This window comes from Providencia rettgeri (genome assembly GCF_013702265.1).
Taxonomy (GTDB): Bacteria; Pseudomonadota; Gammaproteobacteria; order Enterobacterales; family Enterobacteriaceae; genus Providencia; species Providencia zhijiangensis.
In genome coordinates, this window is record NZ_CP059348.1 from 115,344 (window position 1) to 346,029 (window position 230,686).

The 230,686-nt window shown below is 42.8% G+C and carries 215 protein-coding genes, 1 tRNA gene, 2 rRNA genes and 2 pseudogenes (2 of these 220 only partly in view); 90 read left to right on the forward strand and 130 right to left on the reverse strand.

Annotation, left to right across the window (positions count from 1 at the left end; all coding sequences use genetic code 11):
- The 3 genes from H0913_RS00490 to H0913_RS00500 form a co-directional block, all read left to right on the forward strand.
- Positions 1–1,553 (forward strand): 23S ribosomal RNA (locus H0913_RS00490); it begins 1,348 nt to the left of the window's first position.
- Positions 1,554–1,694: 141 nt separating this feature from the next.
- Positions 1,695–1,810 (forward strand): 5S ribosomal RNA (gene rrf / locus H0913_RS00495).
- A 450-nt stretch (positions 1,811–2,260) separates the two neighbouring features.
- Positions 2,261–2,689 (forward strand): hypothetical protein, encoded by a 429-nt coding sequence (locus H0913_RS00500; protein ID WP_154627279.1) that lies wholly within the window; start codon positions 2,261–2,263, stop codon positions 2,687–2,689.
- A gap of 58 nt (positions 2,690–2,747) precedes the next feature.
- On the opposite strand, the gene actP is transcribed toward H0913_RS00500, so the two are convergent.
- The 3 genes from actP to acs form a co-directional block, all read right to left on the reverse strand.
- Positions 2,748–4,397, reverse strand: a complete 1,650-nt coding sequence (gene actP, locus H0913_RS00505; protein WP_154602125.1) for a cation/acetate symporter ActP — start codon at positions 4,395–4,397, stop codon at positions 2,748–2,750.
- Positions 4,394–4,705: a DUF485 domain-containing protein gene (locus H0913_RS00510; protein WP_006663518.1), complete on the reverse strand. Its 312-nt coding sequence runs from the start codon at positions 4,703–4,705 to the stop codon at positions 4,394–4,396. Before H0913_RS00510 ends, actP begins: the two co-directional genes overlap by 4 nt.
- Before the next feature lie 205 nt (positions 4,706–4,910).
- Complete coding sequence (gene acs, locus H0913_RS00515) at positions 4,911–6,866, reverse strand: acetate--CoA ligase (RefSeq protein ID WP_181477777.1); 1,956 nt, start codon at positions 6,864–6,866, stop codon at positions 4,911–4,913.
- 397 nt (positions 6,867–7,263) lie between these two features.
- On the opposite strand from acs, the gene sodA reads away from it, so the two are divergent.
- From sodA to H0913_RS00530, 3 genes are all read left to right on the forward strand, one after another.
- Positions 7,264–7,890 carry a superoxide dismutase [Mn] gene (gene sodA, locus H0913_RS00520; RefSeq protein ID WP_154602127.1) on the forward strand — a complete coding sequence of 209 codons (627 nt, stop codon included), beginning with the start codon at positions 7,264–7,266 and terminating at the stop codon, positions 7,888–7,890.
- Positions 7,891–8,032: 142 nt separating this feature from the next.
- The gene (yiiM, locus tag H0913_RS00525) at positions 8,033–8,713 is read left to right on the forward strand and encodes a 6-hydroxyaminopurine reductase (protein ID WP_181478622.1); all 681 of its coding nucleotides are present in this window, start codon (positions 8,033–8,035) and stop codon (positions 8,711–8,713) included.
- 36 nt (positions 8,714–8,749) lie between these two features.
- Entirely contained in the window at positions 8,750–9,655 is a 906-nt protein-coding gene (locus tag H0913_RS00530; RefSeq protein ID WP_154602128.1) for a LysR substrate-binding domain-containing protein, read from the forward strand.
- A gap of 32 nt (positions 9,656–9,687) precedes the next feature.
- Here H0913_RS00530 and H0913_RS00535 read toward each other — a convergent pair whose 3' ends face one another.
- Positions 9,688–10,566 (reverse strand): pirin family protein, encoded by an 879-nt coding sequence (locus H0913_RS00535; RefSeq protein WP_181477778.1) that lies wholly within the window; start codon positions 10,564–10,566, stop codon positions 9,688–9,690.
- A 296-nt stretch (positions 10,567–10,862) separates the two neighbouring features.
- On the opposite strand from H0913_RS00535, the gene H0913_RS00540 reads away from it, so the two are divergent.
- Positions 10,863–11,408, forward strand: a complete 546-nt coding sequence (locus tag H0913_RS00540; protein ID WP_181477779.1) for a toxin-antitoxin system YwqK family antitoxin — start codon at positions 10,863–10,865, stop codon at positions 11,406–11,408.
- A 76-nt stretch (positions 11,409–11,484) separates the two neighbouring features.
- Here the strand turns inward: H0913_RS00540 and trpS are convergent, their stop codons facing one another.
- The 11 genes from trpS to pilM all read right to left on the reverse strand — a co-directional run bounded on the left by trpS (position 11,485) and on the right by pilM (position 21,244).
- Positions 11,485–12,528, reverse strand: coding sequence for a tryptophan--tRNA ligase (gene trpS, locus H0913_RS00545; protein WP_154602131.1), 1,044 nt, complete (start codon positions 12,526–12,528; stop codon positions 11,485–11,487).
- 80 nt (positions 12,529–12,608) lie between these two features.
- Entirely contained in the window at positions 12,609–13,295 is a 687-nt protein-coding gene (locus tag H0913_RS00550) for a phosphoglycolate phosphatase (RefSeq protein WP_154602132.1), read from the reverse strand.
- Entirely contained in the window at positions 13,292–13,966 is a 675-nt protein-coding gene (rpe, locus tag H0913_RS00555; RefSeq protein ID WP_181477780.1) for a ribulose-phosphate 3-epimerase, read from the reverse strand. Before rpe ends, H0913_RS00550 begins: the two co-directional genes overlap by 4 nt.
- Positions 13,967–14,002: 36 nt before the next feature.
- A complete protein-coding gene (gene dam / locus H0913_RS00560; RefSeq protein ID WP_154602134.1) occupies positions 14,003–14,839 on the reverse strand; it encodes an adenine-specific DNA-methyltransferase in 837 nt (278 codons plus the stop codon).
- Positions 14,840–14,922: 83 nt separating this feature from the next.
- Positions 14,923–15,852: an SPOR domain-containing protein gene (locus H0913_RS00565; RefSeq protein ID WP_154602135.1), complete on the reverse strand. Its 930-nt coding sequence runs from the start codon at positions 15,850–15,852 to the stop codon at positions 14,923–14,925.
- Positions 15,853–16,136: 284 nt separating this feature from the next.
- Positions 16,137–17,225, reverse strand: a complete 1,089-nt coding sequence (gene aroB, locus H0913_RS00570) for a 3-dehydroquinate synthase (RefSeq protein WP_154637866.1) — start codon at positions 17,223–17,225, stop codon at positions 16,137–16,139.
- A 40-nt stretch (positions 17,226–17,265) separates the two neighbouring features.
- Positions 17,266–17,787: a shikimate kinase AroK gene (gene aroK, locus H0913_RS00575; RefSeq protein WP_036950109.1), complete on the reverse strand. Its 522-nt coding sequence runs from the start codon at positions 17,785–17,787 to the stop codon at positions 17,266–17,268.
- Positions 17,788–18,292: 505 nt separating this feature from the next.
- Positions 18,293–19,336, reverse strand: a complete 1,044-nt coding sequence (locus H0913_RS00580) for a transporter (protein WP_181477781.1) — start codon at positions 19,334–19,336, stop codon at positions 18,293–18,295.
- Positions 19,323–19,865, reverse strand: coding sequence for a hypothetical protein (locus H0913_RS00585; protein ID WP_154602138.1), 543 nt, complete (start codon positions 19,863–19,865; stop codon positions 19,323–19,325). The genes H0913_RS00580 and H0913_RS00585 overlap by 14 nt, the downstream gene beginning before the upstream one ends.
- A complete protein-coding gene (locus H0913_RS00590; protein WP_154602139.1) occupies positions 19,858–20,397 on the reverse strand; it encodes a PilN domain-containing protein in 540 nt (179 codons plus the stop codon). The genes H0913_RS00585 and H0913_RS00590 overlap by 8 nt, the downstream gene beginning before the upstream one ends.
- A 1-nt stretch (position 20,398) precedes the next feature.
- Entirely contained in the window at positions 20,399–21,244 is an 846-nt protein-coding gene (pilM, locus tag H0913_RS00595; RefSeq protein ID WP_181477782.1) for a pilus assembly protein PilM, read from the reverse strand.
- A 116-nt stretch (positions 21,245–21,360) separates the two neighbouring features.
- Between pilM and mrcA the strand changes: the two genes are divergently transcribed.
- The gene (gene mrcA, locus H0913_RS00600; protein ID WP_181477783.1) at positions 21,361–23,901 is read left to right on the forward strand and encodes a peptidoglycan glycosyltransferase/peptidoglycan DD-transpeptidase MrcA; all 2,541 of its coding nucleotides are present in this window, start codon (positions 21,361–21,363) and stop codon (positions 23,899–23,901) included.
- 96 nt (positions 23,902–23,997) lie between these two features.
- Here mrcA and nudE read toward each other — a convergent pair whose 3' ends face one another.
- Complete coding sequence (nudE, locus tag H0913_RS00605) at positions 23,998–24,552, reverse strand: ADP compounds hydrolase NudE (protein WP_181477784.1); 555 nt, start codon at positions 24,550–24,552, stop codon at positions 23,998–24,000.
- Positions 24,553–24,829: 277 nt separating this feature from the next.
- Between nudE and H0913_RS00610 the strand changes: the two genes are divergently transcribed.
- The 4 genes from H0913_RS00610 (at position 24,830) to pckA (ending at position 30,161) form a co-directional block, all read left to right on the forward strand.
- Positions 24,830–26,929 carry an IgaA/UmoB family intracellular growth attenuator gene (locus tag H0913_RS00610; protein WP_181477785.1) on the forward strand — a complete coding sequence of 700 codons (2,100 nt, stop codon included), beginning with the start codon at positions 24,830–24,832 and terminating at the stop codon, positions 26,927–26,929.
- Positions 26,930–26,996: 67 nt separating this feature from the next.
- On the forward strand, positions 26,997–27,437 hold the full coding sequence (gene hslR, locus H0913_RS00615; protein ID WP_154637861.1) for a ribosome-associated heat shock protein Hsp15: 441 nt from the start codon (positions 26,997–26,999) through the stop codon (positions 27,435–27,437).
- A 28-nt stretch (positions 27,438–27,465) separates the two neighbouring features.
- Positions 27,466–28,338 (forward strand): Hsp33 family molecular chaperone HslO, encoded by an 873-nt coding sequence (hslO, locus tag H0913_RS00620; protein ID WP_154602145.1) that lies wholly within the window; start codon positions 27,466–27,468, stop codon positions 28,336–28,338.
- 203 nt (positions 28,339–28,541) lie between these two features.
- Positions 28,542–30,161 carry a phosphoenolpyruvate carboxykinase (ATP) gene (pckA, locus tag H0913_RS00625; RefSeq protein WP_154602146.1) on the forward strand — a complete coding sequence of 540 codons (1,620 nt, stop codon included), beginning with the start codon at positions 28,542–28,544 and terminating at the stop codon, positions 30,159–30,161.
- Between the two features lie 100 nt (positions 30,162–30,261).
- Here the strand turns inward: pckA and H0913_RS00630 are convergent, their stop codons facing one another.
- Together H0913_RS00630 and H0913_RS00635 are read right to left on the reverse strand one after the other, a co-directional pair.
- Positions 30,262–30,960 carry a pirin family protein gene (locus tag H0913_RS00630; protein WP_154602147.1) on the reverse strand — a complete coding sequence of 233 codons (699 nt, stop codon included), beginning with the start codon at positions 30,958–30,960 and terminating at the stop codon, positions 30,262–30,264.
- A 485-nt stretch (positions 30,961–31,445) separates the two neighbouring features.
- On the reverse strand, positions 31,446–32,642 hold the full coding sequence (locus H0913_RS00635; protein ID WP_181477786.1) for an NAD(P)/FAD-dependent oxidoreductase: 1,197 nt from the start codon (positions 32,640–32,642) through the stop codon (positions 31,446–31,448).
- Between the two features lie 378 nt (positions 32,643–33,020).
- Between H0913_RS00635 and pitA the strand changes: the two genes are divergently transcribed.
- Positions 33,021–34,508 carry an inorganic phosphate transporter PitA gene (gene pitA, locus H0913_RS00640; protein WP_036950148.1) on the forward strand — a complete coding sequence of 496 codons (1,488 nt, stop codon included), beginning with the start codon at positions 33,021–33,023 and terminating at the stop codon, positions 34,506–34,508.
- Between the two features lie 99 nt (positions 34,509–34,607).
- Here pitA and uspB read toward each other — a convergent pair whose 3' ends face one another.
- Complete coding sequence (gene uspB / locus H0913_RS00645; RefSeq protein WP_036950083.1) at positions 34,608–34,943, reverse strand: universal stress protein UspB; 336 nt, start codon at positions 34,941–34,943, stop codon at positions 34,608–34,610.
- A 433-nt stretch (positions 34,944–35,376) separates the two neighbouring features.
- On the opposite strand from uspB, the gene uspA reads away from it, so the two are divergent.
- Together uspA and gdhA are read left to right on the forward strand one after the other, a co-directional pair.
- The gene (uspA, locus tag H0913_RS00650; RefSeq protein WP_036950081.1) at positions 35,377–35,811 is read left to right on the forward strand and encodes a universal stress protein UspA; all 435 of its coding nucleotides are present in this window, start codon (positions 35,377–35,379) and stop codon (positions 35,809–35,811) included.
- A gap of 268 nt (positions 35,812–36,079) precedes the next feature.
- Positions 36,080–37,414, forward strand: coding sequence for an NADP-specific glutamate dehydrogenase (gene gdhA, locus H0913_RS00655; RefSeq protein WP_132497181.1), 1,335 nt, complete (start codon positions 36,080–36,082; stop codon positions 37,412–37,414).
- An 83-nt stretch (positions 37,415–37,497) separates the two neighbouring features.
- Here gdhA and rsmJ read toward each other — a convergent pair whose 3' ends face one another.
- Positions 37,498–38,268, reverse strand: a complete 771-nt coding sequence (gene rsmJ, locus H0913_RS00660; protein WP_181477787.1) for a 16S rRNA (guanine(1516)-N(2))-methyltransferase RsmJ — start codon at positions 38,266–38,268, stop codon at positions 37,498–37,500.
- Positions 38,261–40,303, reverse strand: a complete 2,043-nt coding sequence (gene prlC / locus H0913_RS00665) for an oligopeptidase A (RefSeq protein ID WP_181477788.1) — start codon at positions 40,301–40,303, stop codon at positions 38,261–38,263. Before prlC ends, rsmJ begins: the two co-directional genes overlap by 8 nt.
- A gap of 282 nt (positions 40,304–40,585) precedes the next feature.
- On the opposite strand from prlC, the gene H0913_RS00670 reads away from it, so the two are divergent.
- Positions 40,586–40,680: transfer RNA gene (locus H0913_RS00670), tRNA-Sec, on the forward strand.
- Between the two features lie 216 nt (positions 40,681–40,896).
- Positions 40,897–41,225: pseudogene (gene rhuM, locus H0913_RS00675) on the forward strand (RhuM family protein); the annotation flags it as partial.
- A gap of 80 nt (positions 41,226–41,305) precedes the next feature.
- Here the strand turns inward: rhuM and H0913_RS00680 are convergent.
- Positions 41,306–41,668 (reverse strand): YibL family ribosome-associated protein, encoded by a 363-nt coding sequence (locus H0913_RS00680; protein WP_132497203.1) that lies wholly within the window; start codon positions 41,666–41,668, stop codon positions 41,306–41,308.
- 220 nt (positions 41,669–41,888) lie between these two features.
- On the opposite strand from H0913_RS00680, the gene H0913_RS00685 reads away from it, so the two are divergent.
- Complete coding sequence (locus H0913_RS00685; RefSeq protein ID WP_181477789.1) at positions 41,889–42,230, forward strand: hypothetical protein; 342 nt, start codon at positions 41,889–41,891, stop codon at positions 42,228–42,230.
- A 94-nt stretch (positions 42,231–42,324) separates the two neighbouring features.
- Here the strand turns inward: H0913_RS00685 and H0913_RS00690 are convergent, their stop codons facing one another.
- The 10 genes from H0913_RS00690 to H0913_RS00735 form a co-directional block, all read right to left on the reverse strand.
- A complete protein-coding gene (locus H0913_RS00690) occupies positions 42,325–43,380 on the reverse strand; it encodes a hypothetical protein (RefSeq protein ID WP_154637855.1) in 1,056 nt (351 codons plus the stop codon).
- A 61-nt stretch (positions 43,381–43,441) separates the two neighbouring features.
- Positions 43,442–43,999 carry a fimbrial protein gene (locus tag H0913_RS00695; RefSeq protein WP_154637854.1) on the reverse strand — a complete coding sequence of 186 codons (558 nt, stop codon included), beginning with the start codon at positions 43,997–43,999 and terminating at the stop codon, positions 43,442–43,444.
- Positions 43,996–44,502 (reverse strand): fimbrial protein, encoded by a 507-nt coding sequence (locus H0913_RS00700; RefSeq protein WP_181477790.1) that lies wholly within the window; start codon positions 44,500–44,502, stop codon positions 43,996–43,998. The genes H0913_RS00695 and H0913_RS00700 overlap by 4 nt, the downstream gene beginning before the upstream one ends.
- Positions 44,502–45,002: a fimbrial protein gene (locus H0913_RS00705; protein ID WP_232368806.1), complete on the reverse strand. Its 501-nt coding sequence runs from the start codon at positions 45,000–45,002 to the stop codon at positions 44,502–44,504. The genes H0913_RS00700 and H0913_RS00705 overlap by 1 nt, the downstream gene beginning before the upstream one ends.
- Positions 45,003–45,015: 13 nt before the next feature.
- Complete coding sequence (locus tag H0913_RS00710) at positions 45,016–45,642, reverse strand: fimbrial protein (protein WP_232368807.1); 627 nt, start codon at positions 45,640–45,642, stop codon at positions 45,016–45,018.
- A 56-nt stretch (positions 45,643–45,698) separates the two neighbouring features.
- Positions 45,699–46,448, reverse strand: coding sequence for a fimbria/pilus periplasmic chaperone (locus H0913_RS00715; RefSeq protein WP_154637851.1), 750 nt, complete (start codon positions 46,446–46,448; stop codon positions 45,699–45,701).
- Positions 46,449–46,543: 95 nt separating this feature from the next.
- The gene (locus tag H0913_RS00720) at positions 46,544–49,078 is read right to left on the reverse strand and encodes an outer membrane usher protein (protein WP_181477791.1); all 2,535 of its coding nucleotides are present in this window, start codon (positions 49,076–49,078) and stop codon (positions 46,544–46,546) included.
- A 61-nt stretch (positions 49,079–49,139) separates the two neighbouring features.
- Positions 49,140–49,655, reverse strand: coding sequence for a fimbrial protein (locus H0913_RS00725; protein WP_181478626.1), 516 nt, complete (start codon positions 49,653–49,655; stop codon positions 49,140–49,142).
- A gap of 86 nt (positions 49,656–49,741) precedes the next feature.
- Entirely contained in the window at positions 49,742–50,293 is a 552-nt protein-coding gene (locus H0913_RS00730) for a fimbrial protein (RefSeq protein WP_181477792.1), read from the reverse strand.
- A 237-nt stretch (positions 50,294–50,530) separates the two neighbouring features.
- Positions 50,531–50,854 (reverse strand): helix-turn-helix domain-containing protein, encoded by a 324-nt coding sequence (locus H0913_RS00735; protein WP_154637848.1) that lies wholly within the window; start codon positions 50,852–50,854, stop codon positions 50,531–50,533.
- Between the two features lie 746 nt (positions 50,855–51,600).
- Here H0913_RS00735 and H0913_RS00740 point away from each other — a divergent pair.
- Positions 51,601–52,140, forward strand: a complete 540-nt coding sequence (locus tag H0913_RS00740; RefSeq protein ID WP_154637847.1) for a DUF2058 domain-containing protein — start codon at positions 51,601–51,603, stop codon at positions 52,138–52,140.
- Between the two features lie 4 nt (positions 52,141–52,144).
- On the opposite strand, the gene H0913_RS00745 is transcribed toward H0913_RS00740, so the two are convergent.
- Complete coding sequence (locus tag H0913_RS00745) at positions 52,145–52,849, reverse strand: RluA family pseudouridine synthase (RefSeq protein WP_181477793.1); 705 nt, start codon at positions 52,847–52,849, stop codon at positions 52,145–52,147.
- A 181-nt stretch (positions 52,850–53,030) separates the two neighbouring features.
- Between H0913_RS00745 and H0913_RS00750 the strand changes: the two genes are divergently transcribed.
- The 7 genes from H0913_RS00750 to H0913_RS00780 all read left to right on the forward strand — a co-directional run bounded on the left by H0913_RS00750 (position 53,031) and on the right by H0913_RS00780 (position 61,005).
- Positions 53,031–53,513 carry a cold-shock protein gene (locus H0913_RS00750; RefSeq protein WP_181477794.1) on the forward strand — a complete coding sequence of 161 codons (483 nt, stop codon included), beginning with the start codon at positions 53,031–53,033 and terminating at the stop codon, positions 53,511–53,513.
- 732 nt (positions 53,514–54,245) lie between these two features.
- Entirely contained in the window at positions 54,246–54,566 is a 321-nt protein-coding gene (locus H0913_RS00755; protein ID WP_154637846.1) for a helix-turn-helix domain-containing protein, read from the forward strand.
- Between the two features lie 163 nt (positions 54,567–54,729).
- Positions 54,730–55,338, forward strand: a complete 609-nt coding sequence (gene ecpA, locus H0913_RS00760; protein WP_108478643.1) for a common pilus major fimbrillin subunit EcpA — start codon at positions 54,730–54,732, stop codon at positions 55,336–55,338.
- A 95-nt stretch (positions 55,339–55,433) separates the two neighbouring features.
- Positions 55,434–56,117 (forward strand): hypothetical protein, encoded by a 684-nt coding sequence (locus tag H0913_RS00765; RefSeq protein WP_154602166.1) that lies wholly within the window; start codon positions 55,434–55,436, stop codon positions 56,115–56,117.
- A 19-nt stretch (positions 56,118–56,136) separates the two neighbouring features.
- Positions 56,137–58,632, forward strand: coding sequence for a TcfC E-set like domain-containing protein (locus tag H0913_RS00770; protein WP_154602167.1), 2,496 nt, complete (start codon positions 56,137–56,139; stop codon positions 58,630–58,632).
- Positions 58,633–58,645: 13 nt separating this feature from the next.
- The gene (locus tag H0913_RS00775) at positions 58,646–60,256 is read left to right on the forward strand and encodes a fimbrial protein (RefSeq protein ID WP_154602168.1); all 1,611 of its coding nucleotides are present in this window, start codon (positions 58,646–58,648) and stop codon (positions 60,254–60,256) included.
- Positions 60,257–60,327: 71 nt separating this feature from the next.
- A complete protein-coding gene (locus H0913_RS00780; protein ID WP_181477795.1) occupies positions 60,328–61,005 on the forward strand; it encodes a fimbrial protein in 678 nt (225 codons plus the stop codon).
- A gap of 6 nt (positions 61,006–61,011) precedes the next feature.
- Here the strand turns inward: H0913_RS00780 and H0913_RS00785 are convergent, their stop codons facing one another.
- The 7 genes from H0913_RS00785 to H0913_RS00815 form a co-directional block, all read right to left on the reverse strand.
- Positions 61,012–61,548, reverse strand: coding sequence for a fimbrial protein (locus tag H0913_RS00785; RefSeq protein ID WP_181477796.1), 537 nt, complete (start codon positions 61,546–61,548; stop codon positions 61,012–61,014).
- Positions 61,549–61,561: 13 nt separating this feature from the next.
- A complete protein-coding gene (locus tag H0913_RS00790; protein WP_154602171.1) occupies positions 61,562–62,110 on the reverse strand; it encodes a fimbrial protein in 549 nt (182 codons plus the stop codon).
- A gap of 11 nt (positions 62,111–62,121) precedes the next feature.
- Complete coding sequence (locus H0913_RS00795) at positions 62,122–62,652, reverse strand: spore coat protein U domain-containing protein (protein WP_181477797.1); 531 nt, start codon at positions 62,650–62,652, stop codon at positions 62,122–62,124.
- Positions 62,653–62,662: 10 nt separating this feature from the next.
- Positions 62,663–63,673: a fimbrial protein gene (locus H0913_RS00800; protein ID WP_181477798.1), complete on the reverse strand. Its 1,011-nt coding sequence runs from the start codon at positions 63,671–63,673 to the stop codon at positions 62,663–62,665.
- A gap of 10 nt (positions 63,674–63,683) precedes the next feature.
- Entirely contained in the window at positions 63,684–64,352 is a 669-nt protein-coding gene (locus tag H0913_RS00805) for a fimbrial chaperone (RefSeq protein WP_154602174.1), read from the reverse strand.
- Positions 64,345–66,720: a PefC/AfrB family outer membrane usher protein gene (gene pefC / locus H0913_RS00810; RefSeq protein WP_154637843.1), complete on the reverse strand. Its 2,376-nt coding sequence runs from the start codon at positions 66,718–66,720 to the stop codon at positions 64,345–64,347. The genes H0913_RS00805 and pefC overlap by 8 nt, the downstream gene beginning before the upstream one ends.
- Positions 66,721–66,786: 66 nt before the next feature.
- Positions 66,787–67,305, reverse strand: coding sequence for a fimbrial protein (locus H0913_RS00815; protein ID WP_036950387.1), 519 nt, complete (start codon positions 67,303–67,305; stop codon positions 66,787–66,789).
- A 428-nt stretch (positions 67,306–67,733) separates the two neighbouring features.
- Between H0913_RS00815 and H0913_RS00820 the strand changes: the two genes are divergently transcribed.
- On the forward strand, positions 67,734–68,639 hold the full coding sequence (locus H0913_RS00820; protein WP_181477799.1) for a winged helix-turn-helix domain-containing protein: 906 nt from the start codon (positions 67,734–67,736) through the stop codon (positions 68,637–68,639).
- Between the two features lie 5 nt (positions 68,640–68,644).
- A complete protein-coding gene (locus tag H0913_RS00825) occupies positions 68,645–69,106 on the forward strand; it encodes a hypothetical protein (RefSeq protein WP_181477800.1) in 462 nt (153 codons plus the stop codon).
- Positions 69,107–69,164: 58 nt separating this feature from the next.
- Here the strand turns inward: H0913_RS00825 and H0913_RS00830 are convergent, their stop codons facing one another.
- Positions 69,165–69,497: a helix-turn-helix domain-containing protein gene (locus H0913_RS00830; protein WP_051422597.1), complete on the reverse strand. Its 333-nt coding sequence runs from the start codon at positions 69,495–69,497 to the stop codon at positions 69,165–69,167.
- A 693-nt stretch (positions 69,498–70,190) separates the two neighbouring features.
- Between H0913_RS00830 and dmsA the strand changes: the two genes are divergently transcribed.
- The 4 genes from dmsA to dmsD all read left to right on the forward strand — a co-directional run bounded on the left by dmsA (position 70,191) and on the right by dmsD (position 74,846).
- Entirely contained in the window at positions 70,191–72,635 is a 2,445-nt protein-coding gene (dmsA, locus tag H0913_RS00835) for a dimethylsulfoxide reductase subunit A (RefSeq protein WP_181477801.1), read from the forward strand.
- 11 nt (positions 72,636–72,646) lie between these two features.
- The gene (locus H0913_RS00840; protein ID WP_036950397.1) at positions 72,647–73,264 is read left to right on the forward strand and encodes a DMSO/selenate family reductase complex B subunit; all 618 of its coding nucleotides are present in this window, start codon (positions 72,647–72,649) and stop codon (positions 73,262–73,264) included.
- A gap of 1 nt (position 73,265) precedes the next feature.
- The gene (locus H0913_RS00845; RefSeq protein ID WP_181477802.1) at positions 73,266–74,123 is read left to right on the forward strand and encodes a DmsC/YnfH family molybdoenzyme membrane anchor subunit; all 858 of its coding nucleotides are present in this window, start codon (positions 73,266–73,268) and stop codon (positions 74,121–74,123) included.
- Positions 74,124–74,231: 108 nt separating this feature from the next.
- A complete protein-coding gene (dmsD, locus tag H0913_RS00850) occupies positions 74,232–74,846 on the forward strand; it encodes a Tat proofreading chaperone DmsD (protein WP_154602181.1) in 615 nt (204 codons plus the stop codon).
- A 37-nt stretch (positions 74,847–74,883) separates the two neighbouring features.
- Here dmsD and H0913_RS00855 read toward each other — a convergent pair whose 3' ends face one another.
- The 6 genes from H0913_RS00855 to codB all read right to left on the reverse strand — a co-directional run bounded on the left by H0913_RS00855 (position 74,884) and on the right by codB (position 81,349).
- Positions 74,884–75,492, reverse strand: a complete 609-nt coding sequence (locus H0913_RS00855; RefSeq protein ID WP_154602182.1) for a protein-methionine-sulfoxide reductase heme-binding subunit MsrQ — start codon at positions 75,490–75,492, stop codon at positions 74,884–74,886.
- The gene (gene msrP / locus H0913_RS00860) at positions 75,492–76,499 is read right to left on the reverse strand and encodes a protein-methionine-sulfoxide reductase catalytic subunit MsrP (protein WP_154602183.1); all 1,008 of its coding nucleotides are present in this window, start codon (positions 76,497–76,499) and stop codon (positions 75,492–75,494) included. The genes H0913_RS00855 and msrP overlap by 1 nt, the downstream gene beginning before the upstream one ends.
- 109 nt (positions 76,500–76,608) lie before the next feature.
- Positions 76,609–77,970 (reverse strand): heavy metal sensor histidine kinase, encoded by a 1,362-nt coding sequence (locus tag H0913_RS00865; protein ID WP_181477803.1) that lies wholly within the window; start codon positions 77,968–77,970, stop codon positions 76,609–76,611.
- A complete protein-coding gene (locus H0913_RS00870) occupies positions 77,967–78,638 on the reverse strand; it encodes a heavy metal response regulator transcription factor (protein WP_036949891.1) in 672 nt (223 codons plus the stop codon). Before H0913_RS00870 ends, H0913_RS00865 begins: the two co-directional genes overlap by 4 nt.
- Before the next feature lie 172 nt (positions 78,639–78,810).
- Complete coding sequence (locus H0913_RS00875; RefSeq protein WP_181477804.1) at positions 78,811–80,109, reverse strand: cytosine deaminase; 1,299 nt, start codon at positions 80,107–80,109, stop codon at positions 78,811–78,813.
- Positions 80,102–81,349, reverse strand: coding sequence for a cytosine permease (codB, locus tag H0913_RS00880; protein ID WP_181477805.1), 1,248 nt, complete (start codon positions 81,347–81,349; stop codon positions 80,102–80,104). Before codB ends, H0913_RS00875 begins: the two co-directional genes overlap by 8 nt.
- 802 nt (positions 81,350–82,151) lie before the next feature.
- Here codB and dcuC point away from each other — a divergent pair.
- The gene (gene dcuC, locus H0913_RS00885) at positions 82,152–83,426 is read left to right on the forward strand and encodes a C4-dicarboxylate transporter DcuC (RefSeq protein ID WP_154602186.1); all 1,275 of its coding nucleotides are present in this window, start codon (positions 82,152–82,154) and stop codon (positions 83,424–83,426) included.
- A 15-nt stretch (positions 83,427–83,441) separates the two neighbouring features.
- Complete coding sequence (locus H0913_RS00890; RefSeq protein ID WP_181477806.1) at positions 83,442–84,707, forward strand: amidohydrolase; 1,266 nt, start codon at positions 83,442–83,444, stop codon at positions 84,705–84,707.
- 67 nt (positions 84,708–84,774) lie between these two features.
- Here H0913_RS00890 and H0913_RS00895 read toward each other — a convergent pair whose 3' ends face one another.
- From H0913_RS00895 to H0913_RS00955, 13 genes are all read right to left on the reverse strand, one after another.
- On the reverse strand, positions 84,775–86,016 hold the full coding sequence (locus H0913_RS00895) for a Zn-dependent hydrolase (protein WP_181477807.1): 1,242 nt from the start codon (positions 86,014–86,016) through the stop codon (positions 84,775–84,777).
- Between the two features lie 398 nt (positions 86,017–86,414).
- Complete coding sequence (locus tag H0913_RS00900) at positions 86,415–88,241, reverse strand: FUSC family protein (RefSeq protein WP_181477808.1); 1,827 nt, start codon at positions 88,239–88,241, stop codon at positions 86,415–86,417.
- A 228-nt stretch (positions 88,242–88,469) separates the two neighbouring features.
- Complete coding sequence (locus H0913_RS00905; RefSeq protein ID WP_154602190.1) at positions 88,470–88,754, reverse strand: helix-turn-helix domain-containing protein; 285 nt, start codon at positions 88,752–88,754, stop codon at positions 88,470–88,472.
- A gap of 1,331 nt (positions 88,755–90,085) precedes the next feature.
- Positions 90,086–92,074 carry an inverse autotransporter beta domain-containing protein gene (locus H0913_RS00910; RefSeq protein ID WP_181477809.1) on the reverse strand — a complete coding sequence of 663 codons (1,989 nt, stop codon included), beginning with the start codon at positions 92,072–92,074 and terminating at the stop codon, positions 90,086–90,088.
- A 318-nt stretch (positions 92,075–92,392) separates the two neighbouring features.
- The gene (locus H0913_RS00915) at positions 92,393–92,818 is read right to left on the reverse strand and encodes a YbaY family lipoprotein (protein ID WP_154638529.1); all 426 of its coding nucleotides are present in this window, start codon (positions 92,816–92,818) and stop codon (positions 92,393–92,395) included.
- Between the two features lie 26 nt (positions 92,819–92,844).
- Positions 92,845–93,273 carry a winged helix-turn-helix domain-containing protein gene (locus tag H0913_RS00920; protein WP_181477810.1) on the reverse strand — a complete coding sequence of 143 codons (429 nt, stop codon included), beginning with the start codon at positions 93,271–93,273 and terminating at the stop codon, positions 92,845–92,847.
- A 335-nt stretch (positions 93,274–93,608) separates the two neighbouring features.
- Positions 93,609–94,112 (reverse strand): hypothetical protein, encoded by a 504-nt coding sequence (locus H0913_RS00925; RefSeq protein ID WP_230086657.1) that lies wholly within the window; start codon positions 94,110–94,112, stop codon positions 93,609–93,611.
- On the reverse strand, positions 94,102–94,782 hold the full coding sequence (locus tag H0913_RS00930; protein ID WP_181477811.1) for a hypothetical protein: 681 nt from the start codon (positions 94,780–94,782) through the stop codon (positions 94,102–94,104). Before H0913_RS00930 ends, H0913_RS00925 begins: the two co-directional genes overlap by 11 nt.
- A complete protein-coding gene (locus tag H0913_RS00935; RefSeq protein WP_181477812.1) occupies positions 94,760–95,311 on the reverse strand; it encodes a hypothetical protein in 552 nt (183 codons plus the stop codon). The genes H0913_RS00930 and H0913_RS00935 overlap by 23 nt, the downstream gene beginning before the upstream one ends.
- Positions 95,295–96,044, reverse strand: coding sequence for a type III secretion system inner membrane ring lipoprotein SctJ (sctJ, locus tag H0913_RS00940; RefSeq protein WP_181477813.1), 750 nt, complete (start codon positions 96,042–96,044; stop codon positions 95,295–95,297). The genes H0913_RS00935 and sctJ overlap by 17 nt, the downstream gene beginning before the upstream one ends.
- 3 nt (positions 96,045–96,047) lie before the next feature.
- Positions 96,048–96,344, reverse strand: coding sequence for a type III secretion system inner rod subunit SctI (gene sctI, locus H0913_RS00945; RefSeq protein WP_181477814.1), 297 nt, complete (start codon positions 96,342–96,344; stop codon positions 96,048–96,050).
- 64 nt (positions 96,345–96,408) lie between these two features.
- Positions 96,409–96,720, reverse strand: a complete 312-nt coding sequence (locus H0913_RS00950) for an EscF/YscF/HrpA family type III secretion system needle major subunit (RefSeq protein WP_154602197.1) — start codon at positions 96,718–96,720, stop codon at positions 96,409–96,411.
- Positions 96,721–96,733: 13 nt separating this feature from the next.
- Positions 96,734–97,927, reverse strand: a complete 1,194-nt coding sequence (locus H0913_RS00955; protein ID WP_181477815.1) for a PrgH/EprH family type III secretion apparatus protein — start codon at positions 97,925–97,927, stop codon at positions 96,734–96,736.
- A 218-nt stretch (positions 97,928–98,145) separates the two neighbouring features.
- Here H0913_RS00955 and H0913_RS00960 point away from each other — a divergent pair, with 218 nt between their 5' ends.
- The 19 genes from H0913_RS00960 (at position 98,146) to H0913_RS01050 (ending at position 118,187) form a co-directional block, all read left to right on the forward strand.
- Entirely contained in the window at positions 98,146–98,979 is an 834-nt protein-coding gene (locus H0913_RS00960) for an AraC family transcriptional regulator (RefSeq protein ID WP_181477816.1), read from the forward strand.
- Positions 98,969–100,669 (forward strand): type III secretion system outer membrane ring subunit SctC, encoded by a 1,701-nt coding sequence (sctC, locus tag H0913_RS00965; RefSeq protein ID WP_181477817.1) that lies wholly within the window; start codon positions 98,969–98,971, stop codon positions 100,667–100,669. Before H0913_RS00960 ends, sctC begins: the two co-directional genes overlap by 11 nt.
- Positions 100,660–101,772, forward strand: coding sequence for a type III secretion system gatekeeper subunit SctW (gene sctW, locus H0913_RS00970; RefSeq protein ID WP_181477818.1), 1,113 nt, complete (start codon positions 100,660–100,662; stop codon positions 101,770–101,772). The genes sctC and sctW overlap by 10 nt, the downstream gene beginning before the upstream one ends.
- Before the next feature lie 23 nt (positions 101,773–101,795).
- The gene (locus H0913_RS00975) at positions 101,796–103,862 is read left to right on the forward strand and encodes an EscV/YscV/HrcV family type III secretion system export apparatus protein (RefSeq protein WP_181477819.1); all 2,067 of its coding nucleotides are present in this window, start codon (positions 101,796–101,798) and stop codon (positions 103,860–103,862) included.
- Between the two features lie 11 nt (positions 103,863–103,873).
- Positions 103,874–104,278, forward strand: coding sequence for a CesT family type III secretion system chaperone (locus H0913_RS00980; protein WP_181477820.1), 405 nt, complete (start codon positions 103,874–103,876; stop codon positions 104,276–104,278).
- Positions 104,279–104,284: 6 nt separating this feature from the next.
- Positions 104,285–105,577 (forward strand): type III secretion system ATPase SctN, encoded by a 1,293-nt coding sequence (gene sctN / locus H0913_RS00985; RefSeq protein ID WP_181478630.1) that lies wholly within the window; start codon positions 104,285–104,287, stop codon positions 105,575–105,577.
- Complete coding sequence (locus H0913_RS00990; RefSeq protein WP_154638537.1) at positions 105,577–106,029, forward strand: hypothetical protein; 453 nt, start codon at positions 105,577–105,579, stop codon at positions 106,027–106,029. Before sctN ends, H0913_RS00990 begins: the two co-directional genes overlap by 1 nt.
- Positions 106,004–107,224, forward strand: a complete 1,221-nt coding sequence (locus H0913_RS00995) for a type III secretion protein (protein WP_181477821.1) — start codon at positions 106,004–106,006, stop codon at positions 107,222–107,224. Before H0913_RS00990 ends, H0913_RS00995 begins: the two co-directional genes overlap by 26 nt.
- Complete coding sequence (locus tag H0913_RS01000; RefSeq protein ID WP_181477822.1) at positions 107,224–108,153, forward strand: FliM/FliN family flagellar motor switch protein; 930 nt, start codon at positions 107,224–107,226, stop codon at positions 108,151–108,153. Before H0913_RS00995 ends, H0913_RS01000 begins: the two co-directional genes overlap by 1 nt.
- A 2-nt stretch (positions 108,154–108,155) precedes the next feature.
- Complete coding sequence (locus H0913_RS01005) at positions 108,156–108,821, forward strand: EscR/YscR/HrcR family type III secretion system export apparatus protein (RefSeq protein ID WP_181477823.1); 666 nt, start codon at positions 108,156–108,158, stop codon at positions 108,819–108,821.
- A gap of 16 nt (positions 108,822–108,837) precedes the next feature.
- Complete coding sequence (gene sctS / locus H0913_RS01010) at positions 108,838–109,110, forward strand: type III secretion system export apparatus subunit SctS (RefSeq protein WP_154602207.1); 273 nt, start codon at positions 108,838–108,840, stop codon at positions 109,108–109,110.
- On the forward strand, positions 109,107–109,901 hold the full coding sequence (gene sctT, locus H0913_RS01015) for a type III secretion system export apparatus subunit SctT (protein ID WP_181477824.1): 795 nt from the start codon (positions 109,107–109,109) through the stop codon (positions 109,899–109,901). The genes sctS and sctT overlap by 4 nt, the downstream gene beginning before the upstream one ends.
- Before the next feature lie 66 nt (positions 109,902–109,967).
- Entirely contained in the window at positions 109,968–111,005 is a 1,038-nt protein-coding gene (locus H0913_RS01020; protein ID WP_232368847.1) for an EscU/YscU/HrcU family type III secretion system export apparatus switch protein, read from the forward strand.
- A gap of 128 nt (positions 111,006–111,133) precedes the next feature.
- The gene (sicA, locus tag H0913_RS01025; protein ID WP_420720233.1) at positions 111,134–111,667 is read left to right on the forward strand and encodes a type III secretion system translocator chaperone SicA; all 534 of its coding nucleotides are present in this window, start codon (positions 111,134–111,136) and stop codon (positions 111,665–111,667) included.
- A gap of 13 nt (positions 111,668–111,680) precedes the next feature.
- Positions 111,681–113,756 (forward strand): type III secretion system translocon subunit SctE, encoded by a 2,076-nt coding sequence (sctE, locus tag H0913_RS01030; protein ID WP_181477825.1) that lies wholly within the window; start codon positions 111,681–111,683, stop codon positions 113,754–113,756.
- A gap of 19 nt (positions 113,757–113,775) precedes the next feature.
- Positions 113,776–115,089, forward strand: a complete 1,314-nt coding sequence (locus H0913_RS01035; protein WP_181477826.1) for a type III secretion target, IpaC/SipC family protein — start codon at positions 113,776–113,778, stop codon at positions 115,087–115,089.
- Positions 115,090–115,094: 5 nt separating this feature from the next.
- A complete protein-coding gene (locus H0913_RS01040) occupies positions 115,095–116,192 on the forward strand; it encodes a hypothetical protein (protein ID WP_154602212.1) in 1,098 nt (365 codons plus the stop codon).
- A gap of 54 nt (positions 116,193–116,246) precedes the next feature.
- Entirely contained in the window at positions 116,247–117,917 is a 1,671-nt protein-coding gene (locus H0913_RS01045) for a hypothetical protein (RefSeq protein ID WP_181477827.1), read from the forward strand.
- Between the two features lie 9 nt (positions 117,918–117,926).
- The gene (locus H0913_RS01050; protein WP_154602214.1) at positions 117,927–118,187 is read left to right on the forward strand and encodes an acyl carrier protein; all 261 of its coding nucleotides are present in this window, start codon (positions 117,927–117,929) and stop codon (positions 118,185–118,187) included.
- A gap of 65 nt (positions 118,188–118,252) precedes the next feature.
- On the opposite strand, the gene H0913_RS01055 is transcribed toward H0913_RS01050, so the two are convergent.
- Both H0913_RS01055 and H0913_RS01060 read right to left on the reverse strand, forming a co-directional pair.
- Entirely contained in the window at positions 118,253–119,134 is an 882-nt protein-coding gene (locus H0913_RS01055) for an alpha/beta hydrolase (RefSeq protein ID WP_232368808.1), read from the reverse strand.
- A 69-nt stretch (positions 119,135–119,203) separates the two neighbouring features.
- Complete coding sequence (locus H0913_RS01060) at positions 119,204–121,255, reverse strand: TonB-dependent receptor domain-containing protein (protein WP_181477829.1); 2,052 nt, start codon at positions 121,253–121,255, stop codon at positions 119,204–119,206.
- A 477-nt stretch (positions 121,256–121,732) separates the two neighbouring features.
- Here H0913_RS01060 and emrA point away from each other — a divergent pair, with 477 nt between their 5' ends.
- Both emrA and H0913_RS01070 read left to right on the forward strand, forming a co-directional pair.
- A complete protein-coding gene (emrA, locus tag H0913_RS01065; RefSeq protein ID WP_154602217.1) occupies positions 121,733–122,905 on the forward strand; it encodes a multidrug efflux MFS transporter periplasmic adaptor subunit EmrA in 1,173 nt (390 codons plus the stop codon).
- Between the two features lie 4 nt (positions 122,906–122,909).
- Positions 122,910–124,439: a DHA2 family efflux MFS transporter permease subunit gene (locus tag H0913_RS01070; RefSeq protein WP_154602218.1), complete on the forward strand. Its 1,530-nt coding sequence runs from the start codon at positions 122,910–122,912 to the stop codon at positions 124,437–124,439.
- Positions 124,440–124,489: 50 nt separating this feature from the next.
- Here H0913_RS01070 and paaY read toward each other — a convergent pair whose 3' ends face one another.
- The 13 genes from paaY to paaA form a co-directional block, all read right to left on the reverse strand.
- Complete coding sequence (gene paaY / locus H0913_RS01075) at positions 124,490–125,083, reverse strand: phenylacetic acid degradation protein PaaY (RefSeq protein WP_154602219.1); 594 nt, start codon at positions 125,081–125,083, stop codon at positions 124,490–124,492.
- Positions 125,084–125,105: 22 nt separating this feature from the next.
- The gene (paaX, locus tag H0913_RS01080) at positions 125,106–126,047 is read right to left on the reverse strand and encodes a phenylacetic acid degradation operon negative regulatory protein PaaX (protein WP_181477830.1); all 942 of its coding nucleotides are present in this window, start codon (positions 126,045–126,047) and stop codon (positions 125,106–125,108) included.
- Positions 126,048–126,199: 152 nt separating this feature from the next.
- The gene (gene paaK / locus H0913_RS01085; RefSeq protein WP_154602221.1) at positions 126,200–127,513 is read right to left on the reverse strand and encodes a phenylacetate--CoA ligase PaaK; all 1,314 of its coding nucleotides are present in this window, start codon (positions 127,511–127,513) and stop codon (positions 126,200–126,202) included.
- Positions 127,514–127,582: 69 nt separating this feature from the next.
- Positions 127,583–128,785, reverse strand: a complete 1,203-nt coding sequence (gene pcaF / locus H0913_RS01090) for a 3-oxoadipyl-CoA thiolase (protein WP_154638548.1) — start codon at positions 128,783–128,785, stop codon at positions 127,583–127,585.
- Positions 128,782–129,222, reverse strand: a complete 441-nt coding sequence (gene paaI, locus H0913_RS01095; protein ID WP_181478634.1) for a hydroxyphenylacetyl-CoA thioesterase PaaI — start codon at positions 129,220–129,222, stop codon at positions 128,782–128,784. The genes pcaF and paaI overlap by 4 nt, the downstream gene beginning before the upstream one ends.
- A 14-nt stretch (positions 129,223–129,236) precedes the next feature.
- On the reverse strand, positions 129,237–130,805 hold the full coding sequence (locus H0913_RS01100) for a 3-hydroxyacyl-CoA dehydrogenase (protein WP_181477831.1): 1,569 nt from the start codon (positions 130,803–130,805) through the stop codon (positions 129,237–129,239).
- A gap of 2 nt (positions 130,806–130,807) precedes the next feature.
- Entirely contained in the window at positions 130,808–131,617 is an 810-nt protein-coding gene (paaG, locus tag H0913_RS01105; RefSeq protein ID WP_181477832.1) for a 2-(1,2-epoxy-1,2-dihydrophenyl)acetyl-CoA isomerase PaaG, read from the reverse strand.
- Positions 131,618–131,619: 2 nt separating this feature from the next.
- Complete coding sequence (gene paaF / locus H0913_RS01110) at positions 131,620–132,393, reverse strand: 2,3-dehydroadipyl-CoA hydratase PaaF (RefSeq protein ID WP_181477833.1); 774 nt, start codon at positions 132,391–132,393, stop codon at positions 131,620–131,622.
- Between the two features lie 9 nt (positions 132,394–132,402).
- Positions 132,403–133,458: a 1,2-phenylacetyl-CoA epoxidase subunit PaaE gene (gene paaE, locus H0913_RS01115; protein ID WP_181477834.1), complete on the reverse strand. Its 1,056-nt coding sequence runs from the start codon at positions 133,456–133,458 to the stop codon at positions 132,403–132,405.
- Between the two features lie 10 nt (positions 133,459–133,468).
- Positions 133,469–133,969, reverse strand: coding sequence for a 1,2-phenylacetyl-CoA epoxidase subunit PaaD (paaD, locus tag H0913_RS01120; protein WP_154602228.1), 501 nt, complete (start codon positions 133,967–133,969; stop codon positions 133,469–133,471).
- Positions 133,970–133,974: 5 nt separating this feature from the next.
- A complete protein-coding gene (gene paaC, locus H0913_RS01125; RefSeq protein ID WP_154602229.1) occupies positions 133,975–134,733 on the reverse strand; it encodes a 1,2-phenylacetyl-CoA epoxidase subunit PaaC in 759 nt (252 codons plus the stop codon).
- Positions 134,734–134,743: 10 nt separating this feature from the next.
- Positions 134,744–135,031: a 1,2-phenylacetyl-CoA epoxidase subunit PaaB gene (gene paaB, locus H0913_RS01130; RefSeq protein WP_036948387.1), complete on the reverse strand. Its 288-nt coding sequence runs from the start codon at positions 135,029–135,031 to the stop codon at positions 134,744–134,746.
- Between the two features lie 20 nt (positions 135,032–135,051).
- The gene (paaA, locus tag H0913_RS01135) at positions 135,052–135,990 is read right to left on the reverse strand and encodes a 1,2-phenylacetyl-CoA epoxidase subunit PaaA (RefSeq protein ID WP_154602230.1); all 939 of its coding nucleotides are present in this window, start codon (positions 135,988–135,990) and stop codon (positions 135,052–135,054) included.
- A gap of 326 nt (positions 135,991–136,316) precedes the next feature.
- On the opposite strand from paaA, the gene paaZ reads away from it, so the two are divergent.
- The 3 genes from paaZ (at position 136,317) to H0913_RS01150 (ending at position 139,034) form a co-directional block, all read left to right on the forward strand.
- Positions 136,317–138,377 (forward strand): phenylacetic acid degradation bifunctional protein PaaZ, encoded by a 2,061-nt coding sequence (paaZ, locus tag H0913_RS01140; protein ID WP_181477836.1) that lies wholly within the window; start codon positions 136,317–136,319, stop codon positions 138,375–138,377.
- Positions 138,378–138,505: 128 nt separating this feature from the next.
- A complete protein-coding gene (locus H0913_RS01145; protein ID WP_006663118.1) occupies positions 138,506–138,748 on the forward strand; it encodes a type II toxin-antitoxin system ParD family antitoxin in 243 nt (80 codons plus the stop codon).
- Positions 138,741–139,034 (forward strand): type II toxin-antitoxin system RelE/ParE family toxin, encoded by a 294-nt coding sequence (locus tag H0913_RS01150; protein WP_181477837.1) that lies wholly within the window; start codon positions 138,741–138,743, stop codon positions 139,032–139,034. The genes H0913_RS01145 and H0913_RS01150 overlap by 8 nt, the downstream gene beginning before the upstream one ends.
- A 45-nt stretch (positions 139,035–139,079) precedes the next feature.
- Here H0913_RS01150 and H0913_RS01155 read toward each other — a convergent pair whose 3' ends face one another.
- The 7 genes from H0913_RS01155 to proP form a co-directional block, all read right to left on the reverse strand.
- Positions 139,080–139,391, reverse strand: coding sequence for a monooxygenase (locus H0913_RS01155; RefSeq protein ID WP_154602233.1), 312 nt, complete (start codon positions 139,389–139,391; stop codon positions 139,080–139,082).
- Positions 139,392–139,440: 49 nt separating this feature from the next.
- The gene (locus H0913_RS01160; protein ID WP_181478857.1) at positions 139,441–139,608 is read right to left on the reverse strand and encodes a DUF6392 family protein; all 168 of its coding nucleotides are present in this window, start codon (positions 139,606–139,608) and stop codon (positions 139,441–139,443) included.
- Positions 139,609–139,667: 59 nt separating this feature from the next.
- Positions 139,668–140,159 carry a DUF6392 family protein gene (locus H0913_RS01165; RefSeq protein ID WP_181477838.1) on the reverse strand — a complete coding sequence of 164 codons (492 nt, stop codon included), beginning with the start codon at positions 140,157–140,159 and terminating at the stop codon, positions 139,668–139,670.
- Positions 140,156–140,665 carry a DUF6392 family protein gene (locus H0913_RS01170; RefSeq protein WP_181477839.1) on the reverse strand — a complete coding sequence of 170 codons (510 nt, stop codon included), beginning with the start codon at positions 140,663–140,665 and terminating at the stop codon, positions 140,156–140,158. The genes H0913_RS01165 and H0913_RS01170 overlap by 4 nt, the downstream gene beginning before the upstream one ends.
- A complete protein-coding gene (locus H0913_RS01175; RefSeq protein WP_232368809.1) occupies positions 140,662–142,065 on the reverse strand; it encodes an S-type pyocin domain-containing protein in 1,404 nt (467 codons plus the stop codon). Before H0913_RS01175 ends, H0913_RS01170 begins: the two co-directional genes overlap by 4 nt.
- A 220-nt stretch (positions 142,066–142,285) precedes the next feature.
- Positions 142,286–143,710 carry a deoxyribodipyrimidine photo-lyase gene (gene phrB / locus H0913_RS01180; RefSeq protein WP_181477840.1) on the reverse strand — a complete coding sequence of 475 codons (1,425 nt, stop codon included), beginning with the start codon at positions 143,708–143,710 and terminating at the stop codon, positions 142,286–142,288.
- Positions 143,711–143,735: 25 nt separating this feature from the next.
- On the reverse strand, positions 143,736–145,238 hold the full coding sequence (gene proP / locus H0913_RS01185) for a glycine betaine/L-proline transporter ProP (protein ID WP_108478692.1): 1,503 nt from the start codon (positions 145,236–145,238) through the stop codon (positions 143,736–143,738).
- A gap of 369 nt (positions 145,239–145,607) precedes the next feature.
- Between proP and H0913_RS01190 the strand changes: the two genes are divergently transcribed.
- Positions 145,608–146,576 carry a 3-oxoacyl-ACP synthase III family protein gene (locus H0913_RS01190; RefSeq protein WP_181477841.1) on the forward strand — a complete coding sequence of 323 codons (969 nt, stop codon included), beginning with the start codon at positions 145,608–145,610 and terminating at the stop codon, positions 146,574–146,576.
- A gap of 300 nt (positions 146,577–146,876) precedes the next feature.
- Positions 146,877–148,601, forward strand: a complete 1,725-nt coding sequence (gene poxB, locus H0913_RS01195) for a ubiquinone-dependent pyruvate dehydrogenase (protein ID WP_036948406.1) — start codon at positions 146,877–146,879, stop codon at positions 148,599–148,601.
- A 67-nt stretch (positions 148,602–148,668) separates the two neighbouring features.
- Here the strand turns inward: poxB and H0913_RS01200 are convergent, their stop codons facing one another.
- Positions 148,669–149,586: a DNA-3-methyladenine glycosylase family protein gene (locus tag H0913_RS01200; protein WP_154602239.1), complete on the reverse strand. Its 918-nt coding sequence runs from the start codon at positions 149,584–149,586 to the stop codon at positions 148,669–148,671.
- A 210-nt stretch (positions 149,587–149,796) separates the two neighbouring features.
- Here H0913_RS01200 and H0913_RS01205 point away from each other — a divergent pair, with 210 nt between their 5' ends.
- From H0913_RS01205 to H0913_RS01215, 3 genes are read left to right on the forward strand one after another with little or no spacing between them, the layout of a single operon-like run.
- Positions 149,797–150,294, forward strand: a complete 498-nt coding sequence (locus H0913_RS01205; protein WP_154626357.1) for a DUF2569 domain-containing protein — start codon at positions 149,797–149,799, stop codon at positions 150,292–150,294.
- A 28-nt stretch (positions 150,295–150,322) separates the two neighbouring features.
- A complete protein-coding gene (locus H0913_RS01210) occupies positions 150,323–150,682 on the forward strand; it encodes a DUF488 domain-containing protein (protein ID WP_154602241.1) in 360 nt (119 codons plus the stop codon).
- A 14-nt stretch (positions 150,683–150,696) separates the two neighbouring features.
- Positions 150,697–151,227, forward strand: a complete 531-nt coding sequence (locus tag H0913_RS01215) for a DUF2569 family protein (protein WP_154638562.1) — start codon at positions 150,697–150,699, stop codon at positions 151,225–151,227.
- A gap of 48 nt (positions 151,228–151,275) precedes the next feature.
- On the opposite strand, the gene H0913_RS01220 is transcribed toward H0913_RS01215, so the two are convergent.
- From H0913_RS01220 to H0913_RS18800, 7 genes are all read right to left on the reverse strand, one after another.
- Positions 151,276–152,859: an ATP-binding cassette domain-containing protein gene (locus tag H0913_RS01220; RefSeq protein WP_181477842.1), complete on the reverse strand. Its 1,584-nt coding sequence runs from the start codon at positions 152,857–152,859 to the stop codon at positions 151,276–151,278.
- A gap of 349 nt (positions 152,860–153,208) precedes the next feature.
- The gene (gene glpD / locus H0913_RS01225) at positions 153,209–154,711 is read right to left on the reverse strand and encodes a glycerol-3-phosphate dehydrogenase (RefSeq protein WP_181477843.1); all 1,503 of its coding nucleotides are present in this window, start codon (positions 154,709–154,711) and stop codon (positions 153,209–153,211) included.
- Between the two features lie 257 nt (positions 154,712–154,968).
- Entirely contained in the window at positions 154,969–155,727 is a 759-nt protein-coding gene (locus H0913_RS01230) for a DeoR/GlpR family transcriptional regulator (RefSeq protein ID WP_036948423.1), read from the reverse strand.
- A 27-nt stretch (positions 155,728–155,754) separates the two neighbouring features.
- Positions 155,755–156,600 carry a rhomboid family intramembrane serine protease GlpG gene (glpG, locus tag H0913_RS01235; RefSeq protein WP_154602245.1) on the reverse strand — a complete coding sequence of 282 codons (846 nt, stop codon included), beginning with the start codon at positions 156,598–156,600 and terminating at the stop codon, positions 155,755–155,757.
- Positions 156,601–156,616: 16 nt separating this feature from the next.
- Positions 156,617–156,940 (reverse strand): thiosulfate sulfurtransferase GlpE, encoded by a 324-nt coding sequence (gene glpE, locus H0913_RS01240; protein WP_036948430.1) that lies wholly within the window; start codon positions 156,938–156,940, stop codon positions 156,617–156,619.
- Between the two features lie 99 nt (positions 156,941–157,039).
- Positions 157,040–157,618 carry a Fe-S biogenesis protein NfuA gene (gene nfuA, locus H0913_RS01245; protein WP_036948432.1) on the reverse strand — a complete coding sequence of 193 codons (579 nt, stop codon included), beginning with the start codon at positions 157,616–157,618 and terminating at the stop codon, positions 157,040–157,042.
- Between the two features lie 63 nt (positions 157,619–157,681).
- Positions 157,682–158,365, reverse strand: a complete 684-nt coding sequence (locus H0913_RS18800) for a phosphoribosyltransferase family protein (RefSeq protein WP_181477844.1) — start codon at positions 158,363–158,365, stop codon at positions 157,682–157,684.
- A 56-nt stretch (positions 158,366–158,421) separates the two neighbouring features.
- On the opposite strand from H0913_RS18800, the gene bioH reads away from it, so the two are divergent.
- Positions 158,422–159,195, forward strand: coding sequence for a pimeloyl-ACP methyl ester esterase BioH (bioH, locus tag H0913_RS01255; protein ID WP_181478640.1), 774 nt, complete (start codon positions 158,422–158,424; stop codon positions 159,193–159,195).
- Between the two features lie 39 nt (positions 159,196–159,234).
- Here the strand turns inward: bioH and H0913_RS01260 are convergent, their stop codons facing one another.
- The 4 genes from H0913_RS01260 to H0913_RS01275 form a co-directional block, all read right to left on the reverse strand.
- Positions 159,235–159,468, reverse strand: a complete 234-nt coding sequence (locus H0913_RS01260) for a FeoC-like transcriptional regulator (RefSeq protein WP_154602247.1) — start codon at positions 159,466–159,468, stop codon at positions 159,235–159,237.
- 10 nt (positions 159,469–159,478) lie between these two features.
- Entirely contained in the window at positions 159,479–161,797 is a 2,319-nt protein-coding gene (gene feoB, locus H0913_RS01265; RefSeq protein WP_154602248.1) for a Fe(2+) transporter permease subunit FeoB, read from the reverse strand.
- 56 nt (positions 161,798–161,853) lie between these two features.
- Positions 161,854–162,084: a ferrous iron transporter A gene (gene feoA, locus H0913_RS01270; RefSeq protein ID WP_036948447.1), complete on the reverse strand. Its 231-nt coding sequence runs from the start codon at positions 162,082–162,084 to the stop codon at positions 161,854–161,856.
- 470 nt (positions 162,085–162,554) lie between these two features.
- On the reverse strand, positions 162,555–164,897 hold the full coding sequence (locus tag H0913_RS01275; protein ID WP_154638566.1) for a Tex family protein: 2,343 nt from the start codon (positions 164,895–164,897) through the stop codon (positions 162,555–162,557).
- A gap of 162 nt (positions 164,898–165,059) precedes the next feature.
- On the opposite strand from H0913_RS01275, the gene greB reads away from it, so the two are divergent.
- From greB to hemN, 14 genes are all read left to right on the forward strand, one after another.
- Positions 165,060–165,545 (forward strand): transcription elongation factor GreB, encoded by a 486-nt coding sequence (gene greB / locus H0913_RS01280; protein ID WP_036948453.1) that lies wholly within the window; start codon positions 165,060–165,062, stop codon positions 165,543–165,545.
- Positions 165,546–165,659: 114 nt separating this feature from the next.
- A complete protein-coding gene (gene ompR / locus H0913_RS01285; RefSeq protein WP_036948456.1) occupies positions 165,660–166,379 on the forward strand; it encodes a two-component system response regulator OmpR in 720 nt (239 codons plus the stop codon).
- Positions 166,376–167,707: a two-component system sensor histidine kinase EnvZ gene (gene envZ / locus H0913_RS01290; RefSeq protein WP_036948459.1), complete on the forward strand. Its 1,332-nt coding sequence runs from the start codon at positions 166,376–166,378 to the stop codon at positions 167,705–167,707. The genes ompR and envZ overlap by 4 nt, the downstream gene beginning before the upstream one ends.
- A gap of 504 nt (positions 167,708–168,211) precedes the next feature.
- A complete protein-coding gene (pstS, locus tag H0913_RS01295; protein ID WP_154602250.1) occupies positions 168,212–169,255 on the forward strand; it encodes a phosphate ABC transporter substrate-binding protein PstS in 1,044 nt (347 codons plus the stop codon).
- A 111-nt stretch (positions 169,256–169,366) separates the two neighbouring features.
- The gene (gene pstC / locus H0913_RS01300; protein WP_036948465.1) at positions 169,367–170,323 is read left to right on the forward strand and encodes a phosphate ABC transporter permease PstC; all 957 of its coding nucleotides are present in this window, start codon (positions 169,367–169,369) and stop codon (positions 170,321–170,323) included.
- A 1-nt stretch (position 170,324) separates the two neighbouring features.
- Positions 170,325–171,206 (forward strand): phosphate ABC transporter permease PstA, encoded by an 882-nt coding sequence (gene pstA, locus H0913_RS01305; protein ID WP_154602251.1) that lies wholly within the window; start codon positions 170,325–170,327, stop codon positions 171,204–171,206.
- A 38-nt stretch (positions 171,207–171,244) separates the two neighbouring features.
- Positions 171,245–172,021, forward strand: coding sequence for a phosphate ABC transporter ATP-binding protein PstB (gene pstB, locus H0913_RS01310; protein ID WP_154602252.1), 777 nt, complete (start codon positions 171,245–171,247; stop codon positions 172,019–172,021).
- A 13-nt stretch (positions 172,022–172,034) separates the two neighbouring features.
- A complete protein-coding gene (gene phoU, locus H0913_RS01315; protein WP_006663093.1) occupies positions 172,035–172,766 on the forward strand; it encodes a phosphate signaling complex protein PhoU in 732 nt (243 codons plus the stop codon).
- A gap of 240 nt (positions 172,767–173,006) precedes the next feature.
- On the forward strand, positions 173,007–173,846 hold the full coding sequence (locus H0913_RS01320) for an ABC transporter substrate-binding protein (RefSeq protein WP_036948477.1): 840 nt from the start codon (positions 173,007–173,009) through the stop codon (positions 173,844–173,846).
- A 74-nt stretch (positions 173,847–173,920) separates the two neighbouring features.
- Positions 173,921–174,673, forward strand: coding sequence for an amino acid ABC transporter permease (locus H0913_RS01325; RefSeq protein ID WP_181477845.1), 753 nt, complete (start codon positions 173,921–173,923; stop codon positions 174,671–174,673).
- Position 174,674: 1 nt separating this feature from the next.
- On the forward strand, positions 174,675–175,427 hold the full coding sequence (locus tag H0913_RS01330) for an amino acid ABC transporter permease (protein WP_154602254.1): 753 nt from the start codon (positions 174,675–174,677) through the stop codon (positions 175,425–175,427).
- A gap of 227 nt (positions 175,428–175,654) precedes the next feature.
- The gene (locus tag H0913_RS01335; RefSeq protein ID WP_181477846.1) at positions 175,655–176,989 is read left to right on the forward strand and encodes an NCS2 family permease; all 1,335 of its coding nucleotides are present in this window, start codon (positions 175,655–175,657) and stop codon (positions 176,987–176,989) included.
- A 516-nt stretch (positions 176,990–177,505) separates the two neighbouring features.
- Positions 177,506–178,024 carry a Der GTPase-activating protein YihI gene (gene yihI, locus H0913_RS01340; protein WP_181477847.1) on the forward strand — a complete coding sequence of 173 codons (519 nt, stop codon included), beginning with the start codon at positions 177,506–177,508 and terminating at the stop codon, positions 178,022–178,024.
- 214 nt (positions 178,025–178,238) lie between these two features.
- Entirely contained in the window at positions 178,239–179,612 is a 1,374-nt protein-coding gene (gene hemN, locus H0913_RS01345; RefSeq protein ID WP_181477848.1) for an oxygen-independent coproporphyrinogen III oxidase, read from the forward strand.
- Positions 179,613–179,832: 220 nt separating this feature from the next.
- Here hemN and ampC read toward each other — a convergent pair whose 3' ends face one another.
- Complete coding sequence (gene ampC / locus H0913_RS01350; RefSeq protein WP_181477849.1) at positions 179,833–180,975, reverse strand: class C beta-lactamase; 1,143 nt, start codon at positions 180,973–180,975, stop codon at positions 179,833–179,835.
- A 154-nt stretch (positions 180,976–181,129) separates the two neighbouring features.
- Between ampC and H0913_RS01355 the strand changes: the two genes are divergently transcribed.
- The gene (locus H0913_RS01355) at positions 181,130–182,020 is read left to right on the forward strand and encodes a LysR family transcriptional regulator (protein WP_181477850.1); all 891 of its coding nucleotides are present in this window, start codon (positions 181,130–181,132) and stop codon (positions 182,018–182,020) included.
- Between the two features lie 69 nt (positions 182,021–182,089).
- Here H0913_RS01355 and H0913_RS01360 read toward each other — a convergent pair whose 3' ends face one another.
- From H0913_RS01360 to H0913_RS01390, 7 genes and pseudogenes are all read right to left on the reverse strand, one after another.
- Entirely contained in the window at positions 182,090–182,368 is a 279-nt protein-coding gene (locus H0913_RS01360; protein ID WP_154638573.1) for a helix-turn-helix domain-containing protein, read from the reverse strand.
- A gap of 77 nt (positions 182,369–182,445) precedes the next feature.
- Positions 182,446–182,673, reverse strand: a complete 228-nt coding sequence (locus H0913_RS01365; RefSeq protein WP_154638574.1) for a helix-turn-helix domain-containing protein — start codon at positions 182,671–182,673, stop codon at positions 182,446–182,448.
- A 184-nt stretch (positions 182,674–182,857) separates the two neighbouring features.
- Positions 182,858–183,139, reverse strand: coding sequence for a helix-turn-helix domain-containing protein (locus tag H0913_RS01370; protein ID WP_154638575.1), 282 nt, complete (start codon positions 183,137–183,139; stop codon positions 182,858–182,860).
- Positions 183,140–183,178: 39 nt separating this feature from the next.
- On the reverse strand, positions 183,179–183,673 hold the full coding sequence (locus H0913_RS01375; protein WP_181477851.1) for a fimbrial protein: 495 nt from the start codon (positions 183,671–183,673) through the stop codon (positions 183,179–183,181).
- A gap of 10 nt (positions 183,674–183,683) precedes the next feature.
- A complete protein-coding gene (locus H0913_RS01380) occupies positions 183,684–184,199 on the reverse strand; it encodes a fimbrial protein (RefSeq protein ID WP_154638577.1) in 516 nt (171 codons plus the stop codon).
- A gap of 9 nt (positions 184,200–184,208) precedes the next feature.
- The gene (locus H0913_RS01385) at positions 184,209–185,186 is read right to left on the reverse strand and encodes a fimbrial protein (protein ID WP_181477852.1); all 978 of its coding nucleotides are present in this window, start codon (positions 185,184–185,186) and stop codon (positions 184,209–184,211) included.
- A 14-nt stretch (positions 185,187–185,200) separates the two neighbouring features.
- Positions 185,201–185,434 (reverse strand): annotated as a pseudogene (locus tag H0913_RS01390) (FimD/PapC C-terminal domain-containing protein); the annotation flags it as partial.
- 67 nt (positions 185,435–185,501) lie between these two features.
- Between H0913_RS01390 and H0913_RS01395 the strand changes: the two are divergent.
- Complete coding sequence (locus H0913_RS01395; protein WP_000082736.1) at positions 185,502–186,482, forward strand: IS5-like element ISEc68 family transposase; 981 nt, start codon at positions 185,502–185,504, stop codon at positions 186,480–186,482.
- Here the strand turns inward: H0913_RS01395 and H0913_RS01400 are convergent.
- The 17 genes from H0913_RS01400 to H0913_RS18620 all read right to left on the reverse strand — a co-directional run bounded on the left by H0913_RS01400 (position 186,417) and on the right by H0913_RS18620 (position 204,639).
- Positions 186,417–188,891 (reverse strand): fimbria/pilus outer membrane usher protein, encoded by a 2,475-nt coding sequence (locus H0913_RS01400; RefSeq protein ID WP_232368810.1) that lies wholly within the window; start codon positions 188,889–188,891, stop codon positions 186,417–186,419. The genes H0913_RS01395 and H0913_RS01400 overlap by 66 nt on opposite strands.
- Before the next feature lie 24 nt (positions 188,892–188,915).
- Entirely contained in the window at positions 188,916–189,587 is a 672-nt protein-coding gene (locus H0913_RS01405; protein ID WP_181477854.1) for a molecular chaperone, read from the reverse strand.
- Between the two features lie 68 nt (positions 189,588–189,655).
- Positions 189,656–190,186 carry a fimbrial protein gene (locus H0913_RS01410; protein ID WP_154638581.1) on the reverse strand — a complete coding sequence of 177 codons (531 nt, stop codon included), beginning with the start codon at positions 190,184–190,186 and terminating at the stop codon, positions 189,656–189,658.
- A gap of 582 nt (positions 190,187–190,768) precedes the next feature.
- A complete protein-coding gene (locus H0913_RS01415) occupies positions 190,769–191,740 on the reverse strand; it encodes a fimbrial protein (RefSeq protein WP_181477855.1) in 972 nt (323 codons plus the stop codon).
- An 89-nt stretch (positions 191,741–191,829) separates the two neighbouring features.
- The gene (locus H0913_RS01420; RefSeq protein ID WP_232368811.1) at positions 191,830–192,087 is read right to left on the reverse strand and encodes a helix-turn-helix domain-containing protein; all 258 of its coding nucleotides are present in this window, start codon (positions 192,085–192,087) and stop codon (positions 191,830–191,832) included.
- A 94-nt stretch (positions 192,088–192,181) separates the two neighbouring features.
- A complete protein-coding gene (locus tag H0913_RS01425) occupies positions 192,182–192,454 on the reverse strand; it encodes a helix-turn-helix domain-containing protein (protein ID WP_181477856.1) in 273 nt (90 codons plus the stop codon).
- Between the two features lie 246 nt (positions 192,455–192,700).
- Positions 192,701–193,198 (reverse strand): fimbrial protein, encoded by a 498-nt coding sequence (locus H0913_RS01430; RefSeq protein WP_420720234.1) that lies wholly within the window; start codon positions 193,196–193,198, stop codon positions 192,701–192,703.
- Between the two features lie 11 nt (positions 193,199–193,209).
- Complete coding sequence (locus tag H0913_RS01435) at positions 193,210–193,725, reverse strand: fimbrial protein (protein ID WP_181477858.1); 516 nt, start codon at positions 193,723–193,725, stop codon at positions 193,210–193,212.
- A gap of 9 nt (positions 193,726–193,734) precedes the next feature.
- Complete coding sequence (locus H0913_RS01440; protein WP_181477859.1) at positions 193,735–194,706, reverse strand: fimbrial protein; 972 nt, start codon at positions 194,704–194,706, stop codon at positions 193,735–193,737.
- Between the two features lie 12 nt (positions 194,707–194,718).
- Positions 194,719–197,229 (reverse strand): fimbria/pilus outer membrane usher protein, encoded by a 2,511-nt coding sequence (locus tag H0913_RS01445; protein ID WP_181477860.1) that lies wholly within the window; start codon positions 197,227–197,229, stop codon positions 194,719–194,721.
- 25 nt (positions 197,230–197,254) lie between these two features.
- The gene (locus H0913_RS01450; RefSeq protein WP_181477861.1) at positions 197,255–197,923 is read right to left on the reverse strand and encodes a molecular chaperone; all 669 of its coding nucleotides are present in this window, start codon (positions 197,921–197,923) and stop codon (positions 197,255–197,257) included.
- 56 nt (positions 197,924–197,979) lie between these two features.
- On the reverse strand, positions 197,980–198,510 hold the full coding sequence (locus tag H0913_RS01455; RefSeq protein ID WP_181477862.1) for a fimbrial protein: 531 nt from the start codon (positions 198,508–198,510) through the stop codon (positions 197,980–197,982).
- 450 nt (positions 198,511–198,960) lie between these two features.
- The gene (locus H0913_RS01460) at positions 198,961–199,251 is read right to left on the reverse strand and encodes a helix-turn-helix domain-containing protein (protein WP_232368812.1); all 291 of its coding nucleotides are present in this window, start codon (positions 199,249–199,251) and stop codon (positions 198,961–198,963) included.
- Positions 199,252–199,430: 179 nt separating this feature from the next.
- Positions 199,431–200,897 (reverse strand): nitrogen regulation protein NR(I), encoded by a 1,467-nt coding sequence (gene glnG, locus H0913_RS01465; protein WP_181477863.1) that lies wholly within the window; start codon positions 200,895–200,897, stop codon positions 199,431–199,433.
- A gap of 9 nt (positions 200,898–200,906) precedes the next feature.
- Positions 200,907–201,956, reverse strand: a complete 1,050-nt coding sequence (glnL, locus tag H0913_RS01470) for a nitrogen regulation protein NR(II) (RefSeq protein ID WP_154602278.1) — start codon at positions 201,954–201,956, stop codon at positions 200,907–200,909.
- A gap of 164 nt (positions 201,957–202,120) precedes the next feature.
- Positions 202,121–203,530 carry a glutamate--ammonia ligase gene (gene glnA / locus H0913_RS01475; protein WP_154638593.1) on the reverse strand — a complete coding sequence of 470 codons (1,410 nt, stop codon included), beginning with the start codon at positions 203,528–203,530 and terminating at the stop codon, positions 202,121–202,123.
- A gap of 347 nt (positions 203,531–203,877) precedes the next feature.
- Positions 203,878–204,639 carry a PadR family transcriptional regulator gene (locus H0913_RS18620; protein WP_232368813.1) on the reverse strand — a complete coding sequence of 254 codons (762 nt, stop codon included), beginning with the start codon at positions 204,637–204,639 and terminating at the stop codon, positions 203,878–203,880.
- 425 nt (positions 204,640–205,064) lie between these two features.
- Here H0913_RS18620 and typA point away from each other — a divergent pair, with 425 nt between their 5' ends.
- The 4 genes from typA (at position 205,065) to fabY (ending at position 209,196) form a co-directional block, all read left to right on the forward strand.
- On the forward strand, positions 205,065–206,888 hold the full coding sequence (gene typA, locus H0913_RS01485) for a ribosome-dependent GTPase TypA (protein ID WP_154602279.1): 1,824 nt from the start codon (positions 205,065–205,067) through the stop codon (positions 206,886–206,888).
- Positions 206,889–207,138: 250 nt separating this feature from the next.
- The gene (yihX, locus tag H0913_RS01490; protein ID WP_181477864.1) at positions 207,139–207,753 is read left to right on the forward strand and encodes a glucose-1-phosphatase; all 615 of its coding nucleotides are present in this window, start codon (positions 207,139–207,141) and stop codon (positions 207,751–207,753) included.
- Between the two features lie 55 nt (positions 207,754–207,808).
- Positions 207,809–208,246, forward strand: a complete 438-nt coding sequence (gene dtd, locus H0913_RS01495) for a D-aminoacyl-tRNA deacylase (RefSeq protein WP_154602280.1) — start codon at positions 207,809–207,811, stop codon at positions 208,244–208,246.
- Between the two features lie 26 nt (positions 208,247–208,272).
- Entirely contained in the window at positions 208,273–209,196 is a 924-nt protein-coding gene (fabY, locus tag H0913_RS01500; protein WP_154602281.1) for a fatty acid biosynthesis protein FabY, read from the forward strand.
- A 96-nt stretch (positions 209,197–209,292) separates the two neighbouring features.
- Here the strand turns inward: fabY and H0913_RS01505 are convergent, their stop codons facing one another.
- Positions 209,293–211,086 (reverse strand): AsmA family protein, encoded by a 1,794-nt coding sequence (locus H0913_RS01505; RefSeq protein WP_181477865.1) that lies wholly within the window; start codon positions 211,084–211,086, stop codon positions 209,293–209,295.
- A gap of 125 nt (positions 211,087–211,211) precedes the next feature.
- Positions 211,212–212,600, reverse strand: a complete 1,389-nt coding sequence (locus H0913_RS01510) for a uracil-xanthine permease family protein (RefSeq protein WP_181477866.1) — start codon at positions 212,598–212,600, stop codon at positions 211,212–211,214.
- Between the two features lie 235 nt (positions 212,601–212,835).
- Between H0913_RS01510 and gltS the strand changes: the two genes are divergently transcribed.
- The gene (gene gltS, locus H0913_RS01515; RefSeq protein ID WP_036948572.1) at positions 212,836–214,050 is read left to right on the forward strand and encodes a sodium/glutamate symporter; all 1,215 of its coding nucleotides are present in this window, start codon (positions 212,836–212,838) and stop codon (positions 214,048–214,050) included.
- Positions 214,051–214,167: 117 nt separating this feature from the next.
- On the opposite strand, the gene recG is transcribed toward gltS, so the two are convergent.
- From recG to gmk, 5 genes are read right to left on the reverse strand one after another with little or no spacing between them, the layout of a single operon-like run.
- Positions 214,168–216,249, reverse strand: a complete 2,082-nt coding sequence (gene recG, locus H0913_RS01520; RefSeq protein ID WP_181477867.1) for an ATP-dependent DNA helicase RecG — start codon at positions 216,247–216,249, stop codon at positions 214,168–214,170.
- Positions 216,250–216,258: 9 nt separating this feature from the next.
- Positions 216,259–216,972, reverse strand: coding sequence for a tRNA (guanosine(18)-2'-O)-methyltransferase TrmH (gene trmH / locus H0913_RS01525; protein ID WP_154602285.1), 714 nt, complete (start codon positions 216,970–216,972; stop codon positions 216,259–216,261).
- 30 nt (positions 216,973–217,002) lie between these two features.
- Complete coding sequence (spoT, locus tag H0913_RS01530; protein ID WP_181477868.1) at positions 217,003–219,132, reverse strand: bifunctional GTP diphosphokinase/guanosine-3',5'-bis pyrophosphate 3'-pyrophosphohydrolase; 2,130 nt, start codon at positions 219,130–219,132, stop codon at positions 217,003–217,005.
- A gap of 19 nt (positions 219,133–219,151) precedes the next feature.
- Positions 219,152–219,427, reverse strand: a complete 276-nt coding sequence (gene rpoZ / locus H0913_RS01535) for a DNA-directed RNA polymerase subunit omega (protein ID WP_006659598.1) — start codon at positions 219,425–219,427, stop codon at positions 219,152–219,154.
- Between the two features lie 56 nt (positions 219,428–219,483).
- The gene (gmk, locus tag H0913_RS01540; protein ID WP_036948585.1) at positions 219,484–220,107 is read right to left on the reverse strand and encodes a guanylate kinase; all 624 of its coding nucleotides are present in this window, start codon (positions 220,105–220,107) and stop codon (positions 219,484–219,486) included.
- A 311-nt stretch (positions 220,108–220,418) separates the two neighbouring features.
- Here gmk and ligB point away from each other — a divergent pair, with 311 nt between their 5' ends.
- Positions 220,419–222,113 carry an NAD-dependent DNA ligase LigB gene (gene ligB / locus H0913_RS01545; RefSeq protein ID WP_181477869.1) on the forward strand — a complete coding sequence of 565 codons (1,695 nt, stop codon included), beginning with the start codon at positions 220,419–220,421 and terminating at the stop codon, positions 222,111–222,113.
- A 37-nt stretch (positions 222,114–222,150) separates the two neighbouring features.
- Here ligB and H0913_RS01550 read toward each other — a convergent pair whose 3' ends face one another.
- Entirely contained in the window at positions 222,151–222,765 is a 615-nt protein-coding gene (locus H0913_RS01550; RefSeq protein ID WP_036948588.1) for a trimeric intracellular cation channel family protein, read from the reverse strand.
- Positions 222,766–222,888: 123 nt separating this feature from the next.
- Here H0913_RS01550 and H0913_RS01555 point away from each other — a divergent pair, with 123 nt between their 5' ends.
- On the forward strand, positions 222,889–224,217 hold the full coding sequence (locus tag H0913_RS01555; protein WP_154602288.1) for a DUF3748 domain-containing protein: 1,329 nt from the start codon (positions 222,889–222,891) through the stop codon (positions 224,215–224,217).
- 288 nt (positions 224,218–224,505) lie between these two features.
- Here H0913_RS01555 and H0913_RS01560 read toward each other — a convergent pair whose 3' ends face one another.
- Positions 224,506–224,796 carry a YceK/YidQ family lipoprotein gene (locus tag H0913_RS01560; RefSeq protein ID WP_336431454.1) on the reverse strand — a complete coding sequence of 97 codons (291 nt, stop codon included), beginning with the start codon at positions 224,794–224,796 and terminating at the stop codon, positions 224,506–224,508.
- Positions 224,797–225,204: 408 nt separating this feature from the next.
- Between H0913_RS01560 and H0913_RS01565 the strand changes: the two genes are divergently transcribed.
- Positions 225,205–226,863, forward strand: coding sequence for a putative transporter (locus tag H0913_RS01565; protein ID WP_154602290.1), 1,659 nt, complete (start codon positions 225,205–225,207; stop codon positions 226,861–226,863).
- 219 nt (positions 226,864–227,082) lie between these two features.
- On the opposite strand, the gene H0913_RS01570 is transcribed toward H0913_RS01565, so the two are convergent.
- Both H0913_RS01570 and H0913_RS01575 read right to left on the reverse strand, forming a co-directional pair.
- Entirely contained in the window at positions 227,083–228,339 is a 1,257-nt protein-coding gene (locus H0913_RS01570; RefSeq protein WP_154638599.1) for a valine--pyruvate transaminase, read from the reverse strand.
- 205 nt (positions 228,340–228,544) lie between these two features.
- Positions 228,545–229,108 carry a DNA-3-methyladenine glycosylase I gene (locus H0913_RS01575; RefSeq protein WP_154638600.1) on the reverse strand — a complete coding sequence of 188 codons (564 nt, stop codon included), beginning with the start codon at positions 229,106–229,108 and terminating at the stop codon, positions 228,545–228,547.
- Positions 229,109–229,308: 200 nt separating this feature from the next.
- Between H0913_RS01575 and glyQ the strand changes: the two genes are divergently transcribed.
- Both glyQ and glyS read left to right on the forward strand, forming a co-directional pair.
- Positions 229,309–230,217, forward strand: coding sequence for a glycine--tRNA ligase subunit alpha (glyQ, locus tag H0913_RS01580; RefSeq protein ID WP_006659589.1), 909 nt, complete (start codon positions 229,309–229,311; stop codon positions 230,215–230,217).
- A 9-nt stretch (positions 230,218–230,226) separates the two neighbouring features.
- A protein-coding gene (gene glyS / locus H0913_RS01585; protein ID WP_154602293.1) for a glycine--tRNA ligase subunit beta crosses the window boundary here: on the forward strand, positions 230,227–230,686 show its beginning. Its footprint extends 1,610 nt past the window's final position; only the first 460 of its 2,070 coding nucleotides appear in the window; its start codon is at positions 230,227–230,229; its stop codon lies beyond the right edge, outside the window.

Consider the following 230,686-nt stretch of genomic DNA (forward strand, 5'->3'; position numbering starts at 1 on the left):
CCCTAAGGCGAGGCAGAAATGCGTAGTCGATGGGAAACGGGTTAATATTCCCGTACTGGTGATAATTGCGATGGGGGGACGGAGAAGGTTAGGCTGGCCGGGCGACGGTTGTCCCGGTTTAAGGATGTAGGCAGGTGAATTAGGCAAATCCGGTTCACTATATGCTGAGGTCTGATGACGAGTCACTACGGTGGCGAAGTAGCTATACCCCGCTTCCAGGAAAAGCCTCTAAGCTCTAGATTATCATTAATCGTACCCCAAACCGACACAGGTGGTCAGGTAGAGAATACTCAGGCGCTTGAGAGAACTCGGGTGAAGGAACTAGGCAAAATGGTGCCGTAACTTCGGGAGAAGGCACGCTGGCATTAGGTGAAGGTTTACCATGGAGCTGAAGCCAGTCGCAGATACCAGCTGGCTGCAACTGTTTATTAAAAACACAGCACTGTGCAAACACGAAAGTGGACGTATACGGTGTGACGCCTGCCCGGTGCTGGAAGGTTAATTGATGGGGTTATCCGTAAGGAGAAGCTCTTGATCGAAGCCCCAGTAAACGGCGGCCGTAACTATAACGGTCCTAAGGTAGCGAAATTCCTTGTCGGGTAAGTTCCGACCTGCACGAATGGCGTAATGATGGCCAGGCTGTCTCCACCCGAGACTCAGTGAAATTGAACTCGCTGTGAAGATGCAGTGTACCCGCGGCAAGACGGAAAGACCCCGTGAACCTTTACTATAGCTTGACACTGAACATTGAGCCTTGATGTGTAGGATAGGTGGGAGGCTTTGAAGCGTGGACGCCAGTCTGCGTGGAGCCAACCTTGAAATACCACCCTTTAATGTTTGATGTTCTAACGTAGCCCCATTATCGGGGTGCGGACAGTGTCTGGTGGGTAGTTTGACTGGGGCGGTCTCCTCCCAAAGAGTAACGGAGGAGCACGAAGGTTGGCTAAGCATGGTCGGACATCATGCGGTTAGTGCAAAGGCATAAGCCAGCTTGACTGCGAGAGTGACGGCTCGAGCAGGTACGAAAGTAGGTCTTAGTGATCCGGTGGTTCTGTATGGAAGGGCCATCGCTCAACGGATAAAAGGTACTCCGGGGATAACAGGCTGATACCGCCCAAGAGTTCATATCGACGGCGGTGTTTGGCACCTCGATGTCGGCTCATCACATCCTGGGGCTGAAGTAGGTCCCAAGGGTACGGCTGTTCGCCGTTTAAAGTGGTACGCGAGCTGGGTTTAGAACGTCGTGAGACAGTTCGGTCCCTATCTGCCGTGGGCGTTGGAAGATTGAAAGGGGCTGCTCCTAGTACGAGAGGACCGGAGTGGACGCACCACTGGTGTTCGGGTTGTCATGCCAATGGCATTGCCCGGTAGCTAAGTGCGGAAGAGATAACCGCTGAAAGCATCTAAGCGGGAAACTTGCCTTGAGATGAGTCTTCCCTGACTCTTTAAGGGTCCTAAAGGAACGTTTAAGACTAAGACGTTGATAGGTTGGGTGTGTAAGCGTAGCGATACGTTGAGCTAACCAATACTAATGAACCGTGAGGCTTAACCTGACAACACCGAAGGTGTTTTCGAGATGAGAGATTAAAGTTGATTCAATAAAGTGGGAAGCCGAAAGGTGGACACAACAGCTTGTTCAGGATTGATATTCTGGTTTAGTGGATTAAAGGCTAAACGGGAATAAACAGAATTTGTCTGGCGGCAATAGCGCGGTGGTCCCACCTGACCCCATGCCGAACTCAGTAGTGAAACGCCGTAGCGCCGATGGTAGTGTGGGGTCTCCCCATGTGAGAGTAGGGAACTGCCAGACATTAAATTAGCCGAGAAGCCACCCATTGGGTGGCTTTTTTGCGTTTGGGGTACTGAAAATTGCAGGAAGTCCCTATACTGGGTTATTCTTACTCAAAGAATACCTCCATCTGATGATCAGCGTTGCAGTGATCCAACGAAAAGTCGTTATCCTAGCTATAAAAAACCAGCCATAAAAACCACCATTCTCATGATTGATTAAAATTAATAATCTCTCATAGAAATTAATTGATTATCATTTAAGCATCTAACACATTATTCCTTCTCTAGTTTTTATTCGATAACCTCCTATAGCTGGCCTAATGTAAAATATAATAGGTAAATATTGTTAAATTGATGTTTAATTCCATTATTCATATACTATTAAAAATGGTTGTTTTTAATCAATTAAGATGTTGAATTGTTAAATTTAGCTGAAAGAAGATGAGCATTCATCAAATAGGTGGGTTATATGAATAAAATGAAAAGTCACAATAGCCAGATTTTTGAGCAGATTATTTCTGTGAATAAACAGCAAGAGAATGAATTTAATAATGGGCAAGATGGCGCCATTATCCTTTCACTGCTAGTCATGTTTTTTGTACCTTTCTCTTTACTCGTGATGGTGAAAAATCATCTTGGGTTAGAGAATAACGCGATGGCGATTGTCTCAGTGGTTGTTCTTAGTATTGGAATTGCGGCTGGTTTATATAAAAGCTTTAGAATCGGGACGAAGTTTGTTGATAAACGCCCTATGTTGGAACAGCTACTTTCACGTTATACCCCTAAAGATAAAGCGGAGTATCAAAAGTTACTCGCTGAAAAGCAAAGTAATCCTCAAGGTTTTTACACTTCAGTAGAAGATTGGCTAGCAATAGAAAAACGATCTTACGCCAATTAATTCTAAGCATTAAAAAAAGCGACTCATTTGGGTCGCTTTTTTGTTTCTATCGATGAATTTAGTGAGATTTGCCTTGCTCAATCCCTAAGCCAATTTGTGAGCGTACAAACTGCTCTTTAAAGCGAGCTCTTTCCATTTTGCCTCTCTCTGAATTATCGGTTACTGAGAATAGCCATGATGCAGTAAATGCGACAATCAATGAGAAGAATGCAGGGTATTCATAAGGGTAAATTGGTTTTTCATGATGCAGAATAGTCACCCAGATTGTTGGACCTAAGATCATGAGTACGACAGCGGTTATCAAGCCTAACCAACCACCTGCAAGCGCTCCCCGAGTGGTTAACTTGCTCCAATACATTGATAGCAAGATAATTGGGAAGTTACAGCTTGCCGCGATAGAGAAGGCCAAGCCCACCATGAAGGCAATATTTTGTTTCTCGAACAAAATCCCTAACCCAATCGCTACAAAACCGAGGATCACCACGGTAATTTTTGATACGCGCAATTCATCGCGCTCATCGGCTTTACCATTTTTAATCGCCATCGCATACAGGTCGTGGGAAACCGCAGACGCACCCGCCAATGTTAAACCAGCAACAACAGCGAGAATGGTGGCGAAAGCAACCGCGGAGATAAACCCAAGGAAGAAGTTTCCACCCACGGCATCAGCGAGGTGTACCGCTGCCATGTTGGTACCACCGATTAAGGCGCCTGCTGCATCTTTAAAGTCAGGATTTGAGCTAACCAGAACGATAGCCCCGAAACCGATGATAAATGTCAGAATGTAGAAGTAACCGATGAACCCAGTCGCGTAAAACACGCTCTTACGGGCTTCTTTCGCGTCACTAACGGTGAAGAAGCGCATAATGATGTGAGGTAAACCTGCCGTACCGAACATTAAGGCTAACCCAAGAGACAAGGCGGATATTGGGTCAGAAACCAGTCCTCCAGGGCTCATAATGGCGATACCATTTTTATGTACTTCAACGGCTTCTTTAAATAACGTATTGAAGTTGAAGCCGACATGTTTCATGACCATAACAGCCATGAAGGTTGCCCCTGCGAGTAACAAAATGGCTTTGATGATCTGTACCCATGTCGTTGCAAGCATCCCGCCGAATAGCACATACAGAACCATCAATATCCCAACAATCACGACGGCAATGTGGTAGTTAAGCCCAAATAACAGCTCAATCAGTTTTCCTGCTCCAACCATCTGAGCGATTAGGTACAGTGCCACAACCACCAATGAACCCATTGCAGACAGAATGCGGATAGGTCTTTGTTGTAATCGATATGACGCAACATCCGCGAAAGTATAGCGACCTAAATTTCGTAAGCGCTCGGCAATTAAGAACAGAATAATTGGCCAGCCAATTAAGAAACCGATGGAGTAGATAAGCCCATCGTATCCCGAGGTATAAACCAGTGCGGAGATCCCTAAGAATGAAGCTGCGGACATAAAGTCACCCGCAATCGCCATTCCATTTTGGAAACCTGTAATTTTTCCGCCGGCAGTATAGTAGTCAGAGCGAGATCGTGTTCTCTTTGAAGCCCAGTAAGTGATATAGAGTGTAAAGCCCACAAACAGCAAGAACATCACTATGGCTTGAACATTGACAGGTTGACGTTCAACATTGCCTGTCAGGGCATCAGCGAGCGCCATTGACGAGGTAAAAAACAGAATAAGTGAGAGCAAGACTTTCATTTTTCTACCTCTTTTAATATTTCGGCGGTTAAGCGGTCAAATTCGCTGTTGGCTCGGATGACATATAAACCCGTTAAGATAAACGAGATCACAATCAGCCCAACGCCCACAGGAATACCGCGGGTGATGTAGGAACCTTCAGTGATTGGGGTACCTAACCAGCTTGGATCAAACGCGATAAGAAAGATAAAACCAACATACAGAACTAACGTTATTGCAGATAACAACCATGAAAAGCGACTACGTTTTCTCACTAATTCTTGAAAGAGAGGGTTCGCCTCGACCTTTTCGTAAGCAGTAGCATTCATCAGAGTTCTCCTCTGTTATTGTATTATTGGCATACTCTGATAGCTCAAAAGGCGGATTTTAGGGCGACACATGGCTACCCAAGGAATTAACTGGGTATTCGGTCAGACTCTACTTTCTGCTGATTGAGTGATGCTGAGTATTGATTTTAGGTCGCCCGAAGGCGACCTGTAGTGCCATGAGCTATCTACACAACTATTTAAATAGCTACGAGATACTCATTGACTGTTTTTCTTCTAGCAGTTTTTCGACAACACCTGGATCTGCCAGTGTGGAAGTATCTCCAAAATTACTGGTATCACCTGATGCAATTTTTCGTAGGATACGGCGCATGATCTTACCGGAACGCGTTTTCGGTAAAGAATCAGTCCAATGTAAAACGTCTGGCGTGGCAATCGGGCCAATTTCTTTACGAACCCAATTGCGCACTTCAGTGTACAACTCTGGGGATGGCTCCTCGCCAGAAATTAAGGTGACATAGGCGTAGATTGCCTGTCCTTTGATGCTATGAGGAATACCCACGACTGCAGCTTCAGCCACTTTCGGATGTGAAACGAGGGCGGATTCAATTTCTGCTGTCCCTAAACGGTGACCTGAAATATTCAGCACGTCATCAACACGACCGGTGATCCAGTAATAGCCATCTTCATCACGACGCGCCCCATCACCACTAAAGTACATGCCTTTAAAGGTGGAGAAATAGGTTTGTTCGAAGCGTTCATGGTCACCAAACAGGGTACGAGCTTGACCCGGCCAAGAATCCACAATAACTAAGTTACCTTCTGTTGCGCCATCGATAGGCTCGCCAAGGTTATCAACCAATGCAGGGCGAACGCCAAAGAATGGTAGTGTTGCCGAACCTGGTTTTAACATTGTCGCACCCGGTAGTGGCGTGATCATGAAGCCACCAGTTTCCGTTTGCCACCATGTATCAACCACTGGGCAGCGGCTGTTCCCCATTTTCTTGTAGAACCATTCCCACGCTTCTGGGTTGATTGGCTCACCGACCGATCCCAAAATACGTAAAGAATCGCGCTGGGTGCCTTCAATCGCTTTATCACCTTCCGCCATCAGTGCACGAATAGCGGTTGGTGCGGTATACAGGATATTGACTTGGTGCTTATCAACGACTTGAGCCATACGGTTAACCGCTGGGTAGTTTGGCACACCTTCGAACATTAAGGTTTTTGCACCATTAGATAACGGCCCATAAAGCAGGTAGCTATGACCTGTTACCCAGCCCACATCCGCCGTACACCAGTAGACTTCATTTTCATGATAATCAAAGGTGTATTTGAATGTCAGTGTTGCATAGACCAGATAACCGCCTGTGGTGTGGAGAACCCCTTTAGGTTTACCTGTGGAGCCGGAAGTGTAGAGAATAAACAGTGGATCTTCCGCATTAATCTCTTCCGGTGGGCAATCTGCGCTTACGCCTTGGATAACGTCGTGCCACCAAAGGTCACGGCCTTCAATCCAGCTTGGTGCATTACCTGTACGGCGGTAAACAATCACATTTGCGACGGTAGTGACTTGTGGATTTTGCAGTGCATCGTCCACGTTCTTTTTCAGTGGGATAGCGCGACCTGCACGCAAGCCTTCATCAGAGGTGATGATAAGCTTGGCTTTACAGTCAATAACGCGTCCAGAGACCGCCTCAGGGGAGAATCCGGCAAAGATGACAGTATGGATAGCGCCGATACGCGCACATGCCAGCATCGCGACAGCGGCTTCAACCACCATTGGCATATAGATAGCGACGACATCCCCTTTGCGGATGCCTTGTTTTTTCAGGACGTTTGCAAACTGGCATACATCATGATGCAGTTCACGGTATGTAATATTTTTTGATTGGGTTGGGTCATCCCCTTCCCAGATGATAGCGGTTTGGTCGCCACGAGTGGCTAGGTGACGGTCTAAACAGTTAGCGCTCAGGTTTAAAGTGCCATCTTCGAACCAGCGGATATTAACGTGTCCAGGGTCGAATGAGGTGTTCTTAACGCGAGTGTAAGGTTTAATCCAATCAACGATTTTCCCTTTTTCGCCCCAAAATCCTTCGGGGTCTTGAATCGAGCGTTGGTACTCATCGTTATACTGTTGTTCGTTTATCAGGGCATTTTTAGCAATATTAGCAGGAACGGGATGTTTAGTTATTTGTGTCATATTATTATCTCCTTGCAGATGTTAATAGTATGTCAAAAAACAGTTAACTGAAGTATGGATGGTTATTTTGTTTTTCTTTTGAGCGGAAGATCACGTATTAATAGTAATGGGATTTGCAGTATGATCATTTGATGCTAAATCCATGATTGAAATAAAAATTCAAAAATATAACTAACATTAGAATTAAAGAAAAACAAAGGCGAACTATAGTGGTATTAGTTACTGAATAATCTATTGATGATAGTTGTTGGAAAAATCCACAGAATTCACATGGATATGATAATGATTTTCATTAACAATAAAATAACTATAATGGGTGCGTGGTTAAAAACACGCAGTTACTGAAATCCTAATTCAGTCTGTGAGGTAGAAATATAAGTCACTGGAGACAAACAATATGAGTTACACATTACCTGCTTTACCTTATGCTTACGATGCGCTGGAACCTCATTTTGATAAACAAACCATGGAAATCCATCACACCAAGCACCACCAAACTTACGTGAATAACACCAATACTGCCTTAGAAAAACTGCCTGAACTGGCGGGGTTAGATATTGATGTGTTAATCCAAAAATTAGACCAAATCCCAGCAGATCAACGTACTTTTGTACGTAACAACGCGGGTGGCCACTCAAACCATAGCCTGTTCTGGAAAGGGTTAAAATTAGGTACCGAACTGCAAGGCGAACTGAAAGCCGCCATTGAGCGTGATTTTGGTAGCATTGATGCCTTTAAAGATCTGTTCGAAAAAGCCGCAGCTTCCCGTTTTGGTTCTGGTTGGGCATGGTTGGTATTAAAAGCCGATGGCAAACTGGCTGTGGTCTCTACTGCAAACCAAGATAGCCCATTAATGGGTGAAGCGATTTCTGGCGCTTCAGGTTACCCAATCCTTGGTTTAGATGTTTGGGAGCACGCTTACTACCTGAAATATCAAAACCGTCGCCCTGACTACATCAAAGCCTTCTGGTCAGTTGTGAACTGGGATGAAGCAGCAAAACGCTTCGCAGAAAAAACCAAGTAATTTTTTTGCTAACTGACTTTTTTGATAAGCGCGGTTCTTCGGAGCCGCGTTTTTTGTTTTTACCGTCGGTATAACGTTGTTATCTCTATGGCCATTCTTTATGATGAAAACTCTTTCTGGCGGGGTTATCGGGAGCAAAACGGTGAAAATACATCCTCAAGTTTTTATTGGTACCATTCAAAGCACAGCCCATTGTGGCGTGAGTGCGATTCATAAGCGAGCCGTGGATGGGGTATTAACCTTAAACAGCTTAGGAATTGAAGGGGATGAACAAGCAGAAAAGCGTTTTCACGGTGGGCCAGATAGGGCGCTATGCCATTACCCGCAAGAACATTATGAATTTTGGCGACAACGATACCCGCAATTAGAGGATTTATTCCTTCCCTCCGCTTTTGGTGAAAACCTGTCAACTCAAGGAATGACCGAAGAAAACGTTTTTATCGGTGATATTTATGCTTGGGGTGATGCGCGCATTCAAGTCACCCAACCGCGTTCACCTTGCTATAAACTCAATGGGTTAACGGGCGTAGAAAACTTTGCTCAAATCATGCAGGACGAAGGTCGCTGTGGCTGGTTATATAGAGTCATTAAAGGTGGCACTGTCGGTGCGGATACCTCGCTAAAACTACTGAGCCGTAATAGTGATGTCTCGATGCAAGAAGCGATTATGATAGCCTTCCATGCGCCCTATGATGAGGAGTTGTACCGTCGATTATTGTCTGCGGCAGGGCTATCTGCGAGTTGGAGCCTGACGATGCAAAATCGGTTAGAGCATCATAAAATTGAAGAATTTAGCCACCGCTTATTTGGTCGACGCGGCTGATGGTTTATCACTGTCATTAGGATTGAGGAAAACAACATGCAGTACGATTTAAATGACCTTTATTATTTCGTTAAAGTCGTTGAACATGGTGGTTTTTCTCAAGCTGGTGCGGCGCTTGGGATCCCAAAATCAAAACTCAGTCGTCGTATTGCCGACTTAGAGCAAAAGCTGAATGTTTCATTGATTTATCGCTCTACAAGGCAATTTCATGTTACGGAGATCGGACAGGTTTTTTATCAGCAATGTAAGAATGTCGTGGAAGAAGCGGATATTGCCCATGAACTGATTTGCTCAGTACAAACACACCCCAAAGGTACCATTAAGCTCTCTTGCCCCGTTACTTTATTGCAAGTCTATTTGCAGGATTTACTGATTGATTTTATGGAGAATTACCCTGATATCGATGTGCAAATTCTGGCCGTCAATCGCCCCGTCGATGTGATCAGTGAAGGATTGGATTTGGCATTACGAGTGCGTTCATTACCCCTTGATGATTCAGGGATGATGATGAAAGTGCTAGGGTATTCTCAGCGGATCTTAGTCGCAAATCCAAGTGTATTCCGTGAAAAAGGAGCACCATCAACTCCAGAGCAGCTGGTGGATTACCCTGTTCTTGCCAATACGGAGCATTCACAGCGTTATTCGCTATCTTTAAAAAATAGTGATGATCTCAGTGTGACAGTGCATGTCACGCCCAAGCTAGCCACCACCGATATTTTAACGTTATACCGTGCTGCGGTGAGAGGATTGGGGATCGCTCGTATACCCCGAGGTGTGGTTGAAAATGAGCTAAAAAGTGGCGAATTGGTGGAAGTGTTGCCAGACTGGCAATTTCCAGAAGATATCATTCATGCCGTGTACCCTTCCCGTAAGGGGTTGTTACCCGCAGTTCAGTTATTTCTAACTTATTTGGCAGAGAATATGACGGCTGGGAAAAAATAAAGCCCCCTGAAAAAATTCAGAGGACTTTATAGTTAGCTGGCATTCGGGATCCGACCAAATTTACCGCTATTAAAATCATTCACGGCTTCGTTGATTTCTTGGCTCGTATTCATCACAAATGGGCCATATCCCACAACAGGCTCATCGATAGGATCACCGCTGAGCAGCAGCACTAAAGCCTCATCGGTGGTGGCTTCTAACAGCACATTGCTATCAGTAGCATCAAGGATCATCAACTCGCCTTCATTCAATGCGGTATGACCATCCACAAATAGGCTGCCTTTCAACATCACTAGCCCAACATTGCGACCGGCCTTAGTTGGCAATCCCACGACTTTTCCTTTATTCAGACGCAGATCCCAAACATCAAGGGCGGTAAATGTGCGTGCGGCGCCTGTGTTGCCTAGATAGTCCCCCGCAATGACCCGCAGTGTTCCCGCTTCATTCGGCAAGCTAATGGTCGGGATCGTATCGCGAGTTAGCAATTGGTAACCCGGCGCTGCCAGCTTATCTTTAGCGGGCAAGTTGACCCACAACTGCACCATATCCAAAGTACCGCCATTTTTCATAAAGTTATCAGACTGATATTCTTGATGAAGTATTCCTGATGCCGCTGTCATCCATTGCACATCACCGGGTCCGATCACGCCGCCTTCTCCGGTAGAGTCGTGGTGAGCCACTTCGCCGTCATACACGATGGTGACGGTTTCAAAGCCTTTATGTGGATGTTCGCCAACACCACGATTATCCCCTTCAGATGCTGGGAATGGGTGTGGCCCCGCTCTGTCCAACAGTAAGAATGGGTTCAGGTATTTCCCGTGGTTGCTATAACTAAACATGGAGCGAACAGGGAAACCATCACCAACCCAGTGACTGCGTGGGGATTGATAAATACCAATAATCTTTTTCATGGTGTGACTCCAAACTGGTTTTATAAACTGATCAGTTTTATGAACTAATCATTTCGATGAACCAATAATAGAAGAGCCAAAGCTGGGTGAGTAGAGGCAAAAATAGGTTTGATTGTTCTGAAAATAGAACGATGAAATCATTGTGGCGTGAGTTAAATGTCGATCTCTAGTATGCTTCGGATTAGCCAAAATCGGAGCGTTCCTCTTCATTTATTCATCTTAAACATGAACGATCAGGAATACTAAATAGGTATGATGCCTTCGAATGAACCCATGATTCCGTTAAAAGGATTGTTATGAAAACTATTAATATTGCTATGGCATTTTCTGTTGCCTTCATGTTGTCTGGGTGCCTTTCTCAACCCGCACCTCAGTATGATAACAATGGTATCCAGTTAGAAGAGTTCAAAGAGCTAGAAAGCTTGAGAATGCCAGAGCTGAACATTCCTGAAGGGGCGCCGGATGGGGAATATATCGAACGTTATGGAAATGGTGCCATTCAGTTTAAATCGTGGGTGAAAAACAACTGCTTAGATAAGAACATCACGGTTTATTATAAAAATGGTCAGCCAAAAATGTTTATTCCTATAAAAAATTGCAAAGTGGATGGCGTCATTAAGTCTTACCATCCTAATGGGAATTTAGATACTGAGATGGGATACAGTAATGACCGACTCAACGGCGATTATAAATCCTATTACGACACGCCAAAGAATAATCTGCATCTTAAAACGAGTTTTGTGAATGGAGTAGCGGAAGGTGTTCTTGAAGAGCGTGGACAAGATGGCGAGCTATTAAAGCAGGGGCTGATTAAAGACGGTAAGTTGTACACCGCGAAGTAAGTGGGCTACAAATAAAATAAAAGCCAATTAACCGTGAGAGTTAATTGGCTTTTTGCTATTAAATAGCGACTTAAGATTACAGTTGTGGACGTTTTACAAAGCCGATCGCATCGTAAACCTTATCTAAGGTTTCTTGTGCGCGAGCTGCTGCTTTGGTCGCGCCCTCATCCATGATTTGGTTCAGTAGCGCTTCATTGTTGCGGAACTCATGGTAACGAGCTTGTAAGTTAGTCAGCATGTCAGAAACAGCTTCAGCGACCGCACCTTTCAGATGACCATACATTTGGCCTTCAAACTCAGCTTCCAGCGTTTTCACACTTTTGCCTGTCACGCCAGCAAGGATATCTAACAGGTTAGAAACCCCTGCTTTATTTTCAACATCGTAGCAAATACGTGGTGGCTCTTCAGAGTCGGTCATTGCGCGTTTGATTTTCTTCACAACGGATTTCGGATCTTCCAACAGCGCAATCACGTTATTGCGGTTGTCATCAGACTTAGACATTTTCTTGGTTGGCTCTTGTAATGCCATCACACGTGCGCCGCCATCGGTTGGGATAAATGGCTCTGGTACGGTGAAAATATCCCCGTAAATGGCATTGAAGCGCTGAGCAATATCACGGCTCAGTTCAAGGTGCTGTTTCTGGTCAATTCCAACAGGAACTTGGTTAGTTTGGTAAACCAGAATATCGGCAGCCATCAGAACAGGGTAGTCAAACAGACCGGCGTTGATGTTTTCTGAATGGCGAGCAGATTTATCTTTGAACTGGGTCATGCGGCTCAATTCGCCGAAATAGGTGTAGCAGTTTAGCGCCCAGCTCAGTTGTGCATGTTGTGGTACATGTGACTGAACAAAAATGGTGCTTTTCTTCGGATCAATACCGCACGCTAAGTAGAGCGCTAATGTATCGAGGGTTCTTTTACGCAGTTCAACAGGGTCTTGGCGAACGGTGATCGCGTGTTGGTCAACGATACAGTAGATGCAATCATAATCATCTTGCATCTTAACCCACTGACGTAACGCACCCATGTAGTTACCGATGGTTAATTCACCGGAAGGCTGTGCGCCGCTGAATACAATAGGTTTCTGGGTTTGTTTAGATTTCTCAGTGGGTGTGCTCATTTCTTTGTATGTCCTTGTAGTATTTTTATACCCTGTTAAGTTTCGAGTCACACCGTTGGCGACTCGAATTATTGGGGATTTTATTTTGATAAATCAATAACGGAGAGTAGCTCAGAAAAGTGGCTTAACACGTAGTCGGGCTCGGTAATTGCGATTGATTCACCATAGTTGTAGCCGTAGGTTAACCCTACACTTGGGCAGCCTGCATTGTGGGCTGCGATAATATCATTACGGGAATCGCCGACAAAAAGCAATTCTTCTTTGCGTAAACCGAACTGGCCCATTGTTAAATAGAGTGGCGCTGGGTGCGGTTTGGTTTTTACCACATCATCGCCACCAAGTACTAATGAAAAGTAGCTATCGATGCCCAGCTTTTCGAGTAATGGCGCCACAAATGGGGTTGGTTTGTTGGTCACAATCGCCATTGGTAAGTTGTGTTTTGCAATCGTTTCGAGGGTCTCTTTGACCTCAGGGAATAGCTGGCTACCGGTATTAACGGTCGTCGCATAATGTTCATCGAAGCGGATACGAGCTTGCTTTTTCAGCTCTGGCGTGACCGTCATGCCCGCCCATTCTAGCGCTCGCTGCACAAGCATATCTGCGCCGTTGCCTACCCAGATGGAGACACGCTCTTTGCCTGCTGGTGGTAAGTTTAGCTCTTCGAGGGTTTTGTCTATGGCGTCGGCTAAACCGCCAGCGCTGTCAACAAGGGTTCCATCTAAATCAAACGCAATCGCTTTAATACTCTCTAAAACCGCATGTGTCATTGAGATACCTTTTTCAATTCTTGGCGCATTTCATCGATGACTTTTTTGTAATCAGGCTGAGCAAAAATCGCGGAGCCAGCAACGAAGGTATCTGCACCTGCTACGGCAATTTCTGCAATGTTATTGACCTTCACGCCACCATCGACTTCTAAACGAATATCATAACCACTTTCGTCAATCAATCTACGAACTTGGCGCAATTTTTTCAGGGTTTCAGGGATAAATGATTGACCGCCGAATCCTGGGTTAACTGACATCAGCAGGATCATATCGACTTTATCCATCACATATTCGAGATAGCTAAGTGGGGTCGCTGGGTTAAATACCAGACCCGCTGTACAGCCATTCTCTTTGATGAGTTGTAAGGTTCTATCGATGTGCTCGCTGGCTTCTGGGTGGAAGCTAATGTGAGTCGCACCCGCTTTAGCGAAATCCGGAATAATGCGATCGACCGGTTTAACCATTAAGTGAACATCAATCGGGGCGGTGATACCGTAATCGCGCAGGGCTTTACAGATTGGTGCACCGAACGTGAGGTTCGGTACATAGTGGTTGTCCATCACATCGAAATGGACAATGTCTGCGCCTGCAGCAAGAACTTTGGCGGTATCTTCGCCTAAACGTGCAAAGTCAGCAGATAAAATAGATGGGGCAATGAGAAAATCTTTCATAATTGTCTCCGATTATTCGTCGTTATCTGACAGCACCTATAGTTTTTTAGATGCTCCCGCTCCCGCATATAAAGCCAAAAGCTCATTGACTTTGGCACGGTTCAAAATATTTCTACTAATGGTGCGACGCACTTTTACGATATGTAACTGTGCCTGATAATACCACTCTCGGGTCACTGGGGTCTCATGATTTGAGATAAGAACTGGGATCTTGCGCTCAGATGACAACTTATGTGCCAAAAAAGCCAGATTCTGTTGTTCTTGCGCACTAAAGGCGTTGGTGTGATAGGCCGTAAAGTTAGCGGTCTCAGACAGCGGTGCATAAGGTGGATCGCAGTAGATGACTGAGCCATCCTGCGCATCGAGTAATGTTTTGCTGTAAGACTGCGTCACAAAGGTCGCTTTCTGGGCTTTTTCAGCAAACCACAGTAATTCGTCTTTCGGAAAATAGGGTTTCTTATAGCGTCCGAAAGGCACATTGAATTCACCGCTTAGGTTATAGCGGCATAACCCGTTATAACAGTGGCGGTTAAGATACAAAAAGAGAATGCTACGTTTAGCAGGGTCATCTGATTGGTTAAATGCTTGGCGCATTAAATAATACTGTTCAGAGGTATTAAATTCAGGTGTGAACAGTTGCTGAGCTTCTTCGATAAAAGCATCAGAGCGATATTTAACCGTGTTGTAGAGGTTGATGAGATCGCTGTTAATATCCGCAAGTACGTACGAATCGTAGTTGGTATTTAAAAACACCGATCCTGCACCAACAAAAGGTTCTATTAAGCAATCTCCTTGTGGAAGATGTTTTTTGATCTCGTCCACAAGTGGGTATTTACCCCCAGCCCATTTTAAAAAAGCGCGTTTTTTTTTCATGCCGTCTTATTATTACAATCGTTTAAGAGCCGCCACTTGGCGGCTCTTTCAGGACAACATTATGCGCCCGGGGAAAAACGTTGTTATTTTTGATCCTGTTTAACTTGTTTCATATTACGCACCCACGGTTTTTTCGCTTGCACTGCGGCTGGTAAGGACGCAATTGCACTTTTTGCTTCGCTCACTGAGCTGTAATTTCCGTGGATCAATACATACCAAGTCTGACCATTACGAATGGTTTTATACACTTGATAGTTAGCAAGTTTATTCTCTTTTGCGAAAGCTTCCAGTGTATCTGAACGACTTGCGCTACTTAATTGCAATGTATAGCTTCCAGAGGGTGCTGCAACGGTACTACCACTTTGGCTTGTGCTGGTTGCAGGCTTAGTGGTTGTTTTTGGCTGAGCAGGTTGTTTTTGTTCAACTGGCTTAGTCGCTTTTGGTTGCGTTTTCTCTGGTGTGACTGGTTTTACTGTTGGCTGTTTTTCCACAGGTTTAACTTGCGGAGGCGTCAACGGTGTCACATTTTGTGGTGGCGTCGTGGTACTTTCAGACGGCAGGTTTTGACCTTGGTTGAGAGCATCGGCAACATCACCAGGAATTTCAATGCGTTCACCAAGACCATTTTGTTGTGTCTGAGTGTCTGCTTGAGTTGGCATTGGGTTAATTTGCTGACCATTTAACTCTTGCGCTTGACCTGTTTGAGGTTGCGTTGTGGATTGAGTCTCTGAGTTGGTCAGTGATGAAGAACCTGATAAATCGATATTACGCTGATTAGCGCTATCATTTTGTAATTTCTCATGTTCTGTTGGTGCTTTTAATGCGGAACTGATTGCAATGATCAGCAGCAACAGCACTAAAACGCCGACACCGATCATGATGTGTTGACGTGATAACGCAATTTTTGGCTTAGCTGCCGCAGCAGGACGCGCACGTCCGGTTGGTCTATCTGATGTATCAGGCCTTAAATCATTCTGCACTTGAGGCTGATTGTCTGGTTTAAATTCGTCCATTTTCCTCTCCCGAAATTAGTTCGCCTGTGTAGAGATAAAATGTCTCTTATCATTACGACCTGTTCACGACTAAGCAATTGCTTCTGCTCACTTTTAAAGAATAGATTGTTTAGCAATTTCATTCCAATTTCAATGAGATTGCGACCACCTTACTTCGTTACTCGTTATAGGTGCTAGGCGTGCGTATAATTTAACGGCTTTAGTTGATATCTGCCAGTAACATTTTAAAACCCCTGAAAATATTCAGGGGCCAATTAATGCTTTTTACTTAGTTCGGTAATGATTTATGGCATGCAAGCCGAAATAGCGGCAATGACTGTTGAGGCATCCACATCGGAACGCATTTCTGAATTACCGATAGTGGTTGGAAGGATAAGATGCAATTTGCCTCCCATGACTTTTTTATCTCGCATCATGTGAGGTAAATAGTCATCAGGTTGCATTTTTGCAGGACCAGTAACAGGTAGCTCGGCACGTTTTAAAAGGGCGATGATGCGTTCTGTTTGTTCCGGGGTAAATTGGCCAATCAGCTCAGCGGTTTTTGCAGCCATAACCATACCAGCAGCAACAGCTTCTCCATGGAGCCATACGCCGTAGCCCATTTCGGCTTCGATAGCATGACCAAAGGTATGCCCTAAATTTAATAGTGCACGTAGCCCGCTGGTTTCTTTTTCATCGGCGGCGACCACTTGCGCTTTCAGCTCGCAACAACGGCGAATGCAGTACGCCATGGCTTGGTTATCTAATGCCATTAACGCATCGATATTTTTTTCTAACCAGCTAAAAAATTCACCATCAAGAATGATGCCGTATTTAATGACTTCGGCCAGACCAGAAGAGAGTTCGCGCTTAGGTAAGGTTTTTAAACAATCAAGGTCAATCACGACAGATGCCGGTTGATAAAATGCCCCGATCATATTTTTACCCAAAGGGTGGTTAACAGCGGTTTTTCCACCAACCGAAGAGTCCACTTGGGAGAGTAACGTAGTAGGAACTTGAATGAAGCGTACGCCGCGTTGATAGCTGGCTGCTGCGAATCCAGTTAAGTCACCGATTACTCCCCCACCAAGGGCGATGAGGGTCGTGTCACGGTTATGGTGCTTTTCGAGTAATGCCGTAAAAACATCATTCATGATGAATAAAGATTTGTACTGTTCGCCATCAGGTAAGACGATGGAATCGACTTTGACACCTGAGGCTTCAAGAACGGTTTGGATCTTATGTAGGTAAAGCGGAGCGAGAGTTTCGTTAGTCACTATCATTGCTCGCTGACCCGCAGTTAGTGGCCAAAATGCATCCTTTCCTTGGTACAAACCAGGTGCAATATTGATTGGATAACTGCGTTCATCCAGAGTAACAGTGACTTTTTCCATCTTGCTTTACCTTGAATTCATGACTTCTGATGTATAAAAATTAGTTTTTTTCTAACATTTCAATGATTTGGTTGGCAACAACTTTTGCGCTTTGCTCATCAGTATGAATTGTTATATCCGCTATCTCTTCATACATAGGATTGCGTTCATCGGCTAACTTTTCTAAAACTTCGCGAGCGGGCTCATCCACTTGTAAAAGAGGACGTTTTTTATCGCGTTGTGTGCGGGATAGTTGCTTCTCAATGGTGGTTTCGAGATACACGACAACCCCACGAGCGGACAAGCGGTTACGCGTCTCTTTGGATTTAACAGAGCCACCACCTGTTGCTAAGACAATGCCTTGCTTTTCAGTGAGTTCATTGATGACTTTCTCTTCGCGATCGCGAAAGCCTTCTTCACCTTCTAGGTCGAATACCCAACCTACATCTGCGCCAGTGCGTTTTTCAATCTCGTGATCGGAGTCAAAGAACTCCATATTAAGCTGTTGAGCTAACTGACGACCAATAGTGCTTTTTCCGGCTCCCATTGGTCCAACCAGAAAGATATTGCGTTTCTCTGCCATGTTTTTTGGTATTACTACGATTATTCGTTAATGATCACCCGCCCCGCCAATCGAATTAGCGGCGGGACCTAAACTGAAACCTCATAAGTGATGATGTGAGATCAGATAAGAAAATTATCTCAATACATCAACCTGAATTGCAACTATATAAATATGGCACTTAGAAAACAAAGTGCCATATTCTTCGTTGCGGGTTTCTATATATTTGAGCCGTCTACATTACATAATGCATTGTTTAGCGAGCTTATTAGCAGGTTGTTTATTCCACTAAATGAATGGAACCTGTTAATTATAAAGCAAAATTTCTGTAGCTATTTTATAAGCGGCTGATAGTTTGTTCTTTCATCTACCGATAGTTAGAACACTCAATGGATAACCTTGTATGCTAAAACGACCTCAGCGTCAAATTTATCCGGTATGTTTATGGCACAAAAAGTAATAATTTCACGGTACTTTGAGGAATTAAACATTCAACTAATTGAATGTATAGGCGTTATTTTTTACGCTAAATCTTAATAAGTTTTGGTGTAATAAATACCAGTAAAACACGCTTATCAACGTGTTGTGTCTTATTGATAAATAAACTCCCTAATAGTGGAATTTGTGAGAGAAATGGGATGCCTGAATCCGTTTTTTCTTGCTTCTGTTGAAAAATCCCGCCAAGTATTAACGTATTATTATTTTTAATGGTGACAGAGGTTGCTATCTCTTGTTTATTAATGGCCAGATGTTGGCTGGGATTGATAGTGAGAGCGGCATCTGGGGAGTTATGACTGATTTTTAATACCATTTCCACTCTGTCATCTCGGGCAATGGTTGGTGTGACTTCCATACCTAATACCGCATCTTTAAACTGGACATGGCTTTTTTTATCGGAGGTGGTGACATAGGGAATTTCGCTGCCTTGTTGGATACTGGCGGGCTGTTTGTGGGATGCCATCAAGCGTGGGCTCGCAATAATCGACAGTAAATTTTCTTTTTCTAGTGCGTTCAGCTTCATTTCAAGTAAGCCTTCTCCGAGTCGTAATACATTCAACGCCATTTGGCCGGATTGGCTGCTATATCGATTATAGCGGCTGAGATGACCGTCAGTCGCTGATTCACCAGACATTCCCCATTCTAAACCTAGGGCCTGCAAGGCGGTGCGCGAACTGCTGATGATGTGGGCGGTGATTTGCACTTGCTGCTGAGGAATATCTTTTTGAACAAGCCATGTTTCAATTAATGCCAAGCGTTCTTTGGTGTCCGTAATGATCACACTGTTGGTGGTGACATCAAAGTGGGCGATGCCTTTATCGGATAGTAGGCGCATGTCAGGCTCCGTGAGCTGTTGATGAACGGTTTGAGCATCGATAGATACTAATGGAAAAATTTTTTCGGTGAGAATTATTTCCGGCGCTTTAAGTGGAATGATGGTGTCTAAGAGTTGGGTATCTTCTTCTGTTGGGGATATGGGTTCAAAAGGGTCTCGGGGTGTTTCGGCATACCCGAAGAAAGAGCTGCATAGCATTAACATTAATATGGGAACGAAAAAATTAGTGTTGCTCATTAGGTTGTTCATCCTTGATAAATGAGAGCGATAAATTGGCGGTTAGTTGCTGATTTTTAGCCGTCAAAATAACGTCAGAAAATTGCCAATGTTGCTGGAGTAGCGTATGGGTGAGTGATTGCATAAATTCGAGGAGATCCTTAAATTTTCCTTGGATCTCAAGTTGGTACTGAGAATTCAACGGATCCGATGACTGAAGCTGATTTAAGACAACATTGTTATTTGCAATGAGCTGCTGTAAGTGCAGAACAAAGAACTGAGGATCTAAGGTAATTTCTTCATTCGAAGGGAATGAAGCGAGTTCCTGTGCTAGCCAAACCCGAGTCGGATTTTGGGCGAAAAACTGGCTACTTACTTGATTTTGTCGGTGCAAGACAGAACCGTTTTGTTGTAAATCTACCCATTGATTTTGCTTGTCTTGCAAAATGAAGGTATAGCCAGCGGCAATGCTTACCACCAAAATCAACGGTATCGTTAAATATTGTTGCCAAAGGGGGCGGTACCAAAAAGCGGCAAAGTGGTTATTCATCAACGACACCTCGATAATCGGCAATAAGGTGCAGTTGGTTAATGGCAGCAACCCGCCGTAACGTACGCAGTTGCACGTTACCAACTTGGGGTGCTTGGCCAAATTGGGTTAACAGTAAGTTCAGGTCTTGAAAGCGATAACTGAGTGCTTTAATTTCTAAACGCCCTTCACGCAGCTGAAAGGTGGATAGCCAACTTTTAGGTGGCGTGAGATTGGATAGCGACTTTAATAGGCTGAGTAAGGCATGGTTATGTTGCGCATAGGATTGACGCTGATTTTGCAGAAGCGTGAATTTGTCTAGCTGTTGTTGCTGCGTTTGTAATTGTGTTTTTAGCTGTTCAATGTGTTGTTGATGTTTCTGTTGAGCTGCAAGGTATAAGTGGGCTTGAGATATATCCTCTAGAAGCAAACTGATTAAATAACCAAAGATAGCGATCACAGAAATACAGCTGATCCCCGTCACCATTAAAAAATAGCGTCGCTGGCGAGTGAGCTTATCGGTTCGCCAAGGTAGGAAGTTAACCTGATACATATTAAAGATCCCCATGACGCAGAGCCAGCCCTGCGGCAATCACAAAATCCCCCAACTGGCGGGGTAATTTGATGGGGTATTGATGAAAAGCTTGCAGTAAATCCCATCGAGATTCTACGCCTTGAATATCGTGGTCACTAATACAGTAAATCGGTAATTTTAAGGCTTCAGGATCGTCAGTTAATAAGGATTGTATTTGGTTAATATGCACTGATTGATTATCTTGAGTCGGGCTATCGTTTTGAATATGACTATAACTTGCAGGTTGGCTGATAGGCCCTGACCAGAACCATTCATTTTGGCGATAATAAACAAGCCAACATTCATTAGGTAACTGAGCATGCCGAGCAAGATAGCGCAGTGCGATGGGGGCAATATCGACAGCTAGCAAGTGGTAGCCGCTCTCCAGTAATAAATCTTGCCAAAAGGTAATATCAGATTGGCGTGCGGCATTGAAGTAAACTTGTTGTCCAATGATCCGATAATCTACAGCAAGCTCTTGAGCTTGCATGGGGAAAAGTTGGTCAACTTGCGCCTGTAAATACCAGCTTAGTTCTGGTTGCTGTAGGCTCATTTGGTTGGGAAGTGAGACCTGTTTTTGGAGCGATCTTAATGAGGGTAACGCAATAGAAACAGAACAGTTTTTAGGTAATTTCTGACGCCATTGTCGCAGAATATTGCGTAAAATTACGCGGTGTTCATCAAGGGCATGTAATGCACTGTCAAAAGGTAGTGCTTGTTGCCAGCATTCACATAACGACCAGAATTTGCGATGTTTTTTTACTGCAACTAACTGAATGTGGTGCTGTGATAGCTCAATTCCGATGTGCCATTTTGGTGAATACATACATAATATCCTTATCATTAACAATTAAATTACGTTTTCTATTGTGCTGTATAAGCTTTATACTATGCAGTAGTGATATCTAAACCCGCCTGTCAGTTGCATATGGGAATTCTTCGGTGAAGTTCGTAAAATATTTTTTAATTCTGGTTTTCTGTTGCATTTTTTTGGGAAGCGCCTCGATTTATGGCATGTACAAATATGTCGAAGGTGAGCTGCCTGATGTCGCAACAATGAAAGACATTCGTCTGCAAACACCAATGCAGGTATTCAGTGCAGACAATGAACTGATCGCCCAATATGGTGAAAAACGCCGTATTCCATTGCCATTAGCTGACATTCCTCCGATGTTAGTGCATGCCTTTATTGCAACAGAAGATAGCCGCTTCTATGAGCACCACGGTATTGATCCAATTGGTATTTTCCGTGCAGTGACTGTGATGGCTTCATCGGGTCATGCATCGCAAGGGGCGAGTACCATTACTCAGCAGCTGGCGAGAAACTTTTATTTAAGCCCAGAAAAAACCTTGATGCGTAAAGCAAAAGAGGCATTTTTGGCAATTCGTATCGAACAGTTATTTACCAAAGATGAAATTATGGAGCTGTACCTGAATAAAATTTATTTAGGTAACCGTGCTTATGGTGTGGGAGCAGCCGCTTATGTTTATTTTGGTAAAACAGTCAATGAGTTGACGTTGAGTGAAATGGCGATGATTGCTGGTCTACCGAAAGCGCCGTCAACATTCAACCCGCTTTACTCTTATGACCGTGCGGTTAACCGCCGTAACGTAGTACTAATGCGGATGTTAGAAGAAAAATACATCACGCAAGACCAGTACGAGCAAGCGAAAAGCGAAAAAATTGTCGCCTCTTATCACGCACCAAAAGTGGATTTTTCCGCGCCTTATTTAGCGGAAATGGCACGCCAAACGATGTATGAAAAATACGGTGAAGATGCTTATACCGATGGTTATAAGGTGTACACCACGGTTGTGCGCAAAGACCAGTTAGCGGCGACCGAAGCCGTACGTAATAATTTGATAGATTACGATATTCGCCATGGTTATCGCGGTCCTGCGGAAGTGTTATGGAGTGGAAGCCAAGCCGCATGGGATAAAGAGAAAATCCTGGAGAAACTGAAAAAATTACCGAACTACGGCTCATTGGTTCCGGCTGTTGTTCTTTCGGCAAGTAGCAGCGATGCGAAAGTGATGCTGGCGGATGGCTCGGACATCCAAATTACGATGGCGGGTGTGCGCTGGGCGCGTAAGTTTATTTCGGATACTCAGCAAGGTGGCTCGCCATCTGCGGTGAACAAAGTTGTGCAGCCGGGTGAGCAAATTTGGGTTCGTCAGGTTAAAGATAGCTGGTGGTTAGCACAAGTCCCTGATGTGAACGCGGCATTTGTTGCATTGAATCCGAATGATGGTGCAGTGATAGCCCTTGTGGGTGGTTTTGATTTTAATATGAGTGAATTTAACCGCGTGACGCAATCATTGCGCCAAGTGGGCTCAAATATTAAGCCATTCTTGTATACCGCAGCGATGGATAAAGGCTTAACGTTATCGTCATTACTCAATGACGTGCCGATTAGCCGTTGGGATGCGGGTGCCGGTTCAGACTGGCGTCCGAAGAACTCACCACCGCGCTATGCAGGTCCTATTCGTCTACGCCAAGGCTTAGGTGAATCGAAAAACGTGGTGATGGTACGTGCGATGCGCGCCATGGGTGTGGATTATGCCGCGGATTATTTAACGCGTTTTGGTTTCCCGAAAGAGAATATTAACCGCACAGAAGCGTTGGCGCTGGGCGCTCCATCATTTACCCCAATGCAAATGGTGCGTGGTTACGCCGTGATGGTGAACGGGGGATACCTTGTTGATCCTTACTATATTTTGAAGATTGAGAATCACAGCGATGAAGTGATTTTCGAAGCGAAACCAAAAATTGCATGCCCAGAGTGTACAAATATTCCGGTCATTTATGGGGATACGGCACGTACGATTGCGTTGAGTGATTCTGAAGGCGAAGATGCAACAGAGGAAGTAACTCAGTCGAATAATAATGTGGTGGAACAAGAGCCAACCATGGCACTGTCTACGGCTGCAGAACAGCAGAGCCCTGAAGACCAATATGCCCCGCATGTTATTAGTACACCGCTAGCGTTCTTAATTCGCGATGCGATGGTAACAAATATTTATGGCGAGCCAGGTTGGTCAGGTACTGGTTGGCGTGCGGGTCGTGATCTGGGTGGTCGTCGAGACATTGGCGGGAAAACAGGTACCACGAATAGCTCGAAAGATGCGTGGTTCTCCGGCTATGGCCCCGATATTGTCGCTTCTGCATGGATTGGCTTCGATGATAACAAGCGCACATTAGGCCGTACTGGAATAAGCGGCGGTGAAGCGGGTGCGAAGAGTGCTCAGCCGATTTGGGATGACTTCATGAAAGCTGCCCTTGACGGTGTTCCGGTGAAAACCATGCAACCGCCAAAAGGGATTATTTCAGTCACTATTGATACTCGTACAGGTAAACTCTCATCCGGCGGGCCTTCTCGTAGTGAGTACTTTATCGAAGGAACTGAGCCGAAAGAGCGCGCGGTACAAGAGGTTGGAACGACCATTTCAACGGAAAATGGAGCCAGCCAAGAGCTATTCTAATGAGCTGTTTTGAGCGTAAATAAACTGCACCCCATCGCCGTTTGGCATGGGGTGTAATTATTTAGGGTATTGAATAAATTGAATATCGATGTGGCGTTATTTCGCGTTATTTTTTAAGTAACGTTCCACATAAAACAACGCACTAATATTGCGGGCTTCATTGAAGTCTGGGTGGTCGAGGAGTTCCATCATACGTGCAATCGGCCATTTGACTTGTTGCAGTGGTTCTGGCTCATCCCCCTCAAGTTTTTCGCTAAATAGGTCGTTAGCTATAAGTATGTTCATCTTGCTGGAAAAGTAAGATGGGGACATGGTGAGTTTTGCTAAAGGGGTAATTTGGCGAGCCCCATAACCGATTTCTTCTTTGAGTTCACGCTGAGCAGCCTCAAGAGGGACTTCTCCTGGGTCTACAGCTCCTTTAGGGAAGCCTAGCTCATAGTTTTCGATACCCACGGCGTATTCTCGGATCAGAATCAGGTGATTATCAATGATGGGGACGATAAGAACCGCTTCACGCTTTGCGGGGCGCATTCTTTCATAAACACGTTTTTCACCATTACTAAATTCGAGGTCAACAGATTGGATACTGAATAATTTTGATTGAGCAATGTCTTGAATATTCAGGATTTTTGGTTTTTTTAACTCTGTCATAACGATTTCCGAATCAGGTGAATGGGATCCATGAGGGCAAGCATACATTGTCTTTAACTATGACGCATATCAAAAAAAAATGATAGAGATTATAGGGTGGAGAAAATGCTGTTAGTATAATCTACTTATGAAAATCGCACTGATTAATAAGTAAAACATTTTATTTACAACATATTGTAAAATAAAACAAAAACTGGAAGAGAATAGGAATTGGCTTATATAGTGAAAAGCATTACGTTGCTATGCTTTTTAGGTAGACAATTCTGTTGAGAAAAAAATGCTAAACACCGTCATTATACTGGCTCTGATCATAGCTAGCCTAATTATAATGGTTTCCGTTCTGTTTTTCCGGCGGGGACGGCGTTCTAGTGTCTATCAAATACCCTCTCTAGCGACACCCGCGTTTAAAAAAATGATTGAGTCTGATTTCCAGACTATCACCCAGTATCTTAATCACAGTGCATCTAAAAACCTTCATTCGCCTTCCCAAACTGCATGGCAAATACGAAAAAATGCCACTGTTGCCACCATCTGCAATGCCATTACGCGATTTAATTTGCGTCAAGAGCAAGGGCAGGGTTGGCGCTATTTTATTGATACGATTGAAGTTCAGTTGCCTTCTCAACTAGAACCGTTTTTACAACGACAAAATGTCATGGAAATTGTGGAAACGGATCATCTGCCTTTAATTGTTGCTCTCAATAGCCACTCATTGAAAGAATTTAGCTATGAATGGGAAGTTCCTTCAGAGGAGTCTAGGTCTCAACCTGAGGCTGATATTCATGAAGGGGAACCGAACACCATTCAATTGTTGAAGATGCGTAAGGAAAGTAAAGAGGAGCATCGACTCCATAATTCTTCTGGATGGTTAGGGGCGATCGTGGTAAGCCTCAGTTTTTTTATCGGCTATCTGACGATTGTTTCTATTCCCATTTTTCAAGGATGGGGGCTGACACTAGCGGCAGTGGTGTTTATCCTCGGGATGTTTTTATTATTTCGTTTGCGCCTTTTTCCTAAACCCTATCAGGATGTGCAATGTATTTATGGGCAAGCCAAACGCTGGGAGCTGTACGGAGAGTTAGATAAAAAGTACTCTTCCACCATTTCGATAGGGGGCGTGGACTTACACTATCCTAGCTATTGGCTTCCCTACTTAAAATATGAATTAGGCCACCCTACCAATATTGATCTCTATTCGACGGGAGAGGTATTACGGTACGGTCGTTGTCTCTCTATTCATGAAGAGGAACGCTATTACCCCTATAAACGATTTAAAAAGAATGTGCTGATGTTTTTCAGTGCATTGTTCGTTTTGGCGATGGTGTTTTCTTATCAATCGATTAGCTTGCCAGTGAAATTAGGGTTTGCGTGGATTGAAGGGGCGAAAAAAGTCAGTGTTGTTGACCCTTCAGATTTAACAGCGCGTAAAATTAGAGTTGGAGATACATTATCGGCGAAGGGAATGGGGATGTGTTATCGCCCACCTAATTTGAATGATGCCAACCAAGCGTTGTTTGTGCCTTTTGATTGTTCGGGTGTGTATTGGAATAATATTAACCTGATTACTGAGCCACAATCTGAGATTGTGAATCGAGCCATCGATTTATTGAATAGCGTAAAAAATCAATTACATCCAGATAAAGATGCCCCGGGAATTAACCCAAGATTACAGCGTGAAATTATGAAATCGGGGATGAATATTATTTTCGATTTTTCAGAAATCGTATTAAAAACCAACGCATTGTGTGATCAACAAGATCATTGCATTAAACTCAAAAGCGCATTGTCTAATTTGGGTGGAAGTGTCGATGATTGGCCAGGGTTAGTGAATAAAGCGTCCTCAGGAAAATTAAGTGGTGCGCATGTTTTATTACGTGCAGGAAGTGCCGATGCCTTGGAAAACTTAGTTGAAGACACCACATATGATTTCATCAAGCAAGAACTTGAGAAGGAAGTTCGTAAACTCAATAGTCCACCACCGGGTGGGGTATTGTTGATCAGCGATGAAAACCGCCCGCTGGTAGACATAATGCCAGTCAGTTCACTGAGCGAAATGAACCAAGTTCAGCGATGGTATGAGTTAAAGCGCTTATCCAGCATTCTGATTAATACCCCGTTTGATGTTGAAGGGGTTATTACGAACATTTCGACAGATGCCAATGGCACATTGCAAGTGGTGGTTCATGAGCGCTTGGATGAAGATGTGTTATCAGAATATGTCTGCCGTTCAATGTTGGTTTTCTTCTTGATCATTTGTACCTTGATAAATGGAACATTAATTATTATTCGAGTTTTGAATAACAAACGGCGTTTGCGTAAAATCACTGCATATTACGATAAATGCTATGAGGCAGATAATCCTTCCGAGTCTAGATAGTATTATCCTTCCCTGACCATGGAGCCTCATTTTGGTTTGGAATTCAAACTAAGTGTGAGGAGGCACCATGAAGCCGTTATCGACAAATCAATCTTCAACAAAGCCATCATCCGCTGAGCCAGTTCGCCTTGATAAATGGCTATGGGTTGCACGTTTTTACAAAACACGTTCAATTGCTCGTGAGATGATTGATGGCGGAAAAGTTCATTATAATGGGCAAAGAAGTAAGCCGGGCAAAATTGTTGAATTGGGTGCGATGATAAAAGTGCGTCAAGGAAATGATGAGCGGATTGTCGAAGTACTAGAGATCAGCAATCAACGTAAAGGCGCACCAGAAGCTCAGCTACTCTACCGTGAAACCGTAGAAAGCCTTGAACAACGCGAAAAGATGGCGATGGCACGTAAGATGAATGCACTCACGATGCCACATCCTGACAGACGTCCCGATAAAAAAGAGCGTCGGACTCTGCTAAAATTTAAACACACGAATTCCCATGAATCGTCTTAATAGACTGCCTGAGTAATAGAGAGAAATTATGGCTAAACAAGACCAACTCCACCGTTTCCTGTTTGAACAGCACGCGGTACGTGGAGAAATGATTACTGTCGATGAGACTTTTCATCATATTCTAGAAAATCATGATTACCCAGAAGCCGTCAAAATGCTGCTGGGCGAACTGCTGGTTGCGACCAGCTTACTGACTGCTACTTTAAAATTTGATGGTGATATTACCGTTCAAATCCAAGGTGATGGCCCAGTTAAGTTAGCCGTGATTAACGGTAATAATTTACAACAAATGCGCGGTGTTGCACGTGTTGATGGCCCTGTTGTTGCGGGAAGTACGTTACAGCAAATGATTGGTAACGGGTTTATTGTCATCACGATTACACCAAAACAAGGTGAGCGTTATCAAGGGATTGTGGCGATTGAAGGCAACAGCATTGAAGAGAGTATTGATGCTTATTTCCGCCAATCTGAACAGTTACCAACCCGTCTGTTTATCCGTGTTAGTGAACAAGATGGAAAAGCGATTGCAGGCGGGATGTTGCTGCAAGTTTTACCGGCAGCAGGAGAGACTAGCCACGAGTTTTTTGATCACTTAGTGCAACTGACCGCGACTATCAAAGGCAAAGAGCTCAGCGAATTAGACGTGAAAGAGGTACTTCATCGTCTGTATCATGAAGAAGATGTCACGCTGTATGACCCACAATCTGTTGAGTTCCGTTGCACTTGTTCACGTGAACGTTGTGAAGCGTCTTTAGCGACATTAACCCATGAAGATGTTATGGATATTTTGCACAAAGATGGGAAAATTGATATGGAGTGTGAATATTGTGGCTCGCACTATGTATTTATTGAATCCGATATCATCGGGTTAAATAATGAGCGAAATCAGCAACTTCACTGATACGATTTAGCAACCTAATTATGTGACGAGGGTGCAATTTTGCACCCTTTTTTTATAATTTTAAAGGATTATAACGTGCTCTAAGTCTCATTATGAATTAAAAAAAATTATACATTTTCAATTCTTTGATAACTATCGCTGTTAATTAGTCGTAAAGATTTATGATCGTCGGCAGAATAGCTATGTTTACCAGGAGCAATATAATGAGCGCTAAAAGCATTACCCTGAAGGATCTCGAAAAGTACGGCATTCATGACGTCGCTGAAGTTGTTTATAACCCAAGTTATGAGCTGTTATTTCAGGAAGAAACCAAGCCAGGTCTTGAAGGTTATGAACGCGGTACCGTCACTACATTAGGTGCTGTTGCTGTTGATACCGGTATTTTTACAGGACGTTCCCCAAAAGATAAATATATCGTTCGCGATGATGTCACCCGTGATACCGTTTGGTGGGCTGACCAAGGTAAAGGTAAAAACGATAACAAACCAATGAGCCAAGAGGTTTGGAGCAGCCTGAAACACTTAGTGACCGAGCAGTTATCAGGCAAACGTTTGTTTGTTGTGGATGCATTCTGTGGTGCGAACGCAGATACTCGTCTGAAAGTCCGTTTTATCACTGAGGTTGCATGGCAAGCTCACTTCGTGAAAAACATGTTCATTCGTCCATCCGATGAAGAGTTAGTGGGTTTTGAACCAGACTTTATCGTGATGAACGGTGCAAAATGCACTAATCCGAATTGGAAAGAACAAGGTCTGAACTCAGAAAACTTTGTTGCTTTCAACTTAACTGAGCGTATGCAGTTAATCGGTGGTTCTTGGTACGGCGGCGAAATGAAGAAAGGGATGTTCTCTATGATGAACTACCTGCTGCCATTAAAAGGCATCGCATCAATGCACTGCTCTGCAAACGTCGGTGAAGAAGGCGACGTTGCGATTTTCTTCGGCCTGTCTGGTACTGGTAAAACCACACTGTCTACCGATCCAAAACGTAAGTTAATTGGTGATGATGAGCACGGTTGGGATGATGACGGCGTATTTAACTTCGAAGGCGGTTGCTACGCGAAGACTATCAACCTGTCTAAAGAAGCTGAGCCAGACATCTATGGCGCAATCAAACGTGATGCGTTATTGGAAAACGTCATGGTATTGGCTGATGGCTCAGTTGATTTCAATGACGGTTCTAAAACTGAGAACACCCGTGTTTCTTACCCTATCTACCACATCGAAAATATCGTAAAACCAGTTTCTAAAGCGGGTCATGCGACAAAAGTTATCTTCCTGACGGCAGATGCATTCGGTGTGTTACCTCCAGTTTCTCGCTTAACGCCAGAACAAACTCAGTACCACTTCTTGTCTGGTTTCACAGCGAAGTTAGCAGGTACAGAGCGTGGCGTAACTGAACCAACTCCAACATTCTCTGCATGTTTCGGTGCGGCGTTCTTATCTCTGCACCCAACGCAATACGCGGAAGTGTTAGTGAAGCGTATGGAAGCGGCTGGCGCGAAAGCATACTTAGTCAATACAGGCTGGAACGGTACGGGCAAACGTATCTCTATTAAAGATACTCGCGCAATCATCGATGCTATCTTAAGTGGCGATATCGAAAAAGCCGATACTATCAAGCTGCCAGTATTTGATTTAGAAGTGCCAACAGCATTACCGGGTGTGGATACCAATATCCTTGACCCACGTAATACTTACGCTGATAAATCTCAGTGGGATGAAAAATCTAAAGACTTAGCGGATCGCTTCGTGAAGAACTTCGATAAGTACACGGATACCCCTGCAGGTGCAGCACTGGTTAAAGCCGGTCCTAAACTGTAATTTCGGGTAGTTCATATAAAAAAAGGCTCTACAACCATTGAAGATAACTTCATGGTGTAGAGCCTTTCCCATTGGTGTTAGCGTTTACTTACCTGAAAAATTATTCCGCAGCAGGCAAGTCAAAAACTAAAATTTCACTGTCTTCATCAGCTTTAATGGTTAACTGATTTTCTTGCCAAATGGCTAAGCCATCGCTAGCCGTCGCTTTCTGCCCGTTAACTTCAATATTGCCTTTAACGACTTGGATCCAAACAACGCGTTTCTCTGCGATGTCGTAGGTGCTTTGCTCATTAGCTGGCAATGCCCAGCGCCATAAGGTCATGTCTTGGTTAACTTTCAGCGAGCCATCGCGTGCATCTGGCGATAACACCAATTGCTTACCACTTGTTGAATCAAAGCGTTTTTGCTCGTAACGTGGTTCGATGCCATTTTTATCTGGAATGATCCAAATTTGGTATAAACGCAGCTCTTTTTCATTACTTGGGTTGTATTCAGAGTGACGAACACCTGTTCCTGCGCTCATGATTTGGAATTCACCTGCTGGTATTTGCTCCATATTGCCCATGCTATCTTTGTGCTCAACTGCACCATCCAGTACGTAGGTCAATATTTCCATGTCTTTATGAGGGTGAGTACCGAACCCTTGTCCCGCAGCGATGTAGTCTTCATTGATGACTCTTAACGCTGAGAAACCCATAAATTTCTCATCATAATAGTTAGCGAACGAGAAAGTGTGCCAACTGTCCAGCCAACCGTGGTTTGCGTGTCCGCGTTCATTTGCTTGGCGTAAATAGATCATTGAGTCATCTCCTTAAAAGCGGATATCCAATTTTCATTGGGCTCTTGCTTAACTTGTTGATGACAGTTTAGCCAAATTGCAGAAAGAGAAAAGTAGGCGGTATTAACCATAGGATCCAAAAAATTTGAATAAGATTCCGAGGTATCACCAAGATGATTTGTGGTATGAAATAGCAAGTTTTAGCAGGGGGGAGATACAGTGTATCAATGGCAAGGCACAGATAAAAAAATAGCCAGCATAAGCTGGCTAAAGTAAACACTGGAAGCAATGTGAGCAATGTCGTACCTCCTACAAGAGACTGACTAAGTTAAGTCGCCTGCGGAAGATGTGATAATGATAATAGTTATCACTATCGTTTGTAAAGGGTTATTTTTAACCAATTTTAGATTTATTTAAACCCAGTGCTCAACTGCCTGATTTGGTTGAAATTAAATAATATCCATTATTTTTCAATGGATTAAATAATTTCATAAAAGGGTGAGCGATTAAGCTTGATGGGGTAAGTTTTCTGCACACGCAGAAGCGGAACTCCACGCCCATTGGAAATTGTATCCCCCTAACCAACCTGTCACGTCCATCACTTCTCCAATAAAATAGAGGCCGGAAGACTTGAGCGATTCCATGGTTTTGGATGAAATTTCATGAGTATCGACGCCGCCAAGAGTCACTTCCGCAGTACGATAACCTTCTGTGCCGTTAGGTTGTACTTGCCAGTTATGTAATACGTCATCGAGAGCATCAATCTGTGCGTGGGTGAGTTGCTTGAGTGGGCAATCGGGAATCTGTCCAAGTTGTTGTAAAACCTCAATTAAGCGTTTAGGCAGCAGTGTCGCTAAGGTATTTTTGAGTGATTGATTAGGGCGCTGTTGTTTCTCATTGGTCAGAAATTCTCCCAATGAAAGCTCTGGAAGTAAGTTAATACTCACATACTCGCCGGGTTGCCAGTAATTCGAAATTTGTAAAATTGCAGGGCCTGATAGTCCCCTGTGGGTGAACAGGATATTTTCTTTAAATAGGACGCCGCTTGCGGATGTGACCGTTGCCGCTACGGAAACCCCAGAGAGGGCTTGCAGCGCTTCAAGTAGAGGCTTGTGTAAGGTAAAGGGAACGAGTGCAGCACGGGTAGGGATGATGCTGTGCCCAAATTGTTCGGCAAGGCGATAGCCAAACGGAGTTGCACCTAAACCCGGCATTGAAAGCCCCCCAGTCGCGACCACCAGTAAGCGAGTACTTACTTGATCCCCATTTACCGTGACAACATATCCGTCATCCGTTTTGTCTACTTGGGTGACTTCACTGCGTAGCTTGATAGTGACATTGGGCTGATCGCACTCACTTTTCAGCATGTCGACGATATCTTGCGCACTATTGTCGCAAAATAGCTGTCCTAAGGTCTTTTCGTGATAAGGGATCTGATATTTACCAACAAGCTCGATAAAATCCCATTGTGTATAGCGAGCAAGTGCTGACTTACAAAAATGAGGGTTAGTTGAGAGATAGTTATTGTGATCGGCGTACATATTAGTGAAATTACAGCGTCCACCACCGGACATCAAAATTTTACGCCCTAATTTTTTACCGTTATCCAGCACAAGGGTATTTAAACCACGCTTACCCGCGAGTGAAGCGCAAAATAACCCGGCCGCGCCTGCACCTAAAATAATAACGTCAATATTTCTCACAATTAGAGCTCTCTATATGTATATGATTTTTATCGTAATTACGATTATTTATGCCGCTATTTTACGCGATTTAACGTAGGTTGTAATGCAGCGGATCATCGAAGAATTAATGAAAAGTATGGTAGACGTATTATAATTAGGAAAAATCGCGAAAAAAGACTATTTCCCCCAGATATTCATAAATTATCATAAAAAAAGTTTCAAAAATTCAGAATAACTTTAATTATGGTAACTAGATGATATTAAAAGGATAGTTTGTATTTGATGATTTTTTGATTGGTATTTAAATCAAAAAAAGGTCAGATTTCGCTTCCACCGCTAGCGTTTGTCACTGATAATGCGCCGCGTTCATGTCCAACCAATAATGGCTTAACGTCTATGCTACATCTTTTTACAGGTTTAGAATTTTACACAGGTCTATTGTTAGTTCTAGCACTGTTATTTGTGCTGTTCTATGAGGCGATTAACGGATTCCATGATACTGCTAACGCGGTCGCAACGGTGATTTACACCCGAGCAATGCGCGCTCAGTTCGCGGTTGTCATGGCCGGGGTATTTAACTTTTTCGGTGTCTTGCTGGGAGGGCTGAGCGTGGCGTATGCCATCGTTCATCTTTTACCAACAGACCTTCTCCTTAACGTGAGCTCTGCTCACGGCCTTGCAATGGTCTTTTCATTGCTACTGGCTGCTATCATCTGGAACCTTGGAACCTGGTATTTAGGTATTCCGGCATCAAGTTCTCACACGCTGATCGGTGCAATTATCGGTGTTGGTTTGACCAATGCGATAGTGACAGATACATCGGTGGTTGATGCGCTGAATATTCCTAAAATGATCAGCATTTTCATGTCCTTAATTCTTTCTCCGGCTATCGGCTTTGTGATTGCTGGGCTGATGATTTTCATGTTACGCCGTTATTGGAGTGGAACGAAAAAACGTCGCCGTATTCACTTAACGCCAGCTGAGCGTGAGAAGAAAGATGGTAAACGTAAACCACCATTTTGGACGCGTACTGCATTGATCCTGTCTGCTGTCGGCGTGAGTTTCTCTCACGGCGCGAACGATGGGCAAAAAGGTATCGGTCTGATTATGCTGGTGTTAATCGGTGTTGCGCCAGCAGGTTTCGTCGTTAACATGAATTCAAACGGTTATGATATCGCGAGAACACATGATGCGGTGGTTCATCTGCAACAATACTATGAAACACATAAACCAGCCTTAAACCACGCAATTGAAAATACGCCTATGATGGCGGAGAACAAGCCAGAAGAAGGCGAGTTCCATTGCGACAGTTCACGTACGCCAATTATCTTAAATCAAGCTCAGAAGATGCTCAGCGGCATTCAGAGCTATGATGAGTTAACACCTGACCAGCGCAACCAAACTCGTCGCCTGTTAATGTGTATCTCCGATACTGCGAATGCCGTGGCGAAGTTACCAGAAACTAGCGCGAAAGATGCGAGCTTACTGAAAAAACTGAGTAATGACCTGCTGTATACTGTTGAGTATGCACCGTTATGGATTATCGTTGCTGTTGCGTTAGCACTGGCACTGGGTACCATGTTCGGTTGGCAGCGTGTTGCGGTGACTATCGGTGAGAAAATCGGTAAGAAAGGTATGACTTACGCACAAGGTGTATCGGCTCAGGTCACTGCGGCGGTCTCTATCGGTGTGGCAAGTTATACAGGTATGCCTGTTTCAACAACCCAAGTTCTCTCTTCTGCGGTAGCGGGTACGATGGTCGTTGATGGCGGTGGTGTTCAGAGCAAGACGATTAAGAGCATTGCGCTTGCATGGCTACTGACGCTTCCTGTTTCCATCATTCTGTCTGGTGTACTGTACTGGATTGCGCTGAAGATTATCTAATTAGCGTTAGATAAGACAAAAGCATTCTAAAATAGTGATGATCGGTTTCCGGTCATCACTATTTTTTTGCCTTGAATAAAGGGAATAACAAATGCGAGGTTAATTGGCTATCACCATATAGACCAAACTCACAACGACTAAAATGCTTAACCGGCTGATCAACATAAACTGCTTGCGAATACGTTCACAACGGAATATCACATCAGGATCGTAGTGCTCAAGGTACTGTTTGGTATTGATATAGCGGACAAGGCGCAATTGCTTGTTCAGCTGGCCGTGAGTCGTGAAAAAGCCATTACCATCAACGGATTGATAAAGTAGAGGATCCGAATCCCTCAGAATAGATAATAAAACGCGAATAGAAGAAAAATAGCGCATCATATTTAAGATGCACAAAATGCAGAGTGCCCAAAATAATGCAATTACACTGAACATAATCCCCTCCTTAGAACGAACCTAAATTGCCCCGTTGTCACTAAAGGAAATACCGCCAAAATATTGCACTAACATCATTTATTTTCATTGTAGGGCATGTCGTTACTTAAACACAATTCATTGCTTAAAAAAAGTGCAGATGGTTCAAATTTTGATTTCAAAAAAGCGGCCATCATGAGCTGTTAATTTACAGATTGTTGATTACACTTACTGGCATTGCGGTAATTCGAATTTTGAACCGATATATATTAATATTGAATGAATGATGTTATTGTTTTATCAAATGTTCTGTCTTTTAATCCTTAAAAATTAATCTGCTAGATGTGATCAAAACGACACTTAGTTATCGCGATTAGCAGGTATAGTATATTCATAAGATATTGGTGAACGTCGTTAACCACCAGTTAAATCAGCATTTGGAAGGAGTTTACTTATGGCTTATAAACATATTCTTGTCGCGGTTGATTTATCACCTGAAAGTAAAGTTTTACTGGATAAAGCAGTTTCTATGGCAAAACCGTACGGAGCCAAAGTCTCTATGATCCATGTTGATGTTAATTACTCGGATCTGTACACCGGCCTTATCGATGTGAATTTAGGTGATATGCAACAACGCATCACTGACGAAACTCGTAATTCACTAAGAGACCTTTCCGCGGGTGCGGGTTATGACATCCAAGAAACCCTTAGCGGTAGCGGTGACTTAGGTCAGGTGTTAGTAGATGCTATCAAAAAATACGACATGGACTTAGTTGTTTGCGGACATCACCAAGATTTCTGGAGCAAGCTGATGTCTTCGGCTCGCCAGTTAATCAATACCGTTCATGTGGATATGCTGATTGTTCCACTGAATGACGAAGAAGAATAATTTCTCATAGATAAATTGAAATATTATTCACTGAAAACGCCTGCTTATGCAGGCGTTTTTTTTGCAGCAAAATAATCGTCTGAAGGGAGTGATTGGCAGGTCAAGCAATTTTTTTTTCAAATGAGTAAAAAAAAACCTTGAATTGAGAATATAAACTAATGATATATTCAATAGGCAAACACAAATCGACCTCACATTTCCTAAAAAAAAAGATAAGAAATAGTGAGGCACCTCACAACAATATCCACATTGAAAAAGGAAGACAAAGATGGCGCAAACACTATCTTCATTCTTGGAGTCTGTCCAAAAAAGAGACCCTTCACAGCCTGAATTCCTACAAGCAGTGCGTGAAGTATTCACTTCTCTTTGGCCTTTCATTGAACAAAATTCAAAATATCGCGATCAAGCACTTCTCGAACGCTTCGTTGAGCCAGAAAGAGTGATCCAGTTCCGCGTGTGTTGGATGGACGATCAAGGCAAGGTACAAGTTAACCGCGCATGGCGTGTTCAATTTAGCTCTGCGATTGGTCCATTCAAAGGCGGCATGCGTTTCCACCCATCCGTTAACTTATCCATCCTGAAATTCTTAGGTTTCGAACAAACCCTCAAAAATGCACTCACAACCTTACCAATGGGCGGTGCAAAAGGCGGTTCTGACTTTGATCCTAAAGGAAAAAGCCATGGTGAAGTGATGCGTTTTTGCCAAGCATTAATGACAGAACTTTATCGCCACTTAGGGGCTGATACTGACGTTCCTGCAGGTGACATCGGGGTGGGCGGTCGTGAAGTTGGCTTTATGACTGGGATGATGAAAAAACTGTCTAATGACACCTCTTGCGTTTTCACCGGTAAAGGTCTGTCATTTGGTGGTAGCTTAATTCGTCCAGAAGCAACCGGTTACGGCCTTGTTTACTTCACTGATGCGATGCTCAAACGCCATGGTTTAGGCTTTGAAGGCATGCGAGTGGCGGTTTCAGGTTCGGGTAACGTTGCTCAGTACACCATTGAAAAATGTATGGAATTAGGTGCAAAAGTCATTACTGCATCCGACTCTAGCGGTACTGTCGTGGATGAAGCCGGTTTCACCCCTGAAAAACTTGCACGCTTAGAAGCTATTAAAAACAACTATGGTCGCGTTGAAGAATACGCGAAAGAGTTTGGTTTAACTTACTTAGCGGGTAAACAACCTTGGGGCGTTCCAGTGGATATCGCACTGCCATGTGCAACACAGAACGAACTGGATGTAGACGCGGCTAAAGTGCTGATCCAAAACGGTGTTAAAGCTGTCGCGGAAGGCGCAAACATGCCAACCACTATTCCTGCAACTGAGCTGTTCCTTGAAGCGGGTGTTCTATTTGCTCCAGGTAAAGCAGCTAATGCTGGCGGTGTTGCAACTTCCGGTCTGGAAATGGCACAAAACGCAGCGCGCTTAAGCTGGAAAGCAGAAAAAGTGGATACGCGTTTACACCACATCATGTTGGACATTCACCACCACTGTGTTGAATTCGGTGGCGAAGCCAAACAAACCAACTACGTCCAAGGCGCGAACATTGCTGGCTTTGTAAAAGTCGCTGACGCTATGTTTGCACAAGGCGTTGTGTAAGGTTTAACTCAAAACGTAAGCGAAAGGGCGGTCGTGCAAGTTTGTCTGTGATAAACCGTACAAACGCCCTTCGCCGTTACGTTTTAATCGCTGTGTTTAATACAGGGATAGATATCGAATCGATGGCTTTTGGTTGTGACTGCTGAAGGTGCTTTTTGCCCCGCAAGCGGTTCGGCGTAATCAGGTCGCTTAACCACAACACGGCGTTTTGCCAGCGCAATGGCTGGTGCCAGTAAAGAATCTGCATCATCATCAGCCCCGACCAATGACTGAAACACCCGCATCTCTTTCTTCACTAATGCACTTTTTTGCCGATGTGGGTACATCGGGTCGAGGTAAATCACGTCCGGCGCTTCAGTAATTTCGGCTAATGCGGTAATACTTGATGCGTGGATCAGTGACATTCGTGATTGTAACCACTCCCCAATTTCAGGGTCTTGATAGCCACGTTGCAAACCATCATCAAGCAGTGCAGCCACCACCGGATGACGCTCTAACATCCGTACTTTACAGCCCAAAGCCGCCAGTACAAAAGCATCTCGCCCTAGGCCTGCAGTCGCATCAATTACATCGGGCAGATACTCTTTTTTGATCCCCACCGCTTTAGCAACCGCCTCACCGCGTCCACCACCAAATTTACGGCGATGCGCCATCGCTCCTGAGACAAAATCCACAAAGATGCCGCCTAATTTTGGCTCATCCATTTTGCGTAATTGCAGGTTTTCGGGGGTTAACACCAACGCCATCAAGGCGTCAGGTGTATGCGTGAGTTGCCATTTTTCAGCGAGTTGATTGAGAGTGCCGATATCGGCACCCTCTTCACAGATCAATTGGATAGCAATCTTATCAGCCATGAATACCGTAGCTCTTCAACATCGCATCTAATTCTGGTTTACGACCACGGAAACGCTCAAACAGTACCATTGGCGCTTCGGAACCCCCGCGACTTAAAATATTGTCGAGGAAGGATTGGCCAGTTTGGCGATTAAAAATGCCTTCTTCAGAGAAGCGAGAGAACGCATCGGCAGCCAACACATCCGCCCATAAATAGCTGTAATAACCCGCCGCGTAACCACCAGCAAAAATATGGCTAAACGCGTGTGGGAAACGTCCCCATTTTGGTGATGGAACCACGGCAACTTTTTCTTTGATGTCGTACAGCGTTGGCATCACTTGCGCACCTTTCGCTGGGTCATACTCTGCGTGTAAGGTAAAATCAAACAGACCAAACTCAAGCTGGCGCAGTACAAACATCGCAGACTGGTAATTTTTCGCGGCTAACATGCTTTGTAGCATGTCGGCTGGAAGTGGTTCGCCAGTTTCATAGTGACCAGAGATAAACTCAAGAGCTTCAGGTTCCCAGCACCAGTTCTCCATAAATTGGCTTGGTAATTCAACGGCATCCCATGGAACCCCATTGATACCCGCTACATCGGCAACATCAATCTGGGTCAGCATATGATGCAGGCCATGACCAAATTCGTGGAACAGGGTGATGACTTCATCGTGGGTAAATAAAGCAGGTTTATCCCCTAGCGGCTTATTAAAGTTGCAGGTTAAATAGGCAACAGGATTTTGCAGCGCACCATCTTTATGGACCATGCGACCCACGCAATCATCCATCCACGCACCGCCGCGTTTATGTTCGCGAGCATATAAATCGAGATAGAAGCTACCGCGCAGGGTATTGGTATCATCATACAGTTCGAAGAAACGGACATCATCGTGCCAAGTTTCAACATCATGGCGCTCTTTCGCCGTTAAACCATAAATACGGTGAACCACTTCAAACAGCCCATTTAATACGCGCTGTTCTGGGAAATAAGGACGTAATTGCTCATCATTAAGTGAGAATTTATGCTGTTTTTGTTTTTCGCTGTAATAGGCTAAATCCCAAGATTCGAGGGTTTCAACACCATAATTTTCTTTTGCGAATGCGGTCAGTTCCGCGAGTTCTTCTTTACCTTGCTGATGAGCGCGGTTAGCCAAATCATTCAGGAAACCTAAAACTTGCTCAGGGGATTCCGCCATTTTGGTGGCGAGAGATTTTTCGGCAAAGTTTTTAAAACCAAGCAGTTGAGCCAGTTCATGGCGTAGCGCCATTAACTCATCGATAAGTTCGCTGTTATCCCATTTACCTGCGTTTGGACCTTGGTCTGAGGCGCGAGTGCTATAGGCATAGCTCATTTCGCGGCGAAGCTCTGCATTATCGGCATAGGTCATGACTGGCAGGTAGCTTGGCATATCTAAAGTCAGTAAATAGCCTTCTTCACCTTTAGACTCCGCCATGGCTTTTGCTGAGGCGATCGCGCTTTCTGGCATGCCTGCCAGTTCGCTTTCATCTTTAATGAGTTTTGACCAACCCATCGTGGAATCTAGGACATTATTACCAAACTTAGAGGCGATCTCCGATAAACGTGCGACGATTTCACCATAACGTTGCTGTTTTTCAGCCGGTAAACCAATACCGGACAGCTCAAAATCACGTAGGGTATTTTCGATAGATTTACGTTGAGCTTGGCTTAATTGATTAAATCCAGCGTCTTCTTTGAGGGATTTATAAGCTTGATACAGTGGCTCATGTTGTCCCATCCATGTACTGAATTCGGACAGTAATGGCAGGCATTGTTCATAAGCTTCACGTAGTTCAGGACTGTTTTTAACAGAATGCAGGTGGCTCACTGGGGACCAAACGCGGGAGAGTTTATCACTCGCTTCTTCTAATGGTTGGCACAGGTTGTCCCAAGTGTAGTGGCTGTTGGCCGCCAAAATATTTTCAACGGTTTGGCGATATTCGCCTAAAACATGTTCAACTGCTGGAAAAATATGTGCAGGTTCAATATGTTCAAAACGGGGCAATGCGGAATTGGCTAATAATGAGTTTGTCATAAAAAACATCCTTGAATGCAGGCTTGCGCTCGGGAGCCAAGGCTTACTGTGCTGACAATGAAAGTGTTGGCGGGGTGATTTTGAAATCAGAGCGCCGTATGTAGACATGAATTAGTATATGGGGGCAATTGTGCAAACCTCAATATCACATTTGTGCTTTTTGTTATCAGTTTTTGAGAATGGCGCGGCATTATTGGCATGCATCAATAATTTGAATGGTTGTTCTTACAATACCTTGGAAAATAAATAATTCAGTTTATAATCGAACACCTACCAAATAGAGGAAGATCGTCGTCTCCGGTGAGGCGGCTGGATTTCAAATCCAGTTGGGGCTGCCAGCAGTCCCGGGCAGGTTCGACTCCTGTGATCTTCCGCCACTTTTTCTCCCTCTATTTTTGTACCAATACCATTTTTTGTAGTTTGTCTTAATCTATAAAGGTTGGTAGGCATTCACTCCCCTTTTTGGGCTCGGGGTTTAGCGATACAGACATTCAGCTCTAAAATGGCGCTTGCTAACCATCTTATCTTTGTGTGCAACATAGTATATTGTTGGTTTTGGACCTTTCTCAGACTATTCAAACGGAGACAATTTGATGAGCGATAATCTTCCTGACGCGCCACTGGATGAATTTGTTTTATTCCGAAGTGAAGATGGTCAGACTCATGTCGAATGCCGTTTTGAATCTGATACGCTGTGGTTGTCTCAGTCTGCGATTTGTGAGCTTTATGGTAAAGCAAAAGCTACGATTAGTGAGCATATCAGCAATATCTTTGCTGAAGGGGAGCTGGTCGAAAATGCAGTTGTTCGGTTTACCGGACAACTGCGGATGATAGAAAGCAGTACAATGTAAAATACTTCAACCTTTCAATGATCTTCGCCATTGGTTACCGCGTCCGCTCTGTTCGCGGCACTCAATTTCGTTAATGAACTACGCGCTTTCCAATAAAGAAACCGCGCATTTTTCAATCTAGGCAAAACACCAACTAAGGCAGTTTTTCCAACTAAAAATCAGTCTTAGAAAAACCCGTCATAGCATCCAGCTCCATTTCTCGACCTAATGCTGTCATTGGGTGGACAATAACGAGGCCTCGTACAGATTTCTTCAGCTTGCCCATATCCGCTTGCTCTTTCTTAGTGATAGGTCGCTTGAATGGCATATCCATCAATTTTTGTGCTTCTTTGCTTAGCTTTTTGTTACGCGTTTCTTTCAGACGAGCGATTTCAACTTCCAGTGTCGCTTTTTCTTTTTCGAGTTCAGCGTATTTTTCCGCTTGGGTGGACAGCTGCATACTTGCCATTTGGTGACGAATAAGGTCTAAGCGGTCGCTAAGCGTTTTAATTTGTGTTTTTTCAGTTTCTTTCATCATTAATTAACCGTGAATAAATTTCCTGCCGGCAAGTATACATCATTCTGGATTAGAGGGGGAAAGGGATACTATTTGCTGATTATCTTATCTTTGAGTTCAACATAGTACTTGAGTTCAACATAGTATATGGTGAGTTTTGAACTTTTCTCAGACAGTTCAAACAAAGGCAAGTGGGCTATAGCGAAAATGGTCACTCAGCCTGTTTAGGGATAACCCAATGAAATATAAAATTATCAACAAAGACCAAATTATTGGGACGAGCGAACTTGAAAGAAGCGACCCGCCAATGGGATTTGTTTTTGGTGAATTAGAACCAACACCATTTTATAAACCCAACATCAGCACTATGGGCTGTAAACTATATTGTTGTGAAACAGATGAGCGCTGTGAAACTCATGAAGAGATTCTTTGCGAATTCATCACTATTAACGATCACTCAGATGAATTTGGCGAGCAGTGTATCGAGGTAACGGTTTTAGTTGAGTCAGCAGAAGAGTTCGAGAAATTTTTTAAGCATCATCTAGACGCTTATGAAAAACAATTTATCTCAGAAGAGTAGTGGAGAATGAACATAACCATCTCTTTAGATACAATTTAAAGAGATGGTTAATTTTTAAAGGGAAAGAAAATAATTTAAATGATGATCAGCCGTTTTAGTTATTATTTAGAATAATCACTGTTTGACCCGAAAACTCACCTGGTTCATTTCCAACATTGGTTACATCAGCAGAAAATACAATTGGGGTTGTTGAATTAACAATGCCAGACCATTCGGTTGCTTCTGGGTTACTTCCTACCTTCATTCTTACCTTCGCGTTGATGGTACTGCTAGATACTCCTTTTAAAGCAATATTACCCTCTGGGTTTTCTTTTACCATGGTCACTTTGATTGAAGAGGTACTAGGGCAAGTTAACATTGCATTTTCTGTTGTTCCGTAAGCAGGCTTGCCAATACCCACAGAGCCAAGGTTGATTTCTAAATTACCTACAATCTCACAAGAGGGCGCCACAGAATCTATGGTTGTACAATAACTCTGTCCTGTAGATGCTTGGGTCATTTGGGAAAACCTATAAGCTAACCCCCCACTTGTAGTAAAATCGGTTTTAGCATTAATAAATCGTTCTTGTACGCATAACTCGATTGAATCGCCAGGGGTAAATCCTTGCTTAGGGTGAAGATAATGATAGGGAGTATAGGTGTCATTTGTAGCATTTGCGGGTGCAGTATCACCAACGTGGGCAGAACATAGCACGGACAACCATCTCTCCTCTGTGGATGTTTGTGCATTCGCTTTTCCGAATAATTCCCCGCTGGCATAAACGATATCACCAACGCTTGTGCCGTTAACTGCGGATGGCTGGTTGTCGGGTAACAGCGCTCGTCCTGTTCGTTTATTTGTAATAGACTTAACGATTGCAACGCCTGTACATCCAACATAAGGCGAATGTAACAGTTGCTCAGTACAACGTCCAAATTCTGTATTAGAGTGACTATTTAGGCGGGCACAATAGTTGTTCGGTAGAATGGGGGGGGGCACGGGTCCGATAAATCCACCCACAACACTGAATGATGTTACATCTGGAAACATACTATTTTGTGTATAAGCCAAGTTAATCTGTGCATGCCCAACTCTTGCTATTGCCATTAATCCAATAAAAAGAAAACAAGCTAATATATTAGCGAGTGAGATATTATTTTTTATATTCATAAATACTCTTCAGTAAAAATTTTCGTGAGAAGAATGACGAAAATTATAATGTAATCATGCTTCACTCATACCCTAAGGTATAAGTCATGGTTGCCACAAAATAGCCCGGAGTAATGGATTGACTCGCGACAGACTCACTATCGCCTTGTACATAGGCGCGGAGTTTTATTGTGGTTGCCCCCTCTTTTATTGCCTGAGAAGGATAAGGCTGTGCTGGATTAATCGGTAACAGCACTCCACTTATGGTTTCAATGCCAATGGCGGCACCAGACGCTTCACTTATCGGATCAAATTTTAATAACCCTTGTTCGTTGCTATTGCCTGTAAAAGAGGCGGTTATCCAATTACCAAGGGAGGTATCACAATCCTTCAATTCAAACTCAAATTGCACACCACTCGTTCGCTCATGCAAATACAATTGTTTGGAGTTGACTTCCCCCATTTCCACTAAAAAATTTTCAAACTTAGGCTCAATCGTGCAGGGCAACGCAATCAATGTCCCGCTGTACTGAATTTCATTGCTATTCGCAGCATGAGCGCCTAACGAAAAAGCGCTGAGCATAAATACCGCGGTACTTAGTAAGGATAAGCGCCGCACTTTTCTGTGTTGTTTTTTCATGGATAGTTCAGCTCCATGCTAGCGGTTGCTGTGAAATCACCTTCATATAACGTTGATGCTGGGCTTGTATCTTTTACGGTGACAGCATAGAACTGTAAATCTTTAGAATCGTTGCTCGACATATTTACGGGTAATCCTGTATTTGGCGGAACCACTTTCCCGTCTTGATATAATCGAATGCCTAACCCAAGCGGGCTAGCTTGCAATGCATTTTCATCAAATGGGGCAATCATTCCTCGGTATTCGAGATAGACTGCCACGGCATTCCCGAGACCAGCCCCGCAACTTAGGGTTATCGTGAAATCTTGTCGATAGTTCACGCCATTAATTTTGGTGATACCGACATCGCCAAATGGCACTCTAATGGGTTGATTGACTCCATCGGGCCCCGAAACATCACAAGGCGGGTTTTGAATTAAATTCGCAGTGAAGTTAACTTCAACAGCCGATACCGCCACAGACATCAAACCGCTTAATGTCAAAACTAGTGCTTTGAGCTTCATTACTGATACTCCACGCTTAAAGTCGCGATGGCGGTCATTTGTTCATCGTTAATACCACCCGTGCCACTCGCGATTGGAATCACACTCAATCGAGGGCGTGCGTTGTAATTAAATGGATGCCATGCGCCGATATTCAGGTTGCGGCTGTCCGCTTTTAAGGCTAACCCTAAGTTATCAACGGATGTCTTTAATACGTTAGCCCCTTGACCTGCCATCTGGGTTCCATCAAATTTCAGTTTTAACGCGGGATTATTGGCGGCATCTGTACAATCGAGCTGATAGGGGATCTCGGTTTCATATTGTTGCCCATCAATTTTTTTGATAATAAGATCCCCCATATTGACGGTGATAGGCTGGTTACGCCCTCCGTTGCCATATATATCGCAAGTTTTTTCTACAACGGTGACTTTAACGGTTAGGGTGTACATATCAGCCATTGCCAGATTAGAAAACAAACCGAATAGGGACAGAAACAGTCCAGAAATAATGTGCTTGGTCATGTTACTTCCCCCGCTAGTCATACAGCATTTCGAAGGCAATCAGCGCGGAATATGCACCCGGCTGTAACTGCCCTGTTTTGATTGGCGTGACATAATAAGTCAGCTTACTTTGCCCTGATGGTAGCAACCGAGGGTCACTGTCTAATCCGAGTGGCAGTAACGAGCCGTTGGGTGTTGTGATAGCTAATCCCAATCCCTCCGCGCCATTGACCTGAGCAACATTAGGAGTTGATTGCGTACTCTTAGCGAGAAAGCGAATTTTGACCGCCGGTTGGCTGCTACTCCAAGCTGTCATACCCGTTTGTACATTACTTAGCTGAGTTTGTGTTTCTAAACAATTTTCGAGTTCAATCTGAAATGAAATGGGAGTACCTTTTCCATTTCGCAGCAATGTACCCACATCCAAATTACCCATTTCGATGGATTGATAACTTGAAGTCATCGCAAGTTGGCATGGGCTTTCGGTTAGCGAACCGGTGACATAGACCACGCCATGTTGTCCATCAACGTTCCAGTTATTGACGGGTTGACCGAAATTGTTGTGATTGTCAGCTGCCATGCTCGATACACTGACGGTACAGCTCAATAAAGCAACAAAGAAGCCGTATTGAAAAAATGTTTTTTTTGGTAAGTCAGTCATTCGTATTCCTTACGTGTTATCAATATAAGCCCCGCTAATTCAGGGCTTACTTGGTGCTATTTGCTTTTATTATCTGAGATAATCTGGCAGCTGGTGGCTTGGCAGTTAAATGTCAAATTAGGGCGACCACCGTAATCGTTGATGTAAGTCAGCACGGGGCTATTACCTAACTTATTAACACTGCCCCCTAAATCGTGTTGTCCAAAGGGTGGCACCATAACGGGAATAAAATCGCTGCCATCAGATGCTTTTCCACTCGCCGCTGCATTGATGATCGTGACGTAATACGGCGTCGGGTTTTTCACGATAAAACGGTCGCCTTGCTTATCTAAGGTTAACTTTTCTTGCCACGGTGTACTGTTTTGCTCAGGAATGATTGCCTGAGGGCGATAAAACAGTTTCACGCGTGTTTGCAGTGCAATTTGCAGTGAATTTGGTTTATTCGTTTTTGGCGGAATTTCTCGCAAATTAAAATAGAACAATGACTCACGATCTTGCGGTAGCGTATTGATAGCGGGCAGAGCTTCAATTTTGACTTGGCTCGATTTACCAGGCTCTAAACGCTGAACAGGCGGTAATACAACTAATGGAGACTGAATTTTTTGACCGTCTGTATTTTCAAGCCAACCTTGGGCTAAATATGGCAACTGATTGTTGTTGTTTGAGATATTCAGCGAAATAGATTTTTGTCCGCCATTAAAAATGATCCGTGTTCTGTCCATTGAGACGGCGGAATACGCGGTGTGGCTAAATATCGCAAGGCTAATGAAGCCGAGGGTTGTACGCCAAAGTGTTGTTAATTTCATAATTTTTACCTTCTATCTTTACGTGCTCTTTTAAGTCACGTTTTTTCTTGTTAATTCAAATTGTTATGTGGATTTTTAGCCACATGTTTAATCAGCTAGTTTTTTGCTACCGCCATTGATTCTGGTAGCGGGACTGGAATACAGGGAAGAAGTAGCGAATCCTGTAAAGAGTCCAATTGCTTTGGAAACGTTATCTGGCAAGCTTGCTCTTCACCCCAAGTCACGTTCATGACACTTTGAGGATTAATGCCGCTGATATAGGCGTTTCCTGCATCATTGACAATCCCAGTCTCTTGTTTCTTGCTATTGCGTATTTGAGCGCCAAACGGCGGATAGCTGCCATCGGGAAGTCGCAGTACTGTCATCGCTTTTTGCCCTGAAACCACGTCAAAGTGGCGATACCCTACAGCGCCTTCGGTGAGTGTGGCCTGTACGACGGATTGCTGCGCATCGACATCGTCAGGTAGCGAATTTAAATCAATCTGCGCTTTATTCCGGTAGTAACTACCCACATCACTCACCACCGCTTTACCGAATAGATTTGTGGTAATTGGGGCGCCGATCCCTTTGATGGGAACACCCGCAACACCATCGGTATCCACTAACATTCGTGTTCCACCTAATGTACTAACTCGATGAAGTCCGCCACCTTCGGTGGTTAACGTCATTCCACCACTGGCGGATAGACCAAGCGCACTATATTGGTTATGCATGTAGTTCACATTTGCCGTTAAACGCGCGGTATCTGCTTGATGGGTGACAAAGGCGCTCCCCGTACTTCCTTTTTTGCTGCTACCTGCGCTCAACTGGTAGGTGGTTCTATCATCGATGCGGTCGTAATAGGTCGCTCGGTTCGTCGTGTCGTAGCGGCTGCTATTTAACGAATACCCTACGTTGGCTCCGTGGCTTAGAGGGAATGAAGTCGATAGATAGATGCTGTCATCCTTCACGCCGTTATAAGTGGTGCGGTTTGCCGATACGTTCACACTGATGTTTTTTAGTGAGCCAATATCCATATACTTCGAAAACATCACGCTGTAGTAATCGTTATCTGGTCTGTCCCAATAAGTTTGATGGTTATAGTTCAGGTATAACGACATGCCTAAATCACCAAAATTTTTATTCACTGAGACGGTGTAAAGCTCTTTATTTCCGCCATAACGCTCACCCGTTTGCAGTGCATTTAAGAAATCAGACATCGACATAAAGTCGCGTTCTGAAAACCGATAACCCGCAAATTGGATCGTGCTATCAAGGGACTCGAATGTTTTTGAGTAATTAATACGGTATGAACCGCCAGTTAAGCTCCCTGTATTAGGTAAGCGGGAAAAAGATTGCGTGATATCGAAAGATAAAGCCCCAAATGCCAGTAAATCACGCCCAATACCCAGTGAAACGGCATTGTAGTTTTTACTGTTCAGGCTGCCGCCAAATAGCGACCATCCGTTGTTAATACCCCATGAAAACTCACCCGTCACAAAGGTATCGCCTTCGCTGTGACGTTGGTAATTCGTGGGCTGACCTAACGCAAGTTTGTATTGCATTTGTCCTGGGCGTGTTAAATATGGCAAATTTGCTGTATCTATTTGAAATTCTTGCGTTGTTCCATCTTGTTCTTTAACAGTGACATCTAAGGTTCCACTCACTGCATCACTTAAGTTTTGGATGCGAAAAGGCCCCGGAGCGACTTGAGTTTCATACAGCACTCGCCCTTGCTGGCTAACAATGACGGTGGCATTGGTGTTTGCAATTCCCGTCACTTCAGGCGCATAGCCTCGTAAATTAGGAGGCAGCATATTTAATTCCGAGCGTACGCTGGCACCAATAAAACGGAATGAATCAAAAATATTAGAGCTAAGGTAATCCTCCCCTAAGACTAATTTGGCTGCGAGTGATGGCAGTGCGCGATAGGCATAAAATCGATTCCATTCAAAATCTTTACTTGTCGAGTTGTTTGAGCCCGTTGTACGGTTAACGTGTCCTTGCCAATCAGCACGAAATCGCCAAGCACCGAAATTCATTCCTACAATACCGTTGCCATTCAAGGTGTAGTTATCGCTACTCTTGGTGTGGGACTTATTGGCATTTGCATTAATGTTGTAGTCGAGCATCAACGCAGAAATACCTTCATCCCAACGTGATGGTGGATCCCAATTGGGTGCGGTGTACTCAAGGTAAGCCTGTGGAAGACTGACATAAATTGATGAGTTCGCCAGTTCACCACGAATTTGCATACCGGGTAAGCTACTTGCTGCAAGGCATTGACCGTCATGCCACCATGTCAGCGATTTTTTTGCTGATGAGGTTAAACCAAGTTGTTCGACGATTTCTGGCGACAAACAAGCATCACTTTCTTGCGGGTCATTTTCAGCGGTATAGAACGGAACAACCACATCTGACAAATGCTCACCATTGACTTTCAAAGCGAAAGAATATGTGCCGGGCATAATGTATCCCGCACGAGAAAACTGTTCTAAGTTGATGTTATTTTTATCTTCTAGATCGAGAACATCCGTGTTGAACTCGATTGCCTCTGCTGCCCATAACGGCGTTGATATACCACTTAATGAAAAAATAATGGCGGCACCTAAGCTACTCAGGCGAAAAAATACAGGTCGTGATAAAGACATAAATAACATCCCTAGAAATCCAGCTCAGGAAAAATAAAGGCTAAATAATGATTTTTTATTATTAGTAATAATCCAGCTTAAAACGCAGAGCACTCTGGTACTCCCCTGGACGTAGCGGTTTTGTATCGGAAACCAATCTCAATCCGTAGTTCAGCACTTTGCTTCCTGCAGTGATGGTTTGCTTTTTCGACGGCTGCCCCGGATAAATAGTTTTGCCATCAGCATCTTGTAATCGCAGAGCGACTCCACGAGCATCGCCATACACCGTAAACCAGTCACCATCGCTCGGACCATCAAAGGTCACTGTAAAAGCTTGCCATGTGGAGCCCGCATGAGATGCCAATGTGCAACCGACTAACGTGATAGAAAAAGGGCGAAGCGCTCCTTGTCCTTGTTGGCGTATTGTTCCAATAGGTAGAGCCCCCATATCGACAACTTGCTCATAAGATCCGGCTTCAATAGCACATGCAGAGTCGACAATACTGCCATCCATGTTGATACTTCCCCGTAATGTCGATGCGTGTGTCTGTGCATTGAATAACTGGCTCGCAAGTAACAACGTACAGGTCGAAATCATTTTCAAAACCAAGCTCTCCTAGCGTTATATTTCCCCTTAACAATCCCTGTATTGGGGAAAAATTTAATTAAAATGACCTAGTACGATTAGTTATACGCCAAGGTAAAGTTGGTTGTGGCACTGAAACTACCCGGAACGACAGCAGTACCTGACTGACCTTGCAACGCAGCTTGGAAACTTAAAATATTATCGCCAGAGGTATAAGCACGGTCAGTTGTTGAACTATTGATATCAATCTTAGAACCTGACTTATTCATCAGAACAACCCCTGCACCAGATGCATCACCCGTAATTTGGATTAATCCTGTGTCTAGCCACTCAGTACCAGCAAATGTGACTTTAACCAGATTGTTATCGAAGCCATGTTCTTTACCGTCTTTATCGGTATATTTAGCATTCAACGTACATCCTTGAAGATGGATTTCGAAAGGTTGAGCTGATGACATTTGACCAGACTGCAAAGTCACATTAGATACCTGTCCTAAATCAATAGTTTGGCTTTCATCACCCGGTGCGATTGAGCATGGCGCTTCGATAATAGAACCTGTGAAAGTGACGATACCTTTACCTGCATCCGCAGCAAAAACAGACGCACTCATTGCACTAGAAACAAGCGTTGCTAAAATAATTTTTTTCATTGATATAATTTCCTTAATTAAAAAAAGAATAGATGGCTTTAAATAAAGCCATGTTAAAAATATTTATTAAAATAAATAGAAAACATCCATGGGTAATGGATTTTTTAATTTACTGATTTTTTTATGGATAAATAATTAGAATCTCAATTAATGGATTTTATTAATTTAAATTCAACGCTAATAAATGTTAATTTAACTAAAACCAACACTAATTTAGTGCTATTAATCCACGGTGATTTATTTTGAAATTAGAGCACCATGTTGCTCAAATAATAAATTAAACTCACCGTAAAGCTCTGGTTCTTTGGCTTCTATACGTTCAGAAACAAAGAAGAAGAACGATTCTAAAGACACACCCAAGTAATGAAGCAAAAGACATAAAGTAGATAAAGTTATTTCACAAATACCATTTTCATAGCGTGAGATTTGTTGTTGTGAAACTCCAATGAGTGAACCTAATTGTCTACCTGATAATAATCTTTTCCTTCTTAAGCTTGCAATTTCATCTGCGATAGCTTGAGAAAATGATTCTGTAATTCTCTCTATTTTTTTCAAACTCATCCATAAACCTTAAATAAGAATCAATTTCAAAACATATTAAATAAAACAAATGCGTAAGCACGAATCTGTTTTTATTTTTAAACAAAATAGGAGTAAAAAACAATAGGGTGAAATTTGGCAATATTTTCAACCAAAGCATGATTTACACATTACCAACACTGTGAGTTTGTTAAAATAAATAAATTACAAAAGGTTGCGATATCCCTACTCGTAATGTGGCTTAAAATACCAGTGATAAAGTTTGAAATTACCCTTAATAATAGTTAATTTTAGATTTATATATCGTTATAAATATATTTTCATAGTTACATTTTAAAAAATCCAAGAGTATGAATGCGTAATAATGCAAAATATAAAAATAACAATAAAATTCAGCCAGATAGGTTATGTGTTGTTAGATACATGTTTGGTAACAATTATGAATTCAAAAAAATGAAATATACAAAATATGTCGAAATGTTATTTCGATGACATTTAATGACATTAAATTTGACTTAAGTTATTGTTGTTTGTGATTCAGATCACATTAAGATGTATTGAAAATGACACATACATTTAAGACGCGGGTTTTATTTGTGGGGTTGAAACACATTCAGATTATTGTTGGTCACACCGACATTTTTGAAGGGAATTGATGACATCATGTTTACATCACTCATCGAGCAAGAATCGCAAAAGTAACCGAAAAGAAATCTAATTTGCAGGTATAATCCCTCCAATTTCATTCAACAGGCTTAGATACCAACATGGCAAAACTCACCTTACAAGAGCAAATGCTCCAAGCGGGACTCGTCACCAGTAAAAAAATGGCGAAAGTACAGCGCACAGCGAAGAAATCACGAGTACAGGCTAGAGAAGCCAGAGAAGCGGTAGAAGAGAATAAAAAAGCGCAGCTTGAGCGTGATAAACAACTGAGCGATCAACAAAAGCAAGCGGCACTGACGAAAGAGTATAAAGCTCAGGTGAAGCAGCTGATTGAGATGAACAAAATTGATGTAGCGAAAGGCGATATCAGCTTTAACTTCACAGATAATAACCTCATCAAGCAAGTGGTCGTCGATAAAACAACGCAAACCCAACTTATTAGCGGCCGTCTCGCCATCGCGCGTTTAGCGACTGACAATCCTGAAATGAGTACCTACGCGATTATCCCCGCGAGTGTAGCGGATAAAATCGCTCAGCGTGATGAAAGCAGCATCGTATTAAATAACGCCTTGAGTCAGGAAGAGCAGGATGAAGACGATCCGTACGCAGACTTTAAAATTCCAGATGATTTAATGTGGTAGTCATTTAGAACGGGCTTTTGCTGTGAGCGTGAATGGGTTCCCCAGTTATCGGATGAATAAAATCTAATTCACTGGCATGCAGCATCAGCCTCGGCCTCGGCGCAGGTTCTATATCTGCAGGCAGTAAGCCTCCATACAGATCACACCCCAAAATAGGATGACCGAAAAGTTGGCTGTGAATGCGCAGCTGATGGGTTCGTCCTGTTTCTGGGATAAATTTTACCCGCGTCAGTGGCAACCTACGCCCATCTTCTAGCTCACGATAAAACCGCTCAATTACCTGATAATAGGAACGTGCTGGTTTACCATGAGTTGCGCAAATCGACATTCGGGGAAACAGCGCTGGGTCTTTGGCAATTGGTGCGTCTATCACTCCATCATCATTTTTCACATGGCCACATAGTAGTGCGCTGTAGGCTTTCGTCACGGTTCGCTGGCTAAACTGTCGGCATAATTCTGCATTTATGGCTTTATTACGAGCCACGACCATGACACCTGAAGTACCAAAATCAAGGCGATGTACGAGAGTGCATTCAGGGAACAGTTGAACGAGCCGGTAATGTACTGAGTCGAGATTTTGTGGATTCTTCCCAGAGAGGCTCAGTAGCCCCGAAGGTTTATTGATAAGAATAAGGTGCTCATCCTGCTCAATGATTTCAATGTCATCATGGCAAGGGGGCGCAATAAAGGTATCAATAATCGTCGACATCAGGCTATCCAGATAAAAAGTGGTTATGAATAATACCCAATTTTGTGCTTTCTGACGATGATGCTATTGGCTGATGTTATCGATAAATAAGCTAGACTAAAACTAAAGGCGTGGTCTGGGCAGGTATTGTGTTTTATACTGCGCGCTGTGAAATTGAGTCAACAAAGAAGGTGGTATGGCAATGAACGGAACAATCACAACGTGGTTTGAAGATAAAGGTTTTGGGTTTCTCAAAGATGAAAACGGGGATAACCGTTATTTTCATGTGATTAAAGTTGCCAACCCAGAACTGATTAAAAAAGGGGCGGCGGTTACGTTTGAGCCGACCACAAATAATAAAGGTTTATCCGCCTTTGCGGTTAAAGTGATCCCTGAAAGCAAATATATCTATATTGCCGGTGAGCGCATTAAGCTGACGGCTATCAAATCATTCCGTATCTATTATGAAGATGTTCCGGCAGATACACGTATTGATAAAGAAAATACCGTATTATCGATTGGTGCGCTGATGAACAGTATTAAACCTAAAACGAATATTAAGCCGGGAGCTACTCGAGCGCTGAAAAAGCTGATTATCGAAACCCAGCATGGAACAACATTGACGTTCTCTGAAGATGAGATTGACGTGGATGAAACCATGAAACAACTTAAAGGTGTTAAATAGCTTTCGACTGAATTAAAAAATCTCCCCATTCCATTGCCTCTAATATAGAGGCAATGCTTTTTCAGTACTACCTTCGATATCCTTTCCTAAATTTGAATAAAAAATCAACAAACGATCTAAAAAGAGAATATTTTTAATAAGCCATCGCTACATATTAAGCAAGATGTATTAATATATGCGCGAACCGCATTCTGATACGTCCAATTTATAGCGCCTTTATGGCATACAATCTGGATTGTAAATACTATGATGCGGATTAGTTGTTGTTAAGTTGGTAATCTAAATGAAAATTATTGCGGAATAACGAATTAAGCTGTAGAAATATATTTTTATATTGGTATATTACTCATCTAATGAGTTTTTTATTTTGCAAAAAACAATTTAGCTGTTTCAAATTGTAATTTGTTGTAATAAATGATGTATTTTATCTCGTTTTTATAGGCTTTTACTCCTCCCACGTAAATTTTATTTTAAAAAAATAAAAAATATATTAAATAAATTGAACAAAGCTTTATTTAATATATATCAGTTAGTTAATTCTACTTATCATATTAAGTGTACTCGTACTCGTTGTATCTTAATAAAGCCCGACGATCAATAAATTACTATTTGATAGGTGGTACCTATCAAAATAATCTTGTTCGATCGGTATAAACGTTTTTACTCTTATTTTAATGTATTTATTATTAATGGAAATTAAATAAATTGTTTCTTTATATTGGAGTGTGGTTAATGAAATCTAATATAATTAGTGGTCAGGTGGGAGCTTTTTTAAGAAAATCACGTAAAGAAAAGAACATGACGGGAAAGCAGCTGGCGAAATTAATAGGAATCAGCCAGCAACAGATATCAAGATATGAAATGGGAATCACTGCGATTACTTTAGATCAGCTTGATATTTTTTTAAGTATTCTAGATAAACGATGGGTCGATGTCATTAAATATGTCGAAAAAGATACTGACTCTGAAAAAAGAATGGGTAATAAAGGAAGTGCGAGTAAATATACTTCCTGGGGAAATTACTCAACAAAAACCATCATAAATAACTGCTAAATTTTCCTCTTAAATTAGAAATAAAATAATCAGTTAATTCTGGTTATTTTATTAAGCATATTCTCTGGAAAATTCGATTGTTTTTTATAAAACACACAATGAATGTGTTTTTTATGCTATGCAATTAAATTTTTCTTCATGGATATTAAATAGAGAGAACAACATGTTAAATAAAAAAATGGCATCTGTTTTGCTATCAACAATTATTGCTGCTTCCTTTGCTACAGTTGCTAATGCTGACACTCGTACTGCTCAAGCGACAGCAACATGGCAAGCGACCGCAATTAAAGATACGACAAGTATGCTGGTTGTTACGCCATTAAAAAGCTTAACATTTAACTATGCAGAAGGTCAGAAAAGCTTTAACCAACAAAATGGCGCATTTGATATCGCTATTCAAGGTCAATCAGGTGCAACAGATTTTAAATTAGCATCAAAAATCATTTCTAACACTTTAGCGAGAACAACAGATGATTCTAAATTAACTGTTGGCGTTAAATGGAATGGGGAAGATCTGAATAAAACGACTGACACTGTGTTAATCGATACTTCAAAAGGCTTAACATCAGGTTTAGATAACTTAGCTGCAGATGGTATCTACAATGGTTCAGAGCGTGCAACTGACCGTGGTGAGTTCACCTTCGTTATCGCTAGCGCGGAAGCGGCTGGCGCAGCGACAGACTTCAAAGCACTGACCGATGGTTCATGGGATGGTGATGTTAAAGTTCAATTCACTGCAACTTGGGATGGTACTTTCACACCAGCTCCTTAATTGATTATTTACGCTTAGTGAATAACTAATTTTCACGATAAAGATACTATAGGGAAATATTATCTTTATCGTTATCTTTTTTAAAATTAATAATTATGAAAAAAATAACATTAGCATTAGCTTTATTATCTATTCTCCCACTAAAAATGAGCTTTGCGGTTAATGTAGGCAATATCACTGAAATCATATCGCCGGATGAAGACTCATTAGCAAAAGAAATTGAAAATACGGTTAATACGGCAAGGCTCGTTAATTTAACTATCGAGAAAATAGACTCGCCACTTGAGAATGGAAAAGTTATTCCAGTAACGGATCCCAATGAAATATTATCAACCCCTGCTAATTTGATTTTGCCGGGGCAAGCAAAAGATGTTTTTAAAATTATCTATCAAGGTCCTAAAGACGATAAAGAACGTTATTATCGATTAAATTGGAAAGATGACCCTATTGGTGAAAGCGGTGTTACAAAAAGTGCAAAATCTGCCTCAGCAACAACCTCGGCAACCATTAGCACTATCTTGGTTGTTGCACCAAGAATTGAAAAATTTAATTACCAATATGCAAACTCCCAAGTTTCCAATATAGGGAATAGTTCATTTCGTGTGGTGGCATCAGGGCCATGTTTACCTGAAAAACAAAAATACAGTGTGGACGGTATTTGTCGTGAGCGTTATTACCTCATGCCACATTTAGCTGTGAAATTACAATTTGTCGATCTTAATAATAAAAAATCTAGCGTAGGTATTTGGCACAAAGGAGATTTCATTGTCGTCAAATAATTAATAACGGACTTTAATCATGCGTAAGAGTGTTATTGCTTTATCAATATTAAGCATTTTTTTTTCAAACACCATTCATGCCAGTGAGATGAAGAGTATTAAAATTGGTGGCTACATTATTCCTCCGGCATTTGTGAGTGCATTGGAAGAAGGAATGTCTGTGCCTGTTTTTCTACGATTAAGTGATGATGCTAAAAAAAACCAAAGCGAAGATAAAATCGCGGATGCAGTTATTGTCATTGACCAAGGTAAAATTAAGTTATCGAGTATTCACCTCATTGACAGTACGCAAGGTCCTCAACTGAATAGTTTGCTGGTTGATAAAATTGAAAATAAACAAGATGCCATTTTTGATGATAACAACGGTATTGTTATCGACAATAATGCGGCGCTGAAATTAAATATTTCGTCATTTAATTTATCATTAGATGTTGATAAAGCCGCTTTTGCACCGAAAACCCACGCAAGGCATTCTGTATTAGGGGATTCATCCGTTAATTCACTTTCGGCAGTGGCAAACTATGATTTAGGTGTATTCCAAAGTCAGGTAAAAAATGCACAAAATAGCTCCAGTAGTTATTTTAATTTAGACGCGTTATTTGCTGCAGCAGAACACCATTTTAATATTAATGCGTCGGCTTATAGCATCGGTAAATCCAATGCAAGTGTCGAATTATACCGAGCGATGTATGAGCGTGACTTTAATGGGCTGCGTGTCGCATTGGGTTTAATGAGTACGTGGAATTTACAATCCATTGCCAGCTTAACCGCGTTGAGCAGTAGTAAAATTTATGCGGTCACTATCGGAAATAACTCCGAGAGTGTCGTCAACAATAAACAGCAGTCACTGACCCCTATTTATGCCTTCTTAAATAGCCCTGGTGAAGTTCGTATTTATCGCCAAGGTAAGCTTCTTAACATCCAAAACTTCCCAATGGGTAACTTTGAAGTCGATACCAGTATGCTGCCTTTTGGTATCTATGATGTCACTATCGAAACGGTTGTCGATGGGAAAGTGGTCACCACTCAAAACCAGACAATTAATAAATCCTTAGGGGCAATCGGAGGAAACTTCGACAAACTGAATTGGGAAATGTACGGGGGCTATGTTGATTTCGATAAAAGAAATTATGCTCGTGGAGAAGGTCGTCATAGCCAAGCCCCTGAGAAAAGCTATTTAGCAGGAGCTTCATTTGCCTATAACTTCCCAGTGCTGTCAGGTATACGCTTTCAGATGTCAAACTATGGTTTTGATAAATTCCTAGTTCAAGAAACGAGCATCAACGCGTCGATTAATAACTATATCTCGATTTCTTGGCAGGGCATGCTGGAGAATCACGGCAGCCATCGCAACATTGGTACGATTTCTGTCAGTATTCCTGACGGTTATGGCTCTTTTTGGGCATCACGAGAACGAACAGTGATTGAAGGGGATTTACCGCTTTACGATGCGGATAACTATTCCTATGGCGCGACAGTTAACTTCGACAAGATTATTGATAGAACGGGTTCATTCACGATCAGTAATACCAAAGACCGTCGCGTAGGCAGTGATTCAATTAACTACGAATATGCGAATACGCTGTTTTCTGGGCGCTATGGAACGGTTGGGCTCAGAGCCGGTGTGCAGCGTTATCACTATGATAATCAAAACAGTACTAACGAAAAATATGTGAATTTAGATTTCTCATTACCGCTGTCTACGTGGTTAAGCACGGGCGTATCTTCCACGAATGGCAATATGAAAGCCAATATTTACGCCAACAAAAGTTTTGAAAACTCGCCGATCACCAATGCGGGAATTTCGGTCTCTAAGTTAGTGCGTGATAAAGATAATGGCGCTTCGGATTTTTCGACGCTGGCCTACGCCTCTTATGACATGAAATATAACTCGGGCACCGTCACGATTAACCGACCGGATAGCGACCGACTGAACGGTAACTTAACCTCTCGCGGATCGGTGGCTTACAGCAATGGCATGATCACACCAAGCGGCAACCAAGGAAAATCAGGGGTAATTATTAATTCGGAGATTCAAGGTGCCGGTAGCATGGTGGCGAAGGTGAATGGGCAGAATTACCCAATCAGCGGAAAAAATACCTTTATTCCATTGTCACCATATTCAGATTACGACATCCAGTTAATGAACGACGGGAAGTCAAAAGACAGTTTTGACATTGTCTCTGGACGCAATAAATCCGTCACGCTGTATCCGGGCAATATCGCGTTTTATCAACCCGAAGTTCGTCAGTTGGTCACGGTGTTTGGACGGCTTAAATCACCAGATGGTGAATACATAAAATATGCCTCGATTCGTAACCATATTGGGCGAACAAAAACCGATAAAAATGGGGAATTCTCCATGGACGTTGATGTGCGGTATCCGGTGATCTCGTTATTGCAAGAAGATGAGAAAACGATCTGCGAAGCCGATTTAAACCTACAAGGAGCACGCGGTGCTTTATGGGTAGGTGAGGTGACTTGTGAGCCGCAATCTAGTTATGCGAAAAGATAATGAGAATTTAACGATGAAGAGAAATAGATTTCTTATATTCATAATTGCCCCTGTTATTTTGAATTTTTTATTCAGCGCAGCAACGCACGCTGTCACTGTAACTAACAGCTATGTTTTTATTGAAAATAACGTTGATGACGAATATTTCATTACACCGAGAACAACCGACCCGCGTTTTTCGGGGGCTAACAAATATACGCGTTACTCAAAATCGCTACAGCTTAGTTTGGGCTATATGGGGTATGTGAATACGTCTATTCAAGCAAACCAATTTGTTGATATTTGGTTAGAAAATTCTCAGATAGATAGACCATTTACTGGGAATCGGTGTATGCGAGGATATTGTAATGACGACAGTGGTTATTGGCCTGCGCAATACATTGGGAAAGATGGCGCTTACAAGATAGTGCAAAGTAATATTAATGGGGAATCTTACTATGCGAGGGGGATCTTCAGCGACTCTGCCTACCAATATTTCCTTAAGTTACCTGTGGGAACCGTCGAAAGTTATAGCTATAGATCTTGTATGACAAAAACGGACTATAACCCAAGCAAAGGTGAGTCTTGCCAAAGTGTCGGTGGGCAGATTATCGCATCCCATGAATTCAATATTACTAAATCTGGGCATATAAAGCTGACTTCAACGGGAGCGTTGCAAGAGATATTTATAGATAGTAATGGAAACCCAACCTTGGGATTAGGCTCTCAATTTTGCAGAATCGGTATCGTATTAAGTCAAAATGGGATTATCTGCCAAGTTGTTGACCATGAGACAAAGGGGGAGATTTTCGCCAATATTATGTTGAGTTTAAAAGTTAATAATACATTGATTCCGTTTGTACCCGCGGCTAACACGATATTGATTGGCCCTGATGACGGGAGTAATAGCTGGTATTATTACAATACAACGTATCCAGCGAGCTATTATTTCAAAGGCAACAATAAGAATGTATCGATATTTCTATCCAATACGTTTTTGAAGCGGTTGGTGTCGTCGAATGTTGATTTTAAAAATAGCCAAGAGTTTTTTACATTCTCATTTACCAACTCAGCGGTACCTCAATCGGGTTATTACGAATTTACACCGTCCAATACTATTATTCTTAAACCGCGGGATTATGGGATCAGTATTATCCCTGCAGACTTTAACCCGAACCAATCTAAAACCGGGAAAGTGGGAAATGAAGAGCCGCCAATTGAATTTAATTATATTGTGACGACCAGTGGACCAAGGCAGGCAGACTCTATCACCGCCAAAGTAGAAGGCCCAAGTACCACGCTAAAAGGGCAATCGTACTGCTTGTTTAGTTCCAATGATGACAAATTCAAAGTGCCGTTTTCAGCGTATTTGTCATTTAAAAATTACACGGGAAGCTTAGAGTCTTACCGAGCTAGCTGCGATAGCAATGAAATCTCCCTCAAAAATGCGTTATGGGAAGAGACGCCGTGGGCAAAACCGAATGAAGATTTAGGTTCGTTTTATCGCACAAATTTAGACTTATCATTTCCAATGAATGAAGCGAATTCATTCTTTACGCTAGATGGAATTGACTGGCTAGGGACAGTTTCGGCAAGTGGTACCGTGACGGTAAAAGCCATCTGGACAGGCCCCGATATTCATTAAATATGACCCATTTTTTGAGGCGATTTATTTAATCTTAAGTCGCCTTTTTCTTCAGCATTAACAGGTTAAACATGAAATTAAATTCTTTGCTGAAATTCTTACTTTTTTTTGTGATGATTTCCTTCAATCATAGTGCTAACGCGCTATACATTAGCTCGGATATTTCTTCGATGGATTCCGAGAAAGAATTTTTTTCTAAGCCCTATATTAACGATACGAAAAAGACCAATTTATACAGCTTTAGTGCGTATCAAATTGATAAACCAGGCAGCAATGAACAAGGGCGAGCTATTCATAATGGGGAAATTATCTTTACCCCACTGAAGAAAATTTTATTACCAGGAGAGCAGGAATTCTTTAAAATTTTTTATCGCGGAACCGTGGATAACCAAGAGCGCTATTACAAAATCATCATTAGTGAAACGCCACTTGAAATGCAAAATGATCATGAGCAACGCAAACAGCCGCTATTTTACCCAACGGTCAGTTTAGAAACGTACTTCGTCGTGAGACCCAAACAGCCTGATTTTAAATATACGCTCGACCAAAATGCAGGCATTTTGAAAAATACGGGGAATACCTATTTTAGAGTGCTGCTGCATAACAATTGTAATACAGAGGATGATTCTGAGCCTTACGTCCTTTACTTGCTACCTAATCAGACATATCAAGATGCGCGTTTAACCAAGAAAAGCCGCAAGTACATTGTGATTTTTGATAAATATTACGCTGTGGGTAATTGTGAGTAATCGTTATTACTTGTAGAGCGCACTAATAATAACACTGCTTTTCATAATACCTTTTTCGACACTTGTTGATTGAGCATATGGCTTGGCAAAAAAGCTAATATCAAATTGGTTATTACCATTAGCACTGAATCGTTTGTTTTTTCCAGATAAATCAATAGGACTCTTGTCCATCCAGGATAAATAAATTCCAACACCAGATAAATTGGTTTTCAACTCACCACCAACACCATTATTCAGAGCCCCTTGAGCCCCGGGATGAACCTTAATATCTATATTATTAGGCTTAAAGCCACTTTTATTGCAATCCACAATAAATTGCGTTTTTACAGCGGGTTGCTTTCCTGCAAGTAAATCGGTTTCATTGATCACATCGAAATCGACAATTTTATTGAAGCCTTTCCCATCATTAATATCGCAAGTGATGTTGACGATATCTAGCGAGATGGTCAGAACCGTGTCGGGTAAAATTTCATCGGCAACGGTATGTAAAGGGTAGCTACTCATCAGCATGAAAAGAAAGCAGAAGGGAAGTGTTTTATTCATCAATTCGCTCACATTAAAGGTATTTTATTTTGATTGTAATGTGGGTGCTCCCACTGCCTAGAGTCACGCTATTGCTGCCAATGGGTAGTGCAATAGGTTTTACTTTCAGTTTCACTTTCATTAATGAGGCGGTGGGTTTTTTAAGTAAAAGCTCTTTTCCCATCGGCACACCTGCGTCAATGTCTCCAACTTGGCTATCTTCCCATGCGACTACATAACCAAGCGTGTTGTTAACAGAACCAATATAGCCAGATGCCCCCATGGTTAAATGAGGGGTAGCGGGTTCAAATAATAGTGAAACACGTTGTGGAACTATGGTTCCTGAGCAATCTAATGATAGCGTGGTATGTCCCTCTATTTCGCCAGATAAAACAGTTGCGCTATCCAATGCACCAAAAGCAATATTATCGATCGTTGCTGGCAGGCAAGTGGCAATTTTCACACTCATCCTAATTTGCGATGCCAGTTCTTGACCAACCATGGATGATTGTTTGGTGAGTGCTCCATAGCTATTGATATGCGTAAAAATCAATACGCTGATGAGCAAAATAGATTTGCGCATAGTCACCTCAACTAGTTGAATGTTAAATTAATATTTAATGCTGTACTGGCGGCTCCTGGTGAACCCGTCGTACCAAGTAAAACGGGTTTTACGTTAATAGGAATGGATACGTTAGGTGTTGTGGGTTTCGTGATAGGGGCTTTGGCAACGCCATCAACCAAAACAGGAGTATTGATCGGAGCCATTTCAGCGGTCTTCCATGTCAACTGATAACCTACAGTGGTATTTTGTTTGGTCTTCAAAATACTTTTTGTGGCATCAACGCCATCAGCCGAGGTTAATGCCATCGTATAAGATGCTAAAGTTGCATCACAAGTGATTGCAATAGTCATCGGTTTTTCAACCACTTTGCCATTTTTAATGTCACTGACAGATTGCTCGCCAAAGTCGATATCTGCTACTGAAGCGGCACAAGAAGCCTTGACCGTCATATTAATATTCGAGGTGACTGCCCCACCCGTTACGTTGGTCGCAAAGCTTGTTGCATTAGCATAAATAGAAAATAACGATGCAGTACAAAGGAATAGAGATCTCTTGATCATAAAAATCCTGTTAGTTTAGTTTTACATTAATGGTCAAGGCGGTATTAGCTGCCCCCACTGCCGTTTGAGTCGTTAACGGAACGGGTTTGACGGTAATTGGAATAGTGAAGTTTGCTGTTGTTGGCTTAGTGTTTGGTGCAATAGCGGCACCATTGATAACGACGGCACTATTTACAGGTTTAAATGCACTATTGCCCCATGTGAATTGATAACCAACGGATGGATTACTTTTCACATTGATAATTCCATTTGCAGCATTGTTGACGCCATCCTTCCCTGAAAAACTTAAGGTATAGGCGGGTAGCACCGCATTACAGGTAAATGCGACGTTGATAGTTTTACCGGCAACAGATTTTGCGTTAACTGAACTTGCCGTTTGGTTACCAAAATCCACATCGTTGACTGAAACAGCACAGGATGCGTTATTGACGAGGGTCATCGATGTTGGCGCACTGAAAGCGACACTCTCTGACATCAACGTACGGCTGTTATTACCAATTCGTGAATAGAATTTTTTGGTTAACATGTAAGTAGGGTTAACAACCGTTTTCCCGACAGGGGGGATTTTCTGTAAGTAAACGGTGCCGGAGTCTGTTCCTCCGCCAGCATTGGCTAAATTGGTATAGCCCGTTCCACTAGTTTTGTAGTCTAAAACCAGTATCCAAGCACTATTACTACAGCTTCCTGTTGATCGAAATCTTAAAATTCCATCAGATGAGTTTTTATCGACGGTTCCACCATTTGGGCAATCATTTGGTGATGCGCCATATTTATCAACAATATAAATAAAGTTTCCGGTTGTATTTCCCGCGCCACTTGAAGCACGTAAGCATTGGCCTGATAACGTTAATGGGACACCAGGGGCGCCAAAAGTATAGAGTTGATCTCCAACTTTTTTGTTCGTCACGTCGATTTGTGCTGGAAATGAATATTTAATAGAGATGTTTTGGCATCTAGCGGCACTAGCATCTAGCGCGAAGAAGAACATCAATATTCCAAGGTAAACCCCTTTTTTTGCCATGATGATGTCCTTATTGAAGTTCGATCACACGTCGAGCACCGTAGTCATCAATGGCTTCAACGGTGACTTTACCGGATAACGGGCGCTGTAAATCCATCTCGCTGAAAGGCGGGAATAAGCTAATTGAGCGTTCAACATCCGCGGATAAAGACAGCGGTTTGTTGTTGATGGAAACTTGTGTGAGTGCAAAGTAATAAGGTGTTGGGTTCTTCAGAGTTGAGCCGCTATACGTGATATTTTTTTCTGCATCTTCACGGTTTTCTGCAAGGATTTTAGGGCGATAAATTAGCTTAACTTGCGTATTTAATGCCACAGCAAGGACATTGCCCTCTTCCGCAGATGCAACCGGCGGGATTTCTTGAACATTAAGCCAAAACAGTGACTCTCTATCCTTTGGCAGTATGTCATTAATATAAATTAAGCGAACAAGCTGTTTTTCATTGGCTGCGACTTTAAATAAGTTAGGCGCGGGAACAAAGAAAACATCATCCCCTTTGAGGTTATCGATCCAGACCTGCCCACCATAGGCTTTTTCGCTATTATTCTTAATTTCAACCGCAATATTTTTACGACCTTCATCATAGATAAATCGAGTGCCATTCAGTGTGAATGCGGAATAGGCATTAAAACAGGTTAACAAAAATGGCAAGATAGCGAGTTTGGATATGAGCTTAATCATTGCATTCGATCTCCATGATTTGGTTTTCATTGGGTTTTACCCCATTCATATTTAAGGTGCATACCTCATCATTTGAGGAGGTAATGAAAATGGCATTAGGCTGACTTAATAAATTCAACAGCAAAACACCGCCATTGGAGACAAATCCCACATAGTCGTTATTTTCTGTTCGAGCAGAGCTACCCGCAGACACAAACTCACCGTTTTTCTTTTTCAGTCTCAAAATGTATCGATGTATGGTTGAGTATTTGAACTCGCGATAAACAATGGCTTTATCTGTTGGAACAACACGTTGTACCGAATCGAGTAACTCAACGTTGTTCGGAACTTCCTCAGTATTGATTTTTAAATTATTTTCAATATAAGGAGATACACCAATGACGGTATTTCCATGTCTATCCGTAGGCGGTGAATCATTAAAAACAATATTTCCGATATTCTTAATGTTGGCGATGGCGACAGTATCTTGTCGCACATTGGTTAAAAATAAGCCGGTTTGTTGCGTGGCAAGCAAGCTACCGGAGGCATTGATAGAGCCTGTGGTTTGATGCTGGTTTTGGGCAATCGCCACACCTGTATTAATCCAATCTTGGTTAAATCCAAAGTAAGCAGAGTTTGACCAACTATCACGATCTTTGCTGGTATTCACGCTGTAGTTCACTTTTTCATTAATGTTTCCTGCGATACCGGAGTTAAAATTAGCTTTATTATCACGGTCATAACTCACTGAGTTCGTCCAAAAATGGTTTTTATCAAACACACTAAACGGAATATTCACACCGACGGAGATGGCATAATTATCTCGGTCATGGTCATTTAATTTCTGATAATCAGCGGATACCGAAAAGTCGATACCTTTGAAGGCAGTGTTATAAGTCACGTTAGCGCCGACTTCATTGCGGATACGATTACGGTAGGTTTGTACCCATCCCGACAGGCTGATAAAGCTGTTATCAAAATTTTGAGAAATAATGGTTTCATAGCGCTCTTTACGATTACTTCTTTGGTACAGCGCATTTTGGTTAAACTCATTAAAATCAACGTACTCTTTGCCTGTATAACGGTAAGTTAAAAGCTGTAAGTTAGTCGTATTCGACAGTGAATTAGCATACTTCAGCATATAACTTATCCCTGATTGCTTGGCATCAGGTGATGTGGGAGTCTGTTTTTGAAAATTGCTGTTGGCAGCATTCACGTTAAAAGAGACGGCACCAAATTGACCAAACTCTTTACTCAGACCAATTCCAGCACTTTGATAATCACTGTGTAAAATTCCCGCTGTTTGCAACGTAAAATACGTAAACCCATAATCAAGAGCACCCAAAAGGAATGGATGGCTTTCACGCTTTCCAGTTAGCTCCCGCTCACCAATGACGAGGTTGTAATCCATCTCATTGGCTCGTAATAATGATGGGAGCGTGGCAACTGGCACATATCTTACGGTTTTGGTTCCGTTATCTTCTTCAACAGTAATGGTCAAATCACCATTACTGACGGGTGAAATATCATTTAATTGATATGCACCTGCAGGAACGACTTGAGAGCTAAGAACGTATCCATTTTGTGAAATGGTAATTTTTGCATTCGAACTGACCACACCTGAAATGACGGGGGCATAACCTCGCATTTCCCATGGGCGCATATTTTTTTCTGAACGTAACGCCATTCCGTAAAACACAAAGTTAGGCAACATCGTCATTGATGTTATTGTTTTACCAGCGATAAAACTTCCCTGTATAGACTTCATGGCAGTTGAAATGGTTGCTTCCGAAGTCTCGGTTCCTGAATTTTTAAGATAACTACTGCGGACGTAACCTACCCATCGACCAAAATTAGAATATAAGTCGAAATCCCCATAAATTTGGGTATTAGCGGATGTTGTTTTAGAGACATACCCGGAATAGTTAACTTTGATCCCTGGTATTCCATAATCCCATTCTTGTTGGTTTTTTGAATTATCTAAGGCGACTTGTGGAATATTAAAAGTCAAAACTTGTTTTGCATTATCAAAGTCAATTTGAACACCAGGATAATGACCTAAGTTGTAGCAGTTTCTTTCTGCATCGAAGTCATTTTCAAATAAAGCTAAATTAATAGGTAATGAAAGTTCATTTATCCATGAGGTATTTAAACAAAGGTTTTCTCTATCTTTGGTTAATATAATTAATTCTTTTCTTCCCATTGGATGGCGATTAAAAATCACCTCTACAATATAGTGACCTTCTGGGTATTTAACACTATCATCAAAAATACTTGCTGCCTGAGATTGAACTCCTCCATGCAAGAAATCCATATTCAAGTTTGCATATACAAAAAATGGACTTACCAACAGGGATAATATAAAAGCATTGACCGATTTTAAACGCATATATCCATCACTATTTGTAAGCGGTAATAAGGGTCAAAGACCCTTAATTTAAAAATATAAAACTAATTATTTATATGCCACTGCATAAGTCGCAGTAGAAATGATGGTACCTTCGGTAACTGTTTGACCTGTTGTTGCCAGCATTCTTGCTTTGAAATTCATATTTCCAATAGCATCTGTTCCATTACCAAAATCAACTGTTTGGCTGTTATAAGTTACATCTTGATTTGGTGTGGTTGAGTTCATTGCGGTTAATTGAATAGAAACACCATTTGCTGTTCCTTTCATATTTGCAAGACCTGAATTAGTAAATCCAGCGCTTTGCCAACCTACTTGACCATTAGTTTTTTTCAAACATTCGTCAGTACGTGGAACTAAACTAAATTCAACGTAGTCACCATTGGTATCTGCTGTTGTCATTTTGCCTAAATCAATTGTAGATTTAACTAATCCACCGACTTCAGTATCAATATCACAAGTTGCAGAAGTTACCGCTCCAATAAATTGTACTTCCCCTGTATTTGCAAATGCAGCACCACTAAGTAATACGCTGCTACAAATTAAAGGTAATAACATCTTTTTCATTTAATCATCCTCATAAGAGTATTTATATTTAATAATGTGCATTAAAAATCTCTGGATATGTATATCCAAAAAATCAAATTTAAATTTCTCCATTTTTAATGCAAGGAACTGTTGTGCTGGCGAAATGATAGATAATAGAAATCATTTTCATCATTAAGAGATGAATGTTTTGGAGCCTTCTCGTTCTGGGATGCAGAATACCCTCACTCTTCAGCTGGATAAACTAAATAAACTACTTAAGTATTTTTATTTATATGGAATTCTAAAAATATTCATTATTAACAATGCGTTGTGATTTATCGATGCTGAAAAACTCAATAAAACCTTCAAATTTATTTTAGATTTTTATGATTTATTTCAATTTTCGGTTCACTCGTATGGGTAGTATAGTGTGGCGATGTTTTACTATATTAATAAAGAATGAAATTATGAAATCGAGTATAAAATATATAATTAATGACAAGTTTGAGTTTGACTACACCAATAAGAAAATCACATACATACTTAATGGAGATAAACGTAAAGTCTTAACGCCAGCTGCGAATATTCTTTTATTTTTAATAAAAAACAAGGTAGATGGAGATAATGAAGTTATTTCACAAGATGAGCTATTTAGTGCAGGTTGGGGTGAAAAAAAGAAGTTTGTGACAATCAATACGTTTTATCAAAACATTTTGTTGTTACGAAAAGCATTTAGTGAACTGGAAAATAATTTTGAGATAATAAAGAATATTCCTAAAAGAGGGTATAGGCTTGTTGATGATATACATATTCTTAACTCGTCGATAAATAATGTAAATAGTAGTAGGTTTAGAAATAAGCACAAAATTGATAGAAAATATGATGGGAAAATAGAAAAAATCCATATTCCTAAAGTGGAAAAAGTAGAGAACCATAAAAAAATTAGCATAAATACTCCTCCGAAATATCCCTCTGGGTATATTAAAAAAAAGAATGTGTGGCTCAGTTTCTCAAGTCGTGAAGTGAAAAGAACAATCATTATGCTAGTTCTAATTGTATTGATGACAACAATTTTTTTTAGCTATATCGATTTTCAAAAAAAAAGTAGTAGCTTATCGAACTATACTCATTGTGGAGAAATTAAAAGTAAAATAATACTCTGTAATAAGCAGATGGATTTAAATGCGAACTTATCTAAATTTCTCTCAGATGAAATTATTTCAAAGTCATTTGATGATTATCAATATATGTATGTGATAAGACGAAATTTCACTAATAAATTGTCAATCATTTATTGCATCAGAGAGTTAGATTCATTTTCGTTAAAAGATAATGAATGTGTTTCGTATTACATCATGGATTGGGCTGGATAATAAAAATGAAAAAAAGTATCTTGAAAGCTGTTGTTTATACATTAGCAATTATTTTTTCTTCTATTGCGGTATACCAGGTTAATAAGTCAGATGACATTATTTGTCGTTCATCATTTAGGACTATTTCTATTGAAGACAATGTGAAACTTTCTTTGAGCATTTCTTATACCTTAGGCGATCATGAAGGGTGGGTGAATTTAAAGGGTAAGTTTAGCCAAAATGGTATTGAGAGTGAGGTAGCAAGAAAGGTTTATATCGATATTATAAAGATCGGCGATAGCCTTAAAATCAAATCCAAGAAAAATATTCTATTGAATTCGGATAATACAGATTCTTCGGAGTTAGAAAAATATTTATCTCAGTCTTATTTGAACCCTAACCTAGATATGGATATCTTTCTCTATCCTCAGAAGAGTGGTGGGTATATCTTTTTCACCAATGATATGTATGCTTTTTATTGCAAATGATTAAATATGAGCGTGATAGATAATCTGTCCAATAAAGAGATTATCTATCACTACCTCTTTAATCCTGTGTATGTAGTCGTTTAACGATCATGACAAGGTCGTTGAGGAATGTCTCAATATCCATGTCAAGTTTGCTAATAATTAAAAATAATCTCGGTAATGTGATATTGCTGATCCCTACCTCATACCGTGAAAACTGTTGCTGACTGACACCAACACGGCTAGCGATTTGGCTTCCAGTCAAACCCAGTTCTTTTCTTTTTTTTCTTATATAGTGCCCGATTAAATTGTTTATTTGAGCTTCATTCTCTCCGGCAAAGTAAAAGCTAATATCTTGAATGGGTAATTTATAGGCTTGCGTGCTTTCAAAGGAAAGGTGTTCACTCATCATATGTCCTCTTACGTGATGGAATTATAATTGTTGTATTTCCATCGAGGGGTGTAAACCAAATTAAAAATCAAATAGTTTTTAGTCTTTTAATCTAGGTTTTTTATGTGGTTAGGGGGTTTCTTTATTAAAAAATTAAGTTTTTATATTTCCTTAATTAAAAGCAAAATGAGTATTTTGAATGAGAAATAGCCTTAGATAATAACGAAAACCAATCTCATTTGCATTATTGTCTGTCGTTAGCGATATCACAATAATTTGTACAATATGATGTTTTTTAAACCGTGGATCTCCTCGCTAGAATATCGATAAAAAATAATCAGAAAATAATAAATCTTTGAGAGTGTTATTTTTGGATAATCATTTGAATATAGACAGTTATATATTATAAATCTCTTTTTTATGTATTTAATTATATAACGAATAGGTGAAATAAACCGCGAATGAAGCGGCATAAACACATTGATGATGTTGATTATCAATGTGTTTATTGATGTAAGACAATCTCTCAAATTCCCCGATTGATATTATTAACTCAATCAAAAATTCTAATTACCTCTAATTATGTGGCTGGTGGTTTTATCGCTAATGGCACACAAACTACATTTTTTAATTCCATTGTTTTAACGAAAAAAATTTTAGCGAAAAAACTTCTTATTATTTTAAGCAATTGCAATTTAAGTGAGCGAGTTATATATGGCCAATATAAAAGAGAAAGCTGCTGTTTTTGCTCCTCTTAGCCGTCGCGGCTTTGTGAAAGCGGGCGCCGTGACAGGTTTAGCCGCCGCAGCGGGAGGATTTTCTCTTCCGTTTAGCGCTTCAGCGGAAACAGAGCAAAAAACATCGACACCATCAGGGAATGAAAAAGTTGTTTGGAGTGCGTGTACAGTTAACTGTGGAAGCCGTTGCCCACTGCGTATGCATGTTGTAGATGGCGAAATCAAATACGTCGAAACCGATAATACGGGTAATGACGTGTATGAAGAACTGCATCAAGTCCGTGCATGTTTACGTGGCCGCTCTATGCGCCGCCGCGTCTATAACCCAGACCGTCTGCGCTACCCAATGATGCGTGTAGGCAAACGCGGTGAAGGTAAATTTAAGCGCATTAGTTGGGAAGAAGCTTTCGACGCTATTGCCGACAACATGAAGCGCTTAATTAAAGATTATGGTAATGAGTCCATCTACCTGAACTATGGTACAGGTACCCTTGGCGGCACTATGACAAAATCATGGCCACCGGGTGCGACTTTAATTGCGCGTCTCATGAACTGCTGTGGTGGTTATTTAAATCATTATGGCGACTACAGTACCGCACAAATTGCGGCAGGCCTGAATTACACCTTTGGTGGCTGGGCAGACGGTAATAGCCCATCAGATATCGAAAACGCTAAATTAGTCGTGATGTTTGGTAACAACCCTGGCGAAACGCGTATGAGCGGCGGTGGGGTCACTTACTATGTTGAACAAGCTCGCGAAAAATCTAACGCAAAAATGATCATCATCGATCCACGCTACACCGATACAGGTGCAGGACGTGAAGATGAATGGATCCCAATTCGTCCGGGTACTGATGCGGCGCTGGTTAACGCCATTGCGTATGTGATGATCAAAGAAGACTTAGTGGATAAGCCATTCTTAGATAAATATTGCGTGGGTTATGATGAAACCACCATGCCAGCTGGCGCACCAAAAAATGCGCACTACAAAGCTTATATCCTGGGTGATGGTCCTGACGGCCAAGCGAAAACCCCTGAATGGGCGGCATCCATCACCGGTATTCCGGCGGCTCGCATTGTGAAATTAGCCCGTGAAATCGGTACTGCAAAACCGGCGTATATTGTGCAAGGTTGGGGCCCTCAGCGTCGTTCGAATGGTGAGTTGACCTCTCGCGCTATCTCAATGCTGGCGATTTTAACCGGTAACATCGGTATTCATGGCGGTAACACGGGGGCTCGTGAAGGCTCTTACAGCATTCCATTCGTGCGTATGCCGACTTTGACTAACCCAGTGCAAACCAGCATTTCCATGTTTATGTGGACTGACGCCATCCTGCGTGGTCCTGAAATGACGGCTACCCGTGATGGTGTCCGTGGTAAAGACAAATTGGATGTACCGATTAAAATGGTATGGAACTACGCAGGTAACTGTTTAGTTAATCAACATTCAGAAATCAACCGTACCCACGATATCCTGCAAGACGAATCGAAGTGCGAAATGATTGTGGTGATTGATAACCACATGACCGCCTCGGCAAAATATGCCGATATCTTACTGCCAGACTGCACTGCATCTGAGCAAATGGATTTCTGTATGGATGCTTCTGCGGGGAATATGTCTTACGTTATTTTTGCTGACCAAGCTATCAAACCGCGTTTTGAAAGCCGCAATATCTATGAAATGACCAGCGAAATTGCCAAACGTATGGGGGTCGGTGAGCAGTTCACTGAAAATCGTACCCAAGAAGAGTGGCTGCGCCATTTATACGAACAATCTCGCGCTGCATTACCTGAGTTGCCAACGTTTGAAGAGTTCCGTGAGCAAGGTATCTTCAAAAAACGTGACCCTAAAGGTCACCATGTGGCTTATCAAAGTTTCCGTGAAGACCCGATTGCGAATCCATTAACCACGCCATCAGGCAAGATCGAGATCTATTCCGAGCAATTAGCTGAGCTGCAAAATTCATGGGAGCTGGAAGAAGGGGATGTGATCCATCCATTGCCAGTCTATTCCGTTGGGTTTGAGCAGTATGGCGATCCATTAATGGAGAAATTCCCATTACAGTTGACGGGCTTCCACTATAAATCACGTACCCACTCAACGTATGGCAACGTGGATGTATTGAAAGCGGCTTGTCCTCAAGAGTTATGGATCAACCCACAAGATGCGGCGAAACGCTCTCTGAAACATGGGGATTTAGTCCGTGTATACAATGACCGAGGCGAAGTGCGTGTCAAAGTCAAAGTCACCCCACGAATTTTACCGGGTGTGGTTGGTTTGGGTGAGGGTGCATGGTATGACCCTGATGGTAACCGCATTGACCATGCGGGCAGCATTAATGTGCTGACCACGCAGCGTCCATCGCCATTGGCGAAAGGGAACCCATCACACTCTAATCTTGTTGAAGTTGTGAAAGCTTAAGGATGCCAGATATGTCAACGCAATATGGTTTTTATATCGATTCAAGTCGTTGCACTGGCTGCAAAACCTGTGAGTTAGCCTGCAAAGACTTTAAAAATTTATCTCCAGAAGTGAATTTCCGCCGTATTTATGAATACGCGGGGGGTGATTGGACTGAGCAAGATGGCGTTTATGGGCAGAATGTTTTCGCCTATTACCTGTCTATTTCGTGTAACCACTGTGATGACCCAGCATGTGCCAAAGTGTGTCCAAGTGGTGCGATGCACAAACGCGAAGATGGGTTTGTGGTGGTGGATGAAGAAGTCTGTATTGGTTGCCGCTATTGCAGCATGGCATGCCCTTACGGTGCGCCTCAGTTTGACCAAGTCAAAGGTCATATGACCAAGTGCGATGGTTGCTATGAGCGTGTTGCAGAAGGCAAAAAACCAATCTGTGTGGAATCTTGCCCATTACGCGCATTGGATATGGCGCCGATAGAAGAGCTACGCGCCAAATATGGTGATTTAGCGGAAATCGCACCATTACCATCGGCTGAATATACTCATCCAAATATCGTTTTAAAATTGAATGCCAATAGCAAACCTGTCGGTGATACCACGGGTCATCTGGCTAACCCGGAGGAAGTTTAATATGGGCGCGGGAATTCATGAATGGCCATTGATGTTTTTCACGGTTATTGGTCAAAGTGTTGCGGGTGCATTTATTGTGATGGCAGCGGTTTTGTTAAGTGGGAAACTATCCCCTGAACTTAACCGCAAAGTGCATTACAGCATGTTCGGTCTGTGGGGGTTAATGGGAATTGGTTTCTTATTATCCACGATGCACATGGGTACCCCATTGCGTGCATTTAATGCCTTCAACCGCTTAGGGGCTTCTTCACTGAGTAATGAAATTGCCAGTGGTGCAATCTTCTTTGCCTTTGGTGGCTTATATTGGTTGTTGGCAGTGTTAAATAAAATGCCGGCTACGCTAGGTAAATTATGGTTAGTGGTGGTGGCTGTTCTGGCGGCTATCTTTGTGGTGGCAACTTCCCGTGTGTACCAAATCCCAACGGTACCAACATGGAATAACAGCTACACCATGATCAACTTCGTGCTAACGGCATTCTTGGGTGGGCCTATCTTAGCCGCGCTGTTATTGCGTGTGGCTGGGTTTGACCTGCAATGTATCCGTCGTCTCCCGGCATTGAGTGCGATAGCATTATTAGTGAGTGCAGCTGCGGCAATTTCCCAAGGGTTTGACTTGGCGAGCATTGAAACCGCAGTACAAAAAGCAACGGATTTAGTGCCTGATTACGGCTTCTTAATGGATATTAAGATTGTTGCCGTAGCGATGGGGCTGGGTTGCTGGGTCATGCCGTTAATCGCGAAACGTAATCCATCCGTTATTAACTTGGGCATCGGTACCCTGTTAGTGTTGGCGGGCGAGATTGTTGGACGAGGTGTGTTCTATGGTCTGCATATGACCGTGGGCATGGCCGTTAACTAATCATCACTACAAAGGCTTAGCAACCTTCTGCTAAGCCTTTCGTTCCCAAGAATTATTATCAATAATAAGCAAAACAACAAATAACACATGAACAGTGGATTACACACCATGAACGAACTCGCTTTAAATGATGTTTCTGTGACAGCTCGGATCCTTGGTGCGGCATTCTATTATTCCCCTGACCAAGTGCCCGACATTATCGAATTATTGGTATCCGGTGAGTGGGTAGCAGACTGGCATTATGGCTCTGAAGAGCAAAAACAAGGGATCGCCGCAGAGATGGCGACAATGCAACGTGATGATGAAACCCTTGATGAAGCCTACCAACGCCTCTTTATTGGCCCTTATGCGCTTCCTTCTCCACCGTGGGGTTCAGTCTGGCTTGATAAAGAAAATGTGCTGTTTGGCGAGTCTACTTTGCAACTTCGTGAGTGGATGCAAGTCAACCAAATTGATATTCACTTAACGCAAAATGAACCCGAAGACCATTTTGGTTTATTGATGATGATGGTGGCTTGGGTAGCGGAACATCAACCTGAAAATCTTTCTGAATTATTAGGGAAACATATTTTGCCATGGGGCTTGCTGTATTTAGACAAAATGCAGGAAAAAGGCGATTCTCCATTTTATGTGGGGCTGAGTAAGCTGGCGCATTTAACGCTGGTGGCTTGGCAGGATTCGATGAATATTGAAGCGGATAAAAAACTGATTTTTTATCGCTGATTAATAAATTGGCGATCTTGGGGATCGCCAATTTATTCTAAAGTTTGATCGGCTGTTTTTGTTGGCTCCAAACACGATAAGCAAAAGCAGCGCCCACTAACACTAAGTAAATAATTGGCTCAGGCGTTAGAGTTTTTAATGACAAAGCATAGTGGCAAAGCGCGAGTAATAGCGTTGGGTAAAGCAGCATGTGAATTCTTTTCCACCATACGCCTAGGCTGATTCGTATGCGGTTGAATGAACTCACCGCCATCAAAAATAAGCATAGCCAAGCCGTGGCGCCAATCACTAAGTAGACCCGCGAAAAAACCTCCTCGAAAAAGAGTGATAAATTATTGACGCCAATCTCCAGTAATAAATAGCTACTCAAGTGCAGTACAGCCCAGAAAAAACACCATAATCCCAGTAATTTTCGTGTCTGAAACAACGTGGTAAATCGCAATAATTTAGCAATAACGGGGATCAATGCGATAACGACGAGCAAGCGCAAAGTGGCTATTCCCGTAAAATGTTGGATGTCTTTAGCGGGATCAGCGCCAAGTCGCTGAGTATCAATTAAAAAAACCAGCCATACCAAAGGAAGCAGAGCAATAAGATGAAAGCCTCCTTTGGTTAATCTCACTAATAGCCTGTTTTCTTGGGGCATTAAAAGTATCTCCGTAAGTCCATCCCCTGATACAAGTTTGCGACTTGGTCACCATATCCATTAAACAGCAAAGTAGGCTGTCGGGTCACTTGACCTAAACCCCCTGCGCCAATAAAACGCTCGGTCGCTTGTGACCAACGAGGATGATCAACTTGCGGGTTCACATTGGCAAAAAAACCATATTCACTGGGCGCGGATAGGTTCCATGTGGTGTCTGGCATCTGCTCAGTTAGGCGAATTTTGACGATAGACTTAATTCCTTTAAAGCCATATTTCCAAGGAACAACCAAGCGGATCGGGGCGCCATTTTGATTGGGTAATGTTTTTCCATATACGCCAGTGGCAAGTAAGGTTAGCGGATTCATGGCCTCATCCAAACGCAGTCCTTCAACATAGGGATAGGGCAAGCCACCACCGATATAACGGCTTTTTTGTCCCGGCATTTGTTCGGGAGCATAACGAGTTTCAAAGGCGACATATTTGGCTTTGCTGGTGGGTTCCACCAATGCCAATAATTTGGCTAGCGGAAAACCGACCCAAGGAATAACCATCGACCAAGCTTCGACGCAGCGCATACGATAAATACGCTCCTCTAGGGGAAACTTGGCGTTGATATCATCTAAATTCAGGGTCAAAGGACGATTCACTTCCCCATCGATGGTGACCGTCCATTCGTCGGTAATGAGGGTATGCGCGTTTTCAGCTGGGTCTGATTTTCCTAGCCCAAACTCATAAAAGTTATTATAGCCAGTCACTTTATCTTCGGGCGTCAGGGTTAACGATGGCTGAAATTCTTCAGGTTGAATAAATGTGAGGGCTTTTCTTGGCGTCACGGGCGTCTCTGGTGCATCGTCACTTAGCCAAGAAAATAAGCCCGCATTTGCTGTCGCTGCAACGGTTAAACCTGCCGCTCCCACACCTAAGGCTTTGAGTAGCTGCCGGCGCTTCATAAAGAAAATGGATTCATCCGTGATTTGAGAATCGGGGATTTTAGGTAACTTTTTCATTGTGCGCTCCATAGCAAAAAGAAGAATGAAATCAGTTATACCGAATGCGTGATAAAAGTGGCTGACAGTAAGATGACAAATTTGTCATCTTACTTAATTGTAGAAAATTTTAGATTGTAGGAAACGTTAGCGTAATGGTGCTGGTACCTGCTTCGTGTTCAAAACTAACCGAACCGCCATGCAGTTCAACAATCGCTTTGACAATTGCCAGCCCCAACCCAGTTCCCTCCGTGGTTCTGGCATTATCTCCGCGCCAAAAACGGGTGAAAATTTCCTCGCTATTTTGTAGGGGGTTCCCTTGGTTAGTGATGCGGATTTCTCGTTGCTGGGGAAGCTCAATGATTTGGGTGACCACGCGAGTATTTGGGTGAGAGTATTTAATCGCATTAGCGATAACATTCATGAATACACGGCTGAGTAATACCGGATCAGCATCAAGTGTGAGGGTTGAAGACTCACAATAAAGCGTAATCTGCTTCTCTTCTGCATAAGCCGAAAATAGTTCATAAACCTCATTCACTAATCCCGAGATTGAGAGATTTTCTCGATTTAACGTAATGTTTTTATTTTCAGCACGAGCAATAAATAATGTGCTTTGGATCATCTGTGCCAGCTTATCGAGCTCTTCAATATTGCTAATGATGACTTCTTCATATTCGCTCACATTGCGGGAACGCTGGAGCGTAATTTCATTTTGCACTCGAATGGCATTAATGGGCGTTCTTAGCTCATGCGCTAAGTCATCGGCGAACTGGGTTAGTTTAACAAAGTCATGTTTTAGCCGTTGGCGCATGGTATTCATTGATTCGCCCAGCTCTTTTAACTCTTGTGGAAGCTGATCAATATCGATCGGATCATTCAGTGCATGAACGTCTGTTTTGATCGTGATCTGGCTCAGTGATTGAATATCGGAGAGCCCTTTTTTCAGTAACCATAAACTCAGTAATCCCATCAACAATATTGAGAGAGCAGACACCAGCATGCTTTGGGTTAAATATTGGGTTAATACCCCGCTGCGGTCGACGGAAACTTTACCGAGTACCACATGGAGCTGCCCTAATGGTGAGTTCATGGCGAAATAGACCGCGGAGATAGGAATGCTTTGTGCGGTTTGCCAATGGTTGATTGCATGGATATTGAGCTGCTCAAGGTTCACTAACCGCAGCGGTTGGGTATCCAGAAGTTCGCTGTTAGTCGCGACGAGTATGTGCCCACTCGCATCAGAAATTTGGATCAAATCTTGGCGCATGTCCATCATGCTTTGGAAATACATCGGCAGCGTTTTGATATCAATGCCACCCGAAATTAACTTAGCGAGTTGCTCTGCGCGATTTACTAGCAAATTATTATCTTGTTCGGACAGCTCATTCTTCAGTGAGTGATACAAAACCCATGTCACGATGCCAGCATTAGCGACCATCAGAATGATAAACAGGGAAATAAGTTTAAAGCGTAGCGACTTTTTTTTCATTCTATTGGCCTATTTAAGCGGTATCCCATCCCTCGAATGGTTTCGATAAGCTTAACTTCAAACTCATCATCAATTTTCTTTCTCAATCGACGGATGGCGACATCGATGATATTGGTATCACTGTCAAAATCGATGCCCCAAACTTCGCTGGCAATTAAGGTTCTAGGTAAAATTTCATCGCTATGCAGCACGAAAAACAGCAACAGAGAAAATTCTTGGCGGGTTAAGATGATTTTCTTTCCTCCGCGCTCAACATCATGACGGGTCAGATCTATCTTTAAATCCGCAATTGTCATGGTTGTCGAGGTTGGCTGATTCACTTTGAGTTGGTTTTTAACGCGTGCTAATAATTCAGAAAATGAAAATGGCTTCACAAGGTAGTCATTGGCACCGAGCTCTAAGCCTTTAATACGATCATCTACGGCATCCCGTGCGGTGAGGCAAATAACGGGAATGCTTTTGGCGGTGCGTAAGATTTTTAAAATATCCCAGCCACTCATACCCGGCAGCATGATATCGAGAATTACCAATTGATAATTGTTTTCTAAAGCAAAGTAGAGACCATCACGACCATCATTCGCCACATCCACTAGAAAACCCGCTTCTTCTAAGCCATTTTTAACCCAGCCTTGGGTTTTAAGGTGATCTTCAATTAATAGTATTCTCATGGAAACCCAGCAATCGTTTTATTTGACTTAATTCATCTTAAAGAAACTTTTACTGTAAAGAAACAGTCTGGGGTTTAGCAATAAAAATGAGGCAAATGAAGATATTTCAGAGGAGAGAAACACGGGGTACTCATTGATTGCAGGCTCAACAAGCCCCGTGCTGGGGTAAAACTTAGTTCTCGCTATGTGGCTGATAACCGTAACGAATCGTCTCGACATCGTCGAGTTGAATTTGAGTCACAGTTGGTTGCGTAGTGGCAATCACGCGACCATCACGGATGGAATAGCGTACTGGCACTTGGCGGCGTACTGCATCAAAACCGTTTTCAGCAGGCAGGATCAGCAGGCTTGCGCGTTTCCCTTCATTGATACCGTAGTTTTGCAAATTCAACGTTTTCGCGCTGTGCTCAGTGATAAGCTTAAGGCCATCATTAATCTGACCATAGCCCATCAGTTGGCAAACATGCAGACCCATATGCAGCACTTGCAGCATATTGGCGGTGCCCAGTGGATACCACGGGTCGAACACATCGTCGTGACCGAAGCAGACATTGATGTTTGCTGCGAGCATCTCTTTCACGCGGGTTATTCCGCGGCGCTTTGGATAGGTATCGAAACGACCTTGTAAGTGAATGTTCACTAACGGGTTGGCGACGAAGTTAATCCCTGACATTTTCAGCAGACGGAATAAACGTGAAGCATAAGCACCGTTGTAAGAATGCATCGCCGTGGTATGGCTGGCGGTAACGCGTGCGCCCATATTTTCACGATGAGCAAGGGCGGCAACGGTTTCGACAAAGCGTGACTGTTCATCATCAATTTCATCACAGTGAACATCGATTAAACGGTCATATTTTTGTGCCAATGCAAAAGTTTTGTGCAGTGATTCCACACCATATTCACGGGTAAATTCAAAGTGCGGGATGGCCCCGACCACATCCGCCCCTAAACGTAGCGCTTCTTCTAATAGCTCTTCGCCGTTTGGATAGGACATGATCCCCTCTTGCGGGAAAGCAACGATCTGCATATCCACCCAAGGCGCCACTTCTTTTTTCACTTCCAGCATCGCTTTCAGTGCCGTTAAAGTGGCATCGGAAACGTCAACGTGGGTACGAACATGTTGGATACCGTTAGCAATCTGCCATTTTAGAGTTTGCCATGCGCGCTGTTTCACATCGTCATGGGTTAGCATTGCTTTGCGTTCGGCCCAGCGTTCAATCCCTTCAAACAGGGTGCCAGACTGGTTCCAATTTGGCTGCCCAGCGGTTTGGGTTGTATCCAAATGGATATGTGGCTCAACAAACGGTGGAATGGCTAAGCCACCTTCACCATCAAGGCTGTTAGGGAGTACTTCACCTGCGGGCTGCGGAACGATAGCTTTAATTTGTTGATTTTCAATATCGATTCGCCACAGGCCTTCACGCTCAGGCAAACGGACATTGTGGATATGTTGAATATGTTGATTAAGCACGGGTCATCTCCGAATTAGTGGCGCGTACGCGATTCAATAGTGGATTCAGGATGGCGTAGCAGATAGCGCCGCCAAGCACTGCGTTAACTGGGACAATTCCCGGTAGCCAATGTCCTGCGGCAACACCCGCAGCCACGGCTATCAACGCACTGATATTCACATCGCGCATTTTGCTCATGTCAAAAGTGGCATAGCGATGACGATACATTAAGTAATCCGCGATGATAATGCCACCAATCGGTGGAATGGCTGCGGATAAGAAGGTCAGCCAGCTAACAAAGTTGTTGTACAGCCACAGTGCGCAGAGTGTGCCCACTAAGCCGTTGATAATGGATAACGTCTTGCTGGATAAGCCCGTAATGTTGGCGAACCCTAAGCCAGATGCGTATAGCGCGTTGTCGTTGGTTGTCCAAATGTTCAAACCAAGCACGATAATTGCGGGTAAGAGTAATCCTTGCGCGATCATCACGTCGGAGATATCCGCCATGCCTAAGGAAGCTGCGCCCGCCGCACCGAAGATAAACATCAGTGAGTTGCCCAAGAAGAACGCCACAATCGCCACCAGTACCGCGATTTTCGGCTTACGCCCGAAGCGTACGAAGTCAGCGGTTAACGTTCCCGCACTGACAAATGAGCCGACCACCATCGCCAGTGCGAGGTTGAAATCGATAGGTTGTGCAGGTTTCACCATTTGCAATGCGCTTAAACCACCGGCATCAGTGACAGCAAGATACACGGAGTAGCTTCCTAAGATGGCGATGGCAGGAACAGCAACAATAGATAGCACAGTTAACGCGGAGATACCGAAGAACACAGTAACGGTCATCAATATACCGGAGATACCAATCAGTAAGTTGATATCCCAGCCTGTCGCTTTACCGACGGGAATGGCGAACATGGCAACGCCGACACCGAACCAGCCGACCTGTGTACCGCCAAGTAAGAAAGAAGGGAGCCAAGAGCCGCGAATACCGAAAGAATAACGAGCAAGAAGGTGGGTTGTTAAGCCTGTTTTAGAACCGATAAAACCAAGGAAGGCGGTGTAGACACCAAGAATAAGATTACCAATGAGAACTGCGAGGAAGAAATCGTTGAAACTAAGACCGGTACCGAGAGCGCCTCCGGTCCACATGCTGGCGGAAAAGAACGTTAAACCCAGCATTACAAAGGTTAATGCGAGTCCGCCTTTTCTTGCGGATATGGGTACTGGCTCATGACTATAATTTTTATCACCGGACACAATTGCCTCCTGTAGCTTTCCTCTGGCCAAAAAAATCTGACGAATTCTATAGCCGTAAAAATAAAAAGCAAACGGTTTCGCACATGCTTAAAAAGAATTAATGAATTGTGTTTTTGCTCATTTTTTATTCTAGTCTGTCGCGTCACTGGAAAGGGCGTGAGACGGTAAAAGGTCTGATGGGGTGAGATAAAATCACGATGAAAACCAGCGGTCAAAACAGCTAATGATACAAACGAAAAACGTGAAATTAAGATAAAAGACTTCCGAATGTGTGGGTATCGATGGTTCGTTTTTTTTATTTATATTTATTCAATAAAATATAATGTTAAAACAATTTTTAATATTTTATTTATTATTACGCATTTAAATTGTTGGTTGGGATTTATTACTCATTTTTTTGAGTAAAACATGATTTCAATCTAAATGATAATCTATATTTATAAATCTAATTATTTATTGAATTTAATATTTAATCATTTAATAAGTAAAGAGTAAAAAAAGAGTTTCAATATTGCCAAAATGATAACAACGTTAATTTTATAGTCATTTCGACGGAATTTAATGTTTCTTGATGGTTGATCATGATTATGTTTTTAAAGGATATTTTTTAATTTTGAATGATTTTTTTATAGTAAACATCGCGCTGATCACAAAATGGCGGTTAATTTCCAGATAGGGAATTAAAATTGATATCCCTCAATTAAATAAAACAATTAAAGTTCACAATGAATTACCAATTAAAAAATTCATTCTTTTCTTTATTTGTTCTATCTATTTCTCCAGGGAATAAAAGAGGTCAGTCATGATAATACAAATTATCGCGGCATTAGTTATCGTTGCTACAATTTATCTTTTAATTAAAAAATATGAAACTCGGATGGTATTAATTGCTGCGGGGCTAGTACTTTGTATTATTAGCCTCGTGCCAATGGATGCCTTAAATGCATTTAGCGAGCGCATGGTTTCGGCTCCGCTGATCCAAGCCATTTGTTCCAGTATGGGTTTTGCCTATGTGATGAAATACACCAAGTGCGATAAACACTTAGTACTGGTGTTATCTCGTGTTCTGACTCGACTGGGTTTTTTCCTGATCCCCGCGGCAGTCGTACTGACTTTCTTTATTAATATCGCGATCCCTTCCGCGGCTGGGTGTGCTGCTGCGGTGGGTGCGACATTGATTCCGTTACTGATTGCTGCGCGTATTCACCCAGCTATTGCTGGTGGTGCCGTGCTGTGCGGTACGATAGGTTCTATGCTGAGTCCTGGGTTGTCACATAACCCATTTGTGGCGCAGATGTCGAACATGAGCATTGTTGACTTAATTGCTCGCCACGGGCCATACAGCTTAGCCGTTGGGGGCATTGCCGCCGTTTCCTTAGCGGTAGTGGCTTTAGTGAAAAAAGAGTACAACATGAAAGCGGTTGTTGAAGTGAATGGCACCGCAGGCACAGAACAAAACGCAGCGGCAGAGCAACCAAATTATCTTTACGCGACAGCGCCATTTATTCCATTGATTCTATTAATTTTGCCATTTATGGATGCACTGAAAGCGTATCAAATCAGTGTGCCAGCAGCGATGGTCATCGGGGCAATTTATGCGTTAGTTATCACGCGTACTAACCCTTCAACCATCACTAAAGAGTTTTTTAAAGGAATGGGGAATGCTTATGGGGATGTTCTTGGGATCATCATCGCTGCTGCCGTTTTCTCTGCGGGTCTCAAAGCATCTGGCTTAATTGATTCCTTTATTGGTTTTCTGATCCACTCTCCTGAATTTGCACGTTGGGGAGGGACATTGGGCCCATTCTTAATGGGAATTATCACGGGTTCAGGTGATGCAGCCGCGTTTGCTTTCAACGAAACGGTAACACCATTTGCCCAGCAATTTGGTTATGAAATTCCTGATTTGGGGATGGCTTCTGCAATTTCAGGCGCATTGGGTAGAACCATGTCACCGTTAGCAGGTGCAGCTATCGTCTGTGCAGGTTTAGCCAATGTGAACCCGATGGAAATTGTGAAGCGTACTGCGCCCGGCATGATTGTTGGGGTGATCTTCATTGCGCTCATCATGCTTTAATTTTAAGGAGATAACATGTCAAACATTACATTAGAACAACTGACTCAATGGCGTCGTGAATTTCATCAATACCCGGAAATTGGTTGGTCTGAGTTTTTAACCACAGCAAAAATCGTTGAAGAACTGCGTCGTTTAAATTTGGACGTCAAAGTGGGCCCGCAAGTGATCAACCCTGAATATGCCTTTGGACGCCAACAAAAAGTGGTTGATAAAGGTTTAGCGGTGGCGAGAAAGCACCAAGTTGATGAAAACCTGCTGGCTGAAATGCAGGAGCTGACAGGGTGTGTTGCCATTTTCGATAGCGGCAAAGCGGGACCGACAATCGCACTACGTTTTGACATTGACTGTGTCGGCGTGACAGAAAGTACCGATGAGACCCATCGGCCAAAAAATGATAATTTTAGTTCTTGTCATCCTGGCGAAATGCACGCGTGTGGCCATGATGGACATATCGCGATTGGTTTAGCGGTTGCGCATTGGTTAGTGGCAAATAAAGAGAGCTTATCTGGCAAAGTAAAACTGTTATTCCAACCTGCGGAAGAAGGCGTTCGCGGTGCGAGAGCGATGGCAGAAAGTGGCATTGTGGATGATGTGGATTATTTTTTAGGGGCGCACTTAGGATTCATTGCCAATAGCGGTGAAATTGTGATTAACCCAACTCATTTCCTCTGCACAACAAAACTGGATTTTCGCTTCAAAGGTGCACCATCCCACGCGGGAGCGGAGCCTGAATTGGGACGCAATGCGCTAGCCGGCGCTTGTCATGCCACAACGCAAATGTTGGGAATTTCAAGACACGGTAAAGGAATGTCGCGCATTAACGTTGGGGTACTGAATGCCGGTGAAGGGCGAAACGTAACGCCATCCTATGCGCAAATGCAGATAGAAGTCCGTGGCGAGAATGAAGAGATTAACCGCTTTATGAGCGAAAATGCGATTCGCATGGCAGAAGGTTCCGCGCACAGCTTCCAGTTAGAAATGGAAAGTGAAGTGATGGGAGAAGCGGTTGATTTAACCAATGACCAAGAGCTGATTGATACCTTAGCAAGTGTGGTAGGGCAACATGAGGAATTAACGGCAGTGGCGACTCGCCCGTTTGGCGGCAGCGAAGATGCCACTATTTTGGCAAAACGCGTCCAGCGTCATGGGGGGAAATCTCTGTATTTTGTTGTCGGTGCCGACAGAACCGCAGGGCATCACCAAGCTAATTTTGATTTCGATGAAAAACAGATGTTAACAGCCTATCAGCTGTATACCGGATGTTTGGTGTCATTAATGTAATTTTTGGGTAATAGGAAAAAGCCGCTGCGAGAGCATTCTCCCAGCGGCTTTTTATTTCACTAAAGCTTTATTTTGATAATGAATGCAGGGTATCTTTCAATAGATTGGCGGCAATAATGATGTCGTCGAAATCAGTGAATTCATCAGGGTGATGGCTAATCCCATTTTTTGATGGTGTGAAAATCATGGCGGTTGGGAATTTTTGGGCGAGATTCATAGAGTCATGACCCGCACCGCTCAACATGGTCATATAACCGATGTTTTGCTCAAGGCAATGTTGTTCAATACACTGACAAATCTCGTTATTTAATTTCACCGGTGCTTCTGCTGAAATTTCACGAAGTTGAATCGAAACATCGTTGTCTTGTTCAGATTTTCTAATGGAATTTTTCAAGTGAGTGGCAACGCGGGCAATACTTTCTGGCTCAATACCGCGAATATCGACCAAGAAATTCACTTCACCAGGAATCACGTTCATGGAATTTGGATATACATTGAGTTTCCCAATGGTACCGACGGTTCCCCATACCGCTTCACGGCAAGCCGCTCGATTCACATCGCTGATAATGGCGGCGCTGGCCACTAATGCATCGTGACGTTGGTACATTGGGGTTGCGCCAGAGTGATCTGCATGCCCTGTGACCTGAACTTGGAAGCGGGTTGGCGCGGCAATGCCGTTCACAATTCCCACTGATTTTTCTTCAAGTTCAAGGCGCCGACCTTGTTCGATATGCATTTCGATAAAAGCTGAATAATGGTTATCCGCCAATTGGCACTGTTCAATTTCGTGGCTTGGGTAACCAAGACTATCGAGGACATCGAAAAAACTGAGTCCATCATCATCTCGGTTGAGTGCCCACTTTTCACGATCAACTTTTCCAAGTAACACTTTGCTGCCAATACAGGAAAAACCAAATCGGCTGGATTCTTCCGCCCTGAAAATGACGAGCTCAAGGGAACGGGACAATTGCTGTGGTTCAAATTGCATCAGAGCATAAAACCCTGCCACAACACCAAGCGTACCATCATAAGCACCGCCATTAGGAACCGTGTCCAAATGAGAGCCAGTGCCAACAGCAGGTAAATCAGGATTTTTTCCCGGTAATCGGCAGAAAATATTCCCTATTGCATCTTGGCGAACAGTAAACCCAGCTTTTTGCATGGTTTCTATCATGTATTGGTGTGCCAATTGGTCTGTGGGTGTATAAGCCAAACGTGTTACACCTTTATTTTCAGGATAAACAGTAAAGGATGCTAATTTTTCAAATAATAATTTCATTTCATTAGTAGAAAATAATTCCCTAGTCATGAAAACCTCTTTCATAAGTTGTAATCAGATATATTTAAATTTATTGGAATAAGAAGGATTGAAAATAAAAAGCAGAAAAGTATAAAAATTATTATGGGTACCATAATGCAAATAGAAATTGGGTAAGTCAAACAGAAGGATGAAAAAAAGAAGGTTGCATGATATTTATCAAATCACTGATATTAAACGAAAATATAACAAATTTTACGTTTGAGATAGATTCCATTTTTCGAGGGCTAATTTAAAAGATTTTTAAATAAACCTTCGATTTTTTCATTATTTATTGATGATACTTTTGGGTTCTAGAATTTAAATAAGAGATTTATTTTTTATAATCAATTTAGATCGGTAATTTATTTTATTGTTTTCAATCTCTCGTTAATTGTTATTTTTTATATTCAATTGTTAGTGTCTAAATAATGCAAGTAGAGGTGAACATCATTATACAATTGACGTAATTCAGCACTATTTTTCTGCCTACGTAATAGTGCCTGTAGCAGGCGGTGAATTTTTTCAACATCAGTTTGTGGGTGCTGCAAACGTAAAACGAGTCCTTTTAGGGCGCGATTGTGTGATTCAGAGGCAGAAAATTGTTTATAAATTTGCATCAGATTGAGCCAAATAGCGTGGCGGACAGCAAAAAATTGTATTGTTCTATCAAATGGATAATCACTCTTACGCGCCAATATTAACCCGCTAAATAGGCGATGGCTCATCTGTGATGTTGATGGTTTTTGTCCTGAAATAATCTTATGAAGACCCAGCTTAAATTGTTGTTCGCTGAGTAAAATAAGGTTTTGGTAACGTTTCTTCGGATTTGTTGGGTAAATCCAATAAAAAGCTCCCATCGCGACCAATGGTCCACAAATAATGGCGATGGCATTACCGAGGCTTTCTGGAAAACTTAATGTAAAAGGGTAGTTTGGTTGCAGTAAGATCAAAGAGACCATAATGTAATCAAAGGCGATTAAAATCAGTTTTTTGTGGGCGAAAACTAAAATTCCACTGATGATAACGGGCACAATAAATAAGGTCATTTGCCATGATGATGATGCGAATGGCCATAGACACCAAGTACAAATCAACGCGGAAAGTGCCCCGAAAGATTGTCCCGTGAAGATATTTTTCATAAACCTAGCAGGGTAATCAAGGGATGCGAATAATGCGATCATCACGGATAAACCTAGCGTTAAATAGGCGAGAGCTTGCCATTGAGTCGCTAACCAGAGTAAGCCAACGGTGGCAATGGCAACAAACGAGCGAGCAAAAGTTTGCCAAGCGGCAATGCGGTCATGGTGGAGTTTTAGCTTATCTACACGGTGTTGTGCCTTGATGGATAACCCTTTTGACACATAAAACAGCGGGATTAAGAGATTTTTCAATATGCCATTCGGGCACAGAGACAGGATATGTTTCCATTGTGATTCAGTCGGTTGTGTTGCTGGAAATGGAAATGCCGCTACCTCTTTAAATTTATCAAGTTGTAGCAAAATTTGGCTTTGAGCGAGTAGTTGTTGGCGAGCTTTTACGACTTGTTTACGGTGATAACGCCATCCAATACGGTTGGCCTCTAACTGTTCATCATAGGTGGCCATTTGCTGCCATAAAGTGTCAATGTCCTGTTGTTTAATCGACTCTTTTCTATATAAAGAACGATGCAAAATAGTGTAAAACTGCTGATCAATTTGTTGCTTTAACGCGATGATGGATGCTTGTTCACGCTTGGGAGTAAATAAGAAATTAAATAAAACCGCACATAATACACCCACTAAAATAGTCCAAAATCGATCCCATGCTACGGCAAAAATATTGTCGGTGGCATGAACGCTAAGCATGCTTACCATTACCGCTGAGTAACCTGCCAAAAAAGTACCGTAGGCTACAAAGCCTTTTTGTAGCTGTCCAATACCGCTACATGCACCTAACCATCCGGCTAAACCGATCACAAATAATAATGGGCTGGTTAGGTGAATTTGAATGAGTACAATGCCAGCAACGACACCAATAACTGTACCTGCAAACCGCCACCAACTTTTTTCTAACAAGTTTTCACGCCAAGGTTGCGCGGAAGCCCATACAGTCATTGCCGCCCATTGGGGGTGAGTCAGTCCCGCATATTCAGCAATAAATAGCGCAAGAATGGATGCGCAGGCGGTGATCATTGCAAAGCGCAAACGGTCAGAATCAAATCCGAATCGCTGTATTGATGTGATGAGTCGTGGCATGGTTTTTCGCAGATGGGTGAATAAAACAGCATATAGGGTAGTGCTTGTGAGGGAAAAGAGCAAACAGAGGTGGAAAACTTCTATATTGGTAAAATAGAGATCGAAGTAAAATAAAAAGTAAAAGCCTTACAATGAAATAGGCTTTTACTTTTTATACAGGAGCATCATATATAGACTGTTTTAAATCAAAAAATAGTTGAAGTTAAGACTGAATACAAATTACGCACTTTATGCGTAAGATTCAACTGATTCTTGGGATTTATTCTCGTACTTAATATCTTGATTGTCTTGAAATACATCACAAAATATATCACTGATATTAACATCTAATATTTTTGTTACTCTAGCTAAGCAATCAATATCAATACGATTAACACCTCGTTCATAACGGAATAGTTGTTGTTCACTGATATTACATTCTCGTGCTAATTGAAACACAGTATAACCTTGAGATTTTCTTAATGACTTGATTTTTTGTCCGACGGCATAAGCGACAGGAAATTTTCTATTCATAAATATTCTCTATTAAATTATATTGTTGAGATAACAATCAATGTGAATTTTTCAGATTTTATACAAGTGATTTAATATAATCTGTGTATTTTAATTTTTGGTTAAATATATAGTGACCCTCAAGTGCCACTCACTGAATGATATACTATCCTTATAATTATTTTCAATTAGTCCCAAAATGACGCATTAAATATCAGTATGTTCAAGATTATTGATTCTAAATATTTAATGTGAAAATTATTTTTTCATTTTCAATAGGTTAAATTTGAATTCATGCAATGTCATAACAAATGTAAATTTTAGTGTATTGTTTTTGATCAATATAATTGGCTATTAATTTTGTTTAATTGAATATATAAAACCAAAAAAACAGAAAATAAAACATTAACAATATTAAGTTTTTATATTTAAACTCTGTGATTTGGCTTAATGGTTTTTGGTTTTTGGTTTATTTCATAAAGACATCAATCTAGGAAGATCGTTATTTGATCAATTTTTTTATGATTTAGTGAAATATGTAGATTTAAGGCATCTTAATAGAAATCAAAATATTCTTATTTTTGATTTTCTTTTTTTTGTTTCTAAAGTGATAGTTATTTTAGTATCAAAGATTTGGTGGCTTAGTGGGTGTTTTGTATGATGATTAAAGTTAAAACTTAGTATCAATTATTTTAAGTCAAATTGTACTAAATGGTCTGCTACTTTAGTAGTAAAGGATTTCCTATTTTAAACTTTGTAGTTTAAATATTCATTATATGGCTATCAATAAAGTAATAAAATTCATATTGTGACTTATGCATATTTTCAAAAATCTCTAAAATCCCATGATAATTTACTTAGGTATTATTATTTGTTGATTGAATGGTAAGGTCATATGTTGATAAGTCGTAGTCGTTATCATATTCACCTCGAAGAATGCTATGTTTTACAGAAATAGGGTTAATAAATTATTACTTTGCAGGTCGATTTGATTCGATGGCTTAATCTCAAAGTCGACGGTATGATCTGTCCGATAGTAAGCATCGGTGGTTTGTTTTCTCTAAAATATTTGGAAGTGAGCTGCTTTTTTCGTCAGTCACGGTAATGGAAATAGTATTTTCCAAGTTATTGTTCGCGGGGATACTTGGCTGGATACTTCAATATTATTAGAGTGCACCATAGCCGTTGTGGTATCAGGTAAGAAATCTACTTTCACTTCTTGTGGTTGAGCATTCGGCGTCGTAGCTGTAATGATGATATCCCCTGCCGTACTGGTAATCGTGGGGGGTTGCTAGACCATTCGCATCTTTCAGTTGTGTCTTGACTTCAATAGGTGACTTTCTGTTAGCTAATTAAGGCGTTTGTGTATTGGGCATGGGCTTTGTAGCTTGGACCGCTGTCGTATCCGCAACGACAGTGACTTTGATTTCAGGGAAGACTGCATTATGGGCTTTGGGAACCAATATAAATCTTTCAGGTTTAGTGCCTGCCGTTAATGTCGCTTCATATTGCCCGGCCGCTAAGCGGGTAAATGGGCTGATTCTGGTGTATGTTGCGGTAGGAGTGGCTTGTGACCCCTTCGCGAGCATCGCATTCTTTACTTTTTGTGTCGTGACTCGCTCTAGAGTGATCTCTTTGGCTGAGAGGTCAATGACATTACCCGCTTTATCCTTAATGGATAACGACAGTTTTTTGCTATTTTTGCCGTCCGCGATTAAATCAATGTTACTGGATAAAATTGTGCTTTTTAGGGTGTGAATAGCAGGTTGAGTAACCGAAACACGAATAATGGCTTTGGAAGATGTATTCCCTTTTTTGTCGATAGCAATGGCGGTGATGGCGTAATTATTCGCATTTTTGGTATTTTTATATGAAGGCAACACAAGGCTATATTGGCCATTTTCATTGAGAATATGTCCCCCAGCTGCAACCAGCGCTTCAGCATCCCATTTTATGTAACTTAAGCCATATTTACTGGTTACTGTGAAATTTAAAGGGATTTTTTCCCCTGTGTAGCCTGTGACAGAGTCAGTTATGTTTAAATGGATTACATCATTCTTTTTATAATCCAGAATGATATGGTTGTTACGACTGACAAAATCGTAACGATTACCCATGAGTGAGCGAAATGCATTGACGGATTCTGGATCCAAATGTTGCTTCAAGCTTTTGCCAAATTGGTAGTTCAGTTGCAAACCAATCCGCGAATCTTTTTTGCTGGCTTTCCCTTGGCGATGTTCCGCATTGAATGTGATTAATGGAATCGGCGTATAGTTGAGGCCGACATTGATGGAGTATGGGTCGCGTTGTAAATTTTTGGTGCCGAATAGAGCGACATCATCACCATAATATTGTTCGTATGTGAGTTTTCCTCCTATATGCGGATAGATAGGTAGCCAACCCTCTGCACGGAGATCCCATCCACTAGATGGTCTAGCTGAATGGTCGACTAATTCTCGCGCATTGCGCCAGCTGCTAAGACGATGGTAGCTGTTGCCTGACAGTTTTAAGAAGTCACGGCGATATTCGACACCTAATCCTAAACGAGAATGGCCACGGGATATATCGTAGTCAAAGAAGGTATTCCCACCGAACATTTGATTGTCACCATACCAGCGCGCACCAAAGCCGAGGTTGGTTTCTATGCGCTGCTCTTGACGATGAAAACTACCTTGAGTAAAAAATAAACTCTCTTCGTTTTCATAAATAGGCAGCAGTAAATCAATTTGTGAATTTTTTAACGAAAATTTATTGTCTGCAACCAGCTTTATTTGTGAGCTACCGAAATGATTAAACCAATCTTGTAGATAACTGCTTGCTGCTGTTGTGACGAGTTCTTTGGCAAATGCTTTGGTTTTTTCATGATTAGGCTGTGTTGTAAAAAATTGGCCTGCCTTAGTAGCAAATTGTGCCAGCTTGATTTCCTCTTCACTCGGCGCTGTGGGAGGAATATAAACCGGTTTTTCGTTTTCCCACTCTAAAGTTGGTAACGGAGCCATAGGAATTTCCAGTTCATCACCTGCTTTAAGGGCCTCAAAACCGTGTGAAAATGTTCTAAATTGATTAAGCTTACGTAATTGCTCCAAACTTATATTATATTTTTTGGCAATACTCTGAGTTGTTTCACCGGCTTGTAGTGTATATGGTCTAGTTTCTCTTAGAATAAGCGTATTTTTTTTCGGTAATAAAAATGTACGTTGTTGTTGATTTTGTTCTGTAAATGCATTGGCTGCGACAGGTGAAAAAATTGATGCCAAAGGAAAACTAATCTGTATTGCAATATTTATCCACGCGATAGATGCAACATAATAAGGACTAAAATCCTTAGACTTGCGATTCATTAAGGAACTCCGGAAATATAGGGTTAATTAAAAATTTTTGATGAGTATTTTAAAAATCCCTGCCTTACTAACTATCCTTAAGATTCGCGCAATCATTAAAATTAGCAGCCAATACTCAACATATATTTGAATGAAGTATATTTACTTTCATGATGTTTATTTTTGAATAATTTGGAATTTTAATTAATAAAAAAGGAATTCCGATAAATTCTAGTTATTACTGACTTTCTTTTGCATCGATTTATGCATTTAATAAGTTTTCATTAAGTACTAAACTATTTAAATGTTGAGAATGCTAAGATTTTTAAGTCTAATAAATCAAATAGAGTTTACTTTTAAAGATAATCTTGTCGGTGTAGATTGACTTAACGGCGTAACTTGATTACTCATCATCAGTAATTCACCTTTTTTTTCAACTCTCACGCTCAATCCAAAATAGTGACCTTGGGTTAACAGCGATTCCGGTAAATTAATGGAAAAATTAACCGTTCTCGCTGATTTTCTGGTTGTTAGGGTATAGTCATAATGGCTTTTTTCTGAGTAACTGTTTTCGTTTATCGGTGTGAGAGATAAAGTAATTAATGCATCTGCAGGAATGTCATGAGACGAGTTATAGATATCACCTTGAATATTAAATGTATTATTTGTATTATTAATTGGGTTTTTACACGCAAATAAAAATAAACAGCAAGTTAATATAAAAATAGAATGTAAAATATTTTTTGATATAGCAAATTTAGGCATGATTTTTCTTCTATTATATAAATAAGTTATTGAAATGAACGATTAAATACTTTCTGAAAAAAACAGCGAACATATGCATACATGTTTTTTTGTTCGTTACACCTTGATAAAATTGGCATTTCTGACTTTTCACCAGTGTACAAGATTCCAATTCTGGGCAGTGTCATGATGAGGTTTTCATCTAACTCTACTTTTTTAAATGATTGTCGTAATTGCCTGACTAACTTGTAGTAACTGCTTTCAGTTACGATAGTTCCGCGCTTTTCCCAAATTTCATGCATCACTTCTCTCTTGCTATTTGTTTTTAATAACAACAGCTTTAAGAGACAGGATTCATTTTCAGATAAATTCACGGTTCTTTTTCCGCGAGATAGCGTTCTCTTCAGTGGGTCATAAACGACTTGACCACATAAAAGCACCATTGGCTCTATTTGATTGTATTCCATTTTATTCATGATATTTCCCACAGATATAGTTCAACATAAAATTAATTATCAACATCGTGATCATCAGTAAAATCGTGTTCAATATAAAAAACAGTAGGGCAATGAATGGATGAAAAACCAAGACGTTTTTTTAAATTTGAACAATGTGTTTTAGTGATGTAAATTTAAACTACTATCTGTGAGTGTATATATCAATTTCAAATTTATTTTTTTTATATTTTTTAAAAAGGAGAGAGTTAAATAGCTTAGATTATAAAAAACGCACTCTAAGCTTATAAATATTCGTCGGTGATAAGTTAAGCAATGAATTAATTTAATAGTACAAAGTTATTCAATCGTTGGAGTTATATAACAGATGGGTCTTCATCATCATCATCATCGCCATCAAGATTGAAGCTAGTCATATTTTTATTCAATTGTTCAGTAAATGGTGTATTCATTAAACTTATCGACATATAACGCCGAATAGCTTTAGTGAAAGCCTTATATAACGTGGGTTCCGCTTCCCCTCCCACTTCAGATGAAGATTCCAATAATTTAGAGGCTTGTGTAATGAAAGTTTTTTTATCATTGTGATTTAAATTAATAATTTTTTTAAATACGAAGGCGAATTGAGCTTTTTCACTGTCTTGCTGTTTAAATTCGGAAATAAAACTTTGTATGGACACTTCTTGATTTTCTGAAATGTGAAGAATGTCTTTAGCTTGGTAGTTTTGTATGTCTTTCATGTTATTACGGGATTTCCAAAGGGCACTCATTTTAGTGTGTAGATCGGATGTACTCGATGGTGTATTGCTATGAGTACGTGTAGCTGAAAAAGTATTCAGCAAATTAGGGTCAACTTTCATGTTTTTCTCTCCTTGTTTCTTCTTGTTGAAAAGCGGTTTCTTGCTGGAGAGCGTGTTTTTGTTGAATTAATCGTGCATAAGCTTGTTTATGTTGTTGCAAGGTTAGACAACGGGTCGAAATTGGAAAAATATGCGGTAATATTTTCTCTGCAGCCAGTTTTGGCGTGAATTGTGTAATTTCATTATTCACTTCTAATGTGATCGAATTATCAGGGCTAGTACATATTTTGACGCCGTTAGCTCGAGAGCTTATCTTGGCTTGCAATGAGGCTGGTATGTGTAATTGAACATGGCGAGCTTCGGATTGTAATTGCGTGAAATGTTCTGCCACAATTTCCTGTAGGCGTAAGTCAGTAAATAAACCGATGAGTAATTGAGTTAATTGGTTCTCTGTTTGGCTCACCTTAATTTGGTATTGGGCTTCGCTGTCATTGAGAACACCAATAAAATCATTCAAAAGCTGTGTTAATCCATCTTGGTAGCCTTGTTGATAGGCGATAGCATGAATGCTTTTCTCAGACTGTTGAGCTTGTTGAACATGGGCTTTGGCTTTTTGATGAGCCTGTTTAACAACCGACTGAGCATATCTATTGGTGTCTAAAACTGGATGTTTAATCAGCACATTTTCAATTAAAGTCTGCTGGATATTAGGTTGTGTGTTCTCTGACATAGCGGCAAGTTTCTTCAATAATATTCCAAGGTAGCAAAGTGGAAACCGTGTGAGGGATCATCTGCTGTGTGCTGCGGCTAAACATATACTTTGCGCGGGTAGCATAGCCGTGACTAAAGGTGTTTAAACACATCAAAAGCTGCTCAGCGCCCAGTGCAAGTAAATGCTGAGGTGTGTTGATGGAATGTGTTGGGCTTTGCCATAAAGGATGGCTAAATTTCTGATGTAATTGTCGATATTGAGATAGCTCTCCCCACCAAGGCAAAGGGGAAGGGTGTTGAATAACCCCTAAACCCCATGCTACAGAAGGCAATAATGACCAATTTTCGACAAGCATTTCGGGTAATATCAACGTTTTCTCATCGGGTAAATCTAATTGATATTGTTCAATAAGCTGCAAATTTTGCAGCTGTTGTAGCGGAACGGGTAGCTGATGATAATGTTCATCAACAAACTCCGAGTGAAAATAATCCCCCGGTGCTAAGAAAATGTTTTTTTGGTCAATCAGCAGCTTACTCAATTGGGGCATGGTTTGATTTCTCCACCTCTTCTTCATCGCTTTGTTTATTGTTGCGATGGTATAAATACAATCCAAGTGCAATTAACATACCGATTAATGCAGTGATTAAGGCCGAGGCAATCACGGGATTAAATGTGGGTGTTGGCCCCTTTTTTGTCTGATAGAGCAAAGGAGGACGGCTAACTATTACCACAGAAACATTGTCATAAGTCGTTTCAGCAAAGCTATTATTCAGAAATAACTTGATCTTATTCATCATGACTTTTGGGTCTTCATTGCCAGCATAAGTGACGAGACTTGAGACTTTTTGAGCCTGTTTCACGGGACCATTACCAGAAATCGGGTAACTCACATGGACGCGTGCATTCACCACGTTTGGAATGGTCAGTAAAGACTGTTCAAGACGTTGTTCAATCAGTGATAGTAATCGAGTTCGCTCCGCTTGCGGTGAGGCAACCAGTGAGTCTCCAGGGAAAGCATCAATAATTTCCACCGGATCTTTTGATGGCAAATTATATTGGCGTAGCAAGTCGACAGCGATGACAAAATCTTGAGGATCAACGCGAATTGAGTCTCCGTTTTTGGCATCTTGCTTACGCTTGGCTTCCACTCCATGCTCTTGCAAAACGGCAAGAACCTCATTACTTTGGCGTTGACTTAACTTGCTTAGTAACAGTTGATTGTCACAGCCTAGTAGTAAGCCAATAAACCCGATTAATAGGAATTTCTTTAATATATTCATGGTTTATTGTGCTTTTAATACTGTGTCGATGGCAGAAACACTTTTATGCATGAGTGTGCTGACCATATTCAAGATGAGGCTGTAATTACCCACTTGGTTTTGTAATTCCAATAATTTAGCGGGATCGCTTGGATCAACGGTATTCATTTTCTCCAGAATATCCGCTTTTTCTTGGTTTACAGAGGTCGTGTACTCAGCAAATAACTGCTTCACTTTATCTTCCAGTGGGATAGCCGCGGGTATAGCCGGAGCCATGTCCGCGATATCTGATAGTGTGGAGATTGGATTAATTGGTAACATAAATATTCTCTATAAAGAGAGCATCAGATGAGTGATGCTCTGATTTAAATAACACGTTACGAGCTTACACGTTACGAATAATGGCTTGTGCTGCATCTTTAATGGCCTTCATTACGTTACTTTGTAATTGGCGCGCCATATTATAGTTACCGCTTAAAGCGGTGATTTTACCCAGGACCAGCGGGTTATCGACTTCCAGACTTGGGTTGTCAATCATAGACTTTAATTCATCTGCGATAGTTTTAGTTCTTTCACTAATACCCGCAGAGCTGCGATACATCATTCCCCATTTGTTATCTGTTGCTGTGGTGGATTCTTTTTCTAATGCAGATGCATCCCAATTACCATTTGTATTATTAATACCTGGGGTTGCCATATTTATTACCTCATTAATTAGGTCTAATTGAGTTAAACAACCAATGATTATTACCTAATAACGTAATACCATTGGAATTGGTGATAAACGATTTTCCAGCCAGTTCATTATTGGAAAGGGAGACGGAAAATTGAATTTGCTTGGTTCCCCACTTTTGACTAAATGAATTGGTGAAACTAATTAAAGAGAGAGTCTGTTTATCATTTAAGCTGTCTCTTATAACAAAGATAACGTAGTTACCTTTGGTTATTCTTTGCCATTTCACATTACTTTCAGTTAACCCTAACTCGGCTTTCTTGATGAGCTCCTCAAGTGGAACTTGTACAAGTTGGCTTTGGTTATAACAACTGAAGTAATTAGATAAAATACGATAAATGTTTTTATCATCATTATTCGGCAGTGGATTTTTCACGACTCGAATAATGGGATGACAGGGATTGCTAATATCAACCTTTAATAAATTAGGTATGGTATCTATTAACTTGTCTTCAATTTCTTTTTCAAGCGCATTTATGTTTTTGATAGTGTATTTTGCTTGGTAATCTGACTTTAATAATACTTGGCGGCTCCAATCTTCATCTCTTTGAGACTTAACTAGAATAAGCACTTCACCTTTTTTATTTTGTGTATATGTAATAGGGTAATAGCTTCCTTTTAATATATTATCTATATTTTTAATTTGTTTTTCAGCGTTATTTTTTGGATTATTTTGGAATCCAACGAATAATATAAAAATAACGGCAAATAGTAATAAAAAGACAAAGAAATATTTCTTATTAAACGTTGGCTTCTGTTTTATGGCAATGGAACTTTGCTTTGAAAATGGTAGTGACTGAGATGGTAATGGTTTTTGGTGTTTTTTGGAGTAATTCCATTCAGTATTCAATGGTTTAATTGCAATTGGAAAGGTGTCAATGAGCAATATTTCTTGTAGTGTGACAGTGAGGTGACGACTTTTCCCATCTTGTTTAAGATTAATTGCAAGGTTATTATTAGATTCGTCATTAGAAACAATAGAAAATTCACACTGGGTATGTTCACTAGGAATATAATAGGTTGTAAAGCCGTTTTCATCTATTTCCGTTTTGTATTTAGTATGTTGCCCAACGATAATAATATTTTTATCGATGTTAATCACTAGCTCTTGACTATTCATCGAACCACTAATAATTTTCATTATACAGGTGTGGTGTTTTGTTTCTATCATAAGATAATCTCAATTAATAAAAAATAGCGAATCATATTGACTTCAATGTTCAGTATTTAAATATAAGAACATAATGTAGTCAGCTGAATTTATCTTATTCATTCACACCCTGTATTTTTATGGTTAATTCCAAAATATTCCAGAGTATTCATTTGTTTTTTTCTACTTAATCACTGACTCTACATCAAGTAAAAATCAATGGATAAGGTCTATTTATAATGTCGAATAAAGATATTGCTAAATTATTGGAGAGTAGAAATAGTTGCTTTTCTTTACAAGACGTATTGGTCTTGTCAATACCCAAAGAAACTGTAACCTCAATAAAAACTGCAACCTCAATAGAAAATATAACCACAGAAAAAGCGAAAGCAACGCTTTGTTATAAATCTCGGTATACAAATTTAAATATTAAAGTACAAGAACCCGCTATCTTTGTTTGCGATCTGAATGAATTAACGATTGAAGATGAAACTTTATGGGATATCCACACCATGGAATTGTCAGAACTCGTTGAAACGCTTGCTATTATTGATACTGCAATGGGCCAATCTTTTCTTGCAAAAAAAGCGACCAGAGAGAGTGATGAAAATCAATTAGGTGAATTCATTCTATTTGACGATGAAATATCAGCACCTATTTTAATTAAAAATATCGTGATTGATTTGATCATTAAAAAGCAGCCGTTATTTGATGATTGGTGTGATGTATTAAGGCGTTATGAAGCGTATGGAATGATGCGCTTTTTAATTTCAGCCGCTCAGCAAGACAAAAATGCCAATATCAATCAACTTTGTGCCCGTTATGGTATTTCAGCTTCTTATTTTAGGCAACTTTACCGAGAAAACTTTAATAAAACAGCTAAACGCAAAATCATGGGCGTACGTATGGGGGCGGCCATTTTGCAATTAATTGAAAGTGAAAGTTCTATTTTAGATGTTGGGTTAGAAGCTGGTTACTGCTCTGCCTCTCACTTCACGAATGATTTGAAAAAAGAATTGGGATTAACCCCATCAGAAATAAGGCACCTTGGAGCAACGTTATATGAGCAGTAAAAAATTAATGGCAGTTTTTATTTCGTTGTTTTTACTGAGTGTAAATATTAACACCGCTCAATCAGAAATGATGATTGCAGAGCCGGTGACACAAGAAAGAAGTGCAGACACGTTTGTGGCGAATAATATCGCGGTAGGTAAAGTGTTTGATGCGGTAGCAGAACAAATTAACAAGCCGATTATTTTAAGTAAATTGGCATCCCAGAAAAAAGTAACGGGAAATTTTAACCTCGCGAATGCCGATGAAATGTTTAAAGCCTTAACGCGTCGTATCGCGTTAGTCTGGTATGACGATGGCGCAAGCATTTATGTCTATGATAATAGTGAAATGCGCAGTTTGATTATCCCGACCCACAAAGTCAGTAGCCAACAGGTTATCAGCTATATCCAACGTAATGGCATCTATGATGCGCGCTTTCCGGTGCGTTCCCAAGGTGGCGACACCATGTTATTTGTGTCGGGGCCACCGCTCTATGTTGAGTTGATTAAAGGCGCTGCGCTGTATCTTGGCGAGCAACTTAAACAAGAAGAAAAAACCAGTGGTAATGTTGCTGTGATCCCGCTGAAACATGCCTCTGTAAGCGATCGAAGCTATTCATTGCGAGGTCAATCGATCACAGTGCCTGGCATGTTATCGGTGATCAGCTCCCTGTTTAAAAGTGGGGGCAGCAGCGTTGAAGAAACCCTCGAAATTTTACCTGCAAAGCTCAATACCGATGGGGATGAAATTGATGCCTTGATGGATGCGCCAATTGGTGGCGCTCGTCCTGAAAATCGCCAAGTTACCGTCAGACGTGGTGGCGCATCAAATAGCACATTTTCTCTGGTTGCTCATCCTGATAGCAACAGCCTGATTGTGAAAGGCAGCCCCGAGCAGATCCGCTATGTTCGTGATTTGATTAAAACATTAGATAACCGCCGCCGCCAAGTGGAACTCTCCTTGTGGATCATCGATATCACACGCTCTGAATTGGACAATTTAGGGGTGAACTGGGAAGTTGGCTCATTTAAGGTGGGTGGTGGCTCTGTTTCTTTCAACCGAAGCACCTTACCCGATAGCAGCAAGTTTTTAGTGCAAATTGATGCCCTAAGCAAGAATGGTAATAGCCAAATTGTCTCGCGCCCAGTGTTGTTGACCCAAGAAAATGTTCCTGCACTGTTTGATAACAACACCAGCTTCTATGCCAAGTTACAAGGTGAACGTACTGCAACCCTAGAATCTGTCACTTACGGCACGATGATCAGCGTCATGCCACGCATTTCAGCTGGTCAAAGTGTCGAAATGGAAGTGAATATCGAAGACGGTGCAGAGAACCGCGATAGCAGTGGCAAAACGTCCAGCGTTGAAGGGCTTCCAACGGTTAACCGCACCAGTATTAATACAGTGGCACGTATCGCCAAAGATAGCAGCCTGTTAATCGGTGGGTATACCCGTGACCAATATATTGAAAATGAAAGCAAAATTCCTCTTCTTGGCGATATTCCTTGGGTTGGCGGCTTATTCCGTCATAGCTCAACCAATCAACAAAAAATGGTGCGAATCTTTTTAATTCAGCCGCGTTTATTGGATGAAAACGAAGTGTGGGATGGACGACAATTTTCCGAGAAAACCCGTATTACACAAAAAGATAGCCAACTGCATGGAACCGTACAGTTCCTCCAGCAATACATGAGGGATTCATGGCAATAACCCCGCTGAGCTACAGCAACCGTATGCTACTGAATGCGCAAGACAAGAGTCGTACAGCCACGAAAAGCAGTGATGACTCTGATGAAGCTGCGCGCGGTGCGGGGGTAATTGATAGTTCCAGCGAATACGCTTCGATGGCGATGCTGGCCGCGAGCCATATTCGTCGAGGCGGCTCGAAAAAGGAACAAGAAGAGGAGTGGATGCGCTTTGCTGAGCGCATCTTAGAAAATAATGCGGACGAAAAAGTGTTAAGGATTGAAGGCGTACTTAATCGTCAGTTGATGACACCTCAGCAGCTACGAGCCTTTTTATTGCAGTTTTTCTCTGATCCTAGCGATTTACTCATGGTGCTTGCCGCGCTGAACAACCGTAAAAAACTCAAGCAGGAGCAGATTGACCATTTGCAAGAGCTAGAGCGATTACTGCTAACGGAAGATACCAACCGTACGGCGCAGGCAGGCGCAAATATCGCGCTAATCGCAAAAGCATTTGCCCAAACTTTGCATGAAAGTGCGGGGAACTTACGCACCTTATACCGCGAATTTATCGGCTATGACGGCCCAGTGGTCTACTTATATGAACAATGGGTGGAAGAGATGGAGCTGGCTCAGCGGGAAAACATGATGCGTTATCTCGCAAGAGCCTTGGCATGTGATTTACAAGCGCTGCCGTTGGGAGACCTCAATATCAGTGAGTTTGGCAGCTTCTTCACGCGAATTGGTCGTCTGCGTGAGTTGCAGTCACTAGACCGGGCATTTAGTCAGCAATTTCTCCAATCGAGTCTGTTTCGCCAGCAAGTGCAGTTGTCGCAAAACCACTTGCAGCAGAACCAGTTGGAGAAGGTGCTAAGCCAGCTATTTACCAGTGGGATCCGTAACCAAGAAAGCTTTAATGACAAGCTTTTGAACTTCATTCAGGCGCAATTAAGTGCCATGACCACAGATCTACGCGCCCGCTTTGTTCAGCTTTTGATTATTGCGTTTTCAATTATCCCCGTTGCCATTTTTCACTCATTGGAAGCGCGTGATGAATTACTCGACCAATTAAAAATACAGATGGATCAACTGTTGGCGCAAGAACAACGCTTACGTCGACAACCCTAATTTGATAGGAAATACACGATTTCATGAAAAACTTAACCGGATTTTTACTGCAGATCCGTAATCGCCCTGAGCTGATGGTGCTAGTCATCATGGTGATGGTTATTGCAATGCTGATTATTCCGTTATCTACCGTCTTGGTCGATTTATTGATTGCACTGAACATTATGATTTCGGTGCTGATATTTATGAGCTCGTTTTATATTACGCGCGTCCTTAACTTCCAATCCTTCCCGTCTATTTTGCTGATTAGCACGTTATTTAGATTGGCACTATCTATCAGTACCAGCCGACTTATCCTGCTTGAAGCGGATGCTGGCGATATTATCGATACCTTCGGTCAGTTCGTTATTCAGGACAATTTAGTGGTGGGAATGGTGGTCTTCGCTATCGTAACTATCGTGCAATTTATTGTTATCACCAAAGGTTCAGAACGTATTGCTGAAGTAGCCGCTCGCTTCTCCTTGGATGCGATGCCCGGAAAACAGATGAGTATCGATGCGGATTTACGCGCTGGGGTTATTGATGAAGCGACGGTAAAAATTAAACGTGGCGAGCTGGAAAAAGAGAGTCAGTTATTCGGTTCTTTTGACGGTGCGATGAAGTTTATCAAAGGGGATGCCATTGCCGGTATTGTGATTATTTTCGTCAACTTAATCGGCGGAATATCCGTGGGTACGGCTCAGCAAGGCATGGATCTTTCCACGGCATTAAACACCTTCACGTTATTAACCATCGGTGATGGGTTGGTCGCGCAAATACCCGCGCTGCTTATTTCTATCAGCGCAGGTTTTATTGTGACTCGCGTGGGCGGCAATGATAAAAACTTAGGCGAAAACATTGTTTCTGAACTTTTTGACAATGATTTCACCATCCTGATCACAGCATGCATCGTGCTATTTATGGGTTTTTTACCCGGATTCCCAACCGCTATTTTCTTGTTCCTTGCCGTATTATTGATGGGATTATTTGCGACCCGCTATTTTAAAAAACGCCAAGCACAGCGAAAAGAGCTGCAATTAGGTGAAGAAAATCTGCAAACCGAAGCCACTGAAGGGGAAACTCAACGCGCGAATGATGACTTCGACGATGAATATATTCCAGAAACCTTACCGGTCATTATCTCGGTTAATCAACAATATAAGCAGCACCTAGAAGATAATAATTTTCTATCTCGCATGAAAAAAGATGTGTTTATTCGCTATGGATACCGCATCCCAGATATTGCCATTAACTATTCACCTATCGTGCCAGAAAACAAAATTGTGGTGTTGATAAACGAAGTAAAAGCGGGTGAATACGACGTCTATTTTCATGGTCAGCGCTTACTGACGGCGAATGATGAGCTGGAATACCTTGGTATGGAACTCATCAAATATACCGATGAATATGGTTCAGTCAGTACTTGGTTTGACAACCAATACAGCGAAAATGTAGAGCAACTCGGTTTATTCGTGCGCGATGACGTGACAGAAATGATTGATTGCGTCAGTACGTTGTTATTACGCCACATCAATGAATTCTTCGGGATCCAAGAAACTAAAAATTTACTGGATGATCTTGAAAGAAAATATCCCGAATTACTGAAAGAATGTTATCGACACGCCACCGTACAAAAAGTCACGGAAGTTTTCCAACGTCTATTAATGGAAAAAATTTCAGTGCGCAATATGAAGTTAATTATTGAAACTCTAGTGCAATGGGTACCCAAAGAAAAAGACAGCATGATGCTGGTAGAGCATATTCGCAGCTCCATGGCGCGTTATATCTCATCCCGTTTTTCGGTGGAAGGGCGCTTGAATGTCTTAATGGTGAATGCCGAACTTGAAGACACCATTCGCCAAGGTATCCGCCAATCATCCGGTGGCGTTTATCTACATTTAGAACCTGAAAAAAGCAACGAACTTATTCAAGCTGCTGAAGTGGCATTAGAAAACAGTTACTTATCTGTTAGGGATATCAATGTATTGGTACCTGTGGATATCCGCAGGTTTGTGAAAAAAATCTTAGAAGGTCGTTTCCCTGAACTTGAGGTGCTCTCATTTAATGAGGTTTCCGAAATGGTGAAGGTCAACGTTATTAAAACGATATAAGGAATATGTAAATGAAATACCGTTTTGTCGAGAAATTGAATGAATTTTTAAATTCTATGGGGCGTAGTGATTTAATTAATCCGCAGCTTGATTGCCATTCCAATATTCAACTCGAAATGGATGATGCACCTGCGATTAATATCGATTTGTCATCCGATGATTTAATTATTTGGTGCAACTTAATGGAATGCAATTACAGCCGACTCGATGCATCCAGCGTGTCATTATTAAAAGACATTTTAGAGTATGTCCCGCGTAATTTTCACGCGGGACAACCTGCACTGAATCTCATCGAAAACAACTTGGTGCTATCGGCAGTATTAAAGGCGACTTCATTGGATAACATGCAATTATTTGCAGACTCTTTTGACGAATTTTTTGAGCGCGCCACCGAATTGCGTCTGCAATTATCGTAATTGATGATGAAACTTTTTGACGTTTGCGCACATCCTGTGCGCATTCATGGATGCCTGATTGAAGCCCCATTGAATGGCGTATTTATTGGCGAGATCTGCTTTATTGAGCAGTCATTGGCACAACCAAAGATTATCGCCAAAGCGCAAGTGATAGGCTTCAAAGAGGGGCTAACGGTGCTGAGCCTAATTGGTCGTGCTCAGGGCCTCACTCGTGAAGTGGTTATTCGCCCAAGTGGTTATCCGTTTGTATTCCAAATGGGGGAGCACCTTGTGGGGAATATTTTTAATGCCACAGGGGAATTAGAAGGCGCATTAAGTCAGAAAAACAGCGAAATCACCCAGTTAAAAACCAAACTGCAACGCATTGATAATCCTCCGGTAAGTGTAAATAAACGCCGTCCAATCAATGAACCGATGGTCACGGGAATTCGTGCTATTGATGGATTGTTGACGTGCGGGGTAGGCCAGCGCATCGGTATTTTTGCAGCCGCGGGCAGCGGCAAAACCTCATTAATGAACATGCTGATCAATCATGCTCACGGGGATATTCATATCGTGGCATTGATTGGCGAGCGTGGGCGAGAAGTAATTGAGTTTATTGAAGAACTGAAACTGTCCCCTCATGCGGATAAAACCATTTTAGTGTATGCCACCTCCGACAGTCCGCCAATTGAGCGCTGTAATGCCGCCTTGCTGGCGACGGCGATGGCGGAATATTTCCGTGATTTAGGTAAGCAAGTTTTATTGTATGTCGATTCGATGACCCGTTATGCAAGGGCATTGCGCGATGTGGCTCTTGCAGCAGGGGAACTCCCCGCACGTCGTGGTTATCCCGCCTCTGTTTTCGAACAACTCCCGTTATTACTCGAACGCCCAGGGCGCGTAAAACAGGGTTCAATTACTGCGTTTTACACCGTGCTATTAGAGAGCGAGGAAGAAGCCGACCCTATCGGAGATGAGATTCGCTCTATTTTGGATGGGCACATTTACCTCAGTCACAAACTTGCAGGGCGAGGACATTATCCTGCGATTGATATTTTGCACAGTATTAGCCGTGTTTTTCAGAAGGTAACAACGCCGGAACATCGCCGATTTGCTGTCGATATTCGTGAAAATTTATCTCGCTTAGAGCAGATCAAGTTGTACCTCGAATTGGGGGAATACCAGCGAGGTGAAAGCCAAGAAAATGACCATGCGTTAGATAAACAGCAGGATATCAATCATTTCTTACAACAAAACATGGATGAATCAGAGGGCTTTGAGGAGATATTAGCCCAATTACACCATTTGGCATCCTGATGATTAATCAATTATTAGTGTTGACTGAAAAGCGTCTCGAAAGAGTGCAATTAGAGCAAAACAAGCTGAAAAACGCCATTTTGCAGTTGCAGCAACAGCGTCAAGATATCCACCAACGGATAGCCATATTCGCTCTGCAAGTGGGGATGTATGAAAAATCTGAAGAATTAACGCAAATGGATTTTTGGGAACGGCAACGGCAAAAAGCCGTGGTTTTATCAGAAATCGCCCAATGTGAATTTCAGATAGAAAACATCGACGCTGAATTATCTAAGTATCATTTATTGAAGCAGCAAATGGCTGAACAAACGTTCATTTTGCGTAATAAGTGCGAGAAATTCCGAAAATATCTCAAGCAACAACGTAGGGCGCAGTGGTTAAAATTAGAGCGCCAGCAACAAAATGAAATTGAGGAGCTGTTTGTTCATGTCGACAATAAAATCACTGCCTAATGAAAGTAAATTTAATTCCATGATGGAAGGTAAAAGTGCGTCGCTAGGTTTTCATCATCAACAATATGATCAGCAAAAACCGGGTTTTCAAAAGGAAGGTGGGCAGCAGCATTCAGTAAAAAAAGCCGCTCAGGATATTGCTCAGAAAAAACTGACTCAAGTGGCTGGCAATAAAACAAAGCCCAAAAAACCAGTAGAAGAGTTGGCAATACCCGTTCTGTTGAACTTGCCGACGCCAATCCAGTACATTTACTCTGGTGGGAAAGTGGCATTTCTCTCTGCAGAATATGGCTCAGATAAAAAAAATAGCGAAGCGAGTCATTCGTTAACGGCACAATCCGATAGCTCATTAAGTCAAACGGTGAGTGAAGGCGATATTCCACCGAGCACTTTTAACGCCAATGTTGGAGCGGTATCGATTGGTCAATTGGTTGACACGAAAACCGTTAAAACAAAAACCATGGAACAAAAAGCGGCTCGATTTTTGTCAGATAACCCGGCAAGTGTAAAGCAAACTCAATGGATGGATATTCCATTAGTGCAGCAGACTGAAACTGTGGAAACGGCGACATTGAAATCGCCTCTGCTTGATGGCCAATCAAACATAGTGGATAAAACTCCACCTTCGTCTGAACCTGTTATGCAAAATCAGCCGGTGCCAAATGAGCATTTGGCAGCTCAATATTTTCCCGACATGGAAAACCTCAACATTGAAAAATCAGTTGTGATTCAATCGGATGAAATGGATATAGCCAAGAGCATCTTAACGCAAGTGCACGCAGAAATGGGGGAGAAATCACTGGCTGTGATACCCCAAATCTCGACTTCTCAAACTCCAGCTTCCCAAACATCAGCGTCTCAAACCTCAGCACATATACAACAAGCCTCTTCAATGGTCAGTAAGGTCGCTGAACTGATGGCAGCTTCCGAGGTTGAAAGTTCTAAAACAGTGCCTTCACGTACTCTGAGCTACACCTTTAGCCAATGGCAAAATGCACCAACGGTCTCTTTTGCTTTAGCGAGCGCCAGTAAAGATCCGGTGGTGGCATCAACGCTAAGCCATGAAGTTCAGCAGGTTTTACAAGACAACCAGCATTCATGGACAGGCGAACAAAAAATGGTGATCCGACGTGAAGAACATGAAGGTCAACAGCGTCAACGGCAGCAACAGCATCAGCAAGATGAGGAGTCCTAATGCTAAATATCCATCGAATTAGCCACCGAGAAAAGCAGGTGAGAGAGTGGCAGCAGTGTTTTCAATGGGACTTAGACATACATACTCCCAAGGTTGGAGAACGCTATTTTCAAGTCACCCTACACAGTAAAACGCAGAAAATCCAAGTGCTAGTGAATGCTGAAGAATGGTGCCGTTACCGCTGGCCTAAGCTGGCTCACTATGCATGGAATCTCTTAGATACCAAAAGCTTATGCAAAGTTTTTACTTATGAAAATACCGGAAAGACGTTTTTCTCCGAGCAATTCCGTTGTCATTGTGTCGAGATTATTGATGATGAACAGCTTCAGCAACCTTGGTTAACTGTGAAAGAAAAAAAACTTGGCATTGTATTGCTAGCTGAGCCTATTGAAGGGCTAACCGAGCGTAAGGCGCAAAACGGGATAGCCGAGCAGCTTAAGCTGCAAGCCGACTGGATTTTAGGTTATAGCCATATCAGTCGTAAAACTTTGCAGTCTATCGCGCTTGGCGATGTGCTGCGTATTCAGCAATTGCAATTAGACATGACCGTTGCAGGGCGTGTATTGGCCCATTTTCAAAAACAACAAGAAGGCATTTTTATGATTGAACAGTTAATGACAGCAGATGACGAACAAATAGCTTCCGTGGTGGAAGAGGAGTTTGTCGATGAAACTGTTCGTCCTTTTAATTTGCAGGACATTACAGTCAAATTGACCTTTGTATTGGGTCATTCAGACATCAGTGTAGAGGAATTGAATTCGCTCCAGCCGGGGGCAATCTACTCAATTGGTGAAAACAAAGAGCGTGAAGTGAAGGTGTATGCGAACAAACAACTGATTGCGGAAGGTGAGTTGACCTATATTGGTGATAGTGACGAATTAGGCTTAGAAATTAAGCGATTGGTAAGCTTAGGCGATAAAAGGTTATAAGCATGCCAACAGTACCGAATGAAATTCCTTTATTAGTTCTGATCGCGTTTTCCACGCTACTCCCTTTTATCATTGCGGCAGGCACGTGCTATCTGAAAATTTCGATTGTACTAATCATGGTGCGAAATGCGATGGGGGTGCAGCAAGTGCCTTCAACAATGGCATTAAATAGTATTGCTTTGCTGCTGTCCATTTTTGTCATGATGCCGGTACTGCAAGATGTGAACAATTATATGCGCCACGAAAGCGTGGACTTTAGTAATGTGGAGTCCATCGACAACTTCGTTGATAACGGGCTAGGGCGTTATAAAGATTACTTAGTTAAATATTCCGATCCTCAATTAGTGAATTTTTTCGAGTCTATTCAGCAGGGTAAAACGGAAGCCGAGGTGCAAGAAGAGCAAGCGGCGCCAACCCTGTTTTCATTACTGCCAGCCTACGCATTGAGTGAAATTAAATCCGCGTTTGAAATTGGCTTTTATATCTATTTACCGTTTGTGGTTATCGACTTGGTGATCTCAAGCATTCTGTTGGCGCTCGGTATGATGATGATGAGTCCGGTGACTATCTCAGTACCAGTGAAATTGATTCTGTTTGTGGCAATAGATGGATGGTCACTGATTTCGAAAGGGCTGGTGATGCAATATTTCGAACTCGCACAGCATTGACGTAAGGGAATAGAAAATGGATTCAATCATTTATGTCAGTAATAAAGCGATGTTGTTGATCGTCATACTGTCGGCTATTCCTGTGATTGTGGCGACGGTAGTGGGGCTGTTAGTGGGGCTTTTGCAAACTGTGACTCAGCTTCAGGAACAGACATTACCTTTTGGTATCAAGTTATTAGCGGTGTTTGGTTCCTTATTTATGATTTCAGGCTGGCTGGCGGATAAAGTGATGAATTATGCCATTGAAGTGATGACTGCGGCGTTGCCAGCCATAGGATTATTGGGATGAATCAGGAGATGCTTGGGCTAGCGGCATCCTTGTATTTTAATTTCCAGCAAGGGTTAGTGAAAATCGCGTTTGCGTGGTTGCGTATTGCCCCTGTCATGTTTTTTTTGCCTTTTTTGAGTAACAAATTGCTCAATGGTGGGATCATTAAAAACTGTGTTGTCGCGTATTTAGCATTAGGCATGTGGCCTTATCTTACCGCTCGCGAAATAAATTGGGATGAAATCAGTCTCAGTGAGGTTTTTATTTACGAGGTCAGTATTGGCATGGTATTGGCGCTAATTTTAGGGCTGCCATTTATGATTGCCAATGTTATCGGTGAGTTGATAGATACCCAGCGGGGAGAAACCATCAGCAGTATTGTAGACCCTGCAAGTGGTACGGAAGCCTCTGAACTGGCAGTGTTTATCAGCTATATCGTGTGTATGGTGTTTTTAGCGCAAGGGGGTATGTATCAACTTGCTAACGTATTTGCACAAAGCTACCAATTATTACCCTTTGCCCATGGGTTTACTTCATTCAATAGTTTACCGTTAGGGGAATGGATAAATAAGGCAGTAGTGAATGGAGTGATATTAACGGCACCGATTATTGTGACACTCTTTATTTCGGAAGTCGCACTCGGGTTATATTCCCGTTTTTGTCCGCAATTAAACGCATTTTCATTGTCGCTGGCGATAAAATCCATTATCGCATTTATTGTATTTTTACTTTATTTTCAAAATGAAGTGCCTGATATTTTAGTTAATATGATTGCGATATCACCATTGAATGTGATTTTTCTTTCTCCTTAATTAGCGCAAGGTTGTGTGATGAGAGCGAGTTATGGCTGAAAAAACAGAAAAGCCAACCGAAAAAAAATAAAAGATTCTGCTAAAAAAGGACAAAGTTATAAAAGTAAGGACACCATAGCGGCAATTGTTTTAGTTACCGGCGCATTTGTCATTGGGGGAATGTCCAGCTTGTATGAGTTGGCTGGATTAATGAAAAAACTCTTGTTAAACCCACGTGATATTTATATCGATAATTTAATTTTGCAATTTTCAAAAGTATTTTTGAGTATAGTAGTCCCTATTTTGATTGCTTGTTTTTTATCAGGAACCATTATTTCACTATTACAGAGTCGATTTCGATTAGCAACCGAGGCAATCAAACTCGATTTTACAAAATTAAACCCAATTGCCGGATTTAAAAAAATATTCTCTTTAAATTCGCTTAAAGAATTAATTAAAGCCATTCTATATTTGTTGGTCTTTAGTGTTTCCGCTGCCACCTTTTTTGTGGTGTGGCGGCACGAAATTTTCATGCTATACCGTACCACGATCAATGGCATGATGACGCAATGGGTAACTCTTTGTATTGTTTTTGTTTTTGTTTTTCTGGCCGTAGCAGTAATTATTGTTTTAGTCGATGCTATTGCCGAGTTTTTCTTATTTATTAAAAACTTAAAAATGGAAAAGCAGGAAGTTAAAAAAGAACAAAAAGATAATGAAGGTGATCCTCATATTAAAAGTACACGTAAAGGATTACATCAAGAAATATTATCAGAGGAAATGAAGTCGAATATTAAAAACTCGACATTCGTTATGGCTAACCCCACGCATATTGCGATGTTAATTTATTACGATTCGAATATCGCGCCATTACCATTCTTAATGTTAAAAATGCGCGGAGTACAAGCTAAAGCTGTTGTTAAATATGCAGAGCAACAGAATGTACCCGTGGTAAGAGATATTATTTTGGCTCGCCAAATATGGCGAAATTATAAAAAAGATAGTTTTATTGATGAGAATGGATTACAGGATGTAATGCAGATTATTACTTGGCTGATTCGTGTGGAATTAGAAAAATTAGGAATAGATGTTGATGAAGCATTGGATCAATTAATTTCATCATGAATCGATGGCGCTATAAATCAATTATTCACGCATTGAATCGTTTTTTATAAGAAATGAAAAGTTTGATTAATTATGATGCAACAAAGCCGTTTGCATCATATATCACATATTAATAATGAGGTGACTATATGAACCACACTGAAACAGGCAGTTCTCAAACTGACAACACTCAAATCGAAATGGAAGCATTACTCGACGGCATTACCACAGCACTCATGGATGGGGCAACGTATAAAGATATTCATGGTATTCCGCAAACAACGATGGATGGAATTTATGCCTACGCTTATGAATTTTATCAGCAAGGCAAATTAGAGGAAGCGGAAACCTTTTTCCGATTTTTAAGTATTTACGATTTTTATAACACGGACTATGTCATGGGATTAGCCGCTGTTTATCAATTAACGAAACGTTATGAGAAAGCAACGGAATTATACGCACTCGCCTTTGTTTTGGCGAAAAATGATTACCGACCATTATTCCATGCAGGGCAGTGTAATTTGATGCTGAAAAAAAGCAGTGCGGCAATTCACTGTTTTGAAAGCGTCGTTGAAAACAGTCTTGATGCTGATTTACAGAAAAAATCAGAGGCTTATTTGAGTGCTTTAAAAGCAAACCTCGGAAAAGCAGAGTCATCAGAATTATCGGACTCTAACACCTAGAGAAGGAAATACCATGAGTCAAGTCACTATGCCCAGCGTTAGTAGCGCTTCAGGTAACGATAGAATTAATAATATTCATACTTTCTTGAAAGGGAATAACCCTCTGGGGTTAGGTGAGGCGAGTGCAAAAGCGGTATTAGCCTTAGAAGAGGCATGTGGCGAATTAATGTCTTCAGAACAAATGAAGCGTCAGCGTTCAGAGCATCTTCCAAAGCTAGTAGAGCCCAAAATGTCGGCAATGAAAATGTCACCAGAGGCTCAACAAGCTAAAGGGTTTAATGCAAGCGCAGTACTGATTGAAACATTTTCAACCATTCGCCAGTTATTACATGAAGGTAATATCGGTGAGTTAAATAACCGCCTGCAGTTATTAAATATTGAATCGGAAGCATTGCGTCAAAAAGGTGCTGAGTTATTGGATTCCTTTGCTGGTTCTACTGAGCAGCTTAACGATATCCATGACAAAATGACTGAAAAAAAGGCTCAGTTAAATCCGCTGAATCTTAAATCTAACTCACTGGCGAACCAACGCTCGAGAAGTGAGGCTTTATTTACCGGTAATGAACAGAAGCTTACCAAGCTAAGCACTAAATTAGCAGAAAACAAAGCCGCATTAGCTCAATTAGATTCACTCCCGAAACCTTATACCGAAGAGGTGTATAAGCAAGAGGTGATATTGGAAGCGAACATTGCGCAACTTTCGAGTGAAATTGAGCAAATTACCCAACAGCAAAAAACGTTAGATTCAAGCATTACAGCCTTCGATAGCGAGCTTAGTGTACTTAAAAATGAGATTAGCCAGTTAAATTCATCATTAGATTCATTGCTGGATGATTCCGTAAAGCTGGCGGTAATTGCCGATCAAAATCGTCAAAAATTAAATCAATTTATAGAGACGGCACCGCTTCAAACGAATGTTGATGGTGAAAAGTGGGAAAACACGCTGGCACTGTTAACCATGCTTACTGCTCAGCTCAAAAAAGCGATGAGTGAAGATTCAATCCGCAATATGAAAGAGCAAGAAGAGGTGATGATGAAAATCAATGAAGCCTCTCGTAAAGACTCTGATAAAAAAGCCAAAGAAGCCGCCGAAGCGGAACGTAAAGCGGCAGATGCCAATAAAGCGGCATCCTGTGCCAGTAAAGTATTTAGCTACATAATGTTAGCTGTTTCCGTCATCGCCACGGTGGCGACATTCGGTGCAGCCGCTCCACTGACACTTGCCATTGCTGCGATTGGTATTGCCATGTCGATAGCCGATATTGTCTTGGAAGAGACTGGGCAAGGCAGTTTGATGCAGATGCTGGCCACCGAGATTTCCAGTGCTGTGACCGACATGCTGATCACGTTCGGTATTCCAGAAGAGGAAGCCAAAAAGATTGGCAGCATTGTGGGGATGGTTCTTGCGGCTATCGCATTCTTAGCTATTTCGCTACTTTCCATGTCGTCATTTGCCAAGAATATCGCCAATACAGTCACTAACGTCACAAAAATGCTGGCGAAAAACGTCGGAACATTACTGAAAAGTACCATTAAATCCATGCCAAAAAGCCTTACCAATGCATTGGGGAATATCGCCACTAAAGGGACAAAAGCTGGGCAGTCAGTTGCGGATAGTGCAGATGACATGGTTAATCTGACCAAATTTACCAAGCTGGCCGATAAATTTGATGATGTAAAAGATATCGCCAAATTAACTAAGGCGGCAGACAAACTTGATGACGTGAAAGATATCGCAAAAATCGCAGACAAAGCGACTTCTGGCGTGAAAAATCAAGGTGTGGCGATGGCTCGTGTTGAAGTTGGGATGCGAGGAACTGGCGCGGCTTTATCTGTGGCAAATGCTGCAACGTCTGGTGGTTTACGTTTAGAGGCTGCTGCGCAAATGCGAGATATGAAGGAGATGCTGGCAGGCATGATGCTGAACAATGAAACCATTAATGCCCTTACTGAGTTGATCAATGCACTCATTAAATCGATGTCAAAAAATCATGAGCAATTTGATGACATGTTTACTGGAATGATGACATCCCTCAAGCAGTCTAATAACAGTAAAGTTGATGCGCTGCACATGGCTCGCTTTGCCTAATTTTTGGAGAAAATACCGAATGACAACGATTAATCAACCCCATTATTCACCCGTATTGACTCAGACTAATCACAGCCCAATGGTCAATAATCAAGAAGCAAACGCAAACGCCGCTTCAGGTATCCGTAAAAATATTGAATTACCGAATATTCAAAATGTTTTTGTTGAGCCGCATTCAGATAAGCCGACATTAAATGGCGCTATGGTTGATATGACGGTTGAAAATCTATCTGAGGCATTGTCTCAGTTGATGACACCCGAAAAAGCCGCACTTTTGAGTGATATTCGCCATTTCTTAGTGATTACACCTGAGAAAATGCAAGCCACAGTCGCCAAAGTACTGGCTGAAGAAAACAAGACTATCAAACACGTTGTTGATAAAAACCATCAGCTCGATGAGACAGACATTAAGCTGATTTCGCAGGCAATCCAAGTGGTTATCGCGAGTTCATTCTCAAGGGATGCACTGAATAACCAAGCCGTATCAGATAAAGATATAAAGACAGTCAAATCCATCAATGACGCCCGAAAAAGTGAATTTGTTGGCATTATCAGCAGCGATATTATGTTAGAGCTGATCAAAATCATTCGTAAAGTCGTTGCGGAATTGAATATTTCGGATCGCCGTATTAGCGCAGACTTTTTAGTGTTGAATGCCAAAATGGTGGAAGCCGCGGCAGAATCGACCATCAAAGAAGGTAAAGAGATGTTTTCAGGTGCCTTAGCGGGCTTCTTTACTTCTTTGGCTATTAGCACCGCGGGCGCTGCTTTCCAAGGTCGTGCTTTGCATAAGCAAAATCAGTCAATTAAAACGAATCTGGTGAAAGCCAACCAAAATGGTGCGGCGGCTGATCGCTTAACGGAACTGAATGCCAACTCACTGTCATCAGCAAAAGGCAGCGCTTTAACGCTGAAGACAAAAGAGGGTACGGATGTGAAACTTGCCGACCAGGCAACACCGGCTCAACAAGCATTATCGAATCAACGTGGTAATGAAGCCGCTCAGCGTACCAACAAATTAGGTCTGGCAGAACGTGATGAACATGAACGCATCATGAATAAAACCCGGGTTAAGATGGGAATTGCGGAGCAAGGTGGTCGCTTATCGGAAAACGCAGGTCAAATGGTAACGTCTGGCAACCAAGTGAATGTGAAAGGTGAAGAAGCCAACAAAATGACTCAACAGTCAGTGGCCGATGTTGCACGCACAGTTTCTGCGGATAAAGATAAGCAAGTGGATAAGAGCCAAGATTTGGTTAAGCAAATGAATGAACATTTGCGTGAAATCCGTGAAGGTCAATTACGTACGTTCCAAAGTGTGGTACGAGGTTAATAATTATGGAAATTTCATCCACCATTAATCCGACTCGCCACCTAGGCCATCAATCCGCAGTGCAGGCTGCGGATAATCAAACCCGTACCGCTTCCCTTGCAGGGGAAACGACATTATTGGATCCACAAGCGGATGTTTTTCAACAGGCAAACCAGGCTTTTCATCAATTAGGCTATGATGTTGCAGAAACCCCGTTTCGTGAAGAGGCCGTTAGCAGTGATTTGGCGAAAATCAAAGCGCAGTATCGCTCAATGATGATGGCATCAAAGCACTCAGCAGACATGTATCAAAAAATTCCTGATGGTCGAAGCCATATTGCGGGTGTAAGCCAAACAATCGAAAAGATCCATACAGGTTACCAAAAAAAGTATGGGGAAATCGTTAAAGCCTCTACGCAATATATGCAAGATATGAATACGGCATTAGGTAAATTGAGCAACAGTATTAAAGCCGGTAGTGATGGGAAGATAAATTTCAAACCCAAAGAATTCCTGATGGAAATTGATACGGTCGTATCAAAATATTCAGGCATTTCATATTCGGATTATGAAGCCTTTTACACTTCATCTTCATATACTGAAAGTGAATTATTAACTGAATATTGTGAGATGTGGGGGCAAGATCTTGGTAAGGCCAATACGACAGAAAAAAATACCCACGATAAGAATAAGATGAGGGAGTATCTTAAAACTCTAGATTCCAGCGAGTACGGTATAAAAACCCCTCCTTTATATGCAATTAAAGCGAGCTCGGATATCAATACAGAATTCAGTTTTTGGGAAAAAAAATTATCTGGACAAGGGTTTATAGTTAAAAAAAAGGGAAGTGAAATACTGATTTATCCAGATTTTAAACCAATCAGAGAAATGTTATTAACTATCAAAAGTTCACCGGTTGATTGGGGGGGCGGAGATATGATGTCTCAATCGTTCCAAAGTATACAAACAGCCATAGATGCGCAAAAAAACGCCGTCAATAGTAGTGTTTCGCGACTATTAGAAGCATTCCGTCAGGATAATAGCCATTTTGATACTTTGGTTCAGTTACTCATTCAGTTAATAAAAGATTTAAATCAAAATAATAATAGCCTGATCAATATGTAATTTACGTTATTTATCTTATTTAATTTTAATCATAAGCAATTATGAGGAGTTTTTATGCCTATTATTGGAAGCGCTAATTCCGAAATCAGACGTTCGACAGATATATCATTAAATACCGCATCGCTGGCAGCTAATAACCCTATTAGCTCACAAATTTCGACGGTTAATTCGGTAGGGGATCAAAGCCATTTTCCTGGACGTTCTATAACAAATGACCAAGTTTCGATTGCTGGAAATCGCAATGAATTGCATCAACGCAATCATATTGAACAATCTGCCAATATTCATCAGTTACTGAATCAAACACACCCTGAAATTACAATGGGAATGATACTCTCTGTATTATGCGCGGGCGCAAGTGGGAATTTAGCCCAGCAAGAAATTAATTACCGCCCAGAGAATAATTTAATTCTATTAACGTTATTAAAACCGGAAGAATTAAAAACGGAAAAAGGCCTTATAGAGAGCGCTGCAAGTCTAATTAAAAAACTGCATGTGATGGGTGAAAAAAACTCGCAGGCAAAGCATATACTGGGGAATGAAGAGAAAATATTCGATAAAAAAATCGAATCGGCAATTTCTACATTAGGCCAAGATAAACTGCAAATATTAGCCCAGCGTTATCAACAGCAGTATGTTGACCCTGCAATTAAAGAAACTCTCAGTGCTTATTTCAATCAAGACGAAATTGATAGCCGCCCGCTCAACGATTTCTTAGTGAGTTCTCTGAATCATGGTTGTGAACAACGAGCGGCGGGTGCGATTCATGAGTATCAGCAACATAAAAGCCAAGCATTTGTGGATAAAGCTTGCCAAATTCATAATCTGTTTTTGGCATTGGAAGAAAAAATTGAAACCATCCGTTCCTTAAAAGTGATTATGGATTTAGGTCAGTCTCCAGCTCAAACCCAGTCTCCAACCGAAGCATCACCTTTAAGGGGAAATCTCACTGCGGGGGATGAAATTGATGCTGGAAGACCACATCTCGATGGCTCTCCATCAATACTTTTAACACCGTCAACACCGTTACTGCCTCGCGGCACTAGCCATAATGAAAATATGTATAATACTTATATTACAAATAATTATTATACCTCTCCTCATGAAACGACGAGCGTCAATTCTGTTCAGTCCAATGATGAAGAAAATGAAAAACCATTATTACCGACGTCATTTAAATCTGTCTTGAATATGGAATTAGCCTCACCTGTCGTTCAAGCATCGGGACAAGTGAAAACTACACTTGAAACTCCAAACATTAGCCAATATCAACCGCAAGTTGTCGAAAAATCATTTTTAGAAAGTAAGCCGTCAGTGAGTGAGAAAACAGTTAAGGAAGAAACTAAGTCAGTCATTGAGCTAGAAGCCATCGAGCGAGTTGAACAACCTCAAAAATATGTTGCGGATATTCAATGGCTATTACCGAAAAATTCAGGTGTTCAGAATCGCTATATTCGAACGGAATCAGGCTGGAAATCGAGCAACGTGTCAGAGAATGTAGCAAAACCCGTCGTTACGACAGTCGGCGGATTAAATCGTAGCCAAGCAGATAAAGAAATTTATCAAGGGTTGCGTACGGCGCCACAAACGGTACCTGCGGAGCAAATATTTGCAGATTCTATCTCTAAAGCAGATGAGCTTTTCACGGGTACGGAACATGGCGCTTTAAGAGCAGACCAAGCGGAGGTCGAGCGGTATAACGATAACGTCAAACGTTTCTCATAAGGTGATGAGATGACCACACAACAAGATATTGCGCAGCAATGGCTAGAACGCCATCTTCAGCAAATTCGTGAGTATTCTGGGATTAACAAAACTTACGCGATGGATGCAGAGCTGATTGCCGATGTGCATATCGATTCTTTAGAGCTGTTGGAGTTGATTGCGGCGATTGAGGAATATACCGAACAGCCATTAAAGGACGAAGTGTGGATGAAGTGGCGACGCTTACAGGATATTGTGAATTACCTGGTTAGCGCCACCACAGACAATTAAGTTGTCTGGTCAGTTTTCATCGATAGTAACTCGGTTTCGTGCTTTTGGGCAGGAAACCGAGTTTTTTATGGCTCAGATGTCGTGATTTCCAACGCTTTCTTGATGGCATCAGGGATCACGCTACCGTGGGTTTTGCCTGCAAATAAGGTGAAATCACAAATTCGTTGAGGGCTATTTATGGCTTCACACACTTCACGAGGGGAGATCCAACTTTTTCGTGTTTGATAATTTTGCTTCTGCTCATCGGTCAAACGGCTTAAATCTGGCGTCTCTTCTAACTCACCGAGGGTGATATCTAACGGCGATGCCTTCGACGGGCGCGTTAACTTATCTAAATTCACCATTTTTCCTTCTCCCCACCATAATGACGGGCTTGCCGCGACAAAATGCTGGAAATCCGCAGGGTGGTCTTGGTACGCCATCAGGGTAAATAAACCGCCAAATGAGTGCCCAAATAAGGTTTCGCGTTGAGTATCAATCGGGAACTGTTGTTCAGCCCATGGGCGGATAGTGAAGGTGAGAAACTGGTACAGAGATTCCGCACCGCCACCGTGCTGGAATGCATCACCAGCAACTTTCGGCGTGTAGTCGTATGTGCGCTCTTTTTTCGGAAATGCTTCAGGGCTGGGATAGCCGATGCCAATAATAATCGGCAGTTTATCGGGGGAAAATTGCTGAGCTGCTTGGTTGACTGCTAGCGGATACAGCCCGTTACCGTCTAACATAAACAGCACGGGACGTTTTCCTGAAATATGTTGTGGAACGGCACTGTAGATGCGCAGTTCGCGCTGGCCATTGCGCATATCATGGTGCTGCACGGTGTATACGTCCGCCACACGCGCATCGAATTCGGGAATATTCGGATTGGGACGCGCCCACGTATTACTTGTGATACAGATGCTTGCGATACACATCAATAGGCTCGCCATAAACAGTTTTTTTATCATTGGGATGGCCATCGAACTAAAAAGAATCAGCGGGTAATCAGCGATAAGCGTCATACCCGCAATCAGGGATTAGAATGTCACGTTGACATTCGCCCAGTAACGGCGACCGTCTTCAACATCCCAGTTGCCGCCATTCTCAGCGTCAATCTTAGAGCCTTTCTCGTTGGCAATATTTAACACGGCGAAATTCAGCTTAGTATTTTTCAGCAGCTGGTAGGTCGCGCCCACATCCATGGTGGTATAGCCTTTACGGTAACGTGGAACGGAAGAACCGTTACGTTGTGCAGCCCATACTTGCTCACCTTCATAATGCGCACGGGTGTATAAGTTAAGGTCTGGGCTGTATTGCCAATCTAACTTCGCATTCGCTAAGTGTTTCGGCGTTTTATCAAATGGGTAGCCTTTGAGGGATTCGCCACTGGTAAGTTTTTCATCATTACTTTTACGTTCTGAATCGGTGTAAGTGTAGTTCAGGCTAAGGTTCCAATCTTCGGCAAATGGAATACCCGCCGCGATTTCTACCCCTTTGATGTTAGCTTCACCGACGTTGTCGTAGGTGTACAGGTTTAAGCCTGTCACAGGGTCTTTATCACCGGTGTAGTAGCTGGTGAGTTTATTTTTAAAGTCTGTATTGAAGAACATCAGGCTCGCGTTGAAGCCAGACTCATGGTCATAGGCGATACCAATTTCTTGGTTAAAGCTTTTTTCAGGTTTCAGGTTGTCATTACCGTAGATGATCCCTTTACCTTTTTCTGTCGAGGTTTTGTAGTTCGGGCTAATTTCACGCAGAGTTGGTGCGCGGAATGCTTGTGATACCCCACCTTTGATGGTGATTTCATCGGTTAAATGGTAAATCGCGTAGCCGCGTGGGTTCCAGTGGTCGCCATAGAATTCGTGGTGATCTAAACGAATACCGCCAGTTAAAATCAGGTTTTCAGTGGCAGTAAATTCATCTTCTAAGAACAGCGCGTATTGGTCTGCGGTTAACGAGACATTTTCCGTGGTTTTCGCACCAGTTGCAGAAGTATCTTTCAGTTTGGCATGTTGATACTGAGTCCCCGCCGTTAAGATATTATCCGGCAAGAAGGCGGTGACTTTACCATCCACTACCGTGTTAGTAATTTCTGGTACGCGCGCTTCATAAGCGTAATTATACAGCCCCGTTTTTGCGTCTTTGGTTTCGGCTTTGGTTTTACGTTTGGTTTGTTCTTGGTAAACACTCACTTCCGTTTGGATAACATCCCAGTCACCTTTGTAGGTCAGCGCCATATGGTTACGGTTATTGTGAGTTTCAGACTTAGTATTATCGCGTTTTACACCATTGAACATGGAGTATTCCGCCAGTGATTTACCCGGTTCAGCATAGCGTTCTTGGGTAGTTCTGCCCGCTTCAAATAAGAAGGTTTGATTTTCCATCGGCGTGAAGGTTAATTTCGCGGTCAGGCTTTTATTGTCCCTTTTATCATGGCCATCTGGAATTTTATCTTCTTTACGGTAATCCCCGCCGCCATACAGTTGCAGACCTAATTTATCTTTGATCAGCGGACCAGACAGGTAGAAATTACCGTCCATGGAATCGCCGCTTTCGCTATTTTCTTGAATAATTGCGCCCGTAGTGACGCTACCGTGCCACTCATTGGTCACTTTCTTGGTGATGATGTTGATGACGCCGCCCATGGCATCAGAGCCATACAGTGAGGATATTGGGCCACGGATCACTTCGATACGCTCGATAGCTTCAACAGGTGGCATAAAGCCTGCTTCAAAGCCGCCGCTACCATTTGGACGAGATTCACGGCTATTTTGACGACGACCATCCACCAAAATTAAGGTGTATTCGCCGGATAACCCTCGAATATTAATATCTTGTTTATTGGCGCTGCCTACGACGCTAACGCCTTCAACATCTTTGACCGCATCGGCTAAGTCGCGAACAGGTTTGTTTTGTAGCTGCTCGGCAGTAATGACGGTAACACTGGCAGGAGCATCGCGTAATTGTTGGGAATAACCCGATGCCGTAACGATCATTTTGTCTGAATTTTCTTCTGCTGTGGTGCTAAATGAAGCCAACGCTGCGCAAACACCTGCAGCGATTAAAGAGTAGTGATAGTGCGTTTTCATGTTTTTCCCTAGCAAAACTAAATGATAATGATAATCATAATGTTTGCGAATACTAACACCGATACAGATAGAAAATAAATAATTAGCGAGCTATTTTTTGGGCAAAGTTTGATCACGGTTAACATTTTGTGCGAGGGAACGAGAGAGCGTAAAAAACCGTACAAAAAGTAGGAAATAGACTGAAAAACGAGGGAATAGCTATTTGGGAATGAAAGAGATAAATGCCGATTATTATTTAACGATTCACAATTATCTTATTTAGAATGTTTTTATTATCTTTAAATAACCTCATCTTTTTTTGATTATATTTAAATTTTCTAATTTAAAAACAAGGTTGAATATTGATTTAAAACAGAAAATAAAAATTAAAAATGGATATTTAGTTAATGTAAAACAGTTGCCTATTGCATTATCACGATGAGTTCGTAAAGATAGGTTATATTACTAAAATAAAGTTTATTTCCCTTGAGAGTTATTATGGAACAACCGACAAATTCAATTGAAGAACATCAAAAAACGAAACAAGAAAATAAAAGAACACTGTGGATGATCATCGCTACGGTTATTATTGTTTTGTTGTTTGTTGCCTATGGCGCGTATTGGTTTTTGGTTCTACGTTTTCAAGAATATACCGATGATGCCTATGTGTCGGGTTTGCAAATTCCTATCGTTGCGCAAACCACCGGAAATGTCACTCAAGTGAACTTTGAGAATACTGACTTGGTGAAAGCGGGTGATGTACTGGTGGTGCTGGATAAAACTAATGCGCAACTGGCTTATGAACAGGCCAAACATGATTTAGCGTCCACTGTGCGCAAAACCAAAGAGTTGTATATCAATGGGGACCAGTACCAAGCCCAAATCCAACAAAATCGAGTTTCGCTTGCGCAAGCGCAAAAAGATTATCAGCGCCGTGCAGCATTAGGTCGCAGTGGGACGATTTCAAAAGAGGATTTGCAGCACTCTCAAGAAGCGGTGCAACTGGCGCAAGCAGCGCTGGATATTTCGATTCAACAATACAATGCCAACCGTGCGTTGTTGCGTAATACGGCACTGAAAAACCAGCCAGCGGTGCAACAAGCGGCGGATAGCGTGCGCAGTGCGTGGATCAATCTACAGCGGACAGAAATCAAAAGCCCGATGACGGGATATGTCTCTCGCCGTAATGTGCAAGTGGGTTCCCAAGTCAGCCCGCAAAGCTCGTTAATGGCGATTGTGCCAGTTCAACCAGTTTGGGTCGACGCTAACTTTAAAGAGACGCAACTTGAAAATGTGCGTATCGGTCAGCCGGTCACGATTAACAGTGATTTTTATGGTAGCAATGTGAGTTACAAAGGTACGGTAGTGGGACTGGATATGGGGACGGGCAGTGCGTTCTCATTGCTGCCTGCGCAAAATGCCACGGGGAACTGGATCAAAGTGGTGCAGCGTCTACCCGTTCGCGTGGAGTTAGACCCTGAGCAGGTGGCGAAATACCCGCTACGTATCGGTTTATCCATGAATGTAACCATCGATATTAAAGACCAAAATGGTCCTGTATTGTCGGAAGTTCAACGTACAATTCCCGCGTTTGAAAGTGATGTTTTGGTGCTGAAGTTAAACGATGTGGATCAGGTGATCGACACCATTATCAGCGATAACGCGGACTAGTCCCATGGCTGATATTCAACCGCTAAAAGGGGCTAAACTCGTCTGGGCGACTATCGCCCTGTCTCTGGCGACATTTATGCAGGTGTTGGACTCCACGATTGCCAACGTGGCTATCCCGACGATTGCGGGGAACCTTGGGGTGTCCGTCTCGCAAGGGACATGGGTGATCACCTCATTTGGGGTGTCCAACGCCATCTCTATCGCAATTTCGGGTTTTCTGGCTAAACGCTTCGGGGAGATAAGAGTCTTCCTGTGGGCAACGGCACTGTTTACGCTGTTTTCATTACTGTGTGGATTTTCCGATAGCCTTGGCATGCTGATTTTATTCCGTGTGCTACAGGGGGCGGTTGCTGGGCCTGTTATCCCGTTGTCACAAAGTCTCATCATGCGGTGTTATCCACCGAAAATGCAGAATATGGCGTTGGCATTTTGGTCGATGACCATTATTTTAGCCCCTGTTTTTGGGCCTATTTTCGGCGGCTATATCAGCGATAACTTCCATTGGAGCTGGATCTTCTTTATGAATATTCCGCTGGGGATCTTCGTGATCATTGTTGGCTCGATCATTCTGAAAGGGATGGAATCGACCGTGGTGAAAGTGCCATTCAATGTGATCGGCTTAGCGCTGTTATCCGTCGGTGTGGGCTGCTTGCAGGTATTGTTGGATAAAGGAAAAGAGCTCGGTTGGTTAGCGTCCAATGAGATTGTGATCCTTGCAGTGATCTCCGCAATTGCGCTGGTCTTTATGGTTATCTGGGAACTGACCTCCAAAAATCCGATCGTCGAATTATCGCTGTTTAAATCCCGCAATTTTACCATTGGTACCATTTCGGTGAGTTTGGCGTATATGGCGTATTTTGGGGCGATCGTACTTTTGCCGCAGCTACTGCAAGAAGTATACGGCTATACCGCAACATGGGCAGGGTTAGCGCTCGCACCAATAGGTCTTTTACCCGTATTGTTCTCAGCACCTGTCGCGAAACTCTCGGATTTCTTAGACATTCGCTGGATAGTCACCTTTAGCTTCGTGTTTTATGCCATTTGTTTCTTCTGGCGAGCCTATACGTTTGAGCCATCCATGGGGTTCGATGCCGTTGTCTGGCCGCAGTTGGTGCAGGGGATGGCGGTAGCCTGTTTCTTTATGCCGTTGACCACTTTGACGCTGTCGGGGCTACCCCCTGAAAAATTAGCCTCGGCTTCCAGCTTGGCGAACTTTTTCCGTACGCTGGCGGGCTCCATCGGAACATCGATCACCACCACGCTGTGGAGCGATAGGGAGGCAGTGCATCATAGCCAGCTCACTGAATTTATTACGGATTACAACCCAGAATCCCTCGATATGTACCAAGGGATGGCGGCACATGGCATGACCACTGAGCAAACCTCCGGCTTTATTGCTCAGCAGATCACCAGCCAAGGGTTGATTATCGCGGCGAATGAAATTTTCTGGTTATGTGGCTGGGTGTTTATTGCGTTGATTGTGACGGTATGGTTTGCGAAGCCGCCGTTTGGCAGCAAAGCCAATAAACATTAAAAAGAAATACTAAAAGATAGGGCGTGTGGGTTGTCGACATGCGCTCACTTTTACAGTCTGGACTTGGGAACAACATCGTCAAAGACCAGTTTTGGACGGTTAGGCTCTTCCTCTGTCAGCGGTGTCACTTCTTGGAATGTATTGAGGCAGCGGGTCACTAAGGTTTGGTAATCCAGTGTGCCCTTGCTTTTCCATTCAATTTCTTGCTCTGACAGGCTACGCAGCACTTTGGCGGGTGTTCCGATAATCAAGCTGTTATCGGGAAATTGCGCATCCGCTTTGATAAACGCACAAGCGCCGACAATGGAATTTTCGCCCACTACCGCACCATCCATCACCACACTATTCATGCCTACTAATGCATTACGTTTGATATGACAGCCATGCAAAATAGCACCGTGACCAATGTGCCCATCTTCCTCAATGATGGTATCGAATTGCGGAAAACCGTGCATCACGCAGTTATCCTGCACATTCGCCCCATCTTTAATAATCAGTCGCCCAAAATCTCCGCGTAAACTGGCGTTAGGGCCAATATAAACGCGCTTACCAATGACCACATCGCCAATGATCACGGCAGTAGGGTGAACAAAACTTTCTGGGCTAACGACAGGGGTGATACCGTCAATTTGATAAAATGGCATAAAGGTTCCTTTAGCAAAGTGATTATGCGGCTGCTAGCTCTCGAAGAATACCGCCAAAACGTCGATAATAGGCGCTGGAGGGGTGTGGTAGTTCGCCAACGGTGGTTTCACACAAGTCGGTGACATACTGGGTGGCACCTTGGTCGATACGCTGATAAATATTGGTGCACAAGTGGCGCGCAATATGTCCTTCCCATTGTGCAGGCAGTAATTCATCAGGGAGCAACGGGTCTTTTAAGATCACGCGGCGATAAAAATGGATCAGTAATAGGCGCAGCTGGAAACATAATTCAGGGGAAATTGTCTGTTCCCCATGCTCTTTTAGCAATAATGCTACAGGGCGGAATAAGTTGATAAGTTGATGATAATGCTCTGAAATTTCAGGTAGCGACCAGGCATCGAACACCAATTCCTTTAATTTTTTCTCAGAGCGATTAAAGGGATAGTTGGCACGGAAGTAAATCACTTGGTCAGCTGCGTTTAACTCCCCCAGTAAGGCGGGAATATCGCTTTGTGTCCGGCTTGGCGCAGCCATCAAGCCGCTATTAAATTGCCCAAACCCGAGCCAACCAAACTCTTTTTTAAGGCGAATTTTTTCGTCTTTATCCGCGCTTTCCAGCAGTAGTAAATCCCATGTGCCATCCCATTCAGGCTGTTCGCTGAGGTAAATTTTGCTTTCCGCTCGGCGAAAGCGGTTTTGTCCGCGTTCTGAAATACGGTAGTAGCTGCGGCGTCCTATTTTTTCGACATCTAGCCAGTTTTCTTTTTGTAGACGAAACACGGAGGTGCGCACAAAGCGGTCGGAAAAACCCATTGGCTCAAGCAATTTGGTCAGGCTACCTAACCAAACTTCGCCACCACGGTGGTGCAAAGCATCTCCATATAGGGAGCTGATAAGCGACGTTCCGCTGATAGGCTGGCTCTCAATGGCGTAGTGTATAAATTGGCTGAGTTTGGTTTCCATATGATTTTATCCCTAAAATTTATGTATCAGGTGCTTGGCAAATCTTAGACAAAAACTAGTCGATTGTCTTGTTTTCGTGCCGAAGAGTGTGAGCATTGTGAGGAAACCGGCCGAGAGGCGTATTCATCATGAATACACCTCATTCTCGGAAACTAAACGGCAATTCGTGTATCAATTACGCGCTGGGCTTTGCCTTGTGAGCGGGGGATATCCCCACAGTTGACGATGCTCACTCGGGTGCTGATCCCCACCATGGATTTAATACGGTGTTTGAGGTTGTGGCAGATATTACAGCGCTCATCAAAAGTCAGTTGTTCAGGGTGTTTGAGCTCAACGCGCACAGAGAGGTTATCCATATTGCCTTTGCGCCCAATTTCTAGTTGGTAGTGTGGCGATAACTCTTTGAATTGCATGATTTGCTCTTCAATTTGAGACGGGAAAACGTTCACACCACGGATAATCATCATATCATCGGAGCGACCCGTGATTTTTCCGATACTGCGCATTTGGCGGTTTCCACCCGATTTTAGGTGAGTAAGGTCGCGGGTTCGGTAGCGGATCACTGGCATGGCTTCTTTTGTGAGGGTAGTGAACACTAACTCACCATGCTCCCCATGACCGAGGGTTTTTAGGCTATTTGGGCAGATAATTTCAGGGTAAAAATGGTCTTCCCAGATAGTTGGGCCGCTTTCGTCGGAGTCCGCACACTCCATAGCAACGCCAGGTCCCATCACTTCTGATAAGCCATAAATATCTAAGGCTCTGATTCCTAGGCGAGTTTCAATTTCGGTTCTGAGGGATTCTGTCCACGGTTCTGCACCAAAGACACCAATCCTTAGTGAGCACTTACTAGCGTCTCCGCCCATGATTTTCTCAAGTTCGTCGATAATACTAAGGCAGTAAGATGGCGTCACCATGATGATATCGGGCTTAAAATCGACAATTAGCTGTGCTTGTTTCTCGGTTTGACCGCCGGACATGGGAATAACCGCCGCACCAAGGCGCTCTGCCCCATAGTGCGCCCCGAGCCCGCCAGTAAATAGCCCGTAACCATAGGCAACGTGGACTTTATCACCGCGAGTCGCGCCAGCAGAGCGTAAGCTGCGAGCGATTAAATCTGCCCAGTTATCAATATCTTGTTGGGTATAACCGACAACCGTTGGGCGACCGGTGGTACCCGACGAGGCGTGAATGCGGGTAATTTGTTCCATTGGCACAGCAAAGGTGTCGAATGGGTAGTTTTCACGTAAATCTTGCTTAGTGGTATAGGGAAATTTTTCGATGTCGCTAAGCTGTTTAAAATCGTCAGGGTGTACGCCCGCAGCATCGAATTTTTTGCGGTACATTGGCACATTTTCGTATGCGTGAGTGAGTGTCCACTTCATTCGTGAGAACTGCAGCGCCTCGATCTCATCGCGAGAAGCAAACTCGATCGGGTCGATATTATCGTGTTGTGTCATGCTCATAATTGCCAATCCTTATTATTATTGATACTTGCCTGAGCAGGTGTAGGGGGAGTCAGGCAGTTTTGTTATTCAGACTCGTTCAATAATCATTGCAATACCTTGACCCACACCGATGCACATGGTGCATAACCCGTAGCGACCTTGCTTACGGTGCAGTTCATTCATGGCGGAAATCACCAAGCGCGATCCGCTCATACCCAGCGGGTGCCCTAAGGAGATAGCTCCACCATTGGGGTTAACCTGCGGGGCGTCATCTGGCAGACCTAAGCCTCGCAATACCGCCAGTGCTTGAGCGGCAAAGGCTTCATTCAGCTCAATCACATCCATTTGTTCGATAGTCAGCCCTGCCATTTTCAGTACTTTTTGAGTGGCAGGCAGAGGGCCGATACCCATTAAACGCGGCTCGACACCACAGGTGGCCGTCGCAATCACTCGCGCTCGTGGGGTTAACCCTTGCTGCTTGGCAACCGCTTCGGAGGCGATAATCAAGGCGGCGGCACCATCATTAACGCCCGAAGCATTGCCCGCAGTGACGCTGCCATTTTCACGAAACGGCGTTTTCAGTTTTTGCAGTTGTTCGTGGGTGGTTTCAGGACGTGGGTGCTCATCTTCCGTGACTTGCTGCTGCGCTTTGCGCAATTTCACGGTGACGGGAACAATCTCTTCGGCAAAGATGCCCTTAAGGCGAGCCGCTTCGGTGCGTTGTTGGCTACGCAGGGCAAAAGCATCTTGGTCTTCGCGGCTGATATTGTAAGTGTGTGCCACGTTTTCGGCGGTTTCTGGCATGGAATCAGTGGAGAATTGCTGCTCCATTAATGGGTTGATAAATCGCCAGCCAATCGTGGTATCAAACATTTGCGCTTGGCGAGAAAAGGCAGCATCTTGTTTGCCCATCACAAACGGTGCACGGCTCATGGATTCCACACCGCCGGCAATCATCAATCCCGATTCCCCAGCTTTGATGCTGCGAGCAGCAAGGGCGATGGCATCTAAGCCAGAGCCACATAGGCGGTTGATGGTGGTGCCAGATACTGAAATCGGTAAGCCAGACAGTAGCCCCGCCATTCGTGCGACGTTGCGGTTATCTTCCCCCGCTTGATTGGCGCAGCCGAGGATAATATCGTCGGTTAACGTCCAGTCTAATTGTGGGTTACGTACCATCAAGGCTTTTAGAGTGATAGCCGACAGATCATCGGGACGCAGTGAGGATAACGCGCCGCCATAGCGACCAATCGGGGTGCGAATACCATCGCAAATATAGGCGTCATTCATGAGGCATCTCCAACTAAACGGTGACCTAAACGGTGGGAACGACCTTGAAACAGCGCCAGTGGTTTGCCATCTTGGTTGGTAATTTCGACTTCATATAACCCACTACGTTTACCTTGGTGCTGCATTTTGGCGGTGGCAGTGAGCACATCCCCTTCAAAACCGGGGCGCAAAAAATCGATGGAACACATGGAGGCGACGGCAGCATAACCTTGGCTGTTGCAGGCATACGCAAACGCGGTATCTGCCAGACTAAACAACTGCCCGCCGTGGCAAGTTTTGTGCCCGTTCAACATGTTGGGCGTAACCACCATGGTGAGTTGCGCATAGCCTTCGGCCACATCTTCAATCACCATTCCCATGGCTTTGGCGCAAGTGTCATCGCGGTACATAGCATGTGCCGCTTGCTGAGCGAGGGTGACGTTGGGCAGTGAATTAATGTTGGGCAGTGAATTCATGGCAATGCCTCCAATGAGAGTGACTGAAAACCGGCGGCAAGCTGGCGTAGTAATGGGTTGGGGCGATAACGCGTGTCCCCATAGAAATCAGTTAAATGTTCAAGGGTATGCAAAATATGTGACCAACCGATTTGAGCGCCCCATGCTAGTGGCCCTTTCGGGTAATTCACGCCGAAACGCATCGCCAAATCAGTATCTTGGGCGCTTGCGACGCCTTTATTCACCACATCCAAAGCCTCATTGCACAACATGGCAACGGTGCGCAGGGTTAATAGCGCAGGGTAGTCCGGCAGCACAATCACTTGCTTGCCGAGGGACTGAAAAAAGGCAATCGCATCTTGGTTTTGCTGGTGGCTATTTTGTACTGCGCAACTGATAGCGATAGTGGTTGCCGCAACGTAGTTGGCGGATAAATCAAATTGCACCACGGGCTTATCAAGCTTTTGCGCAAGAGTGGATGTCATTTCACCATTTGTTAACATAATAATAACCCCGTTAACAACCAGTGAGGGTGACTGGTGCATTTTTTGTTCAGCTTCTTCGAGGCAGATCCCGTTTTGCTGTAAGAGTTGCTTAAGTTCAGGAAATATTTGCCAATTTCCATGGGCTTTGATGTCGAGCTGGCGAGACTGCACTATGGAAGGCGCGACGTCGACCTGAGATGCGAATTTATTATGATCATCATGATTATCAACGGCGTAATCATAAAATCCACGACCGGATTTGCGCCCTAAATGCCCCGCTTGCACCAACGCCAATTGCGCAAATGCGGTTTGGAAACGCGGGTCATAGCCAAATGCTTGAAACATGGACTCCGTCACGGCGTAATTCACGTCATGGCCGATTAAGTCCGTCAGTTGCAAAGGCCCCATGGAAAAGCCTCCGGCATCGCGCATCACACTGTCTAACGTAGCGGGGTTGCCCACTTGTTCTTCCAGTGCTCGTAAGGTTTCCGCATAAAAAGGCCTTGCTACACGATTAACAATAAAGCCCGGTGTGGAGCGGCAAATCACCGGAATTTTATTGAATGCCAGTGTCAGGGTTTTTAGGGTTTCAATCACGTGCTCTGCGGTTTCAAGTCCACGGATCACTTCTACTAGCTTCATCACAGGAGCAGGGTTAAAAAAGTGCAAGCCAGCCATGCGTTTAGGGTGTTTGAGTACGCTGGCAATCGCCGTGATAGATAATGACGAGGTGTTACTGGCAAAAATCGTGCTTTCGCGGCAAATGCCTTCAAGTTCACTGAAAATAGCCTGCTTAATAGCGAGTTTCTCTGCTACGGCTTCAATCACTAAGTCGGTGCCAGCAAGGGTGGCAAGGCTGTCGGCAATATGGAGGCGAGCAAGGGTTTCTTCTGTGCTTTTGGCGTCGGCTTTGCCTTGTTCAACGCGTTTGCGTAAACGGGTGGTGAGTGCCGCTAAAGATTGCTGCAACACTTGGGCGTTCACATCAAAAAGTTGCACTTGTAGACCCGCACTGGCAGCGACTTGCGCAATTCCAATGCCCATAGTACCTGCGCCAATGACTGCGACATTTTGTATCGATGGGCTCAGTGAAGTCTTCATGGTTATTTTCCTTGGAACGTCGGTTCGCGTTTATTTAAAAACGCATCGACGCCCTCACGGTAATCATGGCTGCGCCCGCCTAGGCGCTGTAAATCTCGCTCTAAATTGAGCTGCTCATCAAGGGTATTGGTGGCGGCACTGTGAATGGCTTTTTTGATCAGCCCCAACCCATAAGTCGGTTGAGTCGCAAGGTGCTTCGCGAGGTTGCCCACGGTGGTGGCGAGTTGGTCATTTTCCGTGACTTGCCAAATCATGCCCCACTGCAATGCTTGTTCCGCGCTGATTTTATCTCCTAGCATCGCCATGCCCATAGCACGGGCACGACCGACTAATTGCGGTAAAAACCAGCTTCCACCGGAATCAGGCACCAGCCCGAGGCGGCAAAATGATTGAATAAAACTGGCACTTTTCGCGGCGATGACAATATCTCCCGCAAGGGCAATCGCCGCTCCCGCGCCTGCGGCAACGCCGTTCACGGCACAAATAATCGGTTTTGGTAATGCGACTAAACGGCGGATCAGCGGGTTGTAGTAAGTTTCGACGGAAAAGCCCAGATCAGGGGCTTCGGATCCGACAGCGACATTACGATCGTTCAGATCTTGCCCCGCACAGAATCCACGACCCGCGCCGGTGATCACTAAGCAACGGACGGTTTCGTCTCGTTCGGCGATTTTAATGGCCGCGCTTAGCTGGCGATGCATCTCATCGTTAAAGCTATTTAGACGGTCAGGGCGGTTTAAGGTAATCGTGAGCACCCCATCTTCCAGCGTTGTAAGGATCATCTCTTCGGTGATCACGGTGTCATTTATCATGATTAGCGTCCTGTAAATTGGGGGGATCGTTTTTCGAAAAAGGCGGCGATCCCCTCTTGGCGATCGTCCGTACCCGCAAGGCTGGCAAAATACTGGCGCTCCAGTTTTAAGCCTTCGGTCAGGTGAGTTTCTTGGGCGCTTACTAGCGCAGCTTTGGCGGCATTCACGGCTAAAGGCGCATGTCCTGCAATGCGTTTGGCGATGGCTTGAGCGCGTTCAAGGGTGAGTGCGTCCACGCACACTTCACTGACTAATCCGGCTTGTTTGGCTTGCTCAGCACTGAGGGTTTCTCCGGTGAGTACCATCTGCATGGCAAGGGATTTGCCCACTGCGCGAATTAGGCGCTGAGTACCGCCCGCACCGGGGATCATTCCAAGGGTAATTTCCGGTAGACCAAAGCGGGCGGATTCCCCCGCAATAATGATGTCGCTGGCGAGCAGTAACTCGAACCCAGCCCCTAACGCGTAGCCATTGGCGGCACAAATAATCGGTTTGCTGATTTGCGCAAAACGACGCCAAACTTGTGGACGTTTATCCGTGATGGCGCTGGCAACGGTTTGCTGCTGAAGCTCTTTAAGATCAGCCCCTGCGGCAAAGAAACGCGGGTTGCCGGTGATAACGATAGCGCCGATATTGTCGTCGGTTTGCGCATGTTCAAGATGCTTAACCAGTAATTTAAGGCACGGTGTGCTCAGCGCGTTGCGCACATCGGGGCGATTAAGCGTCAGCGTCAGAACGCGATGATGTTGTTGAGATAAAATCCAATTATTTTCCATTGCTCATCCCTACACATCAAAGTCCAATACCACGCCATCCCCTTTTGGCCATGCTTGGCAGCTGAGGATATAACCGGCGGCGATTTGGTCAGGTTCGAGGCTGTAGTTCACCCCCATTTCCACTTCCCCTGAGCGCAGTTTGCATTTGCAGGTGGCGCATACGCCGCCTTTGCAGGCGTAAGGCAAGTCAGCACCTTGGCGCAGTGCGGCATCAAGGATGCTGTCATCTTGCCCATCCATATTGATATTTAAGGTGCGCCCATCTAATTGAAGGGTAACTTGGCGGCTTTCGCTGGTGGCAATCGTCGGTTTGAACTTCGCACCAGAGGTATTAAAGCGCTCGGTGTGTACGCGCTCTTGGGCCATACCCTGATGAATTAAGGTTTCTTGGACTTCATCCATCATGGACTCTGGACCGCAAATGAAAGCGCGGTCGAATTGGCTAAAATTGAGCAGGGATTTCCCTAAAGCGCTGAGTTGTTGCGCATCAATGCGCCCGCTGAGTAACGCGCTCTCTTGCGGCTCTTGGCTAAACAGATACAGCACTTGAAAACGGGTGGCAAAGCGGTTTTTTAAGTCAGCAATGGCTTCTTTGAACATCACTGAACGGCTATTGCGATTACCGTAAATCAGTACAAAGCGGCTATTTGGCTCGGTTTGCAATGTGGCTTTGATGATGGATAACAGCGGGGTAATGCCGGAGCCTGCGGCCACGGCTAAATAGTGCCCTTGTTGCTGGCTATCGGGTTGGTAGCCAAATTGCCCTTGGGGGATCATCACTTCTAAGCTATCCCCAACATTCAGTTGTTGGTTGATAAAGTTAGAAAATCGCCCTTCGTAGATAGCTTTAACGCCAATTTTTAGCCCGTTTTCATTGGGGGCGCTACAGATGGAGTAGCAGCGACGAAGATTTTCGCCATTAATCGCGGCTTTTAGCGTTAAATGTTGACCTGGGCGGTAACGATACTGCGCTTGCAGAGATTCAGGAATATGAAAGGTGACCGCCACGGCATCGGGCGTGTCACGGTCAATAGCGGCAATACTTAAACGGTGAAAGACAGTCATGAGTGTGCCCTTAAATACATTTAAAGTAATCAAACGGTTCTAAGCATTCATTGCAGCGATACAGCGCTTTGCAGGCGGTAGAGCCAAACTCGCTAATTTTTTCCGTCTGTTCGCTATCGCAACGCGGGCAGCAGATGGCTCCCGTATGCTCAGGATGTTCACAGGCCGTGCCTTGTGGGGGGGCAATGCCAAATTCACGTAAGCGCCGTTTGGCATCTTGGTTCATCCAGTCCGTGGTCCATGCGGGGGTTAATACCACTTCCACATCCACAGATGAGAAACCCGCGCTATCGAGAACCATTTTGATTTCATTGATTAAAAATTCGGTGGCAGGGCAGCCTGAATAGGTTGGGGTAAACCCAATTTGCCAGCCTTGTTCGGTCGGCTTCACATGGCGCACCATGCCGAGATCAGTAATAGACAGAGCCGGCAATTCAGGGTCAGGGATCTGCTGAAGCTGCTGCCAGATCTGATGAATATCGGGGGATTGAAGTTGCATTCTCTGTTCCATCACTATCACCACTGGCTGTTGGGGTAAGCGCGTTGCACAAATTGCAGCTGCGTGAGAATTAAACCGAGGTGCTCAGTGTGGCTGCCTTGTTTGCCACCTAATCGATAAGCAGCTTGCTCAGGTAGGCTGAGAGTGGCTTCTTCAAAGGTTTCGTTCACGGTTTGCAGCCAAGTATCGCGCAGTGTGCGCGGGTCAACGGCAATGCCTGCCTCACTTAACGTAATTTCAATTTCATCGGCATGGAACAATTCGCCAGTAAAGCGCCATAAGCGGTTGATAGATTGCTGCAGTTTCTGCTGGCTCAGTGCGGTGCCATCCCCTAATCGGATCATCCAACCGCGGCTAAAACGCAGGTGGTACAGGGCTTCTTTAAGGGATTTTGCGGCAATGGCGGCGAGCTGTGGGTCACGGCTTTGAGTCAGTGCGCTGTACAGGGGCACATGGTAGGCATCGATAAAAAACTGGCGTACGAGGGTATCGTTGAAGCCATCATTCGGTTGTTCGACAAGCAGTAAATTGCTGAATTCACGCTCATCACGCAGGTAAGCCAGCTTGTCTTCGTTGTAACCTGCGCCTTTGAGTTCTGCGGCATAGCTGAGGAAATTGCGCGCTTGTCCCAGTAAATCTAAGCCGATGTTGGACAGCGCAAGGTCAATTTCGATTTCAGGGGCGTGACCACACCACTCACACAGGCGCTGTGCCAGAATCAGTGGAGTGTCTCCGAGGCGTAAAACATAATGGTGGAGCTGCTGTTTTTCGGTCATTTCAAGCTCCTCACATGTTTTTGATGCCATCAGGGATGGTGTAAAAGGTTGGATGGCGGTAAACCTTGCTGTCCGCGGGGTCAAAAAATTGATCTTTTTCATCAGGTTGAGACGCGACCAAATGGGCGGCTTTGACGACCCAAATGGAGCAACCCTCGCTACGGCGAGTGTAAGCATCGCGAGCATTTTCCAGCGCCATTTGGTCATCGGCGGCGTGCAAACTTCCCACATGGCGGTGGGCTAAACCTTGTTTACTGCGAACAAACACTTCATACAGTGGCCAATCTTGATTGTTCATCGTCTTTTCCTTCTTGGTGGCTAAGCCGCAGATTTAATGGCTTTTTGTTTTTGACTGTGAGCCATTGCGCCTTCGCGCACCCAAGCTCCGTCTTCCCAACCTTTGCGCTTCGCATCAAGGCGTTCTTGGTTGCAGATCCCTTGCCCTTTAATCACTTGGTAGAACTCTTCCCAATCAATCTCACCAAAACGGTAGTGACCCAACGCATCATCCCAGTACAGGTCAGGGTCGGGGATAGTCATACCGAGGGCTTCCACCTGCGGCACGGTGTTATCCACAAATTTCTGGCGCAGCTCGTCATTACTGAAGCGCTTGATTTTCCACGCCATACTTTGGGCGCTATGAGGGGAGTCAGAATCATTCGGACCAAACATCATTAATACTGGCCACCAAAAGCGGTTGATGGAGTCTTGCAGCATGGCTTTTTGCTCGTCGGTGCCTTCAGCCAATGCCATGACAGCTTCATAACCTTGGCGTTGGTGAAAACTCTCCTCTTTGCAAATTTTTACCATCGCACGGGCATAAGGCCCATAAGAGGCACGGCATAGTGCCACTTGGTTGACAATTGCTGCGCCATCAACCAGCCAGCCAATCACACCCACATCCGCCCAATTGAGCGTCGGATAGTTGAAAATGGAGGAGTATTTCATCTTTTCGTCGAGCATCTTTTGGTAGATGTCTTGGCGAGTGCACCCCAAGGTTTCTGCGGCGCTATAGAGGTATAAACCGTGCCCCGCTTCATCTTGAATTTTTGCTAGCAGAACGGCCTTACGGCGTAGGGTTGGAGCGCGAGTGAGCCAATTGGCTTCCGGCAGCATGCCAATCACTTCTGAATGGGCGTGCTGCCCAATCTGGCGAATGAGGTTTTGTCGGTAAGCATCGGGCATCCAATCTTTGGGCTCGATGGCGATGTCAGCTTCGATTTTGGCATCGAAGTGGATTTTATTTTGCTCGTTCATTGTTATCTTCCGTTAAAGTGATTCATAAAAATTAAGTTAATATAAAAATATGAAACACATTTATTTAACATTAATGCTAGGAATAGTTAACAATAAGATCAATGCTGTTTGTAGGGTTTTTGCGATTCACTTCACAAGTAATCAAACTATATCCATATAAATCAATATAATAAAATCATCGTTTTTTGTGTGATTCTTTCCCTAAATACTCAAATTAACTCTACTTGTATTTTATTTGTTAAATTTCGATTGGCATCTATGATTGTTTATGTGATACATATTTAACATCTAAAAATGGTTTATTGTCGTTTTTCTGGAGATGGAACATGCAACATTTAACAAGTTACATTATGGGGAAGTGGGCAACGGGAGCAGGGGAAGGTCGTCCGATTTTTCATGCACTAACCAATGAAGCACTCTATGCAGTGACCTCTGAAGGGCTGCCATTAGCGCAAAGCCTACAATACGGGCGTGATGTCGGTGGCGAGGCGCTAAGGAAATTAACGTTTCAACAGCGCGGAGAGATGCTCAAAGCGGTTGCGAGACATTTACTTGCCCATAAAGAGGCGTTATATGCCATTTCTGGCCAGACAGGCGCCACTAAATCAGACAGTTGGGTAGATATTGAAGGGGGAATCGGCACCCTATTTTCCTACGCGGGTCTGGCAAGCCGTGAGCTGCCGGATGATACTGTGTGGTCAGAAGACGAGATGATCCCGCTATCAAAACAGGGGCAGTTTGTTGCCCGCCATATTTTGACGTCGTGCCGTGGCGTGGCTTTGCACATCAATGCGTTCAACTTTCCGTGCTGGGGTATGCTAGAAAAACTGGCGCCAACGTGGCTAGCGGGAATGCCTGCCATTATCAAACCCGCCACTGCATCCGCGCAACTGACTCACGCGATGGTGAAGTTGATGATGGAGAGCGGGTTAGTTCCCGAAGGGGCGATTCAATTAATTTGTGGCGGCGTTGGGGATATGTTCGACCACTTGGATTTCGAAGATGTGGTGACCTTTACCGGCTCAGCAGGAACTGGACAAAAACTCAAATCTCACCCACGTATTAATCAAAAATCCGTGCCTTTTACCATGGAAGCGGACTCATTAAACTGCGCCATTTTAGGTTTGGATGTTCAGCCGGAACAACCAGAATTTGCGCTGTTTATCAAAGAAGTGGTCAATGAAATGACCATGAAAGCAGGGCAAAAATGTACTTCTATCCGCCGGATTATCGTCCCGAAAACTCAGTTGGAAAATGTGAAAAATGCCCTACTAAAACGCATCTCGAACGTCACGGTGGGCGATCCTGCCGTGGAAGGGGTTCGAATGGGCGCATTGATTAACCTTGAACAGCGCCGAGATGTGCAGGATAAAGTGAATTATCTGCTCGAAAATGGCTGCGAACGCTTATGTGGTGGTAGCTTTGCTAATATGCAGGTGGTAGGTGGCGATAGCGAAAAAGGGGCATTTTTCCCACCGACATTGCTGTACTGTGCTGAGCCATTTGTGCATCAAGCGGTACACGAAACTGAAGCGTTTGGTCCCGTGGCAACATTAATGAGTTATGACGGGTTAGAGCAAGCGGTGCAGTTGGCGGCGCTAGGAGGCGGAAGCTTAGTCGGCTCGCTGGTGACCGCCGATAGCCAAGTGGCGCAGACGGTGATCCGTGCAACGGCACGGGCGCATGGGCGGATGTTTATTCTGGATGAAGCGGCATCGAAAGAGTCCACGGGACACGGCTCACCTTTGCCAATGTTGGTACATGGTGGCCCTGGACGTGCCGGGGGCGGTGAAGAGCTGGGTGGCTTACGAGCGGTAAAACATTATATGCAGCGCACGGCATTGCAAGGCAGTCCATCCATGTTGACTGCGATTAGTAAGCAGTGGATGCGCGGCGCTGAGGCTATTGCCGATGTGGTGCATCCGTTCCGTAAATATTTCGAAGAGTTAGTGATTGGCGACACGTTATTGACCGCAAGACGCACGGTGACTGAGGCGGATATTGTGAATTTTGCCTGCCTTAGCGGGGATAATTTCTATGTGCATGTGGATAAACTCGGCGCCGAGCAATCCATGTTTGGCGAGCGCATCGCCCACGGCTATTTTGTGGTATCGGCAGCAGCGGGGCTGTTTGTGGATGCGGGAGTCGGGCCTGTTATCGCGAACTATGGGATGGAAAACTTGCGTTTTATCGAGCCAGTCAAAATTGGCGATACCATCCAAGTGCGCTTAACGTGCAAGAAAAAGATCAAAAAAGCCCAGAAAAAAGCCGAAGATAAGCCAAATGGGGTTATCGAGTGGGATGTCCAAGTGTTTAATCAGCACAACGATATCGTGGCGCTATACAGTATTTTAACGCTGGTGGAGCGCCGCCACGGGGATTTTTGATGCTGTGGTAGAGGGCGAAGTTATCAGAGAGGGCAAAATGCCCTTTCTGTTTTCGTTGGCTGGAAGCAACAGAAATTCATTGCTATAGTTGTATGACTGAGTAATACAATGCGATGACAGGTGAGTTTATGGCGAGAGTAACAAGTGTGACATTGGGGGAGCACTTCAACCGTTTTATTGGCGATATGATCCAGTCTGGTCGCTATGGCAATACATCAGAAGTGATAAGGGACGCATTGCGTATGATGGAAGAGAGAGAGCAACGGCTTGAATATGTGAGAAAAATGGTATTGGATGGACTGAATTCACCGGAAAGTGAAAGCAGCATGGATGACATTTTTGCCAGAGCGGAAAAGGATTTAAATGTATAAAATTTCTCAAATTGCGGAAGAAGATATTTATCAAATTGCTCGTTACACAATACGGCAGTTCAGTGTTAATCAGGCGAAAAAATATCACAATGAATTAAAAAAAACGTTTGAGTTACTGGCTAGTTCGCCATGGATAGGTAAAGAGTGTCATTGGGTATGTAAAGGGATGAGGCGATTTGAGTTTAAAAAACATTCCATATATTACATGCCCCAGACCCCATTTATTTTTATCTCCCGCGTTATTCATCAATCTGTGGATGTCGATGAATTGGATTTTGCTGAGTAAATTTTAACGGGATAAGAGAAGGCAAAAATGCCCTCTCCATTGAAACTATTTTTGAATAAATTGCGCTTGGTTCAGTTGGCTGAGTGCGGTATTCACACTAAAAATTTGCCCGCTCACTTCTGGTACGCCAAAGGATTTGAGCCGCGCACTGTGCATTTCGAGATACGCTTGCGCATCGGCTTGGTTAGCAAATAAGTAAATGCCCCCTGCCCGTTGGGTCTGTTGGTTTTCAGTCCAAATCTTCCAAATAAACCCCGGCTCTTGGTTAATGGATTGTGCTAATCCTTCCATTGCCGCCGCCATCTCTTCACCCCATGGACCTTGGTATGGGAAATCAACCTGTAAAATCACCTGCATTATTGCCTCCTATTGTTGTTGTCTGATTATCATAACCAGTAATTTTTATTTAGGATTGATCAAATTGGGGATTGGGGGGAAAATAAGTGCAAGGAGTGTGGATATCATGATCTGAGTTACCTAGAGGTTTGGTTTTATAAGGGATTAACCCGTCACGATAAAGTTCATCATAGGTATCCCCTAACCGTTGTACTAATGCTTCAATATTTACACTCATTTGTATAATCCTTTTGCTTCGCTCCGTTGAGATTAGGTCACATTGGAGCATTAGGATTTTTATTGCTTCCATTCATTATTTAGTTGTTCAAGTGATTCAAACGTAACTTCCTTTACGTTAACTTTTTTAAAGCCATAGCGACAAGAAATAGCGATATCCTGACTTAACGATTCATTTTTAAACCTAAAAACCTCCATTTTACCTAAAGGTATACCCATAACTATTTTTTCATTAGCAATGCGAATAGGTGAACCAAAACGTTCACGCAATGACACCTCTGTCATCACTTGCTCTAACCCAAAAGGAATATCATTGGGAAACTTCCACCCATTACGCATATCATCTGGAATAACTGTTATTGTGACTTCTCTTAACGTTTTTGATGGATTATCAAAAGATAAAAAAACATATTCTTTTTTCATATCTAGCGTGACAACATCATCTCCTGAATTCCCTTGGGGCTTAGTTTTATAAGGGATTAACCCGTCATGATAAAGTTCATCATAGGTATCCCCTAACCGTTGTACTAATGCTTCAATATTTACACTCATTTGTAATGATCTACTTTCCAGCGTTTTTCCAAATTCGCTAATAATTCAAAAGTAACTTCTTGAGCAAGCATTTTCATCTTGGGGTGAAAGCTCACAATCATAGCTATAGGCTCCATAGATTGCGTTGTAATGCTTAGCTTAAATACCTCAGTTTTTCCTATAGGGATACCCAAAATAACATCTTCAGGAGCTTGTCTTATTGGATTGCCTATATGCTCATAAAACCAAACATCAGACATCACTTGTTCTAATCCAAAGGGAATTTGGTTCGGGAAAATCCATCCATTACGCTTATTATCTGGGATGAGAGTCATAGTAATCTGTGATAATTTTTTGGACGGATTATCAAATGCTAAAAATGTATATTCCTTTGACATTCTAAGTGTTAATACATCATCTCCAGAGTTGCCTTGGGGCTTAGTTTTATAAGGGATTAACCCGTCTTGATAAAGTTCATCATAGGTATCCCCTAACCGTTGTACTAACGCTTCAATATTTACACTCATTTGTATAATCCTTTTGCTTCGTTTAGTTCATGAATTTTGTCTAATTTTTCATCCAGTAATTTGCTATCGTAGCCTTCATTTTCTAGGCACTCTCGGTTAGCAGCCCAATTTCTGTTAACCGCCTCCCGTAAACTTTGCGCATCCAGTTCTTTTCGGCGTATTGATGATCCATTTTCAAGATTAACCCAACTATTATTCCGTCCTCCATAAGTTTCACTGCATTTTTGATGCACCTCTTTAGGTATCGCAATTGAAGCCACTTGATTAACCATTTTATCTAATTGTGTTTCTGTTAACGTTGAATATTTGTTTTTTAAATACATACGAACAGCTGCTTTAGACGGAAGGTGATCTATTTCATACATTCCCCCTCTTGAACGTCCGATAAAATTCTCGTAATAATCCACTTCCAAATCATCGACTGGCTCTTTTTGAAAAAACACATAGATTGCAGGTACTTCTCCTCGAGGATCGACAATTACATAATCATTAAAATCCGTTTCGTGAATAGGCACCCATTCAATCCATCCCGTTGATTGCTCGGGTATCGGACTGACGGTTATTTCTGGTTTTTCAATATCGGGAATAGGATTTGGCAAACTCCAAATTTTTTGCGGTTCAGGTAAAGGGGTTGGTGGGGATGTATGTCCAATCTCACCACCATCATGAACGATGGTTTCCCGACGTCCGTTATCTAAACTAAATTTAACGGACTGAAAACCTAGTATAGGTTTTTCTGCGACTTCCTGAGCGGTGTAATCATTGTATTCCACCGTATTCTCTTTGAGATCCCAAACAAATTGTCCTTTAAATTCAGGGTCTGAAAATGTCGCCGTGCCATCCTCACGAATTTCAGCAAAGCGGACTCTTACCCTATCTAATCCACTTTTTTCATCCACTTCATACCCAACAATTTTCGGGTTTCCCGTCTCTTCATCTACTATGACTCGAAAACGAACACGGGTTGTTACTGTACTTTTTGCCGCGGCTATTTCTCTTAAAAAGGCTTCCGACGTATAGTCATAGGTAGATACCGTTGATGCTGAACGAGAAAAACCACCAAAAATGAGTCGCTTCTCAAAAGGACGACCAATAAAAATACGATCCATTGTCGCATCACCCACACTCGGCGAGTAAAAAAGACCCATCAATAATATCGTCATCGGGTTTGGCGCTTTAACTACCTGAGTTAATATTTCTAAGGCATCTTTCGGGGATATTGATGGTTTTGGTATTGCGGTTGCTGGTGGAGAAAGCGGGATAGATTGCGCAGGAGCAAAAGATAGCGCTCTAGGCTCCATGAAAAATCGTAGTTTCGGGACAGTGATATAAACCGTTGTCGTTGATGTTCCTATATTTGTTCGGCTACTTGCACTTCCAATGTAGTTATTTTCTGGCATCCGAGCATCTCCTTTTAGCAGCAGGCTCCAATCTTAAAATGTCATGACCTTATTAAGACCATACAGTGAGATTAACTCAAATTCACCATTTAATTGATTTAGACTTAGTATGAATTTTAGATAAGGTGGAATTATAGATTGAGGAAATAAGGATGTTTCAGAAAATGAAAAGGAAGCTTTATATCGGTATGGAGCTCGTGAAAAAATGGCGAAACTAACGCTATACAGCCCGCTTTCCTGCCTCAAACGCTTCCAACGTCATCAGTCGTGCTTGCTTATGGTCGATGATGGGAGTTGGATAGTTCAGAGAGACTTGGTGAGATTCAGCCCATGTGTGGGGTTCGTGAATAAATTTCTCGGGAACATCGCGAAGTTCGGGAAGCCACTCGCGGATAAACGTTCCTTGTGGGTCGAATTTTTTTCCCTGAGTGGTTGGGTTAAAAATACGGAACCACGGCGAGGCATCTACACCCGTTGACGCTGACCATTGCCAGCCGCCGTTATTCGCCGCCAAAGTGCCATCGATTAACTGGTTCATAAAGTAGTGCTCCCCTTTGCGCCAATCGACCAGCAAATCCTTGACTAAAAAACTTGCCACAATCATCCGTAGCCGGTTATGCATCCAGCCCGTTTGATTGAGTTGGCGCATGGCAGCATCCACAATCGGGTAGCCCGTTTGCCCATTTTTCCATGCGGTTAAGGCTGTTTCATCAGGGTTCCATTGAATATGCTGCGTCCATTCAATAAATGGCTGGTGGCGACAAAGGCGCGGAAAAGCGACCAATAGATGGCTGTAAAATTCTCGCCAAATTAATTCATTCAGCCAGCTAAAACCGCCACTTTCTTGGGAGTCAAAAACCTGCGGGTTCTCTGCCAATAAGCGATTCACACATTGGCGAGGCGAAAGCACTCCAAGGGTTAAATAGGGGGATAATTGGCTAGTACCATCAATGGCGGGAATATCTCGGTCGCGTTGGTAATCTTGTACGCGCTCGCTGCAAAATTGGCGTAACTTCGCTAATGCAGCTTGCTCTCCGGCAATAAATTGCGGTGAAATTTCAACGGATTGGTGAGCAAAAAGTGGAGGTGTGTTTTCAACGGTTAATGCGGCTCCCCGTGGTTTGGGAGCAGGAAACGAGCGAAAATCACTCATCAGCAATTGACTCAAAAAGGCGCGGCGAAACGGGGTATAGACTTGGTACATATCCCCTTTTTGCGTCGTCACTGAACCCGGCGGAAGTAATAGCGCATCATCATAGGTGAAAACATTCAGATGTTGCGCCTGCAGGCGTAACTGTTCATCCCGCAAGCGCTCATTTAACTCGTACTGGTGATTGAAATATAACCCTGTGGCATTTTGCTGTTGGGCAAAATCTAGCAACCATTTAACGGAATCCGCAAAGGTCGCTGTGGTATGGCAAATCAGGGGAATACCTCGTTTCGCTAAAGCGTGTTGTAGCTCCACCAGGTTTTGATGTAAGAAGGCAATTTGCCTTGGTGATACATGGTGAGCTGCCCACTGTTCTGGCGTCGCAATATAGACGCCAATCACAGTGGCAGTAGGATCCTCACACGCGAAGGTAAGCGCTTTATTATCGGTGACTCGTAGATCGTTGCGAAACCAAACTAAGTGACACGCCGACATCGCTTTCCTCGCTGTTTTTTAAGGATTAATCTAATTTTGGGTGCTGGTTTATCAGCGACTGACGCTGTTTTTCCAGCTCGGCAATTTGTTGTTCGATATCTTCAACTTTCTGTTCGATATTGTCAAAATGCTCACTCAAAATTTCTTTTGCTTCTGCTTTATCTGAGGCCGCCGGTGTTGCACCACGTAGTGGTTTATTGGCCGTTTCTGGCATTCTAATACCGGTATACAGACCAATTAATGCAATGACTATCAGATAATATGCAGGCATATACAAGTCATTAGTCGCTTCAACTAACCATGCTGCCGCCGTTGGTGTTGCACCCGCAATTAATACCGAAATATTAAAGGCGATGGCTAATGCACTATAACGAATATGGGTAGGGAAAATAGCCGGTAAAATCGATGCCATCACCCCTGTAAAGCAGTTGAGTAATACTGCAAGAATCAACAATCCGACAAAAATTAAGCCAACAGAGCCGCTATTAATCATCATAAATGCGGGGTAAGCCAATACAATTAACCCCACACTGCCCATGATAACGAAAGGTCGGCGACCAATTTTGTCACTGGCTAAACCAATGATCGGCTGAACAAATAGCATACCAATCATAATGGCGATAATAATTAACACACCGTGGTCGGTCGAGTAGTTCAAATTATGGGACAAATAGCTCGGCATATAGGTCAGCAGCATATAGTACGTCACGTTAGTGGCGATAACTAAGCCGACACAAATCATCAAGCTTTTCCAATATTTAGATGCAACTTCTCGGAAAGAGACTTTCGGTGGATTTTGGATATTGGCTTTGTCTTGCTGCTCTAAGCTTTCAATATGTTGTTGGAATGCAGGGGTTTCTTCCAACGAATGGCGTAAATAGAGACCGATAATACCTAACGGTAAGGCTAAGAAGAACGGAATTCTCCATCCCCAATCGTGGAAGTTAGCTTCACCGACAAGGCTTGAAATCAGCACGACGACACCCGCACCCATCACAAAACCTGCGATAGAACCGAAGTCTAACCAACTGCCCATAAAGCCACGCTTACGGTCAGGGGAATATTCAGCAACAAAGATGGCTGCACCGGAATATTCACCACCTACGGAGAAACCTTGAGCCAGTTTAGCGAGCAGTAATAAGATAGGCGCCCAAATACCAATTCTTTCGTATGATGGGATCAGGCCAATACAGAAGGTACTGATTGCCATAATAATAATGGTCATGGACAACACTTTTTGTCGGCCGTATTTATCCCCGAGAATACCGAAGACAACACCCCCAAGGGGTCTAACCAAGAAAGGCACGGAGAAGGTGGCTAACGCCGCAATCATCTGAACGCTCGGTGATGCGTCCGGAAAGAAGACTTGACCCAGTACATAGGCTAAGAAGCCGTAAACACCGAAGTCGAACCATTCCATCGCATTACCCAGCGAAGCCGCTGTGATTGCTTTTTTCAATTTTCCATCATCAATAATTGTAATGTCGTTGATATTTAATGGTTTTTCTTTTTTCTTTCTGATCTTCATGGAACCATCCTCTTATTTGAATTTTAAGATGTGGGTTTCCCGATCCGATTTGCTCGGACAATCTGCAAATAATGAAAATTAGTATGGATAATTAAATGCAGTATCTAAACTAATTGAATGGAAATTTATTGATTAATAAGCTTGTTGAATAAGCTATATCAAGTTTTTATAACGAAGTGTATTGATAGGGAAATACTGATTTATTGTGTTTTTAAAATAAAGCAAAAATATCACCTTTAGATAGTCAAATATGATTCAATAATACAATAATATCGACAAAATGTAAAATGTGGTGGTTTGTGTTGATTGTTTTTTATTAATTAGTGGGTTATACCATGGGGGTAAACTAATACAGATAAGGGAAATGCAATGAATGAGGCAATAAAAATTTCATCTATTCATATCTACCATCCTGAAAATATTAGGAATAACCAATATTATTTTGATAAGTATCCAAATGTCAAAAATTTACCGGAATTATTGAATGATTTTGGGCAGAGGCAGCGATATATCACGAGCCAGCCTGATGAAAATGCGTTGACGATGTCGATTAATGCATTAGCCCCAATGAGTGATAAGGATATCGATGTTTTGATATTTGCCTCAACGACGATGGAATATTTGTCACCACTTAATGCCCTATATTTACATCATCATTTAGCCTTAAAAAATGAGTGTGTATGTATTGATATTAACGGTAATTGCCTCGGAATGTTAATGGCGTTAGAGCAGGCTGCAATCATACTGCAGATGAAAAAAATAGCTAAAAAAGCCCTTGTTGTTGCCTCGGATCATCTTTCAAATCTATGTAATCAAAATGAGCTATTCCCATCGGTTCTCTTTGGGGATGCAGCAGTTGCTATGACATTAGAAAAAGTACAAAACGGGACAAGCTCTGGTTTGATGGATAGCTTTTATTATACGGATTCGAATTTTTGCCGGGAGACTCGTTTTCCTAAGCATGGTTTTTCACAGAGCCAAAATATGCAAGATGAGAAAATTTACTGGGGTAAATTTACAACAAAAGAGTGTTTACCTCATGCTATTTATCACATTGACAAATTATTAAAAAATAATGGGTTAACTATTGATGATATAAGTTGTTTTTTCTTTTCTCAGGTAATGAAAAGCAATATTTCAGAATTGGCAGAAGCATTAAATATTCCTAATAAAAAAATAGAATATATTGCGGATGAATATGGTTATACAGGGGCAACCAGCCCATTTATTGCTTATTATTGCCGCCAGAAAAAGAATTTACTCCGTGATGAAGATATTGTCTTATTTTGGACGTTAGGTGCAGGTTATCAATTCGGAATCATTCTTTGGAAAATATAAAGAGATTTATGATTTTCGATGTGTGCAACATAAATGGGATTTTGCTGGGTTGTTCATAACTGAAACTAACCCTCTTTTTACGACCTTAAATTTGTCCTGATATTGCTGTCTTCTTTCGATATTCTCGGATGAATATCTTGTTCTGTTTTTGAATGTACTGCATTGGTAGGAATAGGGAATCGATTTAGTTAGAATCGAATACATATTATTAAGCGTATTTGAAAATCAGCACTGCTTGTTAAATATGTCATTGTTAACAAGAATACATTGAATTTAATCCGACTTAAAAAGAGTGCCATTATGAAAAAACAGAGTATTGCATCCTATATTGCGAAAGTACTGGATAACGCAGGTGTTAAGCGCATCTGGGGAGTCACTGGGGACTCATTAAACGGTTTAACGGATAGTTTACGTAAACAAGGGGCTATTGAGTGGTTAGGTACCCGTCATGAAGAAGTGGCTGCATTTGCCGCGGGCGCAGAAGCGCAACTAACGGGTGAGTTAGCGGTGTGCGCGGGTTCTTGTGGACCTGGCAACATGCACTTAATCAACGGGTTGTATGATTGCCATCGTAACCGTGTACCTGTATTAGCCATTGCTGCGCATATCCCATCGAGTGAAATCGGTAGTAATTACTTCCAAGAAACCCACCCAACGGAACTGTTCCGCGAATGTAGCCACTATTGTGAAATGGTGACTAACCCTGAACAAATTCAACAAGTTTTGGGCATTGCGATGCGTAAAGCGATCCTGAATAAAGGCGTTTCTGTTGTCGTTATTCCGGGTGATATCGCCCTGAAAGATGCACCAGAATCGGCGAAAGAAGAGTGGTATCAGCCACAAGCACCTTTGATCATGCCTCAGCGTCCTGAAATTGAAAAATTAGCAGAAGCACTGAATCAGTCAGAAAACATCACGTTGTTCTGCGGTAATGGCTGTGCTGGCGCTCATGATGAAGTGGTGAAACTGGCAGAAACCTTGAATGCGCCAGTGGTACATGCGTTGCGTGGTAAAGAGCATATTGAGTGGGATAACCCAAATAGCGTGGGTATGACGGGGTTAATCGGTTTCTCATCTGGCTACCACGCGATGATGAATGCGGACACCGTTGTGCTGCTAGGTACGCAATTCCCGTATCGTCCGTTCTACCCAACAGACGCGAAAATTATTCAGATTGACCTGAATGCCGGAAGCTTAGGCTCCCATTGCCATATTGATATGGGGTTAATCGGGGATATTAAGGCGACATTGACTGCCTTACAGCCACATTTAACGGCGAAGCAGAATCGCAAACATTTGGATGGCGCACTGAAGCACTATGCCGAGGCGCGTAAAGGGCTGGATGATTTAGCTAAGCCGGGTCATGAAGGGCTGATCCATCCACAATATTTAGCCACCAAGCTGAGCGAGCTGGCGAACGACGACACTATCTTTACCTGCGATGTGGGCACACCAACGGTGTGGGCTGCGCGTTACTTGAAAATGAACGGTAAACGCCGCCTGATCGGTTCGTTTAACCACGGTTCGATGGCAAACGCAATGCCACAAGCGATTGGTGCGCAAGCGGTTGATAAAAATCGCCAAGTGGTTGCAATGTGTGGCGATGGCGGTTTCAGTATGTTGATGGGTGACTTTATTTCACTGTCACAGATGAAATTACCAGTGAAAATTATCATTCATAACAACGGCGTGCTGGGCTTTGTGGCGATGGAAATGAAGGTTGCAGGCTTTATGACTGCGGGCACCGATTTACAGAATCCAAACTTTGCGGCAATTGCCAATGCGGCAGGTATCAAAGGTATTCGCGTTGAGAAAAGTGAAGATCTGGACGGTGCGCTGAAAGAAGCTTTTGCCCATGATGGCCCAGTTGTTGTGGATGTATTGACGGCGAAGCAAGAGCTTTCAATGCCTCCAGAGATTGAAGCGCAAGAAGCCAAAGGTTTTAGCTTATATATGCTGAAGGCAATTATGAGCGGTCGCGGTGATGAAGTAGTGCAATTGGTGAAAACCAACTGGTTGCGTTAATCACTATCTAATCGAGTAGCATCATAAATAAATCCCTAATTCAGCGTACTGGATTAGGGATTTTTGTTTAATATCCTGCAGCGGATTGGCTGCGCCAAAGATGAGCGGCAATCAGTGCTCGCCACGGTGCAAATTGGGCTAGCCATTGTTGGGTTTCTTTCGCAGATGGTTGCGCATCTTGAGCTAATAAAGTTTGTAAATTGCGCCGTACGGCAACATCCCCATGTAGGGAACCATCTAGGTAATTAAATCCGCGCAGCAATCCATAACTTACTGTCCAAGGTCCAATGCCTTTGATGGCTAGCAATTTTTCGGTGACATCATGAACATTTTCAGGGGTAACGGCGTTGTCTAGGTCTAATTCACCCGCCTGAATAGCGGCACACAGCCCGCGTAAGGCGATGATTTTTCCAAGAGAAAAACCCGCTTGCCGTAAAATTTCATCGTCCACATTGATGACTGAGGCGACGGTGGGAAAGCACCAAATGCCTGATGAATGCTGCTGCCCGACAGCTTGAATAAAACGTCGGCGGATGGCGATGGCAGCAAGAACACTAATCTGCTGGCCGATAATGGCCCAGACGAGCGCTTCAAACGTGGTGGCGGATTGATACACTCGCACACCTCGCTGTGGCGCAATCAGTTTACCCAGTATTGGGTGGGTAAGGTATTTTTCTTCAAATTGCTCAACGGGTTGATTCAATCCGAGTAAATGAATCGCAAGCGTGTGTAGCTCATTTAAGGAAGGCGAAGTTTCTGCATTATCAACATCAAGCTGCAATATTGCTTGTTTATTGTCAGTGGCTTGGCCGTTAATGGATAGGCGAATTTGCGCAGCGTGTTCCTGCCAGATGATCCCTTTGCGCAAGGTGTTTTTTTCAACAATCTCGGCGATATTTTGCGGATCCCGCAAGTGAAAGGCAAAAAAATCATCAATACGGTAATGAAGTGGCAGTGATATAGAAACGGATTGCGTTGATGCCATAGTTCGTCTTCTTCTGATTTATGCTCATTTTTGGTTAATTTTTGACAAAAAACGTCAAACGCTACATTTTTAGCCGTTAGAGTATGTTAGCTTAGCAAAAAGGTGATTCAGATAATCATGTGCTAATTTAGCTTGCCCATACCTATTCAGCAAATTCTTGCGCAAGTCGGTGAGCAGATTAACTGCATAAATTAAATCAAGGATGTGAAGATGAACGCAGAAAATAATGAAATGCTCCCTGCGCCAAAGCCTAAGCCTGAATTAAATGGCATCGGTGGATGGTTAATTCTCCCCTTGCTTGGGGTGATTTTTTCGGCGCTATTTATGCCGTTTAGACTTTGGCATCATAATCAAGAAGTGATTGAATACTGGAGTGAATTGACGTCCCCAGGTTCAGATTATTTCATTCCGCTATTCAAAGAAGTGATATATTTTGAAACGGTTGGTAACGCGATTATTTACGGTACAGTTCTGTATCTTTGTTATCTCTTTTTCACTAAGAAAAAATTAATTATTAAGGTGTATGCCTTTTTCCAAATTTTTTCATTGGCTGTGATGGTTTTTGATTTGGTGCTTGCCAATCAATTGTTAGATCTCGAAATAGATTCCAATGATATTCGTGAATTGATACGAGGGTTATTTGGTTGTTTTGTCTGGGTGCCTTACTTTTTTGTCTCTGTGCGTGTTCGCAATACGTTTATTAATTAGTAAACCCCAATGACCGTGGAGCCTGCTGATGATTTACTGTAAACGAGTCTATGACCCTTGTAGCCCTCAAGATGGTTATCGCATTTTGGTGGATAGACTGTGGCCTCGCGGGATCAAAAAGGTAGATTTGCAGTGTGATGAATGGAACAAAGCGGTTGCGCCCTCCAATGAATTGCGCAAATGGTTTCATCAACATACTGACCAGTTTGAGCAGTTTGTGACGCAATATCAGCAAGAACTACAGCAAAATGATGCATGGCACGCCGTATCTGCGAAAGCGCAGCAAGGGGACATCACGTTGTTATATAGCGCCAAAGATACGCAACATAATCAGGCATTGGTACTGAAAGCTTTTATCGAAGAAAAACTCAAAGAACGTAAAGAATAAAAAAGGTTATTACTATGGATGTGAATTTATCATCTAATCCCGAATCATTGCCCGCGGCTCAAATACCGGTGCAGAGTCATACTAAACCTCAAAAATCCCTCCAAGGGATTGGGGGCTGGCTGATTTTACCTCTGTTAGGTCAGCTGTATATGCTGGGTAATTTGGTCAAAATGATGGTGAATGATATTGCTGAGGTTCAAGGTGCTTGGTCGCTGGCAACAAACCCAGCATCGGACTTTTATATGTCTGGTTTTGCCTCTGGGTTTTATGCTGTTCAGCTCAGCCTTGGGGTGATTATCGCATTAATGGTGGGGTCGTTAATTGCTGTGTTTAAAAAGAAGTCTATGGTTAAGTGGCTGTTTATCATTACGATGATGCTCTATGTTGCGGTAATTGGTGCCTCTCGCATCGCTTTTCCCGTCGCGTTTCACCTCGAAATCGACTATAGCTACATTACTAGCTTTTTTAATGGCAGTTTTTATTGCTTGATTTGGGTTCCTTATTTTCTGGTTTCTGCCCGCGTTAAAAATACCTTTGTGAACTAAATAAAGGGCTGCGAAGCACAGCCCGTACAGTTAACTATTTAACCTTTATTAACCGCCTAGTTGTAAATCATGGGTAATATTGCACTGTTCCACGAATGCTTCATCGTGAGAAACCAGTAACAGTGTCCCTTGGTAATCCCGTAATAGCCCTTCCAATAGCTGTTTTGAATCTAAATCTAAGTGATTGTCTGGCTCATCGAGCAGTAAAACAGCGGGAGGATGAGGGCTATGCGTCAGAGCTAGTAGCGTCGCTTTGAGCTGCTCGCCACCACTGAGCTGGCACAACGGCAGTAACGATTTATCCCCTCGAATACGTAACATACCCAATTGAGTGCGCCACTGCTCTACGGAAATCGCTGGCTGATATTGATAGAGTGCCTCGGCAACTGGTAACGATTTATCCAAAAGATTCAGATGTTGGTCTAAATAGCAAAAAGCACCGCTGATGCGACATTCCCCAGACAGCGCCTGCAACTTATTTGCTAACACTTTCAATAGGGTGGATTTCCCCGAGCCATTGTGCCCTTGGATGTGCCAGTGTTCACCGCTATAGGCGGTAAATGAAAGTGGCTCCGTTTGCCCATAAGGTAGCGTCAATTGGGAGACAAAAATGCGCATTTTCCCGCCTTCGCTTTGGTAATTGAGTACCATTTTTTGCGGCTGAATATGGCTGACTTTGTCTTGATTCTGCTGATGTTGATGCTGTAATTCGCCTAATACACGCTGGTGACGTTCCGCCACATTAGATTGCCTTTTTTCGGCTCGGTTTTTCTGCATATCGAGTAACAGTAAGGATTGAGAACCACCATAGCGAATATTTTCACCTTGTTTACGCCGTTGGGCGGCTTTTTGTAGGGTGGCTTGCTGCTGTTTTTTCTCTTGGCGGATCTGTTTTTCAAGCTGTTCGCCCTCTGCTTCAATGGCATTGATAGCAAAGGTTTTTTGCTCATCATACAGGGTGTAATTTCCGCCGTATTCCACTAAGCCTTTGTCGGTTAATTCAAAAATAGCATCCATCTTTTCAAGAAGATGCCGGTTATGGCTGATGACTAAACAGCCGGCTTTGTGCTGACTGAGTTTTTCACTTAGCCATTGGCGTCCTTGTTGGTCAAGGTGGTTGTCGGGTTCGTCGAGTAAAAGAAAATGGTCAGGATGTAAAAATGCACGACATAACGCTAAGCGAGTGCGTTCACCGCCGCTCAGTTGTTCAATAGGGGCATCCATTGATGCTGTTAGCTGCGCAGACGCTAACAGCATTTCCCATGTTGCAGGCAGATGCCAATTATCTTCCGTTAGCTCGAAATCGGTCATGGTGCCGAGACCTTGTTCAATGCGTGAAAAGGCTTGCCAAAGTGCATCAATACCTAGTGTTTGAGCAAGGGTATCACCCGTTAAGCGGTTGAGTTGATCCACATGAATTATCGGTAAATGCCAATCAACTTTGCCGTGAGTGGGGGGGAGTTGCCCGGCAAGTAATCGCATTAATACGGATTTTCCACGACCATTGTGACCAATTAGCGCATTTTTTTGGCGAAATAAGCTACCACTCAATGGTGGAAAGAGTGCGAATTGGTCGAACTCGATGGTTAATTGTGAAAAATGGCACGCGAGAGCAGAGTTAGCTATTGTCATAGAGACCTCCAAATAGAGGGGGCAGACAACGTTACGCTATCTTTCGCACGATCATTTTTCGAAGCATTTTCTTTTAAAAAGCATATTTCGAAAAAGAAGCGATGAAAACTGTGTCTGCCAAGAACAGAAAAATAATGACCTTAAACAAGGCATTGTGGATATTTTCTGGCAGTACTTAGTTCATCGTCGGAAAGGCTCACTTTAGAAGGGGCAAAATTGCGAGTGAATTATAAACAGGAGTAGGAGGAAGAAGCAAGGTAAAAGCGCCAGTCTGTGGGCACAGATAGGCGCTTTTGGTACAACAACGAGTTTTTTTACGATTCTATCTTACTGCGTATCTCTTACGAGATTATGCTGTCACAGCCACTTTCGTGTGCTCTGCAAGCCATTGTGCAATGTGCTGTTTCTCAGCGTCGTTCAGCCACATGCCCAATTTGGTACGACGCCAAATTGCATCGTCTAATTCTACAACCCACTCATTTTCGACTAAGTAGCGTAATTCGGCTTCATAGACGTTTGCGGCAAATGCTTCACCTAAATCAGACAGTGAGTTTGCACCCGCTAAAATCAGCTTACTGTTGCTACCGTAAGTTCTTGCGTAACGCAGTGCTAAGCCTTCTGGGAGCCATGGGTAATGCTGGGTTAATACGCGTGCGTAACCATCGCGGTCACAACCTTCGATGTCGCCACCAGGTAACTGACCGTTTTTAGTCCAAGGGCCGCTAGCGTTAGGGTAGTACGCCGCTAATTTGCCCACAGCTGCTTCAGCCAGTTTACGGTAAGTAGTTAATTTACCACCGAAGACTGACAATAATGGTGCTTTACCCTCTTCATCGTGAATATCTAAAGTGTAGTCACGAGTGATAGCTTGTGGAGAGTCTGATTCGTCATCACACAGAGGGCGAACACCAGAGTAATCCCACACAATATCTTGTTTGGTCAGCTGTTTTTTGAAGTGGTCGTTATACACTTTCAGCAGATAATTGACTTCGTTTTCGTCAATTTTCACATCTTTAGGATCCCCTTTGTACTCAACATCGGTGGTACCGATAATTGAGAATTCATCCATCCAAGGGATCACAAAGACGATTCGGTTATCTTCGTTTTGCAGGATATAGGCTTGTGGTTCATCGTGAGCGCGTGGAACCACGATATGGCTGCCTTTGATCAGACGAATACCATAAGGGGATTTCAGTTTTAAGCCGTCATCGAAGAACTCTTTAACCCAAGGTCCTGTTGCGTTAACTAGACCTTTAGCTTTCCAAGTATGAGTTTCGCCAGTACGTAAGTCTTGAGCTTCAACCACCCAAAGACCATCTTCACGGTATGCGCGAGTCACTTTTGTGCGAGTGCGAACTTCACCGTTTTTACGAACCACTTCTTGAGCGTTCAATACCACTAAACGCGCATCATCAACCCAGCAATCTGAGTATTCGAAACCTTTGGTTAGTTCAGGTTTTAAGACGGAATTTTGGTTGAACTTTAAGCTCTTGCTGCTTGGCAGACTAACGCGTTTACCTAAATGATCGTACAGGAACAGGCCGATACGAATCATCCAAGCTGGGCGTAAGTGAGGCTGATGAGGTAGACGGAAGCGCATTGGGAATGCGATGTGCGGAGCCAGTCGTAATAGGACTTCACGCTCTGCAAGTGCTTCACTCACCAGTCTAAATTCATAATGTTCGAGGTAGCGTAAACCACCGTGGATCAGTTTCGAACTTGCAGATGAAGTTGCACTCGCTAAGTCTTGAGATTCAAGCAGCAGTACAGATAATCCACGCCCAGCAGCATCAGCCGCAATACCAGCGCCGTTGATTCCGCCGCCAATTACAATCAAGTCTTTCGTTTCCATGCATCCCCCTGAGATGTTCGAACCATTTTCTATAATGTTCGTTTTCGCTCATTTGATTGTAATCAAATTTTGTACGTCTGCCAACCTGTAATCCATAAAAATAACAAGCGCGTGATGCTAATAACATTTTGTGTATAAATTTAATCTGTTTAATAAATTGGCAATATGACAAAAGGATGACAACAGAATGAAAAGAAAGGAAAAAATAAGAATTGATGGTAGACAAGCTACCATCATTGAGAAGTTAAAGCTGGGGGCTAGCAGAGCTCTAATTGAACGTTATGCTGTTCGATAACCTTTAGGATACTGGCTGGAGGTGCTTGGGTGGTAAACAAGGTATTGATTAAATTCATATTACCTAAATTCACCATCGCATTTCGGCCAAATTTGGAGTGGTCGGTAACCAACATGACATGGCGAGAGTTTTCAATAATCGCGCGCTTGGTGCGAACTTCATGGTAATCAAATTCAAGCAATGAGCCGTCCATATCAATTCCACTGATCCCCAGAATGCCATAATCCAGCCTAAACTGAGAGATAAAGTCGAGGGTGGCTTCACCGACAATCCCACCATCACGCGAGCGAACTTCACCGCCTGCGAGGATCAAACGAAAATCCTCTTTTGCCATGAGTAATGTTGCAACGTTCAGGTTGTTGGTCACGACGCGCAGGTTTTTATGATTAACCAATGCGTGGGCGACAGCCTCTGGGGTTGTACCAATATCAATAAATAGGGTTGCGCCGTCAGGAATTTGGCTTGCCACACGTTGAGCAATACGCGCTTTTTCCTCAGACCACATGGTTTTGCGGTCATTGTAGGCGGTATTGACGGAACTCGAAGGCAAGGCTGCGCCACCATGGTGTCGTAGGATTTTATTTTGTTCAGCAAGATCATTGAGGTCTCGGCGAATGGTCTGAGGGCTAACCTCAAACTGCTCGACAAGTTCTTCAGTACTGACATATCCCTGAAGACGCACAAGTTCAACAATTGCATCATGTCTCTGGGTTTGTTTCACAGCATTAGCCTCTAATTATAAAATGTTCTATTTGGAACCTTGGTGTTTAAAACTGAGCCTATTATCCCATATTCCCATCAATAATCCGATAATTAACCCTGAAGTATGTGCGGCATTAGCAATGTCCATACCGAGCAGGTCAAAGTAACCGAAGAATAACCAGATAATCGAGAATACCATGAGCCCGCGAGGGATGCCGATACCGATTTCTGGGCGACGTTCGCCAGTGATCCAAACATAGCTAACCAGTGCATAAACGACACCGGATAAACCGCCAAAGTTGTTCTCACTGAATAGGGATTGACCCCAGTTACTGAATAATGCGGAGACTAATAAAATGGTGAACAGTTTTCCTGTGCCCATTTTTTTCTCAACTTGCCCGGCCAAAAACCACCAGAGCGCAAGGTTGAAACCGATGTGCGAAATAGAAAAGTGAACGAACGCTGGGCTTATCCAACGCCACAATTCGCTTTGCTGATCACCAATAGGCCAACCTAGATAGTATAGAACGACACGAGGATCTGTCAGGGTGACCCAAAGATAGACTGCGATAGACAGCAAAATAACGGCGATAGTCAATGGGCCGGATTGCTGTTTTAAATAACTGAATGTCAGATAGTTACGATATTGAAATTGGGCGTCTGTACGACCCGTTTGCCAACTGGCTTCGAGATAGCGAGGATCATTAGGATTGCGCAAAAAGGCTTCTAGCTCTTGGCGAACTTGCTCCGCATGCTGCTCATCATCGAGCCAAAGTTCATAATGTTGTTGGTCGTTGGATGGATGGAATTGTAGTTGGATATTTTTTCCTGCCATATAATCGACAAACGCTTGAGCCATCCGTGGGTTTTCAAAAGAGATAATGTGGATCATAAATACGCAGTCTCGTTTAGAGCGCCGTAATGGCTTGTGGGTATTCTCGTGACCATGCCTCAAATCCGCCATTAATGCTATATACAGATTCAAAACCAATATTAATTAAGTATTGCGCCGCGCCTTGGCTGCTGTGACCGTGGTAGCACATCACCATAATCGTTTGTTCGTAATCTGTTTTTTCGACAAACGGGTGAAGTGACTCATTGGTTAAGTGATAAGCGCCTGTCGCGTGACCAGCACGAAAACTTTGGGGATCGCGAACATCGACAAGGATAGCAGTGCCATCTAACCAGTGCTGATAAGCTTGTTCGGGTGTTAGTGTCTCAAAATGGTCCATAAAATACCGGAAAGTTAGGGGATATGTCATGAAAGAGCATCCACAGGCGTGCTGAGGATGCTCCGATACTCAGTAGAAAATGCGTGTGAGCAGAATCTATTAGTAGAAAGAGTGCTCGCCGCGTTGGTGCTCAGTCAGGTCTTTAACGCCTTTTAATTCACCTTCGAACATTTTCAGTAATTCTTTTTCGATACCTTCTTTCAGCGTCACATCGACCATGGAACAACCGTTACAGCCGCCGCCGAATTGCAGGATAGCAAAACCATCTTCGGTGATTTCCATTAATGAAACACGACCACCGTGGCTCGCTAATTGTGGGTTAATTTGTGATTGTAAAACGTATTCAACACGCTCAATTAATGGCGCATCTTCAGACACTTTACGCATTTTCGCGTTCGGTGCTTTTAAGGTTAACTGAGAGCCTAATTGGTCAGTGACGAAATCAATCTCAGCATCTTCTAAGAATGGTGCGCTAATTTCATCAACGTAAGCAGAGAGTTTTTCAAACTTCAGCTCTTTATCGGTGGCTTCTACGGCACCAGGAGGGCAATAAGAAACACCACACTCCGCGGTTGGTGTGCCTGGGTTAATGACAAATACTCGAATTTGGGTTCCTGACTCTTGGCTTTCCAATAACTTGGAGAAGTGAGTCTGTGCTGCTTCTGTAATATTAATCATAATCTCTTGCTCAATAATAGTTGACTGCTTTAGTTGGTTATAATACGCCCATTTACACCCATCCTACAAGGTGCGACAGAGTGACCACGCGTCAACAGTATGCGCTCCCGCACAAATCAACAATTGAGCGGCTGCATGCATGGTTGAGCCAGTTGTAATCACATCATCAATAATAGCTATGTGTAGACCTGAAACCGAAGTTTCAAGGGTAAATGCCTCTTTTAGGTTATTGCGGCGCTGCTTACGAGTTAATGAAACTTGCGCCAGTGTATCACGAGAGCGCAATAATGAATTTTGCGAATAGGCAATATTTAACCATGTGGTTAAATTACCACCAATTAATGCCATGTGATCAAATCCTCGGCGCCAACATCGTCGAGGATGGGGAGGTATGGTTGTCAATAAGTCGGGTTTTTTCCATTGCTGTTGGCGATATCCATTCAGCCAATAAAGTAAAAATATCCGCGTCAGGGGGATAGCTAACTGGGGTTGATAACGAAATTTATATTGATGGATAAGCTGGCGTAATGGCGCTTGATACGGCGTTACGGTAATTAGCCTCTGCCAAGGCGGTGGCTGAACAAGGCAGCGTCCGCAAGGAAATTGGTGATATTCACACGGAAGAGCGCATTGTGGACAAACCTGCGGCATTGACGGTAACTTTTTGATACAAAAGCTGCATATCCCTTGCTGGGGAATTTTTAATAACTGCCGGCATAGCCAACAGACCCCTTCCATTGCTAGCATAGGCGAGTCCTAGATTGAAAAATCAGAATGAAAATAACAGTGAAGAGAGTGTAATCATGGCGACGCTATATTGGCAGACAGTGGGTGAAGGAAAACAAGATATTGTGTTACTGCACGGATGGGGATTGAATGCCGAAGTCTGGCAGACAATTATTCCTCGAGTGGCTTCGCAATTTCGCATCCATTTAGTTGATTTACCCGGTTATGGGCGTAGCCATGATTTTACGCCAATGAGTATTCAATCCATGGCTGATGTTGTCTGGGAACAGGCGCCTAAAAATGCGATTTGGCTGGGATGGTCACTCGGCGGGTTAGTGGCAAGTCGTATCGCGCTCGCTCACCCAAATGAGGTAAAAGCCTTAATCACCGTGGCATCTTCCCCTTGCTTTGGCGCTCATGATGAGTGGCAAGGTATCAAACCTGAAGTCTTACTTAATTTTGAGCAGATGCTGGCTGAAAATTTCCAGCGTACTGTCGAGCGTTTTCTGGCACTACAAACATTGGGAACAGAAAGCGCCCGTGAGGATGCGCGTACATTGAAATCTGTGGTATTGGCGTTGCCAATGCCATCGGTTGAAGCCTTGAATATGGGGCTGGAATCTTTACGTATTGAAGATTTACGTGAGGAACTCACCCATTTACAGGTTCCTTTCTTACGCATTTATGGTTATTTAGATGGCTTGGTTCCACGTAAAATTGCAGGGAAATTAGACGAGTTGTATCCCAATTCATTATCCGTTGTGATGCGCAATAGCGCTCATGCACCGTTTATTTCTCATCCCGATGAGTTTTGTGAAACATTGATTCAGTTTGCGAAATCATTGAACTAAATCAGTGCATTAGAAGTTAATTCGCTGAAATGGAAATAACTATTTAATCTTATAGACAAAATGTGAGCAATCGTGACTCTCGGGGCATCCTTTACAACTGGTACCCGTAAGACACGCGCTCACATCGACTTTTTCAATTTTCCCCATACTGACCAACTTTTCAGCCATGGCATTCACCAGTGCAGCGGGGGCGTTTAGTTGAGAACTCAGAAGCGCAATGTCAGCTTGCCCATATAATGCAATTAAATCTCGGACTTGTAGCAAGCTGGCCATCGTATTTTCCTTAGTGGCAACTGTTGTTAGAACAACCTGAACACTGTTGCGCTGTTTTGGATTTAATATTGAACGTCACGCGGCTGCGCATGCGGCGTAGAGCGGTGATGAGGACAATATTAAACAGCAGCACAGCGCCAATTATGACCAAGCTGCTTTGTGGATGTTCGCTAAATGTGGCGGTTTGATAGAACAGCGCTGCGAGGCTATAAGCCACGTTTAATCCCCACAAAATAGAGAATGTCATCCAGCTTTTGTTGGTTTCACGGGCGATTGCTCCCATTACTGACACACAAGGCACATACAGCAGCACAAAGATTAAGTAACTATACGCTGCAATATCGGAACCAAATTTCGCCGCCATGGTACCCATGGAACCTGTTGCCATCTCAGCATCACCCATACTCGCTTCGATTGGGTTAGATAATGCGCTGATGGAAAATGTCTCTTTTAAGCTATCCCATGTATCCGTGACTGCTGCGCCTAACTCATCGAGCAGGTCAAAAGATTCGGCATCGAAAGGTTCGCTGGTGATCGCCTCGGCGGTGTACAGGGTATTTAAGGTTCCAACAACCACTTCTTTAGCCATTGCACCGGTGATCAAACCGACAGTTGCTTGCCAGTTATCATTGTGCACACCAATAGGCTGTAATACTGGAGTGATTACTTTACTGACGGAAGCCAGCGCGGAATCATTGATGTTGTCCACAGGCTTGCCGGATAACGAAAAGCTGTTTAGCGCGCCAATGAAAATGCTCGCCACCACAATGACTTTACCCGCACGGATCACGAAGCCTTTTAAACGCTGCCAAGTTTGGATGAGCAATGTTTTTGCATGAGGTACATGGTAGACCGGCAGTTCCATCACAAACGGGGATGCTTCACCGCGCATCAAGGTATGTTTCAGTAGCAGGCCTGTTAGGATTGCCACGACAATACCGAGAATGTAGAGGGAGAACACGACGCTTGCGCCATTTTTACCAAAGAACGCCGCTGCAAATACTGCGAAAATAGCTAAGCGAGCGCCGCAGGACATAAACGGCGCCATAAGCACAGTGATCAAGCGTTCACGAGGTGCATCTAAGGTGCGTGCACCCATGATGGAAGGCACGTTACAACCGAAGCCAACAATCAAAGGAACAAAGGATTTACCCGGTAAACCAAGAGATTGCATCAGTCTATCCATCACGAAAGCCGCTCGAGCCATATAGCCGGAGTCTTCCAAAATAGATAAAAACAGGTACATCATACCGATTTGTGGTACTAGTGGCAGAACCGTATTGATACCACCGCCAACACCTTGAGCAAGGAAAACGGTCAACCAATCAGGGAAGTTTGCGGTTGCACCAATCCATTGAATGCCATGAATAAAGATAGCCTCAGACGCCCCTTCAAAGAACGGCTGTAAAGCGCCACCGATATTGATCGCAAGGACGAACATCAGGTACATCACGAACAAGAAAATTGGCACGCCAAGCCAGCGGTTCAAGATAAATTTATCCAGCGCTTGAGTGAGTTTATTTGGCTCAGCGGCACTGTTATTAATCGCGGCGTCACAAATTGAGGCAATGGATTGATAGCGAGCATCTGCAATGAGTAACTCAGGTTCTTCTTGCAAGGTCTCTTTGAGTTTAAGGCGAGTTTCAGCAAATACTTGTTCGGAGATATCAGCCCGCTGGCGGCTATAAATATCGCCTTCTAAAATTTGGAGAGCTAACCAACGGCGCTGCTGCTGACTAAATTGCTGAGCAGAAATTTGCTCTGAAAGCATATCCACGGTTTGTAACAGTTGTGGTGGATATTGCACTAAGGCTTGTTGGCTATTTTGAGGATGGCTATCAATCGCTTGTTTGAGCTGTTCAAGCCCTGTTGCACGGGTAGAGACCATTGGAATTACAGGGCAACCTAGCTGCTTTTCGAGCTGTTTTACATCGATATCGATATGTTGGCTTTTGGCTATATCCAACATGTTCAGTGCGACGATGCAGGGAACACCTAGCTCAACAAGTTGTAATGTCAGATATAAATTGCGCTCGAGGTTTGAGGCATCCACCACGTTGATCAACATGTCGGCTTCGCCACTTAAAATAAAGTAGCAGGCGATTTGCTCATCGAGGGAGGTTTGCTCTGAAATAGTCGTAAGGGAATAAGTACCTGGTAAATCAACAAGTTCAATCTTGTGTTCAGGGGTGTGGAAGCGTCCAACTTTACGTTCGACGGTCACTCCTGCCCAGTTACCGACGCGCTGACGTGACCCGGTTAACTGGTTAAACAAGGTTGTTTTACCAGCGTTAGGGTTGCCAATAAGGCCGATAGTTAATGGTTTCATAGTGTGTATGCCAGTCGTGAAAATGAAAATCTTTATTGGAATTAATCCAAAAATAATTAGTTCGCTTGAGCTTCATCTAAGTTGATCAGAGCTAAATCTTTTTTGCGTAATACTAAGCTGACGCGATGAGTTTCAATTTGCACGGGATCACCAAATGGCGCTACGCGCACAACTTTGAACACTGAGCCTGGAAGCAGACCAAGGGAAAGTAATTTTTGGCGATAGGCCGGACTTATCTCTGGTGAAAAGCCAAGTATTTTATAACTGCATTGAGGAAGTATGGACATAGTACCTTCCAATTACGGTTTATTCTGTTGATTTAACATGAAAATTACGATGTTAAATTACAGAGAGTGTTATTAAGAATAATATTGATAATTATTATTATAAAAGTGGTTATCTTTAAAAGAAATAGAGTGGAAGATAAAATTAAATCTAATTAACAATGAGAATCATAATCATCTACCATGGTTATATTTAGCCTCTTTTTCGGACAATATTAAATGATGTGGATCAAAAAGGGATTTAGTTGGTGGAGTTTTTTAAAACCAGAAGGCAGATGTTAGTATTGTTAATTAATATAATTAAATAAGACAAAGTGCAGATAATAAATTGAATTAGTTATTTAATTTATTTTTATAAGAAAAATGGAATATGTTTAAATTAAGTACTGAGAGATGATTAAATGCATTTTAATAAATGCCCTTGCCGATGAAACAGCAAGGGTATCTTGTCTTAGTACTTTTTTACTAAAGGCTTAGCGCTTTTTACCGAAAGCGGCAGCAAGTGCATCGCTCATCGCACTGTTGCTAGACGCCGCAGAGTTAGATGATGAATTTCCTCGCGCATTTCCTCGAGGGGCAGGCGCTTTGCGGGTATTTCTATCTTGTGCTGGCGCCGCACTACGAGGTGCGCTGCTACCTTCACCGGCTTGTTCATCTAAGCGCATAGTGAGCGCGATACGTTTACGAGCAATATCCACATCCAGCACTTTGACTTTCACAATGTCACCCGTTTTGACGACTTTGTGAGGATCTTCAACGTAGCTGTTTGATAAAGATGAAATATGCACCAGACCGTCTTGATGAACACCAATATCCACAAATGCCCCGAAGTTAGTGACGTTAGTTACCGCGCCTTCTAAGATCATTCCCGGAGTTAAGTCATTCATCGTTTCGACACCATCAGCAAAAGTTGCTGTTTTAAACTCAGGACGTGGGTCACGACCCGGTTTTTCCAGCTCTTTAATGATGTCAGTAACGGTAGGAACCCCAAACTGTTCGGTGGTAAATTCACGTGGACTTAAGCCATTTAATACCTGTGAATTGCCCATAATCTCTTTCAGCGGCTGGCGCACAGCTTCAAGAATTTTTTCAACAATTGGGTAGGCTTCTGGGTGAACCGTTGAGGCGTCCAGTGGGTTATCCCCATTGGTGATACGCAAGAATCCAGCACACTGTTCAAAGGCTTTTGGCCCTAAACGAGCAACTTTAAGTAACTGTTTTCTATCATTGAATTGACCGTTAGCATCACGCCAATCGACAACATTTTGCGCGATCATTTTGCTCAAGCCAGCAACGCGGGTGAGGAGTGCCACAGAAGCGGTATTTAAATCTACGCCGACGGAGTTTACGCAGTCTTCAACGACCGCATCTAACTTACGGGCTAGCTGAGTTTGGCTAACATCATGTTGGTACTGGCCGACCCCGATAGATTTCGGGTCGATTTTCACCAGCTCAGCTAGCGGGTCTTGTAAGCGGCGAGCGATAGAAACCGCGCCACGCAAAGAAACGTCTAAATCAGGAAACTCTAATGCTGCCAGTTCAGAAGCAGAATAAACAGAGGCGCCTGCTTCACTGACAATCACTTTTTGTGCCGTGACGTCAGGGAACTGTTTTTGTACTTCAGCAAAGAAGCGCTCTGTTTCTCGTGATGCGGTTCCGTTACCAATCGCGACCAGCTCGACGTGATATTTTTGACATAATGCTGCCACGATAGCAGCCGCTTTGGCAGCTTGGCCAGTGTGCGGGTAAATGGTATCCGTCGCCATTACTTTACCCGTCGCATCAACGACTGCCACTTTTACACCGGTACGTAAACCCGGATCGAGACCCATCGTGGCACGCATACCCGCAGGCGCTGCCATCAATAAGTCACTGAGATTACGGGCGAATACGTTAATTGCTTCTTCTTCCGCTTTCTCACGCAGGGCGCTCATGATTTCAGTTTCTAAGTGCAGCAACACTTTGACCCGCCAAGTCCAGCTGATGACAGCTTTACGCCATTGATCAGCAGGGGCATTGTTTAAGCGCACATCTAAATGGCGCGTAATAATTTCTTCGCAATAGCTCTCTTTTGGCGGCTCTTCAAATTGAGGATCACAGTTGAGGGATAACTGCAAAACACCTTCATTGCGACCACGGAACATGGCCAAAGCGCGGTGTGAAGGAACTTGAGCAACGGGTTCATGGTGATCAAAATAGTCACTAAATTTCACGCCTTCAGTCTGTTTGCCATCAGCAACAACAGAAACAATGTGCGCATTTTTCCAAATATAGTCGCGAACTTTTGCTAATAAGGAAGCATCTTCGGCGAAACGCTCCATTAGAATGTAGCGAGCACCATCTAAAGCGGCTTTGGTATCCGTGATGCCTTTATCTGCGTCAACATAGCTTTGTGCAAGTGTATCCGGTGATTGGCTCGGATCGTTCCACAACGTATCCGCTAAGGGTTCTAAGCCCGCTTCGATAGCAATTTGTCCACGAGTACGGCGCTTTGGTTTGTAAGGAAGGTAAAGGTCTTCGAGTTCGGTTTTATTCAGCGTTGTGTTGATGGCAGAAGCGAGTTCTGGAGTAAGCTTACCTTGTTCATCAATGGATTTTAAAATGGTTTGCTTACGGTCGTTTAACTCTCTCAAATACCCTAAACGGCTCTCTAGCTGGCGTAGCTGAGTGTCATCCAATCCCCCCGTAACCTCTTTACGGTAGCGGGCGATAAATGGGACGGTATTGCCTTCATCCAATAATGTAATGGCTGAAAACACCTGTTTTGGTTGGGCTTGTAGTTCGGCCGCAATAATTTGGCTTAGAGTTTCATTCATGTCGTGTTTAAATACCTACTCAAAGAACAGTGAAAATAGACTGCACAGTTATACTTGCTGGTAGACAGAATTGCCAGACAGAATTTTTGCCTAGTGGTAGGCAAGTCGCAGATTATATTTTATAAAATATTATAATTATCCGATTTATATACCTTTAATGAAATGAATAAGAGCCTTTTAATTACCCGTGAAGGATGGGACGCTTTAGACAAAGAACTTAAATATCTTTGGAAAGAAGAGCGCCCTCGAGTAACACAATCCGTCTCTGAAGCCGCAGCTCAGGGGGACCGTTCCGAAAACGCAGAATATATCTACGGTAAAAAACGGCTGCGGGAAATAGACCGCCGTATTCGTTTTTTATCCAAAAGATTGGATCAGCTTAGAATTGTTGAACCCGATCCTCGACAAGAGGGGCGTGTGTTTTTTGGCGCATGGGTTAAGCTTGAAGATGATAATGAAAATATCAGAATTTTCCGGTTAGTGGGGGCTGATGAATTTGATCCTGCTAAGCAGTGGATTTCTATCGATTCACCAGTCGCTCGCGCATTAATTGGCAAGCAGGTTGATGATGAAGTGGTCGTTACCACGCCGGGCGGAAAAGTCACGTATTTTGTGCTAGAGATTAGCTATAAACCATTAATCAGTTAAAGAGTAAAATGATTCATTAAAGTTAGTGTTAATGGTAAATTAATGGCATGAATATTATTTTTGTTACTTTCATCAGCAGAATAATTCTAAAATTCCACACTTTGGGGGCTATAAATGCAGGAAAGTTATAAAGTTCTCGTCGTCGATGATGATATGCGTTTACGTGCTCTGCTTGAACGTTACCTCACCGAGCAGGGTTTTCAGGTAAGAAGTGCAGCGAATGCTGAACAGATGGACAGGATCCTAACGCGGGAATCTATTCATTTAATCGTATTGGACTTAATGCTTCCTGGGGAAGATGGCTTATCCATTTGCCGTCGTTTACGTAGTCAAAACAACCCAATTCCAATCATTATGGTTACCGCGAAAGGCGAAGAAGTTGACCGTATTGTGGGCTTAGAAATTGGTGCGGATGACTATATCCCTAAACCGTTTAACCCTCGTGAACTGTTAGCGCGTATTCGTGCGGTGCTGCGTCGCCAAGCGAACGAGTTACCGGGTGCGCCATCGCAAGATGATGCCGTCATCACTTTTGGTAAATTCAAACTGAACCTCGGAACCCGTGAAATGTTCCAAGGCGAAGAAAATATGCCATTAACCAGTGGTGAGTTTGCGGTGTTGAAAGTATTAGTTTCTTATCCACGCGAACCATTATCTCGTGACAAACTGATGAGTTTGGCTCGAGGTCGTGAATACAGTGCGATGGAACGTTCTATCGACGTTCAAATTTCACGTTTACGCCGTATGATTGAAGAAGATCCTGCGCACCCACGTTACATTCAAACCGTTTGGGGCTTAGGATACGTATTTGTTCCAGATGGAAGTAAAGCATGAAGCGACTGAGGTTCTCACGACGTAGTACATTTTCTCGCTCGTTATTTTTGTTCGTTGCGCTCCTGTTCGCAAGCCTTGTGACCAGCTACATGGTTGTATTGAATTTTGTTGTGATGCCAAGCTTACAGCAGTTCAATAAAGTGCTTGCTTATGAAGTGCGAACATTAATGACAGAGAAAATGGTTCTACAAGATGGAACCTCAGTGCGAGTTTCACCCGCATTACGTAAAAAAATCTACAATGAGCTCGGGATTACCTTTTACGCCCATTCAGCGGCGATGGAAGAGGGATTAAACTGGGCAAAAGAGTATGATTTTCTAAGTGAAAACATGTCGGAATACTTAGGTGGCAAGGCCAGCGTACATCTGGAACTTGGGCGTGAGTATCCGATATTGTGGTTAACATCCTACCTAGCACCGGATATTTGGGTGCGCGTTCCACTCACCGAAATCGGTCAAAATCAGTTTTCTCAAGTTTTCCGCTATACACTCACGGTCTTCCTCACTATCTTTGCAGGGGTTTGGCTCTATATTCGCTATCAAAATAAGCCATTATTGGAGCTGGAATATCACGCGGGTGAGGTCGGAAAGGGGCATGTTATGCCGCCGATGCAAGAGAAAGGTGCCACTGAGGTGCGTGCGGCTATTCGCTCGTTCAACCATATGGCGGCAGGGATAAAATCCCTCGAAAATGATCGTACAGTATTAATGGCAGGGGTCAGTCATGACCTTAGAACGCCACTAACCCGCATTCGTCTCGCAACGGAAATGATGGGGCCTGAAGATGGTTATCTTGCTGAATCTATCAATAAAGATATTGAAGAGTGTGACGCAATCATCGGTCAATTCATGTCTTACCTGAAAACAGGGCAAGAGATGGATATGGAATTCTGCGATCTTAACGCTATCCTCAATGAGGCTGTTGTTGCTGAAACCAACGTCGTGGGGGAAATTGAAACCAATTTAGTCCCAGGGCCAGTGATGTTTAACGGTAACCATCTTGCTATCAAACGCGCGATTACCAACATGATAGTCAACGCTTATCGCTACGGAAATGGCTGGATCAAAGTCAGCAGTGGTAAAAACGAAGATTATGTTTGGTTCCAAGTTGAAGATGATGGCGCAGGGATCAAAGAAGAAGACATTCAACGACTATTCCAGCCGTTCGTACAGGGTGAAAAAGCCCGCAGTAACAAAGGTACAGGGCTGGGGCTCGCGATAATTCGCAGAATTATAGATGCTCACGAAGGGAATATTGAGATCCATAAAAGTGAGCGCGGCGGGTTTGCGATTCGAGCTTTGCTCCCTCTCAAAGAACGCGAAGACTGATATCTCGTCGTATTTCAGCTTGTAGGGGTGTTGACTACGCTCAGCTACTCAGGTCACATACTTGTGTATGCTCCCAGGGATAACTTCACTTGCCGTATCTCGTCGTATTTCAACTTGTAGGGGTGTTGACTACGCTCAGCTACTCAGGTCACATACTTGTGTATGCTCCCTGAGATATCTTCTCTTGTCGCCTACCTACAAGCTGAAATACTTAGAGATATGTTGTGTAGAAAGATAGAAAGAAATTTTTTCATTTATGACAATATGTCATATTCCAAACGCTAAGCTGTCATATTTACCAATCTTATTTATGTCATTGTAAAATAAGTCAATAATCATTTTTATCCCATTCTGCTACACTTAATCATGTCGATAAAATCCGCAAATGTCATAAAACTGTCATAAAGATGACATATTGCCGTAACTCAATTGTCCTATTTTCCCTACCGTGACATACACCCAATAATTTAATACTTGATTATTTCTTACATCCCCGGAGGGATTATGAAAATGATGCGTACCACACTAGCAAGCGTAATGGCAGCAACCTTATCTCTGACTGCAATGTCTTCTTTTGCTGCTACCAGCCTGACCGGAGCTGGCGCGACATTCCCTGCTCCTGTTTATGCGAAGTGGGCAGATACTTATCAGAAAGAAACAGGTAATAAAATTAACTATCAGGGGATCGGTTCTTCTGGTGGTGTAAAACAAATTAATGCAAAAACAGTTGATTTCGGTGCGTCTGATGCGCCATTGACTGATGAAAAACTCAAAGAAGACGGCTTATTCCAATTCCCAACCGTGATTGGTGGCGTGGTTTTAGCAGTAAACGTTAAAGGCATCCAATCTAATCAGCTGGTTCTTGATGGTAAAACGCTGGGCGACATCTACTTAGGCAAAATTGCTAAATGGAATGACCCAGCCATCGCAAAACTGAATCCAAACGTAAAATTACCTGACCAAAACATCGCAGTGGTTCGCCGCTCTGATGGTTCTGGTACCACATTCGTCTTCACAAGCTACTTAGCAAAAGTTAGCTCAAACTGGAAAGATGAAGTGGGTGCAGGTTCAACAGTTAACTGGCCGAAAAACAGCGTAGGCGGTAAAGGTAACGACGGCGTTGCAGCCTTTGTTCAACGTCTGCCAGGCTCTATCGGTTATGTAGAATATGCTTACGCAAAACAGAATAATCTTGCGTATACTAAGCTGGTTTCTGCAGATGGTCAGCCAGTTTCACCAACAGGTGAAAGCTTCAGCGCAGCAGCGAAAAAAGTGGACTGGTCTAAATCATTTGCACAAGACCTGACTAACCGTGAAGGCGCTAACGCATGGCCAATTACCTCAACCACATTCATCTTAGTTCACAAGCAACAAGCGGATGCTGAGAAAGGTAAAGCGGTTCTTGATTTCTTCAACTGGGCTTACGACAAAGGTGGTAAACAAGCAGAAGCATTAGATTACGCTGTGTTACCTCAAGAAGTTGTGACCGCAGTACGTGCAGCATGGAAAACAGAAGTAAAAGATAGCCAAGGTAAAGCACTGTTCTAAGTGCCCCTCGGGTTGGAAAAGGGTAAGCGGGTGCTGAGGAATAGCTCCCGCTTATTCACCGTAGTAACGTAAGTCCTACTGCAAAGTAGGCATGGAATGAGAACAAAGCGCATGGCCGAAAAAATAACGGCATTCAAAGCCCCTAGTAAATCGGGCGACGTGATTTTTAGTGCATTAGTCAAAATAGCTGCGCTAATCACTCTCCTCATGCTTGGTGGCATTATTATTTCCCTGATTTTCGCATCTTGGCCAAGTATGCAGAAATTCGGGTTTTCGTTTTTGTGGAATAAAGAGTGGGATGCGCCAGCAGAACAGTTTGGTGCATTAGTGCCTATCTACGGCACCATCGTTACATCATTAATCGCTCTGATTATCGCCGTACCAGTGAGTTTTGGTATCGCATTATTCTTAACAGAGCTCGCGCCTAACTGGTTAAAACGCCCATTAGGTATTGCGATTGAGCTTCTCGCTGCAATCCCAAGTATTGTTTATGGTATGTGGGGACTGTTTGTCTTCGCTCCGTTATTTGCAGAATACTTCCAAGAACCCGTTGGTAATGTCATGTCGAGCATTCCAATTGTTGGCGAACTGTTCACCGGCCCTGCGTTTGGTATCGGTATTCTTGCTGCGGGTATTATCCTCGCCATTATGATCATTCCTTACATCGCCTCGGTAATGCGCGATGTATTTGAACAAACTCCTGTGATGATGAAAGAGTCAGCCTATGGAATTGGCTGTACTACATGGGAAGTGATTTGGAACATCGTTCTGCCTTATACCCGTAATGGGGTAATTGGCGGGGTGATGCTGGGGTTAGGTCGTGCTCTGGGAGAAACCATGGCGGTGACATTCGTCATTGGTAACACTTACCAGCTCGATAGCCCTTCACTGTTTATGCCGGGTAACAGTATTACCTCTGCGCTGGCGAACGAATTTGCTGAAGCGGAAAGTGGTTTACATACAGCGGCACTGATGGAACTTGGTTTAATTCTGTTTGTGATTACCTTCATCGTTCTGGCGATTTCCAAGCTGATGGTAATGCGCCTTGCTAAGAATGAGGGACGCTAATATGTCGATTTCTGAACCTGTTGTAGTGAATCAAAAAGAACGTGCACGCCGCCAAGCATGGCGCCGTCAAGTCAACAGAATGGCATTATTAGTCTCCATGCTGACGATGGCATTTGGTCTGTTCTGGTTAGTGTGGATTTTATTCTCCACGGTAACCAAAGGGATTGATGGCATGTCCCTCAATCTGTTTACTGAAATGACACCGCCGCCAAATACAGAAGGCGGTGGTTTGGCGAACGCTATTGTGGGAAGTGGATTGCTAATCTTATGGGCGACCGTTATCGGAACACCATTAGGGATTTTAGCGGGCATCTACTTAGCGGAATATGGTCGCAAGTCGTGGTTAGCTTCGGTGACGCGTTTTATTAACGACATTCTGTTATCTGCGCCTTCAATTGTGGTTGGTCTGTTTGTTTACACCATTGTGGTGGCTCAAATGCAGCATTTCTCGGGTTGGGCAGGGGTGATTGCACTTGCATTACTGCAAATCCCAATTGTTATCCGTACCACTGAGAATATGTTGAAACTTGTGCCAGATAGCCTGCGTGAAGCGGCATATGCATTGGGCACACCAAAATGGAAAATGATTTTATCCATTACATTAAAAGCATCTGTATCTGGGATTATTACCGGTATTTTGCTGGCTATTGCGCGTATTGCGGGGGAAACCGCACCGTTGCTGTTCACGTCACTGTCGAACCAATTCTGGAGTACCGACATGAATGAGCCAATTGCTAACTTACCAGTGACTATCTTCAAATTTGCAATGAGTCCGTTCTCTGAATGGCAGGAATTAGCATGGGCAGGGGTTCTCCTTATCACCCTATGTGTTCTGTTAATTAATATCATTGCCCGTGTTGTGTTTGCACAGAAAAAACACTAATCCCAGACGAATAAAAGAATTGATAGAGAGAAGTAGCCATGATTAATGCAAACGATATTGCAAACAGTAAAATTAAAGTTCGTGACCTTAACTTCTACTATGGAAAGTTTCACGCGCTGAAGAATATCTCTTTAGACATTGAAAAGAACAAAGTGACCGCGTTTATCGGCCCATCAGGTTGTGGTAAATCCACGCTGCTGCGCACCTTCAACAAAATGTACGAACTGTATGGCGAGCAACGTGCTGAAGGCGAAATTTTACTGGATGGTCAAAACATCCTGACTGACAAACAAGACATCGCGTTATTACGTGCGAAAGTCGGTATGGTGTTCCAAAAACCAACGCCATTCCCAATGTCTATCTACGACAATATCGCGTTCGGTGTGCGTCTGTTTGAAAAGCTGTCCCGCGTCGAAATGGACGAGCGTGTGCAGTGGGCACTGACAAAAGCGGCACTGTGGAATGAAACCAAAGACAAACTTCACCAAAGCGGCTACAGCCTCTCTGGTGGTCAGCAACAGCGTCTGTGTATTGCGCGTGGTATCGCTATTCGCCCAGAAGTTCTGTTACTCGATGAGCCATGTTCTGCTCTGGACCCAATCTCAACGGGGCGTATTGAAGAGCTGATCACGGAATTGAAGTCAGAATACACGGTGGTGATAGTGACCCACAACATGCAACAAGCAGCACGCTGTTCGGATTACACGGCATTTATGTACTTGGGTGAGTTAGTGGAATTTAACAACACTGACAAGATGTTCACCACCCCTGAAATGAAACAAACTGAAGATTATATTACTGGCCGCTACGGTTGATATGGAGCCGACGATGGATACGCTGAACCACAACAAACATATATCAGGGCAGTTCAACGCTGAACTGGAACATATCCATACTGAGTTGATGACCATGGGAGGGCTAGTTGAAGAGCAACTCACCAAGGCCATCACTGCGATGCATAATCAGGATGAAGCCCTAGCGCGAGAAGTGATTGCCAATGACCACAAAGTTAACATGATGGAAGTGGCAATCGATGAAGAGTGCGTCAAAATCATCGCCAAGCGCCAGCCAACAGCGAGCGACTTGCGTTTGATTATGGCAATCTCAAAAACCATCGCTGAACTGGAAAGAATCGGTGACGTTGCGGATAAAATCTGCCAAACCGCACTGGAAAAATTCTCTCAACAGCACCAGCCATTATTGGTGAGCTTGGAGTCATTAGGTCGCCATACCGTGCAAATGCTGCATGACGTGCTAGATGCTTTTGCGCGCATGGACTTGGAAGAGGCTATCCGTATTTATCGTGAAGATGAAAAGGTAGACCAAGAGTACGAAGGGATTGTTCGTCAGTTAATGACGTACATGATGGAAGATCCGCGTACCATTCCAAGCGTCTTAACTGCGCTGTTCTGTGCTCGCTCCATTGAGCGTATCGGTGACCGTTGCCAGAACATTTGTGAATTTATTTTCTACTATGTTAAAGGGCAAGACTTCCGCCATGTGGGTGGGGACAGCCTTGAAAAAATGCTGACTAGCTCGAAAGACAGCAACAAAGAGTAACTGTTAAACCACTGGGGTGTCCGCACCTCAGTGTTCATCTTCTTCATTTTCTTCTTGCTCGATAAGAGTCTTAATCTGCAACATTTTAGGGGTCGCTCCGATGGATTTTCGCCCCTTTTTTTATGCCCATTCATATTCCAAATTGATATAAATATATTATTTAATATTATTTCAAGTGCTAAGAAATAGTTGATAGCTTGTGATGGTCAATTTACGCAAATTTACCGTTAGGGGCATTCAATGAAAGCACGTTTTCTTACTTCCGCACTTTTAGTTGCAGGTCTGGCGCTGACAGCGAATGTCGCTAGCGCAGATAAATTAGATGATATTAAACAAGCGGGAGTGATCCGCATTTCTGTTTTTGACAGTAATCCCCCATTCGGATTTATTGATCCTAAAACCAAGAAACTCGCTGGCTATGATATCGATATCGCCCAAGCGATTGCGGATGATCTTGGCGTGAAATTAGAGCTGCGTCCAACCAACCCAGCTAACCGCATTCCGCTGCTAACATCCGGCAAAGTTGACCTGATTGGTGCCAACTTCACAATCACAGACGAACGTGCAAAACAGGTGGATTTCTCCATTCCTGACTTTGCAACAGGGCAAAAATTTATCGCTCGTAAAGGCGTACTGAAAACCCCTGAAGATATCGCCCCACTGCGTATTGGTGCAGATAAAGGCACCGTGCAGGAAGTGACTCTACGTGAACGTTTCCCAAATACCAAAGTGATTTCTTATGATGACACTCCCCAAGCCTTTGCTGCGCTGCGTAATGGCAACGTTCAAGCGATTACCCAAGATGATGCGAAGCTGGTGGGCTTGCTAGGTAATTTGCCAGAAAAAGTGAAAGCAGACTTTGAAATTTCACCGTTTAGCTTAACCAAAGAGTACCAAGCGTTAGGCGCGAGCAAAGGGGAAACGCGTTTAATTGAGAACGTAAACGCCACCTTGCTGAAACTGGAGAAAGAAGGCAAAGCGAACGAGATTTACAACCGTTGGTTTGGTCCAGACACCAAGGCGGCACAACCTCGTGGTGAATTCAAATTTGCCCCATTGAGCGAACAGCCTAAATCTTAAGTTAGTGATGAAGTTTAGTGAGAGTAAACGCCCCTGCCATGTTGCAGGGGTTGTCAGTTATAGCGAGGCGAAATATGTTCGACAAATTTTTCAGCGGTGACTTCTGGTCTGCGCATCTACTAGCACCACAATACCTTGAGTGGTTTGGCTATGGCTTTTTGCTCACAGTCTGGATCTCGGTTTGTACAATCATCGCTGCCACGCTATTAGGTTTTATTGCTGCTTCAGCAAGAGACAGTCAAATTGCACCACTACGCTGGTTTGTGACCGTTTATATTTCGATTTTCCGTAATACGCCACTACTGGTGCAACTGTTTTTCTGGTACTTCGCCTCGGGAGAGATCCTCCCTGAATCAGCGATGGAATGGCTGAATACGCCTCATGAAATTGAATTTTTAGGGATAACATTAAGCTGGCCATCCTTTGAGTTTTTGGCGGGATTTGTTGGTTTGACGCTATATACCGTACCTTTCATTGCGGAAGAAGTGCGCTCAGGTATCCGAGGAGTGCGCCAAGGGCAGAAACAAGCGGCTCTCGCTTTAGGACTGACTTCATGGCAGTCCATGCGTTTAGTGATTTTACCGCAAGCCGTAAAAATCGTGTTACCGCCACTGTTAGGGCAATACATGAACGTCGTCAAAAACTCATCATTAACCATGGCGATCGGGGTAGCGGAGCTCTCTTATGTATCACGCCAAGTGGATAGTCAATCATTACAAACATTTGCTGCATTTGGTTTGGCGACAGTACTGTACATCGCAATCATCGCCGTAATGGAAGGCTGGGGTCAGTGGCGACAACAGCGTCAGTTGGCTCAGGGGGTATAAGATGGATTTTTCAGTCATTACGGATAACTGGCAATATTTGCTATTTGGGGCTTACCCTGATGGACCATTGGAAGGAGCCGCTTTAACACTAATTATGAGCATATTGGCTGGCGCCGCATCTATTGTCCTCGGCACATTGGGCGGTATTGCGCTGGCGATGCTACGTGGTTTCTGGATGAACCTTTTTGCCGCTGTTTTAGGGTTTTTCCGTGCCATTCCCGTCATTATGTTGATTTTTTGGACTTACTTTCTATTGCCGATTGTCTTCGGAACCGAAATTCCAGGAGTTGCGGCGGTAGTATGTGCACTGGCGTTGATCACTTCAGCCTATTTAGCACATGGCGTGAAAGCGGGAATTTTAGCTATCGGCCAAGGGCAATGGAATGCGGGATTATCTTTAGGGTTTAACCGCTGGCAAGTGTTATGGAATGTGGTGTTACCTCAAGCCTTACGCATGATGGTGCCTTCCTTTATTAACCAATGGGTTGCGTTAATTAAAGATACCTCTCTGGCGTATATTGTAGGAGTGGCGGAGCTGTCATTCTTAGCCACACAGGTGAATAACCGTGAAATGATTTATCCGCTGGAAGTGTTCCTGTTTGTGGCATTTATCTACTTTGTGATGTGCCTGTCAGTAGAAATTATTGCCAATCAAGTGGCGAAAAGACTCAGTGATAAAAGTGCAGTGCGCAGCCGTTCAGCAAAACGCGGTTGGCTGTTTTGGCGCCGTCAAAAGCTGATTGCGCTTTCTTAATTGCATAAAGGCGGCGAAATTCCGCAATGGCGGTATGACAACCGCCATGTCTCTCTCGATATTCATTTACAGTATCAGTCAGTTAGGATATGTGACTTATTTAAAATGACGCAATCGTTTTCTTTTGGATCGTTTAGTTGTACCATGAGCCGAAAAAAACTTTTTTTCGTGCCCACCACGCATCTATTGGCAATCTAGGGCATGACATTTCGACAAGGCGCATTTTAATGACTAATCAATCATCTGGCTCTTCGCAATCGCAGGGTCTGTTTCAGCGTGTGTTTAAATTACAAGAACACGGTACCACCGCAAGAACAGAGCTTGTTGCAGGGTTCACCACCTTCCTGACGATGGTATATATCGTTTTCGTTAACCCACAAATTTTGTCCGTCGCTGGCATGGATATCAAAGCGGTATTCGTAACTACCTGTTTAATCGCAGCCATTGGCAGTATTTTAATGGGCTTACTGGCTAACTTACCTATCGCCGTTGCACCTGCGATGGGGCTAAACGCTTTCTTTGCCTTTGTGGTCGTTGGGGCGATGGGTTATTCATGGCAAGTCGCTATGGGGGCGGTATTCTGGGGCGCCGTTGGCTTATTTATTCTGACGTTATTCCGTATTCGTTACTGGATCATCGCCAATATTCCTCTGAGTTTACGTGTGGGGATCACCAGCGGTATCGGTCTGTTTATCGCCATGATGGGACTGAAAAACTCCGGTATTATCGTCGCAAATCCAGATACCTTAGTCTCGATTGGTAACCTAACTCACCATAATGTGTGGTTAGGGGCATTAGGCTTTTTCATTATTGCCATTTTAGCGGCGCGTAATATTCATGCGGCAGTATTGGTGTCTATCGTCGTGACGACGCTGATTGGCTTAGCGCTGGGTGATGTGAAATATACGGGCATTTTCTCAATGCCACCAAGCATTACCAGTGTTGTTGGCCAAGTGGATTTTGCAGGCTCGCTGGATCTGGCACTTTCTGGGGTTATCTTTGCCTTTATGTTGGTAAACTTGTTTGACTCCTCGGGCACCATGATTGGGGTAACCGACAAAGCCGGCATTACCAATGAGCGCGGGACTTTTCCTCGCATGAAACAAGCACTGTATGTGGATAGCTTAAGCTCGGTAGCCGGTTCCGCAATGGGGACTTCGTCCGTAACGGCGTATATCGAAAGTTCTTCAGGGGTATCGGTGGGCGGTCGTACAGGTTTAACCGCGATTGTCGTCGGTGTGTTATTCCTGTTGACGATGTTTATCTCTCCGCTGGCAGGGATGGTTCCCGCTTATGCAACCGCAGGCGCGCTGATTTATGTTGGCGTTCTGATGACTTCAAGCTTAACGCGCGTGAAATGGGATGACTTAACGGAATCCGTTCCCGCGTTTATTACTGCGGTCATGATGCCATTTAGCTTCTCGATTACAGAAGGTATTGCGCTAGGGTTTATTGCGTACTGTGCGATGAAGATTGGTACAGGACGCTGGCGTGACCTGGGTCTGTGTGTGATCCTTGTCGCGGCGATGTTTTTACTCAAAATGGTTCTCGTCGACGCCTAATATTCGTCATACTTCAAGCTGTGGCGTTGTTGTCTTCTCTCGGCTACTCGGGTCACATACTTATGTATGCTCCCCGAGATAACCTCGATTGACGCCTAGCCACAACTTGAATTATTTAGAATATTACTCAGGATATCTTTCTATTTTCTGGTGATATAGCTAGTTAGAGCATTGGAATGCTTAGGCAACTTGAGTTATTTAGAATATTGCTCAAGGTGACTCTCTATTTTTTGCCCCTGGTGATACAGCTATTGAGAGCATTGGAATGCTTAGGCAACTTGAATTATTTAGAATATCGCTCAAAACATAAATCTCTATTCTGAGTGCAAGACCCTTCAACGAGCTTCCCTTTTGTTGCTTGCATGCAACTCAAATTATTTAAGGTATAATCATTAAAGTACTGTTGCGAATGCAAAGTGAGATAAAATTCACCTAAATTGCAAAGTAGTGCTTTCGCTGCTTAAGGGATCCTGCTAGATTCCGCCGCAGAAACTGATTTTATCAAGGTAGCAAACCATGAATTCACCGAAAAAACCGACCGCAAAAACGAAGAAAAAATACCGTAAGACAAAAGAAGAGCTCAACGCAGAAGGCCGTGAGCGTAAACGCGAGAAAAAACATCGCGGGCATAAGTCTGGTAGCCGTAACCAAGACGGTGCTTCGAATGGTCAAAAAAATGGGCAAAATGTTCAGGCTGACCCTCGTATTGGCAGTAAAAAACCAATTCCACTGGTGGTTGAAAGTAACCAACCAGTTGCGCGTCCTGTTGTGAAAGAAAAGCCTGTTGCTAAAGAAAAACTGACACCAGAAAAAGAACTGGAAATGCTGGAAAGCAACGATCGCTTAGATGCGATTCTGGCACGTCTGGAAGATGGCGAAACCATCACTGCGCAAGAGCAACAATATGTTGATACCTGCTTAGATCGCATCGATGAACTGATGAATATCCTCGGTATCGAATATGCGGACGAAGACAGTGATGAAGAGGAAGAAGAGAAATTTGATGACATTATGCGCATCTTAAAAAGTAAATAATTTCCTCTCTATTCGTTCCTCCCGTGCTAAGCGGGAGGAATCTGCTTAATTTCTCGCCTATCTTCCTTTTCTTTGATGTTGCATCAAATCTGTTTTTCCTAACATCGCTATAATCTTTGCGGTATAGACTCTTTACATAAATAGCTAAAAAATAATCTAAAGAGATATAATTAACAGTGATGCTTTCGAGCTTGTGGTCAATTAAGGAATATCAATGTCAGAGCAAAATATCGTTTGGGATCTCTCTCTCATCCAAAAATATAACTATTCAGGTCCACGTTATACCTCTTATCCAACAGCCTTAGAGTTCAATCAAGACTACAACGAACAGGCTTTTATTGAGGCAACCCAACGTTATCCTGACCGTCCTTTGTCTCTGTATGTGCATATCCCGTTTTGCCACAAACTGTGCTATTTCTGCGGCTGTAATAAGCTAGTCACTCGCCAAAAACATAAAGCGGATGAGTATCTACAAGTCATTGAAAAAGAAATTATCCAGCGTGCTGCGTTACTTAAAAATCGCACAGTGACTCAAATGCACTGGGGCGGCGGTACGCCAACGTATTTAGACAAGGCGCAAGTGAGCCATTTAGTTGGCTTGCTGAAAAAACATTTTCATTTTGCGCCGGATGCCGAGATGTCTATCGAAGTGGATCCCCGCGAAATCGAACTCGACATGATTGACCATCTGCGCAGTGAAGGCTTTAACCGTCTAAGCATGGGTGTTCAAGACTTTAATAAAGAAGTGCAAGTTCTGGTTAACCGCGAGCAAGATGAAGAGTTTATTTTTGCGCTGATTAAACGCGCCAAAGAGACAGGCTTCACATCAACCAGTATCGACCTAATTTACGGTTTACCAAAACAAACCCCTGAAAGCTTCGCGTTTACATTGAAAAAAGTGGCGGAGCTAGCTCCCGATCGTTTAAGCGTTTTCAACTATGCGCATTTGCCGAATTTATTTGCGGCGCAGCGTAAAATCAAAGATGAAGACCTGCCAACAGCAGAGCAAAAACTGGATATTCTGCAAGATACTATCGCGACGCTGACTTCCGACGGTTATCAATTTATCGGGATGGATCACTTTGCTCGCCCAGAAGATGAACTGGCGGTCGCACAGCGAGAAGGGATTTTACATCGTAATTTCCAAGGGTATACCACCCAAGGAGATTGCGATTTATTAGGATTAGGGGTATCAGCGATCAGCATGCTAGGTGATAACTACGCCCAAAATCAGAAAGATTTAAAAACTTACTACGCGCAAGTGGAAGAAAAGGGGCATGCCCTATGGCGTGGATTAGTATTAACAGATGACGACTGCCTACGCCGCGATGTCATCAAAACGTTGATCTGCAACTTCCAATTGAGCTTTGCTCAAATTGAAGCGCTCTACCCAATTGACTTCAAAACCTACTTCAAAGAGGACCTAGAACTGCTCAAACCAATGGCAGAAGATGGGCTGGTGGAAGTCAGTGAAACGGGGATTAAAGTCACGCCACGCGGGCGTTTGTTGATTCGTAATGTGTGTATGTGTTTTGATGTTTATCTACGAAGTCAGATGCGTGTTCGCCAATTTTCTCGCGTCATTTAAATGTTCGTCATATTTCGTGCTGTAGCGTTGTTGGCTACGTTCGCTAACCCTAGTCACATACTTGTGTATGCTCCTAGGGATTAGCTTCTCTTGCCGCCTAGCTACAACACGAACTATTTAGAACATTGGATGCTTGGTATATGACTATTTTGAGTATGCAATGTTTGTTAGATAGTTATCTAAAACATTCCAGATTCCACATTCTGCATATTCCACAGGGCTAGTGCTTCACTTTTTCGATCAGTTGGTAAGCGGTGTTGATGCGCTCAGGAATTGGGTACCATTGGTTGGAGAGTAGCACCACGGCGATTTTTTCCTCGGGAATAAAGACCGCGTAGGTGGCGAATCCGCCGGTGGAGCCAGTTTTATTATACAGAGCGCGGGATTCTGGTGGCATTGGTGGCTGAATGGCATCCACTTTTTGCGGTTTCAGTGCCATATCATCACGGTTACCTTGTTGTAACTGGGCGAGTGAAACCGGCCATGGGTAACTTTCCCACATCAAATCTTGCACAAAAGAATCCGTCATATAGACGCCAGTATGTGTATCTTCCACCGCCTCTTGCCACGGTTTCGCTACGTTGGCCACTTGCATATTAATATCTAAAAAGTGGATCAAATCCTTCGCATTAGACTTCAAACCATATGCTTCATTATCTAAAATTTGCGGCGTCACACGCACCGGCTGATGCTGCTTGTTATACCCTTGAGCATAATTTTTTTGCTGATTTTGCGGTACCTGTAAATAAGTATGCTTCATGCCCAAAGCCGGTAACATCATCTTTTCCATCGCATTTGGGAATGACTGATTAAGTTGTTTAGCGGTAACCATGCCTAATAAACCCACACCAAGATTGGAGTAAGAACGGTATTCACCGATAGGTTTTACAGGGGACCACTGCTGATAATAATGGATTAGCTCTGCGCGGTTAGTTACTGCATCCGGTACAAATAGCGATAAGCCCGAAGTGTGAGTCGCCAGATTCATCACAGTCACTTTATCAAATGCACTATTTTTTAATTCAGGCAAATAATGGCTGACGGTTTGTGCAAAATCTAACTTACCTTGCCCTTGAGCATAGGCGGCAAGCGTAGCAGTAAACGTCTTTGATAAAGAACCGATTTCATACAACGTATTGTTGCTCACTGGCACCTGAGTTTGTTTAGACTGCACGCCATAATGATAAATAAAATGTTCACCATCTACTGAAATGGCAACGGACATCCCCGGAATCTGCTGCTGTTTCATCAACGGTTTAATAATGCTGTCCACATCTGATTTCGTTAATGCCGCGCTAGATAGTGAGGTAAATGCCAAACTCAGGGCGACAAGCAGCCGTCCGTGACGAAAAAGATTTTTCATACAGATATCCATTTAAATAAAAGTTTTAGTTATGATGAGTGACAAGCAAGAAGCAGTCACATACCAAAGGAAGAGTGATTCTGGTGTCGGAGTATGCGGCTTTTTTGGCATTAGTTAAAACGATATAAAATTCGATGAGGTAAAAGAAAATCTTATGGCTGAAAATGCTCGCTACCGTTTACCCCTCAATGCACTCAGAGCCTTTGAGGCATCTGCACGCCATTTAAGCTTTACTCGAGCAGGTATGGAGTTAAACGTCACTCAGGCAGCGGTAAGCCAGCAAGTTCGTGCGTTGGAAGAACAATTAGGCTTAGAGCTATTTATTCGTTTGCCAAGAGGACTGGCACTGACCGATGAGGGGCTGGCATTATTGCCTGTCGTTAGCCGATCTTTCGACCAAATCGAATCATTATTGCAGCAATTCGAAGATGGCCATTATCATGAAGTTCTGAATGTTTCTGTGGTGGGTACCTTTGCAGTGGGTTGGTTATTACCGCGTTTATCGCGTTTTTCCGACCTCTATCCTTATATTGATCTGCGTATTATGACCCACAATAACGTGGTGAATTTAGCCGGTGAGGGCGTGGATTTCGCGATTCGGTTTGGGGAAGGGCTTTGGCCGTTAGTGGAAAATACGCCGTTATTTTCTGCACCGCATACGGTGCTTTGTGCTGAAAAGGTCGCGCATAAACTTAAGCATCCTATTGATTTACAAGATTTTCCATTGATGCGCTCTTATCGTAAAGATGAATGGGAAAAATGGTTTTTAGCGGCGAATGTGGAACCGTGGCGCGTGAAAGGGCCTGTTTTTGATTCTTCCCGTTTAATGGTCGAAGCGGCTTTACTGATGGACGGTGTCGCCATCGCACCAAGCTGTATGTTTGAGCGGGAACTCAGAGCTGGGGATTTGGTGCAGCCATTTGATATTTCCGTGACCCTCGGGGGTTATTGGTTGAGTCGATTAAAATCCAAACCGATGACGCCTGCTATGACGATTTTCCAGCAATGGTTACTTGAGGAATCAAAAAACGGGAACCCATTATAGAGCGATAAATCGGTGCTTAAATTTTAAAGCACCGATTGTGAAGTTGGATAAAATATGTGTAATCGGTAATTAGAAAACTACGGATTCGGCGGCATAGTAACGTTTCTTGCCGTCCTGTTTATCATTAGTCTTATTAAACTCAGTAAAAAAATAAATTGGGTCTACTGAGAAAATTAATGAAAATTGGTAAAGTGTATCTACATGTATATTGACTTCACCATTTTCATAGCGTGATAAGTGCTGCTGGCTGATCCCCATCAGCTTACTGAGCTTTTTACCACTCATTCCATGAATATCTCTCAACTCCCTTATTTTTAGACCGACAGATTTTGATATTATTTTTTCCATATCTTTAACTCCTAGATATAGTTATTATGAGAGTTACTTATAGGTTATATTTGGATATATAAAATATATCGAAAGAATTATTTATGATTGATGTCTAATAAGGCTTGAATATCAATATTAAAATAATTCGCATATTGTCCTAATCTATCTAAATTAATTCTATTAATCCCCCTTTCATAGCGTGATTGCTGTTGTTCGCTAATGCCAATAATATTGGCGAGTTCCCTTAATGTGATTCCATTCATTTTTCGATAATAAATGATTTTACTACCTACCATTGTAGATATGGGATAGTTTTTATTCATATTGAGCCTTTTGATGAGTAAATTGGTTAATGAAAATAAATTAATCTTAATTAGATATATTTAAAAATCTAATAAACTCAATATAGTCATCAAATTAGCACTAATCTTTATGTGAAACTAGAGCTTTATAATAATAGATGAAAATTTTTAAGGAGTAATTCCTTAATTCTAAAATATATTGCTTTTATTTATTATCATTATCTGACAGTCTATTAATGTGTTGTCTAATATTTTCAGATTCAAATTCACTAATATTAAAAAAACTAATCAAACTGACATTAAATATTTCAGCATACTGATTAAGGCGATCTAAATTAATACGATTAATTCCGCGCTCATAGCGAGATTGTTGTTGTTCACTGACTTTGATTATTCTGGCTATATCATAGAGTGACATGCCACTCATTTTTCTATAATAGGTAATTTTTCTGCCAATAATTCGAGATACAGTATAATATTTAGGCATTATTAACTCCTTTTTTCATTACCTAATACGAGCCTTGCTTTATGGATATATTAATGTGAACTCTAAATGGCTCTTAAAATTCCCTAATGTAAACATGGGTTGAAGGCTGACTATTCTTGCAGATAACGGAATTTCGGCACTTTTTGTGGCGCTATTGATAACAACATCTATAGTACTGCCATTTTTTAGAGTGGCTTTATTGTTCGTCTGTGCTAAATGAAGCAGGCTACCCGTAGAACTGCCTGTATTCACAAAATAGCTATTATTAGTGTTATCAGGTGTACCACCAACACTGAATTTGGCATTTTTTGTTGAAACAGGGCAATCAACCAATTTGATAGAAAAATCGACCCATGGGCTTTGCGCAGGGTTGCGATAATTCCAACGGTTTATCTTACCTAACTCTACGTTATAACTGGTATTTTCAACTTTGCAGGGCATAACCACGACATTACCATGCACATAGATATTGACGTTTTCTGCCATCACTGGCAGGGCGCACAATCCAAGTAAACTGAATAATATTCTTTTCATAATCAGCCTGTTATAAATAGGTAATGGTGGCGGTAATATTGGTGGATAAAGTGCCAGCGGTACCATTACCGAGGGAAGAGAATGCCCGTGTGCGTAGAGGTATGCTTACTAGTGCTTGCCCATTAGTGGGGACGGTTAGTACTTTGTTATTGCCCAATGGCGTTGTTCCAGCTCCATTCTGCAGCTGGATGGCAATATTGGTAGCGGTGCCGCTATTTTTATATAAGCTCGCGACATCGGCACTATCTGCGCTCCCTGAAAAAGTTAGCTTCACGCTATTAATAAATGAAGAGCAGTTTTTTAATTCGATAGTGAAAGGTTTCCAGCTTGATGCTTTAGTTCCACTATAAAAAGTATCCAAAGGAATTGTAGTGAGATCGACACTCTGATTATTTCCTGCGGATAAACTGCAAGTTGCTGCCTTAATATTACCGGTAAAATTCAATTTAACGGTACTTGTTGAATAAGCAAATAAAGGTATTCCTGTCGCACTTAGGAATAAAAAAAGTAATGTATTTTTTTTCATTTTAAACCTCTATTCATAACGAATATTAACCGTCGCATTGGCATTGGCTGTACCCGGTGTGATTGCTGCTGCAGTTTTAATATAGCGAGCTTTCCAACCGAAAATATAATCTGTTTGGGTTACACCATCTTGCTGAGTAAATTTTTGATTTAATGCAATAGGCGTTCCAGCATTATTTAATAATTGAATTGCAATACCTTTAGCACTATTTGTACCGACTAAACCTAATCGCCCATTTGCGGCATTATCAATTGTATCTGAGGTGACGGTAACTTTAATATTTGTGCCTGTTGCACACGTTAAAGCGATCGGAATATTTACAGGTGTACTAAAAGAACCTATATTAGGAAACTGTGTATCATACCAGTCATTCATATTAATATTGTAAGTTGATTGATTGTTTTTTAACGAGCAACTCACTACGGCAATACGATAATTACTTGCAAAACTCAGTGTTGCACCTAAAAAACGGGTGCTTGTTTTCGTATTATATTGTGTCAAATTTGCAATTTGGCCACTTCTAATAGTACCAGAGCTGGCAATTACTCCTGTTTTTAATATCTCAACCTCCCAACTTTTAGGTCCAGGTATCATCCAAGAGGTTGATGTTGTAATCGAATTCGTGGGAATATAATCAGGCACACTAGTACTATTAAATTTAATTCTAACGCCCACCCCTGGAATATTGGTAGCAACAATTTTACTTGAGTTCGCTGTCCAATTGTTAACATAGTAAAGATCTAAATACCCACCACAATCACGAGCATGTTCTTTTGCAAAATAATAATCACTGGTAAATGCCTCAATATATTGCTTGTCTAATACATAATTATTAGCAAGTGTATTGTCATACTGCACATAAATAGTCTTATCACGTATATTATGATGGGCAGTATAAGTACCTTCAAGGCATTCGGCGTAGGATGTATAAGAATAAAAAAATAGACACCCTAATAATAAAGCTAATTTGTATACTGTTTTATTCATTATGATGTTCCATATTATCTACAAGTTGTTTTAGTTTTATATAAACCCATATAATTCGAAACACCGGCTAGATTATAATCAACCTGGCACTGTTGTTTATCGTTATATTGAATAATAAAATGACCGCTTTCAGCTAAGCCGGATAAATATAATTCGCCATCATTACCGACTAAACCATTTAATTGACCGTTATCTTTAAAGATGGCTTGTGCACCAAATGGAACTGGTTTACCGTCAGCAAAGCTAAGGAAGGTGCGAATAAGTCCGAGATGTGAGATCATCGTATTGTAACCTGAACCCAGAATGAGTAACCGGATGAGCCAGCAACTGACTTTTGCCGATAGTGAGTTTTCCAGTAAACGCCGCCAGACCCGCAAAGAAGTTTTCCTTGGCAGAATGGATGACTTGCTTCCCTGGGACAAATTACTTGGCGTTATCGAGCCTGTGTATCCCAAGGCCGGTAATGGTCGCAGGCCCTATCCGCTGGAAACCATGCTGCGTATTCACTGCATGCAGCAATGGTACAACCTGAGCGATGAGGCCATGGAAGATGCCCTCTATGAAATCGCCTCCATGCGCCAATTTGCTCGCCTGTCACTGGATAAAGCCATTCCAGACCGCACTACCATCATGAATTTCCGGCATTTGCTGGAGCAGCATGAACTGGCCCGCAAAATCTTCAGTACCGTTAATCACTGGCTAGCAGAGTGTGGCGTTCTAATGACCCAGGGCACCTTGGTGGATGCCACCATCATTCAAGCCCCCAGCTCTACCAAAAACAAACACAACAGCCGTGATGAAGACATGCACCAGACCAAGAAAGGTAACCAGTGGTACTTCGGCATGAAAGCGCACATTGGCGTGGACGCCAAAAGTGGCCTGACCCACAGTCTGGTGACCACGGCGGCTAACGAGCACGACCTCAATCAGGTTGGCAAGTTACTGCATGGCGATGAAGAGTTTATCTCAGCCGATGCTGGTTATCAGGGGGCCGAAAAGCGCGATGAGCTCAGCGATGTCAGCGCAGACTGGCTTATCGCCAAGCGTCCCGGCAAAGTGAATGCATTGAAGCAACACCCGCGCAAGAACAAGCTGGCCATCCGTTACGAATACCTGAAAGCGAGTATCCGAGCGAAGGTTGAGCATCCATTTCGGATAGTAAAATGTCAGTTTGGTTTCGTCAAAGCCAGGTACAAGGGGCTGGCTAAAAATGACAGTCAACTGGCGATGTTATTCACCCTGGCGAACCTGGTTCGAGTTGACCAATTGATACGGGCACAGGCGAGATCTACCTGAAATGAGGAAATTGGCCTGAAACAGGGCCAAAATCAGCCACGAAGAGACGATTTTGGGCTGAAAATTGGAAAATTGAGCCACAGGACGTCGATAAAGGACGGTTTGGGGCGTCATATCGGGAGCTGCGGACCACTTAATCGCAGCTTCCCTAATTACCATAATGACACGATACCCCACATTGGCATTGAAGCTGGCTTTTGCAATCGCTCCACGGCTTGGTGCTACATTTTGAGTAGTTAACTCCATCTCGGTATTATCTGGGAGCTTACTGGTATCAATTTGAATTCCGTTACTGCGATAAGCGGTGATATAAGGCACTAAGGCATAGCCTTGACCGTTAGTTTGAATGCCAGTTTGATTCAAAATCGGGACACTGGCTGCATCAGGGATTTCCACCAAGGCAACAGTTTCACCAAGCTGTTGACCAAGCACCACACCACCTGAATGAGCGACTACACTGCCGCTAGCACCATAGTAAAGATTGTAATTATTCGTGCTGTAACCCGTACCGCCTGAAACTTCCCCATACTGCCCACGGTAGCTGGCATTTAAATTACCGGAAGTCCCTGAGTTTCGAGTTGAAAAATTCTGCTGGGCACTCCAATTCAAACGGTTATCCAATTGCGTTGCCGAAATTCCCATACTGCCAGAAGACCCATTGCTACTACTGTTTGTACCGTTGAGGTTGTAATAGAAGGTGCTGTCAAACGCACTGAATGGCACGCTCACGGTAAAGGCAAATTGGTGGTCATTATCTTTATTACGACCATCGTAGCTATTTGGGTTGGTATTCTTGTTATAGCTATAGTTCACCCCGTAGCTAATATCGTTCCAGTTATTGTTATAGCCAATGGTTGTGGATTGAGTTTTACGATCACTATTCCAATAATCTTCGCTTACAAAGCCAACGGATAAGGAGCCCCAGCCTTCGCCTAGACTTTGGCTAAGGGTAATTTCCCCGCGGTTACGGCGGCGCTCATACAGTGCTGTAAAGGTTTCTTTTCTATAACCATCAAAAACTTCCGCTAAGCTATAAAAACCTTTTGTGGAGTAACGATAGCCCGCAAGGGCGATGTTTGTACCAATATCATTCAGGTTTTTGTTATAACGAAAACGGTAGGATTGCCCGCTTTCTTTGTCTCCGTTGCTTAGCGTAGAGCTTGCGTGAGTCACATCAATTGATAGTGCTCCAAAACGCCCTAAATTTTGCCCTGAGCCGATGGAATAAGCCTGATATTTATCACTAACTTGGCTACCACCAAACAGAGTAACTCCCCAAGGAAGCCCGTAAGTTAGTGCCAATTGTGCAAAGGTTTTTTTATCTACATTACTGTCATAGCTACGGTATTGCCCGCCTGTCACGCTATAAGACAGATAGCCTTCACGCTGCAAAACAGGTAAAGAAGCAAAGGGGATAATTTGATACTGTTCACTACCGTTGGCTTCTTTTATCGTAACGTGTAAGTCTCCACTCCCTCCTGTAGGGTAGAGGTCATTAATTTCAAATGGACCTGCTGCTACATCTGTTTGGTAAATGGTGTAACCGTTTTGGCGAATAGTGATCTGTGCATTACTGCGGGCGATACCGCGTACCACGGGGGCATACCCGCGCAAGCTTTCTGGATTCATATCATCATCCGTGGCAAGCTGCACGCCTCGAAATGGCACACTGTCAAAAATATTTGAGGGTGACGTACTATCCCCAAGTATTAACTGGCTTTTTATCGCATTGATATTGCGACTTAAATAGGTATACACCGTATCCCATTTATTACGTTGCCTGTTGTTACTTTGCCACGTGGTGTAGTTACGCAGACGCCATGGCCCGATATTTAAACCCGGGCGCAGGTTGACATAGTTAGAATTGCTGCTGTTTTTATCGTTTTTACGATCGGTATTACGAGAGCCATTGTAACTGTAATTAAGTAACAGGGCATTCACACCATCATCGATCTCTGCTAAATCCACATAACCACGCGGGTTCATATTTAACGCAATTTGCGGAATGCTTAAATAGAGGCGCTGAGAGCCAAATTCAAACTCACTTTTTGCATCAGGAATCGCAGATAAATTAATGCATTGGTTATCTGCGATTTGTAACTCAGGGTATTCTCTAACTTTAACTCCTACGTCTTTGAGATCTGAGAGGGTTAAGCAAGGCTTGAGCTCATTGTTTTGATTGGTAGAAAAATTTATGTGTTTTGAGCCAATCAAGCTCTTATTAATGTAGATATCGACGTAGTATTGCCCTGGTAACTGCTCATTACGTTCAAATTGCTCTAAGTTCACCGATTCTTTATTGGGAAGCTCAAGGAACTCTGGGTCAAAATAGGTTTCTGGCTCAGCTGAGGACGTTGCAATATAGCCTAAGGCAATAAATAGGCTAAGGCATATGTTATTTATTTTCATAGATAAACCTAATTACCATTAAGGCTATATTTTTATTTCTGCTAGATTATTAGCTGAGCCATAATCATTAATCACTTCCCACTTAATAGTACCGTTTAATTCAGGGCTATTAATGGTGAAGGACTTTCTTGAAAATGGCGCGACATATGAAATGTCATCTGCTTTCTTGCCATTAAAACTGATATTCTGAAAATTCATATAATAGGGTGTCGGATTTTCAACGGTGATAGATTTACTATCTTTTGACCATTTTAATTTTTTCTGCTCTTCCAAAAAATCTACTTTGCTTATTGCTTGAGGACGATAAATTAATTTCATCTGCGTTTTAAAAGCAATTTTCAATGAATTTTCAGATTTCTTTTCTGTTGCAGGGATTGTTTTTATATTTAGCCAAAATAAAGACTCTCTATCTTTAGGTAGTGTATTTTGAGTTAAAAAAATACGTAGAGTATTGGTTTTTTCTTGGTTTAAACGAAAAAGTGGTGGCGTAATAGTAAAGTCCGTTTGCTTGCCTTCATTGGCATTTTCAATCCATGACTGAATTAGATAAGGAATATTATCTGGATTTTCTACACTAATGCTCACGTCTTTTTTCCCTTCAGGATAAATTACGCGTGTACCACCAATAATGACGCCAGCATTAGCGGTATTGAAAAGTGTAAAAAGAAAGATAAAAAAAACGGTTATTGATTTCATATAGCCACCACTGAGTTATAACAAAATAAATCATTAAGGCTTATATCCATATAAACCTTCATTTAAAACTAGTTGTAATTAATTGTGAATGTTGCCGTTGAGTTTGCTAAACCAGCACTGACAGCATCAGACATCGCGATATAACGTGCGGTAAAATCTAAATTATTTACAACCGTTTCTTTAAGCGCATATTGGCTAGATGCTGTATATAAAGGAACGGTGAGCCCTTTAGTATCATGAATCTGGATACCAACGCCTTTAGCAATACCTGCTGTACCGGCATTAGTTAATTGCAGAACATTACTGTCACCATCATAAGATACGCCATCAAATTTTACGGTTGCAGTGGTCACTGCAGCCGGGCAGTTTGTTAATTGAATAGAAAATTTGGTTGCAGCGGCTGTGCTACCTGTACTTGGTAATGACGTTTTAGAAACTTTGCCTAAGTTAACTTGAATAGCATCAGAACCTGTTGCTAACTGGCATGCGTTATCTATAATTTCACCGGTGAAATTAATATCGCCATCTTTTGCAAAACTATTGGCAGAAATTAATAAGGTGCTAGTTGCAATTAAAGATGCAATAACCTGTTTTTTCATTTTTACTCTCCGAACCTAAATTCGATATTAGATATTATTGGGGAATTATATTGATTTGTTGTCTTACACAAACCGAGAGTATTTTGTGACTATTTTTATAAATAAACAAGGTGGGTTGAATTTAGCTAAACATAATAAAAATATAAATCTAAAGTAAGTAATTATTAATTTAACTCAGCATGCGTTAGTTTAAAGTTTAAATGCTATGGATTTTTATATTTTTTTGTTTTAGGTAATATGGTTATGAGGTAAAATAACGATATAAAACTAAAAATAATTATTTGATGATTTTAAACTATAAACTATCTCGCATATGGAGATTATTTAAATTTAAAGTTTGAAATAAGGCTGGTTTTTTTTAAAACCATATCCAATGCGTATTATCTAAAAAGGAGTGTAAGTCTAATTATTCTTAAATTAATAGTCTAAATAAGTGTGTGTGCGGTTTTTTTACTCTAAAAAGATAATGATATGAGCTCCATCATTAAACCGGTGTATTTTTTCGTCTTAAGAAAATGTAAACATGTGAATATTAATTGCTGCTATTAAAGAGACTTTAATAGCAGGTTGACTTAAAATCGATCATTCATAGCGAATATTAACGGTAGCAGTCGAGTTCGCAGTACCTGGTGTAACTTTTGCGGCTGTTTTTACGTAGCGGGCTTTCCAGTTGAAAAGATAATCACCGCTAGCGACATTATTTTGTAAGCTATTTTTAGTGTTGAGTCGTATCGGTGAGTTATTTCTATCAAGTAATTGTATGCCAATGCCAGTGGCAGAACCTGTTCCTGATAGTTTAATTTTTCCTGTTGCGGTGTCTACATAGCCTGCGCTGCTCGTAACTGTTGTTTTGATATTTGTACCCGCAGCACAGCTTAGTGTGATAGGGATATTTACACTTGTGCTCACATCCCCAATATTTTTAAATTGGGTATCGTATCGATCGCCAAGGTTAATCGTATAGTTACTAGACTTCGTGGCGCATTTAGCAACATTAATATTAATGGCATTCGCTGGTATATTGAGTGTAGACAAGTTCCAGTTAGCGTGATTCGGATTATTTTGGATTAATCGAGCCACATTACCGGCTTTTAAACTACCAGACTGGGTAACTGCACCTGTTTTTCTGATAATCATTGTCCATTGAGGAGCGACGATTGTCCAAGGCAGACGCCCTTGAACAGGGTAGCGACTGTAGACATTAATGCTGCCTATTGCAGTAGCGATTATTTCGACACTAATACCGGGAACATTGGTTGCCGCAACCTTATTAGCATTAGGGACCCAACCATTAACATAGCTGGCATAAAGGCGAGCTTGCCCACATTGTCCATTTTTCCCGGAATAGGTGTTAATATCACCGTTGGCAAATGTCACAATAAACCGACCAAGTTCTTTAGATGAAGCATCATCATATTGAAGGGTATATGTTCTGGTCGGTACATTAACGGTAATGTTATTCAATCTAGGATTTTGAATACATGCAGCAAAGGAAAACCCAGAATAGATAAAGAGACACATAGTAAAAGAAGCTTTTCTTAAATTAAATTGCATGTTTGCTCCCGATTAAGGTTATGAAGAATAACAAGTAGAAAATGTAGATATTGATATTGGCAGATCATTTTCTACCAATATCTAGCTAGTTATTTATATAAAGAAAAATTCTGCTCTGGTGATAAAAGCAATTCTGCTTTTAATAAATTATCCTTATCTTTTTTATCATTGTTAAATGAAAAATCATGAGGTTCAGAAAAATCACTCATTATTTCCTGAATATCAAGTTCTAATATCTGTGAAATAGAGTAAAGAGTATCAACATGAATTCTCATTTCGCCTAATTCATGGCGAGATTGATGTTGCTGACTAATACCCAACAACTTACTCAGTTGTTGGATACTCATATTGCGATCTTTCCTCAGTGTTCGAATACGGGCACCGACAATTTTAGATGTATTATTTTTCATCATAATGACCAATAGCGATTAAGTAGAAATACTATGCATTTAGCGATCTGCTAAGTTCCTTTTTTATTTTTTCCTTTTCATGCTCATTAAATAAAAAGAATTCATTAATATTAATGTTGAAATAAGTAGCATATTGCTTGAGTCGGTCAATTGATATTCGATTTTTTCCTCTTTCATAGCGCAGCTGTTGCTGCTCACTAATTCCAATCATTTTAGCTACTGAAAGTAGGGATAAACCTTTTTCTTTGCGTAATTTTTTTATTTTATATCCAATAACTGCTGAGACCGGATAGTTATTTTCCATTTTTAACCTCTTTCTACTATTTGTAATTGTTAATTGACTTAACAAAAGACAAATGAATACCATTACCTCAAAGATATATCTATCAGGTATCTATCTTGACATCTTGACTTATATCACCTCAATTAAAGTTATTTATTCTATATGGAGGTTCATAATTAAAATTTCAATTAGTGAACATTATCCTTGTATAATAAACAATTAAATATCTCAATCTGATAATTGAATTAAGAACATTATTAAAAATACTTAATGATAAATAAGTGTAAAATCGAGGTGGCTTTTAAAAGATCCCCCTGTCATTCCTGATCCATATCCTGCCATTCTAGCGGATAAGGGAATTTCAACTGTGCGAGTTTGGGTGTTAACTGATGCGGTAACTTGCTCTCCATTTTTTACTGTTACTTTGTTTGCGCCATAAGCTAAATTTAAAGCTACATTTTTGGCACTGCCATTATTAATAAAGTAATTAGCATTTACTGCATCAGGTGTACCGTTGATTACCATAATTGCTTCTTTGGTATCCACGGGACAATTTTTTAATTTAATCGTGAAATTTACCCAAGGAGATACCTGGGTATCTCGAATATTCCACACATTGACTTTTTTTAAGTCTACGATGTAGTTAGCTTTTTCGAGTTCACAGGGGCGTGCAGTGATGTAACCATGCACATGGATATTGGCGACTTGTGCCAATACAGTGAGAGGGAAAACGAAAAGCAATAATGAGAGTGCAATTTTTTTCATTATTCTCATCCTTATAAATACGTAATGGTGGCCGTAATATTGGCAGACACGGTACCTGCGCTGGCATTACCGATTGCACTATATGCTCGGGTTCTTAAAGGAATGCTGAGACTGTTTTTTCCCGCTAATGGTACCCGTAAAACTTTTTGATTTCCTAGTGGTGTTGCTCCATCACCGCTTTCAAGTTGTACTGCGATATTTTGGGCGGTACCCATGTTTTTATATAAGTTATTTATATTATTGGTATCGGAAGTTCCACTAAATGTGAGGACTATCTGATTCACATAGGAAGAGCAGTTATTCATATCGATATTAAATAGCTTCCAGTCTGATCCGCTTTGAGGTAAATTAAAAAGATCAGCGGGCATGTTTTTTAAATCAATATCAATATTATTACCTCCAGAGATATTACAGGTAGCTGCTTTTATATTTCCTCTAAAATTAAGTGTCACTGTACTTGCAGAAAAAGCATCTAAGCTGATGAATAGGCTATTCGCTAAGAATAAAGGGAGTATTAAATTTTTCATTATTTTTTCCTATTCATACCGAATATTAACAGTGGCTGTTGAGTTCGCACTTCCAGGGGTAATTGTGCTATCTGTTTTTATATAGCGAGCTTTCCAATTAAACATGTAATCCCCTGCGGGAACACTATTTTGTAAACTATTCATGGTATTTAGTTTTATTGGGGCATTATTTTTATCTAATAATTGAATTGCCACACCTGTTGCTTTATCCGCACCAGATAATGCTAATTTTCCTGTATTGATATCGACGTAACCAGCGGAACTGGTTACGTTGGCTTTAATATTAGCCCCTGCCATGCAAGTTAAGGTAATGGGAATATCCACGGAGGTGCTTGTATCCCCAATATTTGCAAATTGTGTGTCATACCAGTCACCTAGCTCAATATTATAAACAGACTGACTATTTTTTAGTGAACAGCTAAGTACGTTAATTCTAACGGTATTTGCAGGCATATTTAATGCAGTTAAATACCAGGTAGAGCTAGGTGTCGTATTCGTTTGTGTTAAACGAGCGATCATTCCTGAACGGATATAGCCTGAAGAAGTAATCTGACCCGTTTTTTTAAAAGTGATATGCCAGGTTGTATCATAAATGATCCAACCTAATAGCCCTGCACCTGGAGGACCAAACCGACGATTAAAATTACCCCCAATTCCACCTGTAGCGACGGTAATACCAACCCCAGGTATATTACTGGGTGCTATATAACTCGCATTTGGGCTCCAGTTATTGACGAAAGTCCCATTTAAATATGAGGCTCCACACTCTCCATTTGAAGCAGAATATGTAGTAGTTGAAGAGGAGGATAAATAAGTAATATTTATAGAGCCTAAATCTCTAACGGAGGTATCATCATATTGGACAGTAAATGTTCTAGCAGGAACAAACGCTTGGATATTATTAAATCCAGGGTTTTGAATACAAGCTGAATAACTATATCCAGAACATGTAATTAATAAACTGAACACTATTTTTTTCATTTTAGCTACCTTTTACTGGCAAGCCGCAGCTGTTTTATATAATCCCAAATAATTGGATACACCTGCCAAGTTATAATTAACCTGACACTGCTGTTTATCGTTATATTGAATAATAAAACTGCCACTTTCGGCTAAACCAGATAAATAAATTTCACCGTCATTACCAACCATGCCATTTAATTGGTTGTTATCTTTAAATATGGCTTGAGCACCGAAGGGTACTGGCTTCCCATCAGCAAATTTCAGTTCCATCATGGCGCGATAACCCACATTAGCAGCAAAACTGGCCTTAACGAGAGCACCGCGGCTTGGAGCGACCGTTTGGCTGGTTAATTCCATTTCGGTATTATCAGGCAATGCAGAAGTATCAATATCAACCACATTTTTACGGTACGCTGTGACATAAGGCACTAAGGCATAACCTTGATTGTTGGTTAAAACCCCCGCTTGGTTAAGAATCGGCACATTTCCCGCTTCTGGAATATCTACGATGGCAGCGGTTTCCCCTAATTGTTGACCAAGGACAACCCCACCTGAATGGGCGACAAAGCTACCATTAGCGCCATAATAAAGGTTGTAATTATCTTTGCTGTAGCTACTTCCCCCAGAAACTTCGCCGTATTGACCTTTGTAGGAAGCGTTCATATTCCCAGATGAACCTTGCCCTTGAGTGGTATATCCTTGTTGAATGCTCCAATTAAGACGATTATCCAATTGACTCGCAGATAGCCCCATGTTTCCAGAATTTGGGCCATTACTGCTGCTATTCGTATTGAGGTTGTAGTAAAAAGTACTGTCAAACAGATTAATAGGAATACTGATGTTGAGTGCCAATTGATGGTCATCTTCATTTTGACCTTGGCTATTTCCATTATAGGCATACGTGTTGGTATCACGGTTATAGGTGTAATTAATTCCATAACTGATGCCTTGCCAGCTGTTGCTGTATCCTAGCGTTGCCGATTGGGTTTTTTTATCACTATTCCAATAGTCTTCATTCACATATCCTATCGATATTGAACCATTATTTTCCCCTAAGTTTTGGCTGAGCGTAATTTCTCCGCGATTACGACGTCGTTCAATTTCTGGGGTATAGTGAGTATCTCGGAAGGTATCAAAAACTTCCGACAAACTATAAAAGCCCTTGGTGGAATAACGATAGCCAGCGAGTGCAATGTTAGTTCCAATATCATTCAAGTTTTTGTTATATCGGAATCGATAAGATTGCCCTTGCTCCTTGGTATCATCGACAAACGTGGAGCTTGCATGAGTCACGTCAACGGATAGCGCACCAAATTGCCCAAGGTTTTGCCCTGCACCTAGAGAATAAGATTGATATTTTTCACTGATCTGGCTTCCCCCATAAGCGGTTATCCCATAAGGAAGACCATAAATTAACGTGAATTGACCAAAGTGAGTTTTATCCACATGGCTATCATAAGAGCGATATTGTCCACCAGTCACACTGTAAGAAAGATAACCCTCACGTTGTAGTACAGGCAGGGAAGCAAATGGCACAATTTGATATTGTTCGCTACCATTCGATTCTTTGATAGTGACGTGAAGATCACCACTGCCACCAGTAGGGTACAGATCACTGATTTCAAAGGGACCAGCAGCCACATCAGTCTGGTAAATGGTATAGCCATTCTGGCGGATCGTAATTTGGGCGTTACTGCGAGCAATGCCTCGAACTACCGGCGCATAACCGCGTAGACTTTCTGGGTACATATCATCATCTGTGGCTAACTGTGCACCTCGAAATGGCACGCTATCAAAAACCATCGATGGTGATACGCTGTCCCCAAGTGTCAGCTGGCTTTTAATGCTATTAATACCGCGGGAAGCATAGGTATATACCGTATCCCATTTATTGGGTTGGCCATCATTACTTGACCAAGTGGTATAGTTCCGTAGGCGCCAAGCCCCTATATTTAAGCCAGGTCTTAAATTCACATAGTTTGAAGTGGTATCGGAGCCACCTTTTTTGCGATCATAATTTTTAGTGCCGCTATAACTGTAATTTAGAATTAGTGCATTAATTCCATTATCAATATTTTCTAAGTTGACATAGCCACGAGGGTTTTTATCTAAAGCGATTTGTGGGATGCTCAAATACAGGCGTTGTGAATCAAATTCAAAATCACTTTTGGAATCCGGTATCGCGGCTAAATTCACACAGCCAGTACCAGTATTTTGTAATTCAGGGTACTCAGCCGTTTTTACGCCGAAATCGGTTAAATCAGCCAGAGATAAACAGGGTATTAATTTGTTATGATTATTTTTATCAAAGTTTAATTTCTTTGCGCCAATTAAGTTAGAATTAACATAAATATCTACATAGTAACTCCCTGCTAATTGTTCATTATTTTCAAATTGAGTTAAATCAACGGCATCTTTATTCGGCAGTTCTAAAAAATCAGGGTCGAAGTATACATTATTATCTGTATTATCTTCCGCATGCAGTGAAACCGTATAGCCTAGATATAAAAATAGGCCAAAGCATATTTTATTAATTTTCATTGGAATGTGACCTACAATTATATTTTTATATTTTTATTTCAGAGGGTTTTTCTGCAGCACCATAGTCATTAATAACTTCCCATTTAACTGTTCCACTAGTTGTCATATCATCAACTTCAAATGTTGTTGTCGTTAGTGGGGCGGCATAGGAAACATCATTAACTTTTTTCCCATTAAAAGTAATGCTTTGAAAATTCATATAATAAGGTGTAGGGTTTTTAACCGAAAGTGTTTTCCCCGATTTTGACCAAGTTAATTTTTTTTGTTCTTCTTCAAAATTAACATTTTTAAAAACTGAAGGGCGATAAATTAGCTTCATCTGGGTTTTAAACGCAATTTGTAATGAGTTTTCTGTACGTTCAGTCGCCGGAATAGTCTTTATATTTAGCCAAAATAAAGACTCTTTATCTTGAGGAAGTTTGTTTTCGGTTAAAAAAATCCGCAGCGCATTGGTCTTTTCTGGATTTAATCTAAATAATGGTGGTGTGATAGTGAAATCAGACTGTTTTTTTTCATCAATACCATCTATCCAAGATTGGATTAAGTAAGGGATTTTATCTGGATTTTCAACAGAAATACTCACATCTTTATTCCCTTCAGGATAAATAACACGAGTTCCACCAATAATAACACCAGCATAAGCGGTATTAATCAGTGTAAATAAAGATATAAGAGAATAAACAATAAATTTCATATTACCACCATTGAATAAATATTAAGGCTTAATTCCGTTTAAACCTTAATAACTAATTAGTTATAATTAATTGTAAATGTTGCGTTTGCGTTTGCTAAACCCACACCAACGTTAGCTGTCTGAGCAATATAACGAGCTCTAAAATCTAAGTTATTTTCAACTCCATCTTTTAAAGGGTAAGCCTTAGATGCAGTAAATAGAGGAATAACTGTGTTCACATCATCAGTGATTTGGATACCAACGCCCGTAGCAACACCGGATTGTCCTGCATCTTTTAATTCAATAACGCTATCATCACCAGGGTAAGAGGTTGCATCAAATTTTACGGATGCTGATGTTACCGTTGTTGGGCAGTTAATTAATTTAATAGTAAATTTTGTAGCAGCAGCAGTACTTCCTGCACTTGGTAATGCTTTTTTAGAAACTTTACCTAAGTTAACTTTTAGTGCATCAGAACCCGAAGCTAATTCACATGCTTGATCAGTGATCTCACCTGTAAAATCAATTGTTCCATCTGCAGCTAATGCACTATTTACAGCAAAAATAGAAGACGCAGCAATTAATGATGCCAGTAAATTCTTTTTCATTTATTTTCTCCGAGAGATATTTTTTTGAAAATTGAGTTTCATTAAAATAATGACTTACTCAATTAACGGATATTTTGACTTTTATTTTAATTTTAAACAAGTTTGTGTATTTTTAGATTTAAAATTCGATTTCATCTTTGTTTTTTTATTTATATTTTAAATTCACTATAGAGGTTGGATTTTTATATAGGTTATCGCGGTAAAATAAAATATTAATAATTTGATTTGTTAATGTTAATTTTAAATAAAAATTTAATATTAATATTTTATTAAAGTAAGATGTTTGTACAGCAGTACACGTTATGGGGCGGGAGTGTGGTTTTTTATAAATTTAGTGATGAATAATTGACGTAATTTAATGCTCTTGCTTGTACTGTTTTAATTCTGCCATCGTAATAATATAGTCGGATATTGTGTTTTTTTATCCTATTCCAATAAGTGGAATAAGATTCATCGTTTTAAGCCTGTCATATAAAGATTACTTTTTATTAAGGTAATGCAAAATAAATTTTTTCTCCGCTTCACTAAAGATAAAAAACTTAATAAACTAATCTCAAAATAATCGGCGTATTGTTTTAGTTTATCGACGGGAATTCGATCTTTTCCTTTTTCATATTTCAATTGTTGAAGTTCGCAAACACCAATTTCATCAGCTAATTCTTTTAATGATAAATGATGATGTTCGCGAATCAGTTTTATTTTATGTCCAATAATTTCGGATATTGTATGATTTTCGCTCATAGGAAACCCTCAATGACAGTATATTGACAGATGATGGTTATCGAGCATCGATATTCAATTAGTGCGGATTTTTGATGATATTTTATTGATAATCAATATTAACCAATGAAAAGTTAACACGTTTTTTCGCGTGTTAACTTAATTAAATCATAGCTGCTAGATGGTAAGCTTTCTAGAAATTAATCTTCGATACCCAGCTCTTTTAATTTTCGCGTTAGGGTATTTCGCCCCCAGCCTAATAAACGAGCTGCCTCTTGTTTATGCCCGTGAGTATGTTTAAGCGCGCAATTGAGCATGGTTTTTTCAAGTAATGGCATGGCATCATTAAATAAGTCTTGCTTGCCTTCGCTTAAGGCGGACTCAGTCCATTTTTCTAATAGATCAAACCAAGTAAGGTTAGGATCTTGAGGGGAGATAGAGGATGACGCGGGATCTTTCGCTGATTTATTGGATTCTTGCTTATTAAACAGATCGCTCGGCAAATCTTGCGGAAGTACCTCTTGGCTAGCTGCCATCACGGTTAACCAGCGGCAGACGTTCTCCAATTGGCGCACATTGCCCGACCAAGAATAGCGTTGAAGAATTTTAATGCTGTCAGGATGCAGAACTTTGCTTTCTACCCCTAACTCCTTGGCGGTATTTTGCAAAAAGTAATGGGCAAGGCGAGGAATATCTTCAACACGCTCGCGTAATGGCGGAAGCTGTACGCGGATAACATTCAATCGATGAAATAAGTCTTCGCGGAATAATCCTTCTTCCACGCGCTTTTCTAAATTCTGATGCGTTGCGGCGATAATCCGCACATCGACCTTAACAGGGGTATAGCCACCAATTCGGTAAAATTGCCCTTCAGCCAGTACTCGCAATAAGCGCGTTTGCACATCCAGCGGCATATCGCCGATTTCATCGAGGAATAGTGAACCTCGATTGGCTTGTTCAAAACGTCCTTGGCGAACTTGGGATGCGCCTGTGAAAGCTCCTTTTTCATGACCAAATAGCTCGGATTCAATTAAATCTTTTGGAATAGCCGCCATATTTAAGGCGATAAAAGGTTCGCTGGCTCGCGGGCTGTGTTGATGCAAAGCGTGGGCAACTAGCTCTTTACCTGTACCTGATTCCCCATTGATAAGCACACTAATCGAGGAGCGGGAAAGACGCCCAATGATCCGATACACCTCCTGCATGGCAGGGGCTTCGCCGATCATCGTTGACGAAATCACCGCGGCTTGCGGTTTATCGCTAGCAGCATTGTTTTGTTCACGGATATAGTTTTGTTCACGGCTGTGGTTTAGTGCGCGTTCCACTAAGGCGACGGTTTCATCAATATCAAAGGGTTTAGGAAGATAGTCAAAAGCGCCAGATTGATAAGCGTTAACGGCGGCATCTAAATCGGAATGCGCGGTCATGATAATAATCGGCAGTAATGGGTGGGACTGTTTTAGCTGGGAGAGTAAAGCAAGTCCGTCCATGCCCGGCATGCGAATATCAGAGAGTAATACGTCAGGGCGGTCATTGTCGAGGGCGGCAAGCACTGCATCGGCGCTGTCAAAACAGGTGCAATTAAGTTCGGCACTGTTGAGCGCGCGCTCCAGTACCCAGCGGATTGAACTGTCGTCATCAACAACCCAGATTTTTCCCTTCTGCATGGCTATCTCCTATTTTTTGATGGGTAGATAAATAGAAAACGCGGTGTGACCCGGCCAACTGGTAAACTCAATTTTCCCCGCATGTTGATCCACTAAGCTGCGTGCAATAGATAAGCCTAAGCCGGTGCCATCAGGGCGACCACTAACCATCGGGTAAAATAGCGTATCTTGGATAGCAAGTGGAATACCGGGGCCGTTATCTTCAATATCAATCCGTGCAGCCAGCCTATAGCGCTCCCCTTGCAGCATCACTTGGAATGCAGTGCGAGTACGTAAAGTGATGGTGCCACCCGTATCGCCAAGAGCTTGCAAAGCGTTACGCGTGATATTGAGCAGCACTTGCTCCACTTGGTCTGGATAGTATTCCAGATCGGGAAGGCTTGGGTCGTAATCGCGAACCAGCGTGACATTGTCCGGTTTTTCTAACCCGACTAAGCGCATCACATTTTCCACACTATGATGGATACTTTGCTCGGTTTTTGGTCCCGGATATTGAGGACCTAGTAGCCTATCAACCAAGGCGCGTAGGCGGTCGGCTTGCTCAATAATCACTTGGGTATATTCGTTTAGCTGCGGGTCGGGCAGCGCCTTAGACAATAATTGCGCCGCGCCACGTAATCCCCCTAATGGGTTTTTGATTTCATGAGCAAGTCCACGGATCAATTCACGGGCAGCAAGCTGCTGGGCATTTTGCGCTAACTCTTGGCTAAGGCGTCGCTGGCTATCTAATTGGGACAGTTCGACAAGAATAAATTGGTCGGATAGGGGCTGGGCGCTCAAAGACATCATGTGGGAATGGTTATTGAGGACTAGCGTGACTTCATTTTCGGTAAAACTATGGCCTGTTTTGAGGCTGTTGAGCATTTGCTCATCATTTAATGAACAATAGTTGAATAGCAAAGGGAGCGGAGTGCCGTAAAGCTTACGGGGACTTTGTGCCAAAATTTGTAAGGCGGCATGGTTGGCATAATGGATGATTAAATCGTAATCCAGCACTAATACGCTGTTAATTAAGGAATCGAGGAGATGTTCGGGGACAGGTAAATGCTCGGCTTTCATGTAATATTGCTCCTGCACTATTTTGGTGCATTATACGTTATTTACTGATTAACCGATACGTCGAAGCCAATATTTGCAGTTTATCACTCAGTGCAGAGAAAAGGCCCCATCAAAAGATGGGGCAAGTGCTTCACGGCAACAAAGACTATCAGTGGAACGGCGTGTTACGCACTGTAGTACATTTCAAATTCGAGTGGGTGTGGTGCCATACGAACGCGTTGGATATCAGCACGCAGTAATTCGATGTAAGCGTCGATAGCATCGTCAGTAAATACACCACCACGAGTTAAGAACTCACGGTTTTTATCCAGTTCCGCCAGTGCTTCTTCTAAAGAGTTCGCAACTGTTGGGATCTCTTTAGCTTCTTCTGGCGGTAAGTCGTACAGGTTTTTGTCCATTGCATCGCCCGGGTGGATCTTGTTGATGATGCCATCAAGACCTGCCATTAACTGAGCAGCAAACGCTAAGTATGGGTTAGCCGCTGGGTCTGGGAAGCGAACTTCGATACGACGTGCTTTCGTGCTTGCGACCACTGGGATACGGATAGAGGCAGAGCGGTTACGTGCAGAGTAAGCCAGCATTACTGGAGCTTCAAAACCTGGGACTAAACGCTTGTAGGAGTTAGTCGTTGGGTTAGTGAATGCGTTCAGTGCGCGAGCGTGTTTGATGATACCGCCGATGTAGTACAGCGCCATCTCAGATAACCCGCCGTATTTGTCGCCTGCAAACAGGTTCACGCCACCTTTAGATAAAGACATGTGGCAGTGCATACCGGAACCGTTATCACCAACTAATGGTTTTGGCATAAAGGTTGCGGTCTTGCCGTATGCGTGTGCAACGTTATGGACAACGTATTTGTAAATTTGAGTCTCATCCGCTTTTTTGGTCATGGTGTTAAAGCGAGTTGCGATTTCGTTTTGGCCTGCAGTTGCTACTTCATGGTGGTGAGCTTCAACCACTAAGCCCATCTCTTCCATTGTGGTACACATAGCTGAACGTAAATCTTGTGATGAGTCTACTGGTGGTACTGGGAAGTAACCGCCTTTCACAGCTGGACGGTGACCTTTGTTACCGCCTTCGTATTTAGTGCCAGTGTTCCATGCGGCTTCGATATCATCGATGTGATAGTAGCTGCTGTGCATGCTGTTGCCGAAGCGGATGTCATCGAACACGAAAAATTCTGGTTCAGGCCCAAATAACACCATATCCGCAATGCCGCTAGAGCGCAGGAAATCTTCAGCGCGTTTAGAGATAGAGCGAGGGTCGCGATCGTAACCTTGCATAGTGCCCGGTTCTAAAATGTCGCAACGAATGATTAAGGTATTATCGGCGTAGAATGGGTCTAACATTGCGGTAGATGCATCTGGCATCAATACCATGTCAGACTCGTTGATGCCTTTCCAGCCACCGATGGATGAGCCATCAAACATTTGACCTTCTTCAAAGAAGTCTTCGTCAACTTGATGAGCAGGGATAGTGATGTGTTGCTCTTTACCTTTAGTATCAGTAAAACGCAGATCAATAAATCTTACATTGTGCTCTTCGATTAACGATAAAACATGTTTAGCGGACATTCTCGGCTCTCCTGGTCGGGTCTAATCAACTTACGCAGCAATTAAGGTGTGCATGAGTTGGTTTATCTGGCTTCGCAAGATTAATGATTATTTCATTAATCTTATTGCAAGCTCTCTAGGGTTATATAAGCGAAAAGCGTGCCAACTTTTAAAATCATCGTAAATGGGGATGATGACAAGAAGATGGCAATGATTAGGCTAAAAAACAGTCTATCACTGCGCTGTATTGGTGCAAGGAAAAGATTTATTGCACCAATATGGTGCGGGAAATGGAGGGCGGAAACAAAAACGGCGTAGTGCTATTGATTGGCACCACACCGTGAGTATTTTTAGAGATATAAAAAGGTTTATTCGTCATTACTGTCAGTTAATAACGCATTCACCTCTTCAATCTGTTTGACGGCATCATTGATGATCGCCGCAATTTGATGAGTTTGTTCTTCATTTAATTGCTTGAGCACCATTTTATGGCGGAGCAAGGCTTTAAAACGGCTCACTGCCATCTCGATATCTTCCGATAAGTTGCTGCCTTGCTGTAGCTCACGGGCTTTCGCTAATTTACGGCTGATAACGGCTTCAGTTTCTTTATTCTGCTCGAGGTGTTCAGCCCCTTCTGGAGTAATAGAGAAACTTTTGCGGTTACGCTCGACAATGTTCGATTCCAAAAAGCCTTGTTCTTCTAATAGCGTTAAGGTTGGGTAGATGACCCCTGGGCTTGGTACATATAAGCCATTAGATGCTTCTTGGATGTCTTTGATGATTTCATAGCCATAGCTTGGTTTTTTTGCCACTAAAGAGAGCACCATAATGTGCAGATCTCCATGGTCAAATAGGCGACGTAAGCCTTTGCCGCGCCCACGACGGCCTTCGCCGTGACAGCCTTCACCGTGTCCACGACCATGACGGCCTTCGCCGTGACAGCCTTCACCGCGTCCACGACCGTGACGGCCTTCGCCGTGTCCATGACGACCCTCGCCGTGACAACATTCCCCGTGGTCATGACCATGGCGATGTTCTTGGTGCTCGCCATTATGGCAGCAGCCACCGTGTCCTCGTTGATGTTCGTCATGATGTGAGGCATAAACATGACGGCATTGATGTATTCTCATAGGAACCTCTGTTATTATTTCGATATATCTAAATTACGTTATAGGTTCACTTTATTCCGATATATCTAAACTGTCAAATTAGATATATCTAAATAATGAAAAATGCATTGAAATGAGTGATAGACGAAGAAAGTTTATTTTTTATTCTTTTTTTCGGCTGCTAATATTTCCTTTTTAGCGTATTATCCTGCCACTTTGTGATTTCCTAGTGCTGATAATTGCTATTTTTTTGAGCATCTTTGCACGACGACGCAACTGAATGTTTTTTAGCTAAAAACTTTTTTAATAGTGATGGCTTTCACATTTATTCCACTTGTGTGGAAAAACGTGTAAAATAACAGCAAATTAACGTAGAAAGTATGCTTTGGGCATTACAACAACTCATAAAGCATATTCCTTTCCTGTCAATTAAACGGTAAAAATCCTTGTCAATTCAAAACTTAAGAAACATCGCCATCATCGCTCACGTTGACCATGGCAAGACAACACTGGTTGGTAAATTACTGCAACAGTCCGGCACTTTCGGTGAACGTGAAACTGTTGATGAGCGTGTTATGGACTCCAATGACTTGGAGAAAGAGCGTGGTATTACAATCCTTGCTAAAAACACCGCTATCCAATGGAATGGTTATCACATCAATATCGTAGACACCCCGGGCCACGCCGACTTTGGTGGTGAAGTTGAACGTGTTATGTCCATGGTTGACTGCGTTCTGCTGGTTGTTGATGCGATGGATGGCCCAATGCCACAAACTCGCTTCGTAACGCAAAAAGCGTTCGACCACGGTTTACGTCCAATTGTTGTTATCAACAAAGTTGACCGCCCAGGCGCACGTCCTGATTGGGTTGTTGACCAAGTATTCGACTTATTCGTGAACTTAGGTGCGACGGATGAGCAATTAGATTTCCCTATCGTTTATGCATCTGCATTAAACGGTATCGCAGGTCTTGACCATACTGATATGGCTGAAGACATGACTCCACTGTACGAAGCTATCGTGGAACACGTTGAGCCACCAAAAGTTGATCTGGAAGGTCCATTCCAGATGCAAGTTTCTCAGTTAGATTACAACAGCTACTTAGGTGTTATCGGTATCGGCCGCATCAAGCGTGGTACTGTTAAACCTAACCAACAAGTGACTGTTATCGATAGCGAAGGTAAAACTCGCAACGGTAAAATCGGTAAAGTTCTGACTCACTTAGGTTTAGAGCGTATTGATTCACAACAAGCTGAAGCGGGCGACATTGTTGCACTGACTGGTTTAGGTGAACTGAACATTTCTGACACTATTTGCCAAGTGGGTAACGTTGAAGCACTGCCTGCACTGGCGGTTGATGAGCCTACAGTTAGCATGTTCTACTGTGTTAACACCTCGCCATTCTGTGGTAAAGAAGGTAAGTTCGTTACTTCACGTCAAATCCTTGACCGTCTGAATAAAGAACTGGTTCACAACGTTGCACTGCGTGTTGAAGAAACTCAAGATCCAGATGCATTCCGCGTTTCTGGTCGTGGTGAGCTGCACTTATCTGTTCTGATCGAAAACATGCGTCGTGAAGGTTTCGAATTAGCTGTTTCTCGTCCAAAAGTTATCGTTCGTGAAATCGATGGCCGTAAACAAGAGCCATTTGAACAAGTGACTTTGGATGTTGAAGAACAAAACCAAGGTGACGTGATGAAAGCGTTAGGTGAGCGTAAAGGTGACCTGCGTGACATGATGCCAGACGGTAAAGGCCGTGTACGTTTAGACTACATCATTCCTAGCCGTGGTCTGATTGGCTTCCGTACTGAGTTCATGACTATGACTTCAGGTACTGGCTTACTGTACTCTACATTTAGCCATTACGACGATGTTCGCCCAGGCGAAATCGGCGGCCGTCAAAACGGTGTTCTGATCTCTAACGGTCAAGGTAAAGCAGTTGCATACGCACTGTACAGCCTGCAAGATCGCGGTAAGTTATTCTTAGGTCACGGTGCTGAAGTGTATGAAGGCCAAATCATCGGTATTCACTCACGTTCTAACGACCTGACTGTTAACTGCTTAACCGGTAAAAAACTGACTAACATGCGTGCGTCAGGTACTGATGAAGCGACAACTCTGTCACCACCTATCAAAATGACTCTGGAACAAGCTCTTGAGTTTATCGATGATGATGAATTAGTTGAAGTAACTCCGCTGTCAATTCGTCTGCGTAAGCGTCACTTGACAGAGAACGATCGCCGTCGTGCTGGCCGTTCTAAAGAAGATTAATCGTTAGTCTTTGAATTAAAATAGAAGGTGCCAAATATGGCACCTTTTTTTATGCACAAAAATCGAGCGATAGACAAATTTAGTTATATCAGCAGATAAAATTTGTTTACCCAGACACAAACACAGTTCCTCTAGCCAATTTGCTTAATCGATAAATTGAAAAAATAACCTTAATAATCCTCAATTAGGGCTGTTCAGTTGCCTCAATAATGATTAAAGTAAATTTAATGAATAACTAAGAGGACAATTTATGCTGTATATCTTCGATATGGGTAATGTGATTATTGATATCGACTTCAATCGTGTGTTTGATAAGTGGTCTGAACTGAGTGGTACCCCAAGTTCAGAGATCAAAAAGCGATTCACTTTTGGCAATATCTTCCAGCTCCATGAGTGTGGCAAAATTTCAGATATCGAATTTGCTGAGCTGCTCTGTGAAGAGATGGGGATCACCCTAAGCTTTGAAGATTTTGCGGAAGGCTGGCACTCAATTTTCATCTCACTAAGACCAGAAGTCATTGATATTATGGAACGTCTGCGTGAGCAAGGTCATCGTGTTGTCGTGTTATCGAACACCAACCGTCTGCACCTCGATTATTGGCCAGAACACTACCCTGAAATAGCAGCGTCCTCTGACTTCCTGTATCTATCCCAAGATTTAGGAATGCGTAAGCCAGACCCAGAAATTTTCAAATATGTTCTGGAAACTGAAGAATTTGAAGCAGCTGATGCGGTGTTCTTTGATGATGTAGAAGAAAACGTAAAAGCAGCTGAAGCACTTGGTATCAAAGGTGTTCATGTCTTGAATAAAGACACCGTTCCTGAATATTTTCGCACTTACGACTTTAGTGCCGAAGTCGAATAATCCAGTTCTTAATAAGGAGTAACGGTGACGTTACTCCTTTTTTTATCGAGTACCCATGATTGCATTAATCCAAAGAGTCACTCACGCGAGTGTGGTTGTTGATGAAAAAACAGTAGGGCAAATTGGCCCTGGCCTTTTAGTTCTGCTCGGTGTTGAAAAAGACGATGATGAGCAGAAAGCAAAACGCCTTTGTGAGAAAGTCCTTGGCTATCGTATTTTTAGCGACGAACAAGGCAAAATGAACCTTAACGTACAACAAGCTGGCGGAAGCTTGTTAGTGGTTTCGCAGTTTACGTTAGCCGCAGATACCAAGAAAGGGATGCGCCCAAGTTTCTCCGGTGGCGCGGAACCGACGAAAGCGGATCAGCTGTATCAATATTTTGTTGAGCAAAGCCGTGCACAAGGCATTGTGACAGAAACGGGTGAATTTGCGGCAGACATGCAAGTTAGCCTGACCAATGATGGACCCGTCACTTTTTGGCTGCAAGTGTAGAACATCGTTTAAAGGAGGGGGGAGAGATGTACCATCTACGGACACCAAAAGATGAACTTGAATTCGCCGCATACTACCAATTTCGCTGGTCAATGCTGCGAGAACCGTTCAAACAACCCCTTGGCTCTGAAAAAGACGGTTATGATTTAACTGCTCACCACCAAATGGTGGTTGATGAAAAAAATCGTATTTTGGCCATTGGGCGCCTATATATTAATGCCGATAACGAAGGCGCTATTCGCTTTCTCGCCGTTAACCCTGTTATGCAAGGCAAGGGCTTAGGCAAACTGATTATTATGGCGCTTGAAACCATTGCAAGGCGTGAAGGCGTTAAACGCATCGTTTCCAGTGTTCGAGAAGAAGCCGTACCTTTCTTCGCCAAAATGGGCTTTGAACGTCGTGGTGAAGTCACTGGGGAGCTGAAAACCCCTGTTCGGCACTATTTGATGATCAAACCGATTGAAACCCTTGACCAAATTCTTCATCGCCCCGATTGGTGCGGTGAGCTTCAGCAAGCTTGGCACAAGCATATTCCATTGAGCGAAAAGATGGGTGTACGTATCGAACAGTACACTGGAAAGCGCTTTGTGACGACAATGCCAGAAGCTGGCAACCAAAATCCTCATAATACGATTTTCGCTGGAAGCCAGTTTTCTCTCGCCACGTTAACGGGTTGGGGAATGATTTGGTTGCTGCTACAAGAGCATCAATTAGGCGGAGAAATTGTTCTGGTAGATGCTAATATTCGCTATGCAAAACCCGTTAGTGGACGTCCAACCGCAGTGGCCGATCTCTCACATCTTAGTGGGGATTTAGACCGTCTCGCCCGAGGAAGTAAAGCGCGGGTAAAATTGGAAGTGCATGTGAGCAATGCAGAAAACCAAGTGGGTGCGGTATTTAGCGGTGTATATATGGTGCTGCCAGAAACGAAGAAAGTGAAAAGCGAATAATGTCTTTAGGTGACTGACTGTTTTTAGGTTATTCACTGAAAAAGCAGGCAATCCGAAGGGATGAGCCTGCTTTTTATTGCTTATTGACTCACTGCTTTATTGAGTAACCATATCAGGAACATGCCTATCAACAGGGTAGGTATTTTCTGCTGGTACAGTTTGTGATTCTGGCTCGGTTTGAGGTTTTGCTGATGGCTCTACGGTAGCAATGCCAGACGCCACATGACCATCAACTACAGTACGCAGTTGATCGCTTCCTTGAAGTGGCTTAGCGGTTAATTTTCCATTAAGGCTAGATGCCGGAGGCGATGCCAGTAAATTCCCTTGTAATGACGCCTCAAAATCCCCCCACATCTGCGGTGAAAAGCCTGACCAGCCCCACTGGTTTAAATTACCTAAATCAATGTTGGTGCCTGATGCGCGTAATTCAAAAGGTACTTTATTTGGCTCTTGCTGTGCCAGTAAACCGATTTTTGCGATACCACGGTCAACGCTGCCGCTGAGGCTGGCTGCGGTACGCCCATTATTTCCTGCTATTTCTAAAAGAGGACGGCGGATCATCACTTGATTGATGGTACCTGCATCAGCATTGAAGGTAGCTTGTCCCTTCCAAATTCCCCATTGTTTTTGCTTGATGAGGTCAACATAGCGAATGTTGCCGCTTAACGCGGTAAATTCGAAGGGAAACTCAGGTTGAATATTCATCAGCAACGATTGCGTGACGGTGAAATTATCAATGGCAAATGTGGATAACCACGCAGGTGCGGGTTGAGCAAAGAACGACAGCCAATTATCTGGCAAGGTATACAGAACCCCAGCGAGCGTCCCTTCAGTGATAGTCAGTGATTTATCATTACGTTGCCAAATCGCACTCAGGTTAAAAATCCCTTTATTGTAGTAGCCGGAGAGCTTATCAATATTGAGGTTATCACCATCAATGTTCAGCTCACCGATGAGCGTATCAATTTGTTGGTCTTGGATAACCAATTGATCGACATTGAAATTAATATGGCTTTTTGGGCTGCTCCAACTCCCTCTCACCAAGGCAATTTGATCGACTTCGCTACTCAGACCTGACAACGCCCAATCACGTCCTTGAATATCTACATTGGTCAGCTGTAATTGGTTGATTTGCAAAGTTCGGTCACTATTTATCGCATCAAACAGCCCATCAAAGGTTAAGTCATTCTGCCAGCCCACTTTATTCATCGACAGGTTATCAATGATGATAGAGCCGTCAGCAAACCACTTTCCTTTACCCGTGATCGCACCATTATTCAGGTAGCCGCTGATTTGGCTAAAGTCCGTCACTTTCTCTTGTAGTTTTCCCGTGATCGCCACGTTTCTAAACGGTAGAGAATTCAAGGTTAGTTGGCTGGTGGTAAAGCGAAAATCACCGTAACCAAATGGGTTTTCAGTTGTTGGAACCCACGGAGTGATCCCCCCTGTAAACCCGGCGACTTGAACGGTATTTTTGCCTTGAGTTAATTGAATCTGGCTATTCTCAAATTGCAGGACTTTCGCAGAAAGCGGTAGCTGTGATGTGTTATCGGTAAAGTTTGCCGATAAGTCGCCTTGGGTGATGGTTAAGCGTTGAATGGCTTCACCACTGAAAATATGTCGCCAATTGATATTCACCACAATTTGCGGAGCGTCTAATTCTAGCTGCTTGTTGCTTGATTCAATCTTAATGTCTTGGAAAATAAATTTACCCGGCTCTGAGAACTGATGTCCCATAATGCCGACGCTAATATCATAAGGCGTAAATTTACTCAGAAGTTGGCTGGCGTAACCGGCGCCCCATCGGGTTTGCAAGGCAATATAACTGGCAAGAAAGATAATCAAAAGAAGCAGAAAAATATAGCCGAAAAAACTCAGTAACCTTTTCATGTTTGTCTGCTCCCTTATCAATCAGATAAAAATAGAAATTGCCGATATGTTTAATATATCGGCAACTCAAGGATAGCATACAGAAGAACCGCCGGCGTGTTCAACTCTTGCGGCGGTGTAGGGAATTATTTTTCGTGAGGGAAAATCAAGTTCAGCACAATCGCCGTTAAACCACCGGCGGCAATACCGGATGAAAACAGGGTTTTCAGCCAGTCAGGAGCAAATTGCAGGATCAGTGGTTGTTGAGAAACTCCCATTCCTACTGCTAGAGACAATGCAATGATCATAATGGCACGGCGGTTAAGTGGTTCACGAGAAACGATACGCACGCCTGATGCGGCAATTGTGCCGAACATCACAATGGTTGCACCACCTAGCACGGGTTCAGGAATTTGTTGCACAAAGCCCGCCACCGCAGGGAACAGACCCAGTAGCACTAACATCAACGCCACTAAGTAACCCACATAGCGGCTAGCTACACCTGTTAATTGAATGACGCCATTGTTCTGACCAAAACAGGAGTTAGGGAAAGTATTAAACACGGCTGATACCATGGAATTTAGCCCATTTGCTAATACACCACCTTTAATACGTTTCATATACAGAGGGCCGCGCACTGGTTGCTCTGAGACATCCGACGTTGCGGTGATGTCACCAATGGTCTCTAGCGAGGTCACCATAAAAATCAGGATCAATGGAATGAGTAAATTCCAGTCAAAAGAGAGGCCATAATAAAAAGGCTCAGGAACCGTAATCAGAGATTGGTTGGCATCACTGGCTTGCGCGGTTGGCAGCATGTTCATCCACCAAGCTGCAAGGTAGCCTACCGCCATTGCAATCACTAACGATGCGACGCGCAAGTACGGGTTTTTCTGGCGAGTTAACAGGATAATGACGGCTAAAACAATGCCTGCAAGAATGAGATTATCAGGAGAGCCAAATGTGTTATCGGCAAGCGCACTGTAACCCCCACCGATTGAGGTTAAACCGACTTGAATCAGTGATAAACCAATGATCATGACCACTACACCAGAAACCAGCGGCGTGATAACTCGACGAGCTAAATGTAAGAAGCGAGACAGGATAACTTCGGTTAGCGCAGCGACCATTAATGTGCCGAATAGCGCCGCCATCATGGATGGAATATCGGCTCCACCTTGTTTAAGTGCAACGCCGCCCATAATCAGCGGTGCAACAAAGTTGAAACTGGTGCCTTGAATGGAAAGTAATCCGGAACCAACAGGCCCCCATGCACGGATCTGGATCAGGGAAGCAATTCCCGAAGCAAACAATGACATGCTGATAATGCGCTGGGTATCGTGAGCCGGTAGCCCAAGTGCTTGGCAAATAAGCATTGCGGGTGTAATAACCGCGACAAACATTGCCAATAGATGCTGTCCAGCAGCAAACAACGCCTGAGGTAAAGGCGGTCTATCTTCAAGGCGATATATCAGTTCGCTTTGATTTTGTACTGTTTTTTCAACATTTTGTTCTTCAGATGCCGTTGCGTTCATTATTCCTGTTCCACTAGCAAAAAGCGCATTTTAAAGAGAATTATACAAAAAGCAATCGTTTGCGCAAAATAAAAGAAAGTATCAATTAAAATTATGAGTGTCACATTTTTATATGTTTTAACTTGTATTTATCGCGATTTTTTTTTCTAATCCCTGCACCTGCTTTTGGCGTTTTAAGGAAAAAAATAACGTCTAATTAGTTTTAAATAATATTAACAACAGACGAGGTACGTAAATGTATCATCTCGATGTCTACGGCACTCTGGTGGCAGCCACGCTCGTGCTATTACTCGGACGTAAACTGGTAAAGTCAGTTTCATTTCTTGAAAAATACACTATCCCCGAACCCGTTGCGGGGGGATTATTAGTTGCTTTTACCCTGTTAGTGGTTAAGCAAGTATTTGATTGGAGCCTCTCCTTCGACTTATCACTGCAAGAACCGATGATGCTCGCATTCTTTGCGACCATTGGTTTGAATGCTAACTTAGCGAGCTTAAAAGCTGGCGGTAAAGCATTGTTAATCTTCATTTTTGTCGTTGTCGGTTTATTGCTGGTTCAAAATACAGTCGGTATCGCACTTGCGAAATTATTAGGTTTAGACCCTCTGATGGGGCTATTGGCCGGTTCAATCACTTTATCTGGTGGACATGGTACAGGTGCCGCTTGGGGTAAAATCTTTACTGAAGACTATGGCTTCAAGAGTGCAACTGAAGTTGCAATGGCTTGTGCAACCTTTGGTTTAGTACTTGGGGGACTGATTGGTGGCCCTGTTGCACGTTTCTTAATTCGCAATATTCCAACACCTGGTACCGCGGATGAGGACAAAGATGTTCCGACCGCATTTGAGAAGCCACAATCCAATCGCATGATCAACTCGATGGTGTTGATTGAAACTATTGCGTTGATTGCTATCTGTTTGCTAGCAGGAAGCTGGATTGCTGGGCTACTATCAGGCACCGCATTTGCACTGCCTAAGTTTGTTTGCGTATTGTTCGTCGGTGTTATCTTAAGTAACAGCCTATCTTTACTTGGTTTTTACCGAGTATTCGACCGCGCGGTTTCTGTCATGGGTAACGTCAGCCTATCCTTATTCTTAGCCATGGCATTAATGAGCTTAAAACTGTGGGAATTGGCGTCTTTGGCAATCCCAATGTTAGTGATTCTCGGTGTTCAAGCTTGCGTTATGGCGGGGTATGCGATTTTTGTTACCTTCCGTGTGATGGGCAAAAACTATGATGCTGCCATTTTAGCGGCGGGTCACTGTGGTTTCGGTTTAGGGGCAACACCAACCGCTATCGCTAACATGCAAGCGGTAACTGATAAATTTGGTCCATCCCACCTCGCATTCTTAGTCGTGCCAATGGTAGGGGCATTCTTTATCGATATTGTGAATGCGTTAGTGATTAAGTTCTACTTATGGTTGCCGGTTTTCCCAACGATTGGTGGCTAGTGCAAAACAAGTATTGAAGTAAATACAAACATATATAACTAAATGTATAAATAAAGCAGGTATTGCCGTGGACATGGATGTGTTCACGGCAATTTTCATTTTAAGGTAGGAAAAAATTTAAGCGTGGCTATATTGTTCGCGCTCAGGGAGCCAGCGTTCAATAATCTTCTGGGCGTGCTCAGGGTAGTTTTGCTGGATATGGCGTGCTAACCGTTGCACTTCTGGCAACATATATTGATCTCGTAGCAAATCCGCCACTTTAAAATCCGCATTTCCTGTCTGCCTTGTACCTAGCAGCTCTCCGGGGCCTCGAATTTCTAAATCTTTTTGAGCAATGACAAAGCCATCGTTGCTATCTCGTAAAACTTGTAAGCGCTGTTTAGCGGTGTGAGTGAGCGGTGTTTTATAAAGTAGCACACAGTGAGACGCGACAGAGCCACGACCAACTCGCCCTCGTAGTTGGTGTAATTGTGCTAGTCCAAGCCGCTCGGGGTTATCAATTATCATCAGACTTGCGTTCGGAACATCCACCCCCACTTCGATAACGGTGGTAGCAACAAGTAACTGGATCTCGTTATTCTTAAATGCTGCCATGATGCTCTGTTTTTCGGCGGGTTTCATGCGACCGTGTACCAACCCCACTTTGAGTTCAGGTAGTGCCAGCGCCAGCTCTTCGCTGGTAACTTGGGCAGCTTGAGCTTCGAGCACCTCTGAGTCATCAATCAATGTACACACCCAATAAGCTTGTCGTCCTTCCTCTAAACAGGCTTGTCGAACGCGCTCGACAATATCACTACGTCGGGTATCTGGAATCGCTACTGTAGTGACTGGGGTTCTTCCTGGTGGAAGCTCATCAATCACGGAAGTATCGAGATCGGCATAGGCAGTCATCGCCAGCGTGCGTGGGATTGGCGTAGCGGTCATGATTAATTGATGTGGATGAAATCCTTGTTGTTCACCTTTCTCACGCAGAGCGAGCCGCTGGTGAACACCAAAGCGGTGTTGTTCATCAATGATGACTAACCCTAAAGAGTGAAAGCTCACTTGCTCTTGGAAGATTGCATGGGTACCGACGACCATCGAGACTTCACCACTCGCGATGGCATCTTGTTGTTGCTGGCGCGCTTTACCTTTTTGCTTACCCGCTAACCAGCCTACTTTGATACCTAGAGGTTCAAACCACTGGTTAAAGGTGTTCGCGTGCTGTTCTGCAAGAATTTCAGTCGGTGCCATTAAGGCAACTTGTTTACCATTTTCAATGGCGCACAGTGCGGCTAATGCAGCCACAAGAGTTTTACCGGAACCGACATCCCCTTGAATCAAACGCATCATGGGGGCATTTTTTTGTAAATCAGTTTCGATTTCAGCCACGACGCGTTTTTGCGCGTTAGTTGGTGAGAACGGTAAATTTGCAAGTAAAGGCGCTTTAAATTTCCCTGAAGATACCAGTGGCTCGGCATAGAGCCGCTCATTACCCGCCCGAATGGCGAGCATACTTAAATGGTGAGCCAGTAACTCTTCAAGGATCAAACGCTTTTGAGCTGGGTGATGCCCCTTTTCCAACTCATCTAACGAAACATCCGGTGGCGGAGTGTGTAACAGTCGGATGGCATCAGGGAGGCTAATTAGACTACGGCTGAACTCTTCAGGCAGTAATTCTTGAATATTACCACTTTCTAGCATGGCTAGCGCTTGTTCCATCACTTTACGCAATGTGGCTTGGCGGACGCCTTCGGTTGTCGGATAAACTGGCGTTAGGTTCTCTTGAAGGGCGATATTATCTGTTTCTTGAGAGACTTTGTATTCAGGGTGAATGATTTCAGGCCCGGTATTACCACGACGCACTTCCCCGTAGGCAGTCACTTGGCGGCCTTCGGCTAAACTGTTTTTCATCGCGGCAGAGAAATTGAAAAAACGCAGTGTGAGGTTGCCAGTGCCATCACTGATCAGGCAGGTCATCATTCTTTTGCGCCCAAAGACGACTTTAGTTTGTAGAACGTGACCGGTGATAGTGGCTGTTGTGCCGGGCATCAAATCTTTAATCTGATAAAGACGCGTATGATCTTCATAACGCAGTGGAAAATGCAGAAGCAAGTCCTGAACTGTGTTCAACCCGATTTTACTCATTTTTTCTGACTGGCTGGCACCAATGCCATGAAGTGAAGTCAGTGAAATGGTATTAAGCAGACCACGGTTCATGTCGATTCCTTAACTGAGTTGTTTTCTCTTCATTTTTTCAGAAAGCTGCATTTGTGCCCACCAAGCATCATCGGCTTCTATCTGACCTTGCTGATTGATAAATGGGCGAGGAAGCCCTTTGCGTTTAGCCACTTCAGCCAGTACAGGATAGCCACCTTCAAATAGCCATTCTTGTTGTTCTTGCTCAGATAATAGACTATTTTCTCGCTCATACATGCCTGCGAGTTGGCGCTGACGCTGGGCTTCATACAAAATAAGCGCAGAGGCGACAGAGACATTGAGTGACTGTACCATACCAACCATTGGGATGATAATATGTTGATCTGCAAGGGCTAATGCCTTGTCTGATATACCCGTTTTCTCTTGCCCCACCATAATACAGGTTGGGCGGGTATAATCAATTTCTCGAAAATCGACAGCCGTATCTGACAGATTCGTCACTAAAACCTGCATACCTTGGGATTTTATCTGAGTAATGGCACTTTCTGTGGACTGGTGCGAAATGACTTTTACCCAACTATTACTTCCCGCCGCAGAAGAGACAGAGAGTTTAACCTGTTGGTCTGGCCAAATGGCATGAATTTTATGGATCCCAACAGCATCAGCACTGCGCACAATTGCAGAAACATTATGAGGCTTATGAATTTCTTCAAGACAGAGTGTTAGGTCGGGCTGCCGCATCGCCATCATTTGGCAAATGCGGCGATAGCGGCGTTCATTCATAGTGAGAGTTCGTGTTTTTAATGGTATCGACTAATTACGGTTACGGCTGACGCGTAGAACGTCTGGCATGATACGAATTTTACGCATCACGTTAGCCAACTGAATACGGTTTTTAATCGACAAGCGAATAAATGCACAGTAAACACGACCATCTTTCTCTTCAGTGTTCATGCTTTGAATACTTGAATTCGCATCATTGATAGCGGCGGTCAAGTTAGCAAGGGCACCTTGATGGTTTATCATATCGACTTTAATTTCAGCGATAAAATCCGTGTCTGTTTCGGTATCCCACTCGACAGCCATAAATTTATCCGGTTCTTTCTGATAACCACGGATATTGCGGCAAGATTCATGGTGAATAACCAATCCTTTACCTGGGCTAATATGCGCAATAATTGGGTCGCCCGGGATAGGTCGGCAGCATTTTGCAAAGGTGATTAAGACACCATCAGCCCCTTTGATGGACAGTTTATTACGGTTTTCCGTAATCACAGGTTCTTCAACGGCACTTGGCTGAGTACTTTGAGGGTTACCTTGCAAGTTGCGAGCCACCACAACACTCATAGCATTACCTAAACCAATTTCGGCAAGTAAATCATCAATCGAGTGGAGCTTCATGCGAGCTAACTCGGCATCGATGCTTTCACGAGGTATATCCGTGATTTTGGTGCCTGCACCTAGCGCATGATTGAGTAGGCGACGCCCTAAATTAACGGAGTCTTCGCGTTTTAAATTCTTCAGTAACTGGCGGATTTTTGCACGCGCTTTTGAGCTAACGACAAAGTTCAACCATGCTGCATTTGGTCGAGCGCCTGGAGCCGTAATAATTTCTACCGTTTGACCGCTAGAAAGTGACTGGGAGAGTGGGTAAGGTTGGCGATCAACTCGCGCACCCACACAGGCATGACCGATGTCAGTATGCACGGCATACGCAAAGTCCACTGGGGTCGCGCCTGTCGGTAATTCGACAATACGACCTTCGGGGGTGAAAACGTAAATTTCATCAGGAAAGAGGTCTGATTTTACGCTTTCAATAAATTCAAATGAGCTTCCCGCACTCTGTTGGAGTTCGAGCAAGCTTTGCATCCAACGCTGGGCTTTCACCTGCGCAGTGGTTCCTAATTCGCCTTGTTCTTTATATGCCCAGTGAGCAGCAACACCCATTTCAGCCATTTGGTCCATATCTTCAGTACGAATTTGTACTTCGACTGGTACCCCATGAGGCCCAATTAATGAGGTGTGGAGAGATTGGTAGCCGTTCGCCTTAGGAATAGCAATATAGTCTTTGATTCGCCCCGGACGAGGTTTATAAAGACTGTGCATTTGCCCTAAAACACGGTAGCAGGTATCAACGTCTTCGACGATGACCCTAAAAGCATAGATATCCATAATGGAATGGAATCGCTGCTCTTTTTGATGCATTTTTCGATAGATAGAATACAGATGTTTTTCGCGACCACTGACTGTACAAGGTACACCCGCTTCCGTTAATCGACCGTCAATTTCAGAAAGGATTTTTTGGATCATCTCTTTACGGTTACCACGAGCGGATTTCACCACTTCTTTGATAACACGATAACGGTTTGGATACAGCGCTTCGAAACCTAACTCTTCGAGTTCGGTTTTAATATGGTGGATACCTAAACGGTGCGCGAGGGGGCTGTAGATTTCCAGTGTTTCACGCGCTATGCGGCGACGCTTATCGGGTCTTAATGACCCAAGCGTGCGCATATTGTGAGTGCGGTCTGCCAGTTTGATCAAAATGACACGGATATCTTTCACCATTGCCATGATCATTTTACGGAAATTTTCTGCTTGAGCTTCTTTCTTGTCGCGGAAATTCAGCTTATCCAGTTTGGAAACCCCTTCGACTAAGCCGGCGACGGTGGTTCCAAACAGTTGCTCTATGTCTTGAAATGTCGCTGGAGTATCTTCAATCACATCATGAAGTAGCGCGGCCATCAGTGTTTCATGATCCAAACGCATTTCAGCCAGAATACAAGCAACAGCAACAGGGTGAGTAATATAAGGCTCACCACTGGAACGGGTCTGCCCTTCATGAGCATCCCGTGCGACAACATAGGCTTTTTTCAGTAATTCAACTTGCTCTTTTGGGAGATATTGTTGAATTATGAGATTTAGGCTTTCAAACAGATACAAGGCAGACCCACCTTAGTAATTAGCGACGACCTTCAGCGATCGCAGAAACTGCCTGCATTTCAGCGGCTTCTTGCTCTTGCTGTTCTTGGCGTTCACGCACATCCAAAATGTGACCGTTAATTAAACCTTCTTCTACTTCACGTAGCGCGATAACCGTGTGCTTATCGTTTTCTTCTGGAACTAAAGGATCTTTACCACCAGTTTGTAACTGACGAGCTCTACGTGCTGCGACCAGTACGAGGTCAAAACGGTTACCAATTTTTTCTACTGCGTCTTGAACAGTTACGCGTGCCATAAGTGTGCTACTCCAAAGAAATAAAAAAATGACCTGATATGATACTGAAACTATTCTCAGTCTGCTAGTAATTTGCTGATTAAAGCATCATGTCGCTGGACTTGGCGACCTAATCTCAAGCGCTCAGCACGCATGATAGATTGTAAATCGCTCAGTGCGGTGTTGAAATCGTCGTTTACAATGACGTAATCGTATTCATTGTAATGCTCAATTTCGCCAACGGCTTGTGACATGCGCTTTTCAATGACTTCATCACTATCTTGACCACGACCACGCAGACGGCGATATAGCTCATCTTTTGATGGTGGTAGGATAAAAATACTACGTGCTTCTGGCATTTTAGCGCGAATTTGCTGAGCACCTTGCCAGTCAATATCAAGAAACACATCCACGCCACTATTTAAGACTTCCTCAATAATGGGTTTTGAGGTGCCATAGTAGTTACCGAAAACACAGGCATGCTCTAAAAAGTCATTGTTCTCAACCATCTGAAGAAATTCAGCTTCAGAAACAAAGAAGTAATGCTCGCCATGAATTTCGCCTGGGCGTGCAGCTCGAGTTGTATGAGAAACAGAAACTTGAGTGTCATACAACGGTTGTGTCTTCAATAATGCTTGGATAAGACTGGACTTACCTGCGCCACTAGGAGCAGAGAGAATATATAACGTGCCTTGTATCATGATGATTTCTTGAATATTTGTGGGTTAGACATAAAAGATAGTGATAAACCCTACATAGTATACACGTACTTAAGGCAACATGCAGCGATATCAATTAACCATGAAATAAGAGTAAAAAAATTTTGGTTATTGGAAAATTGTGAACGCCTTCCAGAAAATAAATTTAACTTAATGAAAATACCATCTGTTTTGCGAAGCGCTATGCAATTAACGGCATTGCTTGCTGTCGCCCTTGATTTATTGACTCAGAATGCAATGCAACACATAGCGGTTCGGAACATGGTATTAAACTTAAATATAATAGGGACATTATGCATTATTTTTCAGTCAGGAAACTCTGGAAATTTGGTTGGTTCTGCCTATTACTTCAATCTGTTATTTCAATAGGCTACGGTGCGGAAATGGTAGATTCTCAAAAAGCATGCCGCTCATTAGACAATGAATTAACAAGAATGGAACAGCGGCGGCTGGGGAAGCAGCTACAAGAGTGGGATAGGCAATATCAAATCGACGGCGTGAGCGGCGTAAGTGATGAAGTTTATGATCAACTTTTGGCGAAGTGGCAGCAGGGACAGCGTTGTCAAAATTTGCCTGACACACTAACACAACCATTACAGCCTAAAACTGAACGATTAACAAAGCATCCCATACCCCATACGGGGTTGAAAAAATTGAAATCAGAAGAAATAGCCGCATGGATAGCGCCTCGTCATGAAGTTTGGTTGCAACCTAAAGTCGATGGTGTTGCGGTGACGCTGCACTATGAAAATGGACGTTTAGTGTCAATGATCAGTCGGGGTAATGGGAGTGAGGGGCTTAATTGGCGAGATAAAGCCGATTTTATTCAAGCTATCCCCAAAACTATTTCAACGAAGCAATCTCTGGTTTTACAGGGGGAACTGTTCTGGAGGCTCAATGAACATGTACAAAATGCGGATGGTGGAAGAAATGCACGGAGTAAAATTGCGGGTTGGTTGATGCGCAAGGATCTACCTACACAGGTCACAGATGATATCAGCATTTTTATTTGGGCATGGCCTGATAACTCTGTTGCTATGAATCGTCAATTGAGTGAATTAAATAGGCTAGGATTTGAGTTGGCACAACGATATAGCCATCCAATCGCAAACTATCAATCAGCAGCCAAGTGGCGTGACTACTATTATTCAGCACCGATGCCATTTGCAACTGACGGTATTGTATTGAAAAGCTTTCCATCGCCACCAGCATCAGCTTGGCAGGCAAACCAAAACAGTTGGAGCGTGGCATGGAAATACCCATTAAAAAGCGTGGTTTCAGAGGTTATGGATTTAACTTTTCGGGTAGGAAAATCCGGGGCTGTAAATGTTATTGCTAACATTGAACCCGTCACGATCGATGATAAAAAGGTGAGTAAAATCCGCATTGGTTCGCTTAATTTCTGGAAGCAAAAAGATGTGCTAGTTGGGGATAAAATCCAGCTAACGTTATCAGGACATGGGACGCCATTTATGGAGCAAGTCATTTGGCGGCGAGAGCCTAGGTTGTATCCGAACACATCCTCTCTCGAAAACTTTCATTCATTGAGCTGTTTAGCGTATACACCGGATTGTGCTCCCCAATTTGTTGCTCGCCTGGCTTGGTTAGGTAAACAATTAAAGATTCGCGGGGTGGGCGAAAAAACATGGAAAATATGGGTAGAGCAATATGGGCTCTCAACGTTACTTGGCTGGCTTTCTCCACAATGGCAAGATTCATTACCTAAGAATAAGAAAACGACAAATGCGCTTAGCCAGCTACAAAATGCATCTATGCAGCCAATAGTAAATTGGTTGAAAGGGCTTGGAATTCCATTAGAAATAGGGCATCTAAACAAGATATCTACAATAGAAAAATTGAATCAACGAGAGAGTGTGGAAGCACTGGGCTTATCTGAAAAACGGAAACAAGTATTAAAGTACTGGTTGGCAGAGCCTGAAATTCAGAAGGCACTAGACACTTTGCAGAAACTAGATATCAGCCATTAGGGGTTAAGCAAATGGCTGATAGGAAAATCAGTTTTGGTTAATCTTGGCTTTCGTAATTAAAGATAGGTAATCCCAAACGGTAGCGGATGGCAAGTAACCTAGCACTTAAACCTGCTACTAACGTGATAATGACCACGATATCTTTCGGAAGCGGTGTATATAGCAAACCGATATATAACCATGCGGCAGCAAAAGAGACGCCAGCGTATACTTCTTTTTGGAAAACCAGAGGGATGGTGTTACACAACATGTCACGAAGGACACCGCCAAATACACCTGTAACCACAGCCGCGATGGCGGCAATGATAGGGCTATAATTCATATCGAGGGCGATTTGAGCACCAAGAATAGAGAAGACGATTAAACCAATCGCATCAAGTATTAAGAAGAGCCGGCGAAGGTGTTTCATCATCGGGGCTATCCAGATGGTGACAATGGCCGCACCTGCCACGGTCATGATGTATTCGGGGTGGGCAACCCAACCTAGAGGATAGTGGCCGAGTAGAATATCACGGACAGAGCCACCGCCGATGGCTGTTGCAGAGGCAATAATGATCACGCCAAAGACATCCATTTTACGGCGTCCAGCAGCTAAAGCGCCTGTCATGGCTTCGGCAGTAATACCAATAATATAGAGAACACTTAATAACATGATGGTTTTATTCAATACTATAGTGATTGTCTAAGGGTAATATTACTTGTGAAACTTCTCGACTGAGATTTTTTATTCTCTTAAATAATTGATTAGTTAAAGTAATCCGATAGCCTGTGTTAAATGATGTCAAAGGATAACAGATTGAACAATAAAATGCCTTATAAAGAAATATGTATTACTGAGGATTCGCGGAGTCATCAGCTTACAAATATTAATGTTTGGACACCAGATAGTCAGTGGTTAGCTTATGATGTTCGACCAAGTGGCAGTTCATTTACCGGGAAAACCATAGAAAAAATTCATGTTACAACCCATCAAAAAGTGGAAATCTATCGAGGATTGCATGGTGCCCATGTTGGCGTAGTCACTGTAAGCGCTGAAAATCCGCCTCGCTATGCTTTTATTCAGGGACCAGAATATCCCGATGAGTCTTGGCAGTATGATTTCCATCATCGCCGGGGTATTTACGTTGATGACAACCAACTTGGTATTGCTCATCCGATTGATGCAATGTGTATTACGCCACCTTATATGGCGGGTGCGCTCAGAGGCGGAACGCATGTTCATGTTTTCAGCCCTGACGGGAAGTGGCTGAGCTTTACCTATAATGACCATGTTTTGCATGAACTCGATATCCAATTAGACCAACGCAATGTGGCTGTTGCCGTACCTGCAGGCGCTGTGACCGTTGAACCTATTGGTCATGAAAGAGAATATAGCGGCAATTTTTTCTGTAGTGTTGTGACGAAGACGACTTTGGCGCCAACTCCGAATAGTGACGAGATAAGCCGAGCTTATGAAGAGGGATGGATTGGTCAACGTGGTTATATGGATCAACAAGGTCAGTGGCAAGCACGTGCATTAGCGTTTATCGGAGATACACATCATCAAAATGGTGACGTGATCCCTGAAGTTTATTTAGTTGATTTACCCGAAGATCCCAATGAATTCAAAATTCAAGGCGATAAACCTCTGCAAGGTACCGAAAAAACTATGCCAGCGCCGCCTAAGAATGTGAAACAAAGGCGCTTAACGTATACGCATCATCGGAAATTTCCAGGGTTAGCGAAACAGCCAAGACACTGGTTGCGTTCTTCTCCAAATGGCGAATCAATTGCTTGTTTGATGCATGATGATCATGGCATTGTGCAACTATGGTTGGTGGCAACGGCAACAGGGACGCTCACCCAAGTGACATTTGGCGAGTCTTCAATTCAGTCTGCATTTAGTTGGAATAAGACCGGTGAGTATCTCTGCTTTGTGTATGACAATAGCGTTGTGCGTTGCCATGTAGCGACCGGAAATTTAGAACGGTTAACCCGGAGAACAGAAATAGCCCCTGTTGCAGATGCCGTTGTCTTTTCTCCAAATGATAAATTTGTAGCATTTATGCGAGATATTGATGGGTTTAGACAGATTTATATTGTCGAAACAGGACTATCTAATTAAATTTTATCTGGAATAACACCTATGAAGAATAAAAAGATGAAAATTCATCTCTTTATTCTTCAGAAAAAGAGAGTTCAGGTCATCATTAAATTAAATGCTCAACATTCAATTAAAGTATATTGACTTGAAATTAATAAGTGTTGGGTTAATAGAATAGATTAAAAAAGATGGAAAGTTGGTCAGTAAGATAAAGGTGTTATTAACCTAAATTAAGTTAATAATATTAATTGTATTTTAAGTATTATATTCCTGATTAGAGCATCAAGAAGCTACTTTAATATAGGGAAATCATTGAGGGTTCTTTGGCTGTTGTTTATCAGATTGCAGCTTATCAGGTGACTGTTTATCAAGTCGCTGTTTATCAAGTTGTTCTAAACGTTTTTTCGGTGAGTTGGCCTCTTGTGAGTCGTTTGAATGCATATAATCCATGGGGATTAATAATGTATCCATAAGTGCAGTAAATGGTAAATCGATAACCAGTAATGGCTTAACTACCCAGCCCGTATCTTCATGTTGCAGCATATCAACACTATTTTTTGTTCCAGGATAATAGCTATCAGTAGGACCAGCATGAGTCATAATACTGGAGCAGCCACTTAATGTAAGAGTCAATAATGTGGAAAATGCGAACGACCTAAAAAAAATCAAGCTTGGCATATATATGTTGACCTGCATTGAAATGGATTTTGTTTAATCAGAGATCATAATAACTAAAAACTAAAAATTCACAATCGAACGACCCTATTATTATTTAAGATACCCTCGGAATAATAGCTCTTTTTTGTATTATTTTATGTCGGTGATGTTAATAATTAGCAATTAAATTGTTTTTAACTAAAGTATAAAATTGCTCAATTGAATTGCTGTGAACTGTGCTCTATCACACAACTTCCTCTGTGTTTATTTGGCACAATCGATTCAGTTGCAAATGTAATAACTCCGTATGTCCCGTATTTTGGTTCATTGTTGTCAAAAGGATAGCGGTCTATGAGTGAATTAGCGCTTACAGTCAGTTTATTAGCATTAGCTGCCGCACTAGGCTTATGGATAGGTAATTGGAAAATCCGCAATGTAGGCTTAGGGATTGGCGGGGTTCTTTTTGGTGGCATTATTGTTGGGCATTTTGCGCGAAGTTATGGCTTGTCTCTCAATAATGACATGCTGCATTTTATTCAAGAATTTGGTTTGATCCTCTTCGTGTATACCATCGGGATACAAGTTGGACCCGGTTTTTTCTCTTCTTTACGCGTTTCTGGTTTAAAACTTAATGGCTTTGCCTTGATGGTGGTTATTTTAGGGGCAGTCGTTACTGCTATTATCTATAAAATCGCAGATATCCCTCTACCGATTATTTTGGGCATTTTCTCGGGCGCAGTCACGAATACTCCATCGTTAGGGGCTGGGCAGCAAATTCTATCTGATTTAGGGTCAGACCCGAGTTTGGTGGGACAAATGGGAATGGGGTATGCGATGGCTTACCCGATGGGAATCTGCGGTATTTTGCTGGTGATGTGGCTAGTTCGTATTATCTTCCGTATCTCAGTAGATAAAGAAGCCGCGGAATTCAATAGTGCGAATGTTCAGCATCGTGACTCACTGCAAACGATGAACATTGCGGTACGCAATACCAATCTTGATGGCTTGATGATGCAAGATATACCCATGCTTGGCAGCGAAGACATTGTTTGCTCGCGGCTAAAACGCGGGGAAATGATGGTGGTACCTCAGCCGACGACAGAAATACATCTTGGGGATTTACTGCATGTTGTTGGGCAAAAAGAGGATTTAAATAAAGTTCGCCTCATTCTTGGTGAAGAGGTTGAAGCATCATTATCAACTTCCAGTTCTGTATTGCATTCTGTTCGAGTGGTCGTGACTAATGACGCTGTATTAAGTAAACGCTTAAAAGAGCTGAATCTCAAGCAGAAATATGATGTGGTGGTAACGCGTTTGAACCGGACAGGGATTGACCTGATGGCAAACAACAATTCCGTGCTGCAATTTGGTGATATTCTCAATATTGTTGGTCGTCCTGAATCAATTGAAGCGGTTACTGCAATACTTGGAAACGCGAAACAGAAATTACAGCAAGTCCAGATGCTGCCGGTATTTATTGGGATAGGTTTGGGAGTTGTTTTAGGCTCGTTACCGATATTTGTACCGGGCTTTCCTGCTGCATTGAAGTTGGGTTTAGCGGGCGGGCCGTTAGTTGTTGCTTTGATCCTTGGACGAATAGGTACCATTGGCCGGCTGTATTGGTTTATGCCACCAAGTGCAAACTTAGCGTTGAGAGAGCTTGGTATTGTGATGTTCTTAGCGGTTGTAGGACTGAATTCGGGAGGGAGTTTTATTGAGACTCTTATTCAAGGGGATGGGCTTACATGGATTGGCTATGGGCTATTAATTACCTTTATTCCTCTGTTTATCACCGGTTTAGTCGCTCGTATTTTCGGCAAAATGAATTATTTAAGCCTATGCGGTGTGTTGGCTGGGTCTATGACAGATCCGCCAGCATTAGCTTTTGCAAATAATATCCATCCAACCAGCGGAGCACCGGCACTTTCTTATGCCACGGTATACCCTTTAGCAATGTTTTTACGCATTATTTCGCCGCAGTTGTTAGCCATCTTATTTTGGGCATTATGATTGTGAGTCATGGAAGGAATAGGGTGTGGAGAAAAAGTATCCGTCTATATAAGGGCGTAATTGGTCTTTGTTCTCGCCATAACTGATATCAAAAAAGTGGTTTAATAACCGCGAATAAGATTTGTCGTGAACAAATATATTCGATTTCAATTATGGAGTTCTCGCTAATTTTGGCCCTTTCCTCAATGGAAAGGGCTTTTTTTAACTCAATTTCTAGATTCAGCGTTCAGATTCTTGATAGGCTTTTTCTAATTCTTGAGCAAGGATTTGAATCCCTTGCTCAATCTTTTCTGGCTCAGGAACATAGTTCATTCGCATACATTCATGGGCATGTTGCCAATCTTCTTCAAGTCCTGGGAAAAAGTAATGTCCAGGAACCATCAATACACCACGTGCTTTTAAGCGGCGATAAAGTTCTAAACAACTAATTGGTAGATCTTTAAACCACAACCACAAGAAAATAGCGCCTTCAGGTTTATGAATTAGGCATTTATCTTCAGGGATATAGCGGCGAATAATCTTAATGACTTCTTCAACGCGCTGTTTATAGAATGGCCCTATAACATTTTGAGATAATTCAAATAAATCGTCACGCTTCAGCATTTCAAGTGCGATACTTGGACCTATACCACCCGGAGCAAGACTAATAATGCCATTCATATTACTGATGGCATCAATTAACTCTTCGCTACCAATAATAATACCGCAGCGAGTTCCCGGTAAGCCGAGTTTTGACAAGCTCATGCAGAGAATGACATTTTCATTCCAAAATGGTGTGGCTTCGCTAAAGATAATGCCGGGGAAGGGAACGCCATACGCATTATCAATCAATAATGGAATATTGTGTTGCTTAGCTAATTGGTCAAGATGCAGAACTTCCTCATCGGTGATCACGTTCCCTGTTGGATTGGTTGGGCGTGACACGCAAATCACACCAATATCTTCAGTGATTTCAAGGGTGTTGAAATCAACATGATATTTAAACTGACCATCAGGTAAAAATTCAATTTGTGGCTTATTTGCCACAAAAAGGTCGTCATCAAGTCCAGAATCCGCATAACCCACATATTCAGGGGCAATTGGGAAAAGCACTTTACGAGAGATACCATCTTCAAAGCGACCAGCAAGTAGGTTAAATAGATAGAAAAACGCACTTTGGCTGCCGTTTGTTAGCGCAATATTTTTCGCGCTGATATCCCAGCCTAGTTTCGCTTTTAGAGTTGCTGCTAGCGCTTTCAACATGGCATCTTTGCCTTGAGGACCATCATAGTTACACAAGGTATCGGTCAATTGCCCATTGGCACACATTTCAGCGAGGAGGTCTTGGAAATATTTATCCATCTCAGGAATATGAGCAGGGTTCCCACCACCGAGCATAATAGCGCCGGGGGTTCTGAGGCCTTCATTCAAGTCTTTCATTAATTCTGAAATGCCTGAATTCTTAGCAAATTTATTACCAAATTTAGAGAAATTCATTGTATTTATTCACATTTGTTTATTAGGTTGTTAATGGAATTTCCAACATACCGCGCTCCTATCTAGAGTTCAATAGCTTAATTGCAGTTCTTTTTCATATAAAATATCAAGTATAGATAACAAATTAGTTTTTTAGATTAACTTATTGACTAAGCTTGGTTTATTTATGTTGTTATATATTCAGTTGCCATCGATAAATTTTGATTTATCGATACTGGCAACAATTTACAAGGTGGTCATTAACCATGCCAGTGGCTTGCATAAAGGCGTAGCAGGTAACCGAACCTACAAATTTAAAGCCATGTTTTTTCAGTGTTTTAGACAACGTCTTAGAAAGCTCTGTTTCTGCAGGAAGTTGTGCGGATTCAGTCCATTGATTGACGATGGGTTGGTGGTTTACAAAGCCCCAAATGAAAGTAGAAAAATCTATTCCTTCGTTTTTCATGGCTAAATAGGCCTTAGCATTAGCAATAATCGCGTTAATTTTTAATCGATTACGAATGATCCTTGAGTCTTGCATAAGCCGCTCTACGTCTTTTTCATCCATCATGGCAATCTTTTCGGGATCAAACTGATGGAACAGCTCTCGATACCCTTGGCGCTTTTTCAAAATGGTGTACCAAGAAAGCCCTGCTTGCTGACCTTCTAGGCAGATCATTTCGAATAATTCTTGATTATCTTTGGTGGGTTTTCCCCATTCATTATCGTGATAGGCAATATATTCGGGATCTTGATTGACCCAATGACAGCGAGTAACTGAAGTTTCCATTTTTCATCCTTTTTCTAATAATGTTCAGCTTGTGGGCAAGAATAGAATCTTTATACTGTATAAAAATACAGTTTTAAAGAGATGAAATTAATTTTTTTTCTTTTTAGAATGGTTACAGGCGTATTCATTGCTGTATATCTGGCGGTCAAAGGGTATACTGGTCACTTTCTTAAATTTCACGTATCGCGTGCGGATCTAACATGCAAAAGTTTGATACCAAAACCTTTCAAGGTCTTATCCTGACATTACAGGATTACTGGGCGCGCCAAGGCTGTACCATTGTTCAACCACTGGACATGGAAGTCGGCGCAGGTACTTCACACCCAATGACGTGTTTGCGCGCTTTAGGTCCAGAACCTATCGCGGCAGCTTATGTTCAGCCATCTCGTCGACCAACTGATGGTCGCTATGGTGAAAACCCGAACCGTCTACAGCACTATTACCAATTTCAGGTGATCATTAAGCCTTCGCCTGACAATATCCAAGAGTTGTACTTAGGTTCATTAAAAGAACTCGGTATTGACCCAACTGTCCATGATATCCGCTTCGTGGAAGATAACTGGGAAAACCCAACACTGGGTGCTTGGGGTCTGGGCTGGGAAGTTTGGTTAAATGGTATGGAAGTGACTCAGTTCACTTACTTCCAGCAAGTGGGTGGTTTGGAGTGTAAGCCTGTTACCGGTGAAATCACTTATGGTCTTGAGCGTCTTGCTATGTATATTCAAGGCGTTGATAGCGTGTACGATCTGGTTTGGTGTGATGGCCCGCTGGGTAAAACCACGTATGGCGATATTTATCACCAAAACGAAGTTGAGCAATCCACGTATAACTTTGAACATGCCAATGTTGAGTTCTTATTCAAATGCTTCGAAGAGTATGAGAAAGAAGCTCAATATCTGCTTGCTTTAGAAACGCCTCTGCCACTTCCGGCTTATGAGCGTATTTTAAAAGCGGCTCATACCTTTAACTTACTGGATGCCCGTAAGGCAATTTCAGTCACAGAACGCCAGCGCTATATTTTACGCATCCGTACCCTGACGAAAGGGGTGGCAGAAGCTTATTATGCTTCTCGTGAAGCGCTGGGTTTCCCTATGTGTCATAAGAACTAAGAGGCTGTCATGACTCAACAGACTTTCCTAGTGGAAATCGGTACAGAAGAGTTACCGCCGAAGGCTCTTCGTTCTCTTGCAGAATCATTCGCAGCTAACTTTACTGCGGAATTAGAGGGTGCAGATATCGCTCATGGTGCAGTGAACTGGTTTGCTGCACCTCGTCGTTTAGCGCTGAAAGTGGAAAACTTATCCGCGGCTCAGCCAGATCGCGAAGTTGAAAAACGTGGCCCTGCAATTTCCCAAGCATTTGATGCTGAAGGTAAACCAACAAAGGCAGCTGAAGGTTGGGCGCGTGGCTGCGGGATCACCGTTGACCAAGCAGAACGCTTAACTACCGATAAAGGCGAATGGTTACTGTATCGCGCACAAATGAAAGGGCAGCCAGTCAGTGAATTATTGATTGATATGGTTAGCCGTTCACTGGCGAAATTACCTATTCCTAAATTAATGCGCTGGGCAGATAAAG

Bases quoted from the DNA above. Each gene is read 5' to 3' on its own strand.
- H0913_RS00500 (WP_154627279.1), top strand. From the start codon at position 2,261: ATGAATAAAATGAAAAGTCACAATAGCCAGATTTTTGAGCAGATTATT.
- actP (WP_154602125.1), bottom strand. From the start codon at position 4,397: ATGAAAGTCTTGCTCTCACTTATTCTGTTTTTTACCTCGTCAATGGCG.
- H0913_RS00510 (WP_006663518.1), bottom strand. From the start codon at position 4,705: ATGAATGCTACTGCTTACGAAAAGGTCGAGGCGAACCCTCTCTTTCAA.
- acs (WP_181477777.1), bottom strand. From the start codon at position 6,866: ATGACACAAATAACTAAACATCCCGTTCCTGCTAATATTGCTAAAAAT.
- sodA (WP_154602127.1), top strand. From the start codon at position 7,264: ATGAGTTACACATTACCTGCTTTACCTTATGCTTACGATGCGCTGGAA.
- H0913_RS00530 (WP_154602128.1), top strand. From the start codon at position 8,750: ATGCAGTACGATTTAAATGACCTTTATTATTTCGTTAAAGTCGTTGAA.
- H0913_RS00535 (WP_181477778.1), bottom strand. From the start codon at position 10,566: ATGAAAAAGATTATTGGTATTTATCAATCCCCACGCAGTCACTGGGTT.
- H0913_RS00540 (WP_181477779.1), top strand. From the start codon at position 10,863: ATGAAAACTATTAATATTGCTATGGCATTTTCTGTTGCCTTCATGTTG.
- trpS (WP_154602131.1), bottom strand. From the start codon at position 12,528: ATGAGCACACCCACTGAGAAATCTAAACAAACCCAGAAACCTATTGTA.
- H0913_RS00550 (WP_154602132.1), bottom strand. From the start codon at position 13,295: ATGACACATGCGGTTTTAGAGAGTATTAAAGCGATTGCGTTTGATTTA.
- rpe (WP_181477780.1), bottom strand. From the start codon at position 13,966: ATGAAAGATTTTCTCATTGCCCCATCTATTTTATCTGCTGACTTTGCA.
- dam (WP_154602134.1), bottom strand. From the start codon at position 14,839: ATGAAAAAAAAACGCGCTTTTTTAAAATGGGCTGGGGGTAAATACCCA.
- H0913_RS00565 (WP_154602135.1), bottom strand. From the start codon at position 15,852: ATGGACGAATTTAAACCAGACAATCAGCCTCAAGTGCAGAATGATTTA.
- aroB (WP_154637866.1), bottom strand. From the start codon at position 17,225: ATGGAAAAAGTCACTGTTACTCTGGATGAACGCAGTTATCCAATCAAT.
- aroK (WP_036950109.1), bottom strand. From the start codon at position 17,787: ATGGCAGAGAAACGCAATATCTTTCTGGTTGGACCAATGGGAGCCGGA.
- H0913_RS00580 (WP_181477781.1), bottom strand. From the start codon at position 19,336: ATGAGCAACACTAATTTTTTCGTTCCCATATTAATGTTAATGCTATGC.
- H0913_RS00585 (WP_154602138.1), bottom strand. From the start codon at position 19,865: ATGAATAACCACTTTGCCGCTTTTTGGTACCGCCCCCTTTGGCAACAA.
- H0913_RS00590 (WP_154602139.1), bottom strand. From the start codon at position 20,397: ATGTATCAGGTTAACTTCCTACCTTGGCGAACCGATAAGCTCACTCGC.
- pilM (WP_181477782.1), bottom strand. From the start codon at position 21,244: ATGTATTCACCAAAATGGCACATCGGAATTGAGCTATCACAGCACCAC.
- nudE (WP_181477784.1), bottom strand. From the start codon at position 24,552: ATGACAGAGTTAAAAAAACCAAAAATCCTGAATATTCAAGACATTGCT.
- H0913_RS00610 (WP_181477785.1), top strand. From the start codon at position 24,830: ATGCTAAACACCGTCATTATACTGGCTCTGATCATAGCTAGCCTAATT.
- hslR (WP_154637861.1), top strand. From the start codon at position 26,997: ATGAAGCCGTTATCGACAAATCAATCTTCAACAAAGCCATCATCCGCT.
- hslO (WP_154602145.1), top strand. From the start codon at position 27,466: ATGGCTAAACAAGACCAACTCCACCGTTTCCTGTTTGAACAGCACGCG.
- pckA (WP_154602146.1), top strand. From the start codon at position 28,542: ATGAGCGCTAAAAGCATTACCCTGAAGGATCTCGAAAAGTACGGCATT.
- H0913_RS00630 (WP_154602147.1), bottom strand. From the start codon at position 30,960: ATGATCTATTTACGCCAAGCAAATGAACGCGGACACGCAAACCACGGT.
- pitA (WP_036950148.1), top strand. From the start codon at position 33,021: ATGCTACATCTTTTTACAGGTTTAGAATTTTACACAGGTCTATTGTTA.
- uspB (WP_036950083.1), bottom strand. From the start codon at position 34,943: ATGTTCAGTGTAATTGCATTATTTTGGGCACTCTGCATTTTGTGCATC.
- uspA (WP_036950081.1), top strand. From the start codon at position 35,377: ATGGCTTATAAACATATTCTTGTCGCGGTTGATTTATCACCTGAAAGT.
- gdhA (WP_132497181.1), top strand. From the start codon at position 36,080: ATGGCGCAAACACTATCTTCATTCTTGGAGTCTGTCCAAAAAAGAGAC.
- rsmJ (WP_181477787.1), bottom strand. From the start codon at position 38,268: ATGGCTGATAAGATTGCTATCCAATTGATCTGTGAAGAGGGTGCCGAT.
- prlC (WP_181477788.1), bottom strand. From the start codon at position 40,303: ATGACAAACTCATTATTAGCCAATTCCGCATTGCCCCGTTTTGAACAT.
- H0913_RS00680 (WP_132497203.1), bottom strand. From the start codon at position 41,668: ATGAAAGAAACTGAAAAAACACAAATTAAAACGCTTAGCGACCGCTTA.
- H0913_RS00685 (WP_181477789.1), top strand. From the start codon at position 41,889: ATGAAATATAAAATTATCAACAAAGACCAAATTATTGGGACGAGCGAA.
- H0913_RS00690 (WP_154637855.1), bottom strand. From the start codon at position 43,380: ATGAATATAAAAAATAATATCTCACTCGCTAATATATTAGCTTGTTTT.
- H0913_RS00695 (WP_154637854.1), bottom strand. From the start codon at position 43,999: ATGAAAAAACAACACAGAAAAGTGCGGCGCTTATCCTTACTAAGTACC.
- H0913_RS00700 (WP_181477790.1), bottom strand. From the start codon at position 44,502: ATGAAGCTCAAAGCACTAGTTTTGACATTAAGCGGTTTGATGTCTGTG.
- H0913_RS00705 (WP_232368806.1), bottom strand. From the start codon at position 45,002: ATGACCAAGCACATTATTTCTGGACTGTTTCTGTCCCTATTCGGTTTG.
- H0913_RS00710 (WP_232368807.1), bottom strand. From the start codon at position 45,642: ATGACTGACTTACCAAAAAAAACATTTTTTCAATACGGCTTCTTTGTT.
- H0913_RS00715 (WP_154637851.1), bottom strand. From the start codon at position 46,448: ATGAAATTAACAACACTTTGGCGTACAACCCTCGGCTTCATTAGCCTT.
- H0913_RS00720 (WP_181477791.1), bottom strand. From the start codon at position 49,078: ATGTCTTTATCACGACCTGTATTTTTTCGCCTGAGTAGCTTAGGTGCC.
- H0913_RS00725 (WP_181478626.1), bottom strand. From the start codon at position 49,655: ATGATTTCGACCTGTACGTTGTTACTTGCGAGCCAGTTATTCAATGCA.
- H0913_RS00730 (WP_181477792.1), bottom strand. From the start codon at position 50,293: ATGAAAAAAATTATTTTAGCAACGCTTGTTTCTAGTGCAATGAGTGCG.
- H0913_RS00735 (WP_154637848.1), bottom strand. From the start codon at position 50,854: ATGAGTTTGAAAAAAATAGAGAGAATTACAGAATCATTTTCTCAAGCT.
- H0913_RS00740 (WP_154637847.1), top strand. From the start codon at position 51,601: ATGGCAAAACTCACCTTACAAGAGCAAATGCTCCAAGCGGGACTCGTC.
- H0913_RS00745 (WP_181477793.1), bottom strand. From the start codon at position 52,849: ATGTCGACGATTATTGATACCTTTATTGCGCCCCCTTGCCATGATGAC.
- H0913_RS00750 (WP_181477794.1), top strand. From the start codon at position 53,031: ATGAACGGAACAATCACAACGTGGTTTGAAGATAAAGGTTTTGGGTTT.
- H0913_RS00755 (WP_154637846.1), top strand. From the start codon at position 54,246: ATGAAATCTAATATAATTAGTGGTCAGGTGGGAGCTTTTTTAAGAAAA.
- ecpA (WP_108478643.1), top strand. From the start codon at position 54,730: ATGTTAAATAAAAAAATGGCATCTGTTTTGCTATCAACAATTATTGCT.
- H0913_RS00765 (WP_154602166.1), top strand. From the start codon at position 55,434: ATGAAAAAAATAACATTAGCATTAGCTTTATTATCTATTCTCCCACTA.
- H0913_RS00770 (WP_154602167.1), top strand. From the start codon at position 56,137: ATGCGTAAGAGTGTTATTGCTTTATCAATATTAAGCATTTTTTTTTCA.
- H0913_RS00775 (WP_154602168.1), top strand. From the start codon at position 58,646: ATGAAGAGAAATAGATTTCTTATATTCATAATTGCCCCTGTTATTTTG.
- H0913_RS00780 (WP_181477795.1), top strand. From the start codon at position 60,328: ATGAAATTAAATTCTTTGCTGAAATTCTTACTTTTTTTTGTGATGATT.
- H0913_RS00785 (WP_181477796.1), bottom strand. From the start codon at position 61,548: ATGAATAAAACACTTCCCTTCTGCTTTCTTTTCATGCTGATGAGTAGC.
- H0913_RS00790 (WP_154602171.1), bottom strand. From the start codon at position 62,110: ATGCGCAAATCTATTTTGCTCATCAGCGTATTGATTTTTACGCATATC.
- H0913_RS00795 (WP_181477797.1), bottom strand. From the start codon at position 62,652: ATGATCAAGAGATCTCTATTCCTTTGTACTGCATCGTTATTTTCTATT.
- H0913_RS00800 (WP_181477798.1), bottom strand. From the start codon at position 63,673: ATGGCAAAAAAAGGGGTTTACCTTGGAATATTGATGTTCTTCTTCGCG.
- H0913_RS00805 (WP_154602174.1), bottom strand. From the start codon at position 64,352: ATGATTAAGCTCATATCCAAACTCGCTATCTTGCCATTTTTGTTAACC.
- pefC (WP_154637843.1), bottom strand. From the start codon at position 66,720: ATGCGTTTAAAATCGGTCAATGCTTTTATATTATCCCTGTTGGTAAGT.
- H0913_RS00815 (WP_036950387.1), bottom strand. From the start codon at position 67,305: ATGAAAAAGATGTTATTACCTTTAATTTGTAGCAGCGTATTACTTAGT.
- H0913_RS00820 (WP_181477799.1), top strand. From the start codon at position 67,734: ATGAAATCGAGTATAAAATATATAATTAATGACAAGTTTGAGTTTGAC.
- H0913_RS00825 (WP_181477800.1), top strand. From the start codon at position 68,645: ATGAAAAAAAGTATCTTGAAAGCTGTTGTTTATACATTAGCAATTATT.
- H0913_RS00830 (WP_051422597.1), bottom strand. From the start codon at position 69,497: ATGATGAGTGAACACCTTTCCTTTGAAAGCACGCAAGCCTATAAATTA.
- dmsA (WP_181477801.1), top strand. From the start codon at position 70,191: ATGGCCAATATAAAAGAGAAAGCTGCTGTTTTTGCTCCTCTTAGCCGT.
- H0913_RS00840 (WP_036950397.1), top strand. From the start codon at position 72,647: ATGTCAACGCAATATGGTTTTTATATCGATTCAAGTCGTTGCACTGGC.
- H0913_RS00845 (WP_181477802.1), top strand. From the start codon at position 73,266: ATGGGCGCGGGAATTCATGAATGGCCATTGATGTTTTTCACGGTTATT.
- dmsD (WP_154602181.1), top strand. From the start codon at position 74,232: ATGAACGAACTCGCTTTAAATGATGTTTCTGTGACAGCTCGGATCCTT.
- H0913_RS00855 (WP_154602182.1), bottom strand. From the start codon at position 75,492: ATGCCCCAAGAAAACAGGCTATTAGTGAGATTAACCAAAGGAGGCTTT.
- msrP (WP_154602183.1), bottom strand. From the start codon at position 76,499: ATGAAAAAGTTACCTAAAATCCCCGATTCTCAAATCACGGATGAATCC.
- H0913_RS00865 (WP_181477803.1), bottom strand. From the start codon at position 77,970: ATGAAAAAAAAGTCGCTACGCTTTAAACTTATTTCCCTGTTTATCATT.
- H0913_RS00870 (WP_036949891.1), bottom strand. From the start codon at position 78,638: ATGAGAATACTATTAATTGAAGATCACCTTAAAACCCAAGGCTGGGTT.
- dcuC (WP_154602186.1), top strand. From the start codon at position 82,152: ATGATAATACAAATTATCGCGGCATTAGTTATCGTTGCTACAATTTAT.
- H0913_RS00890 (WP_181477806.1), top strand. From the start codon at position 83,442: ATGTCAAACATTACATTAGAACAACTGACTCAATGGCGTCGTGAATTT.
- H0913_RS00895 (WP_181477807.1), bottom strand. From the start codon at position 86,016: ATGACTAGGGAATTATTTTCTACTAATGAAATGAAATTATTATTTGAA.
- H0913_RS00900 (WP_181477808.1), bottom strand. From the start codon at position 88,241: ATGCCACGACTCATCACATCAATACAGCGATTCGGATTTGATTCTGAC.
- H0913_RS00905 (WP_154602190.1), bottom strand. From the start codon at position 88,754: ATGAATAGAAAATTTCCTGTCGCTTATGCCGTCGGACAAAAAATCAAG.
- H0913_RS00910 (WP_181477809.1), bottom strand. From the start codon at position 92,074: ATGAATCGCAAGTCTAAGGATTTTAGTCCTTATTATGTTGCATCTATC.
- H0913_RS00915 (WP_154638529.1), bottom strand. From the start codon at position 92,818: ATGCCTAAATTTGCTATATCAAAAAATATTTTACATTCTATTTTTATA.
- H0913_RS00920 (WP_181477810.1), bottom strand. From the start codon at position 93,273: ATGAATAAAATGGAATACAATCAAATAGAGCCAATGGTGCTTTTATGT.
- H0913_RS00925 (WP_230086657.1), bottom strand. From the start codon at position 94,112: ATGAAAGTTGACCCTAATTTGCTGAATACTTTTTCAGCTACACGTACT.
- H0913_RS00930 (WP_181477811.1), bottom strand. From the start codon at position 94,782: ATGTCAGAGAACACACAACCTAATATCCAGCAGACTTTAATTGAAAAT.
- H0913_RS00935 (WP_181477812.1), bottom strand. From the start codon at position 95,311: ATGCCCCAATTGAGTAAGCTGCTGATTGACCAAAAAAACATTTTCTTA.
- sctJ (WP_181477813.1), bottom strand. From the start codon at position 96,044: ATGAATATATTAAAGAAATTCCTATTAATCGGGTTTATTGGCTTACTA.
- sctI (WP_181477814.1), bottom strand. From the start codon at position 96,344: ATGTTACCAATTAATCCAATCTCCACACTATCAGATATCGCGGACATG.
- H0913_RS00950 (WP_154602197.1), bottom strand. From the start codon at position 96,720: ATGGCAACCCCAGGTATTAATAATACAAATGGTAATTGGGATGCATCT.
- H0913_RS00955 (WP_181477815.1), bottom strand. From the start codon at position 97,927: ATGATAGAAACAAAACACCACACCTGTATAATGAAAATTATTAGTGGT.
- H0913_RS00960 (WP_181477816.1), top strand. From the start codon at position 98,146: ATGTCGAATAAAGATATTGCTAAATTATTGGAGAGTAGAAATAGTTGC.
- sctC (WP_181477817.1), top strand. From the start codon at position 98,969: ATGAGCAGTAAAAAATTAATGGCAGTTTTTATTTCGTTGTTTTTACTG.
- sctW (WP_181477818.1), top strand. From the start codon at position 100,660: ATGGCAATAACCCCGCTGAGCTACAGCAACCGTATGCTACTGAATGCG.
- H0913_RS00975 (WP_181477819.1), top strand. From the start codon at position 101,796: ATGAAAAACTTAACCGGATTTTTACTGCAGATCCGTAATCGCCCTGAG.
- H0913_RS00980 (WP_181477820.1), top strand. From the start codon at position 103,874: ATGAAATACCGTTTTGTCGAGAAATTGAATGAATTTTTAAATTCTATG.
- sctN (WP_181478630.1), top strand. From the start codon at position 104,285: ATGAAACTTTTTGACGTTTGCGCACATCCTGTGCGCATTCATGGATGC.
- H0913_RS00990 (WP_154638537.1), top strand. From the start codon at position 105,577: ATGATTAATCAATTATTAGTGTTGACTGAAAAGCGTCTCGAAAGAGTG.
- H0913_RS00995 (WP_181477821.1), top strand. From the start codon at position 106,004: ATGTCGACAATAAAATCACTGCCTAATGAAAGTAAATTTAATTCCATG.
- H0913_RS01000 (WP_181477822.1), top strand. From the start codon at position 107,224: ATGCTAAATATCCATCGAATTAGCCACCGAGAAAAGCAGGTGAGAGAG.
- H0913_RS01005 (WP_181477823.1), top strand. From the start codon at position 108,156: ATGCCAACAGTACCGAATGAAATTCCTTTATTAGTTCTGATCGCGTTT.
- sctS (WP_154602207.1), top strand. From the start codon at position 108,838: ATGGATTCAATCATTTATGTCAGTAATAAAGCGATGTTGTTGATCGTC.
- sctT (WP_181477824.1), top strand. From the start codon at position 109,107: ATGAATCAGGAGATGCTTGGGCTAGCGGCATCCTTGTATTTTAATTTC.
- sicA (WP_420720233.1), top strand. From the start codon at position 111,134: ATGAACCACACTGAAACAGGCAGTTCTCAAACTGACAACACTCAAATC.
- sctE (WP_181477825.1), top strand. From the start codon at position 111,681: ATGAGTCAAGTCACTATGCCCAGCGTTAGTAGCGCTTCAGGTAACGAT.
- H0913_RS01035 (WP_181477826.1), top strand. From the start codon at position 113,776: ATGACAACGATTAATCAACCCCATTATTCACCCGTATTGACTCAGACT.
- H0913_RS01040 (WP_154602212.1), top strand. From the start codon at position 115,095: ATGGAAATTTCATCCACCATTAATCCGACTCGCCACCTAGGCCATCAA.
- H0913_RS01045 (WP_181477827.1), top strand. From the start codon at position 116,247: ATGCCTATTATTGGAAGCGCTAATTCCGAAATCAGACGTTCGACAGAT.
- H0913_RS01050 (WP_154602214.1), top strand. From the start codon at position 117,927: ATGACCACACAACAAGATATTGCGCAGCAATGGCTAGAACGCCATCTT.
- H0913_RS01055 (WP_232368808.1), bottom strand. From the start codon at position 119,134: ATGATAAAAAAACTGTTTATGGCGAGCCTATTGATGTGTATCGCAAGC.
- H0913_RS01060 (WP_181477829.1), bottom strand. From the start codon at position 121,255: ATGAAAACGCACTATCACTACTCTTTAATCGCTGCAGGTGTTTGCGCA.
- emrA (WP_154602217.1), top strand. From the start codon at position 121,733: ATGGAACAACCGACAAATTCAATTGAAGAACATCAAAAAACGAAACAA.
- H0913_RS01070 (WP_154602218.1), top strand. From the start codon at position 122,910: ATGGCTGATATTCAACCGCTAAAAGGGGCTAAACTCGTCTGGGCGACT.
- paaY (WP_154602219.1), bottom strand. From the start codon at position 125,083: ATGCCATTTTATCAAATTGACGGTATCACCCCTGTCGTTAGCCCAGAA.
- paaX (WP_181477830.1), bottom strand. From the start codon at position 126,047: ATGGAAACCAAACTCAGCCAATTTATACACTACGCCATTGAGAGCCAG.
- paaK (WP_154602221.1), bottom strand. From the start codon at position 127,513: ATGAGCATGACACAACACGATAATATCGACCCGATCGAGTTTGCTTCT.
- pcaF (WP_154638548.1), bottom strand. From the start codon at position 128,785: ATGAATGACGCCTATATTTGCGATGGTATTCGCACCCCGATTGGTCGC.
- H0913_RS01100 (WP_181477831.1), bottom strand. From the start codon at position 130,805: ATGAAGACTTCACTGAGCCCATCGATACAAAATGTCGCAGTCATTGGC.
- paaG (WP_181477832.1), bottom strand. From the start codon at position 131,617: ATGATAAATGACACCGTGATCACCGAAGAGATGATCCTTACAACGCTG.
- paaF (WP_181477833.1), bottom strand. From the start codon at position 132,393: ATGGAAAATAATTGGATTTTATCTCAACAACATCATCGCGTTCTGACG.
- paaE (WP_181477834.1), bottom strand. From the start codon at position 133,458: ATGACTGTCTTTCACCGTTTAAGTATTGCCGCTATTGACCGTGACACG.
- paaD (WP_154602228.1), bottom strand. From the start codon at position 133,969: ATGGAACAGAGAATGCAACTTCAATCCCCCGATATTCATCAGATCTGG.
- paaC (WP_154602229.1), bottom strand. From the start codon at position 134,733: ATGACCGAAAAACAGCAGCTCCACCATTATGTTTTACGCCTCGGAGAC.
- paaB (WP_036948387.1), bottom strand. From the start codon at position 135,031: ATGAACAATCAAGATTGGCCACTGTATGAAGTGTTTGTTCGCAGTAAA.
- paaA (WP_154602230.1), bottom strand. From the start codon at position 135,990: ATGAACGAGCAAAATAAAATCCACTTCGATGCCAAAATCGAAGCTGAC.
- paaZ (WP_181477836.1), top strand. From the start codon at position 136,317: ATGCAACATTTAACAAGTTACATTATGGGGAAGTGGGCAACGGGAGCA.
- H0913_RS01145 (WP_006663118.1), top strand. From the start codon at position 138,506: ATGGCGAGAGTAACAAGTGTGACATTGGGGGAGCACTTCAACCGTTTT.
- H0913_RS01150 (WP_181477837.1), top strand. From the start codon at position 138,741: ATGTATAAAATTTCTCAAATTGCGGAAGAAGATATTTATCAAATTGCT.
- H0913_RS01155 (WP_154602233.1), bottom strand. From the start codon at position 139,391: ATGCAGGTGATTTTACAGGTTGATTTCCCATACCAAGGTCCATGGGGT.
- H0913_RS01160 (WP_181478857.1), bottom strand. From the start codon at position 139,608: ATGAGTGTAAATATTGAAGCATTAGTACAACGGTTAGGGGATACCTAT.
- H0913_RS01165 (WP_181477838.1), bottom strand. From the start codon at position 140,159: ATGAGTGTAAATATTGAAGCATTAGTACAACGGTTAGGGGATACCTAT.
- H0913_RS01170 (WP_181477839.1), bottom strand. From the start codon at position 140,665: ATGAGTGTAAATATTGAAGCGTTAGTACAACGGTTAGGGGATACCTAT.
- H0913_RS01175 (WP_232368809.1), bottom strand. From the start codon at position 142,065: ATGCCAGAAAATAACTACATTGGAAGTGCAAGTAGCCGAACAAATATA.
- phrB (WP_181477840.1), bottom strand. From the start codon at position 143,710: ATGTCGGCGTGTCACTTAGTTTGGTTTCGCAACGATCTACGAGTCACC.
- proP (WP_108478692.1), bottom strand. From the start codon at position 145,238: ATGAAGATCAGAAAGAAAAAAGAAAAACCATTAAATATCAACGACATT.
- H0913_RS01190 (WP_181477841.1), top strand. From the start codon at position 145,608: ATGAATGAGGCAATAAAAATTTCATCTATTCATATCTACCATCCTGAA.
- poxB (WP_036948406.1), top strand. From the start codon at position 146,877: ATGAAAAAACAGAGTATTGCATCCTATATTGCGAAAGTACTGGATAAC.
- H0913_RS01200 (WP_154602239.1), bottom strand. From the start codon at position 149,586: ATGGCATCAACGCAATCCGTTTCTATATCACTGCCACTTCATTACCGT.
- H0913_RS01205 (WP_154626357.1), top strand. From the start codon at position 149,797: ATGAACGCAGAAAATAATGAAATGCTCCCTGCGCCAAAGCCTAAGCCT.
- H0913_RS01210 (WP_154602241.1), top strand. From the start codon at position 150,323: ATGATTTACTGTAAACGAGTCTATGACCCTTGTAGCCCTCAAGATGGT.
- H0913_RS01215 (WP_154638562.1), top strand. From the start codon at position 150,697: ATGGATGTGAATTTATCATCTAATCCCGAATCATTGCCCGCGGCTCAA.
- H0913_RS01220 (WP_181477842.1), bottom strand. From the start codon at position 152,859: ATGACAATAGCTAACTCTGCTCTCGCGTGCCATTTTTCACAATTAACC.
- glpD (WP_181477843.1), bottom strand. From the start codon at position 154,711: ATGGAAACGAAAGACTTGATTGTAATTGGCGGCGGAATCAACGGCGCT.
- glpG (WP_154602245.1), bottom strand. From the start codon at position 156,600: ATGATCCACATTATCTCTTTTGAAAACCCACGGATGGCTCAAGCGTTT.
- glpE (WP_036948430.1), bottom strand. From the start codon at position 156,940: ATGGACCATTTTGAGACACTAACACCCGAACAAGCTTATCAGCACTGG.
- nfuA (WP_036948432.1), bottom strand. From the start codon at position 157,618: ATGATTAATATTACAGAAGCAGCACAGACTCACTTCTCCAAGTTATTG.
- H0913_RS18800 (WP_181477844.1), bottom strand. From the start codon at position 158,365: ATGCTAGCAATGGAAGGGGTCTGTTGGCTATGCCGGCAGTTATTAAAA.
- bioH (WP_181478640.1), top strand. From the start codon at position 158,422: ATGGCGACGCTATATTGGCAGACAGTGGGTGAAGGAAAACAAGATATT.
- H0913_RS01260 (WP_154602247.1), bottom strand. From the start codon at position 159,468: ATGGCCAGCTTGCTACAAGTCCGAGATTTAATTGCATTATATGGGCAA.
- feoB (WP_154602248.1), bottom strand. From the start codon at position 161,797: ATGAAACCATTAACTATCGGCCTTATTGGCAACCCTAACGCTGGTAAA.
- feoA (WP_036948447.1), bottom strand. From the start codon at position 162,084: ATGTCCATACTTCCTCAATGCAGTTATAAAATACTTGGCTTTTCACCA.
- H0913_RS01275 (WP_154638566.1), bottom strand. From the start codon at position 164,897: ATGAATGAAACTCTAAGCCAAATTATTGCGGCCGAACTACAAGCCCAA.
- greB (WP_036948453.1), top strand. From the start codon at position 165,060: ATGAATAAGAGCCTTTTAATTACCCGTGAAGGATGGGACGCTTTAGAC.
- ompR (WP_036948456.1), top strand. From the start codon at position 165,660: ATGCAGGAAAGTTATAAAGTTCTCGTCGTCGATGATGATATGCGTTTA.
- envZ (WP_036948459.1), top strand. From the start codon at position 166,376: ATGAAGCGACTGAGGTTCTCACGACGTAGTACATTTTCTCGCTCGTTA.
- pstS (WP_154602250.1), top strand. From the start codon at position 168,212: ATGAAAATGATGCGTACCACACTAGCAAGCGTAATGGCAGCAACCTTA.
- pstC (WP_036948465.1), top strand. From the start codon at position 169,367: ATGGCCGAAAAAATAACGGCATTCAAAGCCCCTAGTAAATCGGGCGAC.
- pstA (WP_154602251.1), top strand. From the start codon at position 170,325: ATGTCGATTTCTGAACCTGTTGTAGTGAATCAAAAAGAACGTGCACGC.
- pstB (WP_154602252.1), top strand. From the start codon at position 171,245: ATGATTAATGCAAACGATATTGCAAACAGTAAAATTAAAGTTCGTGAC.
- phoU (WP_006663093.1), top strand. From the start codon at position 172,035: ATGGATACGCTGAACCACAACAAACATATATCAGGGCAGTTCAACGCT.
- H0913_RS01320 (WP_036948477.1), top strand. From the start codon at position 173,007: ATGAAAGCACGTTTTCTTACTTCCGCACTTTTAGTTGCAGGTCTGGCG.
- H0913_RS01325 (WP_181477845.1), top strand. From the start codon at position 173,921: ATGTTCGACAAATTTTTCAGCGGTGACTTCTGGTCTGCGCATCTACTA.
- H0913_RS01330 (WP_154602254.1), top strand. From the start codon at position 174,675: ATGGATTTTTCAGTCATTACGGATAACTGGCAATATTTGCTATTTGGG.
- H0913_RS01335 (WP_181477846.1), top strand. From the start codon at position 175,655: ATGACTAATCAATCATCTGGCTCTTCGCAATCGCAGGGTCTGTTTCAG.
- yihI (WP_181477847.1), top strand. From the start codon at position 177,506: ATGAATTCACCGAAAAAACCGACCGCAAAAACGAAGAAAAAATACCGT.
- hemN (WP_181477848.1), top strand. From the start codon at position 178,239: ATGTCAGAGCAAAATATCGTTTGGGATCTCTCTCTCATCCAAAAATAT.
- ampC (WP_181477849.1), bottom strand. From the start codon at position 180,975: ATGAAAAATCTTTTTCGTCACGGACGGCTGCTTGTCGCCCTGAGTTTG.
- H0913_RS01355 (WP_181477850.1), top strand. From the start codon at position 181,130: ATGGCTGAAAATGCTCGCTACCGTTTACCCCTCAATGCACTCAGAGCC.
- H0913_RS01360 (WP_154638573.1), bottom strand. From the start codon at position 182,368: ATGGAAAAAATAATATCAAAATCTGTCGGTCTAAAAATAAGGGAGTTG.
- H0913_RS01365 (WP_154638574.1), bottom strand. From the start codon at position 182,673: ATGAATAAAAACTATCCCATATCTACAATGGTAGGTAGTAAAATCATT.
- H0913_RS01370 (WP_154638575.1), bottom strand. From the start codon at position 183,139: ATGCCTAAATATTATACTGTATCTCGAATTATTGGCAGAAAAATTACC.
- H0913_RS01375 (WP_181477851.1), bottom strand. From the start codon at position 183,673: ATGAAAAGAATATTATTCAGTTTACTTGGATTGTGCGCCCTGCCAGTG.
- H0913_RS01380 (WP_154638577.1), bottom strand. From the start codon at position 184,199: ATGAAAAAAAATACATTACTTTTTTTATTCCTAAGTGCGACAGGAATA.
- H0913_RS01385 (WP_181477852.1), bottom strand. From the start codon at position 185,186: ATGAATAAAACAGTATACAAATTAGCTTTATTATTAGGGTGTCTATTT.
- H0913_RS01395 (WP_000082736.1), top strand. From the start codon at position 185,502: ATGAGCCAGCAACTGACTTTTGCCGATAGTGAGTTTTCCAGTAAACGC.
- H0913_RS01400 (WP_232368810.1), bottom strand. From the start codon at position 188,891: ATGAAAATAAATAACATATGCCTTAGCCTATTTATTGCCTTAGGCTAT.
- H0913_RS01405 (WP_181477854.1), bottom strand. From the start codon at position 189,587: ATGAAATCAATAACCGTTTTTTTTATCTTTCTTTTTACACTTTTCAAT.
- H0913_RS01410 (WP_154638581.1), bottom strand. From the start codon at position 190,186: ATGAAAAAACAGGTTATTGCATCTTTAATTGCAACTAGCACCTTATTA.
- H0913_RS01415 (WP_181477855.1), bottom strand. From the start codon at position 191,740: ATGCAATTTAATTTAAGAAAAGCTTCTTTTACTATGTGTCTCTTTATC.
- H0913_RS01420 (WP_232368811.1), bottom strand. From the start codon at position 192,087: ATGAGTATCCAACAACTGAGTAAGTTGTTGGGTATTAGTCAGCAACAT.
- H0913_RS01425 (WP_181477856.1), bottom strand. From the start codon at position 192,454: ATGGAAAATAACTATCCGGTCTCAGCAGTTATTGGATATAAAATAAAA.
- H0913_RS01430 (WP_420720234.1), bottom strand. From the start codon at position 193,198: ATGAAAAAAATTGCACTCTCATTATTGCTTTTCGTTTTCCCTCTCACT.
- H0913_RS01435 (WP_181477858.1), bottom strand. From the start codon at position 193,725: ATGAAAAATTTAATACTCCCTTTATTCTTAGCGAATAGCCTATTCATC.
- H0913_RS01440 (WP_181477859.1), bottom strand. From the start codon at position 194,706: ATGAAAAAAATAGTGTTCAGTTTATTAATTACATGTTCTGGATATAGT.
- H0913_RS01445 (WP_181477860.1), bottom strand. From the start codon at position 197,229: ATGAAAATTAATAAAATATGCTTTGGCCTATTTTTATATCTAGGCTAT.
- H0913_RS01450 (WP_181477861.1), bottom strand. From the start codon at position 197,923: ATGAAATTTATTGTTTATTCTCTTATATCTTTATTTACACTGATTAAT.
- H0913_RS01455 (WP_181477862.1), bottom strand. From the start codon at position 198,510: ATGAAAAAGAATTTACTGGCATCATTAATTGCTGCGTCTTCTATTTTT.
- H0913_RS01460 (WP_232368812.1), bottom strand. From the start codon at position 199,251: ATGAGCGAAAATCATACAATATCCGAAATTATTGGACATAAAATAAAA.
- glnG (WP_181477863.1), bottom strand. From the start codon at position 200,897: ATGCAGAAGGGAAAAATCTGGGTTGTTGATGACGACAGTTCAATCCGC.
- glnL (WP_154602278.1), bottom strand. From the start codon at position 201,956: ATGAAAGCCGAGCATTTACCTGTCCCCGAACATCTCCTCGATTCCTTA.
- glnA (WP_154638593.1), bottom strand. From the start codon at position 203,530: ATGTCCGCTAAACATGTTTTATCGTTAATCGAAGAGCACAATGTAAGA.
- H0913_RS18620 (WP_232368813.1), bottom strand. From the start codon at position 204,639: ATGAGAATACATCAATGCCGTCATGTTTATGCCTCACATCATGACGAA.
- yihX (WP_181477864.1), top strand. From the start codon at position 207,139: ATGCTGTATATCTTCGATATGGGTAATGTGATTATTGATATCGACTTC.
- dtd (WP_154602280.1), top strand. From the start codon at position 207,809: ATGATTGCATTAATCCAAAGAGTCACTCACGCGAGTGTGGTTGTTGAT.
- fabY (WP_154602281.1), top strand. From the start codon at position 208,273: ATGTACCATCTACGGACACCAAAAGATGAACTTGAATTCGCCGCATAC.
- H0913_RS01505 (WP_181477865.1), bottom strand. From the start codon at position 211,086: ATGAAAAGGTTACTGAGTTTTTTCGGCTATATTTTTCTGCTTCTTTTG.
- H0913_RS01510 (WP_181477866.1), bottom strand. From the start codon at position 212,600: ATGAACGCAACGGCATCTGAAGAACAAAATGTTGAAAAAACAGTACAA.
- gltS (WP_036948572.1), top strand. From the start codon at position 212,836: ATGTATCATCTCGATGTCTACGGCACTCTGGTGGCAGCCACGCTCGTG.
- recG (WP_181477867.1), bottom strand. From the start codon at position 216,249: ATGAACCGTGGTCTGCTTAATACCATTTCACTGACTTCACTTCATGGC.
- trmH (WP_154602285.1), bottom strand. From the start codon at position 216,972: ATGAATGAACGCCGCTATCGCCGCATTTGCCAAATGATGGCGATGCGG.
- rpoZ (WP_006659598.1), bottom strand. From the start codon at position 219,427: ATGGCACGCGTAACTGTTCAAGACGCAGTAGAAAAAATTGGTAACCGT.
- gmk (WP_036948585.1), bottom strand. From the start codon at position 220,107: ATGATACAAGGCACGTTATATATTCTCTCTGCTCCTAGTGGCGCAGGT.
- ligB (WP_181477869.1), top strand. From the start codon at position 220,419: ATGCATTATTTTTCAGTCAGGAAACTCTGGAAATTTGGTTGGTTCTGC.
- H0913_RS01550 (WP_036948588.1), bottom strand. From the start codon at position 222,765: ATGTTATTAAGTGTTCTCTATATTATTGGTATTACTGCCGAAGCCATG.
- H0913_RS01555 (WP_154602288.1), top strand. From the start codon at position 222,889: ATGATGTCAAAGGATAACAGATTGAACAATAAAATGCCTTATAAAGAA.
- H0913_RS01560 (WP_336431454.1), bottom strand. From the start codon at position 224,796: ATGACTCATGCTGGTCCTACTGATAGCTATTATCCTGGAACAAAAAAT.
- H0913_RS01565 (WP_154602290.1), top strand. From the start codon at position 225,205: ATGAGTGAATTAGCGCTTACAGTCAGTTTATTAGCATTAGCTGCCGCA.
- H0913_RS01570 (WP_154638599.1), bottom strand. From the start codon at position 228,339: ATGAATTTCTCTAAATTTGGTAATAAATTTGCTAAGAATTCAGGCATT.
- H0913_RS01575 (WP_154638600.1), bottom strand. From the start codon at position 229,108: ATGGAAACTTCAGTTACTCGCTGTCATTGGGTCAATCAAGATCCCGAA.
- glyQ (WP_006659589.1), top strand. From the start codon at position 229,309: ATGCAAAAGTTTGATACCAAAACCTTTCAAGGTCTTATCCTGACATTA.